Here is a 223,862-nt window from a genome sequence, read left to right as displayed (position 1 = left end):
TCGGCGCGACGGCGGTTCCGCGCCACTGATCGCAGCCGGCGCAATCCTCTTCTTCTTGTGGATATCCCCATTCTGCGCGCTCAGTTCCGCGCTGTTTTCGGCGAGATCGTTTCATCATCTCGCCATGAGTGCGCTCGCCGCGCCGCTGATCGCATGGGCCCTGCCACCATCGATCGGTCGCGGTCTGGCGGCGTGGACCATCGGCCATGCCGCTATCTTTTGGATCTGGCATCTGCCCGCCGCCTACGCGCTCGCATTGTCCCACGACGCGATCTTCTGGTTGATGCAGGCGATGCTGCTCGGCAGCGCGGTCGGGCTTTGGCGCGCCGCAATCGCGTCACCGCTTCATGCGGCGGTGACGGCGCTGCTAGTAACGATGGTGCAGATGGGCCTGCTCGGCGGGTTGCTGACCTTCACCACCGCACCACTTTATGCCCCACATTGGCTGACCACCTCGGCCTGGGGCCTCGGTCCGATTGAAGACCAACAGCTTGCCGGGCTCATCATGTGGGTACCGGGCGCGGGTCTCTATCTCGGCGCAGCACTGTTTCTGGCGAACCGATGGCTCACAGCGACCCGCCCGGCCGCGGCCTGATCCAGCGCATCCGCGACTGGGCGCGCGGGCACACCGATGCGCGTCGATACTCGCCTGTCGGTATCGCCTTTCACTGGATCATGGCGGCGCTGATCCTGTTTCAGCTCGGCTGGGGCTGGCACATGGGCAGCCTGCCTGTCGGAGCCGAAAAACTTGCAGGATACCGCATCCATGCCGAAATCGGATTGCTGATGCTCGTCTTGGCGACGCTGCGTTTGATCTGGCGGATGATCGTGCCTGGACCCATTAACGATGCCGACCGGCAGGGATGGCAGACGGTCGCGTCGCATGTGACGCAGATCCTGTTCTACATCTGCTTCTTCGGCTTGCCGCTGAGCGGTTGGGCGATGTGGTCGGCACTGGGCGATGGCGAGCCGCTACGCGTCGCGGGACTAGTCCCTTGGCCGCAAATGCCGTTTCACGATCTCGATGCCGGTATCCAATGGGCGATCCTCGATTGGGCGGAAGGGTTCCACTGGCTGTTCGTCGCAGCATTGGTGGTGATGGTACCGATCCATATCGGCGCGGCACTCAAGCATCACTTCTGGGACAAGCACGACGTGCTTATCGGGATGCTTCCTGTGCTGGAGGAAGATGAGGCCCGGGAAGCGCCGAGGCCTGGGCTGACACCGTCCGAACCTGATCCGGCGACAATGCGCTGCTGACCGCCATCATCTGGCCCATTGGATCATTGCGTCGCTTTCCGGTGCGCCAGGCGAGCAACTGGCTTTCGATATAGGTGGGGGACAGACCCGCGAGCGGAGGGTTGTTCGGGCCCATCCCTTCGCCCTTCGTGCCGTGGCAAGATGCGCAGTTCTGCGCATAAAGATCGCCGCCCGCGAACACCCCGGTCGGCGGCACAGGCAGTGCGGCATAGTAGGCGGATACCTTCGCCCGGTCTTCCGGCGTCAGGCGGCGCACGATCGCGCGCATCTGGGCATGCTCTCGCCACCCGTTATGGTAATCGTCGAGCTGGCGGTGGAGATAGCCGGCGTCCAACCCCGCGAGGGGTGGCGCGAGACGCCCGTCGCCTTCGCCCTTCAGCCCGTGGCAGGTCGCACAGGCGCCCTGCGGGCCCGCATCGCCGCCCCCGAACGCGATCACTTCGCCCGTCGCCCGAAAGGGGTCGCCGCTGCGACCCTCGCAACCACCGAGCGTGAAAGCGACGGATGCCAGCAAAATGAGCGCGTTACGCATGGCAACCGGAACCTATCCGGCAGGCGATCGGTTCCGCCTGAGTAACGGTTATTGGGGGCCGCGTGTGAAAGGGGGACGGGTTATCGCTATGGCTGCGCTGCTGCTCGTCACCGCATGCGAGGACCCCGAGATCGAACCGAACATGGCGTCGTCGGACAGCGTTGCGCGCGGAAGGACGGCGGCGCAGGCGCTGGGCTGCGGCGCGTGCCATGCGCTGCCGGGAATCGCATGGCCACGCGGCAGGACCGGACCTTCGCTGGAGGCCTTCGGTAATCAGGCGATGATCGCGGGACGATTGCCCAACCGGCCGGATACGCTCGCCCGCTTCGTTCGCGACGCGCCCTCGCTGGTGCCCGGTACGGCGATGCCCGCAATTGCGATGACCGATGCGCAGGCCGCCGATCTTGCCGCATATCTTCAGGCCAACCATGCGCCCTAACGCCGGCCTGCAATCGATCCTCTCGGGCTGGCCCCCGCCGGTGCTGGATCCGGCGGGGCCGTATTCCCAACCGGTGACGACGCTTGCCTGGGCCTTGCTGATCGGCGGGACCGTGGTGCTGCTCGTCACGATGGCGGCGCTGGGCATCGCGCTGTTCGGAAAAGCATCGCTCCGCGCGAAGCTGGGCGGGGACAAGGCGGTGTGGATCGGCGGCATCGCCTTTCCCGTGGTGGTACTGACCGGATTGCTGATCTGGGGCCTGACTCTGACCAACCACCTCGCCGCGACCGCCCCGCGCGGCGACGAGATGCGGGTGCGGATCACCGGCGAGATGTGGTGGTGGCGCATCGCCTATCTCGACACGAACGGCGCGACGGCGATCATGGATGCCAACGAACTGCATATCCCGGCTGGGCAACCCATCCTGCTCGAGCTGGAGGCTGCGGACGTCATTCACAGCTTCTGGGTACCCCGGCTTGGGGGGAAGATGGACATGATTCCCGGCCGGCGAAACCTGCTGCGCATCCACGCGGACCAGCCTGGCGTCTATGCCGGGCAATGCGCAGAGTTCTGCGGAGGGCCGCACGCGCTGATGGGCTTCGTGGTCGTTGCACATGCCCCTGCCGACTTCGCGCGCTGGAAGGCCGCTCGCATTGCGCCGCCAACGGTAGTCGCGGGCAAAGGTGCAAACCTGTTCATGTCCAGCGGTTGCGCCGCTTGTCACACGGTACGCGGTACCGCCGCCAACGGACTGGCCGGGCCGGACCTCAGCCATGTCGGATCGCGGCGCTCGCTGGGCGCGGGAATCCTGCCCAATAATCGCGGGACCATGGCGGGATGGGTGGCGGACAGCCAGTCGATCAAGCCCGGCAATCGAATGCCCGCCTACAAGCAGTTCGACGCCGACGAGTTGCAGGCTATCACAGCCTATCTGGAAAGTCTGAAATGAAGTCGGAGACCGGGTTCGATCCCGCGCTCTATGACCGCTTCCCGACACAGGAGGCGCGTTCGAAGGAGGAGGAAGAGGAACTCCACCGCATCTGGTGCGCGCCCAAGGGCTGGGAATATCTGACCGTCGTCAACAACAACTATGTCGGCCTCTATTATCTCGGCACGGCATTCCTGTTCTTCCTGCTGGCGGGCGTGCTGGCGCTGCTGATGCGCGTCCAGCTTGCTGCGCCCCTGCTCGATATCCTGCCGCCTGCGACCTACAATCAGGTCTTCACCATGCACGGCACGGTGATGATGTTCCTGTTCGCTGTGCCGGCGGTCGAGGCGGCGGGGGTGTTGCTGTTGCCCCAGATGCTCGCGGCGCGCGACCTGCCCTTCCCCCGCCTCTCGGCATATGCCTTTTGGGCCTATGCGGTGGGTGGGCTGTGCTTCTTCGCGTCGATCTTCGTGGGACTGGCGCCGGATGGCGGCTGGTTCATGTATCCGCCACTGACCTCCAAGGCCTTCTCGCCCGGCATCAACACCGATTTCTGGCTGCTGGGCATCGGGTTCATCGAGATCAGCGCGATTGCCGGCGCGATCGAGATCATCGTCGGCGTGTTGCGCACCCGCGCGCCGGGGATGAGCCTCGACAAGATGCCGATCTTCGCCTGGGCGATGCTGGTGTTTGCGGTGATGATCGTCATCGCCTTCCCTAGCGTGATCCTCGGCACCCTGCTGCTGGAGATCGAGCGAGCGTTCAACTGGCCGTTCTTCGACGCGGCGCGGGGCGGCGATCCGGTGCTGTGGCAGCACCTGTTCTGGTTCTTCGGCCATCCTGAGGTCTACATCATCTTCCTGCCCGCGGCAGGCATGATGTCGATGATCGTCCCGACCATCGCCCGCGCCGAACTGATCGGATACCGGCTGATCGTGCTGGCGATGCTGGCGACCGGCTTCATCAGCTTCGGCGTGTGGGCGCACCACATGTTCACCACCGGCATGCCGCCGATGACCACCGGCTTCTTCTCGGCAGCGAGCATGGCGGTGAGCGTGCCCGCAGGCATCCAAGTGTTCTCGTGGATCGCGACCTTTGCGGTGGGCAAACCGCGCTTCAACGTGCCCGGACTGTTCGCGATGGGCAGCGCCGTGATCTTCGTCACCGGCGGGCTGACGGGCGTGATGGTGGCGCTGGTCCCGTTCGACTGGCAGGCGCATGACAGCTATTTCATCGTCGCGCACCTCCACTACGTGCTGATCGGAGGGATGGTGTTTCCGCTGTTCGCTGCCTTCTATTACTGGGCACCGATGATGAGCCGCCGGGCGCTGTCCGAGCGGCTGGGGAAATGGGCGTTCACGCTGATGTTCGTCGGCATGAACGTCGCCTTCATGCCGATGCACCTGACCGGGCTGATGGGGATGCCGCGCCGCGTCTATACCTATCTGCCCGATCGCGGATGGGATCTGCCGAACCTGATCTCGACCATCGGCGCGTTCATGGTCGCGGCAGGCGTGCTGGTCTTCCTGATCGACCTGGCGCGCAACTTCCGGCTGGCACCGGGCGGCGGCGATGCGGGCAATGTCTATGGCGGCGGTACGCTGGAATGGCTGCCGACCGAACTCTACTCGGTCCGCTCGATCCCGGTGGTGAAGAGCCGCGAACCCTTGTGGGACGATCCCAAGCTGTCGGACGATGTCGAGCAGGGCCGCTATTTCCTGCCACGCTCGGCCACCGGTCTTCGCGAGACGCTGGTGACGAGCCCGCTGATGGCCGAGCCGCAATATCTCCAGATCATGCCCGGCCCGTCGGTGTGGCCGCTCGCGGCGGCGGTGTTCACTGCGGGCTTCTTCCTGGCGCTGACGGTGCAAGCCTATCTGTTAGGACTGGTAAGCGGTGTGCTGGCAGTAGTGGCGGTGCTGATCTGGCTGTGGGAAACCGACCGCCCCGTCGAGATGGAGGGCGTCGATATCGGCGCGGGCATTCGCGTGCCGACCTATGTCACCGGCCCGTCGAGCCATGGCTGGTGGGCGATGGTGATCCTGATGATCGTGATGGGCATGATCTTCGCGATGGCGCTGTTCAGCCTCGCCTTTCTGTGGGGCAATCAGCCGAAATTCTGGACGACGCCGCTGCCGCTGCTGGAGGGCCTACCGCTCGCCGCCGGGCATGCACTGGTCGCGGTCGCCGCGCTGGCGACGCGGTGGCTGCACCGGCGTGGCATGAACTTGGCATGGACGCTGACCTTTGTGGCGGCCCTCGTCGGGATTGGGATCGTCGCGATAGACTTGCAGGCTTGGCTCGCGATCCTGTCCCCCGATGCCAGCGGGCAGGCTGCAGCGGTGTTCGCGATCCTCTCGCTTCAGGTGATGGTCGCAGCGATCGCAGTGCTGATGGCCTTCTATCTCGCATGGCGCGCGATCAAAGGCCTGGTGACGCCCGAGCGCAACAACACGCTCGATCTGGCCTGTCTGTTCCTCGCTTATGCCGGGGCGCAGGGGGCGGTGGGCAGCGTGTTCGTGCGGGCAATCGGCGGGTGAGAAGCTGGCTGATCCTGCTCGGCGGGCTAATCGTCTGGGCGGTCCATTTCTTCACCGTTTATGCGGTCGGCGAAATCGCGCCGCGACCGGCGCTCGTGGTCGCGCTGACGCTCGCCTGCATCGCAGCGGACCTGTGGTTGATCGTGCTGCTACGCCGGATGCCCGCCACCGGACAGTATCCAGCGTGGCGACGCTCGGTCGGACTGGGCGGGGCGATGCTGAGTCTGCTTGCGGTGATCTGGCAGAGCTTTCCCGCGCTGAGTGGTTGACGTTGCGGAACAAGTCGGGCGGATGCGCGCTTCGCCCTGTATGCATCACGATCCCGAAACGAACCCGGCGGCTCCCCAGACGGTGTCGCGCGGCGTTCGATGGGGTCTGTACGCCCTCGGCACGCTGTTCCTGCTGATCGGCGCGGTGCTGGGTGTCGGCGGTGTCTGGCTGCTGACGCTAGGCGGATCGCCTTACTATGCCGTGGCCGGGCTAGGCCTGCTGGCCACCGGCCTCTTCCTCGTACGCGGTCAGAAGCTCGCGCTGTGGGCCTATGGAATCGTGTTCGCCTACACGTTGGTCTGGTCCTTCTGGGAAGTCGGCATGGATGGCTGGGGTCTGGTGCCCCGGCTGGTCGGACCGTCGATCCTGCTGCTGCTCCTGATCGGCCTATCGCCGCTGCTGCCGATGGTCCGCCATGGCTGGAAGCGCGCCGGCCTCTGCGTGATCGCGGCGAGCGTGGCGCTGGTGATCGGCGGCGTGGTGATCGCGGCAAATGACAACCTGCCCGCCCCGGGCGCGCTGCCGGGCGAGAACCCTCAGGCGAGCCTCGCCTTCACCCCACCGAACGGCGAGTGGAGCGCCTATGGCGGCACCCATGGCGCGCAGCGTTATTCCGGCCTGTCGCAGATCAATGCGGGCAATGTCGGCAAGCTCGAACAGGTGTGGGTGGCGCACACGCGCGACTTGCCCAAGGACATGAAAAACAACGCCTATGGCGCGGAGACCACGCCGCTCAAGATCGGCGACAGCCTGTATCTCTGCTCGGCCAAGAACATCCTGATCTCGCTCGATCCCGCGACCGGCAAGGAGAAATGGCGCTACGATCCCAAGGTCGCCGACGAAGCCATTCCCTATACCGCCGCCTGCCGCGGCGTGACCTATTATGCCGTCCCCGGTGCCAACCCGCAGGAGGTCTGCGCCACGCGGATCATCGAAGGCACGCTCGACGGCCGCGTGATCGCAGTCGATGCGCGCAATGGTCAGCCGTGCGCGGGCTTCGGCCAGGGCGGCGCAGTCGATATTAAGACAGGCATGGGCGATGTCGCGCCCGGCATGGTCTCGATCACTTCGCCGCCGACGATCGTGCGTGGCGTGATCGTCACCGGGCATCAGGTGCTCGACGGCCAGAAGCGCGAGGCGCCGTCGGGCGTCATCAAGGGGTATGACGCGGTCACCGGCGAACTGCGCTGGGCCTGGGACATGACCCGGCCGGACCTGAAGGGCCTGCCCGCCGAGGGCGACCGCTACACGCCGGGCACGCCGAACATGTGGACCACCGCCTCGGGCGACGAGGCGCTGGGGCTGGTCTATCTGCCGATGGGCAATTCCGCGGTCGATTACTGGAGCACCTCGCGCTCGCCGATCGAGAACCAGTATTCGACCGCGCTGGTCGCGATCGACGTGACCACGGGCACCCCGCGCTGGTCGTTCCAGACCGTCCACAAGGATGTGTGGGACTATGACCTGGGCTCGCAGGCCTCGCTGGTCGACCTGCCGGGCGGCGTCCCCGCGCTGATCCTGCCGAGCAAGCAGGGCGATCTCTATGTCCTCGACCGCCGCACCGGGCGCCCGCTGCACAAGGTCGAGGAACGGCCGGTCCCGCAGGGCGGCGTCGAACCGCAGCAGCGTTCGCCGACCCAGCCCTTCTCGCTCTATCACACACTGCGCAAGGACGACCTGACCGAGCGCAGCATGTGGGGCATGTCGCCGATCGACCAGATGATCTGCCGCATCCAGTTCCGCCAGGCGTCGTACAAGGGCTTCTACACCCCACCCGAAAGCGCGCGCCGCTGGATCCAGTATCCGGGCTATAATGGCGGATCGGACTGGGGCGGCATCGCCATCGATCCGCGCCGCGGCGTCATCATCGCCAACTACAACGACATGCCCAATTACAACCGCCTCGTCCCCCGCAAGGAAGCCGACGCCAAGGGCTGGACCCCGCGCGACCAGTCGCGCGGCGGCGCGATGGCAACGAAGCCAGAGGGGGGAGGCGATCCGCAGGCGGGGACGCCTTACGGCATTCAGGTCAATGCGGGCTGGCGGATGCCGCTGACCGGCCTGCTGTGCAAGCAGCCGCCCTATGGCGGTATCCGCGCCATTGAGATCGCGACCGGGCGCACCATCTGGGACCGTCCCTTCGGCACCGCGCGCAAGAACGGACCGTTCGGCGTCCCCTCGATGCTGCCCGTCGAGATCGGCACGCCCAACAATGCCGGCGCGGTCATAACCGCAGGCGGTCTGATCTTCGTTGCGGCCGCCACCGACGACCTGATCCGCGCGATCGACATCGCCACCGGCAAGACACTGTGGCAGGCCAAGTTGCCCGCGGGCGGACAGGCGACGCCGATCACTTATGAGGCTGGCGGACGCCAGTATGTCGCGATCATGACGGGCGGCCATCACTTCATGGAGACGCCGATTGGGGATCAGATCATTGCTTGGGCGTTGCCTGCAGAGCGCTAACTCTCCTCGCAAGTCTGAGCTCGATTGATTTCTCGGTCGTGGGCATAACTCACTTTAGTATTAGCACTTTTTCTCGGACGAGTTGCTGTTCGCATGCGCCGAACGGAAAGGAACGGCGCGCCTTGCCCCTCGTTCATCAGGCATCTCCCTAATAAGGAACGCAGATGTCCGACCTGATCGAGCCAGCGGCCGATGACGCGCCGCTTTCCACCTCGAAGCGAACAGCAACGGCCATCGATGCCGCAACTGACGCACTGATCGATAAGCCCGGCCAAGGCGATGCAGACACGCTGATCGGACGCACCGTCACGATCAACCGGCCGCGCGCCGAGCTGTTCGCCTATTGGCGCGACTTTACCAACCTCGCGACCTTCATGGAGAATGTGGAGCGCATCGAGCTACTCGACCATCGACGGTCGCACTGGGTGGTCAAGGCGCCCGGCGGCAAGACTGTCGAATGGAACGCCGTGGTCACCGAGGAGGTGGAAGGCGACTTCATCGCCTGGGCATCGGAGGAAGGTGCTGACGTACCGAACAGCGGCCGGATCGATTTCCGCGACGCTCAGGGCGACCGCGGCACGATCGTCACCGCGACGATTCTCTACGATCCTCCCGCCGGCATGATCGGCAAGCTGGTCGCAAAGATGTTCCAGCGCGAACCTGCGATTCAGGCGCGCCGCGATCTGCGCCGCTTCAAACAACTGATGGAAACCGGCGAGATCGCCACGGGCGCGCGCAATCGCCGCCTTCTGGAAGAAGGGAAGAACTGATGCGCGCACTCGCCTGGCATGGAAAACACGATGTCCGCGTCGATACCGTGGACGATCCTGAAATCCTGAACCCGCGCGACGCGATCATTCGCGTCACCTCCACCGCGATCTGCGGGTCGGACCTCCACCTTTATGACGGCTATATTCCGACGATGATGGCGGGCGATATCCTAGGCCATGAGTTCATGGGCGAGGTGGTCGAGGTCGGACCCAAATCGACGCTGAAGAAGGGACAGCGGGTCGTGGTGCCGTTCACTATGGCGTGCGGCAGCTGCTATCACTGCGGTAAGCACCAATATTCCGCGTGCGACAATGGTTTGCCCGCCGACAATCAGGACATTGCGCAGCAACTCTACGGCCAGCCCATGAGCGGGCTGTTCGGATACAGTCATATGACCGGCGGCTATTCGGGCGGTCAGGCTGAATATGTCCGAGTGCCGTTCAGCGATGTCGGCCCGATCGTGGTGCCCGACGGTGTCGAAGACGAGAAGGTCCTGTTCCTGTCGGACATCCTGCCAACCGGCTGGATGGCGGCCGAGAATGCACAGATAGAACCGGGCGACACCGTCGCGGTATGGGGCTGCGGCCCCGTCGGCCTGTTCGCCGTCCAGTCGGCGTTCCTAATGGGCGCCGAGCGTGTGATTGCGATCGACCATTTCCCGCACCGACTGGAGCTCGCGAAGAAATTCGGTGCCGAGACGATCAATTTCGAGGAAAGCGCAACATACGAGGCGCTGCTGGAAATGACCGGAGGGATCGGGCCGGACGCGTGCATCGACGCGGTCGGGCTGGAGGCACACGGCATGTTCGTCGACAATGTGATCGACCAGATCAAGAAGTCGACCTTCCTCGGCACCGACCGCGCGCACAGCATCCGCCAGGCGATCGTCGCCTGTCGCAAGGGCGGGCGCGTCTCGATGCCAGCGGTTTATGGCGGCTTCGTCGACAAGTTCCCGCTGGGTGCCTTCATGGAGAAAGGGCTGACCCTCAAGACCGGGCAGACGCACGTCCAGCACTACATGCCCGGCCTGCTCAACGCGGTCATGGAAGGGAAGATCGATACGACCTTTCTGATCAGCCACACCCTCCCGCTCGAGCAGGCGCCCGAAGGGTACAAGATGTTCCACGACAATCAGAACGAAGTGACCAAGGTCGTGCTGAAGCCCGAATGGGCGGCGGCAGCCGAGTAGGAGCAGGAACATGACAGACAAATTCGCTATCGTGACCGGCGCCTCCACGGGGATCGGGTTCGAACTCGCCACTATCGCCGCGCGCGAGGGCTATGACGTACTGGTCGTAGCGGACGAGCCGCTGATCGATGCCGCAGCAGCGGACTTCCGCCAGTTTGGTACGGAAATCCGGTCGGTTCAGGCCGATCTCGCGACGATCGATGGCGTCGATACGCTGCTGGCGGCATCGCAAGGACGACAGATCGACCTGTTGTGCGCGAATGCGGGTGTCGGCACCGGCGGCGCGTTTCTGGAACAGGGGGTTTCAAACTGGCGCCACTCGATCGACACGAACATCACCGGCACGCTCTATCTGTTGCAGAAGGTGCTCGGCCAGATGGTCGCTCGCAACGAGGGAAAGATCCTCGTGACGGGATCGATCGCGGGCTACATCCCCGGCAGCTTCAACGCCGTTTACAATGCAACCAAGGCTTTCGTGGACAATTTCACCGAAGCATTGCGTAACGAATTGAAGGACGTCGAGGGCGTCACCCTGACCACGTTGATGCCGGGTGCGACGGAGACCGAATTCTTCGCCCGCGCCGACATGCTCGACACCAAGATTGGGCAGCAGGAAAAAGCCGATCCGGCCAAGGTCGCGAAGGACGGCTGGGACGCGCTGATGTCGGGCAAGGGCCACATCGTCTCCGGCCTGTCCAACAAAATGCAGGCCGCTGCTTCGGGCGTATTGCCACAATCGACGCTCGCCGAGATGCATCGGGGTATGGCAGAGCCGGGCAGCGGCTCGAAATAGTCCGGAACCACGAAGTGGACTGCGCCGTTACGGGCAGATGACGATCTCGCGGTTTGCGGCTTCGGAAGGTCCGGAACGATGAGCGCCTCACGCTGGCCGGCGCGGCTTTGGTTGGTGCGGCACGGGCAGAGTGCCGGCAATGTCGCGCGTGACGCCGCACACGCAGCCGGAATCCATCGCATCGACCTGACCGGCCGGGACGTCGATGTGCCGCTGTCCCAGCTCGGAGAACAGCAGGCCGAGGCGCTGGGACGCTGGTTTGCGGCAGGCAACGGGAATGGCCGGCCCGATGTCATCTTGTGCAGCCCTTACGTCCGGGCGCGCGAAACGGCACGGCGCTTTCGCGATGCGGGCGGTGCCGATCCCGACGAAGCGATCTGCGCGGACGAACGCCTGCGCGAGAAGGAATTCGGGATCCTGGACGGACTCACGACTGCCGGCGTTCAGGCTCAGCTTCCCCAACAGGCCGAATTTCGCGCGGTGCTCGGCAAATTCTATCACCGTCCGCCCGGCGGTGAGAGCTGGTGCGACGTGATCTTCCGGCTGCGCGCGCTGCTCGATACCGTGTCGCTTCACTATGCGGGCCGCGACGTGATGATTGTTGCGCATCAGGTCGTGGTGCTCTGCTTCCGTTACGTCATCGAGAATCTGAGCGAGGCGGAAATCCTCGTGATCGACCGGGAAGCCGATGTCGCGAACTGCTCGATCACCGAATACGTCCATGATCCCGATATGGGGAAGGACGGGGGCCTTGCGCTGGTCCGCTACAATGTGGTCGCTCCGATCGACGAGGATTCAGAGGCGGTAGTAACCAGCGCGCCTGACGAAATGGTAGCCGCGCGAGGATGAGCGAGATTGGCCTGGACTGGCTCGCTGCCAACCCTCTTCCGCAACCCGATTCCGACACCAATAAGAATGAGCGTGGCCGCGTACTGGTTGTCGGCGGCTCGAACCGGGTTCCGGGTGCGTTGCGGCTGACGGGGGAGGCTGCGTTGCGAGCCGGGGCAGGCAAGGTCCAGCTTGCCACCGTCGAGCGTGTCGCCATCGCGCTCGGTGTGGCGATGCCGGAAGCAGCCGTTTTTGATCTTCCTGCAAATCCGCATGGCGAGCTGGGGGCTGATGTCATCGACGCAGTGGCTGAAATGGTGCAGCATTGCGATGCGCTGGTTCTGGGACCTGGTATGGGCGCGAATGCCGAGGCCGAGGCTTTGCTTGCGACCATTCTCGCTGCCGCAGGGTGCGAGTGCGCGATCCTGATCGATGCCGGCGCGATCGGCGATTGTCCCCCCGTTGCCCAAGCGATCCGCGCACATCCCGCCCCGGTGATCCTCACGCCTCATGCCGGCGAGATGGCGTTGTTGATGGATTGCGACGAGCAGGACGTGACCGAAGCACATGCCACTCTTGCCGCTGAGCGCTATGACGCAACGATCGTGTTAAAGCGTGCCGATAGCTGGATCGCTGGTCCGGGCGTCGACCTGCATCATTACGAGGGCGGTGGCCCCGGCCTCGCCACCGCAGGCTCCGGCGACGTGTTGGCGGGAATCATTGGCGGTCTTCTGGCGCGCGGTGCGTCGCCGGAGATCGCAACGGGCTGGGGTGTCTGGCTTCATGGAGAGGCTGGCCGACGTCTTGCTGCCCGGATCGGCCCTACGGGTTTTCTCGCACGCGAGCTTCTGCCGGAAATTCCGGCCCTGATGGTAACGGATTAGCTGCGCCCGTTCCAACGCCCCCCTCATACTAACCTATGTGAGCGGCACCGCGCGCGCCGCTCCTCTAGGGGCCACTCCCGCTAATGGCGGGGTCGGTTGTGACTGAACAGAATAACGCGGAATATTATACCCGACGCGCTCGTGAGGAACGCGACAAGGCGGCCAATTGTGCCGAGGCGTCCGTCGCCCTGATCCACAATCAGATGGCGGAGCAGTACGAGCGCCGCGCCGCTGAACTGGCCGGGCCGGCATCGGGCGAACCTGACTTGTGACCGGCAAGGGCACGATTGAACGTGCGCTGGAAATCGCGGCTTCCGGGGAGTGCCGGACGATCGACGATGTGCGCCGCCGTCTATCCGCGGAACGCTATATGAATATCGATGCGCATTTGGCGGGTAAGGCTATTCGCGGACAACTAAGAGCGTTGATGGATCGCCATGCCGTTGCTCAAGGCGACGGTCATATTCCTCCGCCATCTTCAGATGGATGATCGCGGCTGAGCGGTCGATGCTGGCAGACGCCAGCGCCCGTTCTTTCGAAGCGCGTTGCCTGTAATAGTCGTGGTCTTCCGAGCGCGCCATTTATCCACTCCTTAACCCCGCATTCCGCGAGGTAAGCTCCTCGGCCAGTCGGCTCACTTTCATAGGTTAGGAGGTTGTCAGGAATCTGATTAACCTATGTGAATTTCGCTGCTCACACTCGTCTCCCTTCGCCAATAACATGGATTAGGTCGAATTCACTTCCTCCGGGGGGAGCCTTGGGCCGCCTCATCCATAGCCTCATCATCACCAGTCAATATCCGGGCGTTGGTGACGAGGGTTAGCTTCCTTCGACCGAGTGCGAAGGCCGACTATGGCGAATATCGACCCTATTCTGCGACCCATGACTGACAAGCTGTGCCGTCGATCAATCCTTAGCGCTATCGAATGCGAAGCATTGCTGGCTCTTCCGCACCGCGAGGTCGGTCTTGAGAAGGCTCGGTACCTGATGCGGGAAAGGAGAAGAGGTCGGTCATTACGTGCTGCTACTGTCCAGCTTTGCTTCGTGTTGCCGGCTCACCAGCGATGGCACCCCGCAGATTCTTGCCGTTCACATGGCAGGCGATCGTTTGCATCTTCAATGCGGTCCGAACGATACGGCCATGGCCACTGTGCAGGCTCTGACCCGTCTTCAGGTCGCTCTGATCCCGCGCGAAGATTTGTTCGCCCTGGCCAGTAGGTACCCGCAGATCGCGGCGGCGCTGTGGGCGGATTCCGGCGCCAACGCATCCATCCTGAGCGAGTGGCTTCTGGGTGTCGGGCGCCGCAAAGCGAAATCTCGCGTCGCGCATTTGATTTGCGAAACGCCGGTTCGGCAACGGAACAGCCCGGAATATTTCGGAGGCGACGAGTATGCGTGGCCGATGACGCAGGAGCAGCTTGGCGATGCGACGGGCCTGACTGCGGTTCATGTCAACCGTACGATTCATGGTCTGCGGCGCGAGGGACTGCTGAACCACTCACATCAGCGGATCAGCGTCCTCGATTGGGGCGGGCTGTGCGATTCGGGTGATTTCACACCGGATTACCTGCATTTCCGCGAGAGAGAATATGCCGCACCCATCGCTGCCTTGTGCTGATCAGAAGGGCTGGCGATCCAGATAAAGGTAGAAGGGATCGAATTCGGCGACGCGCTTCAGCCCCGGAAAGTCATGAATATCGACCCGCTGGTTCCGAAACGTCATCAGATGCAATTCGCGGAGCTGCTTCAGCGTGCGGTTGACGTGGACGGGCGTCAGGCCGAGGCACTCGGCAAGCTCGACCTGATTGAGTGCGAAATCGAAACCGCCTTCGTCGGCCAGGTCAACAATCGCCAGCCGAACCTGTAGTTCGCAGAATAACGCAGCCATGCGGGACAATGCGGTTCGCCGACCCAGCGACAACACCCACTCGCGATGGATCGAAGCATCGAGCGCAGTCGAGAACCAGTACATCTTTGCAATGCGCGGATAGGCTTCGGTCACTTCCCTCAGCCGATGGTGAGGCGCGATCGCGATCCTGCAAGCCGTCAGCGTCATGATATTATGATCCAGACGCTTCAGCACATAGCTGTGAAGATCAGCGAAGTCGCCCGCGACATGGAGTTCGGCAATCTGGCGCTGGCCGTTTTTCAAATCTTTGTAACGGCACATCAAACCATCCAACAGCAGGGTGCTGAACTCGATCTGCTGCTCGGCGCGGACCGCCGTCTTGTTTGCTGGATATTCCCGCACTTCAGTGAAAAGACTGCGGATCGCGCGCTCTTCCTCGGCGCTGATCTCGTGACGCAGGCCCATGCGCGTAAGATGGCGCTCAATCATTTGGTCGCCGGTCGCTGCAGCCGGACTGCCTCACCGAAGGGGATAGTACACAGGATTTCTCCCGCCGGATTGGTGATTTCTACCCGGCCGCTCAAATCGATCCGGCCCGAACTCACCTCTTCGCCAAGGATCGAACGAACGCCTTCGATCGCACTACGCTCCGCCTCGGCCAGACCGGGAAAATCCTGTCCCTCCTCGTCCCGAGTTTCGCCGGTGCCATTGTGAATATTGATGTGAAATCTCGGCATTCGCGATGCTGCCCCTTAATCGTTCTGATGAGGCTGGCCGCGATCGAGCGTATCGCTCGGGCTGCGAGCATCGCCTTCCCGCTGATGCTCGGTCGAGATATTCCGCCGCGGCTGGGTTTCGGTTTCCTCGTTTGGCGCGTGAGGCTTGAAGCCCGGCTCGGTCGAAAGATTGGGACGGGGCTGCGTTTCAGTGCGGGTATCGTCGGTCATGAGTCACCTCTCTGCATGTGAACGTCCGGTTCAGGCTTCGGTTTCGCCCGTTCCAATCCTGAAATGGATGGCACCGATGTCATTGTGTGACGTTGTGCCCGCAACCTTAATCCCGGATCAGCCATGGCATCGCAGAAGATTGTAGCAGTGGGCTTCCTGACGGACCTCGATCTCCAGCGACTGGGGAGCGGGTTTGCCCGCGCCTATCCGGTATCGGACGCGGAGGATTTTGCCGACTTGCTCAAGCAGCTCGAGGCCGTCGAATGGCTGCCCCATCGCGATAGAGACGACGAAAAGGAATGATGCTTATTCGGTCGTGGCGTTGGGATTGTCCGGGCCACTATATGCTTTCTCGCTCTGTCCACCATCGAACTCGCCACGTTCTTTGCCGGTATGCGGGTTAGGGTAGGCACCTCCACCGCTTTCGCCTGCGTTGTCCTTTCCGGGAGCGTTTCCGTCTGCCGAACCAGAGTGGGGTTTCTGCTTGCCGCCGCCATCGGCTTGCATCGGTTGTTTATCGGACATCGATCTGCTCCATCGCCTAGCGGTGGATTCGAACGCAGCACTCCGGTTCGGGTTGCGAGAGCGGCGCTGGAACGAGTTCCCGCCCGGACGCTTTGACCCCGGATGAAGATCGCCACCTACAATGTGAATGGCGTGAACGGCCGCCTGCCCGTGCTGCTGCGCTGGCTGCAAGAAGCCGCGCCTGACATTGTTTGCCTTCAGGAATTGAAGGCACCGGACGAGAAGTTCCCCGAAGCGCCGATCCGCGATCTCGGCTATGACGTCATCTGGCATGGCCAGAAAAGCTGGAACGGCGTCGCGATGCTCAGCCGTGTCGGGCCGATCCATGAAACGAGGCGCGGTCTGCCGGGCGATCCCGATGTCTTGCAGAGCCGCTATATCGAGGCGGCGGTGAACGGCATCCTGATCGCTGGCCTCTATCTGCCGAACGGCAATCCGCGGCCCGGACTCAAGTTCGACTATAAGCTAAAATGGTTCGAGCGGTTGATCGAGCACGCCGCAGGCTTGCTCGAAAGCGGTCTCCCCGTGATGCTGGCCGGGGACTTCAACATCATGCCGACCGAACGGGACGTGTATAAACCGGAGCGCTGGCTCGACGATGCGCTGTTCGCGCCGGAGGTGCGCGATGCCTTCTTCCGGCTGACTGCGCAGGGCTGGACCGACGCACTGCGCACGATGCATCCGGACGAAGTCATCTACACCTTCTGGGACTATTTCCGGAATGCTTATACGCGCGATGCAGGGCTGCGGATCGATCATCTGCTGCTGAGTCCTGCGCTTGCCGGGCGGCTCGTCGATGCGCAGGTCGATCGGCATGTGCGGGGCTGGGAGAAAACCAGCGATCATGCGCCGGTGTGGATCGAGCTATCGGATAAACCTAAGCGCAAGCGGCGCTAATCGAGGCGGGCGAACCAGTCGGCGTAGAGCGTGTTTCGCGCCATGCGGCGATTGAAATCGGGTGCGCCGTCCTCCCACCAGACCGGGCCTCGCTCGCCAAGCCCATGTTTCGCCTGATCGACTGCATCGCGCGCCTGCCGTTCGGCATCGGCGTCACCCGCTCGCTTCGCCCTTCCGACTGCGCGCCGGGCGTCCATCAGCGCATCGACGAGAGTCGCACGATTCGTCTCGCTCAGCGCGGGATTCGTGGCGCGCCACAGCCGGCCCCGCACCACGAAATAGCGGCCGTCGGGAGTCACCGGATACTTCTTAATCACGAGATTTCTCGACGGCTTGTGCGCGGAGACTCCTGAACGTGATCGACCATCGCGGCAGATCCATCGGCGCGATGCTGTGCTCCCATTCCTGCCGTATCTCGCCGGAGAGATGGTAGATCGACCGGGGTGCCAGCGGGACAGCCAAACGCTCGAAGCCGCTGTCGCGACGGCGGCGGAACCGCATGGTCGCCGCATTGCCCAGCGAAATGCCGATGACATGTTCGAACACCGGGCGATCCTTGTGCCAACCGATGCCTGCGCCGGGGTCATAGCGGATCAGCAGGGCCTGAACGAGCTGTTCCGGCTTCAGCTCTGCAAACGCCGCCGCGCGGTCTCGCAGTGGTGTGAGCCAGGCGGGAAAGGGATCGGTTTCGCGGAAGCTGCCATTGTCGAAATCATAGGACCAGCCAAATGAGTGCGTCAGTCGCTTGCCGAGCCATCCCTGAAACCGAAACGGCATCAGGTGCTCGCGATCGATCAACGCGATCAGGGCCTCCTCCTCGGCACTGTTTATTACGGCATCGCCGGTTTTAAGACCGGGAATGGCCGGCACGCCGAACAGGTCCGGCTCACGCATCACTAGCAGCCATGACTTCGAATTATCCTATTCTAACAATGGTGTAGATAGGAAGGCGCGGGGAGAAATCATCGGCGGAGCAAGCGCAGCTTCCTCGTAAATCGACGCCGGAGTGAAGTCTTGCGGAGCGGGTTCGTCACCGAGGCGTTGTGCTGAGATGTCTGAGACCGCCACCGCCCAAGCCTTATTAATCGTCGCGCTACAAGATTTGCTGGAAGGCGAGCGTGCGTGGTTGCAACGACTTCCCGAGTTGCAGCCGAAAGCGCCGGCATCGATCCGGACATTCATGGCGGGGGAAATAGAACGCAGCAGGACGCAGGCCGAGCGTCTGGAGGCACTGCTCCGGCTCATGCCGCCTGACGATGAAACCATGCCGAACCTATGGCTCTGTGCCATTCTCGACGATGCGGCGCGGGATTCGGAGACGATAGCCGACGGTCCGCTGCGGGCGATCGCGATGGTCGGTGCGTTTCGCAAGGGCAAACAGGCGGAACGCGTGAGCTACGAGACCGCGATCGGCCTAGCGGAAATCCTGAAGCTTTTGGACCCTGTGCAAACGCTCACTCGCTCGCGTGATGAGGAGGCGGCGGCCGACGCAGAACTGGCTCAGTTGCTGAAGGGTCTGCTGATCCAGCTCGGCTAATTGAACGAAGGCAAACGGTCGTGGAGCAAGAGAGTTAAACCCGTTGTTAGAGGCGACCTCAACCGAGCTTTGGTCTGCACGCTTCCGGCCGCTTACGTGGTGCTTACGCAAGTCAATTTGGAAACTCACTGAGGTCCCGACATCGCATGCAAGACACTCAGATTACTGCCTCTTTTAAGATCGCGGATCCGAAAGTCTGGCTTGACCGCTGCCCTCCGAAGGCAGAGGCCAGGGGTTCGAATCCCTTCGGGTGCGCCAATTTGCTTCAGATCATCGCATAAGCTCGCGCTTGCGAACCCTTGGCGGGTTCGACGTCCGGGTATGCATTTCCAATCGATTTCGGCGCCGCCGCTATTTCGCGCGGTGGAAAACCCAGGTGACGTTCGCGCCGCCGGGGGGCGATTCAGCGGTCACGACCAGCTGCTCGGTCGCGACGGGTTTGCCCTTCGCGTCGATCCATACGCTATCCTCGATCGCGAGCGCGCCGCCGCGCGAACGGAATTGCCAGACCGCGCCCGAGGGCAGGCTGAGGAACGCGCCCTGACCATCGGCGGTCGGCGCGATCTCGGTACCCGGGGCGAGATGGAAGCGGATCGCGAAGGGCGTGGTGCCCTTCTTGCGGCGGCGATCGGCGGGAAGGAGCATGTCCTCGCCGCGCACGTCCTTGCCATCGGCGGCAAGCGAGATGGCGCGGCGATGGATCAGGCCGAAGCGGCGGACATAGCCGTCATGACTGGCCTCGATCCGGCTCGATGCGTCGGTTTCCTGCCGGTTCAGCTCGACTTCGGCGACGCCGCGGCCGAGCGTGCCATCGGCGTGGATCGCCGTTGAATTGCTGTCGCCGACGGTGAGGGTAGAATGGGCAGCTGTGGTGCGCAGGCCCTCGATCAGCTGCGCGGGCAGCCGGGCATCGGCCATGCGCGAGCCGCCGCAATTGACGACGACGCGGTGCGGACCGTCCGAGAGTTCGAACGCCAGCGTCGAAGCGCAGCCGCCTTCGATCAGCCGGGCGAGCGGCGGCGGAGCGGCGTCCATGATCAGCACGGTGCCTTGCGCGGCGAGCCGCTGATAGCCCCATTCGCGCGCCTGCTTGAGCGGGCGGGTGCGTACGCCGGTCGCTTCTATCACCTGCGAGATGGTCTCGCCCGAAACGGGGCCGCTGCCCTGCCAGCTCGAAAGTCCCTTGTCGCCATGACACACGCCGAGCAGGGCGGTGACCATCTTCGACAGCGCGGCCTGGACGAACGCGGGCGGTTCGAGCCGGCGGGCGAGATAGGCTTCGCACAGCATCGCGAGCAGGACGACGCAATCGAGCTGCCCGGCGGGCGAGCGGCCGATCGTGCCGCCGTCGCTGAGCATCGAGGCGGCGAGCGCGCGCTTGAGGCCGGTTTCGCCGAACGAGCGCCGCGGGTCGCCGCCGGGGATCATCAGCCCGGCAACCAGCACGCCGCACCATGCGGCCAGGCGTGGCGGGCCGATCTGGACGCGATCGGCGGCGCGATCGAGATGGCGCGCCCCCCGTGCCAGGGCGTGGAGCACGGTCGATCGATAGACGAGGTCGGGGCTCGACAGGATCAGCGGAGCGTGCGCCGTCCAGAACAACATGCGCCGGCCCCACAGATCGGCGCGCCATGCGGGTTCGGAGACCTTGTCGCCATGCGCGGCGAGCCAGCGGCGCATGATCGCTTCGGCGATCGGCGATGCGGTGGCGCGGGTGGCGACGGTGGACAGGTCGCGCAGCCAGGCGAAGCTGTGGAGATGCTCGGCGAAAGCGGGCGAGAAATTGGGCCGGACGAAATCGAGCGCGGTGATCGCACGTTCCTCGCCGCGGAAGCTGACCACGCCGTCGAGCAGCGCATTGCCGCGCTCGACATCGCCCATGAACGGGTCGTCGGCGACGGCGATCAGCTTGAGGGGGTGACGTCCGCGCAGGCGCATGGTGTGGATCGGGGTCCTCCAGGTCATGCGCTGAAAGCGCTCGGCGATACGATCGGCCAGCGACAGCCCGCGGTCACCGCCGAGACGGATCAGCCGCTTGCCTTCCTCGATCCCGTCGGTGCCGGAATCGGGAGGGCCGTCGCTCATCCGCCGCGAAGCGCCGCGATGTTGGCGGCATATTGGGCGGGGCCGCCGGTGAAGCTGGCGGTGCCCGCGACCAGCGCATCGGCGCCAGCGGCGATCACCTGCGCGCAGTTCGACTGGTCGACGCCGCCATCGACTTCGAGATCGATCGCGCGGCCGCTGGCGTCGATGCGGCGGCGCAGCTCGGCGATCTTGTCGAGCTGGCTCGTGATGAACTTCTGTCCGCCGAAGCCCGGATTGACGCTCATCACCAGCACCAGATCGATCATGTCCATGACGTAATCGATCGACTCCACCGGGGTTGCCGGGTTGAGCACCACGCCCGCGCGCTTGCCGAGGCCCTTGATGGTCTGGAGCGTGCGGTGGAGATGCGGGCCGGATTCAGGATGAACCGAGATGCAGTCCGCGCCGGCATCGGCGAAGGCGGCCAGCATCGGATCGACCGGCGCGATCATCAGATGGACATCGAACGGCTTGGCGGTGTGCGGGCGCAGCGCCTTGATGACTGCCGGGCCGATGGTGATGTTGGGCACAAAATGCCCGTCCATCACATCGACATGGATCCAGTCCGCCCCCGCCGCGTCGATCGCGCGGATCTCCTCGCCGAGTTTCGAGAAGTCGGCGGAGAGGATCGAAGGGGCGATACGGACTGCGGGCATACGAGAATCCTTAGCATGGCGCGACTCGGGCGCAACTAGTTGGAACGGCGGAATCGCGCGATGAAGAAGCCGTCCAGCCCGCCCTTGGCAGCGATCATCCCGGGCAAGGTGCGCAGCGTGCCGTCTTCGCGGGGCGTGACGCCTTCGGGAAGCTCGTCGGGGCGGATGGGATCGATCGTGAATTCGGGACGCGCGGCGAGGAAGGGGGCGAGATGGGCTTCGCCTTCCTTCGGCTCGAGCGAGCAGGTGGCGAAGACGAAAATGCCGCCGGGCTTCACCCATTTCGACGCGCGGTGGATCAGCTTGCCCTGAAGCTCGGCCATTTCCGCGATGATCGAGGGGCGGACGCGGTGGAGGACGTCGGGATGGCGGCGGAAGATGCCGGTGGCCGAGCAGGGTGCGTCGAGCAGCACCGCGTCGGCGGCTTCCTTCGGCTGCCAGCTAAGCAGATCGGCGGCGATAACCTTCGCGGTCAGACCGGTGCGGGCGAGATTTTCATGGAGCCGTTCGAGGCGGGGTTCGGAGAGATCGACCGCGGTCACGTCCCAGCCTGCGGCGGCGAGCTGGAGCGTCTTGCCCCCGGGGGCGGCGCACAGGTCGAGCGCCTTCCCCTTGCCCGCGCCGATCAGCCGGGCCGGGAGCGAGGCGGCGAGGTCCTGAACCCAGAAATCGCCGCTTTCGAAGCCAGGCAGTTCGGTGACCGAGGTGCCTGCCGGAAGGCGAGCATGATTACGGAGCAGGCCGACCGCGTCTTCCAGATCGAGCGGCTTGCGCAGCGTGATGTCGAGCGGGGGCGGCGCCGCGATGGCGCGTTCGGCGTCCTCGATGCCCTGATCGCCCCATGCGGCGTGCCAGCGGATCGCGACGGGATCGGGCAGGGTCGGCTGATCGGGCAGGCCCTTGTTCGCGCGGCTGAGCGTGCCGAACACGCCATGAACCAGCTTCCGCGGGCCGCCATCGACCAAAGGCAGAACGGTCGAGATCGCGGCGTGGCCGGGCGTGCCTAGCGCGAAGGCCTGGACCAGCGCGATGCGCAGGGCAAAGCGGGCCTTGGCGTCGTCGGGCAGGGGCTGCTTGGTCGCGCTGTCGATCATCGCGTCGAGATCCGGCAGGCGGCGCAGCGTTTCGGCGGCGATGGCGTGAACGAGGCCGCGATCGTTGGGGGCGAGGCCCTGTGCGGCGGCTTCGAGCGCGGCTTCGAGCGCCTTGCCTTGCCGCAATACACCGTCGAGCACGCGCAGCGCGGCGCGGCGGGCGGGGACGCCGGGAGGATCGGCCTGGGGGCGGCCTTCGCCCTGCCGTCCGCGCGATCTGTCGTTTCTGGGCCTCTGGTTCACTTGACCTCGCTTGTCCGCGCGCCGATTGGAGCGCGATCACTTCTAAAGGCTAACGCCAATGGGCCAGCGACCGCCGCATCTCAAGCCGCCAGAATATCTGACGCCCAGTCCGCCGCTTCCCGATCCGAACGAGAAGCGCGCCGAAAGGCAGGACGATCCGCTGGGCAACGACCCCACGCGCTATGGCGATTGGGAGCTGAAGGGCATCGCGGTCGATTTCTAAATTGTGCTTCGGCGAAGGCCGGAGTCGTGGCTTCACGCGAGTTTGCGGCGGTCAATGCTCCGGCCTTGCCGGAGCACGTCATTCATTTCTCCAGCATCGCCAGCAATTTGGTGACGGTATTCCAGTTGCGCGCGGTGTTGAGCTTGGGGAACTTCGCCCTGGCCATCGCTTGCGGCAGCTTCGAATGGCCGATGTCGCGCGGGAAATCGACATAGAGGGTGCGGCCGACCGCGTGGAGGCGTTCGGGACCTTCGTACAGATCGGGAATGCGCTCGATCAGCCCGTCCGGAAACGGATCGCGGTGGAAATGGACCATCAGGTGATTGGGATGATCCTTCGCGGCATCGGCGAAGGGATTGTCTTCGATGATCTTCGCAATGTCGGCGGCGTCGCGGATCAGGATGTCGGTCTTCACGCCCAGCGTTTCGAGCGCGGCTTCGAGCTTTGTTTCGAGAGCCGTGGCCTCGCCGGGAGCGTCGAACACGACATTGCCTGAGGCCAGCAGGGTCTTCACATCGCCATAGCCGAGGTCTTCGACGAGTTTGCGGAGATCGGCCATCGGCAGCTTGCGGTTGCCGCCGACATTGACGCCCTTGAGCAGCGCTGCCCGGCGTTTCACCGCGCTTCTTCGCGCAAGGGACGGCTGAGCAAGGCTTCGATTACTGCCGAGACGGGCTTGCCGTCGAGCAGGGCGCAGACGGCTTCGCATACCGGCATATCGACTCCGGCATCCTTTGCTGCTTCGCGCAGGACGGGGGCGGTGTGCGCACCTTCGGCGACGGTGCGGCGATCGGCCATCAGCTCGGCGGGGCTGCGGCCCTGACCCAGGCCGACGCCGAGCGAGAAGTTGCGCGAATTGGTGGAGGAGCAGGTGAGAACGAGATCGCCGAGGCCCGAAAGCCCGGTGAGCGTTTCGGCCAGTGCGCCGCGGGCGAGACCGAAGCGGGTCATTTCGGCGAAACCGCGTGCGATCAGCGCGGCGCGGGCGTTGAGGCCGAGGCCCGCGCCTTCGACGACGCCGCAGGCAATGGCGAGGACATTCTTGACCGCGCCGCCGATCTCCGCGCCGATCACGTCGGACGAGGCATAGGTGCGGAAGGCGGGGCCTGCGAGCCGTTCGGCCAACGCGGTGCGCAGCGCATCGTCCTCGCAGGCGAGCGTTACGGCAGTGGGGAGGCCCTTTGCCACTTCATGCGCAAAGGTGGGGCCGGAAAGGACCGCGATCGGCGCGGCGGGCTGAACCTCGTGCGCGACTTCGCCGACGAGCAGTTTCGAGCCGGTCTCGATCCCCTTGGCGCACAGGACGAGCGGCTTGTTGCCGATATTCATGCCCGACAGGACGGCGCGGACATGCTGGGCGGGGGCGACGACGAGCAGCGCATCGGCGCCGGAGAGTTCGGCGAGATCGCCGGTCGCGTGGATCTGTGGCGAGAGCGGGACGCCGGGGAGGAACAGGCTGTTCTCGTGGGCGAGGTTGACGCTTTCGACCACTTCGCTTTCGCGCGCCCAGAGCAGCACCGGCCGGTCGCCGCGCGTCGCCACCTGCGCCAGTGCGGTGCCCCATGCACCGCCACCAATAACCCCTATTTTCATGGGCGGATCCTCATGCCTTCACTCCCGCTCCGCGTACCTTCTCCGCATCCGGATCGAGCGGCCAGCGCGGGCGCGCGGGGACGTCGAACGGATCGGTCAGCCCGAGCGCGAACCGCTCGGCGCCGGCCCAGGCGATCATGGCGGCATTGTCGGTACACAGCCAGAGCGGCGGCGCGACGAAGCGCAGGCCATGTTCGGTGGCGAGACTTTCGAGCGCGCCGCGCACGCTGCGGTTCGCCGCGACGCCGCCCGCGACGACCAGCGCGGTCGCCTCGACATGGCGCAGCGCGCGCTTCGTGCGGTCGATCAGGCAATCGACCACCGCCTGCTGAAACGACGCGGCGAGATCCTCGGCGCTGTATTTGCCGACCTTGCGCGCGACGTCGCTCTTGAGGCCGGCGAACGAGAAATGCGGTTCGGCCGAGCCGAGCAGCGGGCGCGGCAGCGGCACGGCGCGGGGATCGCCGGATTCGGCGGCTTTCTCGACTGCCGGTCCGCCGGGAAAGCCGAGGCCGAGCAGCTTGGCGGTCTTGTCGAACGCTTCGCCTGCCGCATCGTCGATCGTGGTGGCGAGGCGGCGATAGCGGCCCGCACCCTGCACCAGCAGCAACTGGCAATGCCCGCCCGAGACGAGCAGAAGCAGATAGGGGAACTGCAGATCGGGATCGGTCAGGCGCGGCGAGAGGGCATGGCCCTCGAGATGGTTGACCGCGACCAAAGGCTTGTTGGCGGCGAGCGCCAGCGCCTTGCCGGTGACGAGGCCGACCATCACGCCGCCGATCAGGCCGGGGCCGGCGGTGGCGGCGATGGCGTCGACGTCATTGAGACCGACATTGGCTTCGGCCAGCACCTGTTCGACCAAAGGCGCCAGCACCTCGACATGCGCGCGCGCGGCGATTTCGGGCACCACGCCGCCATAGGGTCGATGCGCGGCTTCCTGTCCGGCGATACGCTGGGCGAGGATGCGGCGATCGCTCGTCACCAGCGCGGCGGCGGTCTCGTCGCAGCTCGATTCAAGGCCAAGAATGAGGGACATCGCTTCCATCTAGGCCGATGCATCGCTAGCACAACCCGCCATGCCTTCCTTTCGTCTTGGTACCCGCGGTTCGCCGCTCGCTCTCGTTCAGGCCAATATGGTGCGCGATGCGCTGATCGCCGCGCATGGCTGGTCGCCCGATGCCGTCGAGATCGTGCCGATCAAGACGACCGGCGACCGGGTGCAGGATCGCGCGCTGGCCGAGATCGGCGGCAAGGCGCTGTGGACCAAGGAACTGGACCGCGCGCTGCTGGCCGGGGAGATCGACTGCGCGGTGCATTCGATGAAGGATGTCGAGACGGTGCGGCCCGAGAGCATCGCCATCGCCGCGGTGCTGCCGCGCGCCGATGTGCGCGACCGGATCGTGGGCGTCGAATCGATCGCGGCGCTGCGTCAGGGCGCAGTGGTGGGCACCAGCTCGCCGCGCCGGGCGGCGCAATTGAAGCGGGTGCGGCCCGATCTGGAGACGGTGCTGTTCCGTGGCAATGTCGACACGCGCCTCGCCAAGCTGGCGGCGGGCGAAGTCGATGCGACGATGCTGGCGGCGGCGGGGCTGGAGCGGCTGGGGCGGCATGACGTGGGTCACGCGGTGCCGGTCGAGACGATGCTGCCCGCCCCGGCACAGGGGATCGTCGGGATCGAAGTGCGCGCGGGCGACGAGGAAGCGTTCGGGATCGTGCGCGCGATCGATCATGTGGTGACGCATGGCTGCGTGCTGGCCGAGCGGGCATTGCTGGCGGTGCTGAAGGCCGATTGCCATTCGCCGGTGGGGGCGCTGGCGACGATCGAGGGCGGCATCCTGACACTGCGCGCGGAATTGCTTTCCGAGGACGGCGCGTTTCATGTCCATGCGCAGGAAGCCGGGACGCCGGGCGATCCCGCGCTGCCCGAGACGGTAGCGCGCGACCTGCTGGACCGCGCCCCGCCCGAAGTGCGGCGGCTGTTCGAGGGATGAAGCGTCCCATCGCCGTGCTACGGCCCGAGCCGGGGAATCGCGTCACCGCCATTGCCATCGAATCGCGGGGACATCGCGCGATCCGCCTCCCGCTCTTCGCGGCCGGGCCGGTTGCGTGGGAAGTGCCCGACGCACGGGACTATGATGCGCTGATCGTCACCAGCGCCAATGCGATGCGGCATGGCGGAGCGGGGCTGGTGCGGCTGCTCGAACTGCCGGTCTGGGCGGTGGGGAAGGCCACGGCCGAAGCGGCGCGGCGCGCGGGCTTCACCGTCGCTGGTACGGGCGACGCCGGCGCGGTAGCGCTGCTGGCGCTGGCCGAAGCGGCGGGCGTCCGCCATGCGCTGCACCTCGCCGGGCGCGAGCGGACGGTGCAGCCGGGCGGGATCGTCGCCGATATCCGCACCGTCTATGCCAGCGATACCGTTCCGGTGAGGGCGGAAGATGCAGCGAAGCTGGCGGGCGCGATCGTACTGGTTCAGTCGGCGCGCGCGGGCGCCCGGCTGGCGGAGATCGTTGCGGACCCTTCGTCGATCACGCTGGTGGCGGTGAGCGACGGCGCGGTGGAAGCGGCGGGCAAGGGCTGGGAGAAGGTGGTCGTGCCCGGCGGCTTCACCGGCACCGCGCTGATCGACACCGCCATCGCGCTGGCTGATTGACCGTGCCGCTGCGTGCGGAGATAAGACGGGCATGAGTTCCGACGAGCCACTTGCGCTGGAGCCGGCCCGCGGGCTGTCTCCACTGGTGAAGAACGTGCTGACCGCGCTGGTCGCCTTCGTGGCGGGGATCGCGGGGATGGCGGCGTTCACCTGGCTGCGCGGCGGCGACGATGCCGCAAGGCCTGTGCCCGCCCCCGCGCCCGTGACGCAGCCCCAGCAGATGCCGGTCCGCGCGCTGCCTCCGGGAACGGACGTCGCGACGCTTTCGGCGCGCGAGCAGATCCTTGCCGGGCGGCTCGACGTGCTGGAGACCCGGCTGCGCGACATCGACGGCAGCGCGCGCAACGCGTCCTCTTACGCCACCCAGGCCGAGCGGCTGATGATCGCCTTTTCGGTGCGCCGCCTGCTGGAGCGCGGCGACCAGCTCGGGCCGCTCGAAGCGCAGTTGCGCCGCCGCTTCGGCGAGACGCATGGCGAAGCGGTGAGCATCATCGTCCAGGCCGCGAATCAGGCGGTGACGCTGGAGGATCTGCGCGCCGCGCTGGAAGCGATCGCGCCGCGCCTGCTGGTCGCGCCCGATGCCGGGCTGTGGACGCGCGCGACCGGGCTGTTCGGCGATCTGGTCGTGCTGCGCCGCGACGATACGCCGAGCCCGCGCGCCGCCGATCGGCTGAAGCGCGCGCAGCGGATGCTGGCCGAGGGGCAGGTCGAAGGCGCGCTGGCCGAGATCGCCCGGATGCCCGGCGCGGCGAGCGCGGAGAATTGGGTCAACAACGCCAAACGCTATATCGCCGCGCGCAACGCATTGCGCGAGATCGAGCTGGCGGCGATGGCGACTCCGGCGGCACCGCCGGCAACGACACGATAAACGATAACGATACGCAGGGACTGAAAATGGCAGAGATGGGCCGGTTCGACTGGCAGGATCCGTTCGCGCTCGACGCGCAGCTGACCGACGAGGAGCGGATGGTGCGCGACGCGGCGCATGATTATGCGCAGGGCGAGCTGCTGCCGCGCGTGACCAGCGCCTTCCTCGAGGAGCGGTTCGACCGCGAGATCATGAGCGAGATGGGTGCGCTGGGCCTGCTGGGCGCGACGATTCCCGAAGCCTATGGCGGCGCGGGGCTGGGCTATGTCGCCTATGGCCTCGTCGCGCGCGAAGTCGAGCGCGTCGATTCGGGCTATCGCTCGGCCATGTCGGTGCAGTCGAGCCTCGTGATGCACCCGATCCACGCGTACGGCACCGAAGCGCAGAAGCGGAAATATCTGCCCAAGCTGGCGACCGGCGAATGGATCGGCTGTTTCGGGCTGACCGAGCCGGACGCGGGTTCGGACCCCGGCAGCATGCGCACCCGCGCCGAGAAGATCGACGGCGGATACCGGCTGACCGGCACCAAGATGTGGATCACCAACTCGCCCATCGCCGACGTGATGGTCGTCTGGGCAAAGTCCGATGCGCATGGCGGCGGGATCAAGGGCTTCGTGCTCGAACGCGGGACGGAAGGGCTTTCCACCCCCAAGATCGAAGGCAAGCTGAGCCTTCGCGCAAGCATCACCGGCGAGATCGTGATGGACGGCGTCGAAGTCGGCGAAGACGCGCTGCTGCCCGAAGTGCAGGGATTGAAGGGACCGTTCGGCTGCCTCAACCGTGCGCGTTATGGCATTGCCTGGGGCGCGATGGGCGCGGCCGAAGCCTGTATGCACGCCGCGCGGCAATATACGCTGGACCGTGCGCAGTTCGGCAAGCCGCTGGCGGCGAACCAGCTGGTGCAGCTCAAGCTGGCCAATATGCAGACCGACATCGCGCTGGGCCTGCAGGCGGCGCTGCGGTGCGGGCGAATGTTCGACGAAGGCACGCTGAGCCCCGACGCGATCAGCATCATCAAGCGCAACAATTGCGGCAAGGCGCTGGATATCGCCCGCGTCGCGCGCGACATGCACGGCGGCAACGGCATTTCGGCCGAATTCCACGTGCTGCGCCATGCGATCAACCTCGAGACGGTCAACACCTATGAAGGCACGCATGACGTGCACGGGCTGATCCTCGGCCGCGCGATCACCGGGATCGCAGCGTTCTGAACGAGCCTGATCGCCAGCCGACGCTGGAAGGCGATCTCGTGATCCTCCGCCCGAGCGTGGCGGAGGATTTCGACGCGCTGTTCGCGGTGGCCAGCGATCCGCTGATCTGGGAAGTCCATCCGGCGCACGATCGCTGGAAGGAAGACGTGTTCCGTCCCTTTTTCGAGGGCGGGATCGCGTGCGGCGGGGCGCTGACGATCCTCGACAAGGCGACCGGGGCCGTGATCGGATCGTCCCGGTTCGACAAGTGGAACCCGCAAGCCGACGAGATCGAGATCGGCTGGACCTATATCGCGCGGGCCTATTGGGGCGGCGTCTATAATCGCGAGATCAAGCGGCTGATGCTCGATCATATCCATCGCTTCGTCGAAACGGTGGTGTTCACCGTGGGCGAGGACAATGTCCGCTCACGCGGGGCGATGGTGAAGATCGGTGGCGTGCTGCGGCCCGGAACAGAGGATCGGCCGATGGCGGGCGAGATGAAGCCGCATGTGATCTACGAGATCCGGCGGGGCTGAATTATGCCTTTCAAGTCGGAGACTGAGAAGCTGCCCAAGGGGCAGAGCGATCCGCTTAAGCCTTCGCAATTCGAGGCAGCGCTTGCCGCAGCGGGCATCTCAATTGACACGCATTTCGTGCGTCGTCCCAGCCGACGTCTGTTCGACGTGCATTTCTGGCCGCCAAATCCCAATGTTTCGTACGAGCGATTCTATATCACGATCGGAGCTGTACCTTCCGAAGATGCGCGGGAGGTAGGGCTTCGTGTCGAGATCCTGCTGCCGCAGGCAATCAACTGGATGAGCGAAATCGTGTCGCTCGACACCCGATCACCCATTCGCCGCGAGCAGCAACTCATCGCACTTTCTTAAGCGGGCGGCCGCTATTCTGATACGCGCCTGATCAGTTCCTGCGTGGCCGCGGGGGCGCGGACTTTGCCGCCGCTGATGAAGAAGATGAAGGTCTCTCTGGGCTGCTTCGGCGGGCCTTCGGTGGTGACGTAGGGGAGACCGTCCGGCTTTCCGCCATTGGCCCATTCCTTCGCGACCTTTGCCCATTTGCCGATGTCCGGCTCAGGATAGCAGAGCGGGTTGTCGTCCTCGCCGGCTTCGAGCCGGGCATATACGAAGTCGCCGGTGATGTCGGCGATCGCCGGATAGGTCGGCGAATCGGCGAAGACGATCGCGGCGCCGGCATCGCGGCACATCGCGACGAATTCGGGCACATGGAAGCTTTCGTGGCGGACCTGGATCGCGTGGCGCAGCTTCACGCCTTCATGCGCTTGCGGAAGCAGCTTGAGGAACGCGCCGAAATCGTCCGCGTCGAACTTCTTGGTGGCCATGAACTGCCACAGGATCGGCCCGAGCTTGTCGCCCAGCTCGACGATGCCCTGTCCCACGAACTTCGCGATGGACGGTTCGGCTTCGGCCAGCACCTTGCGATTGGTGCAGAAGCGCGAGGCCTTCACGGCATAGACGAAGCCCTCGGGCGCGGTATCCCGCCAACCCGCGAAGGTCGCGGGCTTGAAGCCCGAATAATAGGTGCCGTTGATCTCGATCGCGGTGAGCTGGCGCGAGGCATATTCCAGCTCTTTCTTCTGGCTGAGACCTTCAGGGTAGAAGGTCCCCCGCCAAGGTTCGAAGGTCCAGCCGCCGATTCCGACTCGTATGGGTGCGCTCATGGAACGAGCCTAGGCGAAACCCTCTCGACACGCACGGGGTGACGCGATAGCGTACATTAACTCGGACAATTGAACCGGGTTGGGAGAGGCATATGCGGATCGGGCGCAGGGATCTGATCGTGGCGGGACTGGCAGCGGCGGCGACCTGGTCGGCGGCGGCCCTGGCCCAGAGCGCGCCCGCGATCCTCGGTCCGGCGGTGTGGGACTGGAGCGCGATGCCGGTGAAGACCACCGAAGTCGGTGCGCTGCGCGATCTGGTGCGCCAGCCGACCGCGACGCTCGACGAGCTGGAGATGCACGTCACCACCCTCAATCCCGGCACGACGTCGCATCCGCCGCACACCCATCCCAACGAGGAACTGGTGATCATCCGCGAAGGCACGGTCGAAGTGCTGAACGGCGGGACGTGGAAGCGGCTGGGGCCGGGATCGGTGATCTTCAACGCTTCCAATTCGCCGCACGCGCTGCGCAATGTCGGTTCGGGGCCGACGACCTACCACGTCATCAACTGGAAGACGCCGGCGACACCGAAACGCTGAAGGAGTTTCAGATGACCGAGATCGACCGCCGTTCCATTCTCGCCGGCGCCGGGCTTGCCGGGCTGGCCGCGGCCTTCTCGCACGAAGCGCTGGCCCAGTCGGCGACTCAGGGCAACGCAGTGAGCAGCGAAGCCGCACCTGCCGGGCCCGAGCCGATGGCGAAGCACCGCATCCGCTTCTCGGTGATCGGGCTGGACCATTCGCACATCTATTCGATGACCGATGCGATGATCCGCGGCGGCGGCACGCTGGTGGCGTTCTTCGCCAGCGATCCGAAGCAGATCGACACGTTCCGCAAACGCTATCCCCAAGCGGTGCTGGCGCGCAGCGAGGACGAAATCGTCGAGGACAAGTCTATCCAGCTGGTCGTCGCCGCGCCGATCCCGGACCTGCGCGCGCCGCTCGGCATTCGCTGCATGAAGGCGGGCAAGGACGTGCTGGTCGACAAGCCGGGCATCACGACGCTGAAGCAGCTTGCCGATGTGCGCCGCGCGGTGAAGGCGACGGGGAAGAAGTTCGCGATCATGTATTCCGAGCGGCTCGAGGTGCGGTCCGCGGTGATGGCCGGGCAGCTGGTGCAGCAGGGCGCGATCGGCAAGGTGGTCCAGACGGTCAACCTCGCGCCGCACCGGGTGAACGAGCCGAGCCGGCCCGACTGGTTCTGGGACAAGGCGCGCTATGGCGGCATCCTGACCGATATCGGCAGCCATCAGGCCGACCAGTTCCTGTTCTACACCGGCACGACCAAGGCGCAGGTGGTCGCTGCGCAGGCCGGCAATCTCAACTGGGGCAAGCGGCCCAAGTTCGAGGATTTCGGCGACATGACCGTCACCGGAAACGGCGGCACCGGCTATATCCGGGTCGACTGGTTCACCCCCGACGGCCTTGCGACCTGGGGTGACGGGCGGCTGTTCCTGCTGGGGACCGAGGGCTTTATCGAGCTGCGCAAATATATCGATGTGGCCGGGCGGCCCGGCGGCAACCATCTGCTGATCACCGACAAGAAGGGCAGCCGCTACATGGACTGTTCGCAGGTCCATCTGCCGTTCGGCCCGCAATTCGTGAGCGACGTGGTCGAGCGGACCTCGGTCGCGCAGGATCAGGATCAGGCGCTGCTTGCCGCCGAACTGGTGCTCAAGGCCCAGAAACAGGCCACCCGGCCGATGATCGCCTGACGAGAGGGAGACGCCGATGCAGCTGTCCAGACGCGGAATAATGAAGGCGGGGGCAGCTGCGGGCTTCCCGATGATCGTGCCGGCCAGCGTGTTCGGGCAGAATGCGCCGAGCAACCGCGTGACGGTGGGCGCGATAGGGGTGGGGCGGATCGGCCGCATCCACGACATCAAGGAGACGATGCGCCACGAAGACGCGCAGGTAGTGGCGGTGTGCGATGTCGACATCCGCCGGCTGGGCGCGGGTCAGCAGCTGGTCGACGACCGATACAGCGAGAAGCTGGGCAAAGCTTATTCAGGCACGCGCGGCTACAGCGATTATCGCGAGCTGATCGCTGCGAAGGATATCGATGCGGTGCTGATCTCGACGCCGGATCACCAGCACGCGCCGCTCGCGATCCATGCGGTGCGCGCGGGCAAGGACGTCTATCTCCAGAAGCCCGCTTCGCTGACCATCGCCGAGGGGCGAGCGATGGCCGATGCGGTGAAGGCATCGGGCCGGGTGCTGCAGATCGGATCACAGCAGCGGGGGCAGACGCCGTGGCCGCAATTCCACCGCGCGTGCGAGCTGGTGCGCAACGGGCGGATCGGAAAGCTCAGGCATGTCGAAATCGGGCTGCCGGGCGATCCTTCCGGGCCCGATGCGCCGCCGATGCCGATCCCGGCGGGGCTCAACTACGACGCATGGCTGGGGACCACGCCCGAGGCCTATTATACCGAGATGCGGGTGCATCCGCAGGACTCGTTCGAAGCGCGGCCCGGCTGGCTGCGGATGGAGCAGTTCGGCGCGGGGATGATCACCGGCTGGGGCGCGCACCATATCGATATCGCCCATTGGGGCATGGACATGGAGCATTCGGGCCCGGTGGAGATCTGGGGCAGCGCCGAGTTCCCCAAAAGCGGCCTGTGGAACGTCCACGGCCCGTTCGAGACCCATGCCCGCTATGCCAATGGCGTGACGATGACCGTATCGGGCGCGCTGCCCAACGGCGTGAAGTTCATCGGGAGCAAGGGCTGGATCTTCGTGACCCGGAGCGGTCCGGTGACGCCGAGCGATCCCGCCGGACCGCAGGTCGATCCGCTGCAGGCGAGCGATCCGAAGATCCTGACCAGCGTGATCGGGCCGGACGAAGTGCAGCTCTACAAGGCGCCCGAACAGCACCGGAACTGGCTCGATGCGATTCGCACCGGGGTTCCGGTCAGCGCATCGGCCGAAGTGGGGCATCGCGGCTGTTCGACCTGCCTGCTCCACTGGATCGCGATGAAGACCGGGCGGCGGCTGAAATGGGACCCTGTCGCCGAGCGGTTCATCGGCGACGACGCGGCGAATGCGATGCTGAGCCGGCCGCAGCGCGCGAAATACGCGGTGTAGCGAATCGGGCGGACGAACTCCCCTCGGGGGTTCAGTCGGTCGGGCGTGGCTGGGCCCTGCTTTTTTGATTCGGGGCGTTGCGGGATTGCGCCGCGGCAAAGCCGCGTCGTCAGTCGCAGCTGCTGCGCTGGCCGGGCTTCTCGCAAGTTCGTGATCTAGCGCCGCTCAATCGCGGCGAGAAGCTGGAGCGGGCGAAGGGATTCGAACCCTCGACCCCGACCTTGGCAAGGTCGTGCTCTACCCCTGAGCTACGCCCGCTCTGGCGTCTTGGTGGTCCGTGATTTCGCACGTACCGGGGCAAGGCGGCGGCCACTAGCATCGGTCCCGGTGGGGGGCAACCCCCTGAATCACGGAAAAATCGAAACGGGCAAAAAGGCTTGGCCTCGAAGCGCCGAGACCCCACATAAGCCGCCGTACCGCAGCAACCAGAGAATCGGGAGTTTCCCCCTTGGCCACCGCCGCATTGACCGCCGCCGAACGCGAAGCCGTCGACGCCTTCCGCCGCGACGTCGTCGAGCCTTCGATGACCAATCTCGTGATCCTCGATTTCTGGGCCGAATGGTGCGGGCCGTGCAAACAGCTGACCCCGGTGCTCGAAAAGGTCGCCGCGGATTATGCGTCGAAGGGCGTGGTGCTGGCCAAGATCGACGTCGACAAGAATCAGTTCATCGCCAGCCAGTTTCAGGTGCGCTCGATCCCGACCGTCTATGCGATGTTCCAGGGCCAGCCGATCGCCGATCTGAGCCAGGCGCGGACCGAATCGCAGATCAAGGCGATGCTCGACCAGATGCTGCGCCAGTTACCGGTGCAGAGCGAGGACACTGCGCTGGAAGCCGAAGTGGAGCCGCTGCTGGAAATGGCCGAGCAGATTCTGGCCGATGGCGACGCCGAGCGCGCGCTGGCCGTGTTCGACCAGATCGGCGAGATGGCGCCGGCGCATCCAGGCGTGGCTGCGGGCCGCGCGCGGTCGCTGCTGGCGCTCGACCGGCTGGGCGAAGCGGAGATCGCGCTGGCCGACCTGCCCGAGGAGGTTTCGAAATCGCCCGAGGTGGAGCGCGCCCGCGCCGCGATCACGCTGGCCAAGGAAGCGACTCCGGTCGAGGATATTTCGGGTCTCGCCGCTCATGCCGCGGCCAACCCCGAGGATATGGACGCCCGGCTGGAACTGGCCGGTGGCCAGATGGCGGCCGGCGACCGCGACGGTGCTGCCGAGACGCTGCTGCGCATGATCGCCGACGATCGCGAGTGGAACGAAGGCGCGGCGCGCCAGCGGCTGCTCAAGCTGTTCGAAGTGGTCGGCCTTGAGGATCCCTGGGTTTCGGCGCAACGGCGGAAGCTGTCGGCCATCCTGTTCGGATGACCGCAACCCGGCTCTCGATCTTTCCGCTGGCGGGGGCCTTGCTGTTCCCGGGGATGCACCTGCCGCTCCACATCTTCGAGCCGCGCTACAAGGCGATGGTCAACGACGCGCTGGCGCGCGACCGGCGGATCGGGATGATCCAGCCGCGCGGCGAAGGCGAACCGGTGCCGCTGTTCGACATGGGATGCGTCGGGCGGATCGCCGATGTCGAGGCGCTGGAGGATGGGCGGTTCAACCTTGTGCTCGAAGGGCTGGCGCGCTTCACCATCCTGCGCGAACTCGACGTGACCACCCCGTTCCGGCAGGTCGAAGCCGAGCTGGAAGCCGTGCGCGAGGACGAGACGCTGTCGCTGGGCGAGCGCGCATCGCTGGAGATCGAGTCGCGGCGCTTTGCCGATGCGCAGGGCTATGCGGTCGATTGGGAAGCGGTGACGCGGCTCGACGATTCGTCGCTGGTCAACGGCATCGCCCAGATCGCGCCGTTCGACGCGGCGTCCAAACAGGCGCTGCTGGAAGCCGATTCGCTATCGGGCCGGGCGGACCTGATCGTGCAGCTGATGCAGTTCTTCGGACGGCATGGCGACGAGGGCATCGTCACGCTGCAATAGACGTCATTGTTTAACGGTCCCGGCCCGCTCCCCCGCCCGGCACCGCAGCCGGTTCAGCTCCGCTGAATCCGGGTCAGCGGCGGTAGACCCCGGAGAAACTGACGTTCAGGCCGCCGCAATTGCCATTGTCCGTCGCCAGCAAATAGGTGCCGAGCAGGCGCAGCGAGACCGTGCATAATTCGTCCGAGAAGAGGATGCGATCGCCCGATGGCTGCGCCTCGCCGTCGAAACTCCCGAAATTGATCGCTCCGCGCGCGACGCGATCCTTGTCGTGCATCCCGTAGGTCGCTTCGCCGCTGGCCTTGAGCACGCCCCGACGCGCACCCCGGGCGATTGCGATGTCGGCGTACCAGCCCGTCCAGTCGCCGATCCATGAAGCAGGTGTCGCTCGAGGCAGCGAGACTCTGGTGAGCGCCGCGCTTTCGATCCAGCCGGTGGTGTGGCGCCCGCCGCCTGCCGGGACGAAGGTGACCAGACGATATTTGCCGCGCACTTCGCCCGCGACGAGGCGGTCGCCGGCGACGACATAGGCAGCGCGGACCTTGCCGGGGCCATCATATTGATCGCCGTTGAAGTGCCGCTTCGGGCCGGGGCGGACCTGCACCAGTTCGGCGTCGTCACCCACGACCTGTGCCTGCGCCGGGACCGCGAGCAGCACGAACAGGCCGGCAAGGCGAGCGATCATTGCGCGACGCCCCAGGGCGGCGGAGGCGCGGCGACCGGTTCGGTCAGGTCGAACTCGACGCGGAAATGGCGGTTCGCGCGGCGGAGTTCATAGGCAAAGACGGTGGGCGAGGCTTCGACGGCCCAGACATTGGTGACCGAGGCGGTGAGATTATTCGCGCGGAACATCGCGATCGATTCGGCATCGACCGGAAATTCCTGCCGCGTGGCCGATCCGGACGCCGCGGTGTCGCCGCCATACATGCTGGTCTTGTCGGGCTGGCCGTCCTCGTGGCGATGATCGTGCTTGAGGCGCAGGCCGGTGGCGGTGCGGGTGATAACCCAAGTGCGCGAGCGATCCTCCCCGACATGGAAGGGGATGCGGACGCCATCGGCAGTGCAGGTGCGGACATGCATCACCAGCGGCTTATCCGCGAAGCTGGCGTCGGCCGCGTCGGTGCTGACGACCTTTCCGGCGAACGCCTTGCCGCACAGCGACTGGAGCCGGCCCATGAAGGCGTCCTGCGGGGGCGGTGCGGCAGCGGTGAGCGCCAGCGGGGCGAGGAACAGCAGCGGTTTCATAGCGCGGGCAGCTCCCAGTCGATCGGCTTGCGGCCATGCGATTCGAGGAAGGCATTGGCTTTCGAGAAGTGATGATTGCCGAAGAAGCCGGCATGGGCGGAGAGTGGCGAGGGGTGCGGCGATTTGAGGACGAGATGCCGCCCGCCGCGATCGATCGAATCGACGAACGCCGCTTTCTTCTGCGCGTGGCTGCCCCACAGCAGGAACACGGTGGGGTTCGGGCTGGCGTTGACGAGGCGGATCACCGCGTCGGTGAACTTCTCCCAGCCCTTGCCCTGATGCGAGGCGGCGTTGCCCATCTGCACCGTGAGCACCGCATTGAGCAGCAGCACGCCCTGTTGCGCCCAATGTTCGAGGAAGCCGTGGCGCGCCGGGGCGATGCCGAGATCGGCCTGCATCTCCTTGTAGATATTGACCAGGCTGGGCGGTGTGCGGACGCCGGGCTGGACCGAGAAGCACAGGCCGTGTGCCTGCCCCTCGCCATGATAGGGGTCCTGGCCGAGGATCACGACGCGAACCTCCTCCAGCGGGGTCAGGTCGAGGGCGCGGAACCAGTTGCTGCCGGCGGGGAAGATGCGCTTGCCCGCGGCCTTTTCGGCGACGAGGAACTCGCGGAGCGCCGCCATATAGGGGCTGGCGAATTCCTCACGCAGCGGTTCGAGCCAGCTTGGGTGCAGTTTGATCTCGGCCATGCCGAGGGGATGGGGCAGGCGCGGCGCTTACGTCAATCGGGCGCGGCAGTCGGCGGCGAGCGGGCAGGCCGCGCAATCGGGCGTTTCGGGGCGGCAGATGCGCTGGCCGAGGCGATTGGCGCCGATATGAAAACGCAGGAAATCGTCGCCCGACCAGTCCGGCATCGCGGCGGTCACGACTTCGCTGGCGTCGCGCGCCCCGGCATCGGCCGCAACCAGCCCGAGACGGCACAGCACGCGCTGGACATGACCGTCGACGATCAGCATCGGGCGGTTGAGCGTGCTGGCGTTGAGGGTCGACGCCGCAACCTTGCGGCCGACGCCGGGCAGGCGCTCGAGCCAGACCAGCGCCTGATCGAGCGGGAGTTCGCCGAGAAAGTCGAGCCGGTAATCGGGCCGTTCGCGCCCGATCCGTCGCAGCGCGCCGACCAGCCATTTCGCCTTGGATTCGGGAAAGGTGACGTCGGCGATGGTGTTTTCGATCTCCTGGGGCTTCGCCGCGGCGATACGGGCGGCGGCGCCATAGCGTTCGCGCAACCGGCGATAGGCACGCAGAGATACCGGATCGCGGGTGCGGCCGCTGATCATCGATTTGACCAGCTGGCCGATGGGCTTGCGCCGGGGCAGCTGGTCCGCGCCCGCGACCAGCGGCGACAGCGCGGCACTCCACCGGGCGATCTCGTCATGCCCGCAAAAGCCGAATTGCACCTGCATCGATTGCGATATAGAACATATCGGGAACTTAAGCAAAGGAGAGTCGGATGCCGGTGACCGGAAGCTGCCATTGCGGCGCGATCGCCTATACGCTGGACGAGGAGGCGCCGGCAGGGGCGATGGCGTGCAATTGCTCGATCTGCCGACGGAAGGGCTATCTGCTGCACTTCACTTCGCCGGAGAAGTTCACGTTGCTCCGCGGCGAGGATGCGAGCACCGAGTATCGTTTCAAGTCGGAGGTGATCGGGCACCGTTTCTGCGCGACCTGCGGCTGCTCGCCCTATGGCGGCGGGACCGGGCCGGACGGCAAGGAAGTGGTGGTGATCAACCTGCGCTGCGCCGACGGGATCGATGTGGAGGCGCTGGCGGTGCAGAATTTCGACGGGGCGAGTTTATAGTTTCGTCACCCGGACCCGTTCGGCGTTTATCCCTTTCGACCAGGTAACCGTGCTCCGGCGAAGGCCGGAGTGCTGGCAACATCCTCCTCTACCTCCAACGCTCCGGCCTTCGCCGGGGCACGAAAACGCCCGTTTGGTCGAAAGGGATATGCCCCGAACAGATCCGGGGTGATGGTGTGGATGGCGCGCCTGAGTCGCACTCACACATGCTCGGGTTTGCCCTTGCGCTTCGTGTGGGCGAATTCCTCGAGCTGCTTCTCGGTCATCGATTCGACCATCTGCTTCGATGCACCCTTGAGCTTGGACTTGGGCGTGTCGCCGCGTTTCGCGGACAGGGCGGCGCCGGCGGCTTTTTGCTGGGCGGCGGACTTTGCGGGCATCGGGCTTGCTCCTATGGGGTGCAGCATCAACCGGGAGCGCGAGCGTGCGTTCCGCGCGGAGCGACAAGATGCACATGACTCACGATGCGGCGGCGCCCGCGGCCGAGACGATCGACTTCGGCCAGTTTCTCGCGGTCGATATTCGCGTGGGGACGATTTTGGAGGCGCTGCCGTTCCCCGAGGCGCGCAAGCCGGCGTACAAGCTGCTGATCGATTTCGGCCCGGCGATCGGGAAGAAGCGCTCCTCGGCGCAGATCACCGAACATTACACGCTGGAGGAACTTCCCGGCACGCAGGTGGCGGCGGTCGTCAATTTCCCGCCGCGCCAGATCGGCAAGATGATGTCCGAAGTACTGACGCTCGGCTTTCCAGATGCGGAGGGCAAGGTCGTGCTGTTTCGTCCGACCGTTACGGTGCCGGACGGCGGGCGGCTGTTCTGAATTCCATTCTATCGGTAGCGCTAACATTTTCGATTGATCGGCGCGCGATCTCGCCATAGCCTCTGCGCAAAAGCACAAGAGGGGAGGCATATATGAAAATGCGTATTGCGCTGGCGCTTGCCGCGCTGGCGGTTCCGGGAGCGATGGTGGCGGGGCCGCTGATCGCGCAGACCGCGGTCGATCCGGACATTCTCAACAATCCGAATCCCGATGCGTTGCAGGTCTATGGCCTGGCGGGCGGCGGAAAGCCCAAGCCGATCAAGGACGAGAAGGTCCAGTTCGGCAAGGCGATCCGGATCGACCTTCCGGGCGGCGGCAACCCGTGGAGCGTGGGCGTCAATTCGCCGCTGCTCAAGCCGGTGAAGAAGGGCGACAAGATCACCGTCGCTTTCTACGCGCGGCTGGAGAAGGGGGCGGACGGCGCCACCACCGGGCGGATCCACGCGGTCCAGCTCCAGCTGAGCGCGGCGCCCTATACGGCGCTGTTCAGCAAGCAGAATCTCGACATCGACGGCACGTGGAAATTCTTCCACGTCACCGGCAAGGCCGATCGCGACTATGCCAAGGGCGAATTGTCGGCGGCGCTGCACGTCAACACCGCGAAGCAGACGATCGATATCGGCGCGGTCGCGGTGATGAATTACGGACAGGTGCAGTAAGGCGCTCATCCTCCCCGGGGGTGCGGGGGAGGATCGGACTCGTCAGGCGCGGACGGCGGTCACCAGATAGTCGAGGCTGGTATCCTCGCGCAGCACGAAGCCGCGCGCGGGGGAGAAGCCGAGGCCCTGGACGTCGGTGACCTTCAGGCCCGACACTGCGAGCGCTTCGGTCAGTTCGTCGGGGGTGAGGAACTGGTTCCAGTCGTGCGTGCCCTTGGGCACCGCGCCGGTGCCTTCGCCGATGGTGATCATCGCCAAGTGCGACAGCAAGGTGCGGTTGGGGGTGGAGAGGACCATCAGCCCGCCGGGCGCGAGCGCGGCTTCGAGACCGGCGATAAAGGCGGGCACGTCGGCGACATGCTCGATCACTTCCATCGAGACGACGAGGTCGAACGTGCGGCCGCCGAGCGCCTGGATTTCGCCGGCGAGATATTCGACGTCGAGGCCCGAGGCTTCGGCATGGGCGCGCGCGGCGCCGATATTCTCGGGCGCGGCGTCGAGGCCGGTCGCCCTTGCGCCGAGGCGTGCGAGCGGTTCGGTGAGCAGACCCGCACCGCAGCCGACATCGATCGCGGTCTTGCCCGCCAATGGCGCGAAGCCGGCGGTGTCTCCGCTCCAATGGTCGTCGATCGCGTCGCGCAGATAGGCGAGCCGCGCCGGATTGAGCCGGTGGAGCATCGCCGAGGAGCCCTTCGGATTCCACCAGTCCGCCGCGAGCTTGCCGAAATGCTCAGCTTCACGCGGGTCAATGGTTGCTATCATTGCCTTTGCCATGACCGGCTCCTATCAGCCCGTCCTCTCTATCCCAAGGCCCGGAAGCAAGACCAAAGCCATGGCACGTATCGTGATGAAGTTCGGCGGCACCTCGATGGCGGGGATCGAGCGGATTCGCAACGTCGCCGCGCGCGTGAAGCGCGAGCATGACGCGGGCAACGAAGTTGCCGTGGTTGTTTCGGCGATGGCGGGCGAGACCGACCGTCTGGTGGGCTTTTGCCGCGAAGCCAGCTCGCTCTACGATCCCAAGGAATATGACGTCGTCGTCTCGGCCGGCGAGCAGATCACCAGCGGGCTGCTGGCGATCGCGCTGCAGGCGATCGGCGTGCAGGCGCGCAGCTGGATGGGCTGGCAGCTGCCGATCCGCACCTCTGACGGCCATGCCTCGGCGCGCATCGCCGATATCGACACGACCGCGCTGAACGCGAGCCTTGCCGCGGGCGAAGTCGCGGTGATTCCGGGCTTCCAGGGGCTGGCGGCGGGCGAGCGCGTGACGACCTTGGGCCGCGGCGGCTCGGATACGTCGGCGGTCGCGATGGCGGCGGCGATGAAGGCCGACCGTTGCGACATCTACACCGATGTGGACGGGGTCTATACCACCGATCCGCGCATCGTCCCCAGGGCGCGCAAGCTGAAGCGCGTGACCTATGAAGAAATGCTCGAGCTTGCCAGCGTCGGGGCAAAGGTGCTCCAGACGCGTTCGGTGGGCCTTGCGATGAAGGAAAATGTCCGCGTCCAGGTGCTGTCCTCGTTCGTCGATGCCGATGGCGAGAGCGAACCCGGCACGCTGATCGTGGGTGAAGAGGAAATCGACGACATGGAACGCCAGCTCATCACCGGCATCGCGCACGACAAGAACGAAGCCAAGATCACCCTGACCGCAGTCCCGGATCGCCCCGGCGCCGTTGCGTCGATCTTCACGCCGCTGGCCGAGGCGAACATCAATGTCGATATGATCGTGCAGAATATCGCGCATTCTACGGGTTCGACCGACGTGACCTTCACCGTGCCGCAGGCCGAGCTGGCCCGCGTGCTCGACGTGTTCGAGAGGCAGCACGAAGCGATCGGTTATGGCGAGCTGCTCCACGATACCCGCGTGTCGAAGGTGTCGGTGGTCGGCGTGGGCATGCGCAGCCATGCGGGCGTCGCGGCGACCATGTTCAAGACGCTGGGCGATCGCGGCATCAACGTGCAGGCGATCACGACCAGCGAGATCAAGGTCTCGGTGCTGATTCACGAGGACGAGACCGAACTGGCCGTTCGCGTGCTGCACACTGCCTATGGGCTGGATGCCGAGGACGCCGCCGCCTAAAGGGCGGGCGTGACCGAGACCCAACTGCCGATCCGCGTCGCCGCGCTGTACCAGTTCGCGCGGTTTGACGATCTGCCTGCGATCCAGCGCGAGCTGGCCGCGCTCTGTTGTGGGCAGGGCGTGAAGGGCACGTTGTTGCTGGCGCGCGAGGGGATCAACGGGACCATCGCGGGCAGCGACGACGCGATCGCGGCGGTGCTGGCGCACGTCCGCGCGCTGCCGGGATGTGCCGATATCGACGTGAAGGAATCGCGCGCGGCGGCGATGCCGTTCCACCGGATGAAGGTGCGGCTGAAGCGCGAGATCGTGACGATGGGCGAGCCGGACGTGGATCCGCTCGACACCGGCCATTATGTCATGCCCGAGGATTGGAACGCGCTGATCGCCGAGCCGGGTACGATCCTGATCGATACGCGTAACGATTACGAAGTCGCGATCGGCACCTTCGCCGGCGCGACCGATCCCAAAACGAAGAGTTTTCGCGAATTTCCGGACTGGTTTCGCGCAAATCGGGAGCGTTTCGATGTTGCGCCGAAGGTCGCGATGTTCTGCACCGGCGGCATCCGCTGCGAGAAATCGACCGCGTTCCTCAAGGCCGAGGGGATCGACCAGGTCTATCACCTGAAAGGTGGCATCCTCGCCTATCTGGAGAAGGTGCCCGAAGCCGAGAGCCGCTGGGAAGGCGATTGCTTCGTGTTCGACGAGCGGGTGAGCGTTCGCCACCGACTCGAACAGGGCGACTATGACCTGTGCCGCGCGTGCCGGATGCCGGTGGGACCGGAGGAGCGCGCTTCGCCGCACTACGAGGAAGGCGTGTCGTGCCCGGCGTGCCATGCGGAGCGGACCGACGAGCAGCGCGCGCGTTATGCCGAGCGGCATCGTCAGGCGAAGCTGGCCGAAGCGCGCGGCGAAGCGCATGTCGGCAAGGTCTTCCCCACGGACGACGGTGCTGACTGAGCCGATCCTCTACAGCTTTCGCCGCTGCCCCTATGCGATGCGGGCGCGGATGGCGCTGCTGGCCAGCGGGACCGCGTGCGAGATCCGCGAAGTGAAGCTGCGCGAGAAGCCCGCCGAGATGCTCGCTGCCTCCCCCAAGGGCACCGTGCCGGTGCTGGTGCTGGCGGACGGCGCGGTGATAGCCGAGAGCATCGACATCATGCGTTGGGCGCTGGCGCGGAACGATCCCGAGGGCTGGCAGGCTGGCGACGACGTGGCGCTGATCGCGGCCAATGACGAGCGTTTCAAGCATCATCTCGACCGCTACAAATATCCCGATCGGCATGGCTCCGATCCGGTGGCGCATCGTGACGAGGGACTGGTGATGCTCGGCGAGCTGGAGCGGCGGCTGGCCGGGCAATCGCATCTGAGCGGAGACCGGTGGATGCTGGCCGATGCGGCGATCCTGCCCTTCGTGCGCCAGTTCGCGGCGGTCGACCTGGACTGGTTCGCGGCGCAGCCGGTGCCTGCGGTGCGGCGCTGGCTGGCGGAAGGTGTGGCTTCGGCCTTGTTCGAACGAGTCATGGTCAACCGCCCGCAATGGCGTGCCGGTGACCTGCCCGTGCACCTCGGCTGAAGCACTCGGCGCTTGCCCCGTCCCCCATGCGGGCGCTAGGTCCGCGCGCAAATCACGGAAAGATCATTACGAAGATGACTGTCGGCCAAGAAAGACTCGCCCGCCGGATGGCGCGGGGCATCGAATTCCTCGGTAGCGAAGTCGCCATCATGTGCGGCGCGATGTCGTGGGTGAGCGAGCGCAACCTTGTCGCGGCGATGTCGAACGCCGGCGGTTTCGGCCTGATCGCGTGCGGGGCGATGACGCCCGAGCTGCTCGACGCCGAGATTGCCGGAACCAAGGCGCTGACGAACAAGCCGTTCGGGGTGAACCTGATCACGATGCACCCGCAGCTGATGGACCTGATCGAGGTCTGCCGGAAGCACGAGGTGAGCCATATCGTGCTGGCCGGCGGCCTGCCGCCCGCGGGGTCGCTGGATGCGATCAAGGCCAATGGCGCAAAGCTGATCTGCTTCGCGCCGGCGCTGAGCCTGGCGAAGAAGCTGGTGCGCAGCGGCGTCGATGCGCTGGTGGTCGAGGGAATGGAAGCCGGCGGGCATATCGGCCCGGTTTCGACCAGCGTGCTGGCGCAGGAGATCCTGCCCGAAATGTCCGAGCAGGTGCCGGTGTTCGTGGCGGGCGGGATCGGCCGGGGCGAAGCGATTGCGGGCTATCTCGATCAGGGCGCGGCGGGCGTGCAGCTGGGCACCCGCTTCGTCTGCGCGACCGAGAGCATCGCGCATCCGAACTTCAAGAAGGCGTTCATCCGCGCTTCGGCCCGCGATGCGGTGGCCAGCGTGCAGATCGATCCGCGCTTGCCCGTCATTCCGGTGCGCGCGCTGAAGAATGCCTCGACCGAGAGCTTCACCGCCAAGCAGCGCGAAGTTGCGCAGCTGCTCGACGAGGGCAAGGTGGAGATGATGGAGGCGCAGCTTCAGATCGAGCATTACTGGGCGGGTGCGCTGCGCAAGGGCGTGATCGACGGCGATGTCGACAATGGATCGCTGATGGCGGGCCAGTCGGTCGGCATGGTCAAGGCCGAGGAGCCGATCGCGGACATCATCGCGACGCTGATGGCCGAAGCCGCACATGCGTTGGAGAAGCGGGCGGCCTGAGAGCTGCTTGCTAAACCGTCACCCCGGATTGGTTTGGTACCTACGTCCTTGCAACGAACAGTCGTGCTCCGGCGAAGGCCGGAGCGTTGGTTGTATGAAGATCCGGTGATTGCCAGGGCTCCGGCCTTCGCCGGAGCACAGCATTATTCACCCAACTCATCTTACCGGATCGTGCAGAATAAGTCGGAGCTGACGAAGTGGAGGAGGAGCCTCTCCTGTTCCGGTCAACCCCGGCGCATTCGCCAGAGCTTCCACAGATCGGTGAGCCACTGGATCGTCCAGATCGCGGCGATGGCGATCAGGCCGATATGGAGCGCCATGTCGAGGCTCTCCTGTGTCTTCGCCAGCTTGACCGGTTCCATTTCGGTCGAGACGATCGTGACCAGACGGCCCGCGTGATAGAGTGCCGCCAGTGTCGCCAGCGCAGCGGCAGTGGTGGCGGTGGCAAGCAGGGCCTGCAGCGCGCGCCAGCGGGGGCGGATCAGCTGGATCAGGTTGAGCAGCAGCCGGCCCGCGACGATTCCGAAGATCGGCCACCATAGCTGGGTCCAGATAGGCGCGAATTCCACCGCCATGCCGGGCCGCATCGAGTTGGGCAGCTGGATCACTCCGGCCCACCACAGGAGGAAGGCGAGGCTCATCGCCGCTTCGAAACAGCTTTCCCAGACGCTCTTGGGCTTGAGGCGGAAATCGCGGACGTCCGGCAATTGCTCGGGCTTCCATTGCTGGAGATGCTTGGTCAGCCAGCCGGTGCGTTCGAGAACGGCGAAGATCAGGGTGACCAGCGCGGCGCAGCTCAGCAGGCTCCACCAGATTCCGTCGACGCTCTGGACGAAGGCCTGAACTGTCGAGCGATCGGCGAGAACCGTGCGGACCAAGCCCGTGGCGAGCAGCAGCGCGCCGCTGATCGCGAGCGCGACCTTGAGCGAGAAGAAATAGAAGGGGAAAATCTCCGGCCCGATCAGCGATTGCTGATTGCCGTAGCGCGAGGCAACGACCAGCGGATGGCCGAATTCGCGGAGCAAAGTGCTGGTTTCGGCGCGGGTCAGCGGCCGGTCGAGCATTTCCTCGCGGTCCTCGATCCGGCTGGCGATCAGGTCGCGCAGCTCGGCGACGATGTCGTCGGCTTTTCCGCCCGGCAGGTTCCAACGGATGGCGTTCAGATAGCGGTCGATAAGGTCCATCACTTTTCCCTTTCGGTCAGGCGCAGGATCGATTCGGAGATCGCGTTCCATTCGGCGAGCAACTGGCCGAGGGTTTCGACGCCCTCGGGGCTGAGGCGGTAGAAGCGCTTGTTGCGCTTTGCCTCTTCGCGCCATTCGCTGGTCAGCAGGCCCTGGCTCTCGAGCCGGCGCAGCAGCGGATAGAGTGCGCTTTCCTCGATCGGCAGGCCGGCCTGCTCGAGGCTCTGGCGCAGCGTGTAGCCATAGCGTTCCTCGCGCAGCGCCCCGAGCACGGCGATCACCAGCGATCCCCGGCGCAGCTCGACGCGCAATTTCTCGAACAGGTCTTCTTCGATCGGCACGGGCTGTGTCTCGCATCGTGTATGACACACACTGTATGTCACATAGTATAAAGCTGCGCAATGGGGCATGAATGCGAAGCTGATTGCGGAGGGGCGTTGGCGAGAGGGGGGATGATCTGATAGCGCTGGCATATGGCCCTTGGCGCAATCGCTTCCGCTCGCGAGATTCTTACCCGTCTTCACGACGTGATGGCGAAGCGCCTGCCCGCGCAATCCAAGCTCAACTCGGTGGTGAACATCATCGGCGAGGCGCTCGATAGCGAGGTCTGCTCGATCTATCTGCTGCGCGAAGGCGTGCTGGAATTGTTCGCGACGCGCGGTCTGGCGCAGGAAGCGGTCCACGTCACGACGCTGGCGATGGGCGAGGGTCTGGTCGGCACGATCGCGGCCAATGTCGAGACGCTGAACCTCGACGAAGCGGCGAGCCATCCCGACTTCGCCTATCGTCCGGAAACGGGCGAAGAGAAATATCACAGCTTTGCCGGCGTCCCGATCATCCGGCGCGAGCGGGCAGTGGGTGTGCTGGCGGTGCAGCATGCCGCCGCGCGCAAATATGCCGATGTCGAGATCGAGGCGTTGCAGACCGTGGCGATGGTGCTTTCCGAGCTGATCGCCAATGCCGATCTGATCGACGCCAGCGCGGGTGGTGCGATCCGCCCGCAATCGACCGCGGCGGTGCGCGTGTCGGGGTTCAAGATCGTCGAGGGTATGGCAGCGGGAGTCGCGGTCTATCACCAGCCGCGCATCACCATCGAGCATACGGTCGCCGAGGATACCGATGCCGAGCGGCACCGCGTCTATGCCGCGTTCGACAAGATGCGCGAGCAGATCGACCGCATGGCGAACCAGGCCGAATTCGGCGGCGGCGGCGAGCATGACGAAGTCTTGGCCATGTACAAGATGTTCGCCTACGACGAAGGCTGGTCGCGGCGGATCAACGAAGCGATCGACAGCGGCCTGACTGCCGAAGCGGCGATCGAACGCGTGCAGCAGCGTACCCGGATGCGGATGCGCGAGATCGACGACCCCCTTCTCAGGGACCGGATGCACGATCTGGAGGATCTGTCGAACCGGCTGATCCGCATCGTCTCCGGCCAGCTCGGCACTGCGGCGCAGATGGGCCTGCGGCAGGATTCGATCCTGATCGCCAAGAATCTGGGGCCGGCCGAACTGCTCGAATATGACCGGCGGCGCCTGAAGGGCGTGGTGCTGGAGGAAGGCTCGCTGACCGCGCACGTCACCATCGTGGCGCGGGCGATGGGCGTGCCGATCCTCGGCCGGGTCAAGGATGTGCGCAAACTGATCGCGGAAGGCGATCCGATGCTGCTCGACGTCACCGAGGAAAGCCTGTTCATCCGCCCGACCACGGCGATGGAGGAAGCGTTCGAGGCCAAGCTGGCGCTGAGCCAGAAGCGCCGCGCCGCCTTCGCCAGCCTGAAGGGCGAATTGCCGGTGACCGCCGACGGGCACCGCGTGACGGTGATGGTCAATGCCGGGCTGCGCGACGATATCGCCGCGCTCGACCTGACCGGCGCGGACGGGATCGGTCTGTTCCGCACCGAGTTCCAGTTCCTCGTCTCGGCCACCATGCCCCAGCGCGAAGCCCAAAGGCGTCTCTACAAGGACGTGCTCGACGCCGCGAACGATCGCCCGGTTACGTTCCGCACAGTGGATATCGGCGGCGACAAGGCGCTGCCCTATCTCAACCATGACGATGCCGGGGAGGAAGAGAATCCGGCGATGGGCTGGCGCGCGCTGCGGCTGGCGCTGGAGCGCGAAGGGCTGATGAAGGCGCAGGCGCGCGCGCTGCTCGAAGCGGGCGCGGGGCGGACGCTGAACATCATGTTCCCGATGGTTTCCGAACCCTGGGAGTTCGAAGCGGCGCAGGCGATCTTCGAAGCGCAGCGCAACTGGCTGGCGGCGCGCGGACACAAGCTGCCCAGCGAAGTCCGCTATGGCGCGATGCTCGAAGTGCCGGCGCTGGCCGAGGTGCTCGATATCCTGTTGCCGAAGATCGATTTTCTGTCGATCGGGACCAATGACCTGACCCAGTTCCTGTTCGCCGCCGACCGCGCGCATCCCAAGCTGGCGCTGCGCTACGACTGGCTGAGTCCGTCGATCCTGCGTTTCCTGAAGCGCGTGACCGCACAGGCGCAGGCGGCGGGCGTGCAGGTGGCGGTGTGCGGCGAGATGGGCGGGCGGCCTCTCGAAGCGATGGCGCTGATCGGGCTGGGGATCGACCGGCTTTCGATCACCCCGGCGGCGGTCGGCCCGATCAAGGCGATGGTCCGTTCGCTGAACCGCGAGAAGCTGGTCGCGCATATGAGCGAGGCGCTGGCGCATCCGACCGGATCACTGCGCGAGTCGCTGAGCGGCTGGGCGTCGGAACATTCCGTCGAACTGGCCTGAACCGGCGTTGGATTTGCTGAACGCGGCGTTGACAGCCGCACCTGCTCAGGCGACACCGCCCGTCATGGGCGGCCCCGTAAACCCTGCCGCCGGAGAGTAGAATGGAAGGCGAGCCCGAACCCGAGGCGACCTTGTTCCCGGCCACCGTCGGGGAGAAGCTGCGCGCTGCGCGCGAGGCGCAGGGGGTCGACCTTGCCGAGGTCGCGGCGAACACCCGTATCCCGCAGCGACATCTCGAAGCGATCGAGAAGTCGAACTATGCGTCGCTGCCCTCGTCGACCTACGCACTGGGTTTTGCCAAGGCCTATGCCCGCGCGGTGGGAGCCGACGAAGTGGCGATCGCGCGCGAACTGCGCGGCGAGCTGGGCGGCACCTATGAGCGTGCCCCGCCGCCGCCATCGTACGAGTTCGAGGAGAATGACCGCGGCGCGCCGGGCGGGCTGATCTGGGCGAGCGTGGTGGTCGCGGTGCTGGCGCTGATCGGCGTCGGCCTGTTCTATGGCACCAGCCTGTTCCGTGGCAGTCCGGCTGCGCCCGAGACGCTGGAGATCCCGGTCGAATCGAATTCCTCTGCCGATGGCAATGAAGCCGTCGCGGCTCCGGTCGGCGGCGGCCAGGTCGCGCTGATCGCGATCGATACGGTGTGGCTGAGCGTCACCGACGGCGCCGGCAAGGTGCTGTTCCAGAAGCAGATGGCGCCGGGCGAACGTTATGACGTGCCCGCCGACGCCGATCATCCGCGCGCGCGCACGGCTCGCCCGGATCTGATCCAGGTGACGCTGAACGGATCGAACGTCGCACCGCTGGCCGATGGCGCGCAGACGGTAGACGTTGAAGTGAGCGCCGATGCGCTGCGCACGCGCGGCCAGCCCGGCGCGACGCCATCGCCGGCCGCGAGCGGAACCCCGGCGGCAGCGGCCCCGCGTCCGATCGCGACCCGGCCGGCGGCGACGCCGACGCCTCGGCCGCGTCCGACCGCGGCGACCGCCGCGCCTGCACCGGCCCAGCCCGTACTATCCCCGGCTGGCAATGCGACGACCACGCCGTAAAGGCGGGAGTCAGGTGATGCGTGCCAGTCAATTTGTTCAATTCTATCCAGCACCGGGGGGTGTGACGATGCGTATTCTGGTTGCAGTCGCGGTGATGATCGCCGCTCTTGGCTATACCGTTCCGGCGCAGGCGCAAAGCGCGCTGGAGATGCGCGTCGACCGGCTGGAGCGCGAGATGCGCGCGGTGCAGCGCAAGATCTTTCCCGGCGGGGCCGGTGCGACCTTCGAGCCCGAAATCACCGCCGAGACCGCCAATGGCGTACCGGGCGCTCCGGCGAGCAGCCCGATCGCCGATCTGACGCAGCGCGTCGCCGCGCTCGAATCGCAGATCGCAACGCTGACCGGTCAGGTCGAGCAGGCGCAGAACCGCATCCGGTTGCTGGAAGACGCATTCGCTGCGTACAAGCGCTCGACCGATGCGCGGATCAAGGCGCTGGAAGACACTGCCAGCTCGGTTCCGACGCGGGAAGCCGAACAGCCGGTGATCGAGGAGCCGGCGCGTACGCCGACCCGGCCGACCCCGCGTCCGACGCCTCCGGCCACCAGCGGCGGCACCACGACGACCACGACGCCGGCGGGGCCCAAGCCCTCCGCCGATGCTTCGCGCGCCGAGCGACTGGCCGCCGTACAGAAGCCGGCCGGCACCGATCCAGCCGAGAACGGCTATGTTTATGGCTTCCGCTTGTGGGAGGGGAAATTCTACCCCGAAGCCCGCAAGGAGCTGGAACAGGTCGTCGCCAAATATCCGAACCATCGCCGCGCCAGCTATGCCGCGAACCTGCTGGGCCGCGCCTATCTGGACGGCGGCGCACCGAGCCTGGCGGCCAAGACCTTCTTCGACAATTACACGAAGAACCCCAATGGCGAGCGTGCGGCCGACAGCCTCTATTATCTGGCGCAGGCGCTGGAGCAGCTGAAGAAACCGTCGAGCGAGATCTGCCGCGTCTATAATGAGCTCGACAAGGGCTATGGCGCGACGCTCTCGGCCGAGATGCGCGCCGGGATGATCGCGGGGCGCGCCAAGCACAAGTGCAAGTAATGCAATGGATCGTTCCGACTCCGAACTGATCGAACGGTTTCGGAACGATCTGGAAGCGATCACCGGCGAAGCGCCTTCGCCCGAGCGCCTGCTCGGGGTGGCGGTTTCCGGCGGGCCGGACAGCATGGCGCTGCTGGTGCTGGCGGCAGCGGCCTATCCCGTCGCGGTGCGCGCGGCGACGGTCGATCACGGGCTGCGGCCCGAAGGGGCGGGCGAGGCAGCGATGGTCGCCGCGCTGTGCGAAGGGCTCGGCGTGCCCCATACGACGCTGGCCCTGCCGGCAGACTGGCGCGGCCCGGGCAATCTTCAGGATCAGGCGCGGACCGCGCGCTATCGCGCGCTCGCCGAATGGGCCGGAGCGGATATGCCGTGGGTCGCGACGGCGCATCAGCGCGACGATGTCGCCGAAACCTTCCTGATGCGGGCGCGGCGCGGCGCGGGCGTGGGCGGCCTTGCGGCGATGCGGCCGGCGCGGAAACTGGCGGAGCGCGTGGAACTGGTGCGGCCGCTGCTCGGCTGGGCGCGATGCGAACTGGCGCTGGTCGTGCGCCGGACGGGCGTGACCTGCGCCGAGGATGCATCGAACCAGGATCCGAGATTCGACCGCAGCCGGATGCGCGCGCTGATCGCGGCGACGCCCGATCTGCTGGCGCAGCGGCTGGCACATGCGGCGAGCAATTTGCGCGATGCCGAGGCGGCGCTGGCCTGGGCGGCCGATCGCGAGGCCGGGGCGCGGCTGCGGTTCGAGGGCGCGGAAGCGTGGCTCGACGCCGCAGGCCTGCCGCATGAACTGGCGCGGCGGCTGACCCATCGCGCGGTCTCGCATGTCCGGACGGCCAGCGGATCGCCGGGCCCGTGGCGCGATCAGGGACTCGAGCGGCTGATGGCGTCGCTGGCCGGCGGAAGCGGGGGCACGATCGCCCATGTGCAAGCGCGGCCGGTTCGCGGAGAATGGCATTTCCGGGCGGCTCCACCTCGCCGGACACACTGATTGGCCCAAAGATCGGGGCTGTTCCATTGCCATTAACCGCCCGGTGCCTATCTAGTGCGGTGAGGAAAGGTACCGAATCCGAATGAACGAGAACGACAAGCAGAATGGCGACGGCAATCCGGGGGGCAGCCCCTGGATGAAGAGCCTGCTGATCTGGGTGGGAATCCTGGCCGCACTCGCGCTGTTTCTCAGCCTGTTCAACAATCCCGGCGCGCAGAGCGCGGGGACGGGGATCAGCTATTCGGCGTTCATCGCGAAGGTCGAGGCTGGCGAGGTCAAGGACGTCAACATCGCCGAGAAGACGATCAGCGGTACCCTGACCAATGACACCAAGTTCCGCACCAACAGCCCGGGGGACGACCAATTGGTCGACCGCCTGCTGGCGAAGAACGTCCAGATCACCGCGCGTCCCGAGGAGACGCCGTCGATCTGGGTCTATCTGCTGTACCAGTCGCTGCCGTTCCTGCTGTTCCTCGGCATCGCCTTCTTCGTGCTGCGCCAGATGCAGAAGAATTCGGGATCGGGTGCGATGGGCTTCGGCAAGAGCCGTGCGCGTCTGCTGACCCAGAAGGAAGGCAAGGTCACTTTCGAGGACGTCGCCGGTATCGACGAAGCTCGTGAGGAGCTGCAGGAGATCGTCGAATTCCTGCGCGATCCGACCAAGTTCGCGCGCCTCGGCGGCAAGATTCCGAAGGGCGCGCTGCTGGTCGGCTCGCCCGGCACCGGCAAGACGCTGCTCGCTCGCGCGATCGCGGGCGAGGCCGGCGTGCCGTTCTTCACCATTTCGGGTTCCGACTTCGTCGAGATGTTCGTCGGCGTCGGCGCAAGCCGTGTGCGCGACATGTTCGAGCAAGCCAAGAAGAGCGCGCCGTGCATCGTCTTCATCGACGAAATCGACGCGGTCGGCCGTTCGCGCGGCGGCGGCATCGGCAACCAGAATGACGAGCGCGAGCAAACGCTGAACCAGCTGCTGGTCGAGATGGACGGGTTCGAAGCGAACGAAGGCATCATCATCGTCGCGGCGACCAACCGCCCCGACGTGCTCGATCCCGCGCTGTTGCGTCCGGGCCGCTTCGATCGTCAGGTGGTCGTTCCGACCCCCGATATCGATGGCCGCGTGAAGATCCTGCAGGTCCATATGAAGAAGGTCCCGCTGGCGCCCGACGTCGATCCGCGTGTCATCGCGCGCGGCACGCCGGGCTTCTCGGGCGCGGATCTGGCCAATCTGGTCAACGAAGCCGCGCTGCTCGCCGCGCGCCGGGGCAAGCGCCTCGTCGCGATGAGCGAGTTCGAGGAAGCCAAGGACAAGGTGATGATGGGCGCCGAGCGCCGATCGATGGTGATGACCGACGATGAGAAGCGGATGACCGCCTATCACGAAGCCGGTCATGCCGTTGTTGCGCTCCACGAGCCGGCGAGCGATCCGATCCACAAGGCGACGATCATCCCGCGTGGCCGCGCACTGGGCATGGTGATGCGCCTGCCCGAGCGCGACAGCTATTCGCTGCACCGCGACAAGATGCACGCGCATCTTTCGATCGCGATGGGCGGCCGCGTCGCCGAGGAAATGATCTTCGGCTATGACAAGGTGTCGAGCGGCGCGAGCGGCGACATCCAGAGCGCGACGCGTCTGGCGCGCTCGATGGTGACGATGTGGGGCATGTCCGACAAGGTCGGTCCGATCGAGCACACCTATGCCGACGACAGCTATCTGGGGCAGGGCGGGCTGCGCAACGCTCCGATGTCGAGCGACACGTCGAAGCTGATCGACAGCGAGATCAAGAAGCTGGTCGAGGACGGCCTCGCCCGCGCACGGCAGGTGCTGACCGATTATAACGATCAGCTTCACGCGGTGGCCAATGCGCTGCTCGAATATGAAACGCTGACCGGCGAGGAGATCAAGCGGATCCTGGCGGGTGAGGATATCGGCCGCGAGGACCCTGCGGGCATCCATGCCCAGATCCCGACAGGCGGGACGTCGATCCCCAAGATCCGCCGGCCCAAGGGTCCGTTCGGCAATCCGACGCCGCAAGGCGCCTGACTTCAGCCATAGTTGCGCGAAACAACCCTTCCCGAGACGATCGGGGAGGGGTTTTCGCATGAAGCGACTGGTTGCCGCCGCCATTCTGCTTTGCGTGACCGCCGTTCCGGCCAGCGCGATGACCGTGGCCGAATTCCTCGACAAGGTGCACGCGCTCAGGGCGCGCGGAATATTGGCGATCGGATCGCCCGATATCGCGCTGCTGCGGGGTGAAGTAGCGAATATTCGCGCGGGCTATCGCGCCGATCTGGCGGCGGCGCAGAAGGCGGGCCGCAAGCCGCATAGCTGCCCGCCGCCGGCCGACAAACCGATGAGCCAGGACGAGTTCATCACTGAGCTGGAACGCATTCCCGCCGCGCAGCGCGGCATGAGCATGCGCACGGCCTTCTACGCGATCATGAAGCGGCGTTATCCGTGCCGGTGAGCAGGCGACTCAGCCTAGCGAGCCCATCACGACCAGCAGGGTGAGGAAGATCGAGACGATGATGGTGATGAAGAAGAGCATCACGATCGTTCGCAGCGTCGCCGACAACCAGCGGAGCGAATAGGCCTGCTGCATCTGCCGGAGCAAATGAAGCGGGGGCAGGATCAGGCTTGCCGCGACGATCCAGCCTTCCGACACGCCGATGGCGCTCGCCAGCGTGATGACGATGAACAGCAGCGACATGAAGGCGATCGAATAGGTGATGAACACCGTGTGATCGTAGAGATGGTACTGCCGCTTCCAGAAGAACAGCAGCCATACGAACGGCAGCGATAGCGGGATCAGCAGCCACGAGAATTTATAGACGCTGGTCTGCAGCTTGTAGAGCATCAGCGACGGGTTCTTCTGCCATTTCTCGAACCCGTGATCGAGCGCGTACCAGCCGCTCTGAATGTGGGTGACGCGAGCGCGGCCGTTGATTGCGCTCTTGGGGATCGAATCGAGCTGGCGGATCGTGGCCTCGGCGTCGGCGATTCGTTTCTCGTAGCGCGCGCGCTTCGGATCGTCGGCCTTGCGCTCATCGCGTTCCTTGATGGAGTCGGCGCGGCGATCGACCGCTTCTTGGCGCATCTCGGCGATCATCTCGGTGGTGCCGAGACCGGTGTTGATGTCGCTCGGAGGTTGCAAGCCGACGATCTGGAACACCGCGAACATCGTGAAGATCGAGAAGAGGAAGATCGCCATCGGCGAGACGAAGCGCGCGCGCTCGCCCTCGACATAGCGGCGGGTCAGTTCGCCGGGACGCCAGGCGAGCAGCGGCAGGGTGCGCCACAATTTGCCTTCGAAATGGGCGACGCCGTGGAGGATCTCGTGCCCGATCGCGCCCAGGGAGCGATGGACATGCCCGGACTGACCGCACTGGTGGCAATTCGGGCCGATCAAGGCGGTGCCGCAATTGAGGCAGAGCGCGCCGGGTCCGTGCGCCTCGCCGCCATGCTCGCCGGCGCGCGGTTCCAGCGCGCGGCCGATCAGGCCTCCGGTGACGATCCCGCCTGCTGCTTCGAATTCCCCCGACATGGGGCTCCGGTAGCAAAGCGGGCGAAAGCGCGCGAGAGGCAACGTTGTCGAAACCGGCCTTAGCTGAGCTTGGCGGGCGACAATTTCATATCCTGCGCCGGGGCAGGTGACGGCTGCGCGGTCGCGATGCTAAGCGCGGGGCGATGACGCAGGATTCAGTTTCGTTGATGGCAGGTCTCGCCGCGCGCGCGCGCGTGGCCGCCTTGCGCCTTGCCGCGACCGGCACCGCAACCCGCCGCGATGCACTGCTGGCGGCGGCGGCGGCGATCCGCGCGGACCGCGAAGCGATCGTCGCGGCCAATGCCGAGGACATGGCGGCGGGCGAAGCCAATGGCCTGAGCGGCGCTTTGCTCGACCGGCTGAAGCTGGATGCCGGGCGTGTCGAATCGATGGCGGCGGGAGTCGAGGCCGTCGCTCGGCTCGACGATCCGGTCGGGCAGGTGATCGACCGCGCCGAGCGGCCCAACGGCATGGTGCTGACCCGCGTGCGGGTGCCGATCGGAGTGATCGGCATCATCTATGAGAGCCGCCCCAACGTGACCGCAGATGCGGGGGCGCTCGCCTTCATGTCGGGCAATGCGGCGATCCTCCGCGGCGGATCCGAGGCGATCCGCAGCAACCGGGCGATTCATGCCAGTCTGGCGCGCGGGCTGGGCGATCTGGCCGATGCGATCCAGTTGGTCGGGACGACCGACCGCGCGGCGGTGGGCGCGATGCTTCAGGCCGAGGGCGCGATTGATCTGGTGGTGCCGCGCGGGGGCAAGAGCCTGGTCGCGCGGGTGCAGGCCGAAGCCAAGGTGCCGGTGCTCGCGCATCTCGACGGGATCAACCACAGCTATATCGATGCCGCCGCCGACCCCGAGATGGCCCGCGCCATCGCGCTGAACGCCAAGATGCGCCGGACGGGGGTCTGCGGGGCGACCGAGACGCTGCTGATCGACCGCAGCTTCGCCGATCCCGCGCCGGTGCTTGCCGGGCTGGCCGATGCCGGCTGCGAACTGCGCGGCGACGAGCAAATCCGCGCGATCGAACCGCGCGCGGTGGCGGCCTCGGATGCGGACTGGGATACCGAATATCTCGATTCGATCCTGTCGGTGAAGCTGGTCGACGGCGTGGATGCCGCGATCGCGCATATCGCTGCGCACGGATCGCATCATACCGACGCGATCGTGACCGACGACGCGGCGGTGGCCGAGCATTTCCTCAACGCCGTGGATAGCGCGATCGTGATGTGGAACGCATCGACCCAGTTCGCCGATGGCGGCGAATTCGGGCTGGGCGCCGAGATCGGGATTTCGACCGGGCGACTCCATGCCCGCGGGCCGGTCGCGCTCGAAGGGCTGACCACCTACAAATGGATCGTGCGGGGCACGGGCCAGACCCGGCCTTGAAGAAGGTCGGGCTTCTCGGCGGCTCGTTCAATCCGGCGCATCGCGGCCATCGGCGGCTTTCGATCCATGCGATTCGCGCGCTGGGGCTGGACGAAGTGTGGTGGATGGTCTCGCCGGGCAATCCACTGAAGCCGCAAAAGGGTATGGCGCCGTTCGAGGCGCGGATGGCGTCGGCGCGAGCGATGGCGCGTCATGCGCCGATTCGCCCCACTGCCATCGAGAAAAGGCTGAAGACGCGCTACACCGTCGATACGCTGACGAAGCTGCCGCGAAGCTATCCGAAACATCGCTTCATCTGGCTGATGGGCGCGGACAATCTGGCGCAGTTCCACGCATGGAAGAACTGGCGCAGGATCGCCCGGCAGGTTCCGATTGCGGTAATCGCCCGTCCGGGGTATGAGAGAGGTGCTCACGCAAGTCCTGCGATGAGTTGGCTGCGGCGCTCTGTGCGGCCCGCAGGCCAGGCGAAGAACTGGACTCGATGGAGATTGCCGGCACTCGTGCTGTTGCGCTTCCGCCCTGATCCGACTTCGGCGACGAGCCTTCGGGCCGCCGACCCCGCCTGGCATCGGCGTTATTTGTCGCCGCCTCCATCACGAAACGGCACAGACGCGTCTTGTCCCTAGGAGTCCTCTTGGCCACTCAACCCCATGTGCAGCGTTCGCCCGAAGCCGATCCCGGCGTCGAGGCGCTGCACCAGCTCGTGCTTTCCTCGCTGGACGACGATCAGGCGGTCGAGATCGTTTCGATCCCGCTCGCCGGAAAGAGCAGCATCGCCGACTATATGGTCGTGGCAAGCGGCCGATCGACGCGTCAGGTCGCGTCGATGGCCAACAAGCTGGCCGAGAAGATCAAGACCGATTTCGGCCGCTCCTCGCGCGTCGAGGGTTTGCCCACGGCGGACTGGGTGCTGATCGATGCGGGCGACGTGATCGTCCATCTGTTCCGCCCCGAAGTGCGCAGCTTCTACAATCTCGAGCGCATGTGGGGCTTCGGCGACGCAGGTCAGGCGTAAGCGATTCCGATGTCCGCCGATGCCAGAAAGTCGCTGACGGCATGGGGCTATTCGATCCTCGTCGTCACGCTTTTCTGCATCGGGCTCTATTTCCTGCCCGATCGGGACGGTGTCCCGCTCTGGATCCGGTCGATCCTATTAGCGTTGCTTCTTGTCACGCTGGGTTCAAATCCGATCCGAAAGATTCGGCTGGTCCGGAGCCGGCGTGACGCCGGAATTCACGGCTAGGCCTGCCCAATGCTGCTCCATATCGTTGCAAGGGGACGGATCGGGCGTAGTCCCGAAGCCGAACTGGTGGATCGCTATCTGAAGCGAATCACCTGGCCGACGCGCGTCAGCGAATTGCCTGACACGGGCGGGAAGATCCCGGCCATCGAAGGCGCGACGCGCGTCGTGATGCTCGACGAGACCGGCGAGAATCTCTCGTCGCGGGTGATCGCCGAGCGGCTGGGCGCGTGGCGCGACGATGGGATTCGCGAGACGCGGTTCATGATCGGTGCGGCGGACGGCTTTGGCGACGAGGAGCGCGCGAAGGCCGATCTGCTGCTGTCGTTCGGGCGCGCGACCTGGCCACACATGATGGCGCGGGCGATGCTCGCCGAGCAGCTGTGGCGATCGGTGTCGATCCTTGCCAACCATCCCTATCACCGCGAAGGATAGGTCCTGATGGGACCGTTGCGTGGCCTTGGCCTGACCGTGGCGCTGGTGGCGATGCTTGCCAGCGGCTCGCTGTTGCGTGCGCAGGCGCCTTCGCTGGAGGAACAGAAGGGCCGGCTGGCGACCGCCGACGCCGCGTCGAAAGCGGCGCAGGCGCGGTCCGAAGCGCTGGAAAAGCAGGCGGCGGGCGAACTCGACCGGGCCGCGCAGGCGCGGGCGCGCGAGGCGGCGGCGGTCGAGCGGATCAAGGCCGCGGAAGCCGATATCCAGGCTGCCCGCGCGCGCATCGCGATCGTCGATCGCCAGCTGGCCGATCAGCGCACGCGTGTCGCCGAGCGGCAGGGGCCGATCATGCGGCTGATCGCCGCGTTGCAATCCATGTCGCGGCGTCCGCCCGCGCTGGCGCTGGTCCAGCCCGGATCGACCGAGGATATGGTGCATGTCCGCGCGGTGCTGGGCACCGTCATGCCGGTGGTCGAGAAGCGTACCGCCGATGTCCGCGCCGAGCTGAACCGCATCCGCAATCTGCGCGCCGAAGCCGTGGCGGCGGTGGGCAGCCTGCGCGAGGGACGCAACCGCGTCGAGGCGGAGCGGATCGCGCTGGTGCGGCTGGAAGCCGAGCACCGGCTGCGCTCGTCCGAGCTGGGTAAGAGCGCGCTGGTCGAATCCGACCGCGCGATCGCGCTGGGCGAGCAGGCGCGAGACATTGTCGACCAGATGGAAAGCGCAGGCGAGGCCGCCGAGCTGCAGACCGACTTGCAGATGCTGCCGGGGCCGCTGCCGCGCCCGCCCCAGCCCGGCGAGACGCCGGTGCCGGGCAAGCGGGCGCAGGCGCCGCCGTATCGCCTGCCGATCGGCGGGCAGATCGTCACGGGCTTCGGTGAGCTGTCGGCGACCGGCGTGCGCGCGCGCGGACTGACGCTGGCGCCTGCGCCGAACAGCGAAGCGTTCGCGCCAGCCGCGGGCAAGATCGTCTATGCCTCGGGCTTTCGCGATTATGGCGGGATCGTCATCATCGATCACGGCAATGGCTGGACGTCGCTGATCACCGGCATGGCGCAGGTGGGAGTGCGAAAGGGCGAGGCGGTGGCGCAGGGGGCGGCGATCGGCCGGGTCGGCGCGGACTCGCCGCGGCTGACCGTGGAGCTCCGCCGTCGCGGCCAGCCCATGGACCTGTCTCGCCTGCTCGATTGAGGGACATTCCTGCCTTTGCTCCGCCCCGCAAAAGCCGCTATCCTCGGCTAACACAGTTCATGCGTTTCTCTCCGAAAGTCGCCTTATGATCCGTCCGCTTCTTCAGGTCACCGCCGCCGTCGCTGCTCTTGCGATCGTGCCCATCGCCAGCAGCGCGATGGCCGAAGTCGACAGCAGCAGCTACCGCGAGCTCGAAGTCTTCATGGAAGTCTTCAACCGGGTGAAGGGCGAGTATGTCGAGAAGGTTGACGACAAGACCCTGGTCAACGGCGCGATTCAGGGGATGTTGTCGGCGCTCGACCCGCACAGCTCGTTCGCGGACGGGCTCGATTTCGACAATCTGAAGATCCAGACCGACGGCAATTACGGCGGCCTGGGCCTCGTCGTGACGATGCAGGACGGCGCGGTGAAGATCGTCGCGCCGACCGAGGATACGCCGGCCGCCCGCGCCGGGCTGAAGTCGGGCGACTTCATCACCCATCTCGACGGCAAATATATCGTCGGCGGCAGCCTGGACGAAGCGATCGAGCAGATGCGCGGCAAGCCGGGCACCAAGATCACGCTGACCATCTTCCGCCCCGGCGCCGAAAAGCCGATGACGTTCGAACTGACCCGCGAGACCATCGTGCAGAAGCCGGTGAAGTGGGAAGTCCGCAACGGCGTGGGCTATATCAACATCAATACCTTCACCGCGACCACCACCGCCGACACCCGCGCCGCGATCATCGCGATCGAGAAGCAGCTGGGCAAGAAGCCGATCGGCTATGTGATCGATTTGCGTTCGAACGGCGGCGGCCTGCTGAGCGAAGCGATCGGCGTGTCGGACGTGTTCCTCGAACGTGGCGAGATCGTCTCGCAGCGCGGCCGCGAAAAGACGGATATCGAACGTTATTATGCGGAAAGCATGGTTCCGGGCGACATGGCCAAGGGGCTGCCGGTGATCGTGCTGGTCGATTCGGGCACCGCATCGGCATCCGAGATCGTCGCCGGCGCGCTGCAGGACCACCACCGCGCGGTGATCATGGGCGAGCGCAGCTTCGGCAAGGGTTCGGTCCAGTCGATCCTGCAGATGGGCCCGCGTTCGGCGCTGCGTCTGACCACGGCGCGCTATTACACCCCGTCGGGCCATTCGGTGCAGGAAGGCGGCATCAAGCCGGACCTGCCCGTCCCGCAGATCTCCGATCCGGACTACAAGACGCGGCCGGTGCTGCGCGAAGCCGATCTGCGCCGCCACCTCGTCAACACCGCCAATGTCGACGATTCGGTGCTGGAGGACGATAGCGGCAAGGACGATCCGCGCTTCTCGATGAGCGCCGACGAGCTCAAGAAGAAGGGCATCGAGGACTTCCAGCTCCATTATGCGATCCAGACGATCGTACGCACCGGCGGACGTCCGGCGACTACCGGCGTGGCGGCCAAGAAGTAAGCGACCGCGATGTCGGATTTCGGACGCCGCGACGAGTTGAACACCGCGCGCTGGATCGCGCTGCTGCTGCCGCTGGGCCTGATGGCCGGAGCGCTGGGATCGCAATATATCGGCGGATTATACCCGTGCGAGATGTGTCATTGGCAAAGGTGGCCGCATTATGCGGCGATCCTGGTGGCCGCGCTTGCGTTTGCGATGACGCAGCGGACCGCGCGGCTGCTGCTGGTGCTGATCGCCGCGGTGCTGATCGCGGTCAGCGGCGCGATCGGCGTGTTCCATGCCGGCGTAGAATATCACTGGTGGAACGGCATCACGGCATGCAGCGTGCCAATCGACCCGAACCTGTCGGGCATGGACCTGATCGAGAGCATCCGCCGCAAGCCGCTGACGAGCTGCGACATCCCGCAATGGAAGCTGTTCAACATCTCGCTGGCGGGGTGGAACGCGATCCTTTCGCTGACCGGTGCGATCGCGATCCTCGCGTTCGCGTTCCGCAAGCCGCGCCGATGAGCTGGAAGCCCGGAGACCGGCGCGAGCCGACGCCGATGATGATCCGGGTGGATCAAGCCGGCGAATATGGCGCGACGCGCATCTATGCCGGGCAGCTGGCGGTGATGGGCGATCGTATCCCCGCCGCGCGATCGATCGCCGGCATGGCGGCGCAGGAAGAGCGGCACCGCAAATTCTTCGACGCGCTGGCGGCGAAGCGCGGCGTGCGGCCGACGGCGCTGCAGCCGGTGTGGAACGTGGCGGGTTTCGCTCTGGGCGCGGTGACCGCCGCGATCGGCCCCGAAGCGGCGATGGCGTGCACTGCCGCGGTGGAGACCGAGATCGACCGGCATTACCGCCAGCAGCTCGAGGAGCTCGACGCGAGCGACCCCGAGCTGAGCGAGGCGGTGGCGGAATTCCGTGCGGAGGAACTGGAGCATCTCGACACGGCGATGGCGTCCGGCGCGGAACAGGCCCCGGCCTATCCGCTGCTGTCGGGATTGATCAGGCTGGGGTGCCGGGCAGCGATCGGGCTGTCCAAACGGATATGATGCCGTAAGGTCTGCGTTCAGCTAGACAGCGATACGGCAGGCCATGCGTGGCAGGAGGTGAGTCGATGCTGAAGAAGATGATGATCGCCGGGTTGATCGCCGCGCCGATGCTGTGGGCCGCGCCCGCACTGGCGCAGCGCACGGGCGTGCTGCTGATCTACGGCAACGACAAATGCCCGACCAACGAGAATGGCGACGAGATCGTGGTGTGCCAGCGCCTCGACGAATCCGAGCGGTTCCGCATCCCCAAGAATATCCGCGAAGCCGACGTGCGCCCGCAGGCGACCGAGAGCTGGGCGGTGCGCCAGCAGGACGCGCTGACGACGGGCGGCACGGGCACGAACAGCTGTTCGGCGGTGGGCGCGAACGGTGCGACGGGGTGTTTCGTGCGCCAGGCGACCGAGGCGCGTCAGGAAGCCAAGAAGCGCAAGGAAGAGGCGGAGAATCTGCCGCTTCCGTGATCCTTCTTAGCCCCTCCTCTGAAGGGGAGGGGCTTTAGAAGGTAGAAGCAGGCGCCTCGCGCGTCAGCCATTCCGGCGGGGGTAGCCTCAACGCATCCCAGATCAGCCACAGCATCGCGGCGGCGCGGATCGCGGCGGCGAGGGCGATGTGGCCGGGGGTGACAGTGTAGGGCCAGGCTTGCTCCATCGACGCAAACCACCAGAATTCGGCGAAATAGGCGGCCGTGCCTGCCGCGACGAACAGAGCGACCGGGCGCAGGCGCGGGGCGGTCATCAGCAGCATCGGGTAGAGCCACAGGTCGAACTGGGGCGAATAGACCTTGTTGGTCAGCATGAACCAGGCGAGCAGCGGGGTGAACAATATCCACAGCCGCTCGCGATGCTGGCGCCAGCCAAGGCCGATGATCCCGGCGGCGCCGGCGAGGAAGGCGAGTGCGGCGTAGAGATTGCGGTCTGGCGTGCTGGTGGCCCACCAGCCCTGAACCCCCATGATTTCCCAGAAGGATGCGGCGGTGCCGCTGCGCTCGCTGGAGAAGGTGTAGAATTCGCTCCAGTTGGTGAAGGCGGAGGCCGCGACGGGCAGGTTCGCCAGCGCCCATGCGCCGATCGCAGCGAGCGACAGGAGCGTGGCGAGGCGCAGGCGCTTTAGCCACGGGTCGGACGAGCCGAACAGCACGCCGAGACCGAGCAGGGGCAGCATCAGCACCGGATAGAGTTTCGCGGCGAGGCCGAGGCCGGCGGTGGCCGCGGCTGCAACCGTGCGGCTCGATCGTGCAAGCAGCATCGCGGCGACGGTGAAGGCAATCGCCAGCAGGTCCCAATTATGCCCGACATAAAGGACCAGAGGCGGGGCCAGCGCCCATGCCCAGAGGCGGCGATCCTCCATCCCCGCGCGGCGCAACAGCCACAGAACGAGGCCCGCGAGCAAGGCGTTGAACAGGGTGACGATGAAGAGGAAATGCATCGCATTGGCCGATGCGCCGAACAGAGCTCGGGTGATGCCGCCCTCGACCCAGATCAGCGCGCCGGTGAGCACCGGATATTCGAGCCGCGTCTGGAAATAGGGGATCTCGCCGCCTGCCACGCCGCGTCCGGTCCAGAAGGGAACGGCGTCGCTGTAGCAGCCGGTGCTGTATTGCTCCGAACCGGTCCAGCCGCCGGGCGCGCAATGCGCCTTGAACAGCCAGCCCAGCGCGCAGGTGAGCGCGAGCGCGAGCATCAGGCGTCTGATCTGGCGGTCCCACCCCATGTGGCGGGACCTATCGGTTGCGGTGGGCGGCGTCCACTGGCGCGCGTATCCATATTCGGCGCCGGGTAGGCAGCTACCTCTCTTAGGGAGCGAGACCGGGGTGACGCTGCGCTTGTGACATGCGCCGGGCGTCGATAGCCTGCGCCACATGAAGCTGCTGCTCGCTCTGTTCGCTCTGCTGGGTCTGGCCCAGCCTGCGCCCGTTTTGCCTGCGGGACCCTATGCCGTTGGGCAGGTATGGGAATATCGCACGCTGCCGCGTGACGAAGGATCGCTGCTGAAGATCCAGGCGATCGAGACCGATCCACGCGGGCAGCCCATCCATCATATCAGCGTGACCGGCCTGAAGATCGAAGCGGGCGGCGGGATGCTGCAGGAGATCGGGCATCTGCCGGTTTCGAAGGAGACGCTCGACGCCAGCGTCACGCGGCTTTCGACTCGGCAGGCCAGCTTTCCGGATGCGAAAGACGGCATCGCCCAGTGGCGCGCGGCGAATGGCGGGGTGTTCGCGATTTCGATGGCAGAGATCGTCGGTGTGATCGAGCAGGGTATTCGGTAGAATAGCTAAGAGGCGCGGCGCATCGGGAAGGGGCGAGTCAGGTTTCTCGCGAAGAAGGGAACAAGATTTGTTCGCGCGGAGGCGCGGAGGAATGGCTTTGTCACCGCGCGGTTGTTCTGCGGCGCCCGTTAGGACGATAGGCTGTGGTTCGGCGAAGGCCGGAGCCTTGGCAATCACCGGATCGCCATACGGCCACCGCTCCGGCCTTCGCCGGAGCACAGCTATTTGTCGAAACGGATAAGCATTTTGGGATGGCGGCTCGTTCGGTGAGTCGATGGAGACGCTGAGAGTCGTTCGCATCGGAAACCTCGGCGGGGTTCGCAGGTTCGGTTTTGGAATCAGGAGGGTTTCATGGCCGACGCACGCATTTTCGAAGACCTGAAGGCCGATCACGACCGGCATCGCGAGATGCTGAAAAGGCTGGCGGACAAGAAGACCGAGGACCGCGAAGCGCTGTTCGAGGCTCTGCGGATCGAAGTGACCGCCCATGCCGCGGCCGAGGAGGAATCGCTCTACGCCACGATGCTTGCCAATCCCGAGCTGCGCGACGAGGCGCGGCATTCGGTGTCCGAGCATAAGGAGATCGACGATTATTTCGGCGAACTGATCGACCTGAAGTTCGGCAGCGACGCTTGGGAAAAGAAGTTCAAGGAGCTGCGCCACCGCTACGAGCATCATATCGATGAGGAGGAGGAAGAGATGTTCCCGGCCGCGTCGAAGGAATTGAGCGCGGAGCAGGAAGATCGGCTGGCGGCGATTTTCGAGAAGCGCAAGCCGAAGGAGCTGGCGCTGGCGGAAGAGGCGACGCCGGGGGACGAGCGGGAATAAGTGTGTCGATCCTCCCCGAGCTTGTCTCGGGGAGGGGGCCGCCCGCAAAGCGGGCGGTGGAGGAGCGGCGGTGCAACCGCCGTCTGCGCGGCGGCCCCTCCGTCAGCGCTGCGCGCTGCCACCTCCCCAGCGAGCTGGGGGAGGAATCATGCCGCCAACTTACACCCCTGTTAATTCGTCCCGGCATCGTTAAGCTCCCCGAAAAAGCCGGGAGAGAGTGATGCTTAGATTTGCCGCCGCGATTGCCGCCGTGACGCTGATCGCCGTGCCTGCCGTGGCGCGGGATATCGTGGTCGAGGCTGGGCCGAATGCGCAGGAGCGGTTGCAGGCGGCGCTGATCGAAGCCGAGCCGGGCGATGTGGTGAAGATCGGCGCGGGGCGGTTCGAACTGACCGATGGCCTCAGCCTCGATGTGGATCGGGTGACGATTGTGGGTGCCGGGACTGGCAAGACGGTGCTCAGCTTCAAGGGGCAGATGGGTGCGGGCGAAGGCTTGCTGGTGACCTCCGACGATGTGGTGCTGCGCGGCTTTGCGGTGGAGGATACGCGCGGCGACGGGATCAAGTCGAAGGGCGCGGACCGGATCGTTTATAAGGACATTCGCGTCGAATGGACCGGCGGGCCCAAGGCGACCAATGGCGCCTATGGCGTCTATCCGGTGGAGAGCAGCAATATCCTGGTCGATGGCGTGACCGTGATCGGCGCGTCGGATGCGGGCATCTATGTCGGCCAGTCCGATACGATCATCGTGCGCAACTCGACCGTGACGCACAATGTTGCGGGGATCGAGATCGAGAACAGCCGCAACGCCGATGTCTATGGCAATCTGGCGACGCACAATACCGGCGGGATTCTGGTGTTCGACTTGCCGAGCCTGCCCAAGGGCAATGGCGGCGATGTGCGGGTGTACAGGAACAAGGTGGTCGACAACGACACGCCGAACTTCGCGCCGCCGGGGAATATCGTGGCGACGGTGCGGACGGGTACGGGCGTGCTGATCATGGCCAACGACCATGTCTGGGTGTTCGACAACGACCTGTCGGGCAATGCGACGAGCAATGTGATGGTGATCGCCTATCGCGACAGCTTCACCGACACGAAATACGATCCCTATCCGCGCCAGATCATCGTTTCGGGCAACCGGCACGGCAGAGCCGGCTTTGCGCCGCAGCTGCCGGGCGGGGACCAGCTGGCCGCAGCGTTTGGCGGGAGCATTCCGCCGGTGATGTGGGACGGGACGGGCAAGGATCTGGGACTGCGGGTAAGTGACGGCGTGCCGGTGCTCGGCATGGGGCTGGCGCTGGGCGAGGGGCCGGAAAAGGCCAAGCCGGCACCGGTGACGCTGGACGGGCCGGACGTGCCGCAGCGCGCGGCGGTGGTGCTGCCGGCGGCGATGGAGGCGGCGGCCAAATGAAGCTGCTGGCGGCGGCGCTGCTGCTGTTCGGGGCGGTGACGCTGGGGCGGCCCGGCGGGGTCAACGATGCGGCGATCACCGGAGCGGGCTATCCGGCGAAACTGTCCGACTATGGGTTTTTCAGCGACCTGAAGGCGCGGACGCCGGTGGCGCGGGTGATCGGGTACGATCTCGAGACGGCGTTGTTCTCCGACTATGCCGAGAAGCAGCGGTTCATCTATGTGCCGGGCGGCGCTGTCGCGAAATATGATGCCGAGGGCGTGTTCGACTTTCCGGTGGGGTCGGCGCTGATCAAGACCTTTGGGTATCGGCAGGGTGGCGCGTTCAAGGCGGTCGAGACGCGGTTGCTGCTGCGCCGGGCCGGGGGCTGGGTGGCGATCCCCTATGTGTGGAATGCCGAGGGCAGCGATGCCGAGCTGAAGCGCGCGGGGACGCGGGTGCCGGTGACGTTTACCGATCCTTCGGGCGCGGTGCGATCGATCAGCTATGCGGTGCCGAACCAGAACCAGTGCAAGGATTGCCATGCGCTGGGCGGTACGATCACGCCGATCGGGCCCAAGGCGCGCTATCTGAATCATGGAGGCCAATTGCAGCGGCTGGTGGCGGGCGGGTTGCTCGACCAGGCGCCGAAGGATGCGCCGCGGGTGGCGCGGTGGAACGATGCCAAGGCGCCGATCGACGCGCGAGCGCGGGCGTATCTGGAGATCAACTGCGCGCATTGTCATAATCCCAAGGGCGCGGCTTCCAATTCGGGGCTGTTTCTGGAGCTGTGGCGGACGGATGCCAATGCAATCGGACTGCGCAAGCGGCCGGTGGCGGCGGGGCGCGGGAGCGGGGGGCATGAGTTCGCGATTGCGCCGGGGCAGGCGGACAAGTCGATCCTGATCTATCGGCTGGAAAGCACCGATCCGGGCATCGCTATGCCCGAACTGGGCCGCGCCACGGTGCATGCCGAAGGGGCGGCGTTGTTGCGCGAGTGGATCGACGGGATGCCCGCCAGCTAGTCCTTCAGGCGCTCGGCGATGGCGCGGACCTGCTCGACGCGGCCGGGAGCGAAGCGTTCGACCATCGCCTTGTACTGCGCGAGGGTTTCCGGGCTGGCGCGTTCGGGGGAGCCGCTGTCGAAGGGCGGGGCCGGATCATATTCGAGGCTGAGCTGGACGAACTTCGCGTGCGCTTCGCCACGGATCGCGGCGGTGAGGGCGAGCGCGAAATCGATGCCGGCGGTGACGCCGCCGCCCGAGACGCGATTGCGGTCGAAAACGACTCGTTCGGCGACCGGCTCGACGCCGAAAAAGGCGAGCTGCTCGCGTGAGGCCCAGTGGCAGGCGGACTTGTAGCCTTTGAGCAGCCCGGCGGCGGCGAGGAGGAGCGAGCCGGTGCAGACGCTGGTGACCCAGGTCGCGTCCGCGCCGACCCGTCGCAGCCAGGCGAGGGTTTCGGGATCCTCCATCGCGGGCACGACGCCGAAGCCGCCGGGGACGCAGAGGATGTCGGTGTGCGGGACATCGGCGAAGGTCGCGGTGGGCAGGAGCTGGAACTGAGCGTCGGTATCGACCGGATCGCGGGTCTTCGCGACGAGATCGAGCCTGGCGTTGCCGAGGCGGGAAAGGACCTGCGCCGGGCCGGTCAGATCGAGCTGGGTGACGTTGGGGAACAGCAGGAATGCGATGTGGAGCGGCTGGGGTTCGGGCATGCGGGACTCCTCGGTTGCGAGAGATGCCCAGGCGATGCGGCGTCGGCCCCGCGCTCCCCGATGGTGCTCCATCTCAGTCGCCAGTCACGCGGTTGGCGCGATCATAGCGTATCGCGCATCGCTGCGCATCGGCTTTTTGACAAGCAAGTAACCGGTGTCATACGATAGCGCTAACAAACGCAGTGACGAGTATCAGGGAGAGGCATGTGAGCGAACTGACGCGGCGCGAGGCTTTGGCGGGACTGGCGGCGCCGGCGCTGACGATCCCGGCTTTGGCGGTCCCCGGGGTAGCCGAGGCTGCTCCGGCGGCAACGGCGCCCGACTGGAAGCGCGGGTTCGACAATCAGCGCATCGCCGATCTGGGCAACGGCAAGTTCCTCAATCCGCTGATGGCCGGGGACCATCCCGATCCGACGATCCTGAAGGATGGCGCGGATTATTACATGACCTTCTCGACCTTCGATTCCTACCCGGGTCTGGTGATCTGGCATTCCCGCGATCTGGTGAACTGGACGCCGGTGACCGCGGCGCTGACGAAGAATATCGGATCGGTCTGGGCGCCCGAGCTCTGCAAGGTCGGCAGCCGTTATTATCTCTACGTGCCGGTGAAGGCCTCGCCCAATACCAGCTATGTGCTGTGGGCGGACAGGATCGAGGGGCCGTGGAGCGAGCCGATCGATCTGGTGCTGCCGAACCATATCGATCCGGGCCATGCAGTGGGCGAGGACGGGTCGCGCTGGCTGTTCCTGTCGGGCGGCGACCGGATCCGGCTTTCCGACGATGGCCTCAAGACCGTTGGCGAAGTCGAGCATGTCTATGATCCGTGGCGCTATCCGAGCGACTGGATCGTGGAAGGGTTCAGCCCCGAAGGGCCGAAGATCCTGCGGCATGGCGGCTATTTCTACCTGATCACGGCGGTGGGCGGGACCGCCGGGCCGCCGACCGGGCATATGGTGATCGCGGCGCGATCGAAATCGATCCACGGACCGTGGGAGGATTGCCCCGCCAACCCGATCGTGAGGACGACCGATATTCGCGAGAAATGGTGGTCGCGCGGGCATGCGACGTTGGTCGAGGGGCCGGACGGGAGCTGGTGGTCGGTCTATCACGGCTTCGAGAACGGATATTGGACACTGGGGCGGCAGGCGCTGCTCGATCCGGTCGAGTGGACCAAGGATGGCTGGTTCCGGATGAAGGGCGGCGACCTGTCCAAGCCCATCGCCAAGCCCAAGGGTGGGACGGCGGTGACCCACGGGATGAAGCTGTCCGACGATTTCGCGACGCTGGATCTGGGGCGGAAGTGGAATTTTTTCCAGCCGCGGCCTGATGAGGCCAAACGCGCGCGGGTGGAGAGCAACACGCTGATCCTCGAAGCGAGCGGCAAGGCGCCGGTCGATTCATCGCCGCTGCTGCTGATCGCAGGGGACCAGGCGTACCGGTTCGAATGCGACATCGAGATCGAGGAAGGCGGCGTCGCTGGGCTGGTGCTGTTCTACGACAAGCAGCTTTATTGCGGGCTGGGGTTCGATGCGAAGCGCTTCGTGACGCACCAGTACGGCATCGAGCGCGGGCGACCGGCCAATCCGCATGGGAAACAGATGCGGATGCGGGTGACCAACGATCGGCACATCGTGACTTACGATACGTCGAGCGATGGGGGGGCGACGTGGCGGCGGTTCGACCGGGGGATGGAAGTCTCCGGCTATCACCACAATGTGCGTGGCGGGTTCCTGATGCTGCGGCCGGGGCTGTATTCGGCGGGGACGGGGAAGGCGCGGTTCCGGAATTTCAGCTTTCGGGCGCTTTAGGCGCGACGGCGCCGAAGAGACTTTCGCGCAGAGGCGCAGAGGACGCAGAGGAACAAGCTGTGCACCGGTCTTCGCCGGAGCACAGCCAAATGCCGCGCGGGTAGAAGTATCGATTGCATCCGGGGCGATGAGTTCGGGAAAAGTGCGCCGCCAAGCGAACCGGGACGCCCGCATCGCGGATGGTGACTTGAGGGACGCAGCGACCTAGCCTGATCGCCTGAGGAGGATCGCATGGCGTTGGCGCACAGGTTGGTCGGCAAGGCGGCGCGGGCGTGGTGGTTTGTCACGCGGCCGCGAACGCTGGGCGTGCGGGCGATGGTGCTGGATGCGCAGGGGCGCGTGGCGCTGGTGCGGCATACCTTCGCGGCGGGATGGGCCTTTCCCGGCGGAGGCGTGAAGAAGGGCGAGGGGTTCGAAGCCGCGCTGGCGCGCGAACTGCGCGAGGAAGTGGCGATCGAGACCTTCGCGGTCGAGCGGGTGCTGGGCGTCTATCACAGCCGGCGCGAATATAAGGACGATCACATCGTGATCTTCGTCGTGCGCCTGGCCGAGGGTGGCGAAGCGGCGCTGGCGAAGGCCGACGCGCTGGAGATCGCCGAAGTGGGCTGGTTCGCGCTGGATGCACTGCCCGAGGGGGTTTCGCCCGCGACCGGGCGACGGATCGCAGAGTATCGCGCGGGCGCAACGGGCGGCGGGATTTGGTAACTTAACCAGATCGGTGATTTTAACTTGACATCGTAACGCTGATCTGGCACATATCGCGCGTTTATGTAGTTTACAAACCCATCCGGATGATGCATATAGAGAGCATCAACGGAGCGTTTCACCATGTCGGTTCTTTCTTCCCCGCACTTCCACGACGAAGCCAAGGCTTTCGCTTTTCTTGAGAGCGTTGTCTGGGCCGGTGGGGTGACGTGCCCGCATTGTGGCGTGGTCGGTGGCCGGGTCTATGATCTAGGCGGCGTCCGTTCGAAGCCGAGCAAGAAGAACCCGGAAGGCGCTGTCCGTCACGGCCTCAAGAAGTGCGGCGAGTGCCGCGCGCAGTTCACCGTGAAGGTGGGCACCGTGTTCGAGCATGCCCGCATGCCGCTGCACAAGATGCTTCAGGCCGTTCACCTCATGGTGAGCAGCAAGAAGGGCATTTCCGCTCACCAGCTAAGCCGCGTTCTGGAGGTCCAGTACAAGTCGGCGTGGTTCCTCGCTCACCGCATCCGTGAGGCGATGCGCTCCGGCGATCTGGATATCCCGTTCGGTTCGGGCGGTGGCGCTGTGGAAGTGGACGAAACCTATTTCGGCCTGCGCCACGGCGTCCAGAAGGCCCGCGCTGGCACGGCTCACAAGATGGGCGTCCTCGCCCTCGTGGACCGCGAAACCCGCACCATGAAGACCTTCACGTTCGACCGCTTCCGCGCCGATGAGGTCCACCCGATCGTGCTGCAGAACATCAGCCGCGAGGCCCGCCTCATGACGGACGAAGCCCGCATGTATCAGCGCATCGGCAAGTCGTTCGCTGAGCATGGCACCACGCTTCACGGCGCGCGCCAGTACGTCGATTACAGCGACCGCACGATCCACACGAACACCGTTGAAGGCGCGTTTTCGATTTTCAAGCGCGGCATGAAAGGCGTGTATCAGCATTGCGGCGAGCAGCACCTTCACCGCTATCTGGCTGAGTTCGAGTTCCGCTATAACAACCGGATCGCCAACGGCGTTGATGATCGCCAGCGGGCGCGCAACGCTCTGGCGCCGCTCAAGCCGCTCGCTGAGGGCAGGCAGTACCTCATGGATTTTATGCGTCAGAAGCGTTGACTTCTGACGCATAACGAATCATCTATATCCCAATCCGGTTCGACCGGAGGCACAAGCCAGCATGCTTGGACGGCTCCTGAATCAGGGGCCGTTTAGCGTTTTAGGGTCGGTCGCCATATCCGGCCATAGCCATCTGGCTTCCCCTCTTTGCTCCGATAGAACTTATAATTTTCCAAAATTGGAGCGATCTGCCGCGCGAACGCTGTTAGGTCGCTTGTGTCGTTCGCATAGACGGCTCGGCAATGCGCAAAGGCGGGTCGCGCGATCAAATCCGCGAATTGCAGGCCGGGATAACCCGCGCTTTTTGGCTCGATATTGATTTCTTTTGACGTAAAAACCGCCTGCAATTTATCGGCCGAAATGTGCTCGGACCCGTTCTCGATCACCGCCCGGAATCGTGTCTTGATCGCCAAGTCAGTGCCAGCATTTTGCGCCTCGACGACAACGTCGCCTGTACCGTTGGCACGCAAAAAATAGAAATATCGCTCGACTGCATTCTGGATTAGCGTTTGGTACACATCCAGCGTGGCTTTCGGGTGGTGGTAGTAGAAGGCCACCTTATCCAAACAAACAGTCACAACGGTGTAGGCGGCGCGGGTCATCATATCGAGGCAGGCCCTATCCCAGGCATCGCGCTTCGCTTGATCTCTCAGGCACGCGAACGGCCCCAACTGGGGTGGAGAAATCATCTTGCGCCGATGAAGAATGACGGGCGTTCCATCCTCATTTTCGCCGAAGTGCCTTTTCACAATGGTCTGGAAGCTCGGCTCAAATGTCTTCTCAAGATACGTTCGGTCAATGATGACACCGGTGATGCTGGCATATCTATTTTGCGCATCATTCGTTGTGCTGTTTGTCACATCGCCGGTATCGTCGATAAACATGCTATATTGAGGTCGTGCCATGACTGACAAAAAGACAGACCAGATGGAACAGAGTCAACTCGACAAGTTCAAGCAGGCCGCCCGCGAGCTTGAGACTGACGACGACCCGGAGCGCTTCAAGGAGCGGTTGGCGAAGATCGCGAAGCAAAAGCCGGTGGAGAAGCCCGCAGATGCAACCGAGTAGATGGGCGTCGCTCTATATCAGTGCGCCATTGCGATGATCATGGTCGTTTCCAGAATCGTGGCTCCGCAAGCGCTGTTAACAGTCGCTCTCGTTCTCACCGCGTTCACCGCGATCAATGTTTTCTGGCCACCTCTTATAGTTTTCCAGCTGGCCGTGATTTGGGGCGCATTCGCCCTTCTCAGGAAGCGGACGGTAACCTGATTCAGCAAGAAGGCCCGAGTATCCCCGAGCCTTCCGGCGTTCTCAAGCGCGGGGCGAATTTACTGCCGCGCGTTTTGGACTCGCAATGTAGGATTTGCTCCGCTTTGGATGGAGCGTGAAGCGTCCTCGCATTGAACCGCTGGAATACTGGCTACTCACGGCGCTTTTGGTAGGGTCTTTCGCGTGCGGGCTTTGGGGCGCGGTGGCGGTGCTGCTGTATGAGTGATGATCTCGCAACGAATCAAGATGAAGCCTAGGTCGCTGATATTTTCGATCTCGCCCAACGCTTCGATTTCGTCACCTCTTGCAAGCGCCTCAATCACGTCATGCTGAGAGACGAACCAAAGGGTGGCTTGTTCGGATAGCCATTGTCTCGCGGGCTTGGTCCTATCAGGGTCAAGCGCAACGTAGGCTTCCCCCTCCGCCAAGCCTGTTTTGGAAACGGTCCCTTAACCCGAAGCCATTTGCCCACGTAGGTGCTCAGTATCTTGTCGGCCTGAGCGCCTGTTAGCTCGGTACGTAGCTTGGCCATGAACTCGATGGTCACGCTGCCGGGCAAATAGACGCGCTCAGGCGACGGAATTTGAGTCGTTGCGCGGGCTGATAATGCTGGGGTCGGCGTCGGTTCATGGACCGGGGGATGCTTCGCCTCTCGGCTTATCGCGCGTTCCAGATAGGTGATGTCTTCTCGAAGGCGGGCAATGATGCCGTTATACCGCCAGTCCATCGCTTTCCAGATTGCGAAGCAGGCAACGAACATCGCCACAAGGAAGGGCATCCAGACCGACTGGATGGCGTTCAACTGCGCGAAGAACCTGTCGAGCAAATCCATGCCCGCGATATATGCGCGGATGCTTGGGTGTGTAAACTACACATACGCCTCGTCGAAGCGATGATCGCCGAGTATGGCGGCACGCGGCTGGGGCGGCAGGAGCTGGACGGCGAAATGATCGACGATGTTGCGGGCGCGCTATGGACCCGCGAGACGATCGAGGCGTGCCGGGTGGCGGCGCCGCCCGAGCTGGTGCGCGTCGTGATCGGAGTCGATCCGCCGGTTAGCGCCGATGGCGATGCGTGCGGGATCGTGGCGGTTGGGCTGGGCCGTGACGAGCGCGGCTATGTGATCGAGGACGCCAGCGTGCGGGGGATGACGCCCGAAGGCTGGGCGAGGGCGGTGGCGGCATGCGCCGCCAGGCATGGCGCGGACCGGGTGGTGGCCGAGAAGAACCAGGGCGGCGACATGGTGGCTTCGACGCTGCGCGCGGCGGATGCGGGTTTGCCGGTGAAGCTGGTGAGCGCGACCCGGGGCAAGAGCGTGCGGGCCGAGCCTGTCTCCCTGCTCTACGAAGCGGGCCGCGTGAAGCATGTCGGCGCATGGTCCGAGCTGGAGGACGAACTGTGCGGGCTGGTGATGGGCGGCGGCTATGAAGGACCGGGGCGGTCGCCCGATCGGGCGGATGCGCTGGTATGGGCGCTGAGCGCGCTGATGGTCGGGAAGAAGACCCGCGCGGCGGTGAGGGCGTTGTGAGCGCGCGTCATGTCTGCGGCGTGCAGGCGCCGTAGAAGAGTTATTGCTGATCGGGGGCGGCGCGGCTGACGATCATCGGATAGCGGGTGGTGCCGGCTTTGGGTTTGTCCGCGATCGAGAGGACGTCGCCGCTGTTCAGCCCGAGCTTGGTCGAGCCGGTGCCGAAGCTGCCGCCGTCCCAGTAATAGCGGACTTCGATCGTCTCGCTGGCGAGCGGGTCTTTCGTATCCTTGCCGATGAACATCCGGTTGGTGGTGAAATCGACGCGGAAGCGGGCGGCATTGTCGCTGACCTCGCAATCGCCGGGACCGTTGCAGATGCGCAGATGGGTTGCCCAGCAATCCCAGCGTGGAGCGATGTCCCATGCCGCGCCCGTCGTGGTCTGGAGGAGCAGGGGCGAGGCGAGTGCGAGGAGGAGCTTCATGGCGCGAGCCTAGCATGGGAAGCGGCGACGGGTGTAGGGGCGTGCGGAAGAGGAGCAGCCGATGACCCCGCGCGAACTGATCGATACCGCCGACGTGCCGGGCGGCGAGCCGCTGCGGCTGTTTCGCCGCGGGAGCGATCACATGATCGTGCTCGAGCGCAACGAGCTTATGAACAGCCGGATGAGCGGTTCGGAGGAAGCGCTGGCGGTGATGACGATCGAGCGGCTGGGCGAGAAGGCGCCGCATCTGCTGATCGGCGGTTACGGGATGGGCTTTACCCTGCGCGCGGCGCTGGGGGTGCTGGGCAAGGATGCGCGGGTGACCGTGGCAGAGCTGGTGCCCAAGATCATCGAATGGGCCAAGGGGCCGATGGTCGAACTGACAGCGGGGTGCCTCGACGATCCTCGCGTCGCGGTGGACATCGACGATGTCGGTGCGGTGATCCGGCGCGGACGGGCGAGCTATGACGCAATCCTGCTCGACGTGGACAATGGGCCGGATGGCCTCACCCGGCCGGGCAATGACGGGCTGTACGGGATGCGCGGGCTGGAAGCGGCGCGGATGGCGCTGACGCCGGGCGGGATCCTGGCGGTGTGGTCTGCCGCGCCCGATGCGAAGTTCGCGCGGCGGATGAAGGATGCCGACTTCGCGGTGGAGGAAGTCGGCGTGCGGGCGCGGAGCAACGGCAAGGGGCCGCGGCACGTGATCTGGTTTGGGGTGAAGCGTTAGCGGCCGGAGCCGCAGCGCTGGATCACCGGTCCGGCTTCGACGCGGGTGCCGGTGGCGCTGATGAAGCGGGTTTCGGAGCGGATCTTCGTGCCGCTGTTCACATAGTCCCAGACCTTGCCGTTGAAACAGGCCCAGAGGTGGAACAGGCTGGGACCGGGCGCGCTGAGCTCGCTGCGCGGATTGATGCGCAGATCGGCGTCGAAGGTGAAGACATAGACGCCGGCTTCGAAGCGGGAATAGCGCAGCGTCCAGCCACTCGGGAGGTTGCGGCCCTTGAAGGCGTCGACGACCAGTTGAGGGGTGAAGCCGCTCGCCGGCCGTGGCGCGGGCGCCGGGGTGGGTATCGGCGTTGGGCTTGGCGTGGGTACAGGGACTGGCCGGAGGCCGCCGCAGATCTGGGCGAGGCGGCGCATCGTGGTGGCCAGTTCGCTGCCGCGGCCGCCGCCGTAGAGCGACGCTGTCGGTTTGGAGAGATTCGAGGCGACGATCTGAACGCTGGTGGCGTCGCGCAGGCTGCGCACTTCGGTGACCTTGCCCCAGGCGATGTCGTACGGGAAGAACATGGCGGGATAGAGGGCGCCGTTGCGCGTGTTGGTGGGCTCGGCGATTTCGATCAGGGTCTGGCAATCGCTGCCGTTGACATGAAACGTCAGCGTGAAACCGGGCATGACGTTCGGACCGTTGTACATCGGCGCGCGGATGCCTTCGAGGATCGACTTGATGCGGGCCTGGAGCGTGGCCTGCTCGCTTTGCGCATGAGCTGCGACGGGCGTGAGCAAGCTGGCCGCGAGTGCGGCGGTGACGAGACGCATGTGTGAACTCCCTTCCCGGACGTGCAGGAACTTCACGATCTTATTTCTGCGGCGCAAGGGCGAGGGCGGCTTAGCTGGGACGGCACTCGCTGTAGTAGAGACGCTGGCCGTCGAGGCCGGAGCGAGTGACGATGCCGTCATAGACCGGGTCGTCGGGGGACCCCGTGCTGGTTTCGGCGCGGGGGCGGGCGGCGATGGTCAGCGTGTCGCCGGTGCCGAGCGAGATCTTGCTGGCGGGGGGGGAGGATCGACGTCGCCTGGAAATGGCGGGCGACGATCGCTTCGTCGAAGCGCGAGACGGTGGCGGAGACGCCGAATTTCGCGGCGGGGAAGTCGATCCAGAAGACCGCCTGACCGGGGTGCAGGATGCACTCGCCGGCAAAGCCTTCGCACATGCGCCACTGGGTCGCGGTGCAGGTCCAGCGATCGGCGATCTCCCACGCGGGACGGTCGGCGGTCTGGGTGAGCAGGGCGAGCGCGAGCAGCGTCTTCATATTCGAGGAGCTTAGGCATGAAATGGTTCGGTCGGAAGGCCGGGCGCGAGGGATCGCGTCCGGCGCTGTCGCGTCAGGGGACGGTGACGGCATTTGGCGACTGGCCGCGCAACTATGAAGCGCAGGTCAGGGATGCCTATTTGGTAAATCCTGTGGCGCAACGTGCGGTAAAACTGGTTAGTGAAGGCGCGGGAAGCGCACCACTGAACGCAAGCGATCCGGCGCTGGTGGCGCTGGTGGCGGCGCGGAACGGCGGACAGGGGCTGATCGGGACGGTGGCCGCGCAGTTGCTGTTGCACGGCAATGCCTATGTCCAGTTGCTGAGCGACAGCGAGGGGCGGGTGACCGAGCTGTTCGCACTGCGGCCCGAGCGAGTGACGGTGGAGCCCGATGCGGGCGGCTGGCCGGTGGCGTACCGCTATCGCGTGGGCGAGCATGTGATGCGGCTGGCGGCGGAGGATCCGGGCGGGCGGCCGGCGGTGGTCCACCTCAAGGCGTTCAATCCCGTGGACGACCATTATGGCCTAGGCTGCCTGGGCGCGGCGGCGGGCGCGGTGGCGATCCACAACAGCGCGACGCGATGGAACAAGGCGCTGCTCGACAATGCGGCGCGGCCGAGCGGGGCTTTGGTGTTCGATCCGGGCGACGGTTCGGCGATGGCACCCGACCAGTTCGCGCGGGTGCGGGCGGAGATGGAGGCGGGCTTTGCCGGGGCGGCCAATGCGGGCCGGCCGATGCTGCTGGAAGGCGGGCTGAAATGGCAGGCGATGAGCCTGACCCCGGCGGACATGGACTTTGTCGGGCTGAAAGCGGCGGCGGCGCGCGAGATCGCGCTGGCCTTTGGTGTGCCGCCGATGCTGATCGGGCTGCCGGGGGACAATAGCTATGCGAATTATCGCGAAGCGAACCGGGCGCTGTGGCGGCTGGCGATCCTGCCGCTGGCGGAGACGATCCTGACGGGCCTCGCACAGGGGCTGAGCGGCTGGTTTCCGGACGCGATGCTGGCGATCGACCTCGACCGGGTGCCCGCGCTGGCCGAGGATCGCGAGCGGCTGTGGCGGCAGGTGAGCGCGGCGGATTTCCTCAGTCCCGAGGAAAAGCGGGCGATGGTGGGGCCATCGGGAGTGCGGTCGTGAGCGAGGGGGCGATCCTGGCGCAACTGATCGGGCAGGCTGCAAGCGAAGGGGCGGAGATCGCCACCTTGCGCGCGATCGCCGAGGAAGCGGGGGAGTTGGGCGCGCAGCGAGCGCTGGCCCGGCTGGGGCTGGAGGATGTCGGCGCGGGCAAGGACATGGCCGAGCTGCGCGAGCTGCTGGCGGCGTGGCGCGATGCGAAGCGATCCGTGGCGAAGGAAGTGCTCGCCTGGGGTTTGAGGCTGGGGCTGGCGCTGGTGCTGGTCGGGCTCGCGGCGCGGCTGGGGTTCTGGGGATGGATGAGATGAGCGTGCGGTTCGCGGGCTATGCTTCGGTATTCGATGTGCCTGATCGCGGGGGCGACGTGGTGCGGCGCGGGGCGTTCCGCGCGGCGCGGGGCGTGCCGCTGCTGTGGCAGCATGGCGGCAAGCCGGTGGGCGAGATCGAATGGATCGGCGAGGACACGCGCGGGCTGCGCGTGATCGGATCGGTGCGCGAGCCGGAGCTGGCCGGGCTGGTGGCGGCAGGCGCGGTCAACGGGCTGTCGTTCGGCTATCGCGTGCGGCAGGCCAGGGGCGGGCGGCATCGCGAATTGCTGGCGCTCGACCTGATGGAAGTGAGCCTTGTCGCATCGCCGATGAACCCGCTGGCGCGGGTCCATGCGGTGGATGCGGCCGGGATGGCGCCGGACGAGGAAAGTAGCTAGTTTCGATAACGAAACGACAGGGGTGGGGACAATGGCGACGGGCGTGGTGAAATGGTTCAATGACAGCAAGGGCTTTGGCTTCATCACGCCGGATGACGGCGGCGAGGATCTGTTCGCGCATTATTCGGCGATCAACATGGGCGGATTCAAGACGCTGCAGGAAGGCCAGCGGGTCGCGTTCGAAGTGACGACCGGGCCGAAGGGCAAGCAGGCTTCGAACATCACCGCTGCGGAGTGAGGTGTTGGTGACTCGCGGATCCGGTGGCCATAACGCCGAAATCGGCTAGGCTGCCCGTGGGAGGGGTTCGATGCTGGCAGCGATATCACTGGCAATAATGCTGGCGGCGGACCCGCAGGTTTCGACGGATCTGGTCTGCGACGGCAGCCAGTCCGCCAGCGGTTCCCGGATCGTGCTTGGTGAGGGATTCAAGCGCTTCCGCGCCGATCTTCGCTGTCAGCGTCATGGCGCCGCATGATCGGCTCCCCTGCCGGGCATGTCCGGGGCAGGGAAAATGCGGTTGCAACGGCGTTCGAGCTCGAGCGGCGGCAGGATCCCGGCGGCGTTGCGCATTTGCGGCTCAAATGGCGGAACGATGACGGATCGGTTCGTGAAGGCGGATCGGCGCTTGCATCACCGTTGCTGACCGTGGGGCGTTTCAACCTATCCTGCTCGGGCGGACGGTTTGAGTTGAGCAACGTAACGGTTGATTGAGGCCGAACTCGCTTACCGCGAACTTCAGGTGGAATCGGCGCGGCCAGCTGCGCGCGTAGCTCTCCGCGCATAGGGTCGGACGGCCGCCGGCCCGCGAGCCTCGTGGAGGCTGCGATCTTCGGAAACTGACAGAGACGATGGGTGCCGCTTGTGGCGGGGCCCCTTCCACCATCCTTCGGATGGCCCCTCCCCGAGGCGATCTCAGGGAGGTTTTTCGTGTGTGGGGAGAATGACATGATCGAAGTGAAGGCGGATGCGCTCGAGGGCAGCTTCGAGGCGGTGGAAAAGGCGGGCGTGCCGGCGGCGCGGCCGATGCTGGCGGGTGGCGAGCCCTCGGCGAGCGGGTTCGAGATGTTCCTGCGCAGCGGGGGCGGCGGCGTGGAGATGAAGGCGTTCACTGGCGCCAGCGACGGTGCGGGCGGTCTGGCGGTGCCGCGTGAGCTGGATGCGATGATCGACCGGACGCTGAAGGCGATCTCGCCGATCCGCAGTATCGCCAATGTGGTGCAGGTGGGATCGGCCGGATATCGCAAGCTGGTGACGAGCGGCGGGGCGACGCCTTCGGGCTGGGCGGCGGAGACCGGCGCCCGGGCCGAGACGGATACACCGGTGTTCCACGAAGTCGCGCCGCCGACGGGCGAGCTGTTCGCCAATCCGGCGGCGAGCCAGGCGATGCTCGACGATGCCTCGTTCGATGTCGAGGAATGGCTGTCGGGCGAGATCGCGCATGAATTCGCGGCAGCGGAGGGATCGGCGTTCGTCAACGGCAACGGGACGAACAAGCCCAAGGGCTTCCTGCAGGCGGCGACGGCTTCGACCGGGGATGCGGCGCGCGCGTTCGGGACGCTGCAATATGTGGCGAGCGGATCGGCGGGCGCGTTTTCGGCGAACCCCGAGGAGAAGCTGATCGATCTGGTCCAGACGCTGCGCGCGCCGTACCGGCAGGGGGCGAGCTGGGTGATGAATTCAGCGACGCTGGCGCGGATCCGCAAGTTCAAGACGAGCGCGGGTGAGTTCCTGTGGGCGCCGTCGCTCAGTGGCGGGTACCCGAATCGGCTGGCGCCGCGCGGCGCTGCTGCTGAGCATCGACGAGGGCGCGCGCTGGACGCCGCTGGGAACGACGGCGTTGCCGGCAGTGCTGGGCGAAATCGTCGTGCCCCCGGGCACGGGCCCGGCGACGCTGACCGACCGGATCAACAGCATCGAGATCGAGCTGGCTCATGCCGGGATGGTGCTGAACGATGCCGATAGGGCGGCGATGGACGCCGGGGCGAATCTGGCGATGGCGGGCGAGGAGTTGATCCAGTTCGCGCGGGCCGAGCCACTGGGCGCGGACCGCTGGCGGCTGAGCGGCTTGTGGCGCGGGCGGCGCGGGACGGAAGCTGCGGCGGGGATGCAGGCGGTGGGCGATCCGTTCGTGCTGATCACGGCCGCGACGCTGGCGATGACCGATCTGCCCGGCGAGACGATCGGCGCGGTTGCGCGCATCCTGGCCGAAGGACCGGGGGACGACGAAGCGGCGGAGGCGCAGGCGGCGATCAGCGGCGTTTCGATCGTGCCGCCCAGTCCGGTGCACCTTTCGATGCATCCGGCGGCAGAGGGCGCGAGCGAAGTGCGTTGGGTGCGGCGCAGCCGGGCCGGGTGGCGCTGGATCGACGGGATCGACGCGCCGCTGGGCGAGGAGAGCGAGCGCTATCGAGTGACGATCTCGCCCGAGGACGGTCCGATGCGGATCGTGGAGGTTTCGGCTCCCGCCGTGCTGGTGAGCGAAGCTGAGCGGGCGGCGGGCGTGCTGGTGACGGTGCACCACATCGGCTCGCACGGTCTCTCCGCTCCCGCCGCCATGCTTTTGCCGGCGCTTGTTTAATTCGGGGAGAGAATCATGACCGCCCTGCCGACTCCGCGTTTCGAATTGCCGCTGCTCCAGCCCGGGCAGGCGCAGAAGGAAATGTATCATAATGAAGCGCTGATCCGGCTGGATCTGGCCGTTCAGGCCACTGTCCTAGCCGCCGGCGCAAATATTCCGCCGGTCGATCCCGAGCCCGGACAGGCCTGGATCGTCGGGACCGCGCCGACCGGCGATTGGGCTGGTCACGCACGATCGGTGGCGGGGTGGACCGCGGCCGGCTGGCGCTTTCTGGCCCCGCCGGAGGGGATGCGCGCATGGGTCGCCGACAGCGAGGGATTCGCGCTGTTCACGGAGGGGGATTGGCTGATCGGCGTCTCTCACGGGCGGCTGATCGTCGAAGGCGAACAGGTCGTCGGGCCGCGCGCCGGGGCGATCGAGGACCCCGATGGCGGAACGACCGTGGACAGCGAAGCGCGGAGCGCAATCGCGGCGATTCTCCTTGCGCTCCGGGAACATGGACTGGTCGATACGCCCTGAACTGTGATGTTCCGGCAACAGTGCCCTTATTTGTGCGCTTGCGTGGAAACCTTCGTTTCGGTAGTGAGTTTGCGCTGTCCGTAGTGACAACTCAGAAAGGGGATTATGATGCGGAAGCTTGCCGTCACTCTGGCACTTGCGACCACCGCGCTTAGCACGCCTGCTCTCGCCCGCGACGATGCGTGGTATGTGGGTGTCGAAGGTGGCGCGATGCTTGTCGAAGATGTCAACTTCGATATCGGCGCCGTGCCGCGCGCCGCGACCGCCGACCAGCGCGCTGGTTGGGATGCCGACGCGACCGTCGGTTACGACTTTGGCGGTTTCCGTCTGGAAGCTGAAGTCGGCTACCGTCAGTCGAACGTCACTGGATGGCGCTCGACGGTCACCACGCCGGTCGTCAACCCGAACCCGCCCGGCCAGCTGCAGAACGCTGCTCCCGGCACCTACAACGGCGCTGGCGGCACGACCTCGGCGCTGAGCTTCATGGTCAACGGCCTGCTCGACTTCGGCGACGATGACTCGCTGAGCGGCTTTGTCGGCGGCGGCGTGGGCGTTGCCCGTGTCGACACCAACATCGGCCTGAACACCCGTCGTGACTTCCTCGACGATTCGGACACGGTCTTCGCCTGGCAGGCCGTTGCGGGTATCCGCGCTCCGCTGACCGACTCGATCGACGTCACGCTGAAGTATCGCTTCTTCAACGCCGACGACGTTCGCCTGGTGGACATCACCGGCCGCAACTACGAAGGCCGTTTCCGGTCGCACTCGATCCTGGGTGGTCTGACCTTCAACTTCGGTGGCCCGGCTGAGCCGGCTCCGACTCCGACGCCGGAGCCGGTTCCCACCCCGACCCCGACCTGGACGCCTCCGCCCGAGCCGACCCCGACTGCTCCGGCAGTGGTCTGCACCCCGGGACCGTACATCGTGTTCTTCGACTGGGATAAGTCGGACATCACGCCGGAAGCCGCTGGCATCCTGGATAACGCGATCAGCAACTACCAGAACTGCGGCAACGCATCGGTCATGCTGGCCGGCCACGCCGACCGTTCGGGTGCTGCCAGCTACAACGTTGGTCTCTCGCAGCGTCGTGCAGATGCGGTGAAGGGCTATCTGTCGAGCCGCGGCATCCCCGGTGGCGTGATCGGTACGGAAGCGTTCGGTGAAAGCCAGCCCCGTGTCGCCACCGCCGACGGTGTTCGCGAACTGCAGAACCGTCGCGTGGAAGTCACCTACGGTCCGGGTTCGGGCAACTAAGCCCTACCGGTTCCGCAGAGGGACTGAACAGAATTGGGGAGGTCGGGAAACCGGCCTCCCTTTTTCTGTTTTGGCGTTGTCTCCGTCAGGCAAATCATCCGTCAGACATCGCGCCTCACCGACGACGGGCCGGGGCTACTGGAGAGGCCGATATGACGGAGCGCGGTGCTCGCAGCGATGCTCCTCGCACGGACACGGTCTTGCCGTTTGCCCGCAGGGGCTGAATGCGCTCGAGAACGGCATTCTCCTGCGTTGCGACCTGCACAGTCTGTTCGACGCCGCCGAGATGGCCATAGACCCGCGGACGATGAAGGTTTGCTTCTCCGAGCGCGCCCGGCTGGGCTATGCCGATCTGCACGGTGCGAGCATCGTGATCCCTGCAGGCGGAACTCCGCCATTCGCCTTCCAAGCGAGATGGGACGTATTCTGCAATCAGGCCTGATCCGTGGACGGACGCGTGTCCGGACCGGTCGTTGCTTCCTTACTCCGGCAGGACGAAGCCGATCCGCACTTCGATGTCGCGGCCGACCACGGGGTCGCCCTTCTTGCTGAGGGGGGCGAGGCGGATGCCATCAAGGACCTGATAGGTGGCCAGTTCGAACTGGCGCGTGAGGTCCGGAGTCAGTTTCGGATCGGAAGCGGTCGGTTCGGCATTTCGGCAGAAGAGCTTGCGATCGGCGCCGATGCGGCAAAGCGCCTTCATCCGCACCTCGACATTCTCCTTGAGCGCCTGTGCCGGATAATAGGCGTTGAGCAACGCCGCGTCAGGCCGCTCGTCCATTTCCATATCATTCGACCCGATCACACCGACCGGGGCGCCGGGCTGGCGCACATCGGTGGCGCTGACGGTTTCGGTGAACAGCATCGGCGTGAGGGTGACGGTCTTGGCGGCCGGATCCGCCGCGGCTTCGGTCGGGCGGACTCGAGTGAAGTGGATCCGGGCAAGCGCGACGCGCGCTGCGGGGCCGAGGGTCTGCGCGGTCAGCCGGCGATCATATTCGCTGCGGCGAAGCGCGGGCTGGGCCGTGCCGTCGAGCAGCAGGCAGCTTTGCGGTGTGCCCGTTCCGGCTTCGACCAGGCACTGGAAGCGCAGCGTCACCGGGGTCGCGGGCAAGCCGGTCTCGGCAGCGGCGGTGGCGGATTCGAGCGAGCGCGAAGGCGCGTAGAGAATCGTTGCCGTATCCGCCGCGACCGGCGCGGCGAGTTTGTCGGCGTCCTGAACGGCGATGGCGAGCAGCAGCGGCAGGATGATCGGCATGGTGGAAGCCCCTCTCTTTCCCCAGCGACTAGCATAATCGCGAGGCCTCGCCAGTGAGTCTTTCGTGCCACACCCCCATCCCTTGCGCCTGTGGATAACTTTTTGACTCAATATCTGGAGGGTGCCGAAATGTTCTGCCCGGTTAACGATTTAGCCAGCATTTTCGTTAACTAAAGTTCGCTTGACGAGACGCTGCAACCGACGCGAAACCGGGGGTTCCGGGCAAGGGGAACAGTTAATCATGGGCGTAATGGAGAAGGTCGGCACGCGCGGCCGCAAGGCGATCGCGCCGGTCGTGGAAGCAAAGGAGCTGCCGCTCGACTCGATCCTGATGCAGGATTGCATCGAAGCGATGCGCTCGCTTCCGGCCAAGTCGATCGACTGCATCTTCGCCGATCCGCCCTACAACCTCCAGCTCGGTGGCGATCTCGCCCGGCCCGACGGCAGCCATGTCGATGCGGTGACCAACGACTGGGACAAGTTCGACAGCCTGGCGGTGTACGACAAGTTCACCCGCGAATGGCTGGCCGAGGCGCGCCGCATCCTGAAGGACAATGGCACGATCTGGGTGATCGGCAGCTATCACAACATCTTCAAGGTCGGTTCGGCGATCCAGGACCTGGGCTTCTGGATCCTCAACGACATTATCTGGCGCAAGGCCAACCCGATGCCCAATTTCAAGGGCACTCGCTTCACCAACGCGCACGAGACGATGATCTGGGCGTCGATGGGCGAGAAGGCGCGCTACACCTTCAACTATCGCACGATGAAGACGCTCAACGACGAACTGCAGATGCGTTCGGACTGGGAGTTCCCGATCTGCGGCGGGCCGGAGCGACTGAAGCAGAACGGCGTGAAGGTGCATCCGACGCAGAAGCCGGAAGCCCTGCTGTACCGTGTGCTGCTGGCCAGTACCCAGCCCGGCGACGTCGTGCTCGATCCCTTTTTCGGCACCGGCACCACCGGTGCGGTCGCCAAGCGTCTCGGCCGCCGCTGGATCGGCATCGAGCGCGAGCAGGGCTATTGCGACGCGGCGTGGGAGCGGATCAACGCCGCGCTGCCGCTCGACGAATCGGCGCTGCGCACGATGCAGGCGCCCAAGGCCGCGCCGCGCGTGGCGTTCGGCGCACTTGTCGAGAATGGCTATATCGATCCGGGCACGGTGCTGACCGATTCGAAGCGGAAGTACAGCGTCGTGGTCGGTGCCGATGGCTCGCTGAGCTGCGACGGGACGACCGGTTCGATCCACAAGCTGGGCGCGACGCTGCAGGGCGCCCCGTCGTGCAATGGCTGGACCTTCTGGCATTACGAAGCCGCCGACGGGCTCAAGCCGATCGACGATATCCGCCAGACCTATTTGCTGGCGACGCAGCCCTGATTCCTCAAAGTCCCTCTCCTTCCGGGGAGGGGGGCGGGGTGGGGCCGTCATTGCCCCGCAGAGGCCGTCGCCCGGAATATATCCTCCACCCCAACCCCTCCTCTGAAGAGGAGGGGCTTGATATGAGGCGACTATGGATCTCCTCTCTCCCTCCGCCAGACTTTACCTGCGTCCCACGCAGTTCGCCGACACGCCGATCGGGCGCGACGGCGAAGTGGCGCGGCTGGCGGGTGGGTTGCAGTGGTTTGCCGCCTATGAGCTGATCGCGGTCGAGGGCGGCAAGCGGTTCCTTCAGCGTACCATCCCGGTCGGCGAACTCCCCGATGACGCACGATTGCAGGCGATCGCGGCGCGGATCAGTGCGCCGCGCGCGGCACTGACGCTGGGCGAGCGGGTGCTGCGGATGGACCAGCCGCTGGTGATGGGCATCCTCAACATGACGCCCGACAGCTTCTCCGACGGCGGGGCGCATCTCGGCAATGCCGAAGGCGCGGCAGGGGCGGGCGTCGATATGGGCGTGGCTGGCGCGGCGATCGTCGATGTCGGCGGCGAATCGACGCGGCCGGGCGCCGAGACCGTGTGGGAAGGCGACGAGATCAAGCGCGTGGTGCCGGTGATCGAGCGGCTGGCGCGCAGCGGTGCTGCAGTTTCAATCGACACGCGCAAGGCCGGAGTGATGGAAGCCGCGCTGGCGGCAGGCGCGCATATCGTCAACGATGTCGCGGCTTTGCTGTGGGACGACCGCGCGCTCGAGGTGGTGGTTAAGGCCGGATGCCCGGTGGTGCTGATGCATTCGCCCGATCCCAAGAAGGGCGCGCATGGCGGCGTGATGGGCGGCGCCTATGGCGACGTGCTGACCGAGACCTATGACTGGCTGGAGGCGCGCGTCGAAGCCGTGGTCGCGGCGGGTGTGGACCGGGCGAAGATCCTGATCGATCCGGGCATTGGCTTCGGAAAGTCGCTGTCGGACAATCTCGCGCTGCTCAATGGGCTCGCGCTGTTCCACGGGCTCGGTTGCCCAATCGTGCTGGGCGCCAGCCGCAAGCGGATCGTCGGGGCGCTGTCGAACGAAGCGAAAGCCGCGGACCGGCTGGGCGGATCGCTGGCGCTGGCATTGAAGGGCGCGGAGCTGGGCGCTCAGATCGTGCGGGTGCACGATGTGTTCGAGACCGCGCAGGCGCTGAGGGTGTGGCGCGGGATGCGCGATCAGGCCTTGGTCGGGCGTTGAGGAAGACCGGGATGCAGCGTCGCGGCTTATTGCAACTGATTGGGGGTCTGTTTGCCGCACGGCTCGGTTTCGGTGCGGCTTCGGCGATGCCGCTGCGGGCGGCCGGCATCCCCTATCCGCGCATCGAAACGACTGGCGCGAATGCGCTGGCGGAATGGGAGCGGCTGCGGCGCGCCGGAAACGGCTGGCCGGTGATCGTCGGCGGCGACGAGGCGCTCGCGCTGATCGGCGAGCAGTTCGAAGCGGAAGGCAATGCCGTCGCCGTGGATGTGATACTGGCCGCGTCGCGCAAGATCCGCGTGCCGGAGGATCTGTTCGCCCGCCTCGACGCCGAGCGGCTCTCCGAGGAGGACAAGGCCGCGCTGGCCGGGGACTGGCCCGAGAGCCCGCCGCCTGAGACCGGGCTTACCGTGGCAAGCGACATCCTGACCGGAAAGCCGCACGACCGCGTCCATATCCTGTTGATCCCGACTTCGGATGGCGCGGAGGTTCCGGCCTATCTGCGCTGGGGCGGATGGAATGAATGCCCCGCACCCGAGATGCATGTCGCGGTGCTGCGCGACTGGCATGCGCGTTATGGCGCCGAGCTGGTCGGGCTGAGCGGGGACATATTGAACCTGCGCGCGAAACGCCGGCCCGAGACGCGCGAAGCGGCGCTGACGCTGGCGACGGAGCAGTTCTTCTACTGCACCGATATCGTCGAGCAGGGTGTGGGGTCGACCTCGGCGCTGGCGGCGACGCTGATGAGCAGCGACTGGTGGTTTTTCTGGTGGGACTGAGCGGCAGGAACCCGAAATAGCGGATGGACGTTCGTCGGAGGAATTCCGAGGAGTTGCCCATGCGTTATTCTGTCCTGACCGCCCTGCTCGCCGCGCCTGCGCTGATTTCCGCCGCGCCGGTCCAGTCGGTCGGCAGTCCGGCGGCGGCGAAGCAGACAGTCGAACGCTATTATGCCGCGATCGACCGGGGCGATTTCCGTGCGGCCTATCTGGCGTGGGGCGATGGCGGCCGGGCGAGCGGGAAGAGTTTCGACCGGTTCCGTCAAGGCTTTGCCGCGACCGCGCGCAGCCGGGTGGTGGCGGGGGCTCCCTATGGCGCCGATGCCGGGATGAGCCAGCGCTGGATCCAGGTGCCGGTGGACGTCTTCGCGACGCTCAAGAACGGCGAGCGCCAGCATTTCCGGGGGAGCTATACGCTGCACCGCGTGGCCGAGGGTGTCGGCGCGCCGGCGAGCAAGACTCGCTGGCACATTGCTTCGACAAAACTGGTCGCGGTGCGTTAAGCCGCGCTCTGGTCGATCCCCAGCTCACCCAGCTTGCGGTAAAGCGTCGAGCGGCCGATGCCGAGGCGGCGGGCGACTTCGGTCATGCGGCCGCGATAATGGCCGATGGCGAGGCGGATCACGTCTGCTTCGATCTCGTCGAGCGCGCGCAGATTGCCGTCTGGGCGAAACAGGGTGACGCCGGCATTGCCCGAGGATTGCGAACCGGCGCTCTGGCCGGCGGGCTTGCCGAGCGCGAGTTGGGCGATCTGCGGGAAGTCGGCGCGAGTCAGGCCGTCGCCGTCGCACAGCACCGCCGCGCGGAACAGTGCATTCTGAAGCTGGCGTACATTGCCGGGCCAGTCATAGGTGCCGAGCAGGGCCAGCGCGTCGTCGGTGATGCCGAGCGGGCGCAGGCCGGGCTGTTCCGCGATGCGGCCGAGCAGGTGGCGGGCGAGGCCTGGAATGTCGCCGGTGCGCTCGCGCAACGGCGGGATCGTCACCTGAACGACGTTGAGGCGGTAATAAAGGTCTTCGCGGAAGCGGCCGGCCTCGACTTCGGCGAGCAACGTCTTGTTGGTCGCCGCGATAACGCGGACATCGACCTCCTTGGGATGGCGCGCGCCGATCGGCTGGATCTCGCCCGACTGGAGCACCCGGAGCAGCTTCACCTGCGCCTCGAGCGGCATTTCGCCGACTTCGTCGAGGAACAGGGTGCCGCCATCGGCTTCGGCGAAGCGGCCGATCTTGCGTTCGAAGGCGCCGGTGAAGGCGCCCTTCTCATGCCCGAACAGTTCGGATTCGACGAGGTTGGCGGGGATCGCGCCGCAATTGACCGCGACGATATCCTTGCGGCTGCGCGGGGAAGCGGCGTGAATCGCCTCGGCGACGACTTCCTTGCCGACGCCCGATTCGCCTTCGATCAGCACGGGCACGCGCGCACGCGCGGCCTTGGCGGCGATGGCGAGGGCGGCGCGGAACTGCGGCGCGGCGCCGACGATTTCGTCGAACGCGAGCGGAGCGGAGAGCTTCTCGGTGAGCGGGCGGAGTTCGCCCGAGGTCTTGCCGCCGACCGCGGCTTCGAGCGCGGCGAGCAGACGCTCGGAAGCGAGCGGCTTGACCAGGAAATCGGTGGCGCCGGCGCGCATCGCGGCGACGGCGGCGGCGACCGAGCCATTGGCGGTGAGCATCAGGATCGGCAGCGAGGGACGGCGCAGGCGCAGTTCGGCGATCAGCGCCGAGGCGTCGGCATCGGGCGACGAATGATCGAGGATCACGGCGTCGAGCGCCATGCCGTCGGGCGTGCCGAGCGTAGCGATGGCGATCTCGCCTTCGGTGGCGAAGATGGTGCGCCAGCCGCGGCGCGCAGCGATCGCCGCGACAAGACGGCGCTGCGCCGGCTCGTCGTCGATCAGCATCAGTAGGCGTTGCCCGTTCCGCGTCATCGCGCCTTTTCCGTCCCCACTGTCTCGTTTCAGCGCATCAGGGATAATCAGAATGGGTAAAGTTCAGCTTAAGCGCGAATTAGCCCGGCGGACTTGAGACAAGCGGCGCGCCCCGTTAGGGAAGTTTCAAACAATCACTAGGGGACGATCACATGGCCGACGACAACAACGCGACGCATGAGATCAAGCAGCACGCGCAGACCTTTGCCGGCTTCGTGTCGATGATGACCTGGGGGACCGTGGCGTGCTTCGCGGTCGGGGCGCTCGTCGTTTTCCTGATCGCCAAGTAAGTGAAGATCGCCGTCCTGAAGGAGGGCGCCGCGGGCGAGCGGCGAGTCTCGGCTACGGCCGAGACGGTCAAGAAGTTCATCGCGCTGGGCGCGGAAGTCGCGGTCGAGAAGGGCGCCGGCGATGCCGCGTCGTTCGATGACGCTGGCTATGCCGCGGCGGGCGCGACGATCGGCACACGCGCGGCGGTCCTGAAGGATGCGGACATCATCCTTGGCGTGCAGGGTCCCGACCCGAAGAGTCTCAAGGGGCTGAAGGCCGGGGCGTGGATCGTCGCGGGGCTCAACCCGTTCGGGGAGCGCGCTCGCGTCGATGAGTATGCGGCGCTGGGCGCCGAAGCGCTGGCGATGGAATTCATGCCGCGCATCACGCGCGCGCAGTCGATGGACATCCTGTCCTCTCAGTCGAACCTGGCCGGATACAAGTCTGTGCTCGACGCCGCCGCCGAATATGGCCGCGCTTTCCCGATGATGATGACCGCGGCGGGTACCGTTTCCGCCGCCAAGGTCTTCGTGATGGGCGTCGGTGTGGCGGGGCTGCAGGCGATCGCCACCGCACGCCGCCTGGGCGCGCAGGTCTCGGCGACCGACGTGCGTTCGGCCACCAAGGAGCAGATCCAGTCGCTCGGCGCCAAGCCGATCTTCGTCGAGAATGTCGCTGGCATCGAAGGCGAAGGTTCGGGCGGATACGCCACCGAGATGAGCGAGGAGTATCAGAAGGCGCAGGCCGAACTGGTGTCTTCGCATATCGCCAAGCAGGACATCGTGATCACCACCGCGCTGATCCCGGGGCGCCCCGCGCCGCGGCTGATCAGCGACGCGCAGATCGCGACGATGCGGCCGGGCTCGGTGATCGTCGATCTGGCGGTCGAAAGCGGCGGCAATGTCGAAGGCGCGGTCGCGGGCGAGATCGTCGAGAAGCATGGTGTGAAGATCGTCGGTCACAAGAATGTCGCCGGGCGGCTGGCGGCAGACGCTTCGGCACTGTTCTCGCGCAACCTGTTCAATTTCCTGAGCGCCTTCTGGGACAAGGAAGCGGGCAAGGTGGTGCTCGACGAAGAGATTGGCGACGCGGTCCGGCTGACGCAGGGCGGCAAGGTCGTGAGCGCAAGGCTGCTCGGGTGAAAATGCGCGCAGCCGCCATCAGGCTCGCGCTCGCTGGCCTGTGCGGGATCGGATCAGCCGGCGGCGTTGCGGCAATGGCTCATGCGAGTGGCCCTGACCGCGAACCCGTTGCGCAGAACCGTGCGGACAGCGACGCGGCATTTCGGGTGGATGCGCGGCTGGTCTATCGGGCGCTTCACCCGGTTTGCCCGCCAACGGGGAAGCCCGAACTGCTGGTTCAGTACGCACCGCTGCTGCGCCAGTTGTCGCGGGTCGAGCGGCGTGCCGCGGGCGCGCCCTATGCCGCGATCCTGAATGCGGAGCGCAAGGCGAACAGCGATCTCGCGGCAGTCGTCGATTGCGCGAGGCCCGATGGCCCCGGGGTCACGCGGGAAAGCATCGCCGCCACGCTGGATCCGGTCGCGCCAGCGCTCAACCGTATGCACCGCATTATCTCGATTTATACGCCACGGAGGCGCTGACTCATGGACTTCATTTCGATCCTGTCGATCTTCGTACTGGCCTGCTTCGTGGGCTATTACGTTGTCTGGTCGGTCACGCCGGCGCTGCACACGCCGCTGATGGCGGTGACCAACGCGATCTCCTCGGTGATCATCGTCGGGGCGCTGATCGCGTCGGCGGCGGGCGGCAGCGCGAGCTCGAAATGGCTCGGCCTCGTCGCGGTGGTCTTCGCCAGCATCAACATTTTCGGCGGCTTCGCCGTGACCGAGCGGATGCTCGCCATGTACAAGAAGAAGGGCTGAGCCGATGCATGAGGTGAACCCCTGGGTCGCGCTCGCCTATCTGGTTTCGGGCGTCTGCTTCATCCTGGCGCTACGCGGGCTTTCGAGCCCGGCGTCGAGCCGCCGCGGCAATCGCTACGGCATGGCGGGCATGCTGATCGCGGTCGTCACCACGCTGGTGACGCACGAGATCGCCAGCCTGCCCGAGATCGTCGGCGCGATCGTGATCGGCGGCGCGATCGGCTTCGTCATCGCACGCAAGATCGCGATGACCGACATGCCGCAGCTGGTGGCGGCGTTCCACTCGCTGGTGGGCATGGCGGCCGTGCTCGTCGCGGCGGCGGCGTTCCTCAACCCGCAAGCCTTCGGCATCACTGGCCCCGACGGGCTGATCCATCAGGTCAGCCGGATCGAAATGGGGCTGGGCGTGGCGATCGGCGCGATCACCTTTTCCGGATCGGTAATCGCCTTCCTCAAGCTCAACGGAAACATGAGCGGCAAGCCGATCATGCTGCCGGCCCGCCATGTCATCAATCTGGGCACGCTGGCCGCGATCCTCGGGCTGATCGGCTATTTCGTGACCGACCAGAGCCCGTGGGTGTTCTGGACCGTCACGGCGCTCAGCTTCCTGATCGGCTTCCTGCTGATCATCCCGATCGGCGGCGCGGACATGCCGGTCGTGGTGTCGATGCTCAACAGCTATTCGGGCTGGGCGGCGGCGGCGATGGGCTTCACGCTGCACAACACCGCGATGATCGTCACCGGCGCGCTGGTCGGCTCGTCGGGCGCGATCCTCAGCTACATCATGTGCCGCGCGATGAACCGCAGCTTCATCAGCGTGATCGCGGGCGGCTTCGGCGGCGATGCGGCAGCCGGCGGCGGCGAAGCCAAGGAGCAGCGCCCGTGGAAGCGTGGCTCGGCCGAGGATGCTGCGTTCCTGATGCAGCAGGCCGAGCAGGTCATCATCGTTCCGGGCTACGGCATGGCCGTGGCGCAGGCGCAGCACGCCCTTCGCGAGATGGGCGACAAGCTGAAGGAACATGGCGTCCGCGTGAAATATGCGATCCATCCCGTCGCCGGGCGTATGCCGGGGCATATGAACGTGCTGCTGGCCGAAGCGAACGTGCCCTATGACGAAGTGTTCGAACTGGAGGACATCAACTCCGAATTCGCGCAGACCGACGTGGCATTCGTGATCGGCGCGAACGACGTGACCAACCCGGCGGCGAAGACCGACAAGGCCTCGCCCATCTATGGGATGCCGGTGCTCGATGTGGAGAAGGCCAAGACCGTGCTCTTCATCAAGCGTTCGATGGGCGGCGTGGGCTATGCGGGCGTCGACAACGACGTATTCTACATGGACAATACCATGATGCTGCTCGCCGACGCGAAGAAGATGGTGGAAGAGATCGTCAAGTCTCTGGACTAAGGACGGCTTTTCCGGCCACTATCCCTCAAGGGCATAAGAGGGGGATGAGATGGCGACGATTGGTTCCATCGTTGGCGGCACGTTTGGATTGATTCGCGAGCGGCCGGCGGCCGTTGCGATCTGGGGACTAACCTATCTGTTGGGTTCGGTCGCGATCCTGGGGATCATGGCGCTCGTCGCTGGCGGCGCGATGATGCCGGGCCAGCCGGTCGATCCGCAATCGATCGGCGGCGGCTTCGTCCTCACGATGCTGTTCGTCTATTTCCTCTACATCCTGCTCTCGATCGTCCTGATCAACGCGGTGTATCGGGCGATCCTGCGGCCGCATGACAGCGCGTTCGCGTCGCTGCGGGTCGGCGGCGACGAGTTCCGGATGCTGGGGCTGACGATCCTGTTCGTCATCGGCATGATCGTGATCTATTTCATCAGCTGGCTGGGAATGATGCTGCTGGGCCTGATCGTCGCGCTGATCGCGCGCGACGTGCCGATGCTCGGCGGAGCGATGATGCTGCTGCTCGGGCTCGGTTTCATGCTCGGCTGGATCTGGTTCTGCGTGCGGGTGTCGCTGATCTTCCCGATGACCTTCCATCGCCGCCGCATGGCGATCGACGAAGGCTGGTCGCTGGGCAAGGGGCGGTTCTGGACGCTGTTCGGTTCCTATTTCCTCGTCTGGGTGATTGTCGCTGTGCTGGCGGTGATCGTGTTCTGGTCGAGCTTCGCAGGCATGGCCGACGTGATGCGCGCAGGGAACGAACCGGGCGCGCGAGAGGCTGCGATGGAGCGGATGGCGGCGCAGCAGGCGTTCGGCACGGCGCGGATGATCTATGCGACCGTCACCTTCTCGATCTTCTCGCTGGTCAGCTTCGTGCTGGGCTATGGCGTGGTGGGCAGCGCGGCGCGCGAGCTTCTCGCGGAGCAGGGCGATGTCACCGAGGACGATGCGTATCGCACCGCCGAAATCTTCGAATAATCCGGAACGGAGCATTCTCACCAACCGCCGCGAGCGGGTCGCCTCATAACCTCCGAAACGGAGGAACTCGAACTCAACCGCTCCGGAGCCTCGCGGCATCCGGGGCAGAAGGCGAACTGAGAGTTGATGGCGACTGTGCAGACGACCGGAGCCGGTGGCTCCCATTATGGCAACGACGAGCCCGTCGCGCTGGTGATTGCCGGTGACGAGGAGGGGCTGCGGCTGTCGCGTGAAGCGCTGGCGCTTTCGGGCATTCGCGCGGGCGGGGAAGTGCGGTTCGAGGCAGCCGCGACCGGGCTGGCCGATCATGGCGCGATCGACCTGATCCTGATCGATGCGATCGGGGCGCCGGAGGAACTGCTCGACGCGGTGCTGGCGCGTGCCGACGCGGTGGCGCGCGAACGCGGCCGCGCGGTGGTGGCGGCGATCCGGGCCGAGCAGATCGACGTGGCTGCGGTGCATCTGATGGGTGGCCATGCGCAACTGCTCTGCGCGCCCGACCTGGCCGAACGCGTCGGCGCGCTGAGCGTGGCGCGGGTGCGCGGCGGCGCGCAGCTTCACGAAGGGCATCGCGAAGCCGAAGCAGCGCGGCTCCGGCGTCTGAACGACGAAGTCGCGCGGATCGCGGATACGCTGGCGCGGCTGACGCGCGAGGAGCAGGAAGTATCGCGCCGCAGCGGGGTGCGTGACAAGGGCAACGAGTATCGCGGCCCCGACGGCGGAGAGCCGGCCGATGCGAGCGCGCAGGAAATTCGCGCGACGATCCGGTCGCGGCGGCTGCGTGCGCAATATTTCGACAGCGAATTGTTCGCCGATCCCGCCTGGGACATGCTGCTCGATCTCTACGCGGCCGAGCTGGAGAAACGGCAGGTTTCGGTGTCGAGCCTGTGCATCGCGGCGGCCGTGCCGCCGACCACGGCGCTACGCTGGATCGGGACGCTGCACGACGCCGGCCTGTTCGATCGCCATGCCGATCCGAGCGACCGGCGCCGCGCCTATGTCCGCCTGAGCGCCAAGGGGATCGAAGGGATGCGCGGCTATATCGCCGCGGCAAAGCGGCTGGGCCTCGCAATTATCTGAAACGGCGCTTGCCCCGATGCCGGACGTTTGGCATCGGGGAATTTCAGTGTCGCATTGCGGAACGCGAAAACACACGTTTCGCGCAACGCGCCACGGGCGCTTAGCTCAGTTGGTAGAGCATCTCGTTTACACCGAGAGGGTCGGCGGTTCGAGCCCGTCAGCGCCCACCATCATCCCGCAAGGCCGGAGCCCGGCGTTCAGTTCGCGGTGAAGGTCGGTGCCCCGGCCGCGCTGACCTTGATCGTGACATAGGCCGCGTCGCACACGTTGATGTTGGTCCACACCAGCGTCGTATCGTCGGCGAAGGTCGCGCGCAGATCGTATTTGCAGCCCGCGCCCTTGTCGAAATGGATCGTGGTGCGGCCGCCGGCCTTGGTCTCGGACTCGCGCTGAATCTCGGGATCGACCTTGTTGTCCGCCCATGAGCCGCCGCCGGCCGGCGAAATCTCGAACTTCTTGATGGCCTTGCCCGTCGAGTTGGTGAGGATGAAATCCCAGTCCTCGGCAAGCGCGGGAGCAGCCGCGAGAAACGCAGCGGCTGCAAAAGCGGCGATCTGGTAGCGCATCAGTTACCCCTCCTGATTTGTCGCAATCGAATGCGCCTGTTTGCGCGTTCGGGCAAGCGTCTAAAGTGGGCGGACAAGCCGTATGGCGCAGGCGATCCACGCCGGATCGTTGACCACCTGCTGGCGGGTGCCGGCGCCAAGCGGGAGCAGATGGAGCTTGCCGCCATTCTCCCCGCCCTCGCGGCCGATCAGACGCCCGAACAGGAAGCGCCCGGCCGGGCGGGGCACGAGGACGTCGCGGTTCATCGCGTTCGCAAAGGCATCCGGGGCCAGCCGTTCGCACCAGATCTCGTCGCCCGCGCGATAGTCGCCGATGCCGCCTGCGACGGTCACCGCCACCAGGCCGGGCGCGGCGCGCGGCGGCGCGACATTGGCTTCGCGGCGCGGGGCCTGCGCCCCGCCCCCGTCGAGCAGCGCGGCGACGGGAATCTCCGGGCGCTCAGGCAGCTTCACCAGATCGGCGGCATCAACGCCAAGCGCGTCGGCGATACGATTGAGCCAGCCGACCGAAACGGTCCGCGTACCGGTCTCGAGCCGGCCGATGGTCTGGGCCGTGGTGGGCGGGTCGCAGCGCCGGGCGACGTCTTCGAGCGTCAGGCCCTTGGCGCGCCGGACTTCACGGATGGCAGTGATCATCGCGGATCATTCCTAACCTTTTTGGTTTTTCATCTGTCCTACAAAATATCCGGTGTGGCAAGCCGTTCGCGACTCGGAAGCGATGGAGAGTGAGATGCGCGAACTGGCGGAACGAGCGATCGAGGGCGAACGGCTGGCATCGGAGCATGGACAGCGCGGCCGGCGGAGCGTGACGGTAAACCTCGCCGAATCGCCGCTCGGCTGGCTGCGGGCGCGGGGCTATGTCGATGCGCGCCAGTTCGAGGCGGGGGAACGGCTTCGAACCGACTATGAGACCGCTTCGCTCGGCCCGCGGGTAACGATGCGGTGGGACGCCAGCCCCAATGGCGGCGGACGGCGCGGCTCGCCGCAGGGACTCGATCCGACACTGGCGCAGATCGCTGCCAAGCGGCGCTTCGACGCGGCGATCGCGGCGGCGGGGCCGGGGCTGGCGGACATATTGTGGCGCGTTGTCTGCGCTTGCGAGGGGCTGCCGCTCGCCGAGAAGGGGCTGGGATGGCCGGCTCGCGCGGGCAAGCTGGTGCTGGGCTTCGCGCTCGACCGGCTGGCGGATCACTATGGGCTGCGCTGATCAGCTCGCCGCTTCGGCGCCCTTGCCGACGAACTTGCCATAGGCCCAGCCGATCGCGATCAGCGCGATGCCCAGTCCGAGGAACGACAGGATGCGCAAGATGCCGTCGAGCGCGGCGGCATCGATCAGGAAGACCTTCAGCGTCACCACGGTAAGCAGCGAGAGCCCGGCGATCCGGAGCGTGCGCTGCGTGGTGGCGATGCCGCGCCACAGCCAGATCAGCGACAGGATCAGGAAGGCCGCGGAATAGGCGCCATTCTCGCCGGTGGTGACCGGGCCGGTCATGATCGCGCCGTGGAAGAACTGGCGCACCGCGGCGGCGAGCGCGACCAGCGTGACTGCGAGCGCGGCGAGATCGGTGCGGCGGATGGATGTCGGTGGCAGGCGATACAGCCACAGGGCGGTCAGCGCCGTGTGGATCACCGCCGCGTTGAGCAAAGGCCAGGACCCGACCCACTGATCGACCAGCGCCGGATCGAGCAGCAGCAGATCGAACCAGACGAAACGGGCGAGCCCCAGTCCGAACAGGATCGTGCCGAGCGTCGCGTGCGAGGTGCGGCGGAGCAGGACCCAGCCCCCGGCGAGGCAGGCCTGGGTGAGGATCGCGCGCTCGACGAAGATCCAGGCGGTAAAGGCCTGTGGCGTGTCGATCGCGAGCAGTTGCTTGGCGAGGAGCCATGCGAGCAGCAGTCCCAGCGTGATTGCTGCCGCTTCGGCGCCCCTGCGCAATCGGCCGAAAAGCGCCTTGTCCGCCACCAGCAGCGCGATCGCGGCGGCGAGCGGGATGGCGAATGCGCGCAACGTGGCCGGGACCGGGGGAAGCGCCGCGTAATACAGGTTCGCTTCGAGCGAGAGCCGGATTGCATGGAGCAGGTCGGCGAGCAGCGGCGCGCCCGCGATCAGCACGGCGGAAAGGGGGAGCGCCGGCGTCTCGAACAAGGCCGGTGCGCGGACGAAGCGGGCCCAGCCCGCCAGTGCCAGCGCCACAAGCGTCAGGGGAATGGCGAGCCAATCGTTCGGGAAGAACTGGGCAAGGCCGATCGCGGCCAGCAGCGCGGCGGCCAACGTCGCGGCGGGGAGGATCGGGCGATCGGCTTCGCCGCGTAGCCGCCACGCCAGACTTGCCGTGGCCGCTGCGGCCAGCAGTTCGAGCGCGCCCCAGCCGAAATCGGTCATCAGGCTTTGCGCAAAGATATGCGCCACGAGCAGCGGTCCGCCGGCCGCGCCGAGCGCGAGCCCGGCCCAGCCCGGATGGCGGCGCGCAAGCGCTTGGCCGGGAAGCGCGAAGATCAGGGCCGCGGCGATCGCTGCGACCGGAGTCACGCGCAGCTCGGGCTGGGCCAGCGCAAGCGCTTCGAGCAGCAGGAGCAAGATGAGCGCGGCGATCGCGCCTGGCAGGTAAACGGCGTCGCGCCATGCGAGGAACAGCGTCGCCGCGCTCAGCGCCAGATAGAAGCTCCACGACAGCGCATCGAAATCGAGCGCGGGCGCCAGCGCGATCAGCTGGATCAGCCCGGCCACCAGCGGAGCCATGCGCAGCCAGGTCGCGCGGATACCGGTGGCGGGCAGCGCGGCGCTCGCTCCGGCGGCGAGGACGACCACGAAGCCGCCGACCAGCGCGAGATCGCCTCCCTGCAGCATCACCAGCAGGAAATTGATCCAGGCAAAGCCCGCGCCGGTCGCCGCCAATGCCAGCCAGCCCCAGCCGCGATGGACCGCGAGGCCGAACAGCGCGGCGGTGAACAGGCCGATATAGATCAGCAGCGGACCGATCCCGGCTGCGTCCCATCCGGCGACCAGCGGCGCGATGAAGCCGCCGGCCAGCGCCATCGCCGCGGTCGGCGGGCCGTGCCGCAGCGACAGTGCGAGGGCGAGGCCGGTGATGCCGAGCATCAGCACGAACGCGGTGAGCGGCGACACCAGATGGTAGATCGAAGCCGCCATATAGAGCGTGGCGTAAAGGCTGGCGGTGCCCGCGCCGGCCAGCGCCTGCGCCACCCGGGGATCGTCGCGCGTGGCGGGCAGGCGACGCGTGATTTCGCTGCCGATGACCAGCGCGACGGCGAAGATCGCGGCGAGGACGGTCCGCGCCCCCGGGCCGAGCAGGCCATGCTCGATCGAATAGCGGACGAGGAAGAAACCGGCGAGGACCAGCGCGACGCCGCCGATCCAGATCGGCAGCTTGCCGCCGATGATCGATTCGAGCGTGAGCGGCGGACGCGGCGCGGGCGGCGGCGGTGCGGGAGCCACGGGCCCAGGCTCGGGATCGGAAGCCGTGGCGGGCTCCGGCTCGATGACGACCAGGGTTTCCACTATGGCCACCGCTGGCGTCACGACGAGCGGCGAGGGTGCCTCGGCTATCGGCGCGGAGGCCGGCCTTGCCTCCAGCGTCGCCAGCCGGACCTCGAGATGATGAATGTCCGCTTCGGCATCGCGCAGCCGCTTGCGAAGGCCGCTGAGCATCACGCCGAATATGACGGTCAGGATGAGGACCAGCAGAAACACGCGTGCAGCCTTGCACAGCGGGAAGCGCTTGTCGCGCTAAACACAGTTGCTCAATGAAACTGATATGCTAGGATCGCATCGCATAACCTGAGAGGATGCGGCCATGATCGTCTTCGGATCGACTTTATCTCCCTATGTTCGCAAAGTGATGGTGTTCGGCGCCGAAAAGGGGCTGACGATGGACCTGCAGCCGGCCGGACTCGGACGCGGCGGGCCGGAATTCGCGGTGGCGAGCCCTTTCGGCAAGATGCCCGGTTTCCAGGACGGTGACTTCTCGATCTCGGATTCCTCGGCGATCGTCACCTATCTCGAAGCGAAATATCCCGAACCCAATCTGATCCCGGCCGAAGCGCAGGCGCGGGCGCGAACGATCTGGTTCGACGAACTGGCGGATACGATCATGATGGCGGCGGGCTCGGCGATCTTCGGCAACCGCTTCGTACGGCCGCGCGTGATGAAGGCGCCCGCGGATCATGCCGCCGCGGATGCCGCCGAGCGCGACCTGCTGCCGCCGATCTTCGACTATCTCGAGGCGCAGATCCCGGCTTCGGGCTTTCTGGTCGAGGGCCGGCTGACGCTCGCCGACATCGCCGTCGCCAGCCCATTCGCCACGCTGGGCTGCATCGATTGCAAGCCCGATCCGTCGCGCTGGCCCAAGACGGTTGCCTATGTCGCGGCGATCCATGCCCGGCCGAGCTTCGCCGGAATCATCGCGCAGGATCAGGCGATGGTAAGCGCGATGGGCGGCCCGGTGATGGAAATGGTCATCGCGGAATAGCAAAAGTCGCGTGGCGCCCCTAAGTGGGCGCCATGCGCTTCGCCTTCGTCAAATGCCACGGATCGGGGAACGACTTCCCGCTGATCGATGCCCGCGATTTCGCTTTGTCCGATGCGGACTGGGCGATGGTGGCGCGCGCGCTGGCGGATCGCGACGGGCCGGTCGGCGGCGACGGGCTGCTGCTGCTGACCAGGGGCGATGAAGATCACGCGTTCGGAATGCGGATGTTCAATTCCGACGGCTCCGAAGCGGAGACTTGCCTGAACGGACTGCGCTGCGTGGCGCGGGCCGGGTTCGAAGCGCTGGGCCTCGATTCCGCGCGGGTGAAGCTCAAGACCAGCAGCGCCGATGTCGCGCGCGAAGCCGAAATCGCGCCGGGCGTCGTGACGGTGCGCACCGTGGCGGCAGCGACGACCCGCCTTGCCGATGTCGGGCTGACCGGGCCGCTCTCCGGCCTGCCGAGCGATCGCAGCTTCACCCCGGTGGCGATCCCCAATCCGCATCTGGTGACCTTTGTCGATCGGATCGACGAAGCCGAGCTCGTCGCGCTGGGCGAATGGTGCGAAGCGGGACCCGCACTGGTCCCGGGGCGAGCGAACGTGTCGTTCGTCGAGCCGCGCGGGCAGGATCTCTATGTGCGCACGTTCGAGCGCGGAGTCGGGCTGACCGACAGCTGCGGATCGGCGATGGCGTCGTCGGTGTTCGCGGCGGGGCTGACTGGGCGTGTGCCGTTCGGTGCGGCGACGACGGTGTTCAACAAGGGCGGACTGGTGCGCGGATCGGCGAGCGCCGAGGGCGTGGTGACCATCTCCGGCAATGCCACCTTCCTCTACGACGCGACCGTCGAGATCGAGGATGGCCGCGCCTTGCCCCCGGTGGTCCATGCGCGCCGCGAAGAAGAAGCCCGCGCATGGGACGAGGCGCTCGCGGCACTCCTGTAAGTTACGGAAACGTCACGGGTTTATTTTACGTCGCGTGGAGCGGCGCGGCATCCCGCACGTTTGGCACACATCCCGAAACGGGCGCGGCGGAGACCTTTCCGGCGCAACACACAGGAGTGGATGATGGCCGACAACAATCAGAACCAGACCCCCGGCGGACAGCAGCAGCAGGACCGCCAGCAGGGCGTGGACCAGCAGCAGAACCAGCAGAACCGCCAGCAGGATGGCGGCCAGCGCGATGAGATGCGCGACGACGACGATCAGGACAATTCGGGCGGCCAGGGCAACCAGGCCGGCGGCGGCGGGAACGACCAGAGCCGCTGACCCCCGCTCACTTGTCACGCGGAGAGGGCCGTCCCGTTCGGGGCGGCCCTTTTTCGTCTCCATCGAATCTGCACAATTTCAGCACGGGCATCGCCGCCGCGTCTCGATCCGCGCCTGACACAAGGCGCGCGATACACAGGGAGACGCGCATGACCATCCGACGCAATACGCGCCCGGCCAGCTTCACTGCCAAGCTGGTCGTGGCACTGGCCCTTGCCGCCTTGGCCGACTGGCTGTTCTACCGGCAATATTCGGGCGCGACGATCGGAGCGTTCGCGCTCGCCTGGGCGGTCGGACTGTTCATCGTGGTTCGCCCCATGCGCCGCCGCTGGGGCGCTTTCGTTGCGATCCTGGCCGCGATCTTCTTCGCCTTTACCCTGATCGACTATCCGGGGCTGCTCGGCTGGAGCCTGTTCTGGACCGCGATTTCCAGCGCCGCGTTGCTTACGCGGCACCGGTTCGACGATGCGCTGCGCTGGGTCCAGCGGCTGCTGATGCATGTCTCGTTCGGCTTGCTCCGCCCGCTGGGCGATCTGCATCGCCGCTTGCGAGTGCGCGGGCCGGACGGGATGCCCAGCATCGGGCGGCTTGTGTCGATCCTCGCGCTGCCGGTGATCGGCGGGGCGGTGTTCGTCGCTCTGTTCGCCGGGGCCAATCCGCTCATCGCCGACCTGTTCGCGCGAGTGCAGATCGATTCGCCGGTCTCCGCGATCCCCCATCTGGTAATGGTCGCACTCGCCTTCCTGGCGATCTGGCCCAGCTTCCGCCCGCATCCCCGCGCTACCGGCATGCCGATCGGGGCCGCATCGCTCGGAGGGTTGGCGCTGCGCATACCGGTGGCGTCGGTGGCACTCTCGCTGATCACCTTCAATGCGATCTTCGCCGCGCAGAATGCGATGGACGCGCTGTTCCTGTGGAGCGGTGCGCCGCTGCCGGGCACGATCACAATGGCCGATTATGCGCATCGCGGCGCCTATTCGCTGATCGCGACCGCGCTGCTGGCCGGCCTGTTCGTGCTGACCGTGCTGCGGCCGGGCAGCGAGAGCGCGAAGCGTCCCGCGATCCGGCTGCTGGTCGTGCTGTGGGTGGCGCAGAACCTGATGCTGGTCGCCTCCAGCATCCTGCGCACGCTCGATTATGTCGACTCCTACTCGCTGACCGGGTTCCGCATCGCGGCGCTGGCGTGGATGGGACTGGTTGGCGTCGGGCTGGTGCTGATTCTGTGGCGGTTGCTGCGGGGCAAGTCGGCGGCCTGGCTGATCAACGGCAATGCGTTGATGGCCGGGCTGGTGCTCGCGGCTTCCTGCGCCATCGATTTCGGCGCGACCGCCGCGCACTGGAACGTGCGCCATGCCCGCGAAGTGGGCGGGCGCGGGGTGGAGATCGACCTCTGCTATCTGCGCGAGCAGGGGCCGGCGGCGCTGGTGCCGCTGATCGAGCTGGAGGGACGGGTCGCCGATCAGCCGCTGCTGCTCGACCGCGTCCGCGCCCTTCGCGAGCAGGTGCTGGCCGACATATTGCTCGCCCAGTCCGACTGGCGCAGCTGGACCTGGCGCAATGCCCGGCGGCTGGAAGTCGCGCTGCCGATGCTGGGTCCGAACCCCGCTGCCGCCAGCCCCGCCCCCTATGGACGCGCCTGTGACGGCACGCCCTACGCGCCGCCGCCCGAAGCCGAAGCGGCGACGGTCGAGGCACCGGTCGCGGCCCCGTTGACCTCGGAGCCGCGATGATGATGAGTAGCGCAATGCCCCGCACAATCCTGGTCGTCGACGACGATCCGCACATCCGGCAGTTGCTGGTCTTCGCCTTCGCCAAGGCGGGACTGGAATCGATCGAGGCCGGGGACGGCGAGGAAGCGCTGGCGCTGGCCGCGTCGCATTCGCCCGATCTGGTGGTGCTCGACATCAACATGCCCAAGATGGATGGCCTGGAAGTTTGCCGGCGGCTGCGCGCGGAGGGTGACTTGCCGATCCTGTTCCTGTCCTCGCGCGATGACGAGATCGACCGGGTGCTGGGGATCGAGCTGGGCGCCGACGATTATGTGGTGAAGCCCTTTTCCCCGCGCGAAGTGGTGGCGCGGGTGATGGCGATCCTGCGCCGCGCCGCCGCGCGCAATCCGGAAAGCGAGAAGGCCGCGCCGGCGATCCGCCACGCGCAGCTGTCGCTCGATCTCGACGGCTGGCGCGCCGAATGGGGCGGGACCGAAGTGCCGCTGACGGTCACCGAATTCTCGATCCTGCGCGTCCTGGCAGCAACCCCGGCCAAGGTGTTCAGCCGCGACGCGATCATCGACCGGCTGCACGGACCGAGCTTCGCGGTGACCGACCGGACGATCGACAGCCATATCCGCAATCTGCGCGGGAAGTTCGCCAGCGTGGGGGGCAATGACGTGGTCGAGACGCGCGCGGGCGTGGGCTATCGGCTGGGACCGTGCACCGGGTGATCGCGGCCCTCAAGAACCGGATCAAGCGCCACTGGCCGTCGCTCCGGCTGCGCACGATCCTGTTCGCGACATTGTTCTTCGTTGCCGCGCTGCCGGGGGTCGGGGCGGTGTTCCTGCGGGTCTATGAGAATACTTTGGTCCGCCAGACCGAGTCCGAACTGATCGCGCAGGGGGCTGCGCTGACCGCGACGGCCCGTGCGATGTGGCCCGGTGCGACGCTGGCCGATCCGCCGCCGACGGTGTTCCACCCCGAAACGCCGCGGATCGACCTCAATTCGACACCGGTCCTGCCCGAACGCCCCCGGCCGGACGGGCCGCCGATGCCGGTCGAGCCCGCCGCGCTGGAAGCCTGGACGAAGTTGCACCCGGTGATGGGCGTCACGCGCCAGACCACGCTCGCTTCGATCATCCTGCTCGACCGCACCGGGCGGATCACCAGCGACGGGACCAGCTATGCGAACCTGCCCGAAGTGAAGGCCGCGCTGGCCGGGCGGCCGGAAACGGTGCTGCGCCGCAACGGCGACTATCGCCCGGTCTATGCGCTCGAATGGCTGTCGCGCGCGGCGGCGATCCGGGTGCATCATGCGCGGCCGGTGATCGTCGACGGCAAGGTGGTCGGCGTGCTGCTCTTCTCGCGATCGGCGCGGACGCTGTTCAAGGGGATGTACGACGATCGCGGCAAGATCGCCGTTGGCGTCCTCGCGATCTTCGCGCTGCTGGTGCTGCTCAGCGGGCTGCTCTCGCGCGGCATCGCCCGGCCGATCGAGGCGCTGAGCGCGGCGACGCGGCAGATGGCGGCGGGCCGGGGCAGCGCGCCACAGGTCTCGCCGACCGCAGCGATCGAGATCCAGGGCCTGTATCGCGACTTCGGCCTGATGTCGGCGGCGATCGACCGGCGCTCCCGCTATCTGCGCGATTTCGCCCATGCCGTGAGCCATGAGTTCAAGACGCCGCTTGCGGGCATCCGCGGCGCGATCGAACTGCTCGAGGATCACGAATCGACCATGACCGAGGCCGACCGGCGGCGCTTCCTCGCCAATGCCGGAGCGGATGCGGCGCGGCTCTCGGCGCTGGTGACCAGGCTGCTCGAACTGGCGCGGGCAGACATGACGCCGCACGACATGGCGTCGGCGACCGCGCTGGCGCCGGTGCTGGTGCGCGTCGCCGATGCGATGCGCGGCGACGGCTTCGGGATCGCGCTGGAATTGCCCGAGGGCCTGCCTGCGGTCTCGGTGCCCGAAGGCACGCTGGAAACGATCCTGACCACGATGATCGGCAACAGCCGTCAGGCAGGCGCGTCGCTGGTGACGGTCACCGCCGCCGCCGGCCCGGAGCAGGTGGCGCTGACGATCGGCGACGACGGATCGGGGATTTCGCTGGCGGATCGCGACCGAATCTTCGAGCCCTTCTTCACCACGCGGCGTGCCGAGGGCGGGACTGGCCTCGGCCTCTCGATCGTCGCGTCGCTGCTCGAAGCCGCAGGCGGCGCGATCCGGCTGGAAGCGGCGGAGGGATCAGGAACCTGCTTCACGCTCGATTTGCCGATCGCGGGCGCGGGGCGCATGGTCCCATGATGCGCGCGGCATTCCTGCTCCTCCCGCCCTGCTGCTGGCGTCTCCGGCGTCGGCGCAAGGCATGCGGCATTGGGCGCTGGGCAAGCCGCTGTTCGAAACCGTCTTCAACCCCGAACGCAATTTCCCCGATCTGGCGAAGGGCGGCGACGATCAGCTGATCCTGACCGTCCAGACCAGCGCGCGCGACGACATGGCGCCGGCGATCAGCCTGGCCATCGCCTATCGCTGCCCCTCGATTTCGCCCACCACCTGCCAGCCGACCTACACCGCGCGGATGCTGCGCACCGGGCGCGAGGACACCCAGTTCGAAGCGAGCGTGTCGCTGCTCCGGCGGCTGGCGAAAACCGGAAACGACCGCGAAGCTCGCGCGGCGCTCGACGCCAGCAACCTGGAATGGGTCGAGGCCGATCTGCTGAAATGCGAGGGCGGGCTGGACGCGTTCGAAGCGGTGCGCAGGGCCGACTGGTCGCCCGACCTGCATTTCCGGCTGCGCGCCGAACCCGAGATCGTCATGCACCCGGCGCTGATCCGGGTGACGATGACGGGGGACACGACCAGCACCAGCTATCGCGGCTGGGCGCTGGCGGGCGGGGTTCCGGCGGCGGCGCGCGCGCTGATCGCGGTGCTCGACAAATGCTGGATGCCGTCGCAGGCGGCCAAGCCTTGGGCGAGCGGTCCGGTCATTCGCTGATCTTCACTGTCTCCCCCTGCTTCGCCGCGGCGATTTCGGCGGGAGTGAAGGGCAGGCGGATCCATTTCTTCGCTGCATAGGCGCGGGTGCCGTCGTCGTACCAGGGCGAGTCCGGATTGGTCGATTGCGAGTAGCTCAGCATCGATTCCGCCACCGGCCCCTTGTCGCCGAAGCTGACGACCTGGACGTAGCTGGTGCCATGCGCCGGAGTCAGGACGAACGGCTTGCCCGCGGCGCTGGGATTGCTGCCCATTGCGTTGAGGATTCCGATCTGGCCCGGGCCGCCATGTACCGGGATGCGCTCGCCCTTGCGCTCGACATATTGGACGCTGCCCCATGCGGCATCGAGCGGGACGTCGCGATCGCGCAACTGCTTGGTAGCGCTCTCCAGCGCGGTCAGGATCGCGGGCGCGGCGGCCGGGTTGATCGTGTTGGGCGTTGTCGCCGGATGCGCGGCGTCGAACGGCACAGCGAACAGGTTCGGGATGCGCGCCGCCTGCTGCCAGAAGGCGAAGAACAGCCATGCGCCCTTGCTGTCGGCATTGGCGGTGCGATCCCATGCATACAGCGCCGCGCAGGTCTCGGCCAGTTCCGCCCTGGTCGCGCAGATCTTGAGGATGTCGGACAGGAATTCGGCGGCGTACACCGCATTGGCCATCGCCAGCGCCTTCGCCTTGTCCGGGTCGATCGGCCCGGCGGCGCGGGCGCGCTCCAGTTCGGCGATGCCCGAGCGTGTGCGGAGACTCTGGCGCGCGCCCCACGGCCCCAGCACCGGCGAAAGCTGGGCATAGGGCGCGTTCGGATGGGCGAGCCAATAGCTGTCGTTGGAATTCTGGACATAGTCGCGGCGGATCACCACCGCCTGATTGGCGACCGGCATCAGCCCGGGCGCGGGCGTCGAGGGATCGACATCCCAGTCGCAGGCCGCGCGGGCGCCATCGAGCAGGGTGATCCCCGCCCCGCGCGCCAGCGGCGTCTTGCCCGAAGGCGCGGCGCATTGCTTCAGCTTGTCGGCCGAGACATTGGGCACCGCCGTCACATCGGCATACATCGCATTACCCTGCGCATCGGCGGCGATGGTGTTGACCCAGGGGATGCCCAGCGTCTCACCGATCGCGTCGCGAATCTCGCCGACATTGCGCGCGCGGGCGATGCGCAGCCAGGCGTCGCCCGATCGGAAATTGGCCTGATTGGCGTCGCGCAACGTGTAGGCGGTGGTCGCGGTCCAGCCGAAACCGACACTGGGCATCGCGGCGATCGGGCCATAGCGCGTGGCATAGAGGGTGCGGGTGACCGGCGCCCCGTCCTTTACCGCGATCGTCACCTCGCGCCGGGTCATCGCCTCGGGCTTGCCGTCGATCAGATACCGGGTCGGATCGGCGGGATCGAGCTGGAGTTCGAACAGGCTGAAATGCGTCGCGGTGGTGACGGTGTGCGTCCAGGCGATCGACTTGTTGAAGCCGATCCCGACGGTGGGCATGAACACCAGCCCGCCGCCCATCACGTCGAACTTGCCGGGAATGGTGAGGTGGAGGCGGCGGAAACGGTTGGGGCCGCTCCACGGGAAATGCGGATTGCCCACGATCATGCCGCGCTTGTTCGCGGTCGCGTCGCCGCCGAATGCCCAGCCATTGCTGCCCAGGCCGATATGCTTCGCCGCGTCGGGAAAGCCGGTATCGTTGGCGGCGGTCTTTGCGCCCGGCGGGGCGGCATCGGCGATCTGCTTCACCAGCGGCGCGGAGCTGATCAGCGTCATGGCGGCGTTGACCATCAGCAGCATGTCGTCGCCGCTCATCGGCCGCAGCCAGGCCGAGCCCCGGCACTCGGCAGCGAAGCCCTCCGGATGATCGCGCAGATAGCGGTTATAGCCGATGCGGAAGCCTTCGATGATCGCACGATTGTCGGCGCTCGTCTTCGCCTGCGCGGCGCGAAGCCCGGGCAGATCGGAAATGGCGCTGTGATAGAGATCGCTTTCGAGGTTGGTCACCTCGGAAAAGCCGACATTGACGGTCGCGTCCTTGCCGAGGAATTTCGAACGCTCGGCGCGGACGGTCAGCAGCGTGTCGGCGATGACGCAGCCATTGTCCTGCGCGGCGGCATAGCCCGATCCATAGCCGAGCCCCGCCATGTCCTTCGCCACGATATGGGGAATGCCCTGTTCGGTGCGGGTGATCGTCGCGCTGTGGCGCTGCGCCAGTGCGGGCGTGGCGGCGCTGCTCGCGGCGAGCGTGGCGAGCAACAAATGGCGCGGCTTCATCCGGTATTCCTCCCCTTGGTATGGCGGGGAAGGTAGCGGGCGGGCGCTGCCTGTCTAGGTCCCGCGGCCGCGCGCGGTGATGGTCCAGCAGTCGACTACCCGATCGCCTTCGACGACACGGTATGCATCGTGGAGGTTCACCGTCGGATCGCAATGCGGCGGCTGCAGTGTGACGCGCTCGCCGAGCTTTGGCAGGCTGTCGGCGATCAGCGCGCCGTGTTCGTCGCCGGTGAAGCGATAGGTCGCGCCGGGCCGGATCGGGCGCGGCGGGCCGGCATCGGTCGCCATCGCCTTCAGTCCGGCATCGAGCGTGACATGCGTTGCGTGATTGGCGCTGATCACGGTGGCATCGAGGAACAGCGCCCGCTCGAACACCGGCGCGCCGCCGCCGGTCAGCTCGCAATCCTCATATTCGCGGTCGAGGAAGATGTACGATCCGCATTGCAGCTCGGTCAGCACGCCGAGTTCCGCGTCGATCGCGAAGGTCCCGGTGCCCGCGCCGGTGACGATGGGGATGGCGTGTCCGGCGGTTTTCAGCATGTCGAGGACGCTGGCCAGATAGGCGGTGAGGCGCTCGACCGCGGCGAAGCGGTCGGCCCGGCTCTCGATATGCTGCTGCGAGCCGCAATAATATTGGACGCCGCCGAGGCGAAGGTTCGGCTCGGCGGCGATTGCATCGGCCAGCGCCAGTGCGGCTTCGGGACTGGCGACGCCGGTGCGGTGTGCGCCGGGATCGACATCGATGAAGACGGTAAGCGGCCGGGTCGCGGCGCGGGCGAGCGCGGCGACATTCTCCGGATGATCGGCAACCAGCGACAGCGCGATCCTGCCGTTCAGCGCGACCAGCCGGGCGATGGCGTCGGGACGCACGACCGGCGAGGTCAGATGGATGTCGGTAATCCCCTCGGCCGCCAGCGCTTCGGCTTCGGCGAGTTTCGCGCAGCAGATGCCGGCGGCGCCCGCCGAGATCTGACGCCGGGCAATTTCGGCGCTCTTGTGGGTCTTGGCATGCGGGCGCAGCGCGAGGCCGCGTGCCGCCGCGAAGCCTGCCATCGCCGCGATGTTCCGGTCCATCGCCGCGCGGTCGAGGATCAGGACCGGAGTGGGCAGATCGGCGCGGTCCATCAGGCGGGTTGCGTGACTGCGCCGAAGCCGCGCGCGATCAGCGTGCGGCTGGCGATCCGCGCTTCGAGGCGGCCGGCGATCAGGTCGAGCGCGGCATCCACGTCGTTGGCGCGGCCGCACATGAAGATGTCGATCGCGGCATAGCCATGTTCGGGCCAGGTGTGGATCGAGATATGCGATTCCGCCAACAGCGCGACGCCGGTGACGCCTTGTCCGGGGCCGAAATGGTGGAGCCGCACGTCGAGTATCGTCGCGCCCGCCGCCGTGGCGCCGTCGCGCAATGCGGCTTCGATGACGTCCGCGTCGGAGAGATGCGCCGCGTCGTGCAGTTCGGCGATCAGGTGGCGGCCGTCATAGGGAGGAGCGGAAGTCACAACAGGCTTTCATGGGTGTGGCCGAGCTGCGCCATCGCGGCTTCGGCGGCGCGGACGCCATGATAATGCGCTTCCTCGAACAGCGACAGGCCGGAAAGGTCGCTATGCGCCAGATAGAGCGGCGCGGCGGGCGGCGGCGCATCGGCGCGATCGAGAAAACCCGGCGTCGGCCGAATCATCGCATGGCCCCAGCGCCACAGATCGATGCGGCGGACCGCACCGTCCAGCTCGGGGTTCATCGCGAGCAGGTCGTCGCGGACGATGCGCTTCCATTCGTCCGCCGGACGCTCGACCAGCAGCTTGCGCGCCTGCGCCGGAGGCATGTCCGACAGCGGCATGTACCAGGTCAGCACCGTGCCCTGGGGCATCGCATCCGGCCCCTGATGAGTCGCGACGACATAGCCGAGCGAGTTGCTGGTGCTCGACACATTGTCCCACGCCAGCGGCACGCCGCGCCCTTCGGGCAATCGGTCGACGGTGACATTGGCGACCAGCCACGGCGCGTAGCTGTACGCCTTCGCCGAACCGAGCTCGGGCGCGATCCGTGTGGCGACGAAATGCGGCATGGCCAGGATCGCGGCGCGAGCGGAGATGCGCGTCGTGATTTTGGAACCGGCATCGTAGCTGTCGATCAATACCCGATCGCCTTCGCGCACGACGCGATGGACGATGCGCCCGCGCTCGATCCTGTTGGGAAAGCGGCCAGCCATCAGTTTCGCGAGGCGCGCATTGCCTTCGGGCCAGGTCAGTTCGTTCTGGCCCGCGCCATCGGCCGCCCAACCGCGCCGGCTCGCGAAATAATGGATGCCCGCCCATGCCGAGACTTCGCCCGGCTCGGTCCCGTAATCGTCGCGCATGGCGTAGCGGACATGCGCGCGCAGCACCGGCGAATGCCAGCCCTGGCCGTCGAGCCATTTCGAGAAAGACAGGGTGTCGAGTGTGCGAATGCCGGGATCGCGAGAACTGTATGCCATCGGCAGCGCGAAGGCGGGCTTGCCGTCCTTACCCACCTGCCCGGTGAAATCGTGCATCGCCTTTTCGAAGGCAGCGAGATCGGCCTTGTCGCGGGTGCTCAGGCCGGTGCGGGGGATCAGGCCCTCGTGCCACTTGCCCTGCCAGAAGATCCGCTCCTGCAGATCGGCGCATAGCTGCTCGGGATCGTAGACCGGCGCCCCCTCGCGGTCGCCGGTGATCATGCCGAGTTGGCGTAGCAGGTGCTGAAGCGCCTTCGCTTCCTTGTTGGCCACGGGCAGATAATGCGCGCCGAGCGGATAGGCCGAGACGGCGTTCCTGCCGCTGCGCGCATTGCCGCCGATTTCGTCTTCCAGCTCGAGCAAGCGGAAACCGGTGAACCCGGCATCGGCCAGCCGCCAGCCCGCCGACAGGCCGGCGATGCCGCCCCCGGCGATGACGATATCGGCTTGCTCGGTCTTGCTCGGCGGCGGGAAGCCCGCATCGCGCAGCCGGTGCCCGCGCGCCATGTCCGCGCCGTCGAGTTCCCCTTCGGGCAGCTTCTCGCCGCCAAAGCCATAAGCGATGCCCGCGCCCGCCGCGACCGCAACGCCCGCGCCGATGCCCAGCGCGGCGCGTCTATCGACCTTCAACGGGATCAACCTTCATAGCGGCTCCACGCATCCGCGAATTCGCGGACCAGCGCCTGGTTGTCGAGCCGGTTCACCGGGGTCGGGCGCCGCGCCATGTCGGGCGGGAAATCGAACATCCGCTCGGCGATCTCGGGCGTCAGGAAGCGACCGGTGGGAATGGCTGCCTTGTCGGGAATCGCGCCATTGGCGGCGAGGATGAAGCCCCATTCGCCGAAGCTCGGGACATAGACATGATAGGGCCGGGTCTGCATCCCCGATGCTTCCATCGTCGTCGCGACGGTCCAGAAGGCGGCGGGGGCGACGAGCGGCGAGGTGCTTTGCACCACCATCATCCCGCCCGGCGCGAGCAGTTGCCGCGCGGCGCGATAGAAGGTCTCGGTATAGAGCTTGCCCACCGAGTAATCGACCGGATCGGGGAAATCGACGATGATCGCGTCGTATCGACCTGGCCGTGTCCGGCTCTCGTCGCGTGCCCAGCGGAAGCCATCGGCGTTGATCACCGTCATCTTGGCATTGGTCAGCGATCCGCCGTTGAGCCGGGTCAGCATCGCGGTCTTCGCGAAGAGATCGGTCATCTCGCCGTCGAGATCGACCAGGGTCAGCCGCTCGACCGCCTTGTTCTTCAGCACCTCGCGCGCCGCCAGTCCGTCGCCGCCGCCGAGGATCAGCACGTTGCGGGGATGGGCCACGCGGCCGAGCGCCGGATGCACCAGCGCTTCGTGATAGCGATACTCGTCGCGCGACGAGAATTGCAGATTGCCGTTGAGATACAGCCGCAGATCGTCGTTGCGGCGCGTGAGCACGATCCGCTGGTGCTTGGTCGAGACCGCATAGATCACCGGCTCGCCATAGCTCGCCACTTCGGCCCAGCGCTGGAGCCGGTCCGACGCGACGAAGCCCGCCGCAAGCCCGATCAGGATCAGCACCGACGCGAATTTTTCCAGCCGGAAGCTGCTCGTCTTCGGCAGGGTGAACAACAGCGCCAGCGCGACTGCGGCGTTGAAGAAGCCGAACAGGAAGCCCGTCCGGATCATGCCCAGATGCGGCATCAGGATCAGCGGGAAGAGCAGGCTGGCCGCCAGCGCGCCGACATAGTCGAAGGTCAGCACGTTGGAGACGACTTCGCGGAAGTCATAGCCGCGCAGGATGCGGATCAGCAGCGGGATTTCGAGCCCGACGAGGAAGCCGATGGCGAGGACGATGCCGTACAGCGCGACCCGGAAGTGATCGATCACCGGAAACAGCAGGAACAGGCCTGCCGCCGAACAGCCGCCGATCACCGCGATCAGCAATTCGGTACGAACGAACAGCCGCAGCTCGTTCTTTTTTACATAACGCGAAAACCAGCTGCCCACGCCCATCGCGAACAGATAGCTGCCGATCACGGTCGAGAATTGGGTAACGCTGTCGCCGAGCAGGTAACTGGCCAGCGTGCTCGCCAGCAGCTCGTAGATCAGGCCGCAGGTGGCAACGACGAAGGCAGAGGCAAGCAACGCCACCGCGGGAGCGGAGGCGGCAAATCCCGGTTTACTGGGCTCCGCCTCAGCCATGAATCGCGGCGGCGACGATGATGGCGAGACCGATCGCCACCGCGCCCGCGAAGATCGCTACGGCATTGTTCTGCTTCTTCTCGATCTCGTCCCACAGCTTGCCGGGAGTCAGCAGGTCGAGAATGACGAAGCCGACGACGAACACGACGATGCCGATCGCGGAGTAGAGCAGCGTGGCGAGCACCTGCGGAAGGGTCGTGACCATATCGTATTCCCCTTATTTGTGAGTGGGACCGTAGATGCCGCCGCGCACGGCCGAACGGCCGCCGTCCGCGAAGGGCGAATAGGAAAACATGCCGGAGACGAGGAACAGCCCGACGGCCGCCATGCACCACAGCGCGTAGAGGAAGACCTTCGTACTCATCAATCGTCATCCTCATCATCGTCGCCGAGCGCGCCGAGCCCGGTTGGCGCGAAATCGCTCTCGGCCTGCCGCGCCTGCTCGAAATGGACATGGCGGAAGAATACCCAGATCAGCGGAATCACGATCAGGATCAGCGCGATCAGGAAGTTGGAGAAGAACAGCGCGCCCTGCGACACCCGGATCGTGACGGCTGTCGAACCGCCGACCCAGCTATTCTCGCCGCTGTCCGAAAAGGTCGATGGCTCGCTCGCGCCGGTCCAGCGATTGCCCTTATATTCGACCACCACGTCATAGGTGCCGGCAGGCACGCTGGCGACCGAGACGTTGTTGGCGCCCGACCCTTCGCTCCATCGGCCATCGGAATCGACGCCCGAATATTGCTCCGCCGCGCCATAGGCGTCGTAGCTTTGCTGCGTGGCGCGATTGACCAGGCTGTAGTCCAGATCGACCCAGCCGTTCGACAGGCCGGGCACATCGGCCTTGATCTCGACCTTCTGATAGGGGCGATACAGCGTGATCGGGCCGATCGTGGCGCTCGCCTCGCGACCGTCGCGCGGGATTTCCAGCGTCTGCTCGACCAGCGTGCTGCTGCCGCCGAACACGATCGACACGCCGATCAGGAAGACGAGCGCGGCGAGCGCGACTTTCCAGCCGATGCTCAGCCACGCGCCATGCGGCGAAGGCTGGTGCGGCAGCGGCGGCCACGGCGCAGGGTTCGACGCGACTCCGAAACCGCTGCGGATTTCGCGCGGCGACAGGAGCTCGGAAACGGTCCAGCTCACTTCATGCGCATTGGCTTCGCGGGACAGCATGAAGCCCGGGCGGACCCAGTCGTCGGTCGAGACGGTCTCGCCCGCCGTGACGCGCCAGTAGAATTCGCCCGCGACATAATCGACCTGCGCGCTGCCATTGGCGAAGAAAGGTTTGTACCCCGCGCCATCGATCGAAAGCTCGCCGAATTGCCATGTCGGCCATTCGGTGCGCGTCTCGCCCAGGCTCCAGCCGCCGCGATTGTAGATCAGCCAGCGATAGCCGTGATAGGGATTGAAGAGGAGGAATTCCTCCCAGCCATAAGTGCCGTTCTCCGATCGCGCGAGATAGCCGATCGTTTCCCATTCCACCCCGCGCAGCGTGCCGCGCGTGCCCAGCGGGATCGCGATCTCGCGCGCGGCGCGGTGGTTCTCTGTGATCAGCTTCACGATGGGATCGGATACGTCGAGGACGCTGGCGCAATATTGGCAGACCACCGTCACCGAATAGCCGGCCGCGCGCACCGTCACGCCGCCGCCGCACGACGGACAGGCAAGCGTCTTCGCCGCCGGCACCGGCTGGAGCTGAGGCAGCGCCTCGCTTTCGGGAGCGGGTGCGTCAGGCAGCATAATCGGGCTTCGCCCAGCCTTCGAAGCTGCACAGGCCGCGCGGCTCAAGCTCGGCCAGCGTCACGTAACGGCCGGAATAGAAGGTCGTCGAAACTTCGTCGCGCTGCAGGCTGGCGCATTCGCCGCCCGGTGCGCGCAGGTCGACGCTGTACAGCCGCCAGCCGGGCGTGGGCGTGAAGGGCAGTTCGCCTTCGGCCGACAGGCAGATCACATGGCGGGCATCGACGATGCTCATCTTCAGATTGTCGAGCTGGACTTCGGTGCCCGGGATCGCTTCCCGGCCATCGGCGATCGCCCTCAGCGTGCGGGTCCGTACCGATTCGAAGTCGCGCTCGTGCAGCAGCATGAACTGGCCCATCGCATCGCCCAGCCAGGCGACCGCGCCGTCATGGAACAGCACGAGCCATTCGTTCCACGATCCATCGGTCCAGCCCCAGCGGATGCGCCCGATCACTTCGAACGCGTGGCCCTTGATCCGCCCGCGCACGCCCAGCTGGATCGGGCTGACGTCGAACGGCAGGGGCGATGACTTGCCGACCACCGCCACGCCGGCGTCGCTGCGCACGAGCAGCGACTGGCAATAGCCGCACACGCGCGACGGCAAGGCCGCCGAGCGGAACACGACTTCCGCGCCGCAATTGGGACAGGGAACGGTCAGGCTCATGCGGTCAGCGGATACGGCCCATCAGCTCGGCCTTCTTCGCATCGAATTCGGCCTGGGTGATCGCGCCGACGGTCAGCAGCTTGTGCAGCTTCTCGATCTGCGCGAACGCATCCTCGCCCGCCGGGGCCGCTGCTGCGGAAGCCCCGCCGCCGATACCGCCCGACATGCTCTGGCCGATCGCCATGCCCGCCGCGGCGCCAGCGCCGATCCCGGCGATGCCGCCCGACTGGGCGGCCGCCGTCTCGATCGCCTCCGCGCTCTGGAAGCGCACGAACCGGTCGAGATCGCCGACCACGCGCATCGAGCTGGCCTTGTCGAGCATCGCCTGCACTTCCTCGGGCAGCGAGATGCTCTCGACGAAGAAGCTGGTGCATTCCAGGCCCCACAGCTCGAACGCCGGCTGGACCGCGGCCATCAGCCGCGCCGACAGCGCCGCCTGATCGGCCGCGAGATCGATGAAGGCGACTTCGCCGCCGCCAAGGCCGGTGGCCAGCGCCGTCGCGATCGCGCCGCGCAGCTGCGGTTCGATATCGGCGACCTCGAGCTTGTCGAGCGTGCCCATCATCTTCACCGCGAAGGTGGGGATGTCCTCGATCCGGAAGGAATAGCTGCCGAAGGCGCGGACGCGCAGCGGCCCGAATTCCTTGTCGCGCACCGTGATCGGCTGCTGGGTGCCCCATTTGAGGCCCGCCTGTTCCTTGTGCGTGTAGAAATAGATGTCCGACTTGAACGGCGAGGCGAAGCCCTTGTCCCAGTTGCGCAGCGAGGTGAGCAGGGGCAAGTTCGCCGTGTTCAGCGTGTACTGGCCGGGATGGAAGACATCGGCCATCACCCCTTCATTGTAGAAGAAGGCGATCTGGCCCGCGCGCACCGTCAGCTCCGCGCCGTTCTGGATCTCGCGATCCTCCATCGGATAGCGATAGCCGAGGTCGCCCGGCTCCTCGACCCAGTCGATGACGTCGACGAACTGCTTCTTGAGAAAATCGAGAATGCCCATGTCGTGCTCCTGTTGGCGCGCAGGATATCGAGTTCCTCGCGCTTCAGAAACAGGAAACGGACAGGGGCTTTCCGATTATGCCGTGGCCCAGCCTCCGCCCAGCGCCTTGGTGAGCGCGACATAGGCGAGAAAGACGCCGGTCCGGGCATCGCTGGCGGCGCGATCGGCGGCGTTGAAGCGCGTCTGGGCGTCGAGCAGAGTCAGCCGGTCGTCCTCCCCGGCGCGGAAGCGCTGGCGGGACAGGTCGAGCGCGGTCGCCGCCTGTGCGCGGGCAGCTTCGAGTTCGCGCACCGCCAGTTGCGCCGAAGCGTAGCGGTTCAGCGCGGTCTCGCTGTCCGACAAGGCGCCGAGCACCGCGCGCTCATAATCGATCGCGGCGGAATCGGCGCGGGCCTCGGCACCGCGGATCTGCGCGCGAACACGTCCCATCGAGAAGATCGGCCAGCGCAGCGAGGGACCGAACTGGAAGCGGGTGCTGTCGGTCGAGAACAGGTCGCCCGGCTCGCGCGCCTGCTGGCCGATGCTGCCGAGCAGCGAGAAGCGCGGGAAGAGATTGGCGGTCTCGGTCCCGACATCCGAAGTCGCGGCGGCGAGCTTCGCTTCGGCGGCGGCCACGTCGGGGCGGCGGCGGAGAATGTCCGAGCGCACCGAATCCACCGCCAGCGCGGGCGGGATGGGCAGCGGCGCGGTGGCGCTCAGCCGGTCGAGCCAGGCTTCGGGCGGGCGGCCGGTCAGCAGGGCGAGGCGATAGGTCGCAGCGCGGATATCGGCTTCGAAGCCGGGGATGGCGGCTTCGGCGGTGCGCGCCGCGGCATCGGCGCGGGCATCGTCGAGCCGCGCGGCTTCGCCCGACTGGTAGCGCTGGCGGATCAGCCCGGCGATCGCACGCTGGGACTCGGCATCGCTGCGCACGATCGCCAGCTGGGCCTGTGCGCCGCGCAACTCGCCATAGGTGCGCGCGATCTCCGCCACGACTTGCAGCCGGACTTCGTTGCGCTGCGCTTCGGCAGCCTGGGCGCGGCGGCCGGCGGCTTCGACCGCGCGGCGATTGCCGCCCCACAGGTCGATTTCCCACGACGCATCGAAGCCTGCGTCGAACAGGTTGAACTCGGGGCTGAGGCCAGGGATCTGGCCGACCGGAAGCTGGCCATTCTCGCTCAGCCGGTTGGTGGTGGCGGAGCCGGTGGCGTTGACCTGCGGCCCCGTCCCGCCGCGCACCGCGTCGCGCCCGGCACGGGCTTCGCGCAGACGCGCCTCGGCCTGCCGCACGTCGAGATTGGCTGCCGCGCCGGTCTCGATCAGCTCGATCAGGACGGAATCGTTCATCCGCCGCCACGGCTCGAGATCGACCGGCCCCACGGGCACCACGCCGATCCAGTTGCCGGTATCGCCCGAAACGACGGGGCGCTGATAGTCCGGCCCGACGGTGCAGGCGGCCAGCGGAAGCAGGAGGAGAAAGGGGAGGGTGCGCATAGGGGTTACTCCATCCGCGAACGGAACAGCATCGACGCGGCGGCGATGCTCACGCCGGCGATGATGACGAGAGGCCAGGTGTTGGCGAGGATCGCCGAGGCGGGCATCGCCTTCAGGAACACGCCTTCGGAAATGTTGAGGAACCAGGTCGGCGGGTTCGCATAGGCGATGATCCGCAGCCAGTCGGGCATATTGTCGACCGGGCTGGCATAGCCCGACAGGATGATCAGCGGCACGGTGGCGAGGAACATGCCGAGAAACGCCTGTTGCTGGGTCTGAGACAGCGTCGAGATCAGCATCCCGATCCCGGTCAGCGCCAGCAGGTAGAAGAGCAGGGCGATATAGAAGAGGAGCAGCGATCCGGTCAGCGGCACGCCGAACACGGTCGGGATCAGGAGCACGAACAGGGTGACGTTGGCGAGGCCGATCACCACCGGCGGCACCATCTTGCCGATCAAAATCTCGTAAGTGCGCAGCGGGGAGACCATCAACTGGTCGAATGTGCCCAGCTCGCGCTCGCGCGCCACCGATTGCGACACGACCGACAGCGCCGACACCGCAGCGATGATGACGATCAGCGCGGGCATGACGAACCAGAGATAGGTGAGGTTGGGGTTGAACCAGTGCGTCACGATCGACTGGCCGACCACCGGCGGCGCGCGCGCCGAGACGCTGGCGCCGACTTCGCCCGCGATCCGCTCGATATAGCCCGACACGATCTGCGCGGCATTGGAGCGGCGGCCGTCATAGATGGCGCCCAGCGTTGCGCCACGCCCGGCCGCGATGTCGGCGGAGAAAGTGGCGTCGAAGCGCACGGCGGCGATCACCTGTTGCCGGTCGATCGCCTGCCGCAATTCGGCGTCGGATCGCAACGCGACGATCCGCGCCACATTGGGGCTGCCCGCGATCCGCTGGATCACTTCGCGGCTGTACGCGCCATTGTCCATGTTGAGCACGCCGACGCGGATGCTCGACACTTCCAGCGTCGAGGCAAAGCCGAACAGGAACAGCTGGAGCAAGGGCGGCACGACGAGCGTGATCCGCGCCTTGGGATCCCGCAGGATCGCCCAAAGCTCCTTGACGATGATCGCCCGCAGGCGCGCGCCGATCATGCGATCCTCCGCCGCGTGACGCGCACGCACATCGCGAACAGCACCGCGCCGAAGACCGCGAGGATCGCGAGATTGGGCAGGAACAGTCCCCAATCATCTCCCGCGATGAACACCGTCTGGAGCTGGGGGATCAGATAGCGCGCGGGCACGAGATAGGTCAGCGCCTGGATCGGCTTCGGCATCGACGAAATCTCGAACAGGAAGCCCGACAGCAGCATCGTCGGCAGGAAGGCGGTGAGCAGCGCCACCTGACTGGCGACGAACTGGTTCTTCACCCCTGCCGAGATCAGCAGCCCCTGTCCCAGCGACGGGATCAGATAGACCGACGAGATCACCAGCAGCGCCAGCGGACTTCCCCGGAACGGCACGCCGAAGATGGTGATCGCCAGCACCGTGCAAAGCGTCATCGAGCCGAGGCCGAGCACGAAATAGGGAATGACCTTGGTCAGGATGAACTCGCCCATCCCGATCGGGGTGGCCATCAGCGCCTCCAGCGTCCCGCGCTCCCATTCGCGCGCGATCACCAATGCGGTCAGCAGCGATCCGATCATCGTCATGACCACCGCGATCGATCCGGGGACGAGGAAGTAGCGGCTCGCCAGTTCGGGATTGAACCAGAAGCGCGACGCGACGCTGATCGGCGGCGCGCGCAGCTTCGCCGCATCGCTGGCGCGCGCCGCCGCCCATGTCGCGCGAACGCCTTCGGAATAGGCGGCGATGAAGGCGGCGGTGTTGGGCAGCGAACCGTCGGTCACCACCTGGATCGTGCCTCCGCCGCGCGCGACGTCGCGGCCGAAGTCCTGCGGGATGACGACGATGCCACGGATGCGATCGGCGATCAGCTCGTCGCGCAGCTTCTTCATCCCGCCCACCTCGACCACGTCGAAATAGCGGGAATTCTGGAAGGTGCCGGCAAGGCTGGCGGCCGCCGCGCTGTCGTCCTGCACCGCGATGCCGATGCGGGTGCGCGAGGAATCGAGGTTCACGCCATAGCCGAACAGGAACAGCAGCAGCAGCGGCAGGACCAGTGCGATCAGGAAGGTCGAAGGATCGCGCACGATCTGGTGCGTTTCCTTGAGCAGCATCGCCCGGAACCGGCGCGTATCGAACGGCCGGTTCATGCCGCTTCCCGCTCGCGGTCGGAGGCTTCGATCAGCGCGATGAAGGCATCTTCCATCGTCGCATCGGGCCTGCCGACCTGCGCCTTGAGCTCATCGGGCGTGCCGGTCGCGATCTGTTCGGAGCGATAGATCAGCGCGATCCGGTCGCAATATTCGGCTTCCTCCATGAAGTGCGTCGTGACCAGCACCGTCACGCCCTTCTCGACCAGCCCGTTGATATGGGTCCAGAATTCGCGCCGCACGATGGGATCGACGCCCGATGTCGGCTCGTCGAGGAACAGCACCGGCGGTTCGTGCAGCACCGCGCAGGCCAACGCGAGCCGCTGCTTGTACCCGAGCGGCAGACCCCCGCTATTGTCCTTCAGATACCGTTCGAGGTGGAAGATTTCGGTCGCCCGCTCGATCGCTTGCCGCGCGTCGCTGCCCGACAGGCCATAGGCTCCGGCGAAGAAATCGAGATTCTGGCGGACGCTCAGATCGCCATAGAGCGAGAATTTCTGCGCCATATAGCCGAGCGACTGGCGCGCATCGGCGCTGGCGGTGCGCAAATCGTTGCCCGCGACCGATCCGGTGCCTTCGCTTGGCGTCAGCAAGCCGCACAGCATCTTGAAGGTGGTCGATTTGCCCGCGCCATTGGGGCCGAGCAACCCGAACACCTGCCCGCGCCCGACGCTGAAATTCACGTCGCGCGCCGCGGTGAAGTCGCCGAAGCGCTTGGTCAGCCCCTTGGCTTCGATCGCCGCTGCGCCCGTTTCGGGGATCACCGGATAATGTTCGGCCAGTTCCGACGTGCCCTTGGGACCGCCACCGAGCAGGTCGATAAACGCATCCTCGAAGCGCGGCTCGGCCTTCTTCAATTTCTTGCCCGCATCGCCGCCGATCGCCTGTGCATCGGGCGCCTTCATATCGGGCCGCAGCATCAGCCGGATCGCATCGCCCTGCACCGTACCGTCTTCGATCGCCGGATGGTCGAGCGCCTTGCGCAGCGTCGCGCGGCGAGCGCTGGCGGGGACGTCGAGCCGGACGATCCGCTCCTTCATCGTCGCGGTCAGTTCGCGCGGCGGGCCGCTGTGGAGCAGCTTGCCTTCGCTCAACAGGAACACCGTGTCGCATTGTTCGGCTTCGTCGAGATAGGCGGTCGACCACAGCACGCCGATCCCGTCGCCCGCCAGATCGCGGACCATCGCCCACAATTCGCGGCGCGACACGGGATCGACGCCGACACCCGGTTCGTCGAGCAGCAACAGTTTCGGCGCGCGAACCAGCGCGCAGGCCAGGCCCAGCTTCTGCTTCATGCCGCCCGACAGCTTGCCTGCCAGCCGCTGCTGGAACCGCTTGAGATCGGTGAAGTCGAGCAACTGCCCGAACCGTTCCTCGCGCTCGTCATGCCCCAGCCCGCGCAGCTCGGCATAGAGATCCAGATTCTCGCGGACGGTCAGGTCTTCGTACAGGCCGAAACGCTGCGGCATGTAACCGAGCTGGCTGCGATCGGCATCGAGCGCGGGACGCCCGCCGACGCGGACCTCGCCCGCTTCGGGTACGATCAGCCCGGCAAGGATGCGGATCAGCGTCGTCTTGCCCGCGCCGTCCGGTCCGACCAGCCCGGTCATCTTGCCCGGCAAAATCTCGATCGCCACGCCATCGAGCGCGGGCGGCGCATCGGGCGCGAAGCGCTTGACCACGCCGGTCGCAGTGGCGGCGGCTTCGCTCACCTTATTGCTTCGCCGGGCGAGCGCCGGGAACCGAGACCGACACCGGCTGACCCTGCCGCAGCGCGTCGTCGGGATCGTCGACGAGGATACGGACGCGATAAACAAGGGCGGTGCGCAGGTCTTCGGTCTGGACGGTCTTCGGCGTGAATTCGGCGGTCGGTGAAATGAAGGCGATGCGGCCCTTATAGGTCTTTGCGTTGCCATCCGCGGTGACGTTCACCGCCATGCCCGGCGACACGCGGGACAGGTCGTTTTCGGAGATATAGGCACGCACCCGCATCGGCCGGTCGATGGTCAGCGTCAGCACCGTTTCGCCCGGCTGGACGATCGCGCCGGGCTCGCGGGCGCGGGTCAGCAGCACCCCGGCATTGGGCGCGCGCAGCACGGCGTCGGACAGATCGGTCGAAGCGCGGTCGCGCTGGGCGCGCGCCGAATCGCGTGAAGCGACGGCGGCAAGAATATCCTCGCGCCGTGCCCCCGCGCGTTGCAGCGACAGCGCCTGCTCCGCCGCACGAACCTGCGCCTGCGCCGCGCGATACTTGGCCTGCGACGCTTCGAACAATGCCTGGCTGACCGCGCCGGTCTTCACCAGTTCGCCGCGCCGCTCATATTCCTCGCGGGTCTGGGCGAGATTGGCGTTCGCTTCGGCGAGCTTCGCTTCGGCCTGCGCGATCTCCTGCGGACGATTGCCCCCGGCGCGCTTGCGCAGTTCGGCATTGGCCACTTCGACCTGTGCGTTCGCCTGCGCCAGCGCATCGCCGAGCGGGCGCGTCTCCAGTTCGGCAAGCACCGCGCCGGCCTCTACTCGCGTGCCTTCCTCGAACGGCATGTTGGCGATGCGGCCGGGCACGCGGAAGGCGAGGTCGACCTGGCGGATGTCCACATTGCCGGACAGGCTCAGTGCGCCGTCGTTCCTGCCGCCGACAAGGCCGAAGCCGCGCGTCGCGAGCGCGGCGATGACGAGCGCCGCGATGACGGCGATGATGACGATACGGCGGTTCACGCGGGTTCTCCCGTGGCGAGGCGATCGAGGATCGCATCGAGATTGTCGCCGGCGATGCGCCGGATTTCGCTCTGTTCGGCCGGGCCGATCGCGTCCCAGCCCATGCCGCGCAGCACGGTGGCGCGGCACACGCGGAACATCAGGATCTGTCCGATCAGCATCAGCGTGCGCAGCCGCGCTTCGGCCTGCGTGATCCGCTTGCCCGCGGCGCAATGGACCAGCGCGCAGACGCGGTCGCTCGCCGGGCCCATCACGCCGTCATAAAGAATAGTGAAGGCTTCGGTCGGATCGGCCTGTTCGCGCACGATGAAGCGGGCAAATGCTTCGGTCTCCTCGCGCGTCATGATGACGATCGCCGCGCCGAGAATGCCGTGCAGCGCGGCGCGGGCCGCTTGCGGATCGCCATCCTCCGCGCAGATCTCGTGCGAGCGGGCCAGCGCCGGGGCGAGCCAGCCGCCAAGCTGATTCGCGATATGCTCGGCGGCGGCGAGGTACAGCCCCTCCTTGCCCCCGAAATGATAGGTGATCGCCGACAGCGGCTTGCCCGCCGCGCCCGCAATGTCGCGCGTGCTCGCGCCTTCCAGTCCCGCCCGGCCGAACCGGTCGATCGCGATCGTCAGCAGATGATCGGTCGTGGAGACGCGAGGTTGAGTCGTTCCGGCCATGACGGCGCACTAATTCGTTCGAACGAACGAATCAACGGTCAAATGCATGGAAGTGCAACTTGCAATGTTGGGTTCCGGCTGCTTGCTTCGATTGGCGAAGGCGCCCCCGCTCTTTGAAATTGTCGGAAGCAACCTGTTTTTGCCGGGAACCGGTTTTTCGCAATATGGGCGTCAACCGTGTCAACCAATGCCGGTTCAAAGCCTTGTTTTTGAAGGAATCACACGATTCCGGCGCGCTCCCGCGAAAGCGCGGAACGCCGAACCCGAATCACTGCGAGATTGGGAAAATCGGGATCAGAACAACAGGGTCAGATAGTAGAACAGCGCACCCACCGCCGCCGAAGCCGGGATGGTGATGATCCACGCCACACCGACATGGCCCGCAACGCCCCAGCGCACCGCAGAGGCGCGGCGCGCCGTGCCCGCGCCGATGATGCAGCCGGTGATGGTGTGGGTGGTCGAGACCGGAATGCCCATCAGCGACGCGGCGAACACCATGATCGATCCGCCCAGCGAGGCGCTGAAGCCCTGATGCTGCGAGAGCTTGGTGATGCGCGATCCCATCGTCTCGATGATCTTCCACCCTCCGGTCAGCGTGCCCAGCGCGATCGCGACGTAGCAGGCGATCGCCACCCAGTGCGGCACTTCGAAATCGCCGTGGAGATAGCCGGTGGAATAGAGCAGGACGGTGATGATCCCCATCGTCTTCTGCGCGTCGTTCAGGCCGTGGCTGACCGAATAGGCGGCGGACGAGATCAGGTGGAGGACGCGCAGCGTCTTCTCCGCCGCGCGCGACGCGAGGCCTTTCAGCGCCCAGCTCGACACCAGCATGATGAACATCGACAGGATCATGCCGAGCGTCGGCGACAGCACGATTGCGATGAGGGTCTTGTTCAGCCCGCTCCACTGGATGCCGCTGATTCCGGCATGAGCCACGCCCGCGCCGATCAGCCCGCCGACCAGCGCATGGCTGCTCGACGAGGGAATGCCCTTGAGCCAGGTCACCACATTCCAGAACATCGCGCCGACCAGCGCGCCGAACACCACGGCCGGCGTCACCAGATCCTTCTCGATCAGCCCCTTGCCGATCGTCTCGGCCACCTTGTGCAATTCGGGAAAGGCGATGGTGAGGAAATAGGCGGCGAAGTTGAACGTCGCGGCGAACAGCACGGCATGGACCGGCTTGAGCAGCCGCGTCGCCACCACGGTCGCGATCGAATTGGCGGCGTCGTGGAGCCCGTTGAGAAAGTCGAACGCAAGCGCGACCAGGATCAGGCCGACGAGCAACGGAAATGCGAGTTCATGCATCGCAGGGCCCTCAGGCGTGGTCGATCACGATGCCGTCGATCTCGTTCGCGACATCTTCGAACGCGTCGACGATGCGCTCGAGATGCTTATAGACTTCGCGTGAGACGATGAAGCGCAGCGTGTCGCTTTCGCCATGTTCCTTGAAGGCGCGCTTGACGCCCGCGGTGTGGATCTCGTCGGCATGGCCTTCCATCCGCACCAGCCGCTCGGTCAGCTCGTGCAGTCGCGCGCCGTTGCGGGCGACGTCGCGCAGCAGCGGCATGGCTTCGGCGGTCAGGCGCGCAGCATCGACGATGATCGCCGCCATGTCGGTCATTTCCTGATCGAACTCGCGGACTTCGTACAGGTCGATCGCCTGCACCGCGGCCTGCATCTCGTCGATCGCATCGTCCATCGAACCGATCAGCGAAGTGATCGCGCTGCGGTCGAACGGGGTCAGGAAGGTCTTGCGGACAGTCTGGAGCATTTCGCGGATGATGTTGTCGGCGTCATGCTCGCGCTCGATCACTTCGCGGATATGGTCCTGCGACGCCGGGCCGCCCTGCAGCAGCCGCGCCATCGCGTCAGCGGCGGCGACCACGGTGGTGGCGTGCGCTTCGAACATCTCGAAGAAGTTTCCGGTCTTGGGCAGCAGCCGCTGGAACCAGGCGAACATGGGGGTAATCCTCGATTTGGTGGCGACGGCGCTGAGTACGCCGCCGCGTCGTGTGGCTGCCTTGAATTCGGCCGGGCCGAAGGAACGGATCAGGTCGCGCAGGTCATGCTCGTCCACCGCATCGGCGGCTTCGGGAAGCGTGAACCAGCGGCGTTCGCGCTGCGACTGTTCCTTCCAGTTGGGGAACTCCTGGTTCACCGCCAGCGGAAAGACATCGACGTCGAACATCAGCGACGCGCCATTGTTGCGCCGCTTGCGATAGCGATAGGAGCCAAGCGGGATCGGACAGACGAGGCCGGACACGCCGGCTTCCTCCTCCGCTTCCAGCGCGGCGGCGGCATGCGGCGTCAGGCCCGGCGCGGGATTCCCCTTGGGGATCACCCAGCGTCCCGATTCGCGCGACGTGACCAGCATGACCCGCACCGAAGGACCTTCGGTGCGATAGGGCAGGGCGGCGATCTGACGGATGGCTCCTACTCCCCTTGTCCGACGCGTTGGCGGGTTTGCCGGCGCGGCCTGTAACAGAAGTGTAAACGATCCGTCACGCGGGGATTTGTACGGTTCCGGTGCTGGAGGTCAGGGGTGTTCCAGCAGGTGGACAACGTTCCCGTCGACCAGCACCGCGGCGCGATAGTCCGCGCCCGCCGCCGTCAGGTCGCTCAGCGCCGCGTCGACCAGCGCGACGCGCAGGCGGCCGTGGAGCTGCGTGACGCCGGCGATATTGGCCGGCCCGCCCAGCGCCGCGACGATCGCGGCGGGCAGTTCGACTCCGGTTGCGCTGGCGGCGGCCGTCGCGGCCACAGCCGTCGCGTCGTTACCAGCCACCGCGCGCATCTCCATCGCCACGGCATCGGCGATCGGGCCGAGTACGACCTGCACCGCCTTGGCCGAGGGTTTCAGCACGCCACGCGCGCCGAGCGCGGCCAGCGCGGGCTCGTCGATTTTCGACTGATCCGCCACGATCAGGCGCAGTCGCGTGGTACAGGCATCGACCGACTGGAGGTTCGCCGCGCCGCCCAGCGCCGCGACGAACGCTTCGCCGCGCGGCAGTTTGGCTCCGCCCGCCGCCGGTTGCGCTGCTGCGGGTTCGACTTCGCGGCCCGGCGTCTTGAGGTCGAGCTTGCGGATCACGAAGCGGAACAGCGAGTAATAGATCAGGGCATAGACCGCACCGACCGGCAGCAGCAGCAGCGGATTGGTCGCCTTGCCGTAGTTCAGCACATAGTCGAACAGACCGGCCGAGAAGCCGAAGCCGAGATGCACGTCGAGCGCCTGCATCAGCGCCATCGAAATGCCGGTCAGCACCGCATGGATCGCGTAGAGCACGGGCGCGAGGAACATGAAGCTGAACTCGATCGGCTCGGTCACGCCGGTCAGGAAGCTGGTCAGCGCAAGGCTGAACAACAGACCGCCCACGGCCTTGCGCCGGTCGCTGCGCGCCTCATGGTACATGGCGAGGCACGCGGCGGGCAGGCCGAACATCATGACGGGGAAGAAGCCCGACATGAACGCGCCCGCGCTCGGGTCGCCCGCGAAGAAGCGGCGCAGATCGCCCGTCGTGCCTTCGAAATCGCCGACCACGAACCATGCGACATTGTTGATGATGTGATGCAGGCCCGTGACCAGCAGCAGCCGGTTCAGCACGCCGAACGCGAACAGCCCGATCCCGCCGGCATCGACGATCGCACGGCTCGCGCCGTCGACGCCCGCGTTGATATATTCGAAACTGAAGCCGAGCACGGCTGCGATGGCGAGGCCGGTGACGCCCGCCGCGATCGGCACGAAGCGGCGTCCGCTGAAGAAAGCGAGATATTCGGGAAACGCGACGGTCGCGAAGCGATTGTAGAACTTCCCGCCGATCAGGCCGGACAGGATGCCGATCGGCACTTCCAGCTTGGCGACCGCCGCCTGCTTGTACGCATTGGACGCCATCGCGACGGCATCGCCGGTGACGTTCTTGAGAGCATCGGGCGGCACATCGATAAAGATGCGCATGCCCTGCCCGATGACGAGGAAGCAGACCACGCCGGCCAGCGCTGCCGCGCCATTGCCGTCGCGGGCGAAGCCCGTCGCGACGCCTACCGCGAACAACAGGCCGAGATGCGCGAAGATCGCATCGCCCGCCGCGCTGACGAATGCGATGTCGAGCAGATCGGGCTGGCCCAGCCGCAGCAGCAGCGCCGCCACCGGCAGCACCGCGATCGGCAGCATGAGGGCGCGGCCCAGCGGCTGCAGCGCTTCGATGGCATTGCGCATCAGGCGATCTCCCCCATGAACGCGCGGACGAGCGCGCGGATTTCCGATGCCGATCCCAGATTGAGGGCTTCACCGGCGAGCGCGCGGCACCGCGCGATGTCGAGCCGGCGGACCAGCGCCTTGGCTTCGGGAACATAGGCGGGTGTCGTCGAAAGCTCGGTCGCGCCCAGGCCGATCAGCAGCGGGATACCGAGCGGATCGGACGCGAGGCCGCCGCACACGCCCACCGTCTTGCCGTGGCGCGCGCCGCCGTCGCAGCTATGCCCGATCAGGCGCAGCACCGCCGGATGCAGCGCGTCGATGCCCGATGCGATCGCCGAATTCTCGCGGTCCATCGCCAGCGTATATTGGGTCAGGTCGTTGGTGCCGATCGACAGGAAATCGGCTTCGGCGGCGATCAGGTCCGCGGTCGCGGCCGCTGCCGGGGTCTCGATCATCACGCCGACCTGCGTCGATGCGCCGCCCGCGCGGGCGACGGCGGCGCGGACCGCGCGCAGCTCGTCGAGGCTGGCGATCATCGGCGCCATGATCCGGCACTGACCGGCGGGCTGCACGCCCAGGATCGCGCGGATCTGCGTATCGAGCAATGCCGGATTGGCCAGCGTCGCCCGGATGCCGCGCACGCCGAGCATCGGGTTCTTCTCCGGCGCGATCGGCAGCCACGGCGCGGGTTTGTCGCCGCCAATGTCGAGCAGGCGAACGATGACCGGGCGCTCGTCCATCGCTTCGGCGATTGCCTGATAGCTTGCGCGCTGCTCGTCTTCGCCGGGCGCGGTGGCGCGATCCATGAACAGGAATTCGGTGCGCAACAGGCCCGATCCCTCGGCCCCGCGCGATACGGCGAGCGTGGCGTCGTCGACCGATCCGAGATTGGCGAACAATTCGATGCGGGTGCCGTCGGCGGTGCGGCATGGCTCCTGCGCGGCGGCGAGAGCGGCTGCCTTGCGCGACTGAAGCTGCGCCAGCCGGTCGTAATGGCTGGTCAGCGTATCGGCGGACGGATCGAGGTGCAGCAGCCCGGCATCGGCGTCGAGCACCAGCGTCTCGCCCTGGGCGACCGCAGTCAGCGGCATGCCGGTGGCGACCAGCATCGGCAGCCCCATCGACGCGACGAGGATCGCGACATGCGAGGTCGCGCCGCCCCGGACCAGCGCGACGCCCGCAATCGCGCCGGGCTCGAGTCCGATCAGTTGCGAGGGCAGCAGTTCGTCGGCGAGCAGGATCGATCCGGGCGCGAAGCCCTGTCCCGCCAGATCGCGCCCGGCCAGCGCGAGCAGCACTTGCCGCTGGAGATCCTCGAGATCGTCGGCGCGCTCGGCGAAGCGGGCATTGCCCGATCCGCGCAGCGTCGCGGTCTGCTCGGCGATCGCTTCGCTCCACGCAAAGCCCGCGGTGTGGCCGATGCCGATATAGTGCAGCGCGGTGACGATCAGGCTTTCGTCGGCGAGGAAGGCGAGGTGTGCTTCGAGGATTTGCCGCTGGACCACGCTCCCCCGCGCCGCCGCTGCTTCGATATGTGCGCGCACGCTCTCTATCGCCGCTTCGAACGCGCGGCGCTCGGCGGCGGGATCGGTGGCGTGGCGGGTGATTTCGGGCAGGTCGGACTTGAGCCACGCCGCCGGCCCGATCGCGAGTCCGGGCGCCGCCGCAACACCCGCCAGCGCGCCGGGAGGCGCTTCGGCGAGCGGACGCTCGACTGCCGGGGCCGGAGCCGGGGCAAGCGTGGTGCTGGTCTCGCCCATGCCGCTGGCGATCAGGTCGCCGACGGCCTGCACCGCCGCGCGGGCGTCGGTACCCCGGGCTTCGATGACAACCTCGTCGCCCTGTTTCAGGGCGAGGCCCATCAGCGCGACCGCGCTGCGGACGTTTGCGCGCCGTTCGCCGTGGACGATCTCGACTTCGGCTTCGAACCCCCGCGCGCATTCGCCGATGCGCGCCGCCGGGCGGGCATGGATGCCGTGCACCAGCGGAACGGCGATCGTGCGGCGATGCGCTTCGCCATCGCCCGCCGCCCAGTCGCGCGCTTCGGCGGCGATCGGCGCGAGCGTCATCAGCGCTTCGCCCACGCCGACCATCTTGCCGGTGGTGCGCCGCTCGATGCGGAATGCGTCGGAATTGATGACGACCACCGGGGTGATCAGGCTGGTCGCGGCTTGACCGACTACATCGATGTCGAACTCGATCAGCGGATCGCCGCGCGACACGCTCGCACCGTCGCCAGCCAGCGCACGGAATCCCTTGCCGCCCAATGCAACGGTTTCGAGGCCGGTATGGACGAGAATCTCCGCGCCCGCTTCGTTGCGGATCGTCACCGCATGGCCAGCGGCGTGCAGCGCGACGATCACCCCGTCGCAGGGCGCATGGATCGTCGATCCCGTCGGATGGATCGCCACGCCGTCGCCCATCATCCGATCCGCGAAGACGGGATCGGGAACCTCCTCGAGCGGCGCCGCCCAGCCCTTTACCGGAGCGGTGATGATCAGATCGGCCACGCCGCTTCCCCCAAATATTGCCGTCTATGCGTTCGCCGCGGCTATTCCCTTGACCGTCCCGGCCTGATGTTCGCCCCCGATCCACGTGCCGCGCGGCCGCAGATCGCGGTCAAGCACCACCCAGTCGGCGCGTTTGCCCTTGCCCAGCGTGCCGTGCGTCGCCGAAAGGCCGAGGAACGCCGCCGGCGCTTCGCTCGACATCCGCACGACATCGGCCGGCGCCAGTCCGGTGATCTCCACGGTGTTGCGGAACGCCGTCGCCATGTCGAGATCGGATCCTGCCAGCGTGCCGTCCTCATAGGTGCACACGCCGTGATGCACTTCGATCCGCTTGCCCTGCAGCACGAAGCTGGACGCATCGGTGCCGACGCTCGGCATCGCATCGGTCACCAGCATAATCCGGTCCGGACCCTTGGCGGCGATGGCGATGCGCACCGTTGCGGGATGGAGATGCGCATTGTCGACGATCAGCCCGGCCCAGCATCCTGGCGCATCGAGCGCGGCGCCCGCGGCGCCCGGCGCGCGATGCGTCAGTGGCGACATCGCGTTGAAAAGGTGCGTGAAGCCGGTCAGCCCCGCATCGATCGCCGCATTGACTTCGTCATAGGTCGCGTTGGTGTGCCCCGCGCACACGATCACGCCGTGCGACACGAGCGCGCGGATATGGGCGAGGCCGACGCGCTCGGGGGCGATCGTCAGCACCACGCGTCCGATGCGCGGGCGCGAAAGCAGCTCGATCAGCGCGGGGTCGAGCTGGCGGATGCGGTCCGCCTCATGGATGCCGCGCTTGGCCGGATTGATGAACGGTCCTTCGATGTGCACGCCGGCCACGCCCGGTACGCCAGCTTCGATCGCGGCATCGGTTGCGTCGAGCGCGGCTGCGATATGCTCGGGCGAATCGCTGATCAGCGTCGGCAGGAACGCGGTGGTGCCGAACCGGGCATGCGCCGCGCCGATCGCCGCGATTCCCTCGACGCTGATGTCGTCGTTGAACAGCACCCCGCCGCCGCCATTGACCTGTGTGTCGATGAAGCCCGGCACCAGCCAGCCGCCATCGAGGTCGATGTGTGGGCTGCCGGTGATTGCGGGATCGATCGCGGCGATCCGGCCATCGGCCACGTCGATCGTCGCCGCACCGAACACCGTCCGGCCGACCAATATCCCCCCATTGGCGACGCGCAGCTTCATGTGGTCCGGGTCACCTTGTTCAGGAAAGGCGGCCGGTCGGGATCGAAACCGCGGGCGCGCGAGAGTTTCTCGGCGAGCGCGTAGAAGCTCTGGATCATCAGGATCGGCTCGATCGCGGGATGATCGGCCAGCGCCGGCAGATTGCCCGCGCCCTTCGCATCGGCCAGCGACACCAGCGCGCCGCGCGATTCGAACAGGGTGGCGGTTTCGCGTACATCGTCGCCCGCCGCGTCGCTTCCCGCGAAGGCGATGACCGGGAAGCCGTCGCTCACGATCGCCATCGGACCATGCTTCACTTCGGCCGAGCTGAAACTCTCGGCATGGAGGCCGCAGGTTTCCTTCAGCTTGAGCGCCGCTTCCTGCGCCACGCCATAGCCATAACCCCGGCCGATCACGAACAGGTTGGTCGCGCCGGTCAGCGACGGCATCGCCGCCGACCAGTCGAGCGCGAAGGCCGTGGGCAGTTGCGCGGGCAGGCGGTCGATCGCCGCCGTCAGCGCATCGTCCTGTGTCCATGCCGCGACCAGCGAGACGAGGCCGGCCAGTGAGACGATATAGGATTTGGTCGCGGCGACCGAGAGTTCGGGACCGGCCTCGAGCGCCAGCACTTCATCGGCAATGCCGGCCAGCGGCGAGTCCGCGACATTGACCAGCGCGACGACGAAGGCGCCATGCGCCCGCTGCGCCTCGACGGCGGCGAGCAGATCCGGGCTGCGGCCCGATTGCGAGATGGCGATGCACAACCGGCTGGGCCGCGACTCCGCCGGCGCGCGCGGCGCGGGATAGACCGACGAGGTCGAAAGCGCCGCCGATGCGGTGGTGACGCCGGTCAGCGTCTCGATCAGATATTTGCCATAGGTCGCGGCATGATCGGAGGATCCGCGCGCGCAGGTCACGACCACTTCGGGCGGCTGGTCGCGCAGCCGCTCGCCGATCCGCGCCAGCCCTGTGCGGTTCGCCGCGAGGAACCGTGCAACCGCGGCGCCCGCTTCCGCGGCTTCCGCGCGCATCAGCGTCGTGCCCGGCACGCCGGCGTCCTCTGGTCGTGTTTCGATCTCGGCCATCACGTCCGCCGGAACTCCTTGAAACGGCGATCTTGTCCACCGCGATATTCCCCCAATGCTATATGGAGGCTGCCATCGGGAGACAATAGGTATTTTAAAGGTACTATTGGTATTGCTGGTTGGAGCTATCAATCCGCGAGCATGATGAAAGCGGGGCCGAGGTCGAATGTGTGCGCGGCGGCGCCCAGCGAAAGCGCGGCGTTGGCGGTGCCCGCCGGGTAATCCGCGTTGGCGATCCCGCGCACATGGACCAGCTTCCATTCGCCGCCGATCTCCACCTGTCCGCTGACGATCGCCGTATAGGGCGCGCTGTTCTGCTGGATGTTTGCCGCGAGCAGGCTCTTGCCGTCGGTGCCCCCCGAGACGAGTCGCGCCCAGAAGGCGAAGATCAGCTTGTCGCCCTTGCGGATCGGTTTGGTGATGGTGGTCGACGCGCCGATGTCCCAGATATTCGCCGGCCTGGCGGGGATGGTGACGCGCATCGCACCGCCGCCCTGCACGGCGGGGTCCTTGCGCGCCTTGTGCGTCTGGCCGGGGCCATAGACGCTCCAGTTGATCGAGGGCTCGTTGAGCATCTTGTCGCCGCCGCTTTGCGAGAGGGCGGGCGCGGCCGCGACGGGTGCGATGATCGCCGCGAAGGCGAGCAGGATATGCTTCATCTTCCTCTCCTCAAATCTTCACGATCCACCGCTTGCGGCGGAGATATTCGACGAAAGTCCAGAGCAGCCCGATATAGAGCAGCACCGGGACGAAGGACGCGAGGCCATCGCCGATCGAGCCGCGCAGCCACTCGAACGGCACAAGCATGATCTGCCATGTGGGCCAGCCTGCGGAGAGCTGGTGGGCGACATAGGCGGCGATCGCATTGATGCCGAACGCGCTGCCGAACAGCGTGAACGCTCGGGTCGCGGCGCCGGGTTCGCCCGGCCGGTCCAGCCATGCGTGAAGCCCCGCCAGCGCCAGCGTGGTGATGCCGCAGGTGACCAGCACGAAGCTGCTCGACCAGATGTCCTTGATCACCGGGAATATGAAGCCCCAGGCGATTCCCGCAGCCAGCATCGCCGCGCCCGCAAGCGCCAGGTTTCGCACCGAATTGGCCGGCCGCTTCAGCAGATATTCGCCGATCGCCACGCCGATCAGGCCATGTGCGATGGCGGTCAGCGTGCCCAAAATCCCCTCGGGATCATAGCCTTCGGGGCCCTTCACATAGAGATGCTCGCCCAGCAGCGCGCGGTCGAGCCATGCCACGAAATTATGCCCGCGCACCCAGATGTCGGTCGCAAGGCCGTCGGGCGCGGGCGCCAGCGACAGCGGCCAGTAAAGGATCAGGATCGCGGCGATGATTCCCAGCCGGATGCGCGGGCCAAAGGTGAGGAACAGCAAGGCGCAGGCGCCATAGGCCAGCCCGATTCGCTGGAGCACGCCGAACAGCCGCCAGTCGCCGCTGGTCATGTCGGCGAACCAGTAGATGTTGGAGAGCAGGAATCCGACAAGGAACAGGCGTGCGGTGCGTGTGGCGATCGGGCCGCCGTGCCCGCCTTCGCTAGCCTTGGCGAAGGCCAGCGGGATTGCGACGCCGACCATCATCAGGAAGCCGGGAAAGACCAGATCGGCGAGCATCAGCCCGTCCCAATGCGCATGGAGCAGCAGCGGATAGACTTCCGCCTGCGCGCCATATTTCATTCCGGCCATCGAGTTGACGAGGATCATCCCCACCACCGTCAGGCCGCGCAGCACGTCCAGCGATACCAGCCTTCCCCCTGAAGTTTCCGCCACGCCATGTACCTCCCGGCTTGTCCTCTTCGTTACGCGTATAACGCATTTCGTCTGGACTCTGTAACTAATTTGTAGTCTATTGGTATTGCACCAACGCCAGAATTGGTATTATCGACGCAGCAGGAACGGCTGTCGACACAGGGGGAATTGGGACATGAAACGCACCGGCCATACTCCATCCATCTTCGCGAAGAAGCTGCTGGCGACCGTGGGATTTGCCGCGCTTTGCGCCGGCGCCGCCGCTCCCGCCTGGGCGCAGGAAGCGCAGGAGCCCGAAGAAGACGCGATCATCGTCACGGGCCAGCGCGCGAATCTCGATTCGGCGCAGAACCGCAAGCGCAACGCCGATACGGTCGTCGATTCGATCAGCGCCGAGGATATCGGCTCTTTCCCCGACAAGTCGGTCGCCGAGGCGCTTCAGCGCGTCCCGGGCGTCACCGTGGTCCGCTTTGCCGGCACCGACGACACGTCCCACTTCTCGGCCGAACCTTCGGGCGTCATCGTTCGCGGCCTTCCGCAGGTCCGTTCGGAATTCAACGGCCGCGACACCTTCTCGGCCAACAGCTCGCGCGGCCTGAGCTGGCAGGACATCTCGCCCGAACTGCTGTCGGGCGTCGACACCTACAAGAACCAGACTGCCGACATGATCGAGGGCGGCATCGCCGGCACGGTCAATCTGCGCACGCGTCTGCCGTTCGATTCGGCAAAGGACGTTATCTCGATCGGCGTCATGGGCAACTATGGCGACATCGCGAAGGAAACGACTCCCGAAGTCTCGGGCGTGATCACCAAGCGCTGGTCGACCGGCGCGGGCGAATTCGGCGTGATGATCAACGGCGCCTACAGCCAGGTGAAGACCGGCAGCCAGGGCGTCCAGCTCGATCGCTATGCGATCTTCGCCGCCGGCACCTACGGGCCCACCAAGTCCTACATGCCCAGCGGCGTGTGGATGCGCGACAACATCTATGACCGCAAGCGCATCGGCGTCGCGGGTGCGCTGCAGTGGCGCTCGAACGACGGCTCGATGGAAGCCTCGCTGCAATATACGCGCTCGCAGTACGACAATAGCTGGCGCGAACGTTCGATCTATTCGTCGGGCGCAGGCAGCCTCGAGATCTACGGCCGCCCGACTGACACCGTGTTCACCGACCCGAGCCTTGTTCAGCCCGGCTTCGGCAAGCCTGCCTTCACGTTCGACGGCGACGGAAACTTCACGTCCGGCTGGTGGTCGGCGATGCGTCCCTATGTCGGCGATTTCCCCGGCGACGAAAATGGTCTGGGCCTCAACGCCGCGGGCCAGCCCTTCTATATCCGTTGCTATTCGTGGGAGGGCTGCGCCAACCAGCGCCGCGGCGCGCAGCTCGACACCGCGTCGAACGCGCTGCGCAACAAGCAGTACACCCAGGACTTCACGGCCAACTTCAAATGGTCGCCGACCGATCGCGTCCACCTGAATTTCGACGCGCAATATGTCGATTCCGCGGTGCATAACTACAACGCCTCGGCGACCGCGCGCAGCTATACGAACACCTTCCTCGACATGCGGGGCAAGTATCCGACGCTGACGTTCGAGCCCAATGCCGCCGACAATATCAACCTGTCGCCGGGCGGCCTCAGCAACGCCAACAACTATCATTATTACGCGATCACCGATCACACCGAGGACAGCGATGGCCACGAGCTGGCCCTGCGCGCGGACGTCGAATATGAATTCGATACGCCGTGGCTCAACTCGCTGAAGCTCGGCGCGCGTTATGCCGATCGCGACCAGACGGTGCGCTGGGGCGCGTATAACTGGGCGAACATCTCGAACACCTGGACCTACACCCAGGCACCCTATTTCAACATGGACAAGCCGATCTACGGCGCTGGTTCGAACGAGCAGTTCACCTTCGGGTCGGACTTCTTCGCCGGTAACCAGATGAACCACCGCACCTTCCCGTTCTTCAACATGGACATGCTGGAAAACCGGGATCAGCTGGCAAAGGCGCTCGGCCGTCCCAGCATCGGCGTGGGCGACTATTACGGCGTCTGCTCGAACGCGGGCTATCGCGCCGGCGAGACGGTGAAGGGCGAATTCGGTTGCTATCTGCCGAATGAAATCCTGCGCCTGAGCGAGATGACCACCGCGGGCTATGCGATGCTCAAGTTCGGCGGGCCCGATGCGCGGATCGGCCGGGTCGGGGTGTCCGGCAATATCGGCGGCCGTTTGATCTTCACGGTCAACGAGACCCAGGGCGCGCTGACCTATCCCACGGCCTTCACGCCGACGCAGCTGATCTGCAACTATAGCCCGGATCCTCGTGATCCTACGCCCCTGACGCCGTCGATGCCGCTTGTTCCCAGCGCGGGTTGCGTGACGACGGCTGCGGAGATCGCCTTCAACAACGGCAGTTACGTCCCGAACACTGCGCGTCAGGACCATGTCCACTTCCTGCCCAGCTTCAACGTGAAGTTCGACTGGACCGACAAGCTCGTGACGCGCGTCGCCTATTCGCGGGCGATTTCGCGGCCTGACGTGGGCCTGCTGCGCAACTACATGACGATCACGCGGCTCTCGCCCAGCCTGACCGACCCTTCGAACCCGGACAGCATCCGGAATTCGGCGGGTGCGATCGTGGGGTACAACTGGCGGTACCGCGCCCAGTCGGGCAATCCGAGCCTGAAGCCCATCGTGGCCGATCAGTTCGACGTGACGCTCGAATATTATTTCGGCCGCGCCAGCTCGTTCACTGCCACCGGCTTCTACAAGAAGTTCAACAACTACATCCAGGCCGGAACCTACAACACTACGCTGGTCAACAACGGCGTGACGCGGAACGTGCTGGTCACGGCGCCGCTGAACGGCGACGGCGCGTCGATCTATGGTGGCGAAGTCGCGTTCCAGACCTTCTTCGACTTCCTGCCCGGCTGGCTCAGCGGGTTCGGCGTCCAGGCCAACTATACCTACGTCAAGAACAACGGCATCGAGACGGTCAACCTGACCAACGAGACCGCAGGCGGCACGGCCGGCGGCGGCGTCAGCTACGATACCACCGCGGTGAAGGCCAATGCGCTCGAGGGCATATCGGAGCACAGCTTCAATCTGGTCGGCATGTACGAAAAGGGTCCGGTCTCGCTCCGCGTCGCCTATAACTGGCGCTCGGAATATCTCGTGACCGCGATCGATTGCTGCGTCGGTCTGCCGATCTGGCAGGAAGCGACGGGCTATCTCGATGCGTCGATCCGCCTGCGCTTCGCGCGCCGGTTCGAGCTGATCGTGCAGGGCAGCAACTTGCTCGGGACGGATACGGTGCTGCGCCAGCAGGTCGACAATACCGGCCTGACCAAGCCGAATGCCTGGTTCAAGAACGACCGGCGCATTCAGGCGGGTATCCGCTTCACCATGTAACTCCCCTCAGCCGGGGGCCCATTCGCACTGGCCCCCGGCGCTTCTTTTGTTAGGGTACTGCGATGACGGTGCCTTTCCGGATCGTAATTGTGGGCGGGGGCACCGCCGGCTGGATGTGCGCCGCGGCGTGCTCGGCCAAGCTCGATCTGTCGCGCTACGATGTCCGTTTGATCGAATCCGACGAAATCGGAACCGTCGGCGTGGGCGAAGCCACGCTGCCGCAGATGAAGGATTTCAACGACTATCTCGGCATCGACGAGCCTGAATTCATGGCCGCGACGCAAGCCAGCTTCAAGCTGGGGATCGAGTTCGTCGACTGGGGCAGCATCGGCAGCCGCTATATCCATCCCTTCGGCGCGTTCGGACGGCCGATCGGGGAAGCCGAATTCTTCCATTACTGGCTCCGCGCCCGCGAAACCGCCGGCCCGCTGTCCGGCTATTGCCTGCCAATCGTTGCCGCGCAGCAGAACCGGTTCGATTTTCCGGCAAAGGATGCCGCCGATCCCAAATCGGCTTTCTCCTACGCCTATCATTTCGATGCCTTCCTCTATGCCCGCTATCTGCGCGGCTGGTCCGAAGCGCGCGGAATCAAGCGAGTCGAGGGGCGCATCGTCGATGTCGCGCAGCATCCCGAACGCGGCGATATCGCCAGCGTCACGCTGGCCTCGGGCGAGGCGATCGCGGCGGATTTGTTCATCGATTGCTCGGGCTTTCGCGGCCTGCTGATCGAGCAGACGCTGGAGACCGGGATCGAGGACTGGTCGCACTGGCTGCCCTGCGATCGGGCGATGGCGGTGCCGTGCGATTCCGCGGGGGAACTGACGCCCTATACTCGCTCGACCGCGCGCGAGGCGGGCTGGCAATGGCGCATCCCGCTCCAGCATCGCACCGGCAACGGCTATGTCTATGCCAGCCATTTCCTGTCGGACGACGAAGCCGCTTCGCTGCTGCTCTCGCGGCTTGACGGTGCGGCCCAGGCCGAACCGCGCGGGCTTCGCTTCAAGGCGTGCAAGCGGCGCAAGGCGTGGAACCGCAACGTCATCGCGATGGGTCTGGCGGGCGGTTTCCTCGAGCCGCTGGAATCGACCAGCATCTATCTGGTGCAGATGGCCGTCGCGTTCCTGCTCACGCTGATGCCTGGCGATCCGGAAATCGATCCCGCGCTGGCCCGCGAATATAATCGCGTGATGGATGTGGAGTATGACCGCATCCGCGATTTCCTGATCCTTCATTATCGCGCCACCGAGCGCGACGATGCCGAAATCTGGCGCTACGTCCGCGCGATGGCGATTCCGGACAGCCTGACGGACAAGATCGAGCGCTTTCGCCATCGCGGCCATATCCGCGAATATCGCGACGGGCTGTTCGGGCCCGCGAGCTGGCAGGCGGTATTCATCGGTCAGGGCATCGAGCCGGTCGCGCAGGATGCAATGGCCGATCTGATGCCCGAAGCGGCGCTTTCGGAACGGCTGGCGAAGCTGCGTTCGCTGATCGCCGAGACTGCGGTGGGCATGCCCAAACATGCTGACACGATCGCCCGTTTCTGTCCGGCCGGAGGAAGCGCATGACGCTGCGTCGCGTCGTCGTGATCGGGCATGGCGAAGCGCCTGCGATGGCCGCGATTGCGCTGCGCCGGGCATTCGGACGCGCGGACCTCGACGTCGAATGGATCGAGACGCCAGGCGCGATATCGCCGCACCACGTGCTGGCGGGCCTTCCCAATCTCCAGTCGTTCCACCGGCTGCTCGGCGTGGATCCCGGCGCGCTGCTGCGCTCGACGCGCGGCGTCTTCTCGCTCGGCCGGCAATATGTCGGCTTCGCGGACGGCGAGGGCGAGTTCCTCCACAGCTTCGGCCCGACGGGGCGCCCGATCGCCGGGCTGCCCTTCATGCAATTCTGGCTCAAGGCGCGCGCCGCCGGACTGCCGGCCGGTTTCTCCGATTTCGCGCGCGAAGCGGTCGCGGCGCGCAACGGTCGCCTGCGCATCGCCGATGCGAACGGGCTGGCGGCGACCGCGCAAGGCTATCATTTCGACGCGCGCAGCTATGCCGCGGCGATGCGCAAGCTCGCGCCGATCCACGGCGTGACGGTGACTGCCGACGCCGCACCGGTCGCGATCGCCGAGGCAGGGCGCGTCACCGTGCTGCGCCTGTCGGACGGCCGCGAGATCAGGGCGGACCTGTTTGTGGACGCGACGCCGGGGGCGACGATCCGCTCGGCGCTGGGCGACGGTGCGCCCGAGGATGCCGCCGTCTCGAGTTGCAACCGCCTGCTACTGGGATCGGCGCGACCGCTGCGTCCGCTGCCGCTCTACAGCCGCGTCGCCGCACACCGCGCAGGCTGGTCGGCGCTTTATCCGCTGCAGGATCGCACGGGAATCGCGATCGCCTATGACGATGCGGTAATCGGCGATGCCGAAGCCGCGTCGCTTGCGCCGGTGCCGCTGGAAGAGGCACCGGAGATCGTGCGGCTCGCTCCGTTCCAGCACGCGCGCCCCTGGATCGGCAATGTCGTCGCGATCGGCGAAGCGGCGGGGCAAGCCGAGCCGCTTTCCGCAAGCTGGCTCCACCGCATTCAGATCGCGGTCACCCATCTCGTTTCGCTGTTCCCAGTCCGGGCCGATGCGATGCCCGAGGCGGGGATCTACAATGAGGAACTGGCCGAATGGCATGCGCGGCTGCGCGATTTCGACTCGGCCTTTTACAGGCTCAACCGCCGCACAGGCGAAACCTTCTGGGATGCGGCGCGGGTTCGGCCGGTTTCGGATGCGCTCGATGCGCGGATCAGCCTGTTCGGCGCGCGCGGCATGGTCGCACAATATAATCAGGACAGTTTCGCCGAAGAGGAATGGCAGGCCTGCTTCCTCGGCCTCGGTCTCGTCCCCCGTGCATGGGATCCGCAGGTCGATCGGGTCGACGATCAACTGGTGATGGCCGATTTCCGCGAACAGCTCGCCGGAATCCGCGGCGACGTGACTGCGATGGAAACGCATGAGGCGGCGCTTGCCCGGGCGACTGCGCGATGAGCGGCAAGCCGATCCACAATATCGTGATCGTCGGCGGCGGCACCGCCGGCTGGATGTGCGCAGCGGCGCTCAGCAAGGTGCTCGGGTCCGCCGGGCATCGCATCACGCTGATCGAATCCGATGCGATCGGCATCGTCGGCGTGGGCGAAGCGACGGTGCCGTCGATCCGCGAGTTCAACCGTCTGCTCCAGATCGACGAGGATGCCTTCCTCCGTGCCACGAAGGGCACGATCAAGCTGGGCATCGAGTTTGCCGACTGGGGCGGCGCCGGACAGCGTTACTTCCACCCGTTCGGCTATTTCGGCATCGATATGAGCGGAGTGAGCTTTCACCACTATTGGCTCCGCAATCTGGCCGCTGGGGGTGATGCCGATCCTTGGCACTACAATCTCGAAGCACAGGCTGCGGCGACCGGGCGTTTCGCGCGCGACATGCGGCATGGTCCGGTCAACCATGCCTTCCACTTCGACGCCGGCCTGTATGCCCGTTTCCTGCGCGGCGAAGCCGAGGGACGCGGTGTCGTCCGCGTCGAAGGCGAGATCGTCGATGTCGCGCAGCATGGCGAGACCGGCCATGTCACCGGCGTCACGCTGCGATCCGGCGAGCAGGTCGAAGGCGATTTCTTCGTCGATTGCTCGGGCTTTCGCGGGCTGCTGATCGAGCAGACGCTGAAGACCGGTTATGTCGACTGGTCGCACTGGCTTCCTTGCGATCGCGCGGTCGCGATGCCCTGCGCGCGGGTCGATGGCCCGGTCATGCCTTACACCCGGTCCACCGCGCGCGAGGCCGGATGGCAATGGCGCATCCCGCTCCAGCACCGCACGGGCAACGGCTATGTCTATTGCAGCCGCCATCTCGACGATGACCGCGCGGTCGAACTGCTCGCCTCGCGGCTCGATGGCGCGCAGCTTGCCGACGCCAATCGCCTGCGCTTCACCGCCGGGCATCGTCGCAAATGCTGGAACGGCAACGTCGTCGCGCTGGGGCTGGCGAGCGGTTTCCTCGAGCCGCTCGAATCGACGTCGATCCATCTGATCCAGACTGGCATCATCCGCTTGCTCGGCCTGTTGCCCCGCAACGGGATCGATCCTGCCGTGGTCGACCGGTTCAACGCCGATACGGTCCATGAATATGCGCTGCTGCGCGATTTCGTGCTGGCGCATTATGCCGTGTCCTCCGGCGTCGATACGCCCTTCTGGCGCGAAGTGCGGGAAGCGCCGCTGCCGGACAGTCTCGCCGCGCGGATCGAGGCGTTCCGCACCAGCGGCAACATCCTCAACGAGCCGACCGAGCTGTTCGGCCCGACCAACTGGTTCGCGATCCTGTGGGGGCAGGGGGTGCGCCCGGGCGACTATCACCCGATCGCCGATGCGCTTCCGCGTGCGGAGCTCGACCGCCGGCTCGCCTTGCTGTGCCAGCGCAATGCCGAGGGCCTGTCCGATCTGCCGCCGCACGAAGCCTTTCTCGCGCGGCATGGGGCGTGACGATCAGCGGCTGTTGAGTTCCGCCACCAGATCGTACGCGTCGCCGCGATAGTAGCTCTGGGTGAATTCGGCGGTGCGGCCGTCCACCAGAAAGCCGCGGCGCTCTATAAACAATCCGGCGTCGCCCGCGGCCACGCCCAGCGGCTCTGCCTGCTCGGCGGTGAAGTTCACCGCGCGCAGCCGCTGCAAGGCACGCACCGGCAGATGGCCCGCCTGATCCAGCGCCTCGTACAACGACGCGCCGACCGCATCGACCGAGGCGAGGCAATATCCCGGCACGGTCGAGAATTCGAGCGCCATCGGCAGATCGTCGGCAAAGCGGATGCGGTGGAACCGATAGACCGACGTGCCCGGCGACACGCCGAGCGACATTGCTTCCTCCGGCGTGACCGCGCCTTCGGTCTTGCTGACCCATGCGCTGTGCGGACGCCTTCCGCGCGATACCATGTCTTCTGAGAAGGAGGTCAGCCGCGAGAAATTCTTCTCGACGCGCGGCGCCGTCACGAAGGTTCCCGCACCCCGCCGGCGCGACAGCAAGCCTTCGCTGACCAGCCCGTCGACGGCCTTGCGGACGGTGATGCGCGAGATATCGAATTCTTCTGAGAGTTCGCGCTCCGTGGGGATGGCGGCGTCGGCCTGGACCACGCGATTTTCGATCGCGTTTCGCAGGCCTTTCTGCAGCTGGAGGTAGAGCGGTGTGGGATCGTCCTTCTGCAGACGCCCGACGCTCTCGATCAATGACACAGTCGCTTGTTCCCCGTTTGCGTCCGATGGTGTTCTACCCGCCGGAGCTAGTCAATTCGATGACGCGTACAAGACCCCGGATATCACGCTGCCCAGCTGCTGGTCATCGGTATCCTGCGTCATTTCCCATACCATTACACCGCCTGCACGTGCCTTGGCCAATGCGGACTTGCGGCGCAGCGTTTCGGGCGCGTTGAAGGTGACGTAATCGCACCCCGCACAGGCGTTTCCGATCAGATCCGCGTTCAGCACCGCCTTGCCGAAGGTGGCGAGCAAGGTGCGGAAATCATAGCCCGGCGCATATTTGCCGAAGCCGTAGCCGTAAAAGGGCACGCCGAGCACCAGCCGCTCGCGCGGCACGCCCCGGTCGAGCCACAGGGCGATGTCTCGCGCCGCCTGCGCCTCGGTCGAATGTTCGCTGCCCGCCTGACCCCAGCTCGGCCCGATCGCGTCGTACGACATCGGCATGACCAGATCGAAATAGCGGACCGAGGATCGGGGGATCATCCCGCCCTCGTAGGAAGCGGTGGCGACCGTCAGCAGCTTGCCCTTCGCCTTCAGATCGGCCGAGAGCATCGCGATGAAGGGGGTGTAGTTGCCCTCGCGGTCGATCGCGGTCAGCAATGCGCCTTCGATATCGATATCGATCCCTTCGAGTCCTGCTGCATCGACGATTGCCAGCAATTCGCGCTTCACCGTCTCGCGCTTGTCCGGGCGGAGCAAGGCTGACCAGTCGCCCGAGCAGCCCGGGATGACGCCGCCCGCGACCGAAAGCAGCACCTTCGCACCCTTGCGGCGCAGCTTCGCCACCGCGTCGCGCAGTTCGGTAAGGCTGACGTTGCCCGCCGCGCCGCCGGACATGCAGGTCATCGCGCCATCGCGGGCCAGCAGGCCGTTAGCGTCGGGATTGGCGAAGGCGAGGTTGATATGGGTGTAGTGATCGATCGGCGTGGTCGCGATCCGCGCCAGCCCCTTGAACGCGGGGAAATAGCCGACCATCACCGGCTTGCTCGTCGCATGGGCCGGAAGCGAAGTGCCGAGAGATAGGACCAAAAAGATACCAATCCGGAGCGCGATCTGACGTATCATGCAGGTTCTGCCTCTCTCATTGGCGGATGTGGCGGCATCGGAGCACCGCTTGACCCGTCCGATTTGTCATGACAACAATAGTATCAACTAAAGTCCAAATCGCGCAAGGGAGACGTGAACCATGCCTCTGACCCGGAGCCGGCGCCTCGCGCTGCTGTTCGCCGCCGCCCTGCTGCCCGCCGCACTCCCGGCGATGACCAGCGATCCGGCCGCGACGGTGTCCGCGCAGGCTGACTACGATGCGCTCGCCCGCGAGATGGGCGTGCGGTACGAGGTGGTCGACAATCATCCCGAGAAATGCCCGACCGGCGCCGATGGCTGTTTCCTCAGCACGATCAGCTTCACCATGCCCGCGCGGCTGCCCGCGAACCTCAATGCCAGCGATTTCGCGATCTACTTCAGCTTCGTGAACCGCCTGCCGGTGGTCGAAAGCGACGTGTTCCAGAACAATCTGGTCAATGGCGACCTCAACCGGCTGACGCTCAAGCCCGGGGCGGCGATCGAGGCCGGCAAGACCTATGTCGTGAAGCTGTGGGGGCAGGGCGCGCACCATTCCGCTGCCTTCGCCATGCCCAACATCTATCTGGTGGCGAAAGGCGTCACCGCGCGCGTGATCGAAGCGACCCGGCCGGGACATGATCGCGAGACCGGGTTCGAGACGCTGCCGTTCGTCACGCCGCTGACCGATGAAGCGAAGCTCGCTTCGCGCGGCGGCGAGGACAAGACGGTGTGGCAGACGCCCGAGCGGGCCTATGCCGCGTTCGCCGAGCGCGGCGCTGCGGTCTCGCCCGATATCGCGATCCTGCCGACACCGCTCGACGCGAAGCTGCTGCCGGGCAAGCCGCTCGATCTTCGCAAGGGCGTGGCGGTGATGCTGGAAGGCGTCACGCGCGACCGGATCGACATGTCGTTGAACGGCCTCGGCGTGCCGCTGAACGGGGGCATTCCGCTCGAGATCAGCATCGACGCCGATGCCGGTATCGCGGCCGAAGGCTATCGCATCAATTCGGGCGCCGGGGGCATCGTGATCGTCGCGGCCGATGCGGCGGGCGCGAACCATGGCCTGCGCTCGCTCGCCCAGCAGATCGCATTCGACAAGGGCCTGTTGCGTCCGCTGTCGGTGAGCGACGCGCCGCGCTACCCGTTCCGCGGGCTGCACATCGATCTGGCGCGCAACTTCCACAGCAAGGAGGAAGTGCTCAAGCTGATCGAAGCGATGGCGGCGTACAAGTTCAACAAGCTGCACCTCCACCTCGCCGACGACGAAGGCTGGCGGCTGGAAATCAAGGCGCTGCCCGAACTGACCGAAGTGGGATCGAAGCGCTGCCACGATCCGTCGGAGCAGGTCTGCCTGTTGCCCCAGCTCGGCGCCGGGCCGGAAGGCACCGGCGGGGTCAACGGCTATCTGACCCAGGCCGATTATATCGAGATCCTCAAGGCGGCCACCGCGCGCGGGATCGAAGTGATCCCCTCGCTCGACATGCCGGGCCATTCGCGCGCGGCGATCAAGTCGATGGAAGTGCGCTACAACCGGCTGAAGGCAGCGGGCAATCTGGCCGGGGCCGAGGAATATCGCCTCGTCGAACCGGCGGACACGACCAAATATCGCAGCATCCAGAATTACGACGACAACACGCTGAACGTCTGTATCGACCAGACCTATCGCTTCCTCGACACGTCGGTCGGCGAGATCGCTGCCCTCCACAAGGCAGCCGGCGCGCCACTCCAGACCTTCCATATCGGCGCGGACGAGACCGCCGGCGCATGGGGCGAAAGCCCGGCGTGCAAGGGGCTGATGGCCAAGACCGGCCGCGATGCGAAGGGGCTGGGCGCCTATTTCATCGAGCGCGTTTCGAAGGATCTGGAAGCCAAGGGGCTGAAAGTCGCCGGCTGGAGCGACGGCATGGGTCATACCGATCCGAAAAACATGCCCCAGTCGGTTCAGACCAATATCTGGGCGACGCTCTTCACCGGCGGCATCACTGAAGCGCATGTCCAGGCCAATCATGGCTGGGACGTGGTGCTTTCGGTCCCCGATATCGGCTATCTCGACATGCCCTATGTGCCTCACGGCCAGGAAGGCGGTTACGACTGGGCGTCGCGCAGCGTCGATACGTTGCAGGTCTTCGGCTTCATGACCGACAATCTGCCCGCCAACGGCGCGCTGATCCGCGACACCTATTCGCGGCCGCAGACGATCGAAGACAAGACGCCGCGCCAGCAGGGCCTGGGGATCAAGGGGCTGCAGGCGCAGCTGTGGAGCGAGACGACGCGCACCGATGCGGGCGTGGACTATCAATTCTTCCCGCGCCTGATCGCCTTTGCCGAGCGTGCGTGGCGCCGCCCGGCATGGGAGCCGGCCTATGTGCCCGGCGCCAGTTATGCCTATGGCGATGCGCGGGTCGATCGCGCCGCGATCCTCGCCGACTGGCGCGGTTTCGCCGGGCGGATGCCGAATCAGTTCGCGCTGCTCGACCGGATCGGCGTCGCCTATCGCATCACCCCTCCGGGTGCGCGGATCGTCGGCGGCAAGCTCGAAGCCAACAGCGAATATCCGGGGATGCGGATCGAATATCGCACCGGCAAGGGCGCGTGGAAGCCCTATGCGAAGCCGGTCGCAGTCAAGGGTCCGGTGGACCTGCGGACCCGCTCGGCCGACGGCAAGCGCGCCAGCCGCATCGTGACGGTTCGCTGATGCGGGGATTCGTTGCCGCCGCGCTGACCCTGGTCCTCGCCACCCCGGCGGTGGCGCAGGACAAGCCAGGCTATGAACTCGTCTGGGCCGATGAGTTCGACAAGGATGGCGCACCCGATCCGGCGCACTGGGTGTTCGATACCCATGCCAACAAGACCGGCTGGTACAATAAAGAGCTGCAATATTACTCGGCAGACCGTGCTGAGAATGCGCGGATCGAAGGCGGGCGGCTGATCATCGAAGCGCGCAAGGAAATGCTTTCCGACCGCGCCGATCATGGCGGGCAGCGCTACAGCTCGGCGCGGCTGATCTCGAAGGGCAAGGCCGAATGGACCTATGGCCTGTTCGAAGTCCGCGCCAGGCTGCCCTGCGGCAAGGGGTCGTGGCCCGCGATCTGGATGCTCGGCGCGACGGCGGGCTGGCCCGATGGCGGCGAGATCGACATCATGGAGCATGTGGGCAAGACGCCGGGCGACGTGTTCGGCACGATCCACAACCGGTCGACTGCCGGCACCTTCGGCAAGGGCGGGCAGATCAGGGTGCCCGACGCGTGCGAGGCGTTCCACGATTACCAGATGCTGTGGACGCCCGACGCGATCAGCTTCGCGGTCGATGGCAAGCCGTATCACCGCTACGTCAACGAGAAGAGCGGCGCCGCGCAATGGCCGTTCGACAAGCCGCAATATCTGCTGCTGAACCTCGCGATCGGCGGCGCGATGGGCGGCGATGTCGACGATGCGATCTTCCCGATCCGCTTCGAGATCGAGCATGTCCGGGTCTATCAGCTGAAGCGCTGATCAGCCGCGCACATCCTCCGCGGCGAGTTCTCCCATCCGCGCCAGCCAGCGCTGGCGATGCTCGGGCTCGCCCTCGACATTGCCGACGATCGAATGCGTCACCGGCTTGATCCCCACGAATTTGAGGATGTTGCGCTCGAAGCTCTTGAGGCTGTGGGCGCGGTAGAAGAAGCGGTAGAACAAAGCCGGCATCCCCATCGTCACGACGATGCGCGCCGATTTTCCCTTGAGCAATGCCGCCGGCATCGCCCCGGTGCCGAGCGCGAAGCCCGGCCGGGCGACTTGTTCGAGGAACCCCTTGAGCAGGGCGGGCATGTCGCCGAGCCAGAGCGGGTAGAGGAAGACGATATGGCCGGCCCACAATATGTCCTGCTGGGCAGCGGCGATCTCGGGCGAAGGCGTTTCCTCCTCCCACTGGCTGCGGCTGTCGAGCAGGTCGAATTTCAGCCCGGCCAGATCGATCCGCCGCACGTCGCCGCCCGCGTCGCGCACGCCCGCGGCATAGCTGTCCGCCAGTGCATGGACGAACCGCTCCGGACAGGGATCCGGATGCGCGTCGACGATCAGGACATTGCGGGCGGTCATGCGGATCAATGCACCAGGAACAGCGGGACGCCCGACCGTTCCAGCATGCTCCGCGTCACGCCGCCGAACAGCTCCTCGAGCAGGCGGCCGCGCCCGAACCCGCCCATCACCATATAGCTCGCGCCGAGGAAGCGCGTCTCGGCCAGCAGCACGTCGGCGACCGGCGCGCCGCGCGAATCGACCGAACGGACGGTTGCATGGATGCCGTGGCGCGAGAGGTAGGTCGCCGCTTCGGTCGCCGAATCGCCCTCCGCGCGGTCGCGGACTTCGAGCAGGGTCACCCGGCTCGCGCCGTTCAGCAGCGGCACGGCGTTGCGCAGCGCGGCTTCGGCTTCGGGCGATCCGTCCCACGCGACGATCGCATGGCCCGGCAGGTCGACTCCCCGCCCATCCTGCGGCACGGCGAACACCGGCTTGCCGCTCTGGACGATGATGTCGCGGATCAGGTGGCGCATCCCCGGATCGAACACGTCGTCGAGGCTGCGATTGAGCACGACCAGATCGGCCATGAACGCCGCGTCGCGCAGCGCCGAATCGAGGCTGGTGGCGACATCGATCCAGTCGAACGGCACGTCCTCGCGCTCGACACGTTCCCGGACGCGCGCGCCATTCTCGCGCTCGTCGGCGCGCACTTCAGCGAGGATGGCGGCGGCGCCCATGAACATCATGTCGTCGGCCAGCGTCGTGATCGGGTTCACGTCGACGCAGCGCAGATGGCCGCCCAGCGCGCGAGTCAGGTCGAGCGCGGCCTGCAGCCGGGCTTCCTGACCGGCGTCGTCGTGGATCAGTACGAGGACATTCTTCATGGCAACCTCCATCGGGGCATTGGCCGGTGCGGATGACGGAAAATCTCCCCTCCCGGACGTGTGCGCCTTGATCGCCGTCAAACCGCCCCGGCTCAGGCGGCGAGGCGAGTCAGCTCGCCCGGCCGCTCGACGGTGAAGCTGCGCAGGCTCGGCAGGCCGATCACGCCGCTGCGCGCGAAGAGGTGCATCTTGCGGCTGACGGTCTCGATGGTCAGGCCCAGTACATCGGCCATCTGCTGGCGCGACAGGGGCAGCGGCACGCGTTCGCCCGGCCCCGCGCCATTGGCCTGCGCGGTTTCGAGCAGCAGGCTGGCGACGCGCTCGTCGGCGGACTTGCGGCCAAGCAGCAGCATCCAGCGCCGGGCACGGTCGAGATCCTTGAAGATACGGGTGAGCAGCGCCTGCTGGAGATTGGGCTGTTCGCTGGCCAGCGCTTCGAACCGGGCGCGGCTGAAGGTGCAGACGGTGCTGTCGGCGATCGCCGTGACGCTGTGCTCGACTTCGGATGCGAAGGGACGGCCGACGAAATCGCCGGGGAAAGCGAGGCCCAGCGTCTGCTCGCGACCATCCTCCAGCGAGGCGGTCAGCTTGAGCAGGCCGGTACGGACGATGCCGACCACATCGGCGGCTTCGCTTTCCCACAGCAGCGAGCTGCCGGCGCGCAGCCTTTCGGTGTGTGACATCGCGTTGAGCTTGCGCAGCACGTCGTTGTCGACCTGACCGCACAGCGCGACGCGGCGCACTTCGCAATCGGCGCAGCGTTCGGGCATCGCCTGCATGTCCACCGTTTCGCACGTCATTCCCGAAATCCTTCCGTCACGGCGCGCCCTTCGCGGCATCGCCACGCGGATCACTACGGAGGGGACGAAAATCGCGATTTGACCGCGATCAAAGAAACGCATTCCGCTCGCGTCCAATCCGCCCCCGTATTTCGACGAGGCGGAACATGGACGACATCGTAACAAGGGCGGTCCTGCTGGCGATCGTGGCGGCAGCGTGCTTCATGGGCGCGGCAGCGGGGGTGGACTGGGGCTTCAGCGTCCATCTGATGATCTTCGGCGCGGCGGCGACCATCGCCGCTTTCGTATCGATGAACCAGATCGGCAAGCCCGAGCCATCGAACGCATCGCTGGCGGGGCGCTATTATGACGAAGTGATCCGCTGGGGCGTGATCGCCACGGTCTTCTGGGCGATCATCGGGTTCCTGGTCGGGATCGTGATCGCGTCGCAGCTCGCCTTCCCGGCGCTGAACCTCAGTTCGGAATTCACCACCTTCGGGCGGCTGCGGCCGCTGCACACTTCGGCGGTGATCTTCGCGTTCGGCGGTAACGCACTGATCGCGACGAGCTTCTACGTGGTGCAGCGCACCTGCCGCGCCCGCCTGTTCGCACCCGGCCTCGCCCGCTTCGTCTTCTGGGGATACCAGCTCTTCATCGTGCTGGCCGCGACCGGCTATGTCATGGGCATCACTGAAGGCCGCGAATATGCCGAGCCCGAATGGTATGTCGACATCTGGCTGACCATCGTCTGGGTCGCCTATCTAGTCGTCTTCGGCGGCACGATCGTGAAGCGGTCCGAACCGCATATCTACGTCGCCAACTGGTTCTACCTCGGCTTCATCATCACCGTGGCGATGCTCCATCTGGTGAACAATCTGTCGCTGCCGGTGTCGCTGGTCGGGTCCAAATCCTATTCGGCCTTTGCCGGGGTGCAGGATGCGCTGACCCAGTGGTGGTACGGCCACAACGCAGTCGGCTTCTTCCTGACCGCGGGCTTTCTCGGCATGATGTACTATTTCGTGCCCAAGCAGGCCGAGCGGCCGATCTACAGCTATCGCTTGTCGATCATCCACTTCTGGTCGCTGATCTTCCTCTACATCTGGGCGGGTCCGCACCATCTTCACTACACCGCGCTGCCCGACTGGGCGCAGACGCTGGGCATGGTCTTCTCGATCATGCTGTGGATGCCGAGCTGGGGCGGGATGATCAACGGCCTGATGACCCTCAACGGGGCATGGGACAAGATCCGCACCGATCCGATCATCCGCATGATGGTCTTCGCGCTCGCCTTCTACGGCATGAGCACCTTCGAAGGCCCGATGATGTCGATCAAGAGCGTCAACTCGCTCAGCCATTACACCGACTGGACGATCGGCCACGTCCATAGTGGCGCGCTGGGCTGGAACGGGATGATCACCTTCGGCGCGATCTACTTCCTCGCGCCGCGCCTGTGGGGCCGCACCCGGCTCTATTCGCTGCGGATGGTCAACTGGCACTTCTGGTGCGCGACGCTGGGGATCGTCCTCTACGCCGCCGCCATGTGGGTCGCGGGCATCATGCAGGGCCTGATGTGGCGTGAGTACGGCGCCGATGGCTACCTGGTCTATGCCTTCAGCGAAGTCGTCGCGGCGATGCACCCCTATTACCTGATCCGCACCGCGGGGGGGCTGCTCTACTTCCTCGGCGCGATCTTCATGGCCTGGAACATCTGGATGACGATCCGCGGCAAGCTGCGGGACGAAGCGCCGATGAGCGCGCCCGTCTTCGACGCCGCGCGCGACCATCCGCTCGCCCCCGCCCTCGAAACCGCCAAGTAAGGACGCAGGAAATGGGTTTTCTCAGCGGTCACAAGAAGATCGAGCGCAACGTCACCCTGCTCGGGGTGCTCGCGCTGGTCACCGTGGCGATCGGCGGCATCGTCGAGATCGCGCCGCTCTTCTGGATCGATTCCACGGTGAAGCGGGTCGAGGGCGTCCGGCCCTACACCCCGCTCGAGCTGGCCGGGCGCAATATCTATATCCGCGAAGGCTGCTATGGCTGCCACAGCCAGATGATCCGCCCGTTCCGCGACGAAGTGGAGCGCTACGGTCACTACAGCCTCGCCGCCGAGAGCATGTTCGATCACCCGTTCCAATGGGGGTCGAAGCGCACCGGACCCGATCTGGCGCGCGTCGGCGGCCGCTATTCGGACGAATGGCATTCGCAGCATCTGAAGGATCCGCGCGCCGTGGTGCCGGAATCGATCATGCCCGGCTACGCCTTCCTGTCCGAACGCAAGCTCGAAATGCCCGATGCGGGCAAGCATCTGCGGACCCAGCGCGCGGTGGGCGTGCCCTATACCGACGAGGACATCGCCAAGGCCGATGCCGATCTGCTCACTCAGGCCGGCCAGGGCGATGGCGATCAGGCCGATCTCGCCCGGCGCTATCCCAAGGCCCAGTCGCGCGATTTCGACGGCGATCCTTCGCGCCTGACCGAGATGGATGCGCTGATCGCCTATCTCCAGGGTCTCGGTACTCAAGTCGATTTCGAGAAGGTCAAGGCACAGGAGCAGGCGAAGTGAACTACGACGTGCTGCGCCACTTCGCCGACAGCTGGGGACTGGTCATCATGACCGTGATGTTCCTCAGCTTCGTCGGCTGGACCTTCCGCCCCAATGCGCGCCGCGATCATCGCCGCGCCGCGCACAGCATCTTCGAAGACGGGAACCGCAACGATGGCTGACGACAAGCGCATCGACGAAGCGACGGGCACGCGCTTCGTGGGCCATGAATGGGACGGGATCGAGGAACTCGATACGCCGATGCCGCGCTGGTGGCTGTGGACCTTCTACGCCTCGATCGTGTTCGCGATCGGCTATTGCATCGCCTATCCGGCATGGCCGCTGATGGAGCGCGCGACCGCGGGTGTGCTCGGCTGGACCAGCGAAGGCGAGCTGGAAGCCGAGATGGCGCGCGAGCGTACGCGCAGCGCCGGCGTGCTGGCCGAGATCGCGCGGACACCGGCGGAGAAAATCTTGTCCAACCCGCGCCTGCTGCGCGTCGCCGAGGAAGGCGGGCGTTCGGCGTTCAAGATGCATTGCGTCCAGTGCCACGGTTCGGGCGCGGCGGGCAGCTCGGGCTATCCCAACCTCAACGACGACGACTGGCTGTGGGGCGGCGACGTCGCGACGATCGAGCGCACCATCCAGCACGGCATCCGCCAGCCCGGCGACGACGGCACGCGCATGTCGATGATGCCCGCCTTCGGCAAGGACGGGATCCTGACCGCCGCAAACATCGACGATGTGGTGTCGCACGTGCGGGTGATTTCCGGACAGGAGCGGCCGAGCGCCGCCTCGCGCCGCGGAGTCGCGCTGTTCTCGGCCAATTGCGCTGCGTGTCACGGCGACGGCGGACAGGGCAATCGCAGCTTCGGCGCGCCCAGCCTGACCGATCCGATCTGGCTCTATGGCGGCGATCGCGATGCGATCACGCGCACCGTGACCAATGCGCGCTATGGGATCATGCCGGCATGGGTCGGGCGCCTCGATCCGGCGACGATCCGGATGCTGGCCGTCTATGTCCACTCGCTCGGCGGGGGCGAAGCGACGCCCGCGCCCACCCCCACTCCCTCTCCGGCGCCGGGCAATGGCCAGCCAAAATGACCCCGACAGCCCGGCGCGGCTGTTCGAGGCGCGGCGGAAGATCTTCCCGCGCAAGATCGACGGGACGTTCCGCCGCCTGAAATGGGCGATCATGATCGTCACGCTGACGATCTACTACGTCACGCCTTGGCTGCGCTGGGATCGCGGCGCATGGGCGCCCGATCAGGCGGTGCTGGTCGATCTCGCCAATCGCCGTTTCTACATGTTCTCGATCGAGATCTGGCCGCACGAATTCTATTATGTCGCCGGCCTGCTGATCATGGCCGGGATCGGGCTGTTCCTCGTCACGTCGGCGGTGGGCCGGGCATGGTGCGGCTATGCCTGCCCGCAGACGGTGTGGACCGACCTGTTCCTGCACGTTGAGCGCGCGATCGAAGGCGACCGCAACGCGCAGGTCCGATTGCAGAACGCGCCCTGGGGCCCCGCGAAGATCGCGAAGCGCGGGGCGAAATGGTCGGTCTGGCTGCTGATCTCGGTGCTGACCGGCGGCGCGTGGATCTTCTACTTCGCCGATGCCCCGGCGCTCGCCCGATCGCTGTTCGACGGGACCGCCCCATTCGTCGCCTATGGCACCATCGCCGTGCTGACCGCGACGACATTCATCCTTGGCGGGTTCATGCGCGAGCAGGTGTGTGTGTATATGTGCCCCTGGCCGCGCATTCAGGGGGCGATGCTCGACGAGAAGTCGCTGGTCGTCACCTATAAGGCATGGCGCGGCGAGCCGCGTTCGCGGGGGCTGAAGCGCGCCGTCGAAGGCGAAGCGGCGCTGGTTCCGGCGGGCGACTGCATCGATTGCAACGCCTGCGTCGCGGTGTGCCCCACCGGGATCGACATTCGCGAAGGACCGCAGATCGGCTGCATCACCTGTGCGCTGTGCATCGATGCCTGCGACCAGATGATGGAGAAGGTCGGCCGCCCGATCCGGCTGATCGGCTATACCACCGATGCCGACGAGAAGCTGGCGCGCAGCGGACAGCCTGCGCTGTCGCCGGTCCGCCGCCTGCTGCGCCCGCGCACCATCCTCTATTTCGCGGTTTGGGCGGCGATCGGCCTCGCCATGCTGTTCGCGCTGGGCAACCGCGCGCGGATCGACCTGAGCGTCCAGCAGAGCCGCAATCCTGTCTGGGTTCGCCTGTCCGACGGCAGCGTCCGCAACAGCTATACGGTCAAGGTCCGCAACATGGAGGCGCGGCCGCGCGAGGTCGAAATCGCCATCGACGGCGCGCCCGGCGTGATCTGGAACGAAGCTGGCACCCGCGAGAGCGCGGGCCGCACGGTGAGGATGCGGGTCGATGCCGATCAGGTCGCCAAGGCGCAATTGTTCGTCGCCGCGCCCGCCGCCGGCGACGCCCGCCAGCCGATCCGCTTCACCGTCCGCGCGCTCGATGGCGATGGCGCCACCGCGGCGGGCGAAAGTTACTTCGAACGTCCGGAGGCAGGACAATGACTCGACGTTTCACCGGCTGGCACATGGCCGGGATCATGGTGAGCTTCTTCGCGGTGGTGATCGCGGTGAATTTCTACATGGCGACGCAGGCCTCGCGGACATTCGGCGGCGTAGTGGTCGAGAACAGCTATGTCGCCAGCCAGCGTTTCAACGGCTGGCTGGCAGACGCGCGGGCGCAGGATGCGCTGGGCTGGCGCGCGACGCCGGCGGTGGACGATGCGGGCCGGGTGACGGTGGTGCTCGCCGACAATGAAGGCGCGATCCGGGGCGCGACGGTGATGGCTACCGCGACGCATCCGGTCGGCCGCCTGTCCGCGCGCAGCTTCGCGCTGCGGGATATGGGCGACGGTCGGTACGGCTCGGCCGAGGCGCTGGCCGCCGGGCGCTGGCAGCTGCGGATCGACGTCCGCGCGCAGGGCCGCGAAGCGCGGTTCGAACAGGATGTGCGGCGGTGAGCGCCCGCTCCGAATTCGCGGTCGAGGGGCTACGCTGCGCCAGTTGCATCGCCAAGCTGGAGACAGGTCTCGCGGGAACTGCGGGGGTCGCCTCGGCGCGCGTCAATTTCACGACGCGGCGCGTGACTGTCGAGCATGACGCCCGGATCGGCGATGCCGATCTGTGCGCGACGATGCGCGGGCTGGGGTTCGAGGCGCACCCCTTCGCCCTGGACGCACCCTCCGCCGCGAAGGGCGAAAGCAAGGCGCTGATGCTCGCGCTGGCCGTCGCCGGGTTCGCGGCGATGAACGTCATGCTGTTGTCGGTGTCGGTCTGGTCCGGAGCGGAAGGTGCGACGCGCGAACTGTTCCACTGGCTCTCCGCGCTGATCGCGATTCCCGCCATCGCCTATTCGGGCCGGACCTTCTTCCAGAGCGCATGGGGCGCGTTGCGGCAGGGGCGAACCAATATGGACGTGCCGATCTCGATCGGCGTCGTGCTGACCACGCTGATGAGCCTGTACGAAACCGCGACCGGCGGTGCGCACGCGTATTTCGACGGCGCGATCATGCTGATCTTCTTCCTGCTGGCGGGGCGCTTCCTCGACAGCGTGATGCGCGCGCGGGCGCAGGATGGCGTTGCGGCATTGCTGCGCCACGTGCCCGACAGCGTGACGGTAGTGATGCCCGACGGTTCGACGCGCCCGGTTGCCGCCGCCGAAGTCGAGCCGGGGATGCGCATCCTCGTCGCGGCGGGCGAGCGGATCGGGGTGGACGGACTGATCGAGCAGGGCGCGAGCGATGTCGATCGCTCGCTGGTAACCGGCGAGAGTGCGCCCGAAGCGGTGGCGGCGGGCGGCAATGTGCTGGCGGGGACGGTCAACCTCACCGCGCCGCTCACCGTGCGCGCCACCGCGGCCGGGCCGGATACGGTCATCGCCGACATTGCCCGGCTGATGGAGACGGCGGGCCAGTCCAAGTCGCGCTATGTCCGCATCGCCGACCGCGCCTCGCGGCTTTACGCGCCCGCAGTCCACAGCCTCGCTGCGCTCAGCTTTCTCGGCTGGTATGTCGCGGGTGCGGGGCTGCACCAGTCGGTGATGATCGCGGTCGCTGTGCTCATTATCACCTGCCCCTGCGCGCTGGGGCTGGCGGTGCCGATCTCGCAGGTGGTCGCGGCAGGTGCGCTGATGCGCGCCGGGGTGCTGATCAAGGACGGCTCTGCGCTCGAGCGGCTGGCCGAGGCGGACAAGGCGTTGCTCGACAAGACCGGCACGGTGACGCTGGGCAGCCTCACCTCGGTTTCCGGCCTGCCCGACGATCCCGGCCTCGCTTCGGCGCTGCTGGCGCTGGCCGGCGCGAGCCGCCATCCGTTGTCGGTCGCCATCGCGCGGCGGCTTCAGAGCGATGGTCTGACCGCCGCTGCGGTATTCGATCTGGCCGAGTTTCCCGGTCTCGGCGTCGAAGGACGCTGGGCGGGGCGCGAGATCCGGCTGGGCCGCGACGATTGGGCGCGGCAGGGTGAAAGCGCGGCCGGGGACAGGGTCGGCTGTACCTTCGCGGTCGAAGCCGGGCCGGACTTCCGCATCTCCTTCGTCGATGGCTTGCGGCCCGATGCCCCGGCAGCGGTGGCGCGGCTGCGCGAACAGGGTCTCGATCCGATGCTCGTCTCCGGGGACTCGTACGAAGTCGTTCGCCAGGTCTCGCGTGCGCTCGGTATCTTCGGCGCGGCCCGCGTATCGCCCGCAGGCAAACATGCCACGATCGAGCGGCTTCAGGCGGCGGGGCATCGTGTGCTGATGCTCGGCGACGGCCTCAACGACGGTCCGGCGCTCAAGGCCGCCTATGTCTCGATGGCGCCCGCCACGGCGTCGGATGTCGGCCAGCTCGCCGCCGATCTCGTTTTCTTCGGCGACAAGCTGGCGCCCGTGCCCGTCGCCGTATCCGCCGCGCGGCGGACGATGGCGGTCGTGCGCCAGAATTTCGTGATCGCCATCGGCTACAATGTCTTCGCGGTGCCGCTCGCCATCGCCGGGCTGGTCACGCCGCTGATCGCCGCGCTGGCCATGTCGGGATCGTCGCTGATTGTGGTGGCGAACGCGCTGCGGCTGCGGAGGGCGGCGCGATGAACGGCGTCGGCGTTCTCATCCCGATCGCGCTGCTGCTGGGACTGATCGGCCTTGCCGCCTTCTTCTGGTCGGCGCGCAGCGGCCAGTTCGAGGATCTCGACGGGGCTGCGCTGCGTATCCTGATCGACGAAGAGGAATAGAAAAGGGGCCGGTCCTCGCGGGCCAGCCCCTCCTCATTCCGGCTCGACTTCAGAAGCGAAAGCCGACGCCCATGCCGATCACCAGCGGATCGAGATTGGCGCGGACCTTCTGCGTTCCGATCGCTGTGGTGCGCAGCGTCACATCGGTATCGATGTCGATATATTTGACGTCGAAATTGACGAACAGGTTGCGGCCCACATCGATATCGACGCCCGCCTGTGCCGCCCAGCCGAAGCTGTCCGACATGCTGACTGTCGTCGGCCCCACCGCGCCGGTCAGGCCGCTGCTCGCCTTCTCGTTCCAGAAGATCGTATAGTTGATCCCGGCTCCCAGATAGGGCCGCACCTTGCCCTTGGGGTTGAAGTGATATTGCGCGGTCAGCGTCGGCGGCAGCACCCAGGTCGAGGCGAGATCGCCGATCGCACCGGTGGTGCCGGTCTTGCCCGAAGCGCTGTGCTTGGTGGTCGATGCGATCAGCTCGAAGCCGATAGTGTCGGTGACCATATAGGTCAGGTCCACTTCGGGCATGATCGCGTTATTGACCGCGACCTTCTCCGCCGGGAAGGTCGGGGTGATGCCGCTCGAGCGTTCGTTGGGCACCACCGCGATCGCGCGTACGCGGACCAGCACGTCCCCGGCCGAGATGCCCTGGCTGTCCTGCGCCAGCGCGGGGCTGGTGCCCGCGGCCGATGCCAGCAACGCGGCGATGAAGATCGACTTGTTCATTGCGTCCTCCTTTTCTGAGGAGCGCGCTAGGCCCGTGGGGCAGCCTCCGCCTTGCGCGGACGCAAATGCCCGTTTGACCGCGATCAAGGGGCGCGGTTTCAGGATCGGGCAGGAAGGCGCCATGTGGCGCTATCATCCCGAACTGCTCGCGACCCCGGTCCCGCGCTATACCAGCTTCCCCACCGCAGCCGAGTTCGGCGACGATGTGAGCGGAATCTATCTCGCACAAGCGCTCGACGCGGTGGGCGAGGATGAAGCCGTCTCGCTCTATCTGCACATCCCCTATTGCCGCGAGCTTTGCTGGTATTGCGGCTGCAACACCGGCGCGGCGAACCGCGTGGGACGCGTAGACGCCTATCTCCACCGGCTGGGCGAGGAGCTCGAGATGGTCGCCGACCGGCTCGGCGGGCGCGGGCGGATCGGCCGGATCGCGATCGGCGGCGGCAGCCCCAATGCGATCGCGCCAGAGCAATTCGAAGCGCTGATGACGCGAGTGCGTCGCACGTTCGAGATCGCCGATCCGGTCATCTCGGTCGAGATTGATCCGCGCGGGTTCGACCGGCGCTGGGCCGAGACGCTGGGCGAGCAGGGCGTGACGCGCGTGAGTCTGGGCGTGCAGACCTTCGCCCCGCCCATTCAGGCGGCGATCGGCCGGGTCCAGCCGCTGGAGGAAATCGCCAACGCGACCGGATGGCTGCGTCAGGCGGGAGTCGATTCGATCAATTTCGACCTGATGTATGGCTTGCCCGGCCAGACCAGCGACGAACTCGACGCGACGCTGACTCAGGCGATCGCGATGATGCCCGAGCGTCTGGCGGTGTTCGGCTATGCCCATGTGCCGCACCTGATCCCGCGCCAGCGCCAGATCGACGCCAGCGCGCTGCCCGGCGCCGAAGAACGCTTCGTTCATGCCGCACTGGCCAGTTCGCGCCTGACCGGCGCGGGCTATGATTCCATCGGCTTCGATCACTTCGCGTTGCCGCACGATGCCATCGCCGCCGCCGCGCGGCGGGGGCAGTTGCGCCGCAATTTTCAGGGCTTCACCGAAGACCCGGCTGAAGTGCTGATCGGGCTTGGCGCATCGGCGATCAGCGCCTTTCCCGACCGGCTGCTGCAGAACGAGAAGAATAGCGGCCGCTATCATCTGCGCATCGCCAATGGCCGGTTCGCGACCGCGCGGGGCGTTCGCCGCAGCGCGCTCGACATGAAGCGGGGCAAGGCGATCGAGCAATTGCTGTGCACCGGGACCGCCGATCTCTCCGGCTTGCCCGACCTGCGCGAAATCCGCGAGCGGCTGATCCCGTTCGAGGCGCGCGGGCTGGTGACGACCGAAGGCGGCATGATCGAGATCGCCGGCGACGCGCTGCCCTATGCCCGCGGCATTGCTGCTACGATCGACCCGTATCGCTCGCACAGTGCGACGCGGTTCAGCAGCGCGATCTGAGCGATGCGGCTGGGCCTGCTTCCGCTGATCGCGCTTGCGATGGGCACCTCCAACGCAGCGGCGCAGGTTTCGCCCGCCGCCAGCATCCTGATCGATACGTGCCTGGGCAGGCAGATTCGCATTCCACTGGAGCATCCGGGAAAGCCAGGCGATCCCGAATGCGCGGTGGCGTGCCATGCGATCTGCAGCCGCCGCACGCATCTGGCGAACCGGGCAGGCTGATGGCGGATCGCTGGACGAAAAAACGGCCGCCCTCCGGGAAGGAAGGGCGGCCTGAGACGCTATGCCGGCAGGAGAGGGTCGCCGGAAAAGCCCGATTCCGCGGCGATCCTTAAGGGGAAGGATTTAAGCCGCCACGGAGGCGTGCCAATTTCCTATCAAATCAGTATGCATTGAGTAGCAAGTTTCGCTATTGCGGCTGAAAGTGTCCGTTGGTCAGCGGACGGGCCGGGTCGTGCCACGGGCGCGGGCGGTTAGCACCGGAACCCTCCACCTACGCAAAAATCTCGCTTGAAAGGCGATAAGACAATCTTGTTACAAAATCCCACTAATATGATGGGATATTGGCGGACCGGCCAGCGATACAATGATAAAAGGGGTCCTTGCATGCGCCATTTCCTGTTCCTGCTGACCAGCGCGGCCTTCCTGCCCATTCCGGCGTTCGCCCAGGACGCGCCTGCGCCGGCCGAAGACCAGTCCGCGTCCGGCGAGATCATCGTCACCGGCACCCGCTTCGCCAACCGTACCGTGACGTCGTCGCCCGTGCCGATCGACGTGCTGAACGCCGAAGCGGTGCGCGGTTCGGGCTATGACGAGACCACCGAGATCCTGCGCCAGCTGGCGCCGTCCTTTGCCTTCGCGACGCCGACCACTCCCGACGGCAACACCCATATCCGCTCCGCGTCGTTGCGCGGCCTTTCGCCCGACGAGACGCTGGTGCTGCTCAACGGCAAGCGCGTCCACACTGCGGCATGGGTCAATACCGGCGGCACGATCGGCAAGGGATCGGTCCCGACCGATCTCAACCAGATCCCTTCGGCCGCGATCGGGCGGGTCGAAATCCTGCGCGACGGCGCATCGGCGCAATATGGATCGGATGCGATCGCCGGCGTGATCAACATCATCCTGCGCGCGGACACCGCGATCCACGGCACCGCGAGCTACGGCACCACCTATGACGGCGGCGGCGATACCTATGCGCTCTCGCTGGGCGGCGGTTTCAAGCTGGGCGACGACGGCTTCGTCAACGCGACCGTCTATTATCGCGATCACAAGGCCGCGAACCGCGCCGAGCCCGATACGCGGCAATTCTATCTGGGCATCTCGCCGACGGGCACGCCGCAGCCGCTATCGGCCCGCTACGGATCGGGCACCGGCCTCAATGCGCCCGGCGGCGTCGCGGGCACGGTCCGCGATCCGCGCGAAGCGACGGTCGACCGCAACGTCTGGCGCTTCTCCGATTCCGGCGACATCGAGGAAGTCACCGGCATCGTGAATTTCGCCAAGCCGCTCGGTTCGGTCGAACTCTATGGTTTCGGCGGCTACCGGGTGAGCGAAGCCCATTCCAACGCGTCGTTCCGCCGCCCCGGGCAGGACGAAAATGTCCGCGCGCTCTACCCTGATGGCTTCCTGCCCTTCATCAACACCCGCAGCACCGATTATTCGGCAGTGGTCGGCGTGCGCGGCGAGATCGGCGGCTGGGACTGGGATCTGTCGAGCGCCTATGGCGGCAACGAGATCGAGTATCGCACCGAGAACACGCTCAACGCCACGCTTGGCACCGCCAGCCCGACGCGCTTCTACAATGGCGAATATGCCAACTCGCAATGGACGACCAACCTTACCGTTTCGAACGGTTATGAGGTCGGCTTCGCGTCGCCGCTCGATGTCGCGTTGGGCGTCGAGTATCGCCGCGACGGGTACCGGATCGGTGCGGGCGAGCCGAACAGCTATGCCTTCGGTCCGGCGCGCATTCTCGACGGGCCCAATGCCGGCGCGGTGCCGACGATCGGGTCGCAGGGCTTTGCCGGGATCCAGCCCGCCGACACCGTCGACACCAGCCGCGACGCGGTCGGCGCGTTCGCCGAACTGGGCGCGGAGCCGGCGCGCGGCTGGCGGATCAACCTCGCGGGCCGCTTCGAGCATTACAGCGACTTCGGCGACAGCTGGAACTGGCAAGGCTCGACCCGGCTCGAACTCGGCGCGGGCTTCGCGCTTCGCGCATCGGCGGGCAGCGGCTTCCACGCCCCCGCGCTGGCCCAGCAATATTTCAGCTCGACCAGCAGCCGGACGATCGTCAACAATTCGACCGGCTTCCCCGAATTCGTGCTGGTGCGCACCGCGCCGGTCGGCTCGCCGCTGGCGCGCGCGCTGGGATCGCAGGATCTGAAGCCCGAAAAGTCGCAGAGCTTCGGCGGCGGCCTCACCTTCGCGCGCGGTGGGCTTACGGCGTCGGTCGATTATTATCATATCGACATCGACGACCGGATCTTCCTGTCGTCCAATTATGTCGACGCATCGGGCAGCCGGCGGTTGCGCGACTATCTGGCGGGGATCGGCATCCCCGGCGTGACGAGCGTGCGCTATTTCACCAACGCCGCCGACACGCGCACGCAGGGCGTCGACGTGACGATCGCCTGGTCGGGCGATGTCGGCGACTGGGGCAGACTGAAGCTGACCGGCGCGTACAACCACAACACCACGCGTCTGCGTCGCGTGTCCGCCACGCCCGGCCAGATCACGTCGCTGGGGATCACCACCCCGCTGTTCGACGTCAACGAGCGTACCCGCGTTCAGTACGGTCAGCCAAGGGACAAGGTTGCGCTGGGCGCGAACCTGAAGGTCGGGATCATCACCATCGATGTCCGCACCACACGTTATGGCAAGGTCGAGCAGGTCGCGCTGACCAACCAGTCGCCCGCGAACGTCGCGCTCGCGGCACAGGGCGCGACGAAGTTCCGTACCCAGCCGACCGAGTCGGGAACCGCTGGCAATCTCGACATCATCCAGCAGCTCGATCCCAAATGGGTGACCGATCTGAGCATCACCGGGCAGGTGACGAGGAATGTCGCGCTGACGATCGGGGCGAACAACCTGTTCAACGTCTATCCGACCGAGAACATCCGCTCGACTGCCGCGCTGACCGGCGGGGACACCAGCGGCGCCTTCCCCTATAGCGAGTTCTCGCCGTTCGGGTTCAGCGGCGGCTATTATTACGTCCGGTTGGGAGTGTCGTTCTGATGGGCGAAGCGCGACTTTCCCGCCGCGAGTGGATCGGCGCGGCGGGGCTGGCGGGTGTGGCGGTCTCGGTTCCCGCCGTGGCGGCGGGGCAGGATCCCGCTCGCCTCTCGCTCAACGAGAATGCCTTCGGCCCTTCTCCGGAGGTGCCCAAGGCCATCGCCCGCGCGACGCCGGGGCTGGAACGCTATGTCGGGCAGGACGAGGCCGATGCGCTCGCCACCCGCATCGCGGCGCTCGAGGGGGTGTCGCCGGATCAGATCGTGATCGGCGAAGTGCTCGAGGCGCTGGGCCTGTTCCTCGCGCGGCGTCGGACGGGCGGGGGCAGCTTCGTCTATTCGACGCCTGGTTATACCGCGCTGATCGACGCCGCCGCGCCGCTAGGCGGGCGGGGCGTCGCAGTGCCGTTGAATGCGAAGCACGAGAATGACCTGCCCGCACTGGCGGCGGCGATCGATGCGAGCACGCTGGCGGTGTCGCTGGTCAATCCGCACAATCCATCGGGCACGGTGAACGACACGGTAGCGTTCGATCGCTTCGTGCTGGATGCCGCACGGCGGAGGCTGGTGGTCGTCGACGAAGCCTATCTCGAATATGACGATTTCGCAGGCCGCAGCGCGATCCGGCATGTCCGCTCGGGCGCGAACGTGCTGGTGTTTCGCACCCTTGCCAAGATCTACGGACTCGCCGGGCTTTCGATCGGCTATGCGGTCGCGCCCGCGCCGCTTGCCCGGGACCTGCGCGCCGCCGGGATCGGTGCGCCGCATTCGCTCAGCCGTCTCGCGCTCGCTGCCGCCGATGCCGCGTTGGGAGATCAGACCCATGTTCGCACGGTGCGCGATGCGACGCTTGGCGAGCGGGTGCGGGTAACGCGCGAACTCGACCGTCTCGGCTATTCGCACAGCGACAGCCGGGCCAATTTCATATTCTTCCGTCCCTCGGGATCGACGGCCGAGCTGCGCGCGAAATTCGATCGCGCGGGCATCCGGATTGCGCGTCCTTTTCCGCCGCTGGAGGACTGGATCCGCATCACCATCGGCCGGCCGGCGGAGAATGACCGGGTGATCGCGGTGCTGCGAGGCTGAATTCAGAGCCGCAAGCCGCCGTCGACCGATATGACCGCGCCGTTGATGTAGCTGCCCGCCTGCGAACGCTGGCGGCGGTGATCGTACGGGTGACCAACGGCCGGATCTCGATTACCATCTCCGATCCCGATCAGACCCAGACTGCGCCGATCACCGTGCGGGTCAATCTGCCCACAGCAGCGTCAATTCGACCCAGCCCTCGGTCTCGGTCAGTCGCACCTCGACCTATGCCGACATCACCTTCTCGCCCGCCGGAATGAAGGGCGCGGGCGGCCGTGCGGTGTTGAACATCTGAAACAGAGCGAAGTGCGCCGTTCCGCGTTCGGACGCGGGCGGCGCACCGCCGCAAAGGCCTTCAGCCACGAGGGCCGGATCAGCGCCTTCGTCCGCCCGGAGCGGACCTGAATCTCGCCGTCCATCCCGCGAATCACCCCTGAAATCGCCGCCGCTCCGGCGGCTTCGGCGCGTCCGGTTTCGGCCGTGGACGGATCGGAAAAGACGCCCCTGCGCATGATTTGACGCGCAAGGATCGCGGAAAATCGCGCATTCTTCATGTCCGGTGTTCGGGCAAGCCTCATCGCATCATATTGATAAGAAGTGGATTTCCAGAGCTGCATAGGCGCGCCCTCTCAACACTATTTCATAATTGACACGTCGTCTCACAGGTGGCACGAATATGTGGCGGCCGGGAAGATCCGGGGTCAAGGAGGGGATATGCGAGACATGAAAATGACGACGCGGATGCGCAGGATGCTGGCTGGAACGGCCGCCTGTTCGGCGATGGCGATGGTTGCGCTGTGGGCGCCCCATGCCGCGGCGCAGACTGCCAAGGACGAGAGCGCGGAAGCCCAGGAAGGCGAGGAAATCGTCGTCACCGGCTATGCCGCCAGCCTCGAGCGCGCGCTGCAGAACAAGCGCAACTCCGACGTGATCAGCGACGGCATCGCCGCCGAGGATATCGGCAAATATCCCGAACAGAATGTCGCGGAATCGCTTCAGCGCGTCACCGGCGTCCAGATCACCCGTACGCTCGGCGAGGGCCAGTTCCTCAGCGTTCGCGGCCTCGATCCCAAATTCACCAACACGCTCTACAACGGCCGCCAGCTGCCTTCGGCTTCGGGCACGCGCGCCTTCGATTTCCAGGTGCTGACCGCGAACTTCGCGAGCCGCGTGGACGTCTATAAGTCGCCTTCGGCCGATCTGATGGAAAGCGGCCTGGCCGCCACCGTCAACATGCAGACGATCGATCCGCTGACCGTGGGCCGCAAGGTCGCGCTCAGCGTCGAAGGCAATTACGACCAGCAGCTCGAGGGCAGCATCGATCCGCACGTCTCGGCGCTGTACAGCGACACGTTCCTCGACGGACGGCTGGGCATCAGCGTCGCGGTCGATTTCAACGACCGCAAGTTCAACAGCCAGACCTACAGCACCGATGGGGTGCTGGCCGACGGCACCTATGCCGGCCCCGGCACGCGCTACCGCGTGTTCGCGGTGCACCAGAACGACCTGATCGGCAGCAACAAGCGCCGCAGCGCGACGGGCACGATCCAGTTCAAGCCGGCCGACAATCTCGAACTGCGGCTCGACGGCATCTATTCGCATTTTGCCCAGAAGTTCGACATGTACCAAGGCAACAACTGGTATGCCGGCGCCGGCGCGCTCGGGCCATCGCCGACGGACTCGACCACGGTCGACGGCAACGGCGTCGAAGTCGCGTGGCGCGGCACCAACGTCTTCGCCTGGGTGCAGGCCAACCGCTACGAGTTCGTGCAGGACATGTACTCGACCGCCTTCTCCGGCGCGCTCGATCTCGGCAAGTGGAAGGTGAGCGGCGAGATTTCGTACGGTCACGCGATCGAGCGCACCACGCAGGCGTTCATCTCATGGGCGACGCGCTCGCCCGGCGCGAGCCTGTGGTACGACACCACCACCGATCCGGGCGGCCCGGCCAGCTTCGGCTTCTACAACGGCTTCGATCCGACCAACAAGAACAACTATTATTTCTTCGGCGTGCAGGGGAATTACCGCCAGCCCACGACCGACGAGATCTGGAACGGCAAGGTCGATGTCTCGCGGACGTTCGACAGCGGCTTCCTGCGCGGCATCCGCGCCGGCATCAATATCCAGGATCGCATCCTGGCGACCACGCCCAACTATATCAGCAACTCGGCTGCGGGCCTGCCCGCCGACATGAGCGGCTATCTCTACGTCCGGCGCAATCCGAACTTCTTCGCGTCCTATGACGGCGGTTCGGAATTCCCGCGCACCTTCCTGACGGTCGATCTGCCTGCGATGTTCGCCGACTATCCGCTCGACAAGCTGGCGACGATCAACCCGCCGATCCAGTCGCTGACCACCACCACGCGGGTGCAGGAAAAGTCGCAGGCCGGCTATATCCGCGCCGACTTCGCGTCGAGCAACGACCTGCTCAAGATCAATGCCGGCGTCCGGCTGGTCCGCACCGAGCAATTGTCGTCGGGCTATGTACCGACGCCGAACGCTACGCTGATTTACGGCCTGTTCGGCGGGTCTAACTCGCTGAGCTACAGCGACGCGGCGATCCAGGCGCAGCGCAACGTCTATACCTATGCGTTGCCGTCGTTCAACGCGCGCTACCAGATCGGCAACGACCTGCTCGTCCGCTTCGCGCTGGCCCGGGTGATGCAGCGTCCGGACATGAACCTGCTGGCCGCGGCGAGCAGCCCGAACGCCTCGTCGGGCCCACCGCCTTCGGGCACGTGGCGCGGTACGCTCAATCGCGGCAATCCGGACCTCAAGCCCTATCTGTCGGATCAGGCCGATCTGTCGCTGGAATGGTATTTCGGGCGCCAGAACATGCTGGGTGCCGCGGTGTTCGTGAAGCGGGTGCAGAACCTCGTCCTCACGAACTATTTCGACCAGACCGTCAATGTGACGCTGAACGGCAGCAACACCGTGTTGCCGATCACGCTGGCGACGGCGCAGCCGGTGAATGCCGAGACCTCGACGATCAAGGGTCTGGAAGTCGGCTATCAGCAGTCGCTCAACTTCCTGCCCGGACCGCTCGGCAAGCTGGGCGTGCGCGCCAACTGGACGCACATCTGGTACGGCACCGTGGTGCTCAATCAGGGGTCGCCCGCGGTGCCGCTGACCGGCATCTCGAAGGACACCTACAATCTCGGCGCCTATTATGACGACGGCACCTTCAGCCTGCACGCCGGCTATAATTACCGCAGCCGCTGGGTGCAGGACCCGCTGAGCTACTTCGGCGACGGCATCTTCACCGAAGGCTATGGCCAGCTCGATTTCGCGGCGAACTATCGCATCACGCAGAACTTCAGCCTGAATGCCTGGGTGATGAACGCCACCCAGTCCGCCCTGCGGCAGACCAACCGCTACGGCATCACGCGCCTCTATGAACTGAGCGGCCGACGCTTCACCATCGGCGCCCGTGCCACCTTCTGAGGCACGGCCCGCGCAAGCGGGATGAACGGCTCCCCCGCGCCGCCGGCAAACCTGCCGGCGGCCAACCGGGGAGCGACACGAGGAGTTGAGGGCGTCCCATGCATCATGTGATCGATCCGGCAGCCGATGACGGCACCACCGGGATCGCCGCGGGCAGCGGCAATCTGTTCTATGTCACGCTGGTCAGTCTGGTTTCTGCGCTCGGCGGGTTCCTGTTCGGCTACGAGACCGTCGTCATCGCGGGCGCATTGTCGCTGGTGAAGGCGCAGTTCGGTTTCGGCGCGGTGATGGAGGGCTGGTTCGTCACGTCCGGCCTGTTCGGCTGTGCGGCGGGCGTGCTGATCGCGGGCCGGTTGTGCGACAGCCTGGGCCGCAAGAATGTGATGCTGATCGGCGGCGTGCTGCTGGGCCTGTGCGCGGTGATCTGCGCCTTCGCGCCGACCGCGGACTGGGTGATCGTCGGGCGTATCGTCGGCGGTCTTGGCGTCGGCGTCGCATCGATCGTGTCGCCGCTCTACATTTCCGAAGTGGCCCCGCCGGATGTGCGCGGGCGGCTGGTCTCGCTGTTCCAGCTGACGATCTGCATCGGCATCGTAACGGCCATGCTCGTCAATGCAGAGCTGCTCAACTTCGCGCTTTCCGCAAACGCCGTGAACGACACGGGGATCTGGCACTGGCTGCTGGTGAGCGAAGCCTGGCGCGGCATGTTCCTGACCCAGCTGGTGCCGTCGCTGCTATTCTTCGGCCTCGCGCTGCTGGTCCCCGAAAGCCCGCGTTGGCTGGCGCTCAAGGGCCGCACCCAAAAGGCGCTGGGCGTGCTGGCGCGGCTGCGCGGCAATACCGAAGCAGCCTCGGCCGAGCTGGCCCAGATCGAGCGTTCGATGCAGACCGAGGAAGCCTCGGTCGGCGCGTGGTGGCGCGGCCCGCTACGCCGTCCGCTGTTCCTCGGCGTGTTCCTCGCGGTCTTCTCGGAGCTCAGCGGCATCACCGTGGTGATGTATTACGGTCCGACCATCCTCGAACGTGCCGGTATCTCGGGCGGCGCTTCGCTCGGCGGCCACGCGGTGATCGGCATCGTGCTGGCGAGCTTCACCGTGTTGTCGCTGTTCGTGGTCGATCGCTTCGGCCGGCGCGCGGTGCTGCTGACCGGCTGTGCCGGCGCGGCGGTGGCGCTGACCGCGACCGGCATCTGCTTCGGAATGGGCATCACCGACGGCGCGGTCATCATCGCCCTGCTGTGCATGTTCGTCGCCTTCTTCGCCTTCTCGCTCGGTCCGATCAAATGGATCGTCATCTCCGAGATCTTCCCGACCAGCGTGCGGGCCCGGGCGATGGGCGTGGCGACGGTGGCGGTATGGATCACCGATATCGTGATCAACCAGGCCTTCCCGGTGGTGCGCGATCTGTTCGGCGTGTCGGCGATGTTCCTGGTCTTCGCAGTGTTCCTCGCGATCCAGTTCGTTGTGGTGCTGACCAAGCTGCCCGAGACCAAGGGCCTGCCGCTCGAGGACATTCTCTCGCTGTGGAACGCCAGGTCGGGAGGCCGCGCATGACCATCGATTTCACCGGCAAGACCGTCATCGTCACCGGCGGCGCGGGCGGACTGGGCAAGGCCTTCTCCCTCGAATTCGCCAGGCTGGGTGCCCAGCTGATCGCCAACGACCGGGACGAGGAAGCGGGCGTGGCGCTGATCGCCGAAGCGCAGGGCCTGCCCGGCACGATCCACTTCGTCGCGGGCAGCATGGGCGAGGAAGCGACCTGCGACCGGCTGGCGGCGAAGGCCGCGGAACTCGGCGGCGTCGACGTGCTGTGCAACAATGTCGGCATCCAGCCGCCAACCAGCTATGTCCCTGCACACGAGCTGGACGATGCGATCTGGGACGCGATCCTGACGGTCAACGTCAAGTCGTTCTTCTGGATGACCAAGCGCTGCGTCCCGCAGATGCTGGCCAGGGGCGGCGGCGTCATCCTCAACACCGGCAGCGTGCAGGGTATCCAGTCGCAAAAGGGCGCGGCCGCCTATGCCGCGTCAAAGGGCGCGGTGCTGTCGCTCACGCGTCAGCTGGCGCTGGAATATGCCGAACAGAATATCCGCGTGCTCTCGATCGCGCCGGGCACCTTCGACACGCCGCTGATGAAGCAGGTCGAAGAGGGAATCGCGGACAAGACCTACATTCCGCGCCTTCGCAATGCCTATCCGATGAAGCGGTTCGGGCGGCCGGAGGAACTGGCGCGCGTGGTCGCCTTCCTCGCCAGCGACGGAGCGTCCTTCATGACCGGCGAATGCGTGACCGTCGACGGCGGGATCATGGCCCAGGGCGGCTGGGCCCAGTGACAAGACTATCAGTGAAGAGGGATTGGCGATGAAACTGACTCGTAAGGACTTTCTGCGCGGCGGGGCCGCCCTTGCGGCGGCTTCCAGCCTGCCCGCGCTTCCGGCGAGCGCAAGCGGATCGGCCGCCGCGCCGGCATCGGGCAAGGGCCCGGCGGTGAAGCCCTCGGCGGCGGGGATCGACAAGCTCAATCCCGTCATCCGCCTCTATCCCGAAAAGTCGGTGTTCCGCAGCGGCAACATCCGCTTCGGCGTGGGCGAACTGGAGATGATGCTGCCGTTCCTCGGCACCGGCGAGATCATCTGGAACTTCAACGTCATTGATCCGGGCCGCTATCGCATCGCGCTTTGCTATTCGACGGTGAAGGAGGGCCAGCCCGTCACGCTCACCGTGAACGGCAAGCAGGACCTGAACTTCTCCGCGCCGGTGACCAAGGGCTATTTCATCCCGCATCCGCAGGGCCCGGTCGACGATCCCGGCGATCCCGATACCGATGGCTTCTGGCGGATGCGCGAATATTATCTGTTCGAACGCAAGCCGGTGGAAGGTGAAGTGGATCTGGTTCGCGGCGTCAATGTCGTGAAGCTCAAGGTCACCGCGCCAAAGGGCAAGGAGGTGTTCCGCCTGCGTTCGGTCGAGCTGACGCCGGTGGCGAAGCTGGCTGAGATCGAGGCTGATTTGGCGCGCCAGCGCGCCAATCGCGCGAACACCGACTGGTTCGCCGATGCCGGTTACGGCTTGTGGTTTCACTTCATCGAACAGACCACGCCGCGTTCTGGCCCGCGCAAGCCGTACAAGGAAGCGGTCGACGCGCTGGACGTGAAGGCGATCGCGAAGACGGTGGCGGATTGCGGCGCCCGGTACCTGATTTGGGCGGTCAATCACGGCAGTCCGCATTGTCCCGCGCCGATCAAGTCGTGGGAACGGCTGCACCCCGGCACGACCACCAAGCGCGACCTGCTCATGGAGCTCGCCGACGAGTTGGCGAAGTACCGGATCGAGCTGATGCTGTATCAGAACTGCCCGGGCACGGGTAAGCTGATCCAGCAACATCAGCGCGCGATCGACACCCCGACCTTCAGCGAAGCCGAATATGCCGCGCAGATCATCGAGGTCTTCGAGGAGTTCGGCGCGCGCTACGGCACCAAGGTGAAGGGCTGGTGGCTAGACAGCTGGTTCCAGACGATGGAGAGCTATCCCAACCTGCCGAACGAAGCGATCGATCGCGCGATCAAGAGCGGCAACAAGGACTGTATGTCCTCGTTCAATGGCTGGGCCTTCCCCAACGAGGTCGAGTGTCAGGACTATTGGTGCGGCGAGATCACCGATCTGCCCGCCAAGCCGTTCGGGTCGCGCTATCTCAAGGATGGCCCTGCCGCGGGAATGCAGGCGCATTCGGCGATCAAGCTCGACGCGCCCTGGTTCCACATCACCGAGAATAAGGAGATGGAGCCGCCACTCTACTCTGCGCGGGAGCTTGCTGACTATATCCGGCTCTGTCAGCGCGACCGTGCGCCGGTGACGCTGGGCGTCGGGATCTTCCAGGACGGCACGATCGGCGAGAAGTCGTACGCGGTGCTCAAGGAACTCAAGAGCCTGATCCGCAAGGACCGGAAGCGCCGCTGATGACTTGCGTGAGTAAGGCGTACCCGTCCGGGGAGGGGATGCGATGACCGACAGGCCGGTCATCGTCCTCTCGCCGGGCGACAATGTGGCGATCTGCCGCCGCAACATCAGCGCCGGTGAGGCGCTGGTGATGGATGGCGATACCGCCGTCGCGCGGTCGGACGTTCCGCTGGGCCACAAGATCGCCCGGCGGTTCATCCCGTCGGGCGGCGAGGTGGTCAAATACGGCATGTCGATCGGATCGGCGACCGCGGACGTGCTCCCCGGCGAGTGGGTCCATCTGCACAATCTCGAGAGCAATTACATCTCGACCCACACACGGGATTCGGAAGCGCGTTCATGATCATCGCCGACGCCTATCTTCGCGCCGATGGTCGCAAGGGCATCCGCAACGTGGTTGCGGTGGTCTATCTTGTCGAGTGCGCCCATCACGTCGCGCGGCGCGTGGTCGACCGCGCCGACGATCCCGACGTGCATCTGCTCGGTTTCCCCGGCTGCTATCCCAACGACTATTCGCTGCGGATGATGAAGGCGCTGACGACGCACCCCAATGTGGGCGGCGCGGTGCTGGTGTCGCTCGGCTGCGAGGGGTTCGACCGCGAGGGGCTCGGGGCGTTCATCTCGAACAGCGGCCGCCCGGTCGAGACTGTCGTCATCCAGGAAGTCGGCGGCACCCGCTCGGGCATCGATGTCGCACTGGAAGCGGTGAAGCGGGTCCAGTCGGTCATGCGCGAGACCGAGATCCGCGTGCCGATGACGATGGCCGAGCTGTCGATCGGCACGATCTGCGGTGGATCGGACGGGACCAGCGGCATCGCCGCCAATCCGGCGGTGGGCCGCGCTTTCGACCGGCTGATCGATGCGGGGGCGACCTGCATCTTCGAGGAAACCGGCGAGATGATAGGCTGCGAAGGCGCGATGAGCGTCCGCGCGGCTTCGCCTGACGTGGCCGAGGCGATCAACGTCTCGATCGCGAACGCCGAAAGCTATTACCGCGCGATGGGCTATGGCAGCTTTTCCCCCGGCAATGCCGAGGGCGGCTTGTCCACGCTCGAGGAGAAGTCGGCGGGCGCCTATGTGAAGTCGGGCAGCCGCCCGATCGACGGGGTGATCCGCCCGGCCGAACAGCCCGACAAGCCCGGCCTGTATCTGCTCGACGTGGTGCCGGCGGAAGCGCCGCGCTTCGGCTTCCCCAACATCGCCGACAATGCCGAGATCGTCGAACTTATCTCGTGCGGCGCGCACCTGACCCTGTTCACCACGGGGCGTGGCTCGGTCGTCGGATCGGTGATCGCGCCGGTGGTGAAGATCACCGGCAATCCCGAAACCTATGCGCGGATGCACGAGGATATGGACGTGGACGCCGGCCGCATCATGCTGGGCGAAGCCACGCTCGACGAAGTGGGCGACGAACTGTTCCAGCTGGTGCTGGCGATCGCGCGGGGCGAGCACAGCAAGTCGGAAGCGCTGGGGCATCGCGAGTTCATCCTGAACTACAAGTCGATCGATGCGATCGGCCCCTCCTGTCATCCGGGAGGCCGCTGATGGGACGGCTGGCGGGCAAGACCGCGATCGTCACCGGCGCGGGCGCGGGCATCGGCCGGACCACGGCCGAATTGTTCGCGGCGGAAGGCGCGACCGTCTGGGCGACGGACCGCAATGCAGCAGTGCTCGAGGGCATTGCCGGCTGCACCCCGGCGGCGCTCGACGTCACCGATGCGGCGGCGGTCGATGCGCTGCGCGACCGGATCGGCGGCGTGGACGTGCTGTTCAATTGCGCGGGTGTAGTCAGCGCCGGCACCGTTCTCGATTGCACCGATGCGGACTGGTCGCTGGCGCTCGACGTCAACGTGACTGCGATGTTCCGCACGATCCGCGCCTTCCTGCCGGAGATGCTGGCGCGCGGCGGCGGATCGATCATCAACATGGCGTCGATCGTCGGCGCGCCGAAGGGGGCGCCCAACCGCTTCGCCTATGGCATGTCCAAGGCAGCGGTGGTCGGGCTGACCAAGTCGGTCGCGGTCGACTACGTCACGCGCGGCATCCGCTGCAACGCGATCTGCCCTGGCACGATCGAGACGCCGTCGCTCCACGACCGGCTGCGCGAGACCGGCGATTTCGAAACCGCGCTGGCCGCGTTCAAGGCGCGCCAGCCGATGGGCAGGCTCGGCCAGCCCGGTGAGATCGCGGCGCTCGCGCTCTACCTCGCGTCCGACGAATCCGCCTTCATGACCGGACAGGCCGTGATGGCCGACGGGGGCTGGTCGATCTGATCCAACCATAATCAACGACAGGAGAGGGGACTGAAATGACACGGACCATCTTTGCCGGCCTATGCGCTGCAATGAGCGCGATGCTGCTGAGCGCGACACCCGTGGCGGCCGCGCCGCGCGATCTGAACGTCCAGACCGATTGCGGCGCGAAGGGCGATGGCGGCGCCGACGATACCGACAAGATCCAGGCCTGTATCAGCCGCGCCGCGGGTAGCGGTCAGGCCGTCTATATCCCGACCGGCGTCTATCGCCTGACCGGCCAGTTGCGGATCGCCAACCACAATACCACCATCTATGGCACCAGCAGCGCGACGACGACTTTGGTCCAGACCAACGGCACCGCGCACATCTTCCACATCTCGAACGACGGCAACCCGATCGATCGCATCCAGATCCGTGATCTGGAGATGTTCTACTCCACGCCGAACCCGACCGGTTTCGGCATCCTGTGCAACAATTGCTGGCGCACCTATTTCCAGCAGCTCAACATCGGCCGCGCCGCGACCAATGCATTCATGAGCACCGGAATCTGGGTGAACGACGGCAACCAGGTGTTCGTGCAGGACAGCGTGATCACCTATGCCAGCAAGCAGAGCCTCTACTTCGCCGAAGTGGGCGACGTGTATCTCTCCGACCTCGAGATCAACCAGTATGACGACAGCACCGGCTCGGTCGGTGCGGTGTTCGATACCGGCGTCGGCGGCATCTATGCGATCAACGTCAACGTCACCGGCGGCCATACCGGCTTCCTGTTCCAGAACAGCCAGAACAAGGTGCCGCCCAATTTCGGCTTCTTCACCAATTGCCTGGCCGACACGCTGAACGGCGTGGGCTGGAATTTCCAGGCGGCCCAGTCGATGCGGTTGACCAACAGCTGGTCGGCGACCGCCGCGGTGCATGGTGTCATCGTGAAGGATGTCGACGGCCTGAGCATCACCGACTCGCGCATCTACAATAATGGCGGCGACGGCATCCTGGTCGAGCCGGGCGCGCGCAACTTGACGATCAAGGATTCGACGATCACCGGCAATTCGCGCGGCGCGCCGCGGCGGCACTACGGCATCAACGTCTCGGCCGGGGTCAGCGATTTCCAGATCCTGGGCAACATGATCGGCACCGCCGACGGCTTCGCGAACACCCAGGCCTATGGAATCTATATCGCTCCCGGTGCGTCGGACAATTACATGATCGTCGCCAACGAGGTGCGCCGGAACCTGTCAGGCGGGCTTCAGAACGGCGCGACCGGCGCGAACAAGGTTGTCGCCAACAACCTGTAACGGGAGGAACCTGGCGGGCATGCACGTCATCGACACGCACGCGCACTTCTGGGACGTCGATACCCTTCACTATCCGTGGATCGAGAAGGGGTCGCCGTTCGACCGGAGCTTTCACCTGAGCGACTATCAGCGGGCATCCGCCGAAGTGCCGGTCCGGCGAATGGTGTTCGTGGAATGCGACGCACATGCCCGCTGCTCGGTAGCGGAAGCCGAATGGGTCGCGGGGCTGGCGCAAGCCGATCCTCGCATCCAGGGCATCGTCGCGCGGGTGTCGTTTCTCGACGACGAGTGGAAGGCTACGCTCGACCGGCTGGCGGCGATGCCGCTGGTGCGGGGCATCCGCGACAATATCCAGGACAAGCCCGCCGGCTTCGCCGTGCAGGACCGGTTCGTCGCGGGCGTGCGCGAAGTCCATGACCGCGGCCTCCATTTCGAATTGTGCCTCAAACATCCCCAGATCGGCGAGACGATCGGACTGGTGCGCGCCTGTCCCGACGGGCAGTTCGTGCTCGATCATTGCGCCAAGCCGGGCATCGCCGCGGCGCTGCGCGAGCCGTGGCACAGCGACATGCGCGAACTCGCGGCCTTCCCCAATGTCGTGTGCAAGATCTCCGGCCTGATCACCGAAGCCGATTGGGAGAAGTGGGTTCCCGACGAGATCCTCTGGTACGCCCGCGCCTGCGCCGAAGCGTTCGGGCCGGAGCGCATCCTGTTCGGCAGCGACTGGCCGGTCAGCGAAGTCGCGGGCGGATTCATGGCGTGGTTCCGGCTGGCGCAGGCGCTGAGCGCCAACTGGAGCGAGGTGGATCGCGAGCGCTTCTTCTGGCGCAATGCCGAGCGGGTCTATCGCCTTACCGGAGACTGACGTCGAATTGATTGCTCTTGCCGCCGCAAGTCGCATAGGTGTTCACGGGGCGCGAAAAACTGCGCAAACGACAAGGCAAGCGAGAGAAATAGGGGATGCCGAAAGAGAAGTCTGCGCAGAAGACTGTGGTCTATCATGCGCCTGCGCTGGAGAAGGGCCTCGATATCCTCGAATTGCTTGCGACCGTGACGCGCCCGATGGGCCTGTCCGAAATCTCCGCAGCGGTGGGCCGGTCGAAGAACGAGATTTTCCGCATGCTTCAGGTGCTGGAGCGGCGCCAGTATCTCGAGCGGCCGCCGGGCACCGACTATTATCAGCTGACCAACCACCTGTTCCTGCTCGGCATGGAGCGGCCGCCGCTCAAGCGCCTGCTCGATATCGCGCTGGTGGTGATGCACGAGCTGTCGGACGAGACCCAGCAATCGTGCCACCTCGTGGTGCCGTCCGAGGAATATATGGTCGTGATCGCGCGGATCGATCCGCCGGCCGATCTCGGGCTGGTGGTGCGCATCGGCCATCGCCGCCCGATCCTCGCCGCGACGTCGGGCCTGGTGCTCACCGCCTTCCAGCTCGATTCGGTGCGGGCGCGCTGGGTCGAGGAATATGGCGCGGACCTGACGAAGAAGGCGCGCGCCGATCTGACGCAGAAGCTCGAGGGGATCGCGGCGGCAGGCTATGCCGCGATCGACAGTACGGTGGTGCCCGGCGTGACCGACATCTCCGCGCCGGTGATCCATAACGGCGTCGCGGTCGCCGCGCTCACCATTCCGTACATGAATCGCGCAGGCGTGCCGGTGTCGCAGGGCGAAGCCGCCGCGCTGATCTGCGCGCGGGCGGAAGCGATCTCGCAAAAGCTTTGATCGATCCCGCCCTGGCGGATTAGCCGGTCACGTCCTGCCGCTGGTCGCCCAGCTTCTCGATGCCGAGTTCGATCACGTCGCCCGCTTTCAGGAACCACGGCTCGGGCTTCTGTCCCATGCCCACGCCCGGCGGGGTGCCGGTGGTGATGATGTCGCCGGGCAGCAGCCGCATGAAGCGCGAGATGTACGAGACGAGGTGCGCCACGCCGAAGATCATCGTCGCGGTGCTGCCAGTCTGGACGCGCATGCCGTTGACGTCGAGCCACATCGACAGCGCCTGCGGATCGCCCACTTCGTCGCCGGTCACCAGCCAGGGGCCGATCGGGCCGAAGGTGGGGCAGCCCTTGCCCTTGTCCCAGGTGCCGCCGCGCTCGAGCTGATATTCGCGCTCGGACAGGTCGTTGACCACGCAATAGCCGGCGACATGATCCAGCGCGTCGGCTTCGGAAACCTGCCACGCGGCGGTGCCGATCACGACGCCCAGTTCGACTTCCCAGTCGGTCTTGGTCGATCCGGGCGGGATCGCGACCGGATCGTTCGGTCCCTGGATGCAGCTCACTGCCTTGGTGAACAGGATCGGTTCGGCGGGCACGGCCATGCCGGCTTCCGCGGCATGATCCGAATAGTTCAGGCCGACCGCGATGAACTGGCGGGTGCCGGTGAAGGGGGCGCCGAAGCGCTCGGGATTTTCCACAACGCGCAGCGTCGAGAGATCGAGCGCGGCCAGTGCCTTTAGCCGCTCGGGTGACAGTTCTTCGGGGCCCAGATCGGCGACGATGCCCGACAGGTCACGCAGCGTGCCTTTCGCGTCCATCACGCCGGGCTTTTCGGCGCCCGCCTTGCCATAGCGGCACAATTTCATGCGTCTCTCTCCTACAGTCTGGATATCGGGTGACAGGATCAGCGCGAGGCTGCGTGGTTCTTCAGGCGGGAAGCGCCGCCGATGCCGGGGTTGAACCGGTTGGCGGGATCGAGCCCGGCATGGAAGGCGACCAGATCGGGCGGCGCCTTGTAAAGATGGCCGAAATTATGCTCGGCCGGATAGCGCGCGCCGCGATCGTCGAGCAGGCGCAGCATCGCATCCTTGATCGGGCCGCAATCGGCGCCCGCCGCGATGACATAATCCTGATGCAGCACATGGCACAGGAAATGGCCGTAATAGATGCGGTGGAGAATCTGCCCGCCGATCTCCGGCGGCAACGTTTCGAACCAGTCACGGTCGTTGCGCCGAAGCGCGATGTCGAGCGCGACGATCCCGGCGACGCTGCGCGGATGCACCGCCTGATAGCGCACCGCCGCGCCCGCGATCACGAAGCGGTGGAGGAATGCCTTGCGCGCTTCCTCCTCGCTGCATTCGAAGAAATCGCCGCCGCCCGCCGACCATCGCCGGAGCAGATCGAGCATCTCGGGCGCGGCGTCCGCCGATACCTTGACCAGCAGGTGATGCGGGAAGCGCGCGCGCCATTCACGCATCCGCCGCGGCAGATGGTTTGGCCAGAGCCGGCTGGCGGCATAGAGCAGGCGATCGATCAGGTTCGCGGGGAGGAACGGCGCGCGCGCCAGTGCCCCGTCGATCCGGCTCTTGAGATCGAAGAAGCGCGGCAGCCGGTCGGTGCCCAGCCAGTCGATCAGCAGGAACTGGTCCTTGCCGTAGCGATCGGCCAGATCGAACGCATCGGCATGGAGATATTCCGCAGCGACGGGCAGCTGGTTGCAACTGCTCAGGATCGTGCGGCGCAGCTCGGCCAGCCGGGCGGGATCGCCGCAGCCGAGATAGAAGGTCCGCGTCGCCGCTTCGCGCGCGAAGGTGTCGAGCCGGACGGCGAACACCATCAGCTTGCCCGCAGAACCTGAGGCTTCGTGGAGGCAGCGCGGATCGGCGTTGAAGCGCGCCGGGCTGTCGGCCTCGATATCGCGGACATGGGCGGCGTAGCGTTCGTCGCTGGCGCGACCCTCGTCCGGCGCGGCGCGATCGAAGTCGCCGCGTTCCAGCCGCCGCAGCATCTCCAGCGGGTCGCTGCCCAGATCGATGCCGAGATGGTTGACCAGCGCGATCCCGCCATCGGGCGTGGAGCGGGCATAGAGGGCATATTCGGTATAGGCGGGTCCGCGCCGCACCAGCGCGCCGCCCGAATTGTTGCACACCCCCCCGATCACCGAGGCGCCGAAGCAGGACGATCCGATCACCGAATGCGGCTCGCGGTCGAGCGGGCGGAGTGTCTGTTCCAGTTCGTGCAGCGTCGATCCGGGCAGGCACACGATTTGCGCGTCGCCGTTGATCGTGAAGCTGCCCTTCAGCCGCATCGTGCTGACGATGACCACCGGCCGGTCATAGCCCTGCGGCGCAGGCGTCGATCCGCCGGTCAGTCCGGTATTGGCGGCCTGGGCGATGATCGCGACATCGGCGCGCACGCAGGCTTCGGTAACTTGCCACAGCTCGACCAGCGTCCCGGGCCGCACCACCGCCAGCGCCTCCCCGCCTTCCGAGCGGAAGCCGAGGCGGTAGCGGCGCGTCTTGCCCGCGCCGGTCAGCAGGTGGCGGCGGCCCACGATCGCGCGCAGGGCGGGCAACAGATCGTGCGGAGGTGCTGACATGCCGGTCACGCCGTGAATCCCCAACAGGTGGCCGGGCTGCCAGCTGCGAGGCGCGGATTATATATGGAACGATATTTTGTCAATGGAACGACGTTTCATGTTGGTGCGCTGCTTATATCGCGGTTCCTGCGAATGAGTAGCGAGGCATCCCTTCAAAGGGAGGCTTCGCGCGCAGGGCGGTCGACTATGCTGCCTGCTGCCGCCCGTGAGAAACGGCTTGCATCATTCATATGATAAATGTTGTAATTTATCCTGCTTCGCGATGCGGGTGTCAGGCGGTGAGAGGAAGGACCGGAGAGGGATGATCCAGCAATTGCGCGTCGTGCCGGCAGCGAGCCTGCCGCGATGAACCGCCGGCAGTTTCTGAACGCGACGATGCTAACCGCCGTGACGGCGGGGGCGGCATTTCCGGCCGCCGTGCGGGCAGGCAAGCGCGCGCATCCCAATATCCTGCTGATCCTGGTCGACGATTTGAAACCGGCGCTGCACGGCTATGGCGACTCGACGGCGATTTCCCCGAACATCGATCGGCTGATGCGGCGCGGCACCGCGTTCGGCGCGGCCTATGCCAATCAGGCGGTGTGCGCGCCGAGCCGGTTCAACCTGATGACCGGATCGCGATCGACCTCCACTGGCATCTATGATTTCGGCGTGAACCTGCGCGACGTGCTGCCCAATGTCGTGACCATGCCGCAGCACTTCCTGGCGGCAGGCTATCGCACCGAGAGCATGGGCAAGGTCTATCACATCGGCCACGGCACGCATGACGACAAGCTCGGCTGGTCGGTGCCGCATCTCCGCGACAAGCTGATCGAATATCACGATCCCGCCAGCACCGGCGGGGTGCCGACGCGCGAGGAGGCGCTGTTCGAGGAAGTGCCGGGCGGGGACGGTGATCCGTTCGTCTATGCGCGGACACTGGCGAAGGGCGCGGCGTGGGAAGCGACCGACCTGCCGGACGACGCCTATGCCGATGGCCGTACGGCGGCTTATGCCTCGGGCCGGCTTGCCGCGCTCAAGGGACAGGCGCAGCCCTTTTTCCTCGCGGTCGGCTTCGCGCGGCCGCACATGCCTTTCTCGGTCCCGCGCAGATATTGGGACCTGTACGATCCCGCCTCGCTGCCGATGCCCGGATTCGAGCAATTGCCCGCCGGTGCGCCCGATTATGCCGGCAAGAAGGGCGGCGAGATCGAAGCCTATCGCGAAGTGCCTGCCGGCGTGCTGGGTGCGGACTTCGATCCCGATCTGAAGCGAAAGCTCGTCCACGGCTATTATGCCAGCGTCAGCTATGTCGACGCGCAGATCGGCAAGGTGCTGGATGCGCTGGAGCGCGAAGGGCTCGCCGAGGATACGATCGTGGTGCTGTGGGGCGATCACGGGTTCCACCTTGGCGATCATGGCTTGTGGACCAAGCACACCAATTTCGAGCAGGCGACGCGCATTCCGCTGATCTTTGCCGGGCTGGGCGTCGGCGCGGGCAAGATGACCGGCCAGCTTGCCGAGACAGTCGACATCTTTCCGACGCTGGCCGCGCTGGCAGGGATCGCGGCGCCCGCCGGGCCGCAGCCGATCGACGGGATCAGCCTTGCGCCCGTGCTGCGCGATCCCGGGAAGCGCGTGCGCGACCATGCCTACCACGCCTATCCGCGCGGCGAGTGGATGGGGCAGGCGATCCGCACCGAACGTTATCGGCTCGTGCGCTGGACCAGCGAGAAGAGCGGTGCGCGGTCGTGGGAATTGTACGACCTGATCGCGGACCCGCTGGAGACGCGGAACATCGCCGATGCCGCGCCCGACACGCGGGCCCATCTCGACGCGATCCTCGATCACCACCCCGCGCCGAAGAAACCGATGCGGAAGGCCGCCTAGCTTCCGGACAGCGCGCGAACGAAGGCCTTGGCATTGGCGAACACGTCGGCGGCGGTCGCGCCGGGCTTGTACAGCGCCGAGCCGAGGCCGAAGCCACTGGCGCCCGCATCGAGCCAGGGCTGCATATTGTCCGGCGCGATCCCGCCCACCGGCAGCACACGCAGCGTCTTGGGCAGCACGGCGCGGAACGCCTTGAGCACGACGGGCGACGCAGCCTCTGCGGGAAACAGCTTGAGCGCGGTGGCACCCGCGTCGAGCGCGGCAAAGGCTTCGGTAGGCGTGGCGACGCCGGGCAGCGAGATCAGTCCGCGTTCGGCCGTGGCGGCGATCACGTCCGGATTGGCGTTGGGCGAGATGATCAGCGTGCCGCCCGCCTCGGCCACGGCGAACACATCGGCGACCTTCAGCACCGTGCCCGCGCCGATCATCGCGCGGCCGTTCGCCGCGCGGGCAAGGCGCGCGATGCTCTCGATCGGATCGGGCGAGTTCAGCGGCACTTCGATCAGGGTGAGACCCGCGTCGATCAGCGCTTCGCCGACCGGCACAATCTCGTCGGGCGTGATCCCACGCAGGATCGCGATCAGCGGGCAGCGGGCGAAGGCGGCGTCGAAACTGGCGAGGTGAGTCATTGCAACTGGCTTTCGATGGCGATGATGCCGGCGATGAAGGCGGCGTGACTGTCGACGAGCATGGCGCTGCGGTCATTGGCTTCGATCGCCGCCGCATAGAGTGCGCCGAGTTCGGGGCCGGAGAGAATATGGGCGACTGCGTGGGGCGAAGCGTCGAGCCGCGCCGCGACGTCGCCGCCGATCAGCAGACCGCTGGCATAGGCGGCGGCGTCGCCATCGTCGCGGGTGCCCAGCATCTTGGCGGCGCGAATCCCGAACAGCGACGCCGCCAGATCGCGGCGCTTCGCTTCTTCCACGCCCGCGAGGAAAGCGGCGTTGGGCGTGACTTCGCCCTGAAGCTGTGCGGCGAGCAGGCCGTGGCTGCGCAGCAGGGCAAAGAGTTCGCCGGTCATCGCCGTGGTGAAGCCCGCGATCCGGCCGTCGATCATCGTCGCCCATTTGCAGTGCGTGCCGGGCTGCACGAGCAAGGCCTGCGCCGGCGCGAGCCCCGTCGCGACCGCGCCGAGCAACTGCACTTCCTCGCCGCGCATGACGTCCGGGCGGTTGCCTGCAAGCGTCGAGACGCCGGGGACGATCGCGGTGCGCGCGTCGATCCGCAATAGGTTCGCCGCCAAGTTGGCGATCCCGGCGGGGGCCGGCACATAGGGGGCCAGCCGCCAGCCGATATTCGATCCGACCATCCCCGCGAGCAGCATGGGCAGATCGCCGAACCGCGCACGGATATCGCCGACCGCGGCGTCGAAATCGGTCACCGCGGTCACGCCCAGATCGTCCCGTTCGGTGCGAACGATCCGGCCTTGTTCGATCAGATACACCCGGCGGTTGGTGGTGCCCCAGTCAACCGCCAGAAACGCGTCGGCCATCGATCACCACCAGGTCGCGTAAAGTGCGATCAGGATCAGGATGACGATCACGCCGGCGATGTTGAAGCCGGTGGTGGTGCCGAACGTGACGCCCTGCATCGTGATCCGGTTGCTGTCCGCTCTGGCCGGCTTCACCAGCGAGACGATCACCGCCAGCGCGAGGCTGATGAAGAACACGATCATCATCCGGTTCATGAACGGCACGGCGTTGAGCGCTTCGATCCCGCCATTTTCCGCGGGGAACCAGAAGAGCAGGCTGAGCACAACCGATGCGACCGCGCCGACCAGCGCGCCCGCTTCCGTCGCGCGCGGCCAGAACAGGCCGAGCAGGAAGATGACTGTAATGCCCGGAGTCACAAAGCCCGAGAATTCCTGGATATACTGGAACGCCTGATCGAAATTGCCGATCAGCGGACGTGCGGTGAAGATCGCGACCAGCGTCGCGGCGACGGCGGCGATGCGGCCGACCAGCACCAGATGGGTTTCGTTTGCCGCTGCCTCGCCGCCCTTGAACTTGGCGTAGAGATCGAGCGTGAAGATGGTCGCGATCGAATTGATCTTGGATGCGGTCGAAGCGATGATCGCCGCCACCAGCGCCGCGAAGACCAGCCCGAGCAGACCAACCGGCAGCAGCGTCATCATCGTCGGATAGGCCTGATCGCCCTTTTCGAGATCCGGCGCGAGCAGCACCGCGGCGATGCCCGGCAGCACGATGATCACGGGCATCAGCAGCTTGAGAAAGGCGGCGAACACCACGCCCTTCTGCGCTTCGGGCAGGCTCTTGGCCGCCAGCGCGCGCTGGATGATATACTGGTTGAAGCCCCAATAGCTGAGGTTCGCGATCCACATGCCGCCGATCAGCACGCTGAGCCCGGGCAGGTCCTTGTAGAAGGGGCTGTCGGGCGCGAGGATCATATCGAACTTCTCGGGCAACTCGGTCGTCAGGCGCGTGAAGCCGCCGAGAATGCCCGCATCGCCGCCGATCTTGCTGAGCGTCAGATACGAGATGACGAGGCCGCCCAGCACCAGCAGGGTGACCTGCACGATATCGGTCAGCGCCACGGCTTTCAGGCCGCCGCGCAGCTGATAGACCAGAGCGAAGGCGCCGAGGCCGAACAGCGCAACGTCCTGATCGACGCCCGCCACCTGCGTGACGGCGATCGAGCCGAGCCACAGGATCGAGGTGAGGTTCACGAACACGTACAGCGCGAGCCAGAACACCGCCATCACGGTGCGGATGGTCGGCCCGAACCGCTGCTCCAGGAACTGCGGCATCGTGTAGATTTCGTTCTTCAGGAAGATCGGCAGGAAATATTTGCCGACGATAAGCAGGGTGAGCGCCGCCATCCACTCATAGGAAGCGATGGCGAGGCCGATCGTGTATCCGGCGCCGGACATGCCGACGATCTGCTCGGCCGAGATGTTCGCCGCGATCAGCGATGCGCCGATCGCCCACCAGGGCAGCGATTTCGACGCCAGGAAATAGTCCGACGTGTCCTTGGTGTGGCCCGCTTTCTCGCGGCTGACCCATTGGGCCAGGCCGAAAATGCCGATCGCGTAGGCGATCACCACGATCAGATCGATTTGCGACAAGCTCGTCACCGCTTCACTCCCCTCCTGCGGCCCACTGTCGGTAGGCCGGCGTCGAAGCACATTTATCGTATAAATTAGTCTTGTCTAGCGACAGGTTCGGCATAAGTGTAAGCGTCGGAAGCGCGTTGCGCGTGAGAGGGAAGGCGAGGAATTGACGACGCTGATGGAGGGGGGGCAGCCCGAGCTGGGGCGCAATCTTACCTATGGTCTGCTCGATAGTCTGGGACGCGCGATCGTGACCGGCCGGTTCGAGCGCGAACCGTTCCCGACCGAAGCCGAACTGGCCAAGCAGCACGGCGTGAGCCGCTCGGTGACGCGCGAAGCGGTCAAGATGCTGACCGCGAAGGGGCTGCTCAGCGCGCGGCCGCGTCAGGGCACCATCGTCCAGCCCACCTCGTCGTGGAACCTGTTCGACACCGATGTGCTGCGCTGGCTGCTCGAGCGGCAATTCTCGGTCGAGCTGCTCAAGCAGTTCAACCAGTTGCGCGTCGCGATCGAGCCGGAAGCCGCCGCGCTGGCCGCACAATTCGCGGGCGAGGAGGATCTGCAGCGGATCAATCGCGGCCTCGAGCGGATGAAGGCGGCGGACAAGGGGCTCGACGACACGCTGGAAGCCGATATCGCCTTTCACGTTGCGATCCTGCGGGCGTCGCGCAATCCCTTCTATGCGCAGTTCCGCGATGTCGTCGGCACCGCGCTGCGCACGTCGATCCGGTTCACCAACAGGGTCAAGGGGCGCACCGCCAGCGTCGCGGATCATGCCGCGGTCCGCAACGCGATCGCCGCGCGCGATGCGGATGCGGCACGCACGGCGATGCGCGCGCTGATCAGCGACGTGCTCGACCTGATCGAGAAGAAGGGCAAGGGGATGTCCGCGGGCCTGTGACCCGCGGAAGCATCGCCTGACCGTGCCGCTTATTTCTTCTTCTTCGCCGGCGCGCCCGAGCTGAGGCGGAAGGTCATCGTGTTGCGATAGGTCTGGCCCGGTTCCAGCCGCGCATTCGGAAAGCCCTTCTGGTTGGGCGCGTCCGGGAAAATCTGCGGCTCGAGCACGATCGTGTCGCCCATGCGATAGACACGCTTCGACTTGCCGTGGCTGGTGCCGTCGAGGAAGTTGCCCGAATAGAATTGAACGCCGGGCTGGTTCGACCACAGCTCGAAGCTGCGGCCCGACACCGGATCCTGCACCCGCGCCATCAGCTGTTCGCCGGCGATCACCTTGCGGCTGATCACCCAATTGTGATCATAGCCCCGGCCGAACACGATCTGCTGGTCGCGCGCATCGCGCACCCGGTCGCCCACTGCGCGGGCGCGGCGGAAATCGAAGACGGTGCCTGCGACCGGGCGGAACTCGCCGGTGGGGATCGCACCGGAATCGGTCGGCAGATAGCTTTGCGCGGGGATCGTCAGCAGATGGCCCATCGCGCCGTTCGGCGAGCCTTCGCCCGACAGGTTCCAATAGGCGTGGTTGGTGATGTTGACGATCGTCGTCTTGTCGGTGGTCGCGGTGTAATCGATCTTCAGATGGTTGCGCTCGTCGAGCGAATAAGTGGCGAGGATGGTCATCGTACCCGGATAGCCCTGGTCGCCATCGGGGCTGACCAACTTCAGCGTGACCGAGGCGGTCGGGCCGTCCTTCACCGACACGATGTCCCACAGCAGCTTGTCGAAGCCGCGGGTGCCGCCGTGCAGCGCGTTCACGCCGTTGTTGACCGGCGTCTGATAGGTCTTGCCGTCGAGCTGGAAGCGGCCGAGCGCGAGGCGATTGGCGAAGCGCCCCACGGCCATCCCGAAATATTGCGGGTTGGCGAGATAGTCGGCCAGATTGTCATAGCCGAGCGCCACGTCGGTGCGCTTGCCGTTGCGATCGGGCATCACCACCGACTGGAGTGTCGCGCCCCAGGCGAGGACCGTGGCCGAAACGCCGCGCCCGTTGCTGAGCGTGACCGCGCCGACGTCGCGCCCGTCGGGCAGCTTGCCGAAGGTCGAACGCTTTGCCGTCGCGGCATCCGCACTGGTCGCCGCGACGCAGGCGATGGCGGAGACCGCCAGAAGAAATACGCTGTTCCGTGCCATTTCCCGAACCTCTCTCTCTTGATCCGATTATCCGCGATACATTTCCGGCGTGCGGCCGCGCTGGCCGGGATCGATCTCGAACAGCGCGCCGCCCAGCGGCTCCTTCACGCCGTCCCCCGCCGAGGTGACGAACATGCGGTCGAGCGCGGGGCCGGCGAAGGCGCAGCTGGTGATCTGGCTGGCGGGCAGGGCGATCGAACGGTCGCGGACGCCTTCGGGCGTGAAGCGCGTGACGCAGCCGCCACCCCAGCAGGCGACCCACAGCCCGCCATCGGCATCGAACGTCATCCCGTCCGGATTGCCCCAGCCGCGTTCGAAGGTGATGAACGGACGCCGCTGGCCGAGACTCCCGTCGTCATGGATGTCGAAGCGGAAGATCGTGGCGAGCGCAGTGTCGGTGTGCAGGAGGAAATGTCCCTCCGGATCGATCGCCGGGCCGTTGGCGATCGTGTAGGGCGCGTCCGCCCGAACGATGATCCCGTCGGGATCGATCCGGTAGAAGGCGCCGCTCGGTTTGTCGCACGCGGCGGGCATGGTGCCTGCCCAGATGCGGCCCTGACGATCGGCCTTGGCGTCGTTGAGCCGGTTGCCGGCGATGCCCTTGTCGACCGATCCAATCGTCTCGCGGGTGTTTGCCGGGAGATCGAGGCGGACGATGTCGAGCCCGATGCCCGCAACCAACCCGCCCGCTTCGCGCTCGATGATCCACGCGGCATAGGCCGGCTGTTCGAAGCTGGTGACGCTGCGGTCGGCGAGCGACAGGCGATTGACGCGGCGGCCGAGGATATCGACCCAGTACAGCGCATTCTCGCGCGCGGACCAGAGCGGACCTTCGCCCAGCCGGTCGCGGCGATCGCGCGCGATGACCGCGACGTCGGACATTAGTGGCTGTCGCGCGGCAGTCCGCGGGTCTGGGCGATACGCTGATATTTGACCGCGGATTCGATCACCGCACCGCCTTCGAACTGGCCGGTAATGTCGCGGTGGATCTCCTGCCACGGCGTCTGGGCCTCGGGCATATAGTCCGGCGTGGCGGGCAGCGCGGCGCGGCGGCGCGCGAGTTCCTGCGGATCGACCAGCATGTCGGCGGTCCGCTTGCCCAGGTCGATGCGGATCCGGTCGCCGGTCTGCACCAGCGCGAGACCGCCGCCGACCACGGCTTCGGGCGCGGCGTTGAGGATCGAGGGGCTGCCGCTGGTGCCAGACTGGCGCCCGTCGCCGACGCAGGGCAGAGCATGGATGCCCGCCTGGATCAGCGCCGAGGGCGGGCGCATGTTCACCACTTCCGCGCCGCCGGGATAACCGATCGGCCCCGCGCCGCGCATGATCAGGACCGATCGCGCATCGGCGTTCAGCGCCGGATCGTCGATCCGGGCATGATAATCCTCCGGCCCGTCGAACACGATCGCGGTCCCTTCGAACGCTTCGGGATCGTCGGGGTTCGAGAGATAGCGGGCACGGAATTCGGGCGAGATCACACTGAGCTTCATCACCGCATTGTCGAACAGATTGCCCGACAGGACGGTGAGCCCGGCGGCGGGCTTGAGCGGATCGGCGAGCGGGCGGATGACGTCGGCATCCCCGGTATCCGCGCTGCCGATGGTCTCGTCGATCGTCTTGCCATTGGCGTTGATCGCGCTGCCGTCGAGCAGGCCCGCGCGCAACAGTTGTCCCATCACCGCGGGCACGCCGCCGGCGCGGTAGAAATCCTCGCCCAGATAGGTTCCGGCGGGTTGGAGATTGACGATCAGCGGCACGTCCGCGCCATGCGATTCCCAATCCTCGAGGCTCAGTTCGACGCCGATATGGCGGGCGATGGCGTTGAGGTGGATCGGCGCGTTGGTCGATCCCCCGATCGCCGAATTGACACGGATCGCGTTGAGGAACGCGGCGCGCGTCAGGATGTCCGACGGCTTCCGGTCAGCGTTGACCATCTCCACGATCTGCAGGCCGGTGCGATAGGCATTCTCGCCGCGATCGCGATACGGCGCGGGGATCGCCGCCGAGCCGGGCAGCGACATGCCCAGCGCTTCGCACAGCGAGTTCATCGTCGTGGCGGTGCCCATCGTGTTGCACCAGCCGGTCGAAGGGGCGGAGGACGCCACCAGCTCGATGAAGCCCTTATAGTCGATCTCGCCGGCCGCAAGCATCTCGCGCGCCTTCCACACGATCGTGCCCGATCCGGTGCGCTCGCCCTTGAACCAGCCGTTGAGCATGGGGCCGACCGACAGGGCGATCGCGGGAATGTTCACCGTCGCCGCTGCCATCAGGCAGGCGGGTGTGGTCTTGTCGCAGCCGATGGTCAGGACGACGCCGTCCATCGGATAGCCGTAGATCGATTCGACTAGGCTCAGATAAGCGAGGTTGCGATCGAGGCCCGCTGTCGGCCGCTTGCCGGTTTCCTGGATAGGGTGGGCGGGAAATTCGATGGCGATGCCGCCCGCGTCGCGAATGCCTTCGCGCACCCGCTTTGCCAGTTCGATATGATGCCGGTTGCACGGGACGAGATCGCTGCCGGTCTGCGCGATCCCGATGATCGGGCGGCCCGACTGCAATTCCTCCAGAGAGATGCCATAGTTCAGGTAACGCTCGACGTAGAGCGCCGTCATGCCCGGATTGTCAGGATTGTCGAACCATGCGCGTGAACGCAGCCCCTGCGGTCCGTTATTGCCCTGCCCCAAGTTCGTCACCTCTCCACTCACGGCCGTCCGGTCCGCAATTTTGTCGCCGGCCGTTCCCACGCCCGCTTGATACAGAGCTTCATGACCGATAGGAAGCATATATATCGTATAAAAGAGCGCATGGGGGACGGGATGAGGATCGGCCTGGTTGGAATCGGCAAGATCGCACGCGATCAGCATCTTCCCGCGCTGGCGGTGGATGCGGGCTTCGAACTGGCCGCCACCGCGAGCCGGCACGGCCGGGTCGACGGAGTCGAGGGATATAATTCGGTCGGCGAAATGCTGGCGGCGCGGCCCGAGATCGAAGCGGTGTCGCTGTGCACGCCGCCCGAGGGGCGATTCGAGCAGGCGCTGGTCGTGCTGCGCGCCGGCAAGCATCTGATGCTCGAAAAGCCCCCTGCGGCGACGGTTTCGGAGATCGAGGCGCTGGCGAAGATGGCGCGCGCCGCCGGCGTGACCCTGTTCACTACCTGGCATTCGCGCGAGGCGGCCGAAGTCGATGCCGCGCGCGACTGGCTGGCGGACAAGCGGATCGAAGCGGTCCGCATCCGCTGGAAGGAGAATATCCGCCAATGGCATCCGGGGCAGGACTGGATCCTGGCGCCGGGCGGCTTCGGCGTGTTCGATCCCGGCATCAACGCGCTGTCGATCGCGACGCGCATCCTGCCCGAGCCGCTGATCGTGGTGAGCGCCCGGCTGGACGTGCCGGCGAACCGCGCCTGTCCCGTCGCGGCTTCGATCGCGCTGCGCACGGGCGAAGCGCCGGCCGATGCCGAGTTCGATTTCCTCCAGACCGGCCAGCAGACCTGGGACATCGAGGTCGACACCGATTGCGGCGCGTTGCGGCTGCGCGATGGCGGCAGCCGGCTGGAACTGCCCGGGGTCGCGCCGATGCGCGGACCCAATGCGGAATATCCGCGGCTCTACCGCCACTTTGCAGGACTGGTCGCGCGCGGCGAAAGCGATGTCGACCTGCGGCCGCTGCAACTGGTGGCGGACGCGTTCCTGGTGGCGGAGCGAGTGACCGTCGAACCCTTCGAGTTCTGACGGCCCGCTCAGGCGTTCAGTCGATCTCGCCAAGCAGCTCGCGCGCGCAGATCGCCTCGAAGCGGCGCTGATCCTGCGCATCCCCGCGGGCGGCTTCATCGACCACGGTGTGCGCGGCGTGCGTGACGCTGCACAGCAGCGCCATGACCTCCGGCTTCCTGGCCTGCTCGAAGCCGCCCTGAGGGATCATCTTCACTTGCGCGAACCGTTGGCTTCGGTGGTCAGGCGCTTGATCAGGTCGACCTCCGCCTTGCGATAGGGCGTGCCGTCGGTGCGCAACACGTCGTGGAACCACACGGTGGGCGGCTGATCGGCATTGTACGGTCGGCGCCAGCTGTCCCACGGAATGCGGGTCTGCGACTTGCCGTCGACGAAGCCCCAATGGATCATCGCCATGTTGTGCTTTTTGCCAAGCGGCAGGATCGTGTCAAACAGCGAACCGTTGCCGCGCGCCATATATTCGGTGACCAGCACCGGACGGCCCCAGGTCATGATCTGGCGCGCGCGTTCCTCGAAATGCTCGGGCCAGCGATAGTCGTGAAAGCTCATCACGTCCGACTGGGTGACCTGGATCTTCTCGACCGCGTCGAGCTTGTCGATCTGGTCCCAGCGCCCGCCGGTCCACAGTCCGCTGGTCAGCGGCTGGGTGGGATCGACGCTGCGCGCCCAGTCGAACACCGGACCGAGCAGCCCCGCGACAAGGGCGGTCTTGTTGGGCGTGAGCGGATAATAGCCCATGCCCCCGCCGCTATTGTTGGGCTCGTTCCACACGTCCCACACCGCGATGCGCTTGTCGTTGGCAAAGCTGCCGACGATGTCCTTCACATAGGCTTCGAGCTTGCCATACTGGCTCTTGTCGGCAAGGCGCGCGGCGCCGGGCGCCTGCATCCAGCCTGAGTTGTGGACGCCGGGGATCGGCGGACGCTGGGGCCCCGATCTGGGGTTGGGATCCCAGCAGCTGTCGAACAGCACGAACATGATGCGGATCTTGTGCTTGTCCGCGATCTGGAGGAATTGCTCCATCCGCTTCTTGAGGCCGGGCGCGTCCTCTTCCCACAGCATATTGTGGAGATAGACGCGCATGATGTTCATGCCCATTCCGGCGGCCCAGCCGAACTCCTGATCGATCTCGGCGGGATTGAACGTATCGGCCTGCCACATCTCGAACTGGTTGATCGCGCTGCGATTATTGTAGTTCGCGCCGACCATCCAGGGTTGCTTGGCGTACCAGCTGTTGGCCTGTTCCTTCGTCCACATATCGCGCGCGTCGGCCGGCAACGCGGCGCAGGCGAAAAGGGCAGTGCCGGCGAGCAGCAGCAAATTCTTCATGTCGGTCTTCCTGATCATTTCGCGATGGTTTCGGGGGGCGCCATGTAAGCGGTGGCGAGACCGCCAAAGTCGATCACCACCGAATCGAGCACCACGCCCGGATCGAGCGCGTAGATGCGCAGGACGTGATCCCCAGCCTTGTCGAAGGTCCAGTCGGTGACCGAAGTGATCGCGTTGCGCTCGACCCCGTCCGACCAGTCGCGCTTGTCGCCATCGACGATGCGGATCGGGCCGCCATCGATCGACACGGCATAGCGCAGCTTGTGATCGGCGCTCAGCGCGAAGCTGGGCAGCAGCGAGACGCGCAGCTTTGCTGAGCCGCTACTGTCGGTGCGGAAGCGGTACTCGGCGTGCGGGGCGCTGGTGGCGTCGGGCAGGCTGGGCAGATCGACGCTGCTGGCGATCGCGGCGCCGGAGCGGCCGAGATCGGGCATGGGCTGCCATCCTTTGCCGCCCACGGGGTGCAGCGCCGAATAGCGGCTGGCGTTGAACGCGACGATGCGATTGTCCTCGACCAACGTACCGCGCGGCGCGGCGACGTTGCGCGCGGTCACCGCGATCGCGCGAGTGGCGCCCGCGCCGCCCACGGTCACGGTGCCGGTCGCGGTCTCGCCGCGCTTCAGCCTGGTCCAGTCGACCGAAACCCACAGGCGCTGGTCGCCGCCCAGCTGGGATTCGCGATCGATCCGAATCCACGGCGAGGATCCGCTCGCGGTGATGTCGATCGTGCCGGCGCCGATGTTGAAGGCGTCGATGAAATAGCGGCGGTCGGTGGCGCGTTCGAACACCGGCAGGCGGTCGTCCGGCGCGTCCTTGGTGTGCCAGCGCTTGACGCGCTGCTTGGTGTCGGCCGCTTCGACGGTGTTGACCGGACGCTGGGTCCAGGCGTCGACCGACCCTTCCACCGCGACGCCCAGTCCCGGCGCGTCGAGCGGCTTCACCCGGCCGACCGGCGGCATGTTGAACACCGACTGGTACCGGGGTTCGTCGTGCATGAACTCCTTCCACTTGCCGCCGCCGATCGCGTTGTACGCATCGGTCGCCTTGCGGATGCCGCGGTACGAAACGGCGGCGCGATCGGCGTAGAGATTGGCGCTGGCGCGGCCCTGATGCGCGTAAAGGAAGCTGCGATCGGCATCGAGGATCTTGCCGTTGAGCAGCGCGCTGCCGCGCACCGGATAGATCACCAGGTGATAGAAGCCGTCGCGCTTCTCCTTCGGCAGGCGCGCGGCGATGGCTTCGGCGCGCTTGTCCAGATCGCGATATTCGGCGGCACGCTGTCCGGCTTCGTCGCCATAGGCGACCGGTGAGAATTCGGTCGGGCGCGGCGCGGTCTCGGCGTCGTTCCAGCCCATATGTTCGGGCTTGCGTGCAAAGCCGAGGCGGTAATAGGCGCGCAACAGATCGGCGATGGCGTCGGCTTCCTGCGGCCCGAACGTGTCCGCCGCCCAGCGCTTCAGCCAGCCCTGCTGGCCCAGCTTCGACGTACCCTCATAGTCATAGGCGAGGTCCATGAAATAGGTCAGGCCCTTCTCGCCGGGCTTGATGTCGCCGACATTGACCACCCACAGGCGGCGGGCATTGGTGGCGTACGCCTTGCCCATCTCCTCGCCGATCAGCGCGGGCGGCGTGCTGTCGAGCCACAGATAGTCGTTCGGCACGCCCCAGTAGGAGATGTGGTAATAGACGCCGGCGCCGCCCGAGCGCTTCTGTTCGGCCGGGGTCGAAAGCTGGCGGATATAGCCGTAATTGTCGTCGACCCAGCCCAGCGTCACGTCGTCGGGCACCTTCATGCCCTTGCGATAGATGTCGAGCACTTCCTTGTAGGGCACGAACACCTGCGGGACGGTTGCGGGATCCTTGCCCACCTCGCGGAACAGGCTGCGCTGGTCGGTTACTACCTGCTCGAGCAGCTTCACGCCGTCGAAGCCACGGTTCATCTCGGCCGGGCTGTCGTGGATGCCGCGCATGCCGACGGTATAGACGTTCTCGTACCGGTGGTTTGCCTGCACGCGGTCGCGCCAATATTGCAGAATCTTCGGACCGTTCTTGCCGTAGTTGAACTCGCCGTTCTGCTCGAAATTCCATTCGGCGACATTGTTGCGCAGCATCGGCTCGGCATGGCTCGCGCCCATGACGATGGCGTAGCGATCGGCCATCTCGGCATTGCCGTCGACCTGATTGAAGGCCGAGGTCACCTTGTGCATCGCCGGCCAGAGATAGTTGGCGCGCAGGCGCAACAGCAGCTCGAAGATATGGGCGTGGGTGGTCGGCCCCATGTCGCCGCTCGGATCGATGGTGCGCGCCGCCCAGGGGCGGATCGACCAGTCCTCGTCATTGATGAAGATGCCGCGATAGCGGACGGAGGGCGACCCCTGCGTGATCGTCTCGCTGCCCAGCGACAGGCTGGCGCGGCGGGTGGGGGCGACATCGGCCCACCAGACCCAGGGCGAGACGCCGATCCGCTCCGAAAGCCGGAAGATGCCGTACGCGGTGCCGCGACGGTCGGTGCCCGCGACGACCAGCGCGCGGCTGACGCCCGGCATCGGGTTCTCGACCACCGCGATGGTATAGGCTTCGGTCTGGTCCTTGAGCGAACCCACCGCGATGCGGTTCTCCGCGACGAGCCGGTCGATCAGCGGCGAGCCGCCGATCGTGCCGACAAGGATGGCCAGACGGCCGCCCGGGTTACCCTGCGACACTTTGGGCTTCACGCCCGAGACGCGCTCGACATCGCCGGCAAAGGCGTTCGCCGCGATCTCAACCACCGGCGCGTCGCCCGCGCTGAAATAGATGGTCGGGGCACTGCCGTCGGCGACCAGATCGAATGCCGTGGCGGCGGCGGGCGCCTGCTGGGCGATCGCTTCGGCCGGGGTCAGGCACGGAATCGCCGCGGCAAGGCTCAGCGCGGCCAGAATACGGGCGAGGGCCATCCTATCCTCCTATGTTTATATGCCGGAACGCGGGCTTATTTCTTCAGGTACGGGCCGTTCTTGTTCCAGCCGACCCGGACGGCGGCGAGGGTCCAGGTCTTGCCGCGGTCGGGATTGCCCTGGAAGAACAGCAGCGACTGGCCGCCATGTTCGAAAATGTCGGGGTGGCCCGATTCCGAATCGTTCCAGCTGCCTGGTCCGCCATCGGCGAGGAAGGGCTGGTCCGACAGGCGGGTCCATTTCACGCCATCGGTGCTGACCGCGACGCCGATCTGCTGCGGCTCGTTATTATAGCCGCCAGCATAGAACATGTAGAGCTTGCCGTTCTTGCGGATGATGCTCGCGGCCTCGATGCACTTGCGCTCCCAGGGGAGCTCGGGCTTCAGGATCGGGCCGTCCTTGCTCAGGTTGGTCCAGTCGCCCGCGCCGAATTTCGAGTTGAGCGGCGCGGAGGCCACGCCGAGCATCTGTACCTTCATGTCGGGATCGCGCGTCGCCCAATAGAGGAGCAGCTTGCCGTCATGGACAAAGGCTTCGGCGTCGATCGCGCGGCCCGCGCTCCACGGCGAGTCGGTCGGGCGGAAGACGGGATTGCCCGGATCGCGCTCGAAGGTCACGCCGTCGCTGGACCAGGCATGGTTGATCGCGTCGCGGCGGCCATTGCCATAGGTCTGGTAGAACAAATGGACCTTGCCGTTGATCACCACTGCGCCCGGCGCGGCGATGCCGTTGCGCTCGACTTCCTGCTTGGGCAGGACTTCGCCGACTTTGGTCCATTTCTTCATGTCGCGGCTTTCGGCGATGCCGATCGCCCATCCGGTGGGGAAGCCGTCGCCGCCCGCCTTGTTGTCCTTCGCCGGCGGCACCGAATAATACATCAGGTAGCGGCCGCCGAAGCGGATGACCGAGGGATCCTTGGCATAGGGCACGCCCATGCGGCTGGTGTCGGAATAGGTCATGACGAGCTTTGCGTCGCGCGGCTTCGCCGGCGTGGCCGCCGGGTCCTCGTGCGACGATGCGGAAAGAGGCGCGGCGATCGCGAAACCCGCCAAAGTCAAAAGCGCCATGCCTCTTGCGGCAGCCATTCCGATCTCTCCCGATTTATGTGGTCAGGCCACTATAGTATGATTTGTCATACCAGTCTATATCGAATCCCGCATGGCGGGCGCACCATCGGCGCCCTCGGAAAAGGGAGAACAGGATGTCGAGATCAACCACCGGAGGCCGCCGGTATCGCTTCGGGGCGATGCTGTGCGGGGTCGCCGCGATCGGTGCGCTGGGCGGCGTCGCCTCCGCGCAGGTGCCGCCCGAAGTGCCGCCGGGCGCGCCGGAGGTGCCCTATGTCGATCCGGCAAGGGCCTATCTCTTCGCGCACATGACGAAGGAGCGGTACGGCGTCCTCTTCTATTCGGTCAGCCTGGACGGGCTGCACTGGCGGCGGCTCAACGGCGGGCGGCCGGTGTCGGAGGATTATCACGGCCACCCGTCGATCACGCGGATGTCCGACGGGCGCTACATCCTTGTCGGCAACAAGAGCGACAGCGATTCGCAGGTCCGCTTCTGGGTCTCGAGCGACCTGATCCGCTGGGCTCCGTTCGGCGCCTATCAGCCCGATCTGTCGAACGTGCGCGGCTTCGCCAATCCGCTGCCCCGGCTGGGCGCGCCGAAGCTGTTCTTCGACAAGGCCTCGAGCAGATATCTGCTCACCTGGCACACCCCGAACGTGCCCCACACGCCGGCCGATCCCGAGCGCTACTGGGCGAGCCAGCGCACGCTCTATGTCACGTCGAAGGACCTCCGGACGTTCGACGGGCCGCCCAAGCTGTTGTTCGACTGGGATATCGCGACGATCGACACGATCATCATGCCGGGCGACGAGGGCAAGGGCTATTGCGCGGTCATCAAGGACGAGCGCTATCCCTCGTACAACTGGACCACGGGCAAGACCGTGCGGATCAGCTGCGCGCCGTCGCTGCTCGGCCCCTATCCGATGCCGGGCCCGGCGATCAGCCCGAACTTCCGCGAAGCGCCGACGATCATCCGTGCGCCCAACGGCCGCGACTGGCTGGCCTATTACGAACAATATGCCGGGCAGAGCTACGGCTTGTCGAAGGCTCCCCGGCTGGAAGGACCCTGGTATCAGGTGCAGGGCAATAGCGGAGTCGCGCGGTGGAACCGCTTCGAGATGCCGGCGGGCACGCGCCACGGCTTCATGATCGAGATCAGCCGCAAGGAATATGACGCGATCGTCGCGGCATATCCGGAAGGGGCGGCGAAGCCCTGACCGCCTCCCTTCCCTTGCAAGGAGAGGAGGCAAAATGGAAAAGGCCGGGGCATCGGACCCCGGCCTTTTTTTGTTTTCACCCCGAAGAGGCAGGGAAGGAAGCATTCACATCTTGAAATAGCGCGCCAGTTCGACGCGCGGGTTCGGCGTATAGGCCGCGCCCCAGACGCGGTTGGCGCGGTACATCAGGTCGTCGATGTCGGTCCGGTTCCGGTCGCTTTCGGGAAAGGGCCAGCTGGCGGTGTTGCCGTGATATTTGGCGATGAAGTCGGACGACTTGCGGATGCCGCGGCCGCCTTCCTCGAGGTTCCACAGGTCGATGTCGACGCAGCTCGCAATCTCCGCGACATTATAGGCCGCGCCCAGCGACGCGATCGAGAAGAACAGGCTGCGCGAGCGGGTGGCTTCCAGCGCCATCGATCCGTCCGCGCCGAAATGGACGGGCAGGCGGCGCTTCGAAAAGTCCTGGACCACCGATTTCACCACGTCCGTCCGGCGGGCGTAGAGCGCGAAATGGGTGATCTGGGAATCATACCACATCGCGTTGATGTTGCGCTGGATGCTTGCGCCCTTGCCGTGCGTCGAATTGCGCAGCCAGTCTACATAGTCGGAGAACCATTTCTCCAGCCCTTTGCCGTCATCGGCGGTGAAGAAACCCGAGGGGCCGATCAGGCCCACGGCGTCGATCACGCGCTGGACGCGCTGCGTTTCGAACACGCCGTCGGGGCGGCCATTCTCGCGGCCGGGTACGGTGTGGGCGAAGTTCATGTTGGGGTTCATCCGGCTCTTCGGATCGAGAAACCAGGTACGCACGATGCTCGCCGCGCGGGTCGCGTAGCGCGGATTTTCGGAGAAATAATAGGCCAGTGCGAGAATCTCGACGTCCGCGCTCATCCGGTCGAGGTCGGCGATGTCGAACTTGTTGGTCATCCGGTCGGGATTGGTGCCCTCGCCCCGAATCCAGGGGCCGTTGGGCTTGGCCGGATCGGGGAAATAATTGGGAACGATGCTGAGATAGTCGTTGCGGCTGCCCGAGGGCGGGATCGTCAGCTTGTCCGCCACGGTGAACAGGGTGCGGCCCATCGCGATATCGGCCTTGCCGATCAGCCCGGCATAGGCGGCCTTGATCGCGGGATCGCTGTCGCGCCCGGCCTTGAGCCGCATCAGCACGTCGGGATGCCACAGGAAGGTGCGGCGGCCGCCGAACGAAGCGGCATAGCCTTCCACGCCCTTGCACACGGGTACCGCGTTGTCTGGGGCCGCGCGCGCCGCGCGGGCGGCGGCCGGCGTTATCGGCGTCAGAGCGGTCGCCGCGACGGCGGCGGCTCCGGCCAGCCGGAAAAGGAATCCCGATCGCCGGGTGGATGAATTGCGCATGTGCCTCTCCAAAAAAAGACGCCGCGCGGAAAGTCTCCGCGCGGCGCCATGTCGTCGTCAGTGCGTCATCGGCCGTGCGGATCAGAACCGGACCCGGACGCCCACGCGGTAGATCGTTTCGAGATAGCGGACCTGAACCGCATAGCCCTGGCCCTTGTCGTTGAACACGCGGCTGGTGCGCTGGGTCGAACCCAGCATGTTCGCGATGTTGAACGTCAGCGTCAGGAAGTCGGTCGGGTTGATCGCACCCGAGAAGTCGAGCTGGCCGCGGCCTTCCTCGACCGTCGGCAGCGTCAGCTGCGGCCGGGTGCAGGTGACCGGCACGCGCAGGCACGGCTCGAACGTCGCGGTCAGCGCATTGTCGGTGACGATGCCATAGGTCTGGAAGCTCGAGCGGTAATTGTACGAGAGGCGCAGCGAGACCGCCTTGCTCTCGTAAAAGATCTGCGCGTTGGCCAGATGGTTCGACACGTTGCTCAGCGGCTGCAGGCCCGGCAGCGTCGCCGCCGCGGTCGGCGAGAGTTCCGATGCGTGGTCGAGATAGGTGTAGTTCGCCAACACGCCGAAATTCTGCATCCACTGGGGCAGCGACGGAATCTTCAGGAAGCTGCGGAAGCCGACCTCGACGCCCTGGATATAGCCCTGCTCGCCATTCTCCGGACGATCGACGCGGATCACGCCGCCGACATCGGGATTGGGCATGAAGGTGGTGGCGTTGTTGATGAACCCGGTCACGTCGCGGCGGAACACCTGCACCGTCGCCGAGCCCGAACGCGAGAAATAATATTCGAGCGACGCGTCGTAATTGTTCGACTCGATCGGCTGCAGGTCCGGATTACCGCCGCTGGCGGTCATCGTGGTGCATACCGTCGGCGCTTCGGGGTCGCAGACCGGGGTGGCGGCCACGTTCACGGTCAGCGTCGGATTGAGCTGGCCGAAGCCCGGCCGGGTGCGCGTCTTGGTGAACGAGGCGCGCGCCTGAAGGTTCGGCGTCAGCTTGATGCGGGCGCTCACATTGGGCAGGAAATCGGTATATTCGTTGGTCTTGCTGTACGGCGTGCCTGCGGCGGCGCCGATCTTCAGCGTGCCCTGGATGTCGTTCGTGGTGCGAACGGCGCGAAGGCCGACCTGGCCATCGATCTCGACCGAGCCGATCCCGAACTTGTAATGGCTCTGCAGATAGCCGGTGTACGACTTCTCGTTCGCCGAATAGACCCAGTCCATGTCCGGGAAGCCGGCCGGACGGCCGACGAGCGAGCGGAGATAGTCGGCATTGTTCCAGATGTCGGCGCGGGTCGGCGTGATCCAGGTCCGCGGATGGACCGTCTCGTCGCCGCGGAAGCCGATCGGCGCATACTGGAACTCGAACGGCAGGTTGATGTACTGGATGCGCGGATCGTTCGCGCCCAGCACCGGGGTGCGGTTCTCCGCCGGATCGTTGTACGAATCGCTGTCGCGGTTACTGAAGCGAACGCCTAGCTGGACCTTGTCGAAGATCCCCAGATTGACCGGAAGATCTGCGTCGAGCCGCGCCTGGAAGCTGCGGCCGTGATTGTCCGCGCCGTTCTCCGCGAAGTTCAGCATGCGGAACGACGAAGCCGAGGCCAGGTCGACATCGGTCACATAGGCCGAAGCGCCGCCGCCGCCCGACTGGTCGTCGAAGTTGAAGACCCGGTTGCCGTTGTTGTTGGTGAAGATGTTGAACTGCATGTTGCGGTTCGAGTTGCGCGAATCCGTCACCGCCACGTCACCCGTGACGCGGCCGCCGCCACCCACCTTCCAGATAAAGCCGCCGCCATATTGATAGGTGTCGGTCTTGTTCTTCTGCGCGATCTGATAGCCGGTGATCCCGTTGGGACCAGCCATCGTCATCTGGCAGACCAGATCGGTGCTGCCGGGGCAGAAGGTGACGTTCGAGATCGCCGAGTTGCTGCTCGTGTCGAAATGGAGCGCGCGCGATTCGCCGCGGGCGCGGAAGCCCTGGAACAGGAAGTCGCCGTAGAATTCGAGCTCCGGGCTCGGGCGCCACTGGATCGCGGCCGCCGCCGAGGGGCGGAAGCGGTTCGAGCTGGGATATTGGAAGCTGACGCGCGAGGGGTAGCGCGCGAGCGGAAAGTTCACCGCATTTGGTGCGCGGATGAGGATCTGCGAATTGTTGTCGCGGTACGAATCGACGAAATTGTTGTCGGTGTACGAACCCTCGACCAGAATGCCGATCTCGCCGATGCCGGTATCCCAGCGATTGCTGATCAGCAGGTTGGCGTCGACGCCGAACTCCTGGCTCTGGCGCCAGTGGAGCCCGGTCAGGCCGCCCGCGATACGCAGTCCCTTGAAGTCGAACGGTTTGCGCGATTTCACGTCGATCTCGCCGGCGATGCCCGCTTCGATGAGGTTGGCCGACGCGGTCTTATAGACATCGAAGCGCGCGATCGACGCCGCCGGGAAGTCCTGCAGCGCGACGCTGCGCCCTTCGGCGGTGAAGATCTCGCGGCCGTTATAGGTGGTGGTCAGATCGGGCAGGCCGCGAACGCGCACGCCGCCGGCTTCGCCGTTCAAGCGATCGACCTGCACGCCCGGAACGCGCGCCAGGGTCTCCGCGCCGGTGCTGTCGGGCAGCTTGCCGATATCCTCGGCGACGATCGAATCGACGATGTCGTTCGATTCGCGCTTCACCGTCTGGGCGGTCTCGAGGCTCTGCCGGTAGCCGCTGACGACGATTTCCTGTTCCACCGCTTCTTCGTCCTGCGACGCAGCGCCGGTGGCACTTTGCGCGAAGGCGATGCCGGGGATCGCTGCCATCAGCGCGAAACCCGAAGCGCCGATCAGAAAGCAAGAGCGCTGAAATCTCATATATTCCTCCCCTGTTGGACCCGCACTTGAAGGGCGGTTTCTATCTTAATTATCATACCACGATTGGCCTGACAATATTCTATTCGTGGCCTGACATCGCTGACAGTGGACGAAGGCGGGTTTACTGCACCCGGCATGTTTCACGCTTGTATCCGGGTGTCCGGCAGCGGATTGAATGCAGTGAAGATCGGTTCTATGTCACTGATCAGATAACTGATTTATCATATCAATAAGGAGGGGTGGAAATGCGCTGGATTGGTAAGGCCGCACTGGTTGCCGCTGCGTTGCTGCTGGCCGGCGCGACATCGCCCGAGAAATGGACGCCCGCCTGGACCGCCAGCATGTGGAAGGCCGGGACCGAGCGGCAGGAAGTGCCGGTCGCGAACGCGACGCTGCGCTTTTCGATTCGCGTCGGCGCGGATGGCGACCGGATCCGGCTGAGGCTCTCCAACGAATATGGCCAGGCGCTGCAGATCGGCGCGGCCAGCGTCCGCGTCGCCGGCGGCAAGGCGGTGGCGGTGACCTTCGGCCGGAAGGAAGCGGCCGAGATTCCGGCCCGCACCGTCATCACCACCGATCCCGCCCGGCTGAAGCTCCGGCAGTTCGACGTCGTCGAAGTGTCGCTCTATCTGCCCGGCTCGATCCGGCTGAACACCGTGCATGGCGCGGGCGGCGACAAGACATTGCTTTCAGTACCCGGCAATTACACTGCGGCGACTTCGTTCGGCGTCGCGGCGCGCTACGACCACCGCCCGCTGCTGGCTGGAGTGGAAGTGCTGGGCGGCAAGCCGCGCCCGGTGATTGTGGCCTTTGGCGATTCGATCACCGACAATACGGGCTGCGCGATGGATGCGGTGCCGCTGTGCCGCTGGGGCGACGTGCTGGCGCGGCGTCTGGCCGCGGCGGGCAGGCCGCATGTCGTGGTGACCCAGGCGATCTCGGGCAATCGCGTGCTTTCGCAGGGCACCGGGCCGAGCGCGGTGGAGCGGTTCGATCGCGACGTGCTGTCGCTGCCCGGAGTCACCCATGTCGTGCTGCTGGAGGGGATCAACGATATCGGCGGATCGGGCCGGGTGCGCGGCGATGGTTCGGTGGCGCCGACGATCACCGCCGAGCAACTGATCGAAGGCTATCGCCAGCTCATCGCCCGGGCCCGTGCGCGCGGGATCAAGGTCATGGGGCTGACCATCCTGCCCTATCAGGGCGCGGGCTATTACAGCGAGGCGGGCGAAGCGATGCGCGTGCGCGTCAACGAATGGATGCGCACGTCCGGCGAGTTCGACGCGGTGTTCGATCTTGAAAAGGTGGTGGCCGATCCGGCCAATCCCCAGCGGCTCGATCCCTCGCTGCACCGGGGCGACTTTCTGCATCCGGACGCGCGCGGCGAGACGAAGATGGGCGAAGCGATCCCGCTCGAGTGGTTCCGGTGAGCGTGGCGCGGTCGCGCGGCATCCGGCGCGCGATCGGGGCGACCGCGCTGGCGCTGGCATTGGCGGCGCCGTTCGGGGCCGGCCCGATCTCCGCGAAGCCGCCCGAGCCCGTGGTCCGTCCGGCGGCGAAGCAGCCGAACATCCTGTTCATCCTCGTCGACGATATGGGCTTCGGCGATCTCTCCCTGACCGGCAACCGGCTGGTCGCCACACCCAATATCGACGCGCTGGCGGGCGACGGGATGGTGATGTCGCAATTCTATGATGCGGCGCCGATCTGCTCGCCGTCGCGCGCGGCGTTCATGACCGGCCAGTTCCCGGCCGAGCTGGGCTTCACCACCTATATCGGGCCACGCAAGCGCAACCGCGATTATGGCCAGGTCGACTGGCTCGATCCGCGCATCCCCACGTTGCCGCGCGCGCTGCACGGCGTGGGCTATGCCACCGGCCATTTCGGCAAATGGCATCTGGGCGGCGGGCGCGATGTCGGCGATGCGCCGCTGCCCGCGGCCTATGGCTTCGACGAGAGCGTCACCCAGTTCGAGGGGCTGGGGCCGAGATTGCTGGAGAATGCGCCGGTCACCGATCTGGCGAAGCGGAGCGCGGCGCTGGGCGGCGGCCCGATCGAATGGATGCCGCGATCGCAGATTTCCGGCCGCTTCATCGACAAGGCGCTCGATTTCGTCGCCCGCCACAAGGATCGCCCCTGGTATGTCCAGCTCTGGCTGGAGGATGTGCACACGCCGTGGGAGCCGAGCCCCGAGCAGCTGGCGGCAGTGAAGGGGAAGGGGCGCAATCCGACCGAGGACCGCTATCTGGCGGTGCTGGTGGCGATGGACGCCGGGATCGGGCGGATGATCGGCGCGCTGCGCGAGGCGGGCGAGCTGGACGATACGCTGATTGTCTTCACCTCGGACAATGGGCCGACGCGCGGCGACAAGACGCCCGGTTTGGCGGGGCCGTGGCGCGGCCGCAAATCGAGCCTGTACGAAGGTGGGGTGCGCCAGCCGCTGATCCTGCGCTGGCCGGGACATATCCGGCCGGGCAGCAGCGATGCGGCCAGCATCGCTCACGCGACCGATCTGTTTCCCACGCTCGCGCGGATCGGCGGGGCGGCGCGCCCTTCCGGAGTCGACGGGATCGACATCGCCGCCGCGTGGCGCGGCAGCCCGGTCCGCGCGCGGCCGGATATCTACACCCATATCGGCAGGCCGCGTTCGGAACGCGAGATCGGGCCGCTCTATTCGATCCGGTCTGGGTCGTGGAAGCTGATGATGGATCGCGATGGCAGCGGGGTCGAGCTCTACAACCTCACCGTCGATCCCGGCGAGCTGCACAATCTCGCCGCGCGCGAAACGGCGGTGACCCGGCAGCTGTCGGCACGGCTGGCGCGGTGGATTGCCGGCTTGCCGCAGCCGGGGCCGGAGGTGGGGCGCTAAGGGCCCGTTCCGGAAAACGCACCCTCTCCCGTCGCGGGAGAGGGTGCGGATCAGCGTGCCGGCGCTGCCTCCAGCCGGCGGTAATGGATGATGAAGGCTTCGCGGCTGCGCGGAGTCTCATAGGTCGTGTCGCTGCGAGTCAGGCCCTGACCGCGCAGCGTGTCGCCGGCGGTGGCGCGTTCCAGCGCGTCCCACACCGGCGCCATCGTTCCGGTCGCTTCGTCTTCCTTGCCCGCACCCTTCACCTGGCAGACGGTCGTCTTGCAATCGATCCACAGCAGGTCGCCCTGATCGATATAGTCGATATGGCGCAGCACGCCCCGGATCGCCGCTTCGCTGCGGCTGGCCCAGGCGGGATCGCGCTTCTCCGTCGCGAAGAGATTGCCGCTTTCCAGCGCCAGCTCGGCATTGCGCTGGGCGGCGTCGAGCGGCTTGCCGGTGTCCGCGATCATGGCGTTACCTGCCGCCGCCGGTGCGGGCGGCGGTGCCGCGTCCGCGATCATGATCTGGCCATTGCCGGTGGCCACATGATCCTCGGGCAGTGCGAACCAGGCCAGTGCGAGAATGCCGGCCAGGACGATCGCCGCCCCCCACGCCCAGATCTTGGTCATGTGCTTTCCTGTTCTCCCGGAGTGTCAGGTGCGAAAAGGGACCGGCGCCCCGCCACGGGGACGCCGGTCGCGTTTCCGCGGTGGCTCAGCTGGTCGGGCCGCTGCCGAAATACAGCTTGCAGACGCCGCCCTCGAGGCGGGTAGTGAGCTGAACCAGCGTGGCGCCGCCCGAAATCCACTGCAGGCCGGGCGAGAAACCCTCGCAATTGTTGCTGGCGGTGGGATTGGGCAGCGGCACCGGCGCGTCGATCATCGTCCAGGGGCCGTTCGGATTGCCCGACGCGCTCTTGTAGATCACCGTGCCGTCGAAGCCCGAGGGGTTCCCGTTGGCGACCTTGAGCACCTGGCCGAGCCACAGGATCGAGCCGTCGGGCAGCACCTTGTTGACCGGCGTATGCGCGAAGAAACGCTGGAGCGAATCCTCCATCCGCGTGCCCGGCGTGTTGACCGCGCCATAGTTCCAGCCGTCGGTGGAGGTCTTGTAATAGGTCGAGCAACTATAGGCCGCGCCCGGTCCGCAAATCTCGTAGGTCATGAACCGCGTGCCGTTGGCCAGGTTCGACACGACCGACATGCCGGGGCGCAGCGAATAGTTCGGGCCATTGATATTGGTATCGAGCGCCACCGTGTTGGTGTGATCGACCCAGTTGATCCCGTCATAGGTGCGGCGGCGGACCAGCTTCTGGCTGCAGCAGTCGCTGCTTTCGTCGGCGTAATGCATCACGATCGCACCGTCGGTGCCCATCGAGAAATCGGGCTCCCACAGCCCGCCGGCATTGGCCGATCGGACCGCGACCGACAGGAAGGCCCAGGTCCGGCCGTCGTCGGTGCTCCGGTAGATGTTGATCTTGGTACGGCGATTGGTGTTGGTCGGATGCGTGTCCACCGCGATCCCCAGGATCAGGTCGCCCGCGTTGAGCGATCCGACGGTCTGCGGCACGCGGAACAGGCTGGGGCTGCTCGACTTCAGCGTCTGGAATTCCGGATCGGCGATCGTGCCGACCTGGGTGAAGCTGACGCCGTTGTTGACGCTGGAAAAGATCTTGACGTGATCGTCGCCCTGATAGGACAGGACCGACGCAATCAGTTCGCCGCTGGGGAGCAGCCGGATGCGCGGATAGCGGGCATCGCTGGCCAGCAGGGTCTGGGCCTGTGCGGCGATATTGGTCATGCCCATGACAGTCATTCCCGCAAGCAGCATCGCGCGGCCGGCCATGCGCCGGCCGGTCCATCGGATCGTCGATCGTCTCGTCATCTCGCTCTCCTATCCCCGCTGTTGATGTCCTGCGCCGGGCGCGGGATGCGTCAGGCGCGGGACCTGGCGTCTGATCTGAAGACGGATGAGACGATGCATTCCTCAATGATAATATAAATCTTTTTTGCTATATTTATATGTTGACAGTTTCGGTGCGCCGGGGCCTCCTTCGACACGATCAGGAGGGGAGAGGGATGGCCGGTGCCGATCGCCCGTCATGCATGCCTGACGAAGATGCCGGCGTCGTGCGGGATCAGCGGGGCGAGCGTCTCCCGGAGCTTTACGGGCGGCTGGCCGCCGCGATCCGCGTCCGATGGCGCGGGGCGGATGCGGAGGATGTCGTGCAGGACGCCTTCCTTCGCCTTTCGCTGGCGGAGACCAGAGCCGAAGTGCTCGATCCGGGGGCTTTCCTGTACGTAACCGCGCTCAACCTGATCCGCGACCGCGCCCGCGCCGAGGTGACGCGCGGCATGTTGCTCGTCGATACCAGAGCCCTCGAACAAATCGTCTCCGACGATCCTTCCACCGATCAGATCCTCGCCGCCCGCGAGCAATTGGCGATTGTCGATGCAGCCATCGCCGAACTGCCCTTTAGTGCCCGGACGGCGTTCGTGATGCACCGGCTCGAAAACCTGCCGCAGGCTGAGATCGCCGAAGCGCTCAGCATTTCGGTTTCGATGGTCGAAAAGCATGTCCGCCGGGCCCTTACTCATTGCCGGGACCGGCTGGCCGAAGCGGACGGCACAGCGGTCCACAGGGGCCGGCAGCGCTCCGATTGACGCGGAGTGCCGCCATGCCGTCGCGCGACTCGTAAATACTTCTCGAAAAGCGGTTTTTCCGGATTGCGGAGGAACCCTTTACCCCCTTGGCAGGTTGCGCAGTCGACCCGGGATTGCCGGACAGCCTCGGAGAGGAAGCGAGCCGCCATGCCGCAATATTTTCTGCGTATTCATGGTTCGGGCGCGCCGTCGCATCTGGGCAGCCGGGATTATCCCGATCTCGCATCCGCAATGGCGCGCGGCAATCGCGTCGTATCCGGGATGCTCGCGGCGCAGGGCGGCGACGCGCTGCTACTCAAGGCTTGCCTCGACATCGAAGACGACCGCTCCGAGATCGTCGCGCGCATCCTGTTCGCCGACGTCGCGGCGCGGACCGGCAAAAGCCTTCCCGCCTGAAACACGATGCCCTCCCCGGGACCGGGGGAACGAGTCCGGCTGCGCTGTGTTGAATCGGCTCCGCAACGACGGAGGACAGGATGGCCGCACGAGCCTATTGGCAGGGACAGATCAGGCTGGCGCTGGTCTCGATCCCGGTCGAAATCTACGCCGCTACGAAATCGGGTGCGCAGATCGCCTTTCACCAGGTGCATGAGCCTTCCGGCAAGCGCGTGAAGTATGAGAAGGTCGTGCCGGGCCTTGGCGCGATCGATACCGACGAGATCGTCAAGGGCTATCCGGTGGACAAGGACCACTACGTCCTGCTCGATCAGGCCGAAATCGATGCGGTGAAGCTGGATTCAAAGAAGACGCTGGAGCTGACGCAGTTCGTCGACGCGGACGAGATCGACGTTCTCTACTATGAGCGGCCCTATTTCGTCGTGCCGGCGGACGATCTGGCGGAGGAGGCATTCATCGTTCTCCGCGAGGCGCTCCGCCAATCGAAGAAGGTGGGATTGGGCCAACTCGCGATGCGCGGGCGAGAATATGTCGTCAGCCTCAAGCCCTGCGGGCGGGGGATGGTATTGGAAACGCTGCGCTATGCCGATGAGGTCAACAAGGCCCAGAGTTATTTTCGCGACATCCCCGACGACAAGCCCGATGCCGATCTGCTCGATCTCGCCACCACGCTGATCGAGAAGAAGACGCACCGGTTCGACCCCGCCCAGTTTCACGATCGTTATGTCGACGCGTTGCGCGACCTGATTGCGCGCAAGCAGAAGTCGAAATCGGGCCGCAAGATCATCGAGGACAAGGATGACGGCCGCGCCCGGTCTGGCTCGAACGTGGTCGATCTGATGGCGGCGCTGAAGAAATCGGTCGAGAAGCCCGCGGCGGGGACCCCGGCGAAGAAGAAACCGGCCAGGGCGGCCGCGAAACCCCCGGCGAAAAAGCGTGCGTGATGGTGCGCGCCGATCCCCTCGCCACCTATAATTCCAAGCGGGATTTCGCGAAGACCCGCGAGCCTCAGGGCATTCTTGCGCCGGGCAAGGGCAACCGGTTCATGGTGCAGAAGCATGATGCGACCCGGCTGCATTGGGATCTGCGGCTGGAAGTGGACGGAGTGATGAAAAGCTGGGCCGTCACGCGCGGCCCCAGCCTCGATCCGGCCGACAAGCGGCTCGCGGTGCAGACCGAGGACCATCCGCTCAGCTATGCCGATTTCGAAGGCACGATTCCGGCGAAGGAATATGGCGGCGGTACGGTCATGCTGTGGGACGATGGTAGCTGGGCGCCGCTGCCCGGCAAGTCGGCCGCCGATCTTGAGAAGGGGCATTTGCACTTCGTACTCGATGGCGAACGGATGAAGGGCGAATGGCTGCTCGTGCGCCTGAAGCCGCGCGGCAAGGAACGCAATACCAACTGGCTGCTGCGCAAGGTGGCGGATGATTTCGCCGGCGGCTCCGACGATCTGGTCGAAGGTGCGCTGACCAGCGTGAAGACCGGACGGACGATGCAGCAGATCGCCGAGGGGAAAGCTGCCCGGACGCTGCCGGGGTGGCGCAAGGCCGCACCGTCGAAACGCCCGGCCCCGCCTGCCGGCAAGGCAAGGATGCCGGCGTTCCGCGCCCTGCAGCTCTGTACGCTGGTCGACAGCGTGCCCGCCGGATCCGGGTGGATCCATGAAGTGAAGTATGACGGCTATCGCGCCTTGGTCGCCGTCGCTGGCGGGCGGGCAAAGGTGTTTACCCGCACCGGTCTCGACTGGAGCGACAAGTTCCCGGGCATCGTCGAGGCGGCCGCGACGCTTCCGGTGGGATCGGCGTTGATCGACGGAGAGATTGTGGCCTTCGATCAGGGCCGGCCCGATTTCTCCCGGTTGAAGGATGCCATCTCGAACGGCGGAGAGATGACGCTTTTCGCGTTCGACCTGCTCGAGCTCGATGGCAGGAAGCTCGAGAAACAGGGTAACGTCGTGCGCAAGGAGCAATTGCGCGGCGTGCTCGACGGCGCTGATGCGCGGCTGCAATTCGCCGAACATATCGTTGGATCGGGCGAAAAGCTGTTCGAGACGATGTGCCGCGAAGGCTATGAGGGGATTGTCTCGAAACGTGCCGATGCGCCCTATGCGGGCAGGCGTTCCAGCAACTGGCTGAAGATCAAATGCCTTCATCGGCAGGAGTTCGTCATCATCGGCTGGCTGGGCAGCGAAAAGCGGCGCGGCTTCCGCTCGTTGCTGCTCGGCGTGCGCGACGGGGACAAGCTGCGCTACGCCGGCAAGGTCGGGACCGGCTTTTCGCAGGAGACGATCGCTGCGATCGGCGAGAAGCTGGAGCGGCTGGCGCGCAAGACGCCGACCGTCGATGCGCCCAGAGCCGCGACGCGCGGCGCGCACTGGGTGACGCCAAAACTGGTCGCCGAAGTCGCCTATGCCGAAGTGACGCCCGATGGCGTGCTGCGCCATTCGAGCTTCATCGGCCTGCGCGGCGACAAGGAGGCTGCGGAGGTGACTCTGGAGCAGCCCGGCGCAGCTCCGGCTTCGTCGCGGACCACGATAAGGATCACCAACCCCGACCGGCAATTGTTCGATCAGTCCACGGTCACCAAGGGCGACTTGGCCGCCTTCTACGAAACGATGGCGCCCTTGATCCTGCCGTTCGCCGCGAACCGCCCGATCAGTCTGGTGCGCTGTCCTCAGGGCCGCGCCCGGCATTGCTTCTTTCAGAAGCATGACGCGGGTTCGTTCGGCGATCATGTCCATCACGTCGACATCCGGGAAAAGGACGGATCGACGGAGCCCTATCTGTATGTCACCGATACCGATGGGCTGGTCGCCTGTGTCCAGATGGGGACGATCGAATTCCACGGCTGGGGCTCGTCGATCCGCACGCTGGAAAAGCCCGACAGGATGGTGTTCGATCTCGATCCCGACGAAGGCCTGGGCTTCGACCAGGTGAAGAAGGCGGCGGTCGACCTGAAGCAACATCTCGCCGATATCGGCCTTGTCAGCTTCGCGATGCTTTCGGGCGGCAAGGGCGTGCACGTCGTCGTGCCGCTGATCCCCGGCGCAGAATGGCCGGTCGTGAAGGATTTCGCCGACCGTTTCAGCCGCGCGCTTGCGCAAGCCGAACCCGATCGCTTCACCGCGACCATGTCAAAGGCCAAGCGCAAGGGCCGGATCTTCATCGACTGGCTGCGCAACCAGCGCGGCGCGACCGCGGTGATGCCCTATACGGTGCGCGCGAGGGCGGGCGCACCGGTAGCCGCACCGGTGACATGGGCGGAACTCGACGGCATCGAGACCCCGGCAAACTGGCAGGTGGCGGACGCAGCGGAATTGCTGGAGCGCGCGTCCGGCCCCGATCTCGCCGGCTGGGGCGTGGCGCACCAGGGCTTGCCGGATTTGTAGCGGTTTGGCTGGCGATGTCCGTGCCGCCCGGATCAGCGACGGCGCCGGATTGGATGGCTGGATCGGCAAATGGCGGAGCGGGAGGGATTCGAACCCTCGATACGCTTTTGGCGTATACTCACTTTCCAGGCGAGCGCCTTCGACCACTCGGCCACCGCTCCGCATGCTCTGGAAGGCGGGTGACCTAGCTGCTCATCGCGGGCTAGGCAAGCGGCACGGAGCATGTCAGGTTTCGCGTCATGCTGAAGCCCCTGATCGCGCTGCTTGCGCTCTCCGCCGCCCTTCCTGCCATTGCCCAGACCGCCGCGCTTTCCGGGAGGCCCGCACAGGCCACGCCTGCCTCGGCAGACGCGCTGCCCGAGGATTGGAAACCCATTCCCGACAACGAGATCCTCGTGGTCACGCTGAAGGGCGGGAACCAGATCTTCATCCGTCTCGCCCCGCGCTACGCACCGGCCCATGTCGCCAATATCCGCAAGCTCGCCGAGGCGCACTGGTGGGACGGGACCAGCGTGTATCGCGTGCAGGACAATTATGTCGCGCAATGGGGCGGCGGCACGGTCAAGACCCAGCTGCCCGGCCTCGTCATCCCCAATCCGCCGCCCGAATATGAGTGGAGCAGCTGGGATGGCGTCACGGCGTTGACGAAGACCGATCCCTATACCGCGAAGACCGGGCACAGCGCCGATGGCTGGCCGCTGGCGACCGACGGCAAGAAAACCTGGCTGACCCATTGCTATGGCATGGTCGGCGTGGCGCGCGACCTGGCGCCGAGCACGGGCAGCGGATCGGAGCTGTACGCCGTGATCGGCCACGCCCCGCGCCATCTGGACCGCAACATCGCGATCGCCGGGCGCGTGATCGAGGGGATGCGCTGGCTTTCCAGCCTGCCGCGCGGCACCGGCGGCGGGCTTGGTCTGTACGAGGATCCCGCGCAATATGTGGGGATCGCATCGGTGCGGCTGGCCAGCCAGCTGCCCGAGGATGAGCGCCCGCGCTTCCAGTATCGCGCGACCGACAACGAACGGTTCGCGGCATGGATCAAGCTGCGCGAGAACCGCCAGCCGCCCTTCTTCACCGTGCCCGCGGGCGGAGCGGACATCTGTAACGCCGAAGCGCCGGTGCGCCGGGCGCAATAGCGAGAAGTTCGGGAAGGATCGTTTGAAAACAGGCACTTCGGGCAGTGCTGGTTGACACGGTTGACACCAATATCGCGAAAAACCGGCTTGCCGCGAAATTGGTGGGTTCTGACGGGTTCAAGGAGCGGCGGGGGCTTCCCCGCGCGATCAGCCAAGCAGGCGAAATCCTACATTACAAGCATATCCCTTTCGACCGAATGGGCATTCTCGTGCTCCGGCCTTCACCGGAGCACGGTTACGTGTTCGAGAGGGATAGGCGCTCAACATTGCAAGTGAGGCCGGCCGCTCCCCCGAAGGGGGAGCCGGCTGTTACTTCCCGACCCAGTCGGAGACCTGCTCGGCGACCCGGTTGGCGGCCTGATTGAGCCCCACGCCGACCGGGCCGGGTTCGATCGCGGTAACGGGCACGCGCGCTTCGAAGCGGCGCTTCTCGAACACGCCGGCATCGCCGCGGTTGAGCGTGGCGTCGAAGATGACGATCGCTTCGTTGGTCCCCGCATCGACGCCGAACATGCGCAGCTCGCCGGTCAGCTGCGCGCCCGGATCGGCTTGCGACTGGCGGTTGCTCAGCACGACGCGGCCGGTGCGCACGGTCAGCGTATCGGCCAGCAGGCGCGCGAACAGGCGCGAGGGCTGCTCGACCCACACCGCATCCTTCACATAGGCGATGGTCGTGCCGTTCGAACGGACCGGCACGCGCGCGGTGGCGAGTTCCTGCGGCACGGCAGGCACGCCGATCGTGATCGTCGGGCTGGTGCTCGAATTCTGGACCTGATCGGTCGGGATCGCCGCATCGTGCTGAAGCGTCAGCAGCGAGGGCGGCGGCTTGGCCCCGAACGAGATGCAGGCGGACAGCCCCAGCGCGAGGGGGAGGGCGAGCAGGGCGTGTTTGTTCATCCCGAAGTCCTCACTTCTTGTAATCGGGCAGCTTGGGCGCGCCGATCAGCCCGCCGGCACCGCCCTGATCGAGCTTCTCGGCGACCGAGGTCAGCGCGAGCGCCATCTGGCGCAGATCCTGGATCAGCTGGCCGATCTCCGGCACGGTCTTCTTGGAAAAGGCCTGAAGGCCCGGCCGCGCGTCGCCGATCGTGGCGTCGAGCGTTTCCATGCTGCGCTGGGCCGAAGCGATGGTGCGGTTCAGATTGCCGATCATCGGCTTCACATCGTCCGACAACAGCCCGTCGGTCGTGGCTGCCAGATTGCCGATCTGCTCGGCGGCGACGCCGGCCTTCTGGATCGTCACGCGCGTCTCGGCCAGCGTTGCGGCGATTTCCGGCCCGCGATCGGCCAGCGCCTTGCTCAGCCGGTCCGTATTGGCAAGGATGCCCGCGATCGAATTCTGGTTCTTGTCGCCCAGCAGCTCGGTCAGTCGCTCGGTCAGCGTCGCCAGCCGCTCGAGCAGCTTCGGCGCCGAATTGAGCAGTGCGCCCAGGCCGCCCGGCTTTGGCGGGATGGTCGGCACGCCGAGCGGGCAGGCCGATTTGGGGTTCACTTCGGGGCAGGTGATCGGCGGGGCGTCCTTTACCGCGCCGTCGAGCTGGATCGTGCTGGTGCCGGTGAAGCTGCCGAGGATCGTCGCTGTGGTGCCCTGAAGGATCGGCACGTCGCCCTTCACCGCGATCCGCACGCGGACGAACTGGGGATCGTCCTTCCAGAAGGCGATCTCCTTGACGATGCCCGACGGCACGCCGGAGAAGGTGACGGTCGAGCCGGCGCTGACGCCATCGACCGATTGCTTGAAGAAGATGTCGTACTCGCGCTCGTCGGCGGTGCCGAGCCGGGCGAGCCAGACGGTGAACAGCGCGAGGACCGCGAGCAGGATCAGCACAACCGCGCCGACCAGCACATGATTCGAACGAGTTTCCATCAGCCCCTCACGTCCTTTTGCCGGTGGCGCGGGCTTTTCCCCGTTCCCGCTCGCCGCTGGCGACTGCCGCGCGTCCGCGCGGGCCATTGAAATATTCCTGGATCCACGGGTGATCCAACGCGAGCAGCTCGTCGATGGTGCCGACCGCGATCACTTTCTTGTCCGCCAGCACCGCGACCCGATCGCAGATCGCGTAGAGCGTATCCAGATCGTGCGTGATCAGAAAGACGGTGAGTCCCAGCGTCTTTTGCAGCGCCGCGGTCAACTCGTCGAACGCGGCGGCGCCGATCGGATCGAGCCCGGCGGTGGGTTCGTCGAGGAACAGCAGTTCGGGATCGAGCGCCAGCGCACGGGCGAGGCCGGCGCGCTTCTTCATGCCGCCCGAAAGCTCGGCGGGATATTTGGGCCCGGCTTCGGCGGGCAGCCCGGTCATCACCACCTTGTACGACGCGATCTCCTGCAGCAGCGTCGCGTCGAGCCGGGGGTAGAATTCCTTGATCGGAACCTGGACGTTTTCCGACACGGTGAGCGTCGAGAACAGCGCGCCGCCCTGGAACAGCACGCCCCAGCGCTTGCGGATCTCGATCGCCTCGGTTTCCTCGACGCCGATCGTGTTCTCGCCGAACACTTCGATGCTGCCTTCGACCGGGGTCTGGAGGCCGATGATCGATCGCATCAGCACCGATTTGCCGGTGCCCGATCCGCCGACCACGCCGATGATCTCGCCCCGGCGCACGTCGAGATCGAGTCCGTCATGGATCACCGCATCGCCGAAGCAATTCTTCAGCCCGCGCACCTTGATGATGCAATCATTGCCTTCGCCGGCGGAAGCGCGGACCGCGTTCATATCCAGCCCAGCCGTTCGAAGAAGACCGCGAAGAACGCGTCGAGCACGATCACGAGGAAGATCGCCTGAACCACCGCAGTGGTAGTGCGGTGGCCGACCTGTTCGGCGTCGCCTTCGACCTGCATGCCTTGGAAACAGCCGGCGATGGCGATGATCGCGCCGAATACCGGCGCCTTGATCAGGCAGACCCACAGGTCGCTCATCGGCACGACTTCTCGGATCTTCTGGATGAAAGTGATCGGCGGGATGTCGAGCGCGGCCCAGCACAGCAGGCCGCCGCCGATGATCCCGACCAGCGAGGAATAAAAGGCCAGCAGCGGCATCATCAGCACCACGGCGATGACGCGCGGCAGCACCAGTGCTTCCATCGGCGAAACGCCGATGGTGCGCATCGCATCGATCTCCTCGGTGAGCTTCATCGTGCCGAGCTGTGCGGCGAAGGCCGATCCGGAGCGCCCCGCGACCATGATCGCGGTCATCAGCACGCCGAGCTCGCGCAAGGTGATGCGGCCGACCAGATTGATCGTGAACATCTCCGCGCCGAACTGCTCGAGCTGCACCGCGCCCTGTTGTGCGATGACGATGCCGATCAGGAAGCTCATCAGGCCGATAATGCCGAGCGCGGAGACGCCGACGACTTCGAAGCGCTGCACGGTGGCATTGAAGCGGAAGCGGCCGGGATGGCGGCAGACGTGCCAGAAGGCGATCACCGTCGCGCCCATGAAGCCGAGCAGGCCGTAGAGCGTGTGCCCGGCGGTGACGACGGCATCGCCGATCTCGCCCAGCACGCGGTTGAACGGGGCCTGCGGCTTTTCCGGCCGGGCGACCGGATGTTCGGCCTTCGCCACCTGATCGAGCAGGTGCTGCGCGTCGGGGCCCAGTCCCTCGATCGTCGCGCCGCGCGCCTTGGCGAAGCGATGGATGATCCATGCACCGACCGTGTCGATCCGGTCGACCCCGCTGAGGTCGATGCGCTTCACGTCGCCGGCCCATGCGTCGAGCCGGTCGTGGAGATTGCCGATGCGCGCCAGCGACAGATCGCCGGTGAAGGCGAGCGTGCCGTTATCCTGTTGTGCGAAATCGGCTTCTGCGCTCATCGCGGCCACCTTTCCGCGATTTGGGGTGGAACGGCAAGGCGCGAGGGCTTTAGATGGATCAATGAATCGTCTCGCAATCTACGACATGGACAAGACGATCACGCGCGCACCGACCTGGACTGCGTTCCTGATCCATGCCGCGAAGGCCCGCGCGCCGTGGCGGCTGGCGCTGCTGCCCGCCGCCGGACTGGCCGGATTCGGCTATCTGCTGAAGCTGATCGACCGGGCGGGGCTGAAGCAGGCGACCCATCGGATGATGGTCGGCAAGGCGCTGCCCGAAGCCGAATTGCGCGACGTGGCCGAAGCCTATGCCGATGCGGTGATGGCCGGAAACGTGCTGGCGCCTGCGCTGGCGCGGATCGCGGAGGATCGCGCGGCGGGATACCGGCTGGTGCTGGCGACGGCGTCGCACGGCTATTACGCCGCGGCGATCGGCGCGCGGCTGGGGTTCGACGATGTCATCGCGACGGGTGCGAAGCGGGACGGGCAGGGGCGGGTCCTTTCGGAGATCGAAGGTGAGAACTGTTACGGGCCGGCAAAGCTCCGCATGGTCGAGAAATGGCTGGCGGATCAGGGGATCGCACGCGGCGAAGCACAGGTGCGCGCCTATTCGGACCATGTCAGCGACGCGCCGTTGCTCGAATGGGCCGACGAAGGCTTCGCGGTGAACGCGCATGCGCCGCTGGTCGCGCTGGCGAAGGCCCGGGGGTGGCCGGTGCTGGACTGGCGGTAAGTATCCGCGCTCCGGCGCCGGCGGGACCGCAGCGTCAGAGCAGCGTATCCACCGCATGGATCGTCACGCCGACCAGGCCGCCGACCAAAGTGCCGTTGATGCGGATATATTGCAGGTCCTTGCCCACGGCGTTTTCGAGGCGGCCGGTGACGGTCTCCGCATCCCAGCCCTTGATCGTTTCCGACACCAGCTTGACGATGCCGTCGCCATAATCGGCTGCCGCGCCCACGGCGGTGCGGCGCGCGAAGCGGTTGATCGTATCGGCCAGGCGGCGGTCGTGCTGGATGGTCTCGCCGAACTGCTTCAGCGCATCGCCCAGGCGTCCGGCCATGACGCGTTCGGGATCGCGCGCGGCGCGCAGCAGGGCGGCGCGGCTGCTTTCCCACAGCCCCTCGGTCCAGCGCTGAAAGGCGACATTCTCCAGCATCTCGTTCTTGAACGCTTCCACTTTCGCGCGCAGCTCGGGCTTGTGCTGGAGGTCGCGGGCGAGGGTGACGAGGCCCTCCTCGGCCTTGGCGCGCAAGGGGTGGTTCGCATCCTCGGCCATGTCGTTGATCAGCTTGTCGAGGCCCGAGATGATCTTGTTGGCCAGCGTCTCGTCCAGGCCGGTCCAGCGCATGATGCCTCCCGCGCGGGCATGGACCATCTCGCGGATCAGATGCTCGTTCGAATCGAGGATCTTCGCCGCCCAGCGGATCATGCCGTCGAGCAGGGGGATGTGGCGGTCGCTGGCGATGGCGGCGGTGAGCGCCTGTCCGGCCAGCGGAGCGATCTCGATCGCGCGCAGCCGACTGGCCACCGCGCCCTTCACCATGCCGCCCAGCCGCTCCTGATCGAGCGATTCGAGCAGATCGGCGGCGAGGCGAGAGGCGCCGGTACCGATCCGGCCGCGGCCCTGTGGCGGGCTGGCGAGCCAGCGTCCGGCAGCGCCCGCCACGTCGACGCGGCGCATCCGCCGGGCGACGACGCCAGGGGTAAGGAAATTGTCGCGCAGGAAGGCGGCGAGGGTGCTGGCGATGCGATCCTTGTTGCGCGGGATGATCGCGGTGTGCGGGATCGGCAGGCCGAGCGGATGGCGGAACAGCGCGGTGACCGCGAACCAGTCGGCCAGCCCGCCGACCATCGCGGCTTCGGCGAAGGCGCGGATAAAGCCGATGACGGGGTGGACGGGACCGATCGCGCGCGCGGCGATGAAGACCGCCGCCATCGCCACCAGCATGCCCGTGGCGACCATGCGCATCCGGCGGAGGCCGGCAGGGACGGGGTCGGCCCGTCGGGGGATGCGTGCGAACAGGTTCACACGCATCCCAATCGTCGAGACCGCTTTAGGTTCACCGGACCGGAGATCACTCGGCCGGCTTGGGGCTTTCGGGCTTGTAGTCGATATGCCCGCCGCGCTGCTCGATCAGCTCGCCGCCGCCATGCTCGTCGCCGGGCTTGTAGGTGAGCAGCGTCTTGCGCAGCTTCGGCCCGAGCCACATTTCGACGCCCACCGCCAGGCTGAAGCTGGCCGGCACGATGACGAGGGTGAGGATGGTCGACAGGATCAGGCCGCCGATCACGACGATGCCCATCGGCTGACGCCACGCATTGTCGCCCGAGAGCGAGATGGCGGTGGGCACCATGCCCGCGACCATCGCGACGGTGGTCATCACGATCGGCTGGGCGCGCTTGTGCCCGGCGTCGAGGATCGCGGTGAACTTGTCGACGCCCTTCTCCATCTCCTCGATCGCGAAGTCGATCAGCAGGATCGAGTTCTTCGCGACGATGCCGAAGAGCATGAGGATGCCGATGAACACCGGCAGCGACAGCGGCTGGCCGAACGCCATCAGCGCGAGCAACCCGCCCAGCGGCGCGAGGAGCAGCGAACCCATGTTCACCAGCGGCGACATGAAGCGGCGATACAGCAGCACCAGCACCGCGAAGACGAGGAAGATGCCCGCCGCCAGCGCGATGAAGAAGTTGTTGAGCATCTCCGCCTGCCACTTGGCCGATCCGACGGTCAGCTTGCCGACGCCCGTGGGCAGGTTCTTCATGATCGGCAGATTGTCGATCTGCTTCATGATCTCGCTGGTCACGAACGGCTTGCCGGTCTTGGGATCGATCGCGATGTCGGCGCCGACGATGATCCGGCGCTGCAGGTTGAGCCGCTCGATGCGGGTCGGGCCCGCGCCGAAGCTGATGTCGGCGATCACCCGCAGCGGCACCGAGCCGCCCGACTGGGTGGCGACCGGCAGGTTCTGGATCGTCGAGAGGCGTTCGCGGGCGCTTTCTTCGAGCGCGACGCGGATCGGGATCTGACGATCGCTCAGCGAGAAGCGCGCGCTGTTCTGGTCGATATCGCCCAGCGTCGCGATGCGGATCGCCGAGCTGAGCGCCTGGGTGGTGACGCCCATGTTCGCGGCCAGATCGAAACGCGGCTTGATCACGATTTCAGGCCGCTTGAGATCGCCCGAGATGCGCGGGGCGATCACCGACTTGAGACCGGCCATCTGCTCGACCAGCGTGAACGCGGTCTGGTTCAGCGCTTCGGGATCGGCGCCGCCCAGCGTGATGGTCAGTGCGCGGCCGCTGCCGCCCCAGCCCTGTTGCGAGCGGAAGCCGACGCGCGCGTCGGCGATGGCGAGCAGGTCGGGCGCGACGCGGCGCTCGAACTCGTCGCTCGTTTCCTTCTTGTCTTCCTTGTAGATCGCCACGACGCGGCCATTGCCGACGAACGCGCGCGAATAGATGTTCTCGACATCGGGCTCCTTGCGCAGCCGCTCGGCGACGCGGGCGACCACGGCTTCGGTCTGCTCGAGCGTGGTGCCGGGCACCATTTCGATCGTCGCAGTCGAGCTTTCCTGGTCCTGGGTCGGCTGGAAGGTGATCGGCAGCGACATGAAGCAGAAGATCGTCAGCGCGAACGAGACGAAGCCCGCCAGCACCGCCGACCAGCGATGGCGCAGCGTCCAGCGCAGGAAGTTGACGTACCAGTTCATGATCCTGCCTTCGCCGTGCGAGGCATGACCCTTGGCCTTGAGGAAATAGGCCGCGATCATCGGCGTCAGCAATCGCGCCACGGCCAGCGACATGAGCACCGAAGCCACGACGGTGAGGCCGAAATTCTTGAAGAACTGGCCCGAAATGCCCGGCATCAGGCCGACCGGCAGGAACACCGCGACGATCGACATGGTGGTGGCGAGCACCGCCACGCCGATCTCGTCGGCGGCGTCGATCGAGGCCTGATAGGCCGTTTTGCCCATTCGCATGTGTCTGACGATATTCTCGATCTCCACGATCGCATCGTCGACGAGCACCCCGGCCACGAGGCTGAGCGCGAGCAGGGTCATCTGGTTCAGCGTGAAGCCGAGCAGGTCCATGAACCAGAAAGCGGGGATGGCGGATAGCGGGATCGCCAGCGCCGAGATGAAGGTCGCGCGCCAGTCGCGCAGGAACAGGAACACGACGATGACCGCCAGCACGGCGCCTTCGATCATCGCTTCCATCGCCGAGTGATATTGCTGCTCGGCATATTGCGACTGGTTGAACAGCAGCTCGAAGCGGACCTTCGGATTGCGCTCCTCGAGCTCCTTCAGCTTGGCCTGCGCTTCGTGGAACACGGTAACGTCCGAGCCGCCCTTCGAGCGCTGGATGTCGAACGCGATGACCTGCTGGCCGTTATAATAGGCCAGGCTGCGCTGTTCGGCATATTTGTCGACCACCTGCCCGATATCGGCGAGGCGCACGGTGCGGCCGCCGCCCAGCGCGATCTGCTGCTGGCCGAGCTTATAGGCGCTGTCGGCGTTGCCCAGCACGCGGACCGACTGTTCGAAGCCCGAAATCTCGGTGCGGCCGCCCGGCGCGTTGAGGTTGCTTGCGCGCAGCTGCTGGTTCACCGCGGTCGCGGTGATGCCATAGCTTTGCAGCTTGGCGGGATCGAGGATCACGCGGATCTCGCGATTGACGCCGCCATTGCGGTTGACCGCGGCGAGGCCGGAGACCGAGCGCAGTTCCTTCGACACGGTATTGTCGATGTACCAGCTCAGCTGCTCGACGGTCATGTCGGTGGCGACCGCGGTGAAGCTGGCGATGTCGTTGTCGGTGGTGTTGGCGCGGCCGACCTGCGGCTCGAGGATGCCGTCGGGAAGATCGCCGCGGATCTGCTGGATCGCGCTGCGCACGTCCTCGACCGCGCGATCGATCGGCATGCCGAGCTCAAGCTGGACGACGGTCTGCGAATTGCCTTCCTGGACGGTCGAGTTGATCTCGTCGATGCCCTGGAGGCTGCGCACCGCGGCCTCGACCTTCTGCGTGATCTGGTTCTCGAGCTCGCTCGGCGCGGCGCCGGGCTGCGAGATCGAAATCCAGACGATCGGGAAGTCGATGTCCGGTTCGTTGTTCACGTCCATGCGGTTGAAGCTGAGCAGCCCCGCGATGGTCAGGAACAGGAAAAGGACGATGGGCGGCACCGGGTTGCGGATCGCCCAGGCCGAGATGTTGCGGAAGCTCATGATCGACTATCCCTGCAAACTTGGATCCGGCGGACCGGAGCTTACTGCTTCTTCTGCTGGACCGGCTTGACCTTCTGGCCCGCGTTCAGGAACGCGCCAGCGGTCAACACGACGCGCTCGTTGCCCTGCAGGCCGCTGGTGATCACCACGCCCTTTTCGGACACGTCGCCGGTGGTGACCGACTGGCGGACCGCCTTGTCGTCCTTGTCGAGGATATAGACGAAATTGCCCTTTTCGTCGCTCTGCACCGCCGACTGGGGCAGCTGCGGCGCGCGCTGGCCGCCCGACACGATCTGCACCGAAGCGAAACCGCCCGGGCGCAGCGCCGGATTATAGGTAAGCGCAACGCGGGCGATGCCCTGACGGGTCTGCGGATCGATGACCGGCGAGACCTGCCATACTTCGCCGCTGAAGGTCTGTTCGCCGCCGACCGGGGTCACCTGCGCGCGGGTGCCGATGCGGACGCGCTGGAGATCGGATTCGGCGAGCTGGGCGCGAAGCTCCATCTGGCCGCCCTGCGCCATGCGGAACAGCACGCCCGAGCCCGAGCTGATGATCTGGCCCGGCTCGACCGAGCGGGTCAGGACGAGGCCGGCCGCAGGGGCGCGGATGTCGAGGCGGCGGTTGCGCGCCTGGGTTTCGCGAAGCTGCGCTTCGGCGATGCGGACGCGGGCGTTCGCGGCGTCGCGGGTCGCGGTCTTGCGATCGATATCGGCCTTGGAGACGAAGCCGCGGCCGAGCAGCGCCTGCGCGCGCTCGAGCTCGGCCTGTGCCAGCGCGGCATCGGCGCGGGCGGCGCGGATCTGCGCCGCGAGCGAATCGGCAGTCTGGACCTGAACCGAGCGATCGACGGTTGCCAGCACCTGACCGGCCTGGACCCACTGGCCCGGCTCGACGAGGACGCGCGTGACCATGCCGCCTTCGCCGGCGACGCCGACGGGCATTTCGCGGCGCGCGGCCAGCGAGCCGGTGCCGGTGATGACGGTCGCGACATCCGAGCTGCCCGGAATGGCGTAGGTCACGGTGGGGAGCTGGCTATTGTCCTTCTTTGCGGCGCCGCCCTTGGCAGCGTCGCCCGCGGGCGGCTGGCTGCCGCCCCGCATCATGAAGGCGGCCGCGATCAGCGCGAGCACCACCAGACCGCCGATGATCCACAGCCACCGGCGACGGCCCCGCGTTTCCTCACCGACATATTCGAGCCGCTCGCTTCTGCCCAACATTCCCGCCTCATAGTTCATATGCGCCACCTGATCCGGCAGACGCCGGTGCCCCAGGAAAACACTGTATTAGATGAATAAGGCACCGACCACAAGTGGTCGTTTCCTCCCTGTGCGCGCATTGCCTGTTTCCATATGTTTCCGCAAGCGCGAGCGGCTCGCGAATGGCCCGGAACGGTTGGGTTCGCGACGATCCGAAGAGCGGGCCGAAGCGCCGTCCGAATCGGCGGCGGAAGAATCGGCCAAAGAAACGGGGTTGCATTGGCCGCTGCATGGCGCGACGCTCCGCCCAGGTCTGGAATGGCGGGCCGAAACAGGAGGATTACCCATGCCTACAGGTATCATCGGTTGGCTTCTTATCGGCCTTGTCGCGGGTGCGCTCGGCAAGCTCATCATGCCGGGCAAGGATCCGGGCGGAATCATCGTGACGATCCTGCTGGGCATCGCGGGCGCGCTGCTGGCGAAGTATCTGACGCCGATGATGGGCCTGACCATCGCCGACAGCACGTGGCAGGCCTATGCCGCCGCTACCGCCGGCGCGGTGATTCTGCTGGTCGTGTATCGCCTCGTCATGGCGAAGCGCGCCTGAACGGCCGCGATCCGCTTCATTCAGTTTCGGTTAGTCCCGCGCGCGGCAAGGCCGTTCGCGGGACTATTCGTTTTTGGAGACGGTGAATGAAGGCGATCACTCTTGGTCTGGCGGCGCTGGCGGCTTTTTCGGCGCTGCCCGCCGCGGCGCAGGACATGCAGCCACGTCCGCCGATGATGCAGCACGAAGGCACGCTGCTCGAGATCACCGCCGAGGGCCGTTCGGTTCGCGTGCCCGACGTCGCGATCATCGAGGCAGGCGTGACGACCCAGGCGGCGACCGCCGCCGAAGCGCTGGCGCAGAACAATGGGCGGATGAACCGGGTGGTCGCCGCTCTGAAGGCGGCGGGCATTGCTCCGCGTGACATCCAGACCTCGAACATCTCGCTCCAGCCGCAATATCGCAATCCGGTGGACGGCCAGCCGCAGGTGATCTTCGCCTATATGGCGTCGAACAGCGTGAGCGTGCGCTTCCGCGACGTTTCGAAATCGGGCGCGATCCTCGACGTGCTGGTGAAGGAAGGCGCGAACACCATCTCGGGTCCGAACCTGACGCTGAGCCAGCCTGCCGAAGCGCTGAACGAAGCGCGAGTCGATGCCGTGGCGCAGGCGCGGTCGCGCGCCGAACTCTATGCCAAGGCGTCGGGGCTGCGGGTCGATCGCATCCTGTCGATCTCGGACGCGTCGCCGTCGCGGGTCTTCCCCACCGCGGAACGCTTTGCCGCTTACGATGCCAAGGGCGTGAGCGTGCAGGCCGGCGAGCAGGAAGTCACTGCGACCGTCACCATGCGGTTCCTGCTGAAGTAAGGCGGGGCCTTGCACGCAAAAAAAAGGGCCGTCCCTGCCGGGGCGGCCCTTTTTTGTCGGATCCGGCTTCGCTTAGCGGACGGCGCCGCGGCGAAC

At 66.1% G+C, this 223,862-nt stretch carries 222 protein-coding genes, 4 tRNA genes, 1 pseudogene and 1 riboswitch (2 of these 228 running past the window's edge); of the genes and pseudogenes, 134 read left to right on the top strand and 93 right to left on the bottom strand.

Annotation, left to right across the window (positions count from 1 at the left end):
• Positions 1-595, top strand: the 3' portion of a protein-coding gene (locus tag HHL13_RS19615; RefSeq protein WP_240953907.1) for a cytochrome c oxidase assembly protein. Its footprint begins 41 nt before the window's first position; only the last 595 of its 636 coding nucleotides appear in the window; its start codon lies off the left edge, out of view; its stop codon occupies positions 593-595.
• Positions 562-1,260: a cytochrome b gene (locus HHL13_RS19610; protein ID WP_240953906.1), complete on the top strand. Its 699-nt coding sequence runs from the start codon at positions 562-564 to the stop codon at positions 1,258-1,260. Before HHL13_RS19615 ends, HHL13_RS19610 begins: the two co-directional genes overlap by 34 nt.
• Here HHL13_RS19610 and HHL13_RS19605 read toward each other — a convergent pair.
• A complete protein-coding gene (locus tag HHL13_RS19605; RefSeq protein WP_169557606.1) occupies positions 1,160-1,792 on the bottom strand; it encodes a c-type cytochrome in 633 nt (210 codons plus the stop codon). The two genes, HHL13_RS19610 and HHL13_RS19605, sit on opposite strands and share 101 nt — an antisense overlap.
• A gap of 88 nt (positions 1,793-1,880) precedes the next feature.
• Between HHL13_RS19605 and HHL13_RS19600 the strand changes: the two genes are divergently transcribed.
• From HHL13_RS19600 to HHL13_RS19550, 11 genes are all read left to right on the top strand, one after another.
• Positions 1,881-2,231, top strand: a complete 351-nt coding sequence (locus HHL13_RS19600; protein ID WP_169557605.1) for a c-type cytochrome — start codon at positions 1,881-1,883, stop codon at positions 2,229-2,231.
• The gene (gene coxB, locus HHL13_RS19595) at positions 2,221-3,180 is read left to right on the top strand and encodes a cytochrome c oxidase subunit II (protein WP_169557604.1); all 960 of its coding nucleotides are present in this window, start codon (positions 2,221-2,223) and stop codon (positions 3,178-3,180) included. The genes HHL13_RS19600 and coxB overlap by 11 nt, the downstream gene beginning before the upstream one ends.
• Positions 3,177-5,699: a cbb3-type cytochrome c oxidase subunit I gene (locus tag HHL13_RS19590; protein WP_169557603.1), complete on the top strand. Its 2,523-nt coding sequence runs from the start codon at positions 3,177-3,179 to the stop codon at positions 5,697-5,699. The genes coxB and HHL13_RS19590 overlap by 4 nt, the downstream gene beginning before the upstream one ends.
• Positions 5,696-5,968: a hypothetical protein gene (locus HHL13_RS19585; RefSeq protein WP_169557602.1), complete on the top strand. Its 273-nt coding sequence runs from the start codon at positions 5,696-5,698 to the stop codon at positions 5,966-5,968. The genes HHL13_RS19590 and HHL13_RS19585 overlap by 4 nt, the downstream gene beginning before the upstream one ends.
• 40 nt (positions 5,969-6,008) lie before the next feature.
• The gene (locus HHL13_RS19580) at positions 6,009-8,435 is read left to right on the top strand and encodes a membrane-bound PQQ-dependent dehydrogenase, glucose/quinate/shikimate family (protein WP_169557601.1); all 2,427 of its coding nucleotides are present in this window, start codon (positions 6,009-6,011) and stop codon (positions 8,433-8,435) included.
• A 164-nt stretch (positions 8,436-8,599) separates the two neighbouring features.
• A complete protein-coding gene (locus tag HHL13_RS19575; RefSeq protein WP_169557600.1) occupies positions 8,600-9,205 on the top strand; it encodes an SRPBCC family protein in 606 nt (201 codons plus the stop codon).
• Entirely contained in the window at positions 9,205-10,395 is a 1,191-nt protein-coding gene (locus HHL13_RS19570; RefSeq protein WP_169557599.1) for a zinc-dependent alcohol dehydrogenase, read from the top strand. The genes HHL13_RS19575 and HHL13_RS19570 overlap by 1 nt, the downstream gene beginning before the upstream one ends.
• Before the next feature lie 10 nt (positions 10,396-10,405).
• Positions 10,406-11,188 (top strand): SDR family NAD(P)-dependent oxidoreductase, encoded by a 783-nt coding sequence (locus HHL13_RS19565; protein ID WP_169557598.1) that lies wholly within the window; start codon positions 10,406-10,408, stop codon positions 11,186-11,188.
• 78 nt (positions 11,189-11,266) lie between these two features.
• The gene (locus HHL13_RS19560; protein ID WP_169557597.1) at positions 11,267-12,037 is read left to right on the top strand and encodes a histidine phosphatase family protein; all 771 of its coding nucleotides are present in this window, start codon (positions 11,267-11,269) and stop codon (positions 12,035-12,037) included.
• Positions 12,034-12,900 carry an NAD(P)H-hydrate dehydratase gene (locus tag HHL13_RS19555; protein ID WP_169557596.1) on the top strand — a complete coding sequence of 289 codons (867 nt, stop codon included), beginning with the start codon at positions 12,034-12,036 and terminating at the stop codon, positions 12,898-12,900. Before HHL13_RS19560 ends, HHL13_RS19555 begins: the two co-directional genes overlap by 4 nt.
• A 98-nt stretch (positions 12,901-12,998) precedes the next feature.
• Positions 12,999-13,172 carry a hypothetical protein gene (locus tag HHL13_RS19550; protein WP_169557595.1) on the top strand — a complete coding sequence of 58 codons (174 nt, stop codon included), beginning with the start codon at positions 12,999-13,001 and terminating at the stop codon, positions 13,170-13,172.
• 129 nt (positions 13,173-13,301) lie between these two features.
• On the opposite strand, the gene HHL13_RS19545 is transcribed toward HHL13_RS19550, so the two are convergent.
• Positions 13,302-13,481, bottom strand: coding sequence for a hypothetical protein (locus HHL13_RS19545; protein WP_169557594.1), 180 nt, complete (start codon positions 13,479-13,481; stop codon positions 13,302-13,304).
• Between the two features lie 512 nt (positions 13,482-13,993).
• On the opposite strand from HHL13_RS19545, the gene HHL13_RS19540 reads away from it, so the two are divergent.
• A complete protein-coding gene (locus tag HHL13_RS19540; protein ID WP_169557593.1) occupies positions 13,994-14,518 on the top strand; it encodes a Crp/Fnr family transcriptional regulator in 525 nt (174 codons plus the stop codon).
• Here HHL13_RS19540 and HHL13_RS19535 read toward each other — a convergent pair whose 3' ends face one another.
• Genes HHL13_RS19535 through HHL13_RS19525 form a run of 3 tightly spaced genes read right to left on the bottom strand, consistent with a single transcriptional unit; the run spans position 14,519 to position 15,696 of the window.
• Entirely contained in the window at positions 14,519-15,238 is a 720-nt protein-coding gene (locus tag HHL13_RS19535) for a Crp/Fnr family transcriptional regulator (RefSeq protein WP_169557592.1), read from the bottom strand.
• On the bottom strand, positions 15,235-15,486 hold the full coding sequence (locus HHL13_RS19530; protein ID WP_169557591.1) for a hypothetical protein: 252 nt from the start codon (positions 15,484-15,486) through the stop codon (positions 15,235-15,237). Before HHL13_RS19530 ends, HHL13_RS19535 begins: the two co-directional genes overlap by 4 nt.
• 15 nt (positions 15,487-15,501) lie before the next feature.
• Positions 15,502-15,696, bottom strand: a complete 195-nt coding sequence (locus HHL13_RS19525; RefSeq protein WP_169557590.1) for a hypothetical protein — start codon at positions 15,694-15,696, stop codon at positions 15,502-15,504.
• A 123-nt stretch (positions 15,697-15,819) separates the two neighbouring features.
• Between HHL13_RS19525 and HHL13_RS19520 the strand changes: the two genes are divergently transcribed.
• Positions 15,820-15,999 carry a hypothetical protein gene (locus tag HHL13_RS19520; RefSeq protein WP_169557021.1) on the top strand — a complete coding sequence of 60 codons (180 nt, stop codon included), beginning with the start codon at positions 15,820-15,822 and terminating at the stop codon, positions 15,997-15,999.
• A 3-nt stretch (positions 16,000-16,002) separates the two neighbouring features.
• Here the strand turns inward: HHL13_RS19520 and HHL13_RS19515 are convergent, their stop codons facing one another.
• Positions 16,003-16,221 (bottom strand): hypothetical protein, encoded by a 219-nt coding sequence (locus HHL13_RS19515; RefSeq protein WP_169557589.1) that lies wholly within the window; start codon positions 16,219-16,221, stop codon positions 16,003-16,005.
• A gap of 102 nt (positions 16,222-16,323) precedes the next feature.
• Here HHL13_RS19515 and xth point away from each other — a divergent pair, with 102 nt between their 5' ends.
• The gene (gene xth / locus HHL13_RS19510; protein WP_169557588.1) at positions 16,324-17,118 is read left to right on the top strand and encodes an exodeoxyribonuclease III; all 795 of its coding nucleotides are present in this window, start codon (positions 16,324-16,326) and stop codon (positions 17,116-17,118) included.
• Here the strand turns inward: xth and HHL13_RS19505 are convergent.
• Together HHL13_RS19505 and HHL13_RS19500 are read right to left on the bottom strand one after the other, a co-directional pair.
• Positions 17,115-17,435 carry a hypothetical protein gene (locus tag HHL13_RS19505; protein ID WP_346775593.1) on the bottom strand — a complete coding sequence of 107 codons (321 nt, stop codon included), beginning with the start codon at positions 17,433-17,435 and terminating at the stop codon, positions 17,115-17,117. The two genes, xth and HHL13_RS19505, sit on opposite strands and share 4 nt — an antisense overlap.
• On the bottom strand, positions 17,428-18,012 hold the full coding sequence (locus tag HHL13_RS19500; protein WP_169557587.1) for an alpha-ketoglutarate-dependent dioxygenase AlkB: 585 nt from the start codon (positions 18,010-18,012) through the stop codon (positions 17,428-17,430). Before HHL13_RS19500 ends, HHL13_RS19505 begins: the two co-directional genes overlap by 8 nt.
• 157 nt (positions 18,013-18,169) lie before the next feature.
• Here HHL13_RS19500 and HHL13_RS19495 point away from each other — a divergent pair, with 157 nt between their 5' ends.
• Both HHL13_RS19495 and HHL13_RS19490 read left to right on the top strand, forming a co-directional pair.
• Complete coding sequence (locus HHL13_RS19495; RefSeq protein WP_169557586.1) at positions 18,170-18,655, top strand: DUF892 family protein; 486 nt, start codon at positions 18,170-18,172, stop codon at positions 18,653-18,655.
• A 184-nt stretch (positions 18,656-18,839) separates the two neighbouring features.
• Positions 18,840-18,913 (top strand) — tRNA-Arg (locus tag HHL13_RS19490).
• A 93-nt stretch (positions 18,914-19,006) separates the two neighbouring features.
• On the opposite strand, the gene HHL13_RS19485 is transcribed toward HHL13_RS19490, so the two are convergent.
• Genes HHL13_RS19485 through HHL13_RS19475 form a run of 3 tightly spaced genes read right to left on the bottom strand, consistent with a single transcriptional unit; the run spans position 19,007 to position 22,733 of the window.
• Positions 19,007-20,740: a heparinase II/III family protein gene (locus tag HHL13_RS19485; RefSeq protein WP_169557585.1), complete on the bottom strand. Its 1,734-nt coding sequence runs from the start codon at positions 20,738-20,740 to the stop codon at positions 19,007-19,009.
• Positions 20,737-21,396, bottom strand: coding sequence for a ribulose-phosphate 3-epimerase (gene rpe, locus HHL13_RS19480; protein WP_169557584.1), 660 nt, complete (start codon positions 21,394-21,396; stop codon positions 20,737-20,739). The genes HHL13_RS19485 and rpe overlap by 4 nt, the downstream gene beginning before the upstream one ends.
• A gap of 35 nt (positions 21,397-21,431) precedes the next feature.
• On the bottom strand, positions 21,432-22,733 hold the full coding sequence (locus tag HHL13_RS19475; RefSeq protein WP_169557583.1) for an RsmB/NOP family class I SAM-dependent RNA methyltransferase: 1,302 nt from the start codon (positions 22,731-22,733) through the stop codon (positions 21,432-21,434).
• Between the two features lie 58 nt (positions 22,734-22,791).
• On the opposite strand from HHL13_RS19475, the gene HHL13_RS19470 reads away from it, so the two are divergent.
• Positions 22,792-22,956: a DUF1674 domain-containing protein gene (locus HHL13_RS19470; RefSeq protein WP_169557582.1), complete on the top strand. Its 165-nt coding sequence runs from the start codon at positions 22,792-22,794 to the stop codon at positions 22,954-22,956.
• A gap of 82 nt (positions 22,957-23,038) precedes the next feature.
• Here HHL13_RS19470 and HHL13_RS19465 read toward each other — a convergent pair whose 3' ends face one another.
• From HHL13_RS19465 to tsaD, 3 genes are read right to left on the bottom strand one after another with little or no spacing between them, the layout of a single operon-like run.
• Positions 23,039-23,575, bottom strand: coding sequence for a DUF1697 domain-containing protein (locus HHL13_RS19465; RefSeq protein WP_169557581.1), 537 nt, complete (start codon positions 23,573-23,575; stop codon positions 23,039-23,041).
• A complete protein-coding gene (locus HHL13_RS19460) occupies positions 23,572-24,549 on the bottom strand; it encodes an NAD(P)H-dependent glycerol-3-phosphate dehydrogenase (RefSeq protein ID WP_169557580.1) in 978 nt (325 codons plus the stop codon). The genes HHL13_RS19465 and HHL13_RS19460 overlap by 4 nt, the downstream gene beginning before the upstream one ends.
• 10 nt (positions 24,550-24,559) lie before the next feature.
• Complete coding sequence (gene tsaD, locus HHL13_RS19455; RefSeq protein WP_169557579.1) at positions 24,560-25,585, bottom strand: tRNA (adenosine(37)-N6)-threonylcarbamoyltransferase complex transferase subunit TsaD; 1,026 nt, start codon at positions 25,583-25,585, stop codon at positions 24,560-24,562.
• A 40-nt stretch (positions 25,586-25,625) separates the two neighbouring features.
• On the opposite strand from tsaD, the gene hemC reads away from it, so the two are divergent.
• Genes hemC through HHL13_RS19425 form a run of 6 tightly spaced genes read left to right on the top strand, consistent with a single transcriptional unit; the run spans position 25,626 to position 30,147 of the window.
• Complete coding sequence (gene hemC / locus HHL13_RS19450) at positions 25,626-26,540, top strand: hydroxymethylbilane synthase (protein WP_169557578.1); 915 nt, start codon at positions 25,626-25,628, stop codon at positions 26,538-26,540.
• Complete coding sequence (locus HHL13_RS19445; protein ID WP_169557577.1) at positions 26,537-27,199, top strand: uroporphyrinogen-III synthase; 663 nt, start codon at positions 26,537-26,539, stop codon at positions 27,197-27,199. Before hemC ends, HHL13_RS19445 begins: the two co-directional genes overlap by 4 nt.
• 31 nt (positions 27,200-27,230) lie before the next feature.
• The gene (locus tag HHL13_RS19440) at positions 27,231-28,067 is read left to right on the top strand and encodes a hypothetical protein (protein WP_240953905.1); all 837 of its coding nucleotides are present in this window, start codon (positions 27,231-27,233) and stop codon (positions 28,065-28,067) included.
• Between the two features lie 26 nt (positions 28,068-28,093).
• Positions 28,094-29,278: an acyl-CoA dehydrogenase gene (locus tag HHL13_RS19435; RefSeq protein ID WP_206377136.1), complete on the top strand. Its 1,185-nt coding sequence runs from the start codon at positions 28,094-28,096 to the stop codon at positions 29,276-29,278.
• 38 nt (positions 29,279-29,316) lie between these two features.
• Positions 29,317-29,796 carry a GNAT family N-acetyltransferase gene (locus HHL13_RS19430; protein ID WP_346775592.1) on the top strand — a complete coding sequence of 160 codons (480 nt, stop codon included), beginning with the start codon at positions 29,317-29,319 and terminating at the stop codon, positions 29,794-29,796.
• A gap of 3 nt (positions 29,797-29,799) precedes the next feature.
• Positions 29,800-30,147 (top strand): hypothetical protein, encoded by a 348-nt coding sequence (locus tag HHL13_RS19425; protein WP_169557576.1) that lies wholly within the window; start codon positions 29,800-29,802, stop codon positions 30,145-30,147.
• A gap of 11 nt (positions 30,148-30,158) precedes the next feature.
• On the opposite strand, the gene HHL13_RS19420 is transcribed toward HHL13_RS19425, so the two are convergent.
• Positions 30,159-30,956, bottom strand: a complete 798-nt coding sequence (locus HHL13_RS19420) for a DUF72 domain-containing protein (protein WP_169557575.1) — start codon at positions 30,954-30,956, stop codon at positions 30,159-30,161.
• Between the two features lie 92 nt (positions 30,957-31,048).
• Here HHL13_RS19420 and HHL13_RS19415 point away from each other — a divergent pair, with 92 nt between their 5' ends.
• Genes HHL13_RS19415 through HHL13_RS19405 form a run of 3 tightly spaced genes read left to right on the top strand, consistent with a single transcriptional unit; the run spans position 31,049 to position 34,039 of the window.
• The gene (locus tag HHL13_RS19415) at positions 31,049-31,495 is read left to right on the top strand and encodes a cupin domain-containing protein (protein ID WP_169557574.1); all 447 of its coding nucleotides are present in this window, start codon (positions 31,049-31,051) and stop codon (positions 31,493-31,495) included.
• An 11-nt stretch (positions 31,496-31,506) separates the two neighbouring features.
• Positions 31,507-32,670: a Gfo/Idh/MocA family oxidoreductase gene (locus HHL13_RS19410; RefSeq protein WP_169557573.1), complete on the top strand. Its 1,164-nt coding sequence runs from the start codon at positions 31,507-31,509 to the stop codon at positions 32,668-32,670.
• A gap of 40 nt (positions 32,671-32,710) precedes the next feature.
• Complete coding sequence (locus HHL13_RS19405; RefSeq protein WP_240953904.1) at positions 32,711-34,039, top strand: Gfo/Idh/MocA family oxidoreductase; 1,329 nt, start codon at positions 32,711-32,713, stop codon at positions 34,037-34,039.
• 183 nt (positions 34,040-34,222) lie between these two features.
• Here the strand turns inward: HHL13_RS19405 and HHL13_RS19400 are convergent.
• Positions 34,223-34,297, bottom strand: a tRNA-Gly gene (locus HHL13_RS19400).
• A 205-nt stretch (positions 34,298-34,502) separates the two neighbouring features.
• Between HHL13_RS19400 and HHL13_RS19395 the strand changes: the two genes are divergently transcribed.
• Together HHL13_RS19395 and HHL13_RS19390 are read left to right on the top strand one after the other, a co-directional pair.
• The gene (locus HHL13_RS19395) at positions 34,503-35,399 is read left to right on the top strand and encodes a tetratricopeptide repeat protein (RefSeq protein ID WP_169557864.1); all 897 of its coding nucleotides are present in this window, start codon (positions 34,503-34,505) and stop codon (positions 35,397-35,399) included.
• On the top strand, positions 35,396-36,007 hold the full coding sequence (locus tag HHL13_RS19390) for an LON peptidase substrate-binding domain-containing protein (protein WP_169557571.1): 612 nt from the start codon (positions 35,396-35,398) through the stop codon (positions 36,005-36,007). Before HHL13_RS19395 ends, HHL13_RS19390 begins: the two co-directional genes overlap by 4 nt.
• Before the next feature lie 73 nt (positions 36,008-36,080).
• On the opposite strand, the gene HHL13_RS19385 is transcribed toward HHL13_RS19390, so the two are convergent.
• From HHL13_RS19385 to HHL13_RS19370, 4 genes are read right to left on the bottom strand one after another with little or no spacing between them, the layout of a single operon-like run.
• Entirely contained in the window at positions 36,081-36,692 is a 612-nt protein-coding gene (locus tag HHL13_RS19385; protein WP_169557570.1) for a hypothetical protein, read from the bottom strand.
• On the bottom strand, positions 36,689-37,252 hold the full coding sequence (locus tag HHL13_RS19380) for a hypothetical protein (RefSeq protein WP_169557569.1): 564 nt from the start codon (positions 37,250-37,252) through the stop codon (positions 36,689-36,691). Before HHL13_RS19380 ends, HHL13_RS19385 begins: the two co-directional genes overlap by 4 nt.
• Positions 37,249-37,944 (bottom strand): uracil-DNA glycosylase, encoded by a 696-nt coding sequence (ung, locus tag HHL13_RS19375; protein WP_169557568.1) that lies wholly within the window; start codon positions 37,942-37,944, stop codon positions 37,249-37,251. The genes HHL13_RS19380 and ung overlap by 4 nt, the downstream gene beginning before the upstream one ends.
• Positions 37,945-37,971: 27 nt before the next feature.
• Positions 37,972-38,658, bottom strand: coding sequence for an endonuclease (locus tag HHL13_RS19370; protein WP_169557567.1), 687 nt, complete (start codon positions 38,656-38,658; stop codon positions 37,972-37,974).
• 47 nt (positions 38,659-38,705) lie between these two features.
• On the opposite strand from HHL13_RS19370, the gene HHL13_RS19365 reads away from it, so the two are divergent.
• Positions 38,706-39,056 (top strand): GFA family protein, encoded by a 351-nt coding sequence (locus tag HHL13_RS19365; protein ID WP_169557566.1) that lies wholly within the window; start codon positions 38,706-38,708, stop codon positions 39,054-39,056.
• Positions 39,057-39,256: 200 nt separating this feature from the next.
• On the opposite strand, the gene HHL13_RS19360 is transcribed toward HHL13_RS19365, so the two are convergent.
• A complete protein-coding gene (locus tag HHL13_RS19360; RefSeq protein ID WP_169557565.1) occupies positions 39,257-39,436 on the bottom strand; it encodes a DUF3008 family protein in 180 nt (59 codons plus the stop codon).
• Positions 39,437-39,504: 68 nt separating this feature from the next.
• On the opposite strand from HHL13_RS19360, the gene HHL13_RS19355 reads away from it, so the two are divergent.
• Positions 39,505-39,876: a tRNA-binding protein gene (locus HHL13_RS19355; protein WP_169557863.1), complete on the top strand. Its 372-nt coding sequence runs from the start codon at positions 39,505-39,507 to the stop codon at positions 39,874-39,876.
• Positions 39,877-39,968: 92 nt separating this feature from the next.
• Positions 39,969-40,535 (top strand): hypothetical protein, encoded by a 567-nt coding sequence (locus tag HHL13_RS19350; RefSeq protein WP_169557564.1) that lies wholly within the window; start codon positions 39,969-39,971, stop codon positions 40,533-40,535.
• 42 nt (positions 40,536-40,577) lie between these two features.
• Here the strand turns inward: HHL13_RS19350 and ubiG are convergent, their stop codons facing one another.
• On the bottom strand, positions 40,578-41,297 hold the full coding sequence (ubiG, locus tag HHL13_RS19345; protein ID WP_240953903.1) for a bifunctional 2-polyprenyl-6-hydroxyphenol methylase/3-demethylubiquinol 3-O-methyltransferase UbiG: 720 nt from the start codon (positions 41,295-41,297) through the stop codon (positions 40,578-40,580).
• A gap of 70 nt (positions 41,298-41,367) precedes the next feature.
• On the opposite strand from ubiG, the gene HHL13_RS19340 reads away from it, so the two are divergent.
• The 4 genes from HHL13_RS19340 to HHL13_RS19325 all read left to right on the top strand — a co-directional run bounded on the left by HHL13_RS19340 (position 41,368) and on the right by HHL13_RS19325 (position 45,288).
• Complete coding sequence (locus tag HHL13_RS19340; protein ID WP_169557562.1) at positions 41,368-42,621, top strand: aspartate kinase; 1,254 nt, start codon at positions 41,368-41,370, stop codon at positions 42,619-42,621.
• A 9-nt stretch (positions 42,622-42,630) separates the two neighbouring features.
• Positions 42,631-43,578: a rhodanese-related sulfurtransferase gene (locus HHL13_RS19335; RefSeq protein WP_169557561.1), complete on the top strand. Its 948-nt coding sequence runs from the start codon at positions 42,631-42,633 to the stop codon at positions 43,576-43,578.
• Positions 43,568-44,194 (top strand): glutathione S-transferase, encoded by a 627-nt coding sequence (locus HHL13_RS19330; protein WP_169557560.1) that lies wholly within the window; start codon positions 43,568-43,570, stop codon positions 44,192-44,194. The genes HHL13_RS19335 and HHL13_RS19330 overlap by 11 nt, the downstream gene beginning before the upstream one ends.
• A gap of 74 nt (positions 44,195-44,268) precedes the next feature.
• Positions 44,269-45,288, top strand: coding sequence for a nitronate monooxygenase (locus HHL13_RS19325; RefSeq protein WP_169557559.1), 1,020 nt, complete (start codon positions 44,269-44,271; stop codon positions 45,286-45,288).
• A 224-nt stretch (positions 45,289-45,512) separates the two neighbouring features.
• On the opposite strand, the gene HHL13_RS19320 is transcribed toward HHL13_RS19325, so the two are convergent.
• Positions 45,513-46,472, bottom strand: coding sequence for a hypothetical protein (locus HHL13_RS19320; protein ID WP_169557558.1), 960 nt, complete (start codon positions 46,470-46,472; stop codon positions 45,513-45,515).
• Entirely contained in the window at positions 46,472-46,813 is a 342-nt protein-coding gene (locus HHL13_RS19315) for a PadR family transcriptional regulator (RefSeq protein WP_206377134.1), read from the bottom strand. Before HHL13_RS19315 ends, HHL13_RS19320 begins: the two co-directional genes overlap by 1 nt.
• A gap of 132 nt (positions 46,814-46,945) precedes the next feature.
• Between HHL13_RS19315 and ptsP (HHL13_RS19310) the strand changes: the two genes are divergently transcribed.
• The 6 genes from ptsP (HHL13_RS19310) to HHL13_RS19285 all read left to right on the top strand — a co-directional run bounded on the left by ptsP (HHL13_RS19310) (position 46,946) and on the right by HHL13_RS19285 (position 54,766).
• Positions 46,946-49,222, top strand: coding sequence for a phosphoenolpyruvate--protein phosphotransferase (gene ptsP / locus HHL13_RS19310; RefSeq protein ID WP_169557556.1), 2,277 nt, complete (start codon positions 46,946-46,948; stop codon positions 49,220-49,222).
• A gap of 101 nt (positions 49,223-49,323) precedes the next feature.
• Positions 49,324-50,271: a helix-turn-helix domain-containing protein gene (locus HHL13_RS19305; protein ID WP_169557555.1), complete on the top strand. Its 948-nt coding sequence runs from the start codon at positions 49,324-49,326 to the stop codon at positions 50,269-50,271.
• Between the two features lie 67 nt (positions 50,272-50,338).
• Positions 50,339-51,310 (top strand): tetratricopeptide repeat protein, encoded by a 972-nt coding sequence (locus HHL13_RS19300; RefSeq protein WP_169557554.1) that lies wholly within the window; start codon positions 50,339-50,341, stop codon positions 51,308-51,310.
• Positions 51,311-51,314: 4 nt separating this feature from the next.
• Complete coding sequence (gene tilS / locus HHL13_RS19295; protein WP_169557553.1) at positions 51,315-52,301, top strand: tRNA lysidine(34) synthetase TilS; 987 nt, start codon at positions 51,315-51,317, stop codon at positions 52,299-52,301.
• 82 nt (positions 52,302-52,383) lie between these two features.
• Positions 52,384-54,342, top strand: coding sequence for an ATP-dependent zinc metalloprotease FtsH (gene ftsH / locus HHL13_RS19290; RefSeq protein WP_169557552.1), 1,959 nt, complete (start codon positions 52,384-52,386; stop codon positions 54,340-54,342).
• 58 nt (positions 54,343-54,400) lie between these two features.
• Positions 54,401-54,766, top strand: coding sequence for a hypothetical protein (locus HHL13_RS19285; RefSeq protein WP_169557551.1), 366 nt, complete (start codon positions 54,401-54,403; stop codon positions 54,764-54,766).
• A 9-nt stretch (positions 54,767-54,775) separates the two neighbouring features.
• On the opposite strand, the gene HHL13_RS19280 is transcribed toward HHL13_RS19285, so the two are convergent.
• Positions 54,776-55,843 carry a DUF3667 domain-containing protein gene (locus tag HHL13_RS19280; protein ID WP_169557550.1) on the bottom strand — a complete coding sequence of 356 codons (1,068 nt, stop codon included), beginning with the start codon at positions 55,841-55,843 and terminating at the stop codon, positions 54,776-54,778.
• A 143-nt stretch (positions 55,844-55,986) separates the two neighbouring features.
• Here HHL13_RS19280 and HHL13_RS19275 point away from each other — a divergent pair, with 143 nt between their 5' ends.
• The 10 genes from HHL13_RS19275 (at position 55,987) to HHL13_RS19230 (ending at position 63,027) form a co-directional block, all read left to right on the top strand.
• Positions 55,987-57,234 carry a glutamate-5-semialdehyde dehydrogenase gene (locus HHL13_RS19275; protein WP_169557549.1) on the top strand — a complete coding sequence of 416 codons (1,248 nt, stop codon included), beginning with the start codon at positions 55,987-55,989 and terminating at the stop codon, positions 57,232-57,234.
• Complete coding sequence (locus HHL13_RS19270) at positions 57,231-57,860, top strand: nicotinate-nucleotide adenylyltransferase (RefSeq protein WP_240953902.1); 630 nt, start codon at positions 57,231-57,233, stop codon at positions 57,858-57,860. The genes HHL13_RS19275 and HHL13_RS19270 overlap by 4 nt, the downstream gene beginning before the upstream one ends.
• Before the next feature lie 26 nt (positions 57,861-57,886).
• Complete coding sequence (gene rsfS / locus HHL13_RS19265; protein ID WP_169557862.1) at positions 57,887-58,249, top strand: ribosome silencing factor; 363 nt, start codon at positions 57,887-57,889, stop codon at positions 58,247-58,249.
• 9 nt (positions 58,250-58,258) lie between these two features.
• Entirely contained in the window at positions 58,259-58,477 is a 219-nt protein-coding gene (locus HHL13_RS19260) for a hypothetical protein (protein WP_169557547.1), read from the top strand.
• 9 nt (positions 58,478-58,486) lie between these two features.
• Positions 58,487-58,909, top strand: coding sequence for a 23S rRNA (pseudouridine(1915)-N(3))-methyltransferase RlmH (locus tag HHL13_RS19255; protein ID WP_169557546.1), 423 nt, complete (start codon positions 58,487-58,489; stop codon positions 58,907-58,909).
• Positions 58,910-58,915: 6 nt separating this feature from the next.
• The gene (locus HHL13_RS19250) at positions 58,916-60,100 is read left to right on the top strand and encodes a peptidoglycan DD-metalloendopeptidase family protein (protein ID WP_169557545.1); all 1,185 of its coding nucleotides are present in this window, start codon (positions 58,916-58,918) and stop codon (positions 60,098-60,100) included.
• Between the two features lie 85 nt (positions 60,101-60,185).
• The gene (locus HHL13_RS19245; protein ID WP_169557544.1) at positions 60,186-61,526 is read left to right on the top strand and encodes a S41 family peptidase; all 1,341 of its coding nucleotides are present in this window, start codon (positions 60,186-60,188) and stop codon (positions 61,524-61,526) included.
• Positions 61,527-61,535: 9 nt separating this feature from the next.
• Entirely contained in the window at positions 61,536-62,036 is a 501-nt protein-coding gene (locus tag HHL13_RS19240) for a disulfide bond formation protein B (RefSeq protein WP_169557543.1), read from the top strand.
• Positions 62,033-62,566 (top strand): demethoxyubiquinone hydroxylase family protein, encoded by a 534-nt coding sequence (locus HHL13_RS19235; protein WP_169557542.1) that lies wholly within the window; start codon positions 62,033-62,035, stop codon positions 62,564-62,566. Before HHL13_RS19240 ends, HHL13_RS19235 begins: the two co-directional genes overlap by 4 nt.
• A gap of 65 nt (positions 62,567-62,631) precedes the next feature.
• Positions 62,632-63,027: a hypothetical protein gene (locus HHL13_RS19230; protein ID WP_169557541.1), complete on the top strand. Its 396-nt coding sequence runs from the start codon at positions 62,632-62,634 to the stop codon at positions 63,025-63,027.
• A gap of 34 nt (positions 63,028-63,061) precedes the next feature.
• On the opposite strand, the gene HHL13_RS19225 is transcribed toward HHL13_RS19230, so the two are convergent.
• Positions 63,062-64,276, bottom strand: coding sequence for a hypothetical protein (locus tag HHL13_RS19225; RefSeq protein ID WP_169557540.1), 1,215 nt, complete (start codon positions 64,274-64,276; stop codon positions 63,062-63,064).
• 148 nt (positions 64,277-64,424) lie between these two features.
• Between HHL13_RS19225 and HHL13_RS19220 the strand changes: the two genes are divergently transcribed.
• From HHL13_RS19220 to HHL13_RS19205, 4 genes are all read left to right on the top strand, one after another.
• Positions 64,425-64,835, top strand: a complete 411-nt coding sequence (locus HHL13_RS19220; protein WP_169557539.1) for a hypothetical protein — start codon at positions 64,425-64,427, stop codon at positions 64,833-64,835.
• Positions 64,836-65,186: 351 nt separating this feature from the next.
• The gene (locus tag HHL13_RS19215) at positions 65,187-65,663 is read left to right on the top strand and encodes a hemerythrin domain-containing protein (protein ID WP_169557538.1); all 477 of its coding nucleotides are present in this window, start codon (positions 65,187-65,189) and stop codon (positions 65,661-65,663) included.
• A gap of 220 nt (positions 65,664-65,883) precedes the next feature.
• Positions 65,884-67,077, top strand: coding sequence for a parallel beta-helix domain-containing protein (locus HHL13_RS19210; protein WP_169557537.1), 1,194 nt, complete (start codon positions 65,884-65,886; stop codon positions 67,075-67,077).
• A complete protein-coding gene (locus tag HHL13_RS19205) occupies positions 67,074-68,081 on the top strand; it encodes an SO2930 family diheme c-type cytochrome (RefSeq protein ID WP_169557536.1) in 1,008 nt (335 codons plus the stop codon). The genes HHL13_RS19210 and HHL13_RS19205 overlap by 4 nt, the downstream gene beginning before the upstream one ends.
• Here the strand turns inward: HHL13_RS19205 and HHL13_RS19200 are convergent.
• A complete protein-coding gene (locus HHL13_RS19200; protein WP_169557535.1) occupies positions 68,078-68,773 on the bottom strand; it encodes a DJ-1/PfpI family protein in 696 nt (231 codons plus the stop codon). The two genes, HHL13_RS19205 and HHL13_RS19200, sit on opposite strands and share 4 nt — an antisense overlap.
• Positions 68,774-68,791: 18 nt before the next feature.
• Positions 68,792-68,871, bottom strand: a riboswitch (ZMP/ZTP riboswitch).
• A 108-nt stretch (positions 68,872-68,979) separates the two neighbouring features.
• Between HHL13_RS19200 and HHL13_RS19195 the strand changes: the two genes are divergently transcribed.
• The 3 genes from HHL13_RS19195 to HHL13_RS19185 all read left to right on the top strand — a co-directional run bounded on the left by HHL13_RS19195 (position 68,980) and on the right by HHL13_RS19185 (position 72,390).
• Positions 68,980-70,581: a family 43 glycosylhydrolase gene (locus tag HHL13_RS19195; RefSeq protein WP_169557534.1), complete on the top strand. Its 1,602-nt coding sequence runs from the start codon at positions 68,980-68,982 to the stop codon at positions 70,579-70,581.
• A gap of 231 nt (positions 70,582-70,812) precedes the next feature.
• Positions 70,813-71,286 (top strand): NUDIX domain-containing protein, encoded by a 474-nt coding sequence (locus HHL13_RS19190; protein ID WP_169557533.1) that lies wholly within the window; start codon positions 70,813-70,815, stop codon positions 71,284-71,286.
• Between the two features lie 123 nt (positions 71,287-71,409).
• The gene (locus tag HHL13_RS19185) at positions 71,410-72,390 is read left to right on the top strand and encodes an IS1595 family transposase (protein WP_240953901.1); all 981 of its coding nucleotides are present in this window, start codon (positions 71,410-71,412) and stop codon (positions 72,388-72,390) included.
• A 92-nt stretch (positions 72,391-72,482) separates the two neighbouring features.
• Here the strand turns inward: HHL13_RS19185 and HHL13_RS19180 are convergent, their stop codons facing one another.
• On the bottom strand, positions 72,483-73,274 hold the full coding sequence (locus HHL13_RS19180; RefSeq protein WP_169557532.1) for a DUF3800 domain-containing protein: 792 nt from the start codon (positions 73,272-73,274) through the stop codon (positions 72,483-72,485).
• A gap of 19 nt (positions 73,275-73,293) precedes the next feature.
• Between HHL13_RS19180 and HHL13_RS19175 the strand changes: the two genes are divergently transcribed.
• Positions 73,294-73,458: a hypothetical protein gene (locus HHL13_RS19175; protein ID WP_169557020.1), complete on the top strand. Its 165-nt coding sequence runs from the start codon at positions 73,294-73,296 to the stop codon at positions 73,456-73,458.
• A 520-nt stretch (positions 73,459-73,978) separates the two neighbouring features.
• Here the strand turns inward: HHL13_RS19175 and HHL13_RS22615 are convergent.
• Entirely contained in the window at positions 73,979-74,491 is a 513-nt protein-coding gene (locus HHL13_RS22615) for a hypothetical protein (protein ID WP_240953900.1), read from the bottom strand.
• Between the two features lie 72 nt (positions 74,492-74,563).
• Here HHL13_RS22615 and HHL13_RS19170 point away from each other — a divergent pair.
• Positions 74,564-75,187, top strand: a pseudogene (locus tag HHL13_RS19170) (ATP-binding protein); the annotation flags it as partial.
• 40 nt (positions 75,188-75,227) lie between these two features.
• On the opposite strand, the gene HHL13_RS19165 reads toward HHL13_RS19170, so the two are convergent.
• Complete coding sequence (locus HHL13_RS19165; protein ID WP_169557530.1) at positions 75,228-75,611, bottom strand: hypothetical protein; 384 nt, start codon at positions 75,609-75,611, stop codon at positions 75,228-75,230.
• 61 nt (positions 75,612-75,672) lie between these two features.
• Between HHL13_RS19165 and HHL13_RS19160 the strand changes: the two genes are divergently transcribed.
• The gene (locus HHL13_RS19160; RefSeq protein ID WP_169557529.1) at positions 75,673-76,341 is read left to right on the top strand and encodes a spermidine synthase; all 669 of its coding nucleotides are present in this window, start codon (positions 75,673-75,675) and stop codon (positions 76,339-76,341) included.
• On the opposite strand, the gene HHL13_RS19155 is transcribed toward HHL13_RS19160, so the two are convergent.
• On the bottom strand, positions 76,338-77,153 hold the full coding sequence (locus HHL13_RS19155) for a hypothetical protein (RefSeq protein ID WP_169557528.1): 816 nt from the start codon (positions 77,151-77,153) through the stop codon (positions 76,338-76,340). The two genes, HHL13_RS19160 and HHL13_RS19155, sit on opposite strands and share 4 nt — an antisense overlap.
• Before the next feature lie 137 nt (positions 77,154-77,290).
• Positions 77,291-77,647, bottom strand: coding sequence for a hypothetical protein (locus HHL13_RS19150; protein WP_169557527.1), 357 nt, complete (start codon positions 77,645-77,647; stop codon positions 77,291-77,293).
• A 17-nt stretch (positions 77,648-77,664) separates the two neighbouring features.
• Here HHL13_RS19150 and HHL13_RS19145 point away from each other — a divergent pair, with 17 nt between their 5' ends.
• The 9 genes from HHL13_RS19145 (at position 77,665) to HHL13_RS19105 (ending at position 83,838) form a co-directional block, all read left to right on the top strand.
• Positions 77,665-78,783 carry a phage portal protein gene (locus tag HHL13_RS19145; protein WP_169557526.1) on the top strand — a complete coding sequence of 373 codons (1,119 nt, stop codon included), beginning with the start codon at positions 77,665-77,667 and terminating at the stop codon, positions 78,781-78,783.
• Positions 78,780-79,088: a DUF6127 family protein gene (locus HHL13_RS19140; RefSeq protein WP_169557525.1), complete on the top strand. Its 309-nt coding sequence runs from the start codon at positions 78,780-78,782 to the stop codon at positions 79,086-79,088. The genes HHL13_RS19145 and HHL13_RS19140 overlap by 4 nt, the downstream gene beginning before the upstream one ends.
• Positions 79,085-79,486, top strand: a complete 402-nt coding sequence (locus HHL13_RS19135; protein ID WP_169557524.1) for an HK97 family phage prohead protease — start codon at positions 79,085-79,087, stop codon at positions 79,484-79,486. Before HHL13_RS19140 ends, HHL13_RS19135 begins: the two co-directional genes overlap by 4 nt.
• Positions 79,487-79,517: 31 nt before the next feature.
• Entirely contained in the window at positions 79,518-79,724 is a 207-nt protein-coding gene (locus HHL13_RS19130; RefSeq protein ID WP_169557523.1) for a cold-shock protein, read from the top strand.
• Between the two features lie 70 nt (positions 79,725-79,794).
• A complete protein-coding gene (locus HHL13_RS19125) occupies positions 79,795-79,962 on the top strand; it encodes a hypothetical protein (protein ID WP_169557522.1) in 168 nt (55 codons plus the stop codon).
• A 470-nt stretch (positions 79,963-80,432) separates the two neighbouring features.
• Positions 80,433-81,449 carry a phage major capsid protein gene (locus tag HHL13_RS19120; protein ID WP_169557521.1) on the top strand — a complete coding sequence of 339 codons (1,017 nt, stop codon included), beginning with the start codon at positions 80,433-80,435 and terminating at the stop codon, positions 81,447-81,449.
• The gene (locus HHL13_RS19115; RefSeq protein WP_169557520.1) at positions 81,352-82,065 is read left to right on the top strand and encodes a hypothetical protein; all 714 of its coding nucleotides are present in this window, start codon (positions 81,352-81,354) and stop codon (positions 82,063-82,065) included. The genes HHL13_RS19120 and HHL13_RS19115 overlap by 98 nt, the downstream gene beginning before the upstream one ends.
• A gap of 15 nt (positions 82,066-82,080) precedes the next feature.
• The gene (locus tag HHL13_RS19110; RefSeq protein WP_169557519.1) at positions 82,081-82,584 is read left to right on the top strand and encodes a DUF2793 domain-containing protein; all 504 of its coding nucleotides are present in this window, start codon (positions 82,081-82,083) and stop codon (positions 82,582-82,584) included.
• A gap of 108 nt (positions 82,585-82,692) precedes the next feature.
• On the top strand, positions 82,693-83,838 hold the full coding sequence (locus HHL13_RS19105; protein WP_169557518.1) for an OmpA family protein: 1,146 nt from the start codon (positions 82,693-82,695) through the stop codon (positions 83,836-83,838).
• Positions 83,839-84,319: 481 nt separating this feature from the next.
• Here the strand turns inward: HHL13_RS19105 and HHL13_RS19095 are convergent, their stop codons facing one another.
• Positions 84,320-85,096 (bottom strand): hypothetical protein, encoded by a 777-nt coding sequence (locus HHL13_RS19095; protein WP_169557516.1) that lies wholly within the window; start codon positions 85,094-85,096, stop codon positions 84,320-84,322.
• A gap of 241 nt (positions 85,097-85,337) precedes the next feature.
• Between HHL13_RS19095 and HHL13_RS19090 the strand changes: the two genes are divergently transcribed.
• The 4 genes from HHL13_RS19090 to HHL13_RS19075 all read left to right on the top strand — a co-directional run bounded on the left by HHL13_RS19090 (position 85,338) and on the right by HHL13_RS19075 (position 88,984).
• Positions 85,338-86,474 (top strand): site-specific DNA-methyltransferase, encoded by a 1,137-nt coding sequence (locus tag HHL13_RS19090; RefSeq protein WP_169557515.1) that lies wholly within the window; start codon positions 85,338-85,340, stop codon positions 86,472-86,474.
• 133 nt (positions 86,475-86,607) lie between these two features.
• Complete coding sequence (gene folP, locus HHL13_RS19085; protein ID WP_169557514.1) at positions 86,608-87,702, top strand: dihydropteroate synthase; 1,095 nt, start codon at positions 86,608-86,610, stop codon at positions 87,700-87,702.
• A gap of 86 nt (positions 87,703-87,788) precedes the next feature.
• Positions 87,789-88,481, top strand: a complete 693-nt coding sequence (locus tag HHL13_RS19080) for a DUF4253 domain-containing protein (RefSeq protein WP_206377132.1) — start codon at positions 87,789-87,791, stop codon at positions 88,479-88,481.
• A gap of 59 nt (positions 88,482-88,540) precedes the next feature.
• On the top strand, positions 88,541-88,984 hold the full coding sequence (locus HHL13_RS19075) for a hypothetical protein (RefSeq protein ID WP_169557512.1): 444 nt from the start codon (positions 88,541-88,543) through the stop codon (positions 88,982-88,984).
• Here the strand turns inward: HHL13_RS19075 and HHL13_RS19070 are convergent.
• Positions 88,981-90,408: a sigma-54 dependent transcriptional regulator gene (locus HHL13_RS19070; RefSeq protein WP_169557511.1), complete on the bottom strand. Its 1,428-nt coding sequence runs from the start codon at positions 90,406-90,408 to the stop codon at positions 88,981-88,983. The two genes, HHL13_RS19075 and HHL13_RS19070, sit on opposite strands and share 4 nt — an antisense overlap.
• 152 nt (positions 90,409-90,560) lie before the next feature.
• Here HHL13_RS19070 and HHL13_RS19065 point away from each other — a divergent pair, with 152 nt between their 5' ends.
• From HHL13_RS19065 to HHL13_RS19030, 8 genes are all read left to right on the top strand, one after another.
• Positions 90,561-90,698, top strand: a complete 138-nt coding sequence (locus tag HHL13_RS19065) for an aa3-type cytochrome c oxidase subunit IV (protein ID WP_169557510.1) — start codon at positions 90,561-90,563, stop codon at positions 90,696-90,698.
• Positions 90,699-91,820, top strand: a complete 1,122-nt coding sequence (locus tag HHL13_RS19060) for an NAD(P) transhydrogenase subunit alpha (protein WP_169557509.1) — start codon at positions 90,699-90,701, stop codon at positions 91,818-91,820.
• 2 nt (positions 91,821-91,822) lie between these two features.
• Complete coding sequence (locus HHL13_RS19055; RefSeq protein ID WP_169557508.1) at positions 91,823-92,281, top strand: hypothetical protein; 459 nt, start codon at positions 91,823-91,825, stop codon at positions 92,279-92,281.
• Positions 92,282-92,284: 3 nt separating this feature from the next.
• Entirely contained in the window at positions 92,285-92,563 is a 279-nt protein-coding gene (locus HHL13_RS19050; RefSeq protein WP_169557507.1) for a proton-translocating transhydrogenase family protein, read from the top strand.
• 4 nt (positions 92,564-92,567) lie between these two features.
• Entirely contained in the window at positions 92,568-93,971 is a 1,404-nt protein-coding gene (locus HHL13_RS19045) for an NAD(P)(+) transhydrogenase (Re/Si-specific) subunit beta (protein WP_169557506.1), read from the top strand.
• A gap of 49 nt (positions 93,972-94,020) precedes the next feature.
• Positions 94,021-94,941, top strand: a complete 921-nt coding sequence (locus HHL13_RS19040; RefSeq protein WP_169557505.1) for a hypothetical protein — start codon at positions 94,021-94,023, stop codon at positions 94,939-94,941.
• Between the two features lie 126 nt (positions 94,942-95,067).
• Positions 95,068-96,021 (top strand): winged helix DNA-binding protein, encoded by a 954-nt coding sequence (locus HHL13_RS19035; protein ID WP_169557504.1) that lies wholly within the window; start codon positions 95,068-95,070, stop codon positions 96,019-96,021.
• Between the two features lie 94 nt (positions 96,022-96,115).
• Positions 96,116-96,191: transfer RNA gene (locus HHL13_RS19030), tRNA-Val, on the top strand.
• A 27-nt stretch (positions 96,192-96,218) separates the two neighbouring features.
• Here HHL13_RS19030 and HHL13_RS19025 read toward each other — a convergent pair.
• Both HHL13_RS19025 and HHL13_RS19020 read right to left on the bottom strand, forming a co-directional pair.
• A complete protein-coding gene (locus tag HHL13_RS19025; protein WP_169557503.1) occupies positions 96,219-96,587 on the bottom strand; it encodes a hypothetical protein in 369 nt (122 codons plus the stop codon).
• 60 nt (positions 96,588-96,647) lie between these two features.
• Positions 96,648-97,223, bottom strand: a complete 576-nt coding sequence (locus tag HHL13_RS19020; protein ID WP_169557502.1) for a helix-turn-helix transcriptional regulator — start codon at positions 97,221-97,223, stop codon at positions 96,648-96,650.
• A gap of 94 nt (positions 97,224-97,317) precedes the next feature.
• Here HHL13_RS19020 and HHL13_RS19015 point away from each other — a divergent pair, with 94 nt between their 5' ends.
• Positions 97,318-97,794 carry a DUF6456 domain-containing protein gene (locus tag HHL13_RS19015; RefSeq protein ID WP_169557501.1) on the top strand — a complete coding sequence of 159 codons (477 nt, stop codon included), beginning with the start codon at positions 97,318-97,320 and terminating at the stop codon, positions 97,792-97,794.
• Here the strand turns inward: HHL13_RS19015 and HHL13_RS19010 are convergent, their stop codons facing one another.
• A complete protein-coding gene (locus HHL13_RS19010) occupies positions 97,795-100,299 on the bottom strand; it encodes a DUF2339 domain-containing protein (protein WP_346775591.1) in 2,505 nt (834 codons plus the stop codon).
• 103 nt (positions 100,300-100,402) lie between these two features.
• Between HHL13_RS19010 and HHL13_RS19005 the strand changes: the two genes are divergently transcribed.
• The 7 genes from HHL13_RS19005 (at position 100,403) to HHL13_RS18975 (ending at position 107,050) form a co-directional block, all read left to right on the top strand.
• A complete protein-coding gene (locus HHL13_RS19005; RefSeq protein ID WP_169557500.1) occupies positions 100,403-101,077 on the top strand; it encodes a glutathione S-transferase family protein in 675 nt (224 codons plus the stop codon).
• A gap of 32 nt (positions 101,078-101,109) precedes the next feature.
• A complete protein-coding gene (gene dapF, locus HHL13_RS19000) occupies positions 101,110-102,018 on the top strand; it encodes a diaminopimelate epimerase (RefSeq protein WP_169557499.1) in 909 nt (302 codons plus the stop codon).
• Positions 102,019-102,141: 123 nt separating this feature from the next.
• On the top strand, positions 102,142-102,342 hold the full coding sequence (locus HHL13_RS18995; RefSeq protein WP_169557498.1) for a hypothetical protein: 201 nt from the start codon (positions 102,142-102,144) through the stop codon (positions 102,340-102,342).
• Positions 102,343-102,491: 149 nt separating this feature from the next.
• A complete protein-coding gene (locus tag HHL13_RS18990) occupies positions 102,492-104,072 on the top strand; it encodes a DUF4173 domain-containing protein (protein WP_169557497.1) in 1,581 nt (526 codons plus the stop codon).
• A gap of 14 nt (positions 104,073-104,086) precedes the next feature.
• A complete protein-coding gene (locus HHL13_RS18985) occupies positions 104,087-104,785 on the top strand; it encodes a response regulator transcription factor (RefSeq protein ID WP_240953899.1) in 699 nt (232 codons plus the stop codon).
• Positions 104,782-106,359 (top strand): HAMP domain-containing sensor histidine kinase, encoded by a 1,578-nt coding sequence (locus tag HHL13_RS18980; protein ID WP_169557496.1) that lies wholly within the window; start codon positions 104,782-104,784, stop codon positions 106,357-106,359. The genes HHL13_RS18985 and HHL13_RS18980 overlap by 4 nt, the downstream gene beginning before the upstream one ends.
• A 61-nt stretch (positions 106,360-106,420) precedes the next feature.
• Positions 106,421-107,050 carry a hypothetical protein gene (locus tag HHL13_RS18975; protein WP_169557495.1) on the top strand — a complete coding sequence of 210 codons (630 nt, stop codon included), beginning with the start codon at positions 106,421-106,423 and terminating at the stop codon, positions 107,048-107,050.
• On the opposite strand, the gene HHL13_RS18970 is transcribed toward HHL13_RS18975, so the two are convergent.
• From HHL13_RS18970 to HHL13_RS18855, 24 genes are all read right to left on the bottom strand, one after another.
• Positions 107,040-109,307 carry a penicillin acylase family protein gene (locus tag HHL13_RS18970; protein ID WP_169557494.1) on the bottom strand — a complete coding sequence of 756 codons (2,268 nt, stop codon included), beginning with the start codon at positions 109,305-109,307 and terminating at the stop codon, positions 107,040-107,042. The two genes, HHL13_RS18975 and HHL13_RS18970, sit on opposite strands and share 11 nt — an antisense overlap.
• 54 nt (positions 109,308-109,361) lie before the next feature.
• Positions 109,362-110,432, bottom strand: coding sequence for a DSD1 family PLP-dependent enzyme (locus tag HHL13_RS18965; RefSeq protein WP_169557493.1), 1,071 nt, complete (start codon positions 110,430-110,432; stop codon positions 109,362-109,364).
• The gene (speD, locus tag HHL13_RS18960) at positions 110,432-110,806 is read right to left on the bottom strand and encodes an adenosylmethionine decarboxylase (RefSeq protein ID WP_169557492.1); all 375 of its coding nucleotides are present in this window, start codon (positions 110,804-110,806) and stop codon (positions 110,432-110,434) included. The genes HHL13_RS18965 and speD overlap by 1 nt, the downstream gene beginning before the upstream one ends.
• The gene (locus tag HHL13_RS18955; protein WP_206377131.1) at positions 110,803-112,410 is read right to left on the bottom strand and encodes an FAD-dependent oxidoreductase; all 1,608 of its coding nucleotides are present in this window, start codon (positions 112,408-112,410) and stop codon (positions 110,803-110,805) included. Before HHL13_RS18955 ends, speD begins: the two co-directional genes overlap by 4 nt.
• A 5-nt stretch (positions 112,411-112,415) precedes the next feature.
• Entirely contained in the window at positions 112,416-113,960 is a 1,545-nt protein-coding gene (locus HHL13_RS18950; protein WP_169557491.1) for a polyamine aminopropyltransferase, read from the bottom strand.
• Positions 113,953-114,165 (bottom strand): DUF350 domain-containing protein, encoded by a 213-nt coding sequence (locus HHL13_RS18945; RefSeq protein WP_169557490.1) that lies wholly within the window; start codon positions 114,163-114,165, stop codon positions 113,953-113,955. The genes HHL13_RS18950 and HHL13_RS18945 overlap by 8 nt, the downstream gene beginning before the upstream one ends.
• A gap of 12 nt (positions 114,166-114,177) precedes the next feature.
• Positions 114,178-114,324, bottom strand: a complete 147-nt coding sequence (locus tag HHL13_RS18940) for a hypothetical protein (RefSeq protein ID WP_169557489.1) — start codon at positions 114,322-114,324, stop codon at positions 114,178-114,180.
• Positions 114,324-115,703: a DUF4178 domain-containing protein gene (locus tag HHL13_RS18935; protein WP_169557488.1), complete on the bottom strand. Its 1,380-nt coding sequence runs from the start codon at positions 115,701-115,703 to the stop codon at positions 114,324-114,326. Before HHL13_RS18935 ends, HHL13_RS18940 begins: the two co-directional genes overlap by 1 nt.
• Positions 115,693-116,367 carry a DUF4178 domain-containing protein gene (locus tag HHL13_RS18930; RefSeq protein WP_169557487.1) on the bottom strand — a complete coding sequence of 225 codons (675 nt, stop codon included), beginning with the start codon at positions 116,365-116,367 and terminating at the stop codon, positions 115,693-115,695. Before HHL13_RS18930 ends, HHL13_RS18935 begins: the two co-directional genes overlap by 11 nt.
• A 4-nt stretch (positions 116,368-116,371) precedes the next feature.
• Positions 116,372-117,364 carry an SPFH domain-containing protein gene (locus HHL13_RS18925; RefSeq protein WP_169557486.1) on the bottom strand — a complete coding sequence of 331 codons (993 nt, stop codon included), beginning with the start codon at positions 117,362-117,364 and terminating at the stop codon, positions 116,372-116,374.
• Positions 117,365-117,439: 75 nt separating this feature from the next.
• The gene (locus tag HHL13_RS18920) at positions 117,440-118,837 is read right to left on the bottom strand and encodes an efflux transporter outer membrane subunit (protein WP_169557485.1); all 1,398 of its coding nucleotides are present in this window, start codon (positions 118,835-118,837) and stop codon (positions 117,440-117,442) included.
• A gap of 5 nt (positions 118,838-118,842) precedes the next feature.
• Positions 118,843-119,949, bottom strand: coding sequence for an ABC transporter permease (locus tag HHL13_RS18915; protein ID WP_169557484.1), 1,107 nt, complete (start codon positions 119,947-119,949; stop codon positions 118,843-118,845).
• A complete protein-coding gene (locus HHL13_RS18910; RefSeq protein WP_169557483.1) occupies positions 119,946-121,070 on the bottom strand; it encodes an ABC transporter permease in 1,125 nt (374 codons plus the stop codon). Before HHL13_RS18910 ends, HHL13_RS18915 begins: the two co-directional genes overlap by 4 nt.
• Complete coding sequence (locus HHL13_RS18905) at positions 121,067-122,752, bottom strand: ATP-binding cassette domain-containing protein (protein ID WP_346775616.1); 1,686 nt, start codon at positions 122,750-122,752, stop codon at positions 121,067-121,069. Before HHL13_RS18905 ends, HHL13_RS18910 begins: the two co-directional genes overlap by 4 nt.
• Positions 122,753-122,783: 31 nt before the next feature.
• The gene (locus HHL13_RS18900; RefSeq protein ID WP_169557481.1) at positions 122,784-123,785 is read right to left on the bottom strand and encodes an HlyD family efflux transporter periplasmic adaptor subunit; all 1,002 of its coding nucleotides are present in this window, start codon (positions 123,783-123,785) and stop codon (positions 122,784-122,786) included.
• The gene (locus tag HHL13_RS18895) at positions 123,782-124,450 is read right to left on the bottom strand and encodes a CerR family C-terminal domain-containing protein (RefSeq protein ID WP_169557480.1); all 669 of its coding nucleotides are present in this window, start codon (positions 124,448-124,450) and stop codon (positions 123,782-123,784) included. The genes HHL13_RS18900 and HHL13_RS18895 overlap by 4 nt, the downstream gene beginning before the upstream one ends.
• A 294-nt stretch (positions 124,451-124,744) precedes the next feature.
• On the bottom strand, positions 124,745-125,758 hold the full coding sequence (locus tag HHL13_RS18890; RefSeq protein ID WP_169557479.1) for an inorganic phosphate transporter: 1,014 nt from the start codon (positions 125,756-125,758) through the stop codon (positions 124,745-124,747).
• Between the two features lie 10 nt (positions 125,759-125,768).
• A complete protein-coding gene (locus HHL13_RS18885) occupies positions 125,769-126,881 on the bottom strand; it encodes a DUF47 family protein (RefSeq protein ID WP_169557858.1) in 1,113 nt (370 codons plus the stop codon).
• Between the two features lie 108 nt (positions 126,882-126,989).
• Complete coding sequence (gene nagE, locus HHL13_RS18880; RefSeq protein WP_206377129.1) at positions 126,990-128,669, bottom strand: N-acetylglucosamine-specific PTS transporter subunit IIBC; 1,680 nt, start codon at positions 128,667-128,669, stop codon at positions 126,990-126,992.
• Positions 128,669-131,161 carry a phosphoenolpyruvate--protein phosphotransferase gene (gene ptsP / locus HHL13_RS18875; protein ID WP_169557478.1) on the bottom strand — a complete coding sequence of 831 codons (2,493 nt, stop codon included), beginning with the start codon at positions 131,159-131,161 and terminating at the stop codon, positions 128,669-128,671. The genes nagE and ptsP (HHL13_RS18875) overlap by 1 nt, the downstream gene beginning before the upstream one ends.
• Before the next feature lie 24 nt (positions 131,162-131,185).
• On the bottom strand, positions 131,186-132,349 hold the full coding sequence (nagA, locus tag HHL13_RS18870; protein WP_169557477.1) for an N-acetylglucosamine-6-phosphate deacetylase: 1,164 nt from the start codon (positions 132,347-132,349) through the stop codon (positions 131,186-131,188).
• A complete protein-coding gene (locus tag HHL13_RS18865) occupies positions 132,346-133,413 on the bottom strand; it encodes an SIS domain-containing protein (protein WP_206377128.1) in 1,068 nt (355 codons plus the stop codon). The genes nagA and HHL13_RS18865 overlap by 4 nt, the downstream gene beginning before the upstream one ends.
• Positions 133,414-133,541: 128 nt before the next feature.
• The gene (locus HHL13_RS18860; RefSeq protein ID WP_169557475.1) at positions 133,542-134,072 is read right to left on the bottom strand and encodes a carbohydrate binding domain-containing protein; all 531 of its coding nucleotides are present in this window, start codon (positions 134,070-134,072) and stop codon (positions 133,542-133,544) included.
• Positions 134,073-134,082: 10 nt separating this feature from the next.
• The gene (locus HHL13_RS18855) at positions 134,083-135,189 is read right to left on the bottom strand and encodes a heparan-alpha-glucosaminide N-acetyltransferase domain-containing protein (protein ID WP_206377127.1); all 1,107 of its coding nucleotides are present in this window, start codon (positions 135,187-135,189) and stop codon (positions 134,083-134,085) included.
• A gap of 154 nt (positions 135,190-135,343) precedes the next feature.
• Here HHL13_RS18855 and HHL13_RS18850 point away from each other — a divergent pair, with 154 nt between their 5' ends.
• The 4 genes from HHL13_RS18850 (at position 135,344) to HHL13_RS18835 (ending at position 143,089) form a co-directional block, all read left to right on the top strand.
• A complete protein-coding gene (locus HHL13_RS18850) occupies positions 135,344-138,580 on the top strand; it encodes a TonB-dependent receptor (protein WP_169557474.1) in 3,237 nt (1,078 codons plus the stop codon).
• A gap of 62 nt (positions 138,581-138,642) precedes the next feature.
• Positions 138,643-140,148, top strand: a complete 1,506-nt coding sequence (locus HHL13_RS18845; protein ID WP_169557473.1) for a tryptophan halogenase family protein — start codon at positions 138,643-138,645, stop codon at positions 140,146-140,148.
• On the top strand, positions 140,145-141,605 hold the full coding sequence (locus HHL13_RS18840; protein WP_169557472.1) for a tryptophan 7-halogenase: 1,461 nt from the start codon (positions 140,145-140,147) through the stop codon (positions 141,603-141,605). Before HHL13_RS18845 ends, HHL13_RS18840 begins: the two co-directional genes overlap by 4 nt.
• A complete protein-coding gene (locus HHL13_RS18835) occupies positions 141,602-143,089 on the top strand; it encodes a tryptophan halogenase family protein (protein ID WP_169557471.1) in 1,488 nt (495 codons plus the stop codon). The genes HHL13_RS18840 and HHL13_RS18835 overlap by 4 nt, the downstream gene beginning before the upstream one ends.
• A 3-nt stretch (positions 143,090-143,092) precedes the next feature.
• On the opposite strand, the gene HHL13_RS18830 is transcribed toward HHL13_RS18835, so the two are convergent.
• The gene (locus HHL13_RS18830) at positions 143,093-143,833 is read right to left on the bottom strand and encodes a GntR family transcriptional regulator (RefSeq protein ID WP_169557470.1); all 741 of its coding nucleotides are present in this window, start codon (positions 143,831-143,833) and stop codon (positions 143,093-143,095) included.
• A gap of 51 nt (positions 143,834-143,884) precedes the next feature.
• Positions 143,885-144,886 carry a glycosyl hydrolase family 18 protein gene (locus HHL13_RS18825; RefSeq protein WP_169557469.1) on the bottom strand — a complete coding sequence of 334 codons (1,002 nt, stop codon included), beginning with the start codon at positions 144,884-144,886 and terminating at the stop codon, positions 143,885-143,887.
• Between the two features lie 157 nt (positions 144,887-145,043).
• Here HHL13_RS18825 and HHL13_RS18820 point away from each other — a divergent pair, with 157 nt between their 5' ends.
• Both HHL13_RS18820 and HHL13_RS18815 read left to right on the top strand, forming a co-directional pair.
• Positions 145,044-147,617: a family 20 glycosylhydrolase gene (locus HHL13_RS18820; protein ID WP_240953898.1), complete on the top strand. Its 2,574-nt coding sequence runs from the start codon at positions 145,044-145,046 to the stop codon at positions 147,615-147,617.
• Entirely contained in the window at positions 147,617-148,414 is a 798-nt protein-coding gene (locus HHL13_RS18815; RefSeq protein ID WP_169557468.1) for a glycoside hydrolase family 16 protein, read from the top strand. The genes HHL13_RS18820 and HHL13_RS18815 overlap by 1 nt, the downstream gene beginning before the upstream one ends.
• Here HHL13_RS18815 and HHL13_RS18810 read toward each other — a convergent pair whose 3' ends face one another.
• The 3 genes from HHL13_RS18810 to HHL13_RS18800 all read right to left on the bottom strand — a co-directional run bounded on the left by HHL13_RS18810 (position 148,415) and on the right by HHL13_RS18800 (position 150,605).
• On the bottom strand, positions 148,415-148,999 hold the full coding sequence (locus HHL13_RS18810) for an NAD(P)H-dependent oxidoreductase (RefSeq protein ID WP_169557467.1): 585 nt from the start codon (positions 148,997-148,999) through the stop codon (positions 148,415-148,417).
• A 5-nt stretch (positions 149,000-149,004) separates the two neighbouring features.
• Positions 149,005-149,805, bottom strand: a complete 801-nt coding sequence (locus tag HHL13_RS18805) for a universal stress protein (protein ID WP_169557466.1) — start codon at positions 149,803-149,805, stop codon at positions 149,005-149,007.
• A gap of 92 nt (positions 149,806-149,897) precedes the next feature.
• Positions 149,898-150,605 carry a Crp/Fnr family transcriptional regulator gene (locus HHL13_RS18800; RefSeq protein WP_169557465.1) on the bottom strand — a complete coding sequence of 236 codons (708 nt, stop codon included), beginning with the start codon at positions 150,603-150,605 and terminating at the stop codon, positions 149,898-149,900.
• Between the two features lie 146 nt (positions 150,606-150,751).
• On the opposite strand from HHL13_RS18800, the gene ccoN reads away from it, so the two are divergent.
• Genes ccoN through ccoS form a run of 8 tightly spaced genes read left to right on the top strand, consistent with a single transcriptional unit; the run spans position 150,752 to position 158,380 of the window.
• A complete protein-coding gene (ccoN, locus tag HHL13_RS18795) occupies positions 150,752-152,401 on the top strand; it encodes a cytochrome-c oxidase, cbb3-type subunit I (protein ID WP_169557464.1) in 1,650 nt (549 codons plus the stop codon).
• Positions 152,402-152,412: 11 nt separating this feature from the next.
• Positions 152,413-153,147, top strand: coding sequence for a cytochrome-c oxidase, cbb3-type subunit II (gene ccoO, locus HHL13_RS18790; protein WP_169557463.1), 735 nt, complete (start codon positions 152,413-152,415; stop codon positions 153,145-153,147).
• Positions 153,144-153,308 carry a cbb3-type cytochrome c oxidase subunit 3 gene (locus tag HHL13_RS18785; protein WP_169557462.1) on the top strand — a complete coding sequence of 55 codons (165 nt, stop codon included), beginning with the start codon at positions 153,144-153,146 and terminating at the stop codon, positions 153,306-153,308. Before ccoO ends, HHL13_RS18785 begins: the two co-directional genes overlap by 4 nt.
• A complete protein-coding gene (gene ccoP / locus HHL13_RS18780; protein ID WP_169557461.1) occupies positions 153,301-154,230 on the top strand; it encodes a cytochrome-c oxidase, cbb3-type subunit III in 930 nt (309 codons plus the stop codon). The genes HHL13_RS18785 and ccoP overlap by 8 nt, the downstream gene beginning before the upstream one ends.
• Complete coding sequence (ccoG, locus tag HHL13_RS18775) at positions 154,214-155,677, top strand: cytochrome c oxidase accessory protein CcoG (RefSeq protein ID WP_169557460.1); 1,464 nt, start codon at positions 154,214-154,216, stop codon at positions 155,675-155,677. The genes ccoP and ccoG overlap by 17 nt, the downstream gene beginning before the upstream one ends.
• Positions 155,674-156,132 (top strand): FixH family protein, encoded by a 459-nt coding sequence (locus HHL13_RS18770; protein WP_169557459.1) that lies wholly within the window; start codon positions 155,674-155,676, stop codon positions 156,130-156,132. Before ccoG ends, HHL13_RS18770 begins: the two co-directional genes overlap by 4 nt.
• Positions 156,129-158,240 carry a heavy metal translocating P-type ATPase gene (locus HHL13_RS18765; protein ID WP_169557458.1) on the top strand — a complete coding sequence of 704 codons (2,112 nt, stop codon included), beginning with the start codon at positions 156,129-156,131 and terminating at the stop codon, positions 158,238-158,240. The genes HHL13_RS18770 and HHL13_RS18765 overlap by 4 nt, the downstream gene beginning before the upstream one ends.
• The gene (gene ccoS / locus HHL13_RS18760; RefSeq protein ID WP_169557457.1) at positions 158,237-158,380 is read left to right on the top strand and encodes a cbb3-type cytochrome oxidase assembly protein CcoS; all 144 of its coding nucleotides are present in this window, start codon (positions 158,237-158,239) and stop codon (positions 158,378-158,380) included. The genes HHL13_RS18765 and ccoS overlap by 4 nt, the downstream gene beginning before the upstream one ends.
• Before the next feature lie 49 nt (positions 158,381-158,429).
• Here the strand turns inward: ccoS and HHL13_RS18755 are convergent, their stop codons facing one another.
• Positions 158,430-159,107, bottom strand: a complete 678-nt coding sequence (locus HHL13_RS18755) for an OmpW family outer membrane protein (RefSeq protein WP_169557456.1) — start codon at positions 159,105-159,107, stop codon at positions 158,430-158,432.
• Between the two features lie 73 nt (positions 159,108-159,180).
• Between HHL13_RS18755 and hemN the strand changes: the two genes are divergently transcribed.
• The 4 genes from hemN to HHL13_RS18735 all read left to right on the top strand — a co-directional run bounded on the left by hemN (position 159,181) and on the right by HHL13_RS18735 (position 164,873).
• Positions 159,181-160,551 carry an oxygen-independent coproporphyrinogen III oxidase gene (hemN, locus tag HHL13_RS18750; protein WP_346775590.1) on the top strand — a complete coding sequence of 457 codons (1,371 nt, stop codon included), beginning with the start codon at positions 159,181-159,183 and terminating at the stop codon, positions 160,549-160,551.
• A gap of 3 nt (positions 160,552-160,554) precedes the next feature.
• Positions 160,555-160,773, top strand: a complete 219-nt coding sequence (locus HHL13_RS18745; RefSeq protein ID WP_169557455.1) for a hypothetical protein — start codon at positions 160,555-160,557, stop codon at positions 160,771-160,773.
• 384 nt (positions 160,774-161,157) lie between these two features.
• Positions 161,158-163,791, top strand: coding sequence for a TonB-dependent receptor (locus HHL13_RS18740; RefSeq protein WP_169557454.1), 2,634 nt, complete (start codon positions 161,158-161,160; stop codon positions 163,789-163,791).
• Positions 163,791-164,873, top strand: a complete 1,083-nt coding sequence (locus HHL13_RS18735) for a histidinol-phosphate transaminase (RefSeq protein WP_169557453.1) — start codon at positions 163,791-163,793, stop codon at positions 164,871-164,873. Before HHL13_RS18740 ends, HHL13_RS18735 begins: the two co-directional genes overlap by 1 nt.
• Positions 164,874-165,109: 236 nt before the next feature.
• Here HHL13_RS18735 and HHL13_RS18730 read toward each other — a convergent pair whose 3' ends face one another.
• Positions 165,110-165,490, bottom strand: coding sequence for a hypothetical protein (locus HHL13_RS18730; RefSeq protein WP_169557452.1), 381 nt, complete (start codon positions 165,488-165,490; stop codon positions 165,110-165,112).
• A gap of 97 nt (positions 165,491-165,587) precedes the next feature.
• Here HHL13_RS18730 and HHL13_RS18725 point away from each other — a divergent pair, with 97 nt between their 5' ends.
• The 10 genes from HHL13_RS18725 (at position 165,588) to HHL13_RS18680 (ending at position 177,551) form a co-directional block, all read left to right on the top strand.
• Positions 165,588-168,317: a TonB-dependent receptor gene (locus HHL13_RS18725; RefSeq protein ID WP_169557451.1), complete on the top strand. Its 2,730-nt coding sequence runs from the start codon at positions 165,588-165,590 to the stop codon at positions 168,315-168,317.
• 98 nt (positions 168,318-168,415) lie between these two features.
• Positions 168,416-169,870: a sugar porter family MFS transporter gene (locus HHL13_RS18720; RefSeq protein ID WP_169557450.1), complete on the top strand. Its 1,455-nt coding sequence runs from the start codon at positions 168,416-168,418 to the stop codon at positions 169,868-169,870.
• The gene (locus HHL13_RS18715; protein WP_169557449.1) at positions 169,867-170,652 is read left to right on the top strand and encodes a glucose 1-dehydrogenase; all 786 of its coding nucleotides are present in this window, start codon (positions 169,867-169,869) and stop codon (positions 170,650-170,652) included. Before HHL13_RS18720 ends, HHL13_RS18715 begins: the two co-directional genes overlap by 4 nt.
• A gap of 28 nt (positions 170,653-170,680) precedes the next feature.
• Positions 170,681-172,276: a hypothetical protein gene (locus tag HHL13_RS18710; protein WP_169557448.1), complete on the top strand. Its 1,596-nt coding sequence runs from the start codon at positions 170,681-170,683 to the stop codon at positions 172,274-172,276.
• Between the two features lie 43 nt (positions 172,277-172,319).
• The gene (locus HHL13_RS18705) at positions 172,320-172,619 is read left to right on the top strand and encodes a UxaA family hydrolase (protein ID WP_169557447.1); all 300 of its coding nucleotides are present in this window, start codon (positions 172,320-172,322) and stop codon (positions 172,617-172,619) included.
• 2 nt (positions 172,620-172,621) lie between these two features.
• Positions 172,622-173,821: a UxaA family hydrolase gene (locus HHL13_RS18700; RefSeq protein WP_169557853.1), complete on the top strand. Its 1,200-nt coding sequence runs from the start codon at positions 172,622-172,624 to the stop codon at positions 173,819-173,821.
• Positions 173,821-174,549, top strand: coding sequence for an SDR family oxidoreductase (locus tag HHL13_RS18695; protein ID WP_169557446.1), 729 nt, complete (start codon positions 173,821-173,823; stop codon positions 174,547-174,549). The genes HHL13_RS18700 and HHL13_RS18695 overlap by 1 nt, the downstream gene beginning before the upstream one ends.
• Before the next feature lie 71 nt (positions 174,550-174,620).
• Positions 174,621-175,826, top strand: a complete 1,206-nt coding sequence (locus HHL13_RS18690) for a right-handed parallel beta-helix repeat-containing protein (RefSeq protein ID WP_169557445.1) — start codon at positions 174,621-174,623, stop codon at positions 175,824-175,826.
• A 19-nt stretch (positions 175,827-175,845) separates the two neighbouring features.
• Complete coding sequence (locus tag HHL13_RS18685; RefSeq protein ID WP_169557444.1) at positions 175,846-176,691, top strand: amidohydrolase family protein; 846 nt, start codon at positions 175,846-175,848, stop codon at positions 176,689-176,691.
• A 95-nt stretch (positions 176,692-176,786) separates the two neighbouring features.
• Positions 176,787-177,551, top strand: a complete 765-nt coding sequence (locus tag HHL13_RS18680; RefSeq protein ID WP_169557443.1) for a helix-turn-helix domain-containing protein — start codon at positions 176,787-176,789, stop codon at positions 177,549-177,551.
• A gap of 19 nt (positions 177,552-177,570) precedes the next feature.
• Here the strand turns inward: HHL13_RS18680 and HHL13_RS18675 are convergent, their stop codons facing one another.
• Positions 177,571-178,413: a fumarylacetoacetate hydrolase family protein gene (locus HHL13_RS18675; RefSeq protein WP_169557442.1), complete on the bottom strand. Its 843-nt coding sequence runs from the start codon at positions 178,411-178,413 to the stop codon at positions 177,571-177,573.
• Between the two features lie 38 nt (positions 178,414-178,451).
• Complete coding sequence (dld, locus tag HHL13_RS18670) at positions 178,452-180,146, bottom strand: D-lactate dehydrogenase (RefSeq protein WP_169557441.1); 1,695 nt, start codon at positions 180,144-180,146, stop codon at positions 178,452-178,454.
• A gap of 345 nt (positions 180,147-180,491) precedes the next feature.
• Here dld and HHL13_RS18665 point away from each other — a divergent pair, with 345 nt between their 5' ends.
• Positions 180,492-182,015 carry a sulfatase gene (locus tag HHL13_RS18665; protein ID WP_206377125.1) on the top strand — a complete coding sequence of 508 codons (1,524 nt, stop codon included), beginning with the start codon at positions 180,492-180,494 and terminating at the stop codon, positions 182,013-182,015.
• On the opposite strand, the gene HHL13_RS18660 is transcribed toward HHL13_RS18665, so the two are convergent.
• Genes HHL13_RS18660 through HHL13_RS18650 form a run of 3 tightly spaced genes read right to left on the bottom strand, consistent with a single transcriptional unit; the run spans position 182,012 to position 185,109 of the window.
• A complete protein-coding gene (locus HHL13_RS18660) occupies positions 182,012-182,644 on the bottom strand; it encodes a 2-dehydro-3-deoxy-6-phosphogalactonate aldolase (protein WP_169557440.1) in 633 nt (210 codons plus the stop codon). The genes HHL13_RS18665 and HHL13_RS18660 overlap by 4 nt on opposite strands.
• Positions 182,641-183,507: a 2-dehydro-3-deoxygalactonokinase gene (locus HHL13_RS18655; protein WP_169557439.1), complete on the bottom strand. Its 867-nt coding sequence runs from the start codon at positions 183,505-183,507 to the stop codon at positions 182,641-182,643. Before HHL13_RS18655 ends, HHL13_RS18660 begins: the two co-directional genes overlap by 4 nt.
• 3 nt (positions 183,508-183,510) lie before the next feature.
• Entirely contained in the window at positions 183,511-185,109 is a 1,599-nt protein-coding gene (locus HHL13_RS18650) for a sodium/sugar symporter (protein WP_346775589.1), read from the bottom strand.
• Positions 185,110-185,263: 154 nt separating this feature from the next.
• On the opposite strand from HHL13_RS18650, the gene HHL13_RS18645 reads away from it, so the two are divergent.
• Positions 185,264-185,986 carry an FCD domain-containing protein gene (locus tag HHL13_RS18645; protein ID WP_169557850.1) on the top strand — a complete coding sequence of 241 codons (723 nt, stop codon included), beginning with the start codon at positions 185,264-185,266 and terminating at the stop codon, positions 185,984-185,986.
• A 29-nt stretch (positions 185,987-186,015) separates the two neighbouring features.
• Here HHL13_RS18645 and HHL13_RS18640 read toward each other — a convergent pair whose 3' ends face one another.
• From HHL13_RS18640 to HHL13_RS18630, 3 genes are read right to left on the bottom strand one after another with little or no spacing between them, the layout of a single operon-like run.
• Positions 186,016-187,176, bottom strand: a complete 1,161-nt coding sequence (locus tag HHL13_RS18640; protein ID WP_169557438.1) for an aldose epimerase family protein — start codon at positions 187,174-187,176, stop codon at positions 186,016-186,018.
• Between the two features lie 27 nt (positions 187,177-187,203).
• Positions 187,204-188,058 carry an SMP-30/gluconolactonase/LRE family protein gene (locus tag HHL13_RS18635; RefSeq protein WP_169557437.1) on the bottom strand — a complete coding sequence of 285 codons (855 nt, stop codon included), beginning with the start codon at positions 188,056-188,058 and terminating at the stop codon, positions 187,204-187,206.
• The gene (locus HHL13_RS18630; RefSeq protein WP_346775588.1) at positions 188,058-189,866 is read right to left on the bottom strand and encodes an IlvD/Edd family dehydratase; all 1,809 of its coding nucleotides are present in this window, start codon (positions 189,864-189,866) and stop codon (positions 188,058-188,060) included. Before HHL13_RS18630 ends, HHL13_RS18635 begins: the two co-directional genes overlap by 1 nt.
• A gap of 123 nt (positions 189,867-189,989) precedes the next feature.
• Between HHL13_RS18630 and HHL13_RS18625 the strand changes: the two genes are divergently transcribed.
• Positions 189,990-190,904: a Gfo/Idh/MocA family oxidoreductase gene (locus tag HHL13_RS18625; RefSeq protein WP_240953897.1), complete on the top strand. Its 915-nt coding sequence runs from the start codon at positions 189,990-189,992 to the stop codon at positions 190,902-190,904.
• 16 nt (positions 190,905-190,920) lie between these two features.
• On the opposite strand, the gene HHL13_RS18620 is transcribed toward HHL13_RS18625, so the two are convergent.
• From HHL13_RS18620 to HHL13_RS18605, 4 genes are read right to left on the bottom strand one after another with little or no spacing between them, the layout of a single operon-like run.
• On the bottom strand, positions 190,921-191,100 hold the full coding sequence (locus tag HHL13_RS18620; protein WP_169557434.1) for a hypothetical protein: 180 nt from the start codon (positions 191,098-191,100) through the stop codon (positions 190,921-190,923).
• A complete protein-coding gene (locus HHL13_RS18615; protein ID WP_169557433.1) occupies positions 191,097-192,233 on the bottom strand; it encodes a cellulase family glycosylhydrolase in 1,137 nt (378 codons plus the stop codon). Before HHL13_RS18615 ends, HHL13_RS18620 begins: the two co-directional genes overlap by 4 nt.
• Before the next feature lie 14 nt (positions 192,234-192,247).
• Positions 192,248-195,166 (bottom strand): glycosyl hydrolase 115 family protein, encoded by a 2,919-nt coding sequence (locus HHL13_RS18610; RefSeq protein WP_169557432.1) that lies wholly within the window; start codon positions 195,164-195,166, stop codon positions 192,248-192,250.
• Positions 195,167-195,201: 35 nt separating this feature from the next.
• The gene (locus HHL13_RS18605; RefSeq protein WP_206377124.1) at positions 195,202-196,251 is read right to left on the bottom strand and encodes a family 43 glycosylhydrolase; all 1,050 of its coding nucleotides are present in this window, start codon (positions 196,249-196,251) and stop codon (positions 195,202-195,204) included.
• A gap of 116 nt (positions 196,252-196,367) precedes the next feature.
• Here HHL13_RS18605 and HHL13_RS18600 point away from each other — a divergent pair, with 116 nt between their 5' ends.
• Positions 196,368-197,450 (top strand): family 43 glycosylhydrolase, encoded by a 1,083-nt coding sequence (locus tag HHL13_RS18600; RefSeq protein ID WP_206377123.1) that lies wholly within the window; start codon positions 196,368-196,370, stop codon positions 197,448-197,450.
• A 105-nt stretch (positions 197,451-197,555) separates the two neighbouring features.
• On the opposite strand, the gene HHL13_RS18595 is transcribed toward HHL13_RS18600, so the two are convergent.
• Together HHL13_RS18595 and HHL13_RS18590 are read right to left on the bottom strand one after the other, a co-directional pair.
• Positions 197,556-198,827 carry an alginate lyase family protein gene (locus HHL13_RS18595; protein WP_169557431.1) on the bottom strand — a complete coding sequence of 424 codons (1,272 nt, stop codon included), beginning with the start codon at positions 198,825-198,827 and terminating at the stop codon, positions 197,556-197,558.
• A gap of 81 nt (positions 198,828-198,908) precedes the next feature.
• Positions 198,909-201,626, bottom strand: a complete 2,718-nt coding sequence (locus tag HHL13_RS18590; protein WP_169557430.1) for a TonB-dependent receptor — start codon at positions 201,624-201,626, stop codon at positions 198,909-198,911.
• A 296-nt stretch (positions 201,627-201,922) separates the two neighbouring features.
• On the opposite strand from HHL13_RS18590, the gene HHL13_RS18585 reads away from it, so the two are divergent.
• Together HHL13_RS18585 and HHL13_RS18580 are read left to right on the top strand one after the other, a co-directional pair.
• A complete protein-coding gene (locus HHL13_RS18585; RefSeq protein ID WP_169557429.1) occupies positions 201,923-203,107 on the top strand; it encodes an SGNH/GDSL hydrolase family protein in 1,185 nt (394 codons plus the stop codon).
• Complete coding sequence (locus HHL13_RS18580; RefSeq protein WP_346775587.1) at positions 203,104-204,546, top strand: sulfatase-like hydrolase/transferase; 1,443 nt, start codon at positions 203,104-203,106, stop codon at positions 204,544-204,546. Before HHL13_RS18585 ends, HHL13_RS18580 begins: the two co-directional genes overlap by 4 nt.
• Before the next feature lie 50 nt (positions 204,547-204,596).
• Here HHL13_RS18580 and HHL13_RS18575 read toward each other — a convergent pair whose 3' ends face one another.
• Positions 204,597-205,157, bottom strand: a complete 561-nt coding sequence (locus HHL13_RS18575) for a hypothetical protein (RefSeq protein ID WP_169557428.1) — start codon at positions 205,155-205,157, stop codon at positions 204,597-204,599.
• Between the two features lie 85 nt (positions 205,158-205,242).
• Positions 205,243-206,412, bottom strand: a complete 1,170-nt coding sequence (locus HHL13_RS18570) for an exo-alpha-sialidase (protein ID WP_169557427.1) — start codon at positions 206,410-206,412, stop codon at positions 205,243-205,245.
• A 194-nt stretch (positions 206,413-206,606) separates the two neighbouring features.
• Between HHL13_RS18570 and HHL13_RS18565 the strand changes: the two genes are divergently transcribed.
• The 4 genes from HHL13_RS18565 (at position 206,607) to ligD (ending at position 210,978) form a co-directional block, all read left to right on the top strand.
• Positions 206,607-207,191 carry a sigma-70 family RNA polymerase sigma factor gene (locus tag HHL13_RS18565; protein WP_169557426.1) on the top strand — a complete coding sequence of 195 codons (585 nt, stop codon included), beginning with the start codon at positions 206,607-206,609 and terminating at the stop codon, positions 207,189-207,191.
• Positions 207,192-207,338: 147 nt separating this feature from the next.
• Complete coding sequence (locus HHL13_RS18560; RefSeq protein ID WP_169557425.1) at positions 207,339-207,587, top strand: hypothetical protein; 249 nt, start codon at positions 207,339-207,341, stop codon at positions 207,585-207,587.
• Between the two features lie 80 nt (positions 207,588-207,667).
• On the top strand, positions 207,668-208,531 hold the full coding sequence (locus HHL13_RS18555) for a Ku protein (RefSeq protein WP_169557424.1): 864 nt from the start codon (positions 207,668-207,670) through the stop codon (positions 208,529-208,531).
• On the top strand, positions 208,531-210,978 hold the full coding sequence (ligD, locus tag HHL13_RS18550; protein ID WP_169557423.1) for a DNA ligase D: 2,448 nt from the start codon (positions 208,531-208,533) through the stop codon (positions 210,976-210,978). The genes HHL13_RS18555 and ligD overlap by 1 nt, the downstream gene beginning before the upstream one ends.
• 70 nt (positions 210,979-211,048) lie before the next feature.
• Here ligD and HHL13_RS18545 read toward each other — a convergent pair.
• Positions 211,049-211,139 (bottom strand) — tRNA-Ser (locus HHL13_RS18545).
• A gap of 78 nt (positions 211,140-211,217) precedes the next feature.
• Here HHL13_RS18545 and HHL13_RS18540 point away from each other — a divergent pair.
• The gene (locus HHL13_RS18540; RefSeq protein ID WP_169557422.1) at positions 211,218-212,117 is read left to right on the top strand and encodes a peptidylprolyl isomerase; all 900 of its coding nucleotides are present in this window, start codon (positions 211,218-211,220) and stop codon (positions 212,115-212,117) included.
• A 309-nt stretch (positions 212,118-212,426) separates the two neighbouring features.
• On the opposite strand, the gene HHL13_RS18535 is transcribed toward HHL13_RS18540, so the two are convergent.
• Genes HHL13_RS18535 through HHL13_RS18520 form a run of 4 tightly spaced genes read right to left on the bottom strand, consistent with a single transcriptional unit; the run spans position 212,427 to position 215,928 of the window.
• Positions 212,427-213,014, bottom strand: coding sequence for an ABC-type transport auxiliary lipoprotein family protein (locus tag HHL13_RS18535; protein ID WP_169557421.1), 588 nt, complete (start codon positions 213,012-213,014; stop codon positions 212,427-212,429).
• A gap of 10 nt (positions 213,015-213,024) precedes the next feature.
• Positions 213,025-213,984 (bottom strand): MlaD family protein, encoded by a 960-nt coding sequence (locus tag HHL13_RS18530; protein ID WP_169557420.1) that lies wholly within the window; start codon positions 213,982-213,984, stop codon positions 213,025-213,027.
• A 7-nt stretch (positions 213,985-213,991) separates the two neighbouring features.
• The gene (locus HHL13_RS18525) at positions 213,992-214,831 is read right to left on the bottom strand and encodes an ABC transporter ATP-binding protein (RefSeq protein WP_169557419.1); all 840 of its coding nucleotides are present in this window, start codon (positions 214,829-214,831) and stop codon (positions 213,992-213,994) included.
• On the bottom strand, positions 214,828-215,928 hold the full coding sequence (locus HHL13_RS18520) for an MlaE family lipid ABC transporter permease subunit (RefSeq protein ID WP_169557418.1): 1,101 nt from the start codon (positions 215,926-215,928) through the stop codon (positions 214,828-214,830). Before HHL13_RS18520 ends, HHL13_RS18525 begins: the two co-directional genes overlap by 4 nt.
• 61 nt (positions 215,929-215,989) lie before the next feature.
• Here HHL13_RS18520 and HHL13_RS18515 point away from each other — a divergent pair, with 61 nt between their 5' ends.
• A complete protein-coding gene (locus HHL13_RS18515; RefSeq protein ID WP_169557417.1) occupies positions 215,990-216,661 on the top strand; it encodes an HAD-IB family hydrolase in 672 nt (223 codons plus the stop codon).
• Positions 216,662-216,695: 34 nt separating this feature from the next.
• Here the strand turns inward: HHL13_RS18515 and HHL13_RS18510 are convergent, their stop codons facing one another.
• The 3 genes from HHL13_RS18510 to HHL13_RS18500 all read right to left on the bottom strand — a co-directional run bounded on the left by HHL13_RS18510 (position 216,696) and on the right by HHL13_RS18500 (position 222,392).
• Complete coding sequence (locus tag HHL13_RS18510) at positions 216,696-217,901, bottom strand: DUF445 domain-containing protein (protein WP_169557416.1); 1,206 nt, start codon at positions 217,899-217,901, stop codon at positions 216,696-216,698.
• Between the two features lie 106 nt (positions 217,902-218,007).
• On the bottom strand, positions 218,008-221,154 hold the full coding sequence (locus tag HHL13_RS18505) for an efflux RND transporter permease subunit (protein ID WP_169557415.1): 3,147 nt from the start codon (positions 221,152-221,154) through the stop codon (positions 218,008-218,010).
• 41 nt (positions 221,155-221,195) lie between these two features.
• Complete coding sequence (locus HHL13_RS18500) at positions 221,196-222,392, bottom strand: efflux RND transporter periplasmic adaptor subunit (protein ID WP_169557414.1); 1,197 nt, start codon at positions 222,390-222,392, stop codon at positions 221,196-221,198.
• 307 nt (positions 222,393-222,699) lie between these two features.
• On the opposite strand from HHL13_RS18500, the gene HHL13_RS18495 reads away from it, so the two are divergent.
• Both HHL13_RS18495 and HHL13_RS18490 read left to right on the top strand, forming a co-directional pair.
• Complete coding sequence (locus HHL13_RS18495) at positions 222,700-222,960, top strand: GlsB/YeaQ/YmgE family stress response membrane protein (RefSeq protein ID WP_169557413.1); 261 nt, start codon at positions 222,700-222,702, stop codon at positions 222,958-222,960.
• Between the two features lie 86 nt (positions 222,961-223,046).
• Entirely contained in the window at positions 223,047-223,766 is a 720-nt protein-coding gene (locus HHL13_RS18490) for an SIMPL domain-containing protein (protein ID WP_169557412.1), read from the top strand.
• A 72-nt stretch (positions 223,767-223,838) separates the two neighbouring features.
• Here the strand turns inward: HHL13_RS18490 and HHL13_RS18485 are convergent, their stop codons facing one another.
• Positions 223,839-223,862 carry the 3' portion of a GlsB/YeaQ/YmgE family stress response membrane protein gene (locus tag HHL13_RS18485; protein ID WP_169557846.1) on the bottom strand. Its footprint extends 231 nt past the window's final position, so only the last 24 of its 255 coding nucleotides appear in the window; its start codon lies off the right edge, out of view; the stop codon is at positions 223,839-223,841.

Source organism: Sphingomonas sp. G-3-2-10 (genome assembly GCF_012927115.1).
Taxonomy (GTDB): Bacteria; Pseudomonadota; Alphaproteobacteria; order Sphingomonadales; family Sphingomonadaceae; genus Sphingomonas.
The sequence above is the reverse complement of the archived record's forward strand: the minus strand, read 5'-3'. Positions and strand labels throughout refer to the sequence as shown.

Excerpts from the sequence above, each read along its gene's own strand:
- HHL13_RS19190 (WP_169557533.1), top strand. The coding sequence starts at position 70,813 with ATGGCGTTGGCGCACAGGTTGGTCGGCAAGGCGGCGCGGGCGTGGTGG.
- HHL13_RS19440 (WP_240953905.1), top strand. The coding sequence starts at position 27,231 with ATGAGTTCCGACGAGCCACTTGCGCTGGAGCCGGCCCGCGGGCTGTCT.
- folP (WP_169557514.1), top strand. The coding sequence starts at position 86,608 with ATGGATCTCCTCTCTCCCTCCGCCAGACTTTACCTGCGTCCCACGCAG.
- HHL13_RS19220 (WP_169557539.1), top strand. The coding sequence starts at position 64,425 with ATGAAGCTGCTGCTCGCTCTGTTCGCTCTGCTGGGTCTGGCCCAGCCT.
- HHL13_RS18730 (WP_169557452.1), bottom strand. The coding sequence starts at position 165,490 with ATGCAGCTCTGGAAATCCACTTCTTATCAATATGATGCGATGAGGCTT.
- HHL13_RS19525 (WP_169557590.1), bottom strand. The coding sequence starts at position 15,696 with ATGACCGACGATACCCGCACTGAAACGCAGCCCCGTCCCAATCTTTCG.
- HHL13_RS18710 (WP_169557448.1), top strand. The coding sequence starts at position 170,681 with ATGAAACTGACTCGTAAGGACTTTCTGCGCGGCGGGGCCGCCCTTGCG.
- HHL13_RS19090 (WP_169557515.1), top strand. The coding sequence starts at position 85,338 with ATGGGCGTAATGGAGAAGGTCGGCACGCGCGGCCGCAAGGCGATCGCG.
- HHL13_RS18510 (WP_169557416.1), bottom strand. The coding sequence starts at position 217,901 with ATGCGCATGGTCGCCACGGGCATGCTGGTGGCGATGGCGGCGGTCTTC.
- HHL13_RS18685 (WP_169557444.1), top strand. The coding sequence starts at position 175,846 with ATGCACGTCATCGACACGCACGCGCACTTCTGGGACGTCGATACCCTT.
- HHL13_RS19065 (WP_169557510.1), top strand. The coding sequence starts at position 90,561 with ATGGCCGACGACAACAACGCGACGCATGAGATCAAGCAGCACGCGCAG.
- ccoG (WP_169557460.1), top strand. The coding sequence starts at position 154,214 with ATGGCCAGCCAAAATGACCCCGACAGCCCGGCGCGGCTGTTCGAGGCG.
- HHL13_RS19240 (WP_169557543.1), top strand. The coding sequence starts at position 61,536 with ATGTCGGATTTCGGACGCCGCGACGAGTTGAACACCGCGCGCTGGATC.
- HHL13_RS19360 (WP_169557565.1), bottom strand. The coding sequence starts at position 39,436 with ATGCCCGCAAAGTCCGCCGCCCAGCAAAAAGCCGCCGGCGCCGCCCTG.
- HHL13_RS19380 (WP_169557569.1), bottom strand. The coding sequence starts at position 37,252 with ATGAAACCGCTGCTGTTCCTCGCCCCGCTGGCGCTCACCGCTGCCGCA.
- HHL13_RS18915 (WP_169557484.1), bottom strand. The coding sequence starts at position 119,949 with ATGATCGGCGCGCGCCTGCGGGCGATCATCGTCAAGGAGCTTTGGGCG.
- HHL13_RS18565 (WP_169557426.1), top strand. The coding sequence starts at position 206,607 with ATGGCCGGTGCCGATCGCCCGTCATGCATGCCTGACGAAGATGCCGGC.
- HHL13_RS19530 (WP_169557591.1), bottom strand. The coding sequence starts at position 15,486 with ATGCCGAGATTTCACATCAATATTCACAATGGCACCGGCGAAACTCGG.
- HHL13_RS18615 (WP_169557433.1), bottom strand. The coding sequence starts at position 192,233 with ATGAAGAATTTGCTGCTGCTCGCCGGCACTGCCCTTTTCGCCTGCGCC.
- HHL13_RS19560 (WP_169557597.1), top strand. The coding sequence starts at position 11,267 with ATGAGCGCCTCACGCTGGCCGGCGCGGCTTTGGTTGGTGCGGCACGGG.
- tilS (WP_169557553.1), top strand. The coding sequence starts at position 51,315 with ATGGATCGTTCCGACTCCGAACTGATCGAACGGTTTCGGAACGATCTG.
- HHL13_RS19405 (WP_240953904.1), top strand. The coding sequence starts at position 32,711 with ATGAAGGCGGGGGCAGCTGCGGGCTTCCCGATGATCGTGCCGGCCAGC.
- HHL13_RS18810 (WP_169557467.1), bottom strand. The coding sequence starts at position 148,999 with ATGACCGCCCGCAATGTCCTGATCGTCGACGCGCATCCGGATCCCTGT.
- HHL13_RS19385 (WP_169557570.1), bottom strand. The coding sequence starts at position 36,692 with ATGATCGCTCGCCTTGCCGGCCTGTTCGTGCTGCTCGCGGTCCCGGCG.
- ccoO (WP_169557463.1), top strand. The coding sequence starts at position 152,413 with ATGGGTTTTCTCAGCGGTCACAAGAAGATCGAGCGCAACGTCACCCTG.
- HHL13_RS19105 (WP_169557518.1), top strand. The coding sequence starts at position 82,693 with ATGCGGAAGCTTGCCGTCACTCTGGCACTTGCGACCACCGCGCTTAGC.
- HHL13_RS18655 (WP_169557439.1), bottom strand. The coding sequence starts at position 183,507 with ATGGCCGACGCGTTTCTGGCGGTTGACTGGGGCACCACCAACCGCCGG.
- HHL13_RS19230 (WP_169557541.1), top strand. The coding sequence starts at position 62,632 with ATGCTGAAGAAGATGATGATCGCCGGGTTGATCGCCGCGCCGATGCTG.
- HHL13_RS18660 (WP_169557440.1), bottom strand. The coding sequence starts at position 182,644 with ATGACTCACCTCGCCAGTTTCGACGCCGCCTTCGCCCGCTGCCCGCTG.
- HHL13_RS19485 (WP_169557585.1), bottom strand. The coding sequence starts at position 20,740 with ATGAGCGACGGCCCTCCCGATTCCGGCACCGACGGGATCGAGGAAGGC.
- HHL13_RS18575 (WP_169557428.1), bottom strand. The coding sequence starts at position 205,157 with ATGACCAAGATCTGGGCGTGGGGGGCGGCGATCGTCCTGGCCGGCATT.
- HHL13_RS19370 (WP_169557567.1), bottom strand. The coding sequence starts at position 38,658 with ATGCAGGTGCAATTCGGCTTTTGCGGGCATGACGAGATCGCCCGGTGG.
- HHL13_RS18755 (WP_169557456.1), bottom strand. The coding sequence starts at position 159,107 with ATGAACAAGTCGATCTTCATCGCCGCGTTGCTGGCATCGGCCGCGGGC.
- HHL13_RS18695 (WP_169557446.1), top strand. The coding sequence starts at position 173,821 with ATGGGACGGCTGGCGGGCAAGACCGCGATCGTCACCGGCGCGGGCGCG.
- HHL13_RS19495 (WP_169557586.1), top strand. The coding sequence starts at position 18,170 with ATGTCTGAGACCGCCACCGCCCAAGCCTTATTAATCGTCGCGCTACAA.
- HHL13_RS19575 (WP_169557600.1), top strand. The coding sequence starts at position 8,600 with ATGTCCGACCTGATCGAGCCAGCGGCCGATGACGCGCCGCTTTCCACC.
- HHL13_RS19255 (WP_169557546.1), top strand. The coding sequence starts at position 58,487 with ATGCTGCTCCATATCGTTGCAAGGGGACGGATCGGGCGTAGTCCCGAA.
- HHL13_RS19245 (WP_169557544.1), top strand. The coding sequence starts at position 60,186 with ATGATCCGTCCGCTTCTTCAGGTCACCGCCGCCGTCGCTGCTCTTGCG.
- HHL13_RS19320 (WP_169557558.1), bottom strand. The coding sequence starts at position 46,472 with ATGGACCTTATCGACCGCTATCTGAACGCCATCCGTTGGAACCTGCCG.
- HHL13_RS19055 (WP_169557508.1), top strand. The coding sequence starts at position 91,823 with ATGCGCGCAGCCGCCATCAGGCTCGCGCTCGCTGGCCTGTGCGGGATC.
- HHL13_RS19035 (WP_169557504.1), top strand. The coding sequence starts at position 95,068 with ATGGCGACTGTGCAGACGACCGGAGCCGGTGGCTCCCATTATGGCAAC.
- HHL13_RS19435 (WP_206377136.1), top strand. The coding sequence starts at position 28,094 with ATGGCAGAGATGGGCCGGTTCGACTGGCAGGATCCGTTCGCGCTCGAC.
- HHL13_RS18735 (WP_169557453.1), top strand. The coding sequence starts at position 163,791 with ATGGGCGAAGCGCGACTTTCCCGCCGCGAGTGGATCGGCGCGGCGGGG.
- HHL13_RS19215 (WP_169557538.1), top strand. The coding sequence starts at position 65,187 with ATGGCCGACGCACGCATTTTCGAAGACCTGAAGGCCGATCACGACCGG.
- HHL13_RS18890 (WP_169557479.1), bottom strand. The coding sequence starts at position 125,758 with ATGCATGAACTCGCATTTCCGTTGCTCGTCGGCCTGATCCTGGTCGCG.
- HHL13_RS19150 (WP_169557527.1), bottom strand. The coding sequence starts at position 77,647 with ATGAAGACGCTGCTCGCGCTCGCCCTGCTCACCCAGACCGCCGACCGT.
- HHL13_RS19565 (WP_169557598.1), top strand. The coding sequence starts at position 10,406 with ATGACAGACAAATTCGCTATCGTGACCGGCGCCTCCACGGGGATCGGG.
- ubiG (WP_240953903.1), bottom strand. The coding sequence starts at position 41,297 with ATGATAGCAACCATTGACCCGCGTGAAGCTGAGCATTTCGGCAAGCTC.
- HHL13_RS19130 (WP_169557523.1), top strand. The coding sequence starts at position 79,518 with ATGGCGACGGGCGTGGTGAAATGGTTCAATGACAGCAAGGGCTTTGGC.
- HHL13_RS18645 (WP_169557850.1), top strand. The coding sequence starts at position 185,264 with ATGGAGGGGGGGCAGCCCGAGCTGGGGCGCAATCTTACCTATGGTCTG.
- HHL13_RS18930 (WP_169557487.1), bottom strand. The coding sequence starts at position 116,367 with ATGAGCCTGACCGTTCCCTGTCCCAATTGCGGCGCGGAAGTCGTGTTC.
- HHL13_RS18895 (WP_169557480.1), bottom strand. The coding sequence starts at position 124,450 with ATGGCCGGAACGACTCAACCTCGCGTCTCCACGACCGATCATCTGCTG.
- HHL13_RS18605 (WP_206377124.1), bottom strand. The coding sequence starts at position 196,251 with ATGGCTGCCGCAAGAGGCATGGCGCTTTTGACTTTGGCGGGTTTCGCG.
- HHL13_RS18815 (WP_169557468.1), top strand. The coding sequence starts at position 147,617 with ATGCGGGGATTCGTTGCCGCCGCGCTGACCCTGGTCCTCGCCACCCCG.
- HHL13_RS18675 (WP_169557442.1), bottom strand. The coding sequence starts at position 178,413 with ATGAAATTGTGCCGCTATGGCAAGGCGGGCGCCGAAAAGCCCGGCGTG.
- ligD (WP_169557423.1), top strand. The coding sequence starts at position 208,531 with ATGGTGCGCGCCGATCCCCTCGCCACCTATAATTCCAAGCGGGATTTC.
- nagA (WP_169557477.1), bottom strand. The coding sequence starts at position 132,349 with ATGAAGCTGCGCGTCGCCAATGGGGGGATATTGGTCGGCCGGACGGTG.
- HHL13_RS19015 (WP_169557501.1), top strand. The coding sequence starts at position 97,318 with ATGCGCGAACTGGCGGAACGAGCGATCGAGGGCGAACGGCTGGCATCG.
- HHL13_RS19350 (WP_169557564.1), top strand. The coding sequence starts at position 39,969 with ATGAAAATGCGTATTGCGCTGGCGCTTGCCGCGCTGGCGGTTCCGGGA.
- HHL13_RS18715 (WP_169557449.1), top strand. The coding sequence starts at position 169,867 with ATGACCATCGATTTCACCGGCAAGACCGTCATCGTCACCGGCGGCGCG.
- HHL13_RS19110 (WP_169557519.1), top strand. The coding sequence starts at position 82,081 with ATGACCGCCCTGCCGACTCCGCGTTTCGAATTGCCGCTGCTCCAGCCC.
- HHL13_RS19250 (WP_169557545.1), top strand. The coding sequence starts at position 58,916 with ATGGGACCGTTGCGTGGCCTTGGCCTGACCGTGGCGCTGGTGGCGATG.
- HHL13_RS18595 (WP_169557431.1), bottom strand. The coding sequence starts at position 198,827 with ATGCGCAATTCATCCACCCGGCGATCGGGATTCCTTTTCCGGCTGGCC.
- HHL13_RS18865 (WP_206377128.1), bottom strand. The coding sequence starts at position 133,413 with ATGGCCGAGATCGAAACACGACCAGAGGACGCCGGCGTGCCGGGCACG.
- HHL13_RS19410 (WP_169557573.1), top strand. The coding sequence starts at position 31,507 with ATGACCGAGATCGACCGCCGTTCCATTCTCGCCGGCGCCGGGCTTGCC.
- HHL13_RS19280 (WP_169557550.1), bottom strand. The coding sequence starts at position 55,843 with ATGTCGGGGGAATTCGAAGCAGCAGGCGGGATCGTCACCGGAGGCCTG.
- HHL13_RS19425 (WP_169557576.1), top strand. The coding sequence starts at position 29,800 with ATGCCTTTCAAGTCGGAGACTGAGAAGCTGCCCAAGGGGCAGAGCGAT.
- HHL13_RS19050 (WP_169557507.1), top strand. The coding sequence starts at position 92,285 with ATGGACTTCATTTCGATCCTGTCGATCTTCGTACTGGCCTGCTTCGTG.
- HHL13_RS19175 (WP_169557020.1), top strand. The coding sequence starts at position 73,294 with ATGACTGACAAAAAGACAGACCAGATGGAACAGAGTCAACTCGACAAG.
- HHL13_RS19120 (WP_169557521.1), top strand. The coding sequence starts at position 80,433 with ATGATCGAAGTGAAGGCGGATGCGCTCGAGGGCAGCTTCGAGGCGGTG.
- HHL13_RS18770 (WP_169557459.1), top strand. The coding sequence starts at position 155,674 with ATGACTCGACGTTTCACCGGCTGGCACATGGCCGGGATCATGGTGAGC.
- HHL13_RS18840 (WP_169557472.1), top strand. The coding sequence starts at position 140,145 with ATGACGCTGCGTCGCGTCGTCGTGATCGGGCATGGCGAAGCGCCTGCG.
- dapF (WP_169557499.1), top strand. The coding sequence starts at position 101,110 with ATGCGCTTCGCCTTCGTCAAATGCCACGGATCGGGGAACGACTTCCCG.
- tsaD (WP_169557579.1), bottom strand. The coding sequence starts at position 25,585 with ATGTCCCTCATTCTTGGCCTTGAATCGAGCTGCGACGAGACCGCCGCC.
- HHL13_RS19205 (WP_169557536.1), top strand. The coding sequence starts at position 67,074 with ATGAAGCTGCTGGCGGCGGCGCTGCTGCTGTTCGGGGCGGTGACGCTG.
- HHL13_RS18745 (WP_169557455.1), top strand. The coding sequence starts at position 160,555 with ATGCGGCTGGGCCTGCTTCCGCTGATCGCGCTTGCGATGGGCACCTCC.
- HHL13_RS18845 (WP_169557473.1), top strand. The coding sequence starts at position 138,643 with ATGACGGTGCCTTTCCGGATCGTAATTGTGGGCGGGGGCACCGCCGGC.
- HHL13_RS19075 (WP_169557512.1), top strand. The coding sequence starts at position 88,541 with ATGCGTTATTCTGTCCTGACCGCCCTGCTCGCCGCGCCTGCGCTGATT.
- HHL13_RS19200 (WP_169557535.1), bottom strand. The coding sequence starts at position 68,773 with ATGCCCGAACCCCAGCCGCTCCACATCGCATTCCTGCTGTTCCCCAAC.
- HHL13_RS18805 (WP_169557466.1), bottom strand. The coding sequence starts at position 149,805 with ATGAAGAATGTCCTCGTACTGATCCACGACGACGCCGGTCAGGAAGCC.
- HHL13_RS18985 (WP_240953899.1), top strand. The coding sequence starts at position 104,087 with ATGCCCCGCACAATCCTGGTCGTCGACGACGATCCGCACATCCGGCAG.
- HHL13_RS19600 (WP_169557605.1), top strand. The coding sequence starts at position 1,881 with ATGGCTGCGCTGCTGCTCGTCACCGCATGCGAGGACCCCGAGATCGAA.
- HHL13_RS19500 (WP_169557587.1), bottom strand. The coding sequence starts at position 18,012 with ATGCGTGAGCCGGACCTGTTCGGCGTGCCGGCCATTCCCGGTCTTAAA.
- HHL13_RS18495 (WP_169557413.1), top strand. The coding sequence starts at position 222,700 with ATGCCTACAGGTATCATCGGTTGGCTTCTTATCGGCCTTGTCGCGGGT.
- HHL13_RS18665 (WP_206377125.1), top strand. The coding sequence starts at position 180,492 with ATGAACCGCCGGCAGTTTCTGAACGCGACGATGCTAACCGCCGTGACG.
- HHL13_RS18625 (WP_240953897.1), top strand. The coding sequence starts at position 189,990 with ATGAGGATCGGCCTGGTTGGAATCGGCAAGATCGCACGCGATCAGCAT.
- HHL13_RS18640 (WP_169557438.1), bottom strand. The coding sequence starts at position 187,176 with ATGGCACGGAACAGCGTATTTCTTCTGGCGGTCTCCGCCATCGCCTGC.
- HHL13_RS19605 (WP_169557606.1), bottom strand. The coding sequence starts at position 1,792 with ATGCGTAACGCGCTCATTTTGCTGGCATCCGTCGCTTTCACGCTCGGT.
- HHL13_RS19520 (WP_169557021.1), top strand. The coding sequence starts at position 15,820 with ATGGCATCGCAGAAGATTGTAGCAGTGGGCTTCCTGACGGACCTCGAT.
- HHL13_RS18925 (WP_169557486.1), bottom strand. The coding sequence starts at position 117,364 with ATGGGCATTCTCGATTTTCTCAAGAAGCAGTTCGTCGACGTCATCGAC.
- ung (WP_169557568.1), bottom strand. The coding sequence starts at position 37,944 with ATGGCCGAGATCAAACTGCACCCAAGCTGGCTCGAACCGCTGCGTGAG.
- HHL13_RS19580 (WP_169557601.1), top strand. The coding sequence starts at position 6,009 with ATGCATCACGATCCCGAAACGAACCCGGCGGCTCCCCAGACGGTGTCG.
- HHL13_RS19160 (WP_169557529.1), top strand. The coding sequence starts at position 75,673 with ATGACCCCGCGCGAACTGATCGATACCGCCGACGTGCCGGGCGGCGAG.
- HHL13_RS18585 (WP_169557429.1), top strand. The coding sequence starts at position 201,923 with ATGCGCTGGATTGGTAAGGCCGCACTGGTTGCCGCTGCGTTGCTGCTG.
- HHL13_RS19045 (WP_169557506.1), top strand. The coding sequence starts at position 92,568 with ATGCATGAGGTGAACCCCTGGGTCGCGCTCGCCTATCTGGTTTCGGGC.
- HHL13_RS18800 (WP_169557465.1), bottom strand. The coding sequence starts at position 150,605 with ATGACGTGCGAAACGGTGGACATGCAGGCGATGCCCGAACGCTGCGCC.
- HHL13_RS18725 (WP_169557451.1), top strand. The coding sequence starts at position 165,588 with ATGCGAGACATGAAAATGACGACGCGGATGCGCAGGATGCTGGCTGGA.
- HHL13_RS18935 (WP_169557488.1), bottom strand. The coding sequence starts at position 115,703 with ATGCTGCCTGACGCACCCGCTCCCGAAAGCGAGGCGCTGCCTCAGCTC.
- HHL13_RS19545 (WP_169557594.1), bottom strand. The coding sequence starts at position 13,481 with ATGGCGCGCTCGGAAGACCACGACTATTACAGGCAACGCGCTTCGAAA.
- HHL13_RS19300 (WP_169557554.1), top strand. The coding sequence starts at position 50,339 with ATGCGTATTCTGGTTGCAGTCGCGGTGATGATCGCCGCTCTTGGCTAT.
- HHL13_RS18590 (WP_169557430.1), bottom strand. The coding sequence starts at position 201,626 with ATGGCAGCGATCCCCGGCATCGCCTTCGCGCAAAGTGCCACCGGCGCT.
- HHL13_RS18720 (WP_169557450.1), top strand. The coding sequence starts at position 168,416 with ATGCATCATGTGATCGATCCGGCAGCCGATGACGGCACCACCGGGATC.
- HHL13_RS18970 (WP_169557494.1), bottom strand. The coding sequence starts at position 109,307 with ATGAAGCCGCGCCATTTGTTGCTCGCCACGCTCGCCGCGAGCAGCGCC.
- HHL13_RS18910 (WP_169557483.1), bottom strand. The coding sequence starts at position 121,070 with ATGAACCGGCCGTTCGATACGCGCCGGTTCCGGGCGATGCTGCTCAAG.
- HHL13_RS18940 (WP_169557489.1), bottom strand. The coding sequence starts at position 114,324 with ATGAGTACGAAGGTCTTCCTCTACGCGCTGTGGTGCATGGCGGCCGTC.
- HHL13_RS19225 (WP_169557540.1), bottom strand. The coding sequence starts at position 64,276 with ATGGGGTGGGACCGCCAGATCAGACGCCTGATGCTCGCGCTCGCGCTC.
- HHL13_RS19020 (WP_169557502.1), bottom strand. The coding sequence starts at position 97,223 with ATGATCACTGCCATCCGTGAAGTCCGGCGCGCCAAGGGCCTGACGCTC.
- HHL13_RS19305 (WP_169557555.1), top strand. The coding sequence starts at position 49,324 with ATGGAAGGCGAGCCCGAACCCGAGGCGACCTTGTTCCCGGCCACCGTC.
- dld (WP_169557441.1), bottom strand. The coding sequence starts at position 180,146 with ATGTCAGCACCTCCGCACGATCTGTTGCCCGCCCTGCGCGCGATCGTG.
- HHL13_RS18820 (WP_240953898.1), top strand. The coding sequence starts at position 145,044 with ATGCCTCTGACCCGGAGCCGGCGCCTCGCGCTGCTGTTCGCCGCCGCC.
- HHL13_RS18560 (WP_169557425.1), top strand. The coding sequence starts at position 207,339 with ATGCCGCAATATTTTCTGCGTATTCATGGTTCGGGCGCGCCGTCGCAT.
- HHL13_RS18835 (WP_169557471.1), top strand. The coding sequence starts at position 141,602 with ATGAGCGGCAAGCCGATCCACAATATCGTGATCGTCGGCGGCGGCACC.
- HHL13_RS19135 (WP_169557524.1), top strand. The coding sequence starts at position 79,085 with ATGAGCGTGCGGTTCGCGGGCTATGCTTCGGTATTCGATGTGCCTGAT.
- nagE (WP_206377129.1), bottom strand. The coding sequence starts at position 128,669 with ATGCGCAATGCCATCGAAGCGCTGCAGCCGCTGGGCCGCGCCCTCATG.
- HHL13_RS18570 (WP_169557427.1), bottom strand. The coding sequence starts at position 206,412 with ATGACGAGACGATCGACGATCCGATGGACCGGCCGGCGCATGGCCGGC.
- HHL13_RS19460 (WP_169557580.1), bottom strand. The coding sequence starts at position 24,549 with ATGAAAATAGGGGTTATTGGTGGCGGTGCATGGGGCACCGCACTGGCG.
- HHL13_RS18975 (WP_169557495.1), top strand. The coding sequence starts at position 106,421 with ATGCGGCATTGGGCGCTGGGCAAGCCGCTGTTCGAAACCGTCTTCAAC.
- HHL13_RS19515 (WP_169557589.1), bottom strand. The coding sequence starts at position 16,221 with ATGTCCGATAAACAACCGATGCAAGCCGATGGCGGCGGCAAGCAGAAA.
- HHL13_RS19570 (WP_169557599.1), top strand. The coding sequence starts at position 9,205 with ATGCGCGCACTCGCCTGGCATGGAAAACACGATGTCCGCGTCGATACC.
- HHL13_RS19185 (WP_240953901.1), top strand. The coding sequence starts at position 71,410 with ATGTCGGTTCTTTCTTCCCCGCACTTCCACGACGAAGCCAAGGCTTTC.
- HHL13_RS19095 (WP_169557516.1), bottom strand. The coding sequence starts at position 85,096 with ATGCCGATCATCCTGCCGCTGCTGCTCGCCATCGCCGTTCAGGACGCC.
- HHL13_RS19005 (WP_169557500.1), top strand. The coding sequence starts at position 100,403 with ATGATCGTCTTCGGATCGACTTTATCTCCCTATGTTCGCAAAGTGATG.
- HHL13_RS18690 (WP_169557445.1), top strand. The coding sequence starts at position 174,621 with ATGAGCGCGATGCTGCTGAGCGCGACACCCGTGGCGGCCGCGCCGCGC.
- HHL13_RS19420 (WP_169557575.1), bottom strand. The coding sequence starts at position 30,956 with ATGAGCGCACCCATACGAGTCGGAATCGGCGGCTGGACCTTCGAACCT.
- HHL13_RS18500 (WP_169557414.1), bottom strand. The coding sequence starts at position 222,392 with ATGAACTATGAGGCGGGAATGTTGGGCAGAAGCGAGCGGCTCGAATAT.
- HHL13_RS19145 (WP_169557526.1), top strand. The coding sequence starts at position 77,665 with ATGAAATGGTTCGGTCGGAAGGCCGGGCGCGAGGGATCGCGTCCGGCG.
- hemC (WP_169557578.1), top strand. The coding sequence starts at position 25,626 with ATGCCTTCCTTTCGTCTTGGTACCCGCGGTTCGCCGCTCGCTCTCGTT.
- HHL13_RS19445 (WP_169557577.1), top strand. The coding sequence starts at position 26,537 with ATGAAGCGTCCCATCGCCGTGCTACGGCCCGAGCCGGGGAATCGCGTC.
- HHL13_RS19540 (WP_169557593.1), top strand. The coding sequence starts at position 13,994 with ATGGCAGGCGATCGTTTGCATCTTCAATGCGGTCCGAACGATACGGCC.
- HHL13_RS18990 (WP_169557497.1), top strand. The coding sequence starts at position 102,492 with ATGACCATCCGACGCAATACGCGCCCGGCCAGCTTCACTGCCAAGCTG.
- ccoS (WP_169557457.1), top strand. The coding sequence starts at position 158,237 with ATGAACGGCGTCGGCGTTCTCATCCCGATCGCGCTGCTGCTGGGACTG.
- HHL13_RS19590 (WP_169557603.1), top strand. The coding sequence starts at position 3,177 with ATGAAGTCGGAGACCGGGTTCGATCCCGCGCTCTATGACCGCTTCCCG.
- HHL13_RS18490 (WP_169557412.1), top strand. The coding sequence starts at position 223,047 with ATGAAGGCGATCACTCTTGGTCTGGCGGCGCTGGCGGCTTTTTCGGCG.
- HHL13_RS18680 (WP_169557443.1), top strand. The coding sequence starts at position 176,787 with ATGCCGAAAGAGAAGTCTGCGCAGAAGACTGTGGTCTATCATGCGCCT.
- HHL13_RS19610 (WP_240953906.1), top strand. The coding sequence starts at position 562 with ATGGCTCACAGCGACCCGCCCGGCCGCGGCCTGATCCAGCGCATCCGC.
- HHL13_RS18610 (WP_169557432.1), bottom strand. The coding sequence starts at position 195,166 with ATGGCCCTCGCCCGTATTCTGGCCGCGCTGAGCCTTGCCGCGGCGATT.
- HHL13_RS19535 (WP_169557592.1), bottom strand. The coding sequence starts at position 15,238 with ATGATTGAGCGCCATCTTACGCGCATGGGCCTGCGTCACGAGATCAGC.
- HHL13_RS18635 (WP_169557437.1), bottom strand. The coding sequence starts at position 188,058 with ATGTCCGACGTCGCGGTCATCGCGCGCGATCGCCGCGACCGGCTGGGC.
- HHL13_RS19165 (WP_169557530.1), bottom strand. The coding sequence starts at position 75,611 with ATGAAGCTCCTCCTCGCACTCGCCTCGCCCCTGCTCCTCCAGACCACG.
- HHL13_RS19415 (WP_169557574.1), top strand. The coding sequence starts at position 31,049 with ATGCGGATCGGGCGCAGGGATCTGATCGTGGCGGGACTGGCAGCGGCG.
- HHL13_RS18860 (WP_169557475.1), bottom strand. The coding sequence starts at position 134,072 with ATGAAGCATATCCTGCTCGCCTTCGCGGCGATCATCGCACCCGTCGCG.
- HHL13_RS19260 (WP_169557547.1), top strand. The coding sequence starts at position 58,259 with ATGTCCGCCGATGCCAGAAAGTCGCTGACGGCATGGGGCTATTCGATC.
- HHL13_RS18505 (WP_169557415.1), bottom strand. The coding sequence starts at position 221,154 with ATGAGCTTCCGCAACATCTCGGCCTGGGCGATCCGCAACCCGGTGCCG.
- HHL13_RS18555 (WP_169557424.1), top strand. The coding sequence starts at position 207,668 with ATGGCCGCACGAGCCTATTGGCAGGGACAGATCAGGCTGGCGCTGGTC.
- ccoP (WP_169557461.1), top strand. The coding sequence starts at position 153,301 with ATGGCTGACGACAAGCGCATCGACGAAGCGACGGGCACGCGCTTCGTG.
- HHL13_RS19155 (WP_169557528.1), bottom strand. The coding sequence starts at position 77,153 with ATGCGTCTCGTCACCGCCGCACTCGCGGCCAGCTTGCTCACGCCCGTC.
- HHL13_RS18705 (WP_169557447.1), top strand. The coding sequence starts at position 172,320 with ATGACCGACAGGCCGGTCATCGTCCTCTCGCCGGGCGACAATGTGGCG.
- HHL13_RS22615 (WP_240953900.1), bottom strand. The coding sequence starts at position 74,491 with ATGGATTTGCTCGACAGGTTCTTCGCGCAGTTGAACGCCATCCAGTCG.
- HHL13_RS18600 (WP_206377123.1), top strand. The coding sequence starts at position 196,368 with ATGTCGAGATCAACCACCGGAGGCCGCCGGTATCGCTTCGGGGCGATG.
- ftsH (WP_169557552.1), top strand. The coding sequence starts at position 52,384 with ATGAACGAGAACGACAAGCAGAATGGCGACGGCAATCCGGGGGGCAGC.
- HHL13_RS19325 (WP_169557559.1), top strand. The coding sequence starts at position 44,269 with ATGACTGTCGGCCAAGAAAGACTCGCCCGCCGGATGGCGCGGGGCATC.
- coxB (WP_169557604.1), top strand. The coding sequence starts at position 2,221 with ATGCGCCCTAACGCCGGCCTGCAATCGATCCTCTCGGGCTGGCCCCCG.
- HHL13_RS19040 (WP_169557505.1), top strand. The coding sequence starts at position 94,021 with ATGGCGACGATTGGTTCCATCGTTGGCGGCACGTTTGGATTGATTCGC.
- ptsP (WP_169557556.1), top strand. The coding sequence starts at position 46,946 with ATGGCCCTTGGCGCAATCGCTTCCGCTCGCGAGATTCTTACCCGTCTT.
- HHL13_RS19555 (WP_169557596.1), top strand. The coding sequence starts at position 12,034 with ATGAGCGAGATTGGCCTGGACTGGCTCGCTGCCAACCCTCTTCCGCAA.
- HHL13_RS18535 (WP_169557421.1), bottom strand. The coding sequence starts at position 213,014 with ATGAACAAACACGCCCTGCTCGCCCTCCCCCTCGCGCTGGGGCTGTCC.
- HHL13_RS19340 (WP_169557562.1), top strand. The coding sequence starts at position 41,368 with ATGGCACGTATCGTGATGAAGTTCGGCGGCACCTCGATGGCGGGGATC.
- HHL13_RS18540 (WP_169557422.1), top strand. The coding sequence starts at position 211,218 with ATGCTGAAGCCCCTGATCGCGCTGCTTGCGCTCTCCGCCGCCCTTCCT.
- HHL13_RS18740 (WP_169557454.1), top strand. The coding sequence starts at position 161,158 with ATGCGCCATTTCCTGTTCCTGCTGACCAGCGCGGCCTTCCTGCCCATT.
- HHL13_RS19470 (WP_169557582.1), top strand. The coding sequence starts at position 22,792 with ATGGGCCAGCGACCGCCGCATCTCAAGCCGCCAGAATATCTGACGCCC.
- HHL13_RS19125 (WP_169557522.1), top strand. The coding sequence starts at position 79,795 with ATGCTGGCAGCGATATCACTGGCAATAATGCTGGCGGCGGACCCGCAG.
- HHL13_RS18850 (WP_169557474.1), top strand. The coding sequence starts at position 135,344 with ATGAAACGCACCGGCCATACTCCATCCATCTTCGCGAAGAAGCTGCTG.
- HHL13_RS18520 (WP_169557418.1), bottom strand. The coding sequence starts at position 215,928 with ATGAGCGCAGAAGCCGATTTCGCACAACAGGATAACGGCACGCTCGCC.
- HHL13_RS19080 (WP_206377132.1), top strand. The coding sequence starts at position 87,789 with ATGCCGCTGCGGGCGGCCGGCATCCCCTATCCGCGCATCGAAACGACT.
- HHL13_RS18525 (WP_169557419.1), bottom strand. The coding sequence starts at position 214,831 with ATGAACGCGGTCCGCGCTTCCGCCGGCGAAGGCAATGATTGCATCATC.
- HHL13_RS19210 (WP_169557537.1), top strand. The coding sequence starts at position 65,884 with ATGCTTAGATTTGCCGCCGCGATTGCCGCCGTGACGCTGATCGCCGTG.
- HHL13_RS19365 (WP_169557566.1), top strand. The coding sequence starts at position 38,706 with ATGCCGGTGACCGGAAGCTGCCATTGCGGCGCGATCGCCTATACGCTG.
- HHL13_RS19355 (WP_169557863.1), top strand. The coding sequence starts at position 39,505 with ATGCACATGACTCACGATGCGGCGGCGCCCGCGGCCGAGACGATCGAC.
- HHL13_RS19285 (WP_169557551.1), top strand. The coding sequence starts at position 54,401 with ATGAAGCGACTGGTTGCCGCCGCCATTCTGCTTTGCGTGACCGCCGTT.
- HHL13_RS19275 (WP_169557549.1), top strand. The coding sequence starts at position 55,987 with ATGACGCAGGATTCAGTTTCGTTGATGGCAGGTCTCGCCGCGCGCGCG.
- HHL13_RS18965 (WP_169557493.1), bottom strand. The coding sequence starts at position 110,432 with ATGGACCGCGCCGATCTGCCCACTCCGGTCCTGATCCTCGACCGCGCG.
- rpe (WP_169557584.1), bottom strand. The coding sequence starts at position 21,396 with ATGCCCGCAGTCCGTATCGCCCCTTCGATCCTCTCCGCCGACTTCTCG.
- HHL13_RS18950 (WP_169557491.1), bottom strand. The coding sequence starts at position 113,960 with ATGGCTGAGGCGGAGCCCAGTAAACCGGGATTTGCCGCCTCCGCTCCC.
- HHL13_RS19180 (WP_169557532.1), bottom strand. The coding sequence starts at position 73,274 with ATGTTTATCGACGATACCGGCGATGTGACAAACAGCACAACGAATGAT.
- HHL13_RS18920 (WP_169557485.1), bottom strand. The coding sequence starts at position 118,837 with ATGCGCACCCTCCCCTTTCTCCTCCTGCTTCCGCTGGCCGCCTGCACC.
- HHL13_RS19025 (WP_169557503.1), bottom strand. The coding sequence starts at position 96,587 with ATGCGCTACCAGATCGCCGCTTTTGCAGCCGCTGCGTTTCTCGCGGCT.
- ccoN (WP_169557464.1), top strand. The coding sequence starts at position 150,752 with ATGGACGACATCGTAACAAGGGCGGTCCTGCTGGCGATCGTGGCGGCA.
- xth (WP_169557588.1), top strand. The coding sequence starts at position 16,324 with ATGAAGATCGCCACCTACAATGTGAATGGCGTGAACGGCCGCCTGCCC.
- HHL13_RS18995 (WP_169557498.1), top strand. The coding sequence starts at position 102,142 with ATGGCCGACAACAATCAGAACCAGACCCCCGGCGGACAGCAGCAGCAG.
- HHL13_RS18530 (WP_169557420.1), bottom strand. The coding sequence starts at position 213,984 with ATGGAAACTCGTTCGAATCATGTGCTGGTCGGCGCGGTTGTGCTGATC.
- HHL13_RS18945 (WP_169557490.1), bottom strand. The coding sequence starts at position 114,165 with ATGGTCACGACCCTTCCGCAGGTGCTCGCCACGCTGCTCTACTCCGCG.
- HHL13_RS19235 (WP_169557542.1), top strand. The coding sequence starts at position 62,033 with ATGAGCTGGAAGCCCGGAGACCGGCGCGAGCCGACGCCGATGATGATC.
- HHL13_RS19390 (WP_169557571.1), top strand. The coding sequence starts at position 35,396 with ATGACCGCAACCCGGCTCTCGATCTTTCCGCTGGCGGGGGCCTTGCTG.
- HHL13_RS19070 (WP_169557511.1), bottom strand. The coding sequence starts at position 90,408 with ATGACGCGGAACGGGCAACGCCTACTGATGCTGATCGACGACGAGCCG.
- HHL13_RS18515 (WP_169557417.1), top strand. The coding sequence starts at position 215,990 with ATGAATCGTCTCGCAATCTACGACATGGACAAGACGATCACGCGCGCA.